Source organism: Algoriphagus limi (assembly GCF_024919275.1).
In the GTDB taxonomy this organism is placed as follows: domain Bacteria; phylum Bacteroidota; class Bacteroidia; order Cytophagales; family Cyclobacteriaceae; genus Algoriphagus; species Algoriphagus limi.
Window position 1 is genome coordinate 1 of record NZ_JANWGH010000001.1, and the last position, 230,686, is coordinate 230,686.

General features: G+C 38.0%; 199 protein-coding genes, 2 tRNA genes, 1 rRNA gene and 2 riboswitches (1 of these 204 cut by a window edge). Of the genes, 101 read left to right on the plus strand and 101 right to left on the minus strand.

Features of this window, described 5'->3' with window-relative positions; all coding sequences use genetic code 11:
- Positions 1–105, plus strand: a 5S ribosomal RNA gene (gene rrf, locus NY014_RS00005); the annotation flags it as partial.
- 76 nt (positions 106–181) lie between these two features.
- Here rrf and NY014_RS00010 read toward each other — a convergent pair.
- Positions 182–2,563 carry an endonuclease MutS2 gene (locus tag NY014_RS00010; protein ID WP_259412477.1) on the minus strand — a complete coding sequence of 794 codons (2,382 nt, stop codon included), beginning with the start codon at positions 2,561–2,563 and terminating at the stop codon, positions 182–184.
- Positions 2,563–2,925 (minus strand): DUF4296 domain-containing protein, encoded by a 363-nt coding sequence (locus NY014_RS00015; RefSeq protein ID WP_259412478.1) that lies wholly within the window; start codon positions 2,923–2,925, stop codon positions 2,563–2,565. Before NY014_RS00015 ends, NY014_RS00010 begins: the two co-directional genes overlap by 1 nt.
- 106 nt (positions 2,926–3,031) lie before the next feature.
- On the opposite strand from NY014_RS00015, the gene NY014_RS00020 reads away from it, so the two are divergent.
- From NY014_RS00020 to NY014_RS00030, 3 genes are read left to right on the plus strand one after another with little or no spacing between them, the layout of a single operon-like run.
- Complete coding sequence (locus tag NY014_RS00020) at positions 3,032–3,913, plus strand: DUF58 domain-containing protein (RefSeq protein WP_259412479.1); 882 nt, start codon at positions 3,032–3,034, stop codon at positions 3,911–3,913.
- Positions 3,906–4,802 (plus strand): hypothetical protein, encoded by an 897-nt coding sequence (locus NY014_RS00025; protein WP_259412480.1) that lies wholly within the window; start codon positions 3,906–3,908, stop codon positions 4,800–4,802. Before NY014_RS00020 ends, NY014_RS00025 begins: the two co-directional genes overlap by 8 nt.
- On the plus strand, positions 4,783–5,826 hold the full coding sequence (locus NY014_RS00030) for a vWA domain-containing protein (protein ID WP_259412481.1): 1,044 nt from the start codon (positions 4,783–4,785) through the stop codon (positions 5,824–5,826). Before NY014_RS00025 ends, NY014_RS00030 begins: the two co-directional genes overlap by 20 nt.
- Here the strand turns inward: NY014_RS00030 and NY014_RS00035 are convergent.
- The gene (locus tag NY014_RS00035; protein WP_259412482.1) at positions 5,815–6,870 is read right to left on the minus strand and encodes an alkane 1-monooxygenase; all 1,056 of its coding nucleotides are present in this window, start codon (positions 6,868–6,870) and stop codon (positions 5,815–5,817) included. The genes NY014_RS00030 and NY014_RS00035 overlap by 12 nt on opposite strands.
- Before the next feature lie 198 nt (positions 6,871–7,068).
- Between NY014_RS00035 and hemN the strand changes: the two genes are divergently transcribed.
- On the plus strand, positions 7,069–8,421 hold the full coding sequence (gene hemN, locus NY014_RS00040; protein WP_259412483.1) for an oxygen-independent coproporphyrinogen III oxidase: 1,353 nt from the start codon (positions 7,069–7,071) through the stop codon (positions 8,419–8,421).
- Positions 8,422–8,423: 2 nt separating this feature from the next.
- Here hemN and NY014_RS00045 read toward each other — a convergent pair whose 3' ends face one another.
- From NY014_RS00045 to NY014_RS00115, 15 genes are all read right to left on the minus strand, one after another.
- Positions 8,424–9,128 carry a sulfite exporter TauE/SafE family protein gene (locus tag NY014_RS00045; RefSeq protein WP_259412484.1) on the minus strand — a complete coding sequence of 235 codons (705 nt, stop codon included), beginning with the start codon at positions 9,126–9,128 and terminating at the stop codon, positions 8,424–8,426.
- Complete coding sequence (locus NY014_RS00050; RefSeq protein WP_259412485.1) at positions 9,129–9,554, minus strand: FixH family protein; 426 nt, start codon at positions 9,552–9,554, stop codon at positions 9,129–9,131.
- Between the two features lie 3 nt (positions 9,555–9,557).
- Positions 9,558–10,976: a cytochrome c oxidase accessory protein CcoG gene (gene ccoG, locus NY014_RS00055; protein WP_259412486.1), complete on the minus strand. Its 1,419-nt coding sequence runs from the start codon at positions 10,974–10,976 to the stop codon at positions 9,558–9,560.
- A gap of 49 nt (positions 10,977–11,025) precedes the next feature.
- Positions 11,026–11,949: a cbb3-type cytochrome c oxidase N-terminal domain-containing protein gene (locus NY014_RS00060; protein ID WP_259412487.1), complete on the minus strand. Its 924-nt coding sequence runs from the start codon at positions 11,947–11,949 to the stop codon at positions 11,026–11,028.
- Entirely contained in the window at positions 11,946–12,131 is a 186-nt protein-coding gene (locus NY014_RS00065; protein ID WP_259412488.1) for a cbb3-type cytochrome c oxidase subunit 3, read from the minus strand. The genes NY014_RS00060 and NY014_RS00065 overlap by 4 nt, the downstream gene beginning before the upstream one ends.
- Positions 12,132–12,143: 12 nt before the next feature.
- A complete protein-coding gene (ccoN, locus tag NY014_RS00070; RefSeq protein WP_259412489.1) occupies positions 12,144–14,270 on the minus strand; it encodes a cytochrome-c oxidase, cbb3-type subunit I in 2,127 nt (708 codons plus the stop codon).
- Positions 14,263–14,448, minus strand: a complete 186-nt coding sequence (gene ccoS, locus NY014_RS00075; RefSeq protein ID WP_259412490.1) for a cbb3-type cytochrome oxidase assembly protein CcoS — start codon at positions 14,446–14,448, stop codon at positions 14,263–14,265. Before ccoS ends, ccoN begins: the two co-directional genes overlap by 8 nt.
- Position 14,449: 1 nt before the next feature.
- The gene (locus NY014_RS00080; RefSeq protein ID WP_259412491.1) at positions 14,450–16,882 is read right to left on the minus strand and encodes a heavy metal translocating P-type ATPase; all 2,433 of its coding nucleotides are present in this window, start codon (positions 16,880–16,882) and stop codon (positions 14,450–14,452) included.
- A gap of 70 nt (positions 16,883–16,952) precedes the next feature.
- Positions 16,953–17,582: a hypothetical protein gene (locus NY014_RS00085; protein ID WP_259412492.1), complete on the minus strand. Its 630-nt coding sequence runs from the start codon at positions 17,580–17,582 to the stop codon at positions 16,953–16,955.
- A gap of 197 nt (positions 17,583–17,779) precedes the next feature.
- A complete protein-coding gene (locus NY014_RS00090) occupies positions 17,780–18,268 on the minus strand; it encodes a hypothetical protein (RefSeq protein WP_259412493.1) in 489 nt (162 codons plus the stop codon).
- A 60-nt stretch (positions 18,269–18,328) separates the two neighbouring features.
- On the minus strand, positions 18,329–18,946 hold the full coding sequence (locus tag NY014_RS00095) for an ABC transporter ATP-binding protein (RefSeq protein ID WP_259412494.1): 618 nt from the start codon (positions 18,944–18,946) through the stop codon (positions 18,329–18,331).
- A 5-nt stretch (positions 18,947–18,951) separates the two neighbouring features.
- The gene (gene lpxA, locus NY014_RS00100; protein WP_259412495.1) at positions 18,952–19,731 is read right to left on the minus strand and encodes an acyl-ACP--UDP-N-acetylglucosamine O-acyltransferase; all 780 of its coding nucleotides are present in this window, start codon (positions 19,729–19,731) and stop codon (positions 18,952–18,954) included.
- A complete protein-coding gene (locus NY014_RS00105) occupies positions 19,728–21,122 on the minus strand; it encodes a bifunctional UDP-3-O-[3-hydroxymyristoyl] N-acetylglucosamine deacetylase/3-hydroxyacyl-ACP dehydratase (RefSeq protein WP_259412496.1) in 1,395 nt (464 codons plus the stop codon). Before NY014_RS00105 ends, lpxA begins: the two co-directional genes overlap by 4 nt.
- Before the next feature lie 38 nt (positions 21,123–21,160).
- Positions 21,161–22,183 carry a UDP-3-O-(3-hydroxymyristoyl)glucosamine N-acyltransferase gene (gene lpxD, locus NY014_RS00110; RefSeq protein WP_259412497.1) on the minus strand — a complete coding sequence of 341 codons (1,023 nt, stop codon included), beginning with the start codon at positions 22,181–22,183 and terminating at the stop codon, positions 21,161–21,163.
- A 15-nt stretch (positions 22,184–22,198) separates the two neighbouring features.
- Positions 22,199–23,431 (minus strand): HD domain-containing protein, encoded by a 1,233-nt coding sequence (locus tag NY014_RS00115; RefSeq protein WP_259412498.1) that lies wholly within the window; start codon positions 23,429–23,431, stop codon positions 22,199–22,201.
- 58 nt (positions 23,432–23,489) lie between these two features.
- Between NY014_RS00115 and porX the strand changes: the two genes are divergently transcribed.
- From porX to NY014_RS00130, 3 genes are read left to right on the plus strand one after another with little or no spacing between them, the layout of a single operon-like run.
- Positions 23,490–25,046 (plus strand): T9SS response regulator signal transducer PorX, encoded by a 1,557-nt coding sequence (gene porX, locus NY014_RS00120; RefSeq protein ID WP_259412499.1) that lies wholly within the window; start codon positions 23,490–23,492, stop codon positions 25,044–25,046.
- Positions 25,047–25,053: 7 nt separating this feature from the next.
- Positions 25,054–25,482: a tRNA (adenosine(37)-N6)-threonylcarbamoyltransferase complex ATPase subunit type 1 TsaE gene (gene tsaE / locus NY014_RS00125; RefSeq protein WP_259412500.1), complete on the plus strand. Its 429-nt coding sequence runs from the start codon at positions 25,054–25,056 to the stop codon at positions 25,480–25,482.
- Positions 25,475–26,686, plus strand: a complete 1,212-nt coding sequence (locus tag NY014_RS00130; protein WP_259412501.1) for an alanine dehydrogenase — start codon at positions 25,475–25,477, stop codon at positions 26,684–26,686. The genes tsaE and NY014_RS00130 overlap by 8 nt, the downstream gene beginning before the upstream one ends.
- Before the next feature lies 1 nt (position 26,687).
- Here the strand turns inward: NY014_RS00130 and NY014_RS00135 are convergent, their stop codons facing one another.
- Positions 26,688–27,161, minus strand: a complete 474-nt coding sequence (locus NY014_RS00135) for a response regulator (protein ID WP_259412502.1) — start codon at positions 27,159–27,161, stop codon at positions 26,688–26,690.
- Between the two features lie 221 nt (positions 27,162–27,382).
- Between NY014_RS00135 and NY014_RS00140 the strand changes: the two genes are divergently transcribed.
- The 5 genes from NY014_RS00140 (at position 27,383) to NY014_RS00160 (ending at position 34,137) form a co-directional block, all read left to right on the plus strand.
- Positions 27,383–29,629, plus strand: a complete 2,247-nt coding sequence (locus NY014_RS00140; RefSeq protein ID WP_259412503.1) for an Rv1355c family protein — start codon at positions 27,383–27,385, stop codon at positions 29,627–29,629.
- Positions 29,629–30,330 carry a hypothetical protein gene (locus NY014_RS00145; protein ID WP_259412504.1) on the plus strand — a complete coding sequence of 234 codons (702 nt, stop codon included), beginning with the start codon at positions 29,629–29,631 and terminating at the stop codon, positions 30,328–30,330. Before NY014_RS00140 ends, NY014_RS00145 begins: the two co-directional genes overlap by 1 nt.
- 3 nt (positions 30,331–30,333) lie before the next feature.
- Positions 30,334–32,445, plus strand: a complete 2,112-nt coding sequence (locus NY014_RS00150) for a sensor histidine kinase (protein ID WP_259412505.1) — start codon at positions 30,334–30,336, stop codon at positions 32,443–32,445.
- Positions 32,438–33,529: a hybrid sensor histidine kinase/response regulator gene (locus tag NY014_RS00155; protein ID WP_259412506.1), complete on the plus strand. Its 1,092-nt coding sequence runs from the start codon at positions 32,438–32,440 to the stop codon at positions 33,527–33,529. Before NY014_RS00150 ends, NY014_RS00155 begins: the two co-directional genes overlap by 8 nt.
- 68 nt (positions 33,530–33,597) lie before the next feature.
- Complete coding sequence (locus NY014_RS00160) at positions 33,598–34,137, plus strand: inorganic diphosphatase (protein WP_135069071.1); 540 nt, start codon at positions 33,598–33,600, stop codon at positions 34,135–34,137.
- 16 nt (positions 34,138–34,153) lie between these two features.
- Here NY014_RS00160 and NY014_RS00165 read toward each other — a convergent pair whose 3' ends face one another.
- Complete coding sequence (locus NY014_RS00165; RefSeq protein ID WP_259412507.1) at positions 34,154–34,612, minus strand: hypothetical protein; 459 nt, start codon at positions 34,610–34,612, stop codon at positions 34,154–34,156.
- Positions 34,609–35,205: an acyl carrier protein phosphodiesterase gene (locus NY014_RS00170; RefSeq protein ID WP_259412508.1), complete on the minus strand. Its 597-nt coding sequence runs from the start codon at positions 35,203–35,205 to the stop codon at positions 34,609–34,611. The genes NY014_RS00165 and NY014_RS00170 overlap by 4 nt, the downstream gene beginning before the upstream one ends.
- A gap of 62 nt (positions 35,206–35,267) precedes the next feature.
- On the opposite strand from NY014_RS00170, the gene NY014_RS00175 reads away from it, so the two are divergent.
- Positions 35,268–37,196 carry an AAA domain-containing protein gene (locus NY014_RS00175; RefSeq protein ID WP_259412509.1) on the plus strand — a complete coding sequence of 643 codons (1,929 nt, stop codon included), beginning with the start codon at positions 35,268–35,270 and terminating at the stop codon, positions 37,194–37,196.
- 4 nt (positions 37,197–37,200) lie between these two features.
- On the opposite strand, the gene NY014_RS00180 is transcribed toward NY014_RS00175, so the two are convergent.
- Entirely contained in the window at positions 37,201–37,737 is a 537-nt protein-coding gene (locus NY014_RS00180; RefSeq protein ID WP_259412510.1) for a DUF4924 family protein, read from the minus strand.
- 332 nt (positions 37,738–38,069) lie between these two features.
- Between NY014_RS00180 and lepA the strand changes: the two genes are divergently transcribed.
- The 7 genes from lepA to NY014_RS00215 all read left to right on the plus strand — a co-directional run bounded on the left by lepA (position 38,070) and on the right by NY014_RS00215 (position 45,214).
- Positions 38,070–39,857 (plus strand): translation elongation factor 4, encoded by a 1,788-nt coding sequence (gene lepA / locus NY014_RS00185; protein ID WP_259412511.1) that lies wholly within the window; start codon positions 38,070–38,072, stop codon positions 39,855–39,857.
- 119 nt (positions 39,858–39,976) lie between these two features.
- A complete protein-coding gene (locus NY014_RS00190; protein WP_259412512.1) occupies positions 39,977–40,339 on the plus strand; it encodes a four helix bundle protein in 363 nt (120 codons plus the stop codon).
- Positions 40,340–40,396: 57 nt separating this feature from the next.
- Positions 40,397–41,281, plus strand: a complete 885-nt coding sequence (gene folD / locus NY014_RS00195; RefSeq protein WP_259412513.1) for a bifunctional methylenetetrahydrofolate dehydrogenase/methenyltetrahydrofolate cyclohydrolase FolD — start codon at positions 40,397–40,399, stop codon at positions 41,279–41,281.
- 71 nt (positions 41,282–41,352) lie between these two features.
- Positions 41,353–41,435, plus strand: a tRNA-Leu gene (locus NY014_RS00200).
- 89 nt (positions 41,436–41,524) lie between these two features.
- Positions 41,525–42,064: a DsrE family protein gene (locus tag NY014_RS00205; protein ID WP_259412514.1), complete on the plus strand. Its 540-nt coding sequence runs from the start codon at positions 41,525–41,527 to the stop codon at positions 42,062–42,064.
- Between the two features lie 109 nt (positions 42,065–42,173).
- Positions 42,174–44,057, plus strand: a complete 1,884-nt coding sequence (locus NY014_RS00210; RefSeq protein WP_259412515.1) for an amidophosphoribosyltransferase — start codon at positions 42,174–42,176, stop codon at positions 44,055–44,057.
- Between the two features lie 104 nt (positions 44,058–44,161).
- On the plus strand, positions 44,162–45,214 hold the full coding sequence (locus NY014_RS00215; RefSeq protein ID WP_259412516.1) for a M42 family metallopeptidase: 1,053 nt from the start codon (positions 44,162–44,164) through the stop codon (positions 45,212–45,214).
- 189 nt (positions 45,215–45,403) lie between these two features.
- Here the strand turns inward: NY014_RS00215 and NY014_RS00220 are convergent, their stop codons facing one another.
- Positions 45,404–48,037 carry a valine--tRNA ligase gene (locus NY014_RS00220; RefSeq protein ID WP_259412517.1) on the minus strand — a complete coding sequence of 878 codons (2,634 nt, stop codon included), beginning with the start codon at positions 48,035–48,037 and terminating at the stop codon, positions 45,404–45,406.
- A gap of 136 nt (positions 48,038–48,173) precedes the next feature.
- Entirely contained in the window at positions 48,174–50,060 is a 1,887-nt protein-coding gene (locus NY014_RS00225; protein ID WP_259412518.1) for a CocE/NonD family hydrolase, read from the minus strand.
- A gap of 157 nt (positions 50,061–50,217) precedes the next feature.
- Here NY014_RS00225 and fahA point away from each other — a divergent pair, with 157 nt between their 5' ends.
- Complete coding sequence (gene fahA, locus NY014_RS00230) at positions 50,218–51,480, plus strand: fumarylacetoacetase (RefSeq protein ID WP_435520604.1); 1,263 nt, start codon at positions 50,218–50,220, stop codon at positions 51,478–51,480.
- A 381-nt stretch (positions 51,481–51,861) separates the two neighbouring features.
- On the opposite strand, the gene NY014_RS00235 is transcribed toward fahA, so the two are convergent.
- From NY014_RS00235 to NY014_RS00260, 6 genes are all read right to left on the minus strand, one after another.
- On the minus strand, positions 51,862–52,644 hold the full coding sequence (locus NY014_RS00235; RefSeq protein WP_259412520.1) for a glycerophosphodiester phosphodiesterase: 783 nt from the start codon (positions 52,642–52,644) through the stop codon (positions 51,862–51,864).
- 237 nt (positions 52,645–52,881) lie between these two features.
- Positions 52,882–53,787, minus strand: a complete 906-nt coding sequence (locus tag NY014_RS00240; RefSeq protein ID WP_259412521.1) for a sugar phosphate isomerase/epimerase family protein — start codon at positions 53,785–53,787, stop codon at positions 52,882–52,884.
- Between the two features lie 86 nt (positions 53,788–53,873).
- The gene (locus NY014_RS00245; protein WP_259412522.1) at positions 53,874–55,118 is read right to left on the minus strand and encodes a DUF4153 domain-containing protein; all 1,245 of its coding nucleotides are present in this window, start codon (positions 55,116–55,118) and stop codon (positions 53,874–53,876) included.
- Between the two features lie 48 nt (positions 55,119–55,166).
- Positions 55,167–55,490 (minus strand): hypothetical protein, encoded by a 324-nt coding sequence (locus tag NY014_RS00250; protein WP_259412523.1) that lies wholly within the window; start codon positions 55,488–55,490, stop codon positions 55,167–55,169.
- A 53-nt stretch (positions 55,491–55,543) separates the two neighbouring features.
- Positions 55,544–55,837, minus strand: a complete 294-nt coding sequence (locus tag NY014_RS00255) for a winged helix-turn-helix domain-containing protein (protein WP_237563094.1) — start codon at positions 55,835–55,837, stop codon at positions 55,544–55,546.
- A 1-nt stretch (position 55,838) separates the two neighbouring features.
- Positions 55,839–56,453 (minus strand): hypothetical protein, encoded by a 615-nt coding sequence (locus NY014_RS00260; RefSeq protein WP_259412524.1) that lies wholly within the window; start codon positions 56,451–56,453, stop codon positions 55,839–55,841.
- A 119-nt stretch (positions 56,454–56,572) separates the two neighbouring features.
- On the opposite strand from NY014_RS00260, the gene NY014_RS00265 reads away from it, so the two are divergent.
- Positions 56,573–58,264: a GMC oxidoreductase gene (locus NY014_RS00265; protein WP_259412525.1), complete on the plus strand. Its 1,692-nt coding sequence runs from the start codon at positions 56,573–56,575 to the stop codon at positions 58,262–58,264.
- Positions 58,265–58,339: 75 nt separating this feature from the next.
- Here NY014_RS00265 and NY014_RS00270 read toward each other — a convergent pair whose 3' ends face one another.
- A complete protein-coding gene (locus NY014_RS00270; protein WP_259412526.1) occupies positions 58,340–59,530 on the minus strand; it encodes an esterase in 1,191 nt (396 codons plus the stop codon).
- 474 nt (positions 59,531–60,004) lie between these two features.
- Here NY014_RS00270 and NY014_RS00275 point away from each other — a divergent pair, with 474 nt between their 5' ends.
- Entirely contained in the window at positions 60,005–60,688 is a 684-nt protein-coding gene (locus NY014_RS00275; protein ID WP_259412527.1) for a Tat (twin-arginine translocation) pathway signal sequence containing protein, read from the plus strand.
- 159 nt (positions 60,689–60,847) lie between these two features.
- Positions 60,848–62,227 (plus strand): amidohydrolase family protein, encoded by a 1,380-nt coding sequence (locus tag NY014_RS00280; RefSeq protein WP_259412528.1) that lies wholly within the window; start codon positions 60,848–60,850, stop codon positions 62,225–62,227.
- Here the strand turns inward: NY014_RS00280 and NY014_RS00285 are convergent.
- A complete protein-coding gene (locus NY014_RS00285) occupies positions 62,221–63,147 on the minus strand; it encodes a nucleoside hydrolase (RefSeq protein WP_259412529.1) in 927 nt (308 codons plus the stop codon). The genes NY014_RS00280 and NY014_RS00285 overlap by 7 nt on opposite strands.
- A 191-nt stretch (positions 63,148–63,338) precedes the next feature.
- Between NY014_RS00285 and NY014_RS00290 the strand changes: the two genes are divergently transcribed.
- Both NY014_RS00290 and NY014_RS00295 read left to right on the plus strand, forming a co-directional pair.
- Positions 63,339–64,187 carry a carbon-nitrogen hydrolase gene (locus NY014_RS00290; RefSeq protein ID WP_259414110.1) on the plus strand — a complete coding sequence of 283 codons (849 nt, stop codon included), beginning with the start codon at positions 63,339–63,341 and terminating at the stop codon, positions 64,185–64,187.
- A 3-nt stretch (positions 64,188–64,190) separates the two neighbouring features.
- Entirely contained in the window at positions 64,191–65,267 is a 1,077-nt protein-coding gene (locus NY014_RS00295) for an agmatine deiminase family protein (protein ID WP_259412530.1), read from the plus strand.
- Between the two features lie 91 nt (positions 65,268–65,358).
- On the opposite strand, the gene NY014_RS00300 is transcribed toward NY014_RS00295, so the two are convergent.
- From NY014_RS00300 to NY014_RS00310, 3 genes are all read right to left on the minus strand, one after another.
- Complete coding sequence (locus tag NY014_RS00300) at positions 65,359–66,048, minus strand: ABC transporter ATP-binding protein (RefSeq protein WP_259412531.1); 690 nt, start codon at positions 66,046–66,048, stop codon at positions 65,359–65,361.
- A complete protein-coding gene (locus NY014_RS00305; RefSeq protein WP_259412532.1) occupies positions 66,045–67,301 on the minus strand; it encodes an ABC transporter permease in 1,257 nt (418 codons plus the stop codon). Before NY014_RS00305 ends, NY014_RS00300 begins: the two co-directional genes overlap by 4 nt.
- 79 nt (positions 67,302–67,380) lie before the next feature.
- Entirely contained in the window at positions 67,381–68,469 is a 1,089-nt protein-coding gene (locus NY014_RS00310; RefSeq protein ID WP_259412533.1) for an efflux RND transporter periplasmic adaptor subunit, read from the minus strand.
- A 130-nt stretch (positions 68,470–68,599) separates the two neighbouring features.
- Between NY014_RS00310 and NY014_RS00315 the strand changes: the two genes are divergently transcribed.
- On the plus strand, positions 68,600–69,487 hold the full coding sequence (locus NY014_RS00315) for an alpha/beta hydrolase (protein ID WP_259412534.1): 888 nt from the start codon (positions 68,600–68,602) through the stop codon (positions 69,485–69,487).
- Here the strand turns inward: NY014_RS00315 and NY014_RS00320 are convergent.
- The 10 genes from NY014_RS00320 to NY014_RS00365 form a co-directional block, all read right to left on the minus strand.
- Complete coding sequence (locus tag NY014_RS00320; RefSeq protein WP_259412535.1) at positions 69,433–69,855, minus strand: type II toxin-antitoxin system VapC family toxin; 423 nt, start codon at positions 69,853–69,855, stop codon at positions 69,433–69,435. The genes NY014_RS00315 and NY014_RS00320 overlap by 55 nt on opposite strands.
- On the minus strand, positions 69,839–70,111 hold the full coding sequence (locus NY014_RS00325) for a DUF6364 family protein (protein WP_135069173.1): 273 nt from the start codon (positions 70,109–70,111) through the stop codon (positions 69,839–69,841). Before NY014_RS00325 ends, NY014_RS00320 begins: the two co-directional genes overlap by 17 nt.
- Positions 70,112–70,186: 75 nt before the next feature.
- A complete protein-coding gene (priA, locus tag NY014_RS00330) occupies positions 70,187–72,706 on the minus strand; it encodes a replication restart helicase PriA (RefSeq protein WP_259412536.1) in 2,520 nt (839 codons plus the stop codon).
- A gap of 4 nt (positions 72,707–72,710) precedes the next feature.
- A complete protein-coding gene (locus tag NY014_RS00335) occupies positions 72,711–74,738 on the minus strand; it encodes a thioredoxin domain-containing protein (RefSeq protein WP_259412537.1) in 2,028 nt (675 codons plus the stop codon).
- A gap of 48 nt (positions 74,739–74,786) precedes the next feature.
- Entirely contained in the window at positions 74,787–75,764 is a 978-nt protein-coding gene (locus NY014_RS00340) for a GSCFA domain-containing protein (RefSeq protein ID WP_259412538.1), read from the minus strand.
- 346 nt (positions 75,765–76,110) lie between these two features.
- The gene (locus NY014_RS00345) at positions 76,111–76,848 is read right to left on the minus strand and encodes a DUF1835 domain-containing protein (RefSeq protein ID WP_259412539.1); all 738 of its coding nucleotides are present in this window, start codon (positions 76,846–76,848) and stop codon (positions 76,111–76,113) included.
- The gene (locus tag NY014_RS00350; RefSeq protein ID WP_259412540.1) at positions 76,845–77,270 is read right to left on the minus strand and encodes a DUF1801 domain-containing protein; all 426 of its coding nucleotides are present in this window, start codon (positions 77,268–77,270) and stop codon (positions 76,845–76,847) included. The genes NY014_RS00345 and NY014_RS00350 overlap by 4 nt, the downstream gene beginning before the upstream one ends.
- 3 nt (positions 77,271–77,273) lie before the next feature.
- Complete coding sequence (locus NY014_RS00355; RefSeq protein WP_259412541.1) at positions 77,274–79,343, minus strand: S9 family peptidase; 2,070 nt, start codon at positions 79,341–79,343, stop codon at positions 77,274–77,276.
- Positions 79,344–79,346: 3 nt separating this feature from the next.
- Complete coding sequence (locus tag NY014_RS00360; protein ID WP_259412542.1) at positions 79,347–80,657, minus strand: D-alanyl-D-alanine carboxypeptidase; 1,311 nt, start codon at positions 80,655–80,657, stop codon at positions 79,347–79,349.
- 164 nt (positions 80,658–80,821) lie between these two features.
- Positions 80,822–83,101 carry a sodium-translocating pyrophosphatase gene (locus NY014_RS00365; RefSeq protein WP_259412543.1) on the minus strand — a complete coding sequence of 760 codons (2,280 nt, stop codon included), beginning with the start codon at positions 83,099–83,101 and terminating at the stop codon, positions 80,822–80,824.
- 199 nt (positions 83,102–83,300) lie between these two features.
- Between NY014_RS00365 and NY014_RS00370 the strand changes: the two genes are divergently transcribed.
- The 8 genes from NY014_RS00370 to NY014_RS00405 all read left to right on the plus strand — a co-directional run bounded on the left by NY014_RS00370 (position 83,301) and on the right by NY014_RS00405 (position 90,005).
- Positions 83,301–83,576 (plus strand): hypothetical protein, encoded by a 276-nt coding sequence (locus tag NY014_RS00370; protein ID WP_259412544.1) that lies wholly within the window; start codon positions 83,301–83,303, stop codon positions 83,574–83,576.
- Positions 83,577–83,609: 33 nt separating this feature from the next.
- Positions 83,610–84,020, plus strand: coding sequence for a DUF4174 domain-containing protein (locus tag NY014_RS00375; RefSeq protein ID WP_135069199.1), 411 nt, complete (start codon positions 83,610–83,612; stop codon positions 84,018–84,020).
- Between the two features lie 97 nt (positions 84,021–84,117).
- Positions 84,118–84,351: a hypothetical protein gene (locus tag NY014_RS00380; protein WP_135069202.1), complete on the plus strand. Its 234-nt coding sequence runs from the start codon at positions 84,118–84,120 to the stop codon at positions 84,349–84,351.
- A gap of 293 nt (positions 84,352–84,644) precedes the next feature.
- A tRNA-Pro gene (locus NY014_RS00385) sits at positions 84,645–84,719 on the plus strand.
- A 458-nt stretch (positions 84,720–85,177) separates the two neighbouring features.
- A complete protein-coding gene (locus NY014_RS00390; protein ID WP_259412545.1) occupies positions 85,178–87,262 on the plus strand; it encodes a phospholipase D-like domain-containing protein in 2,085 nt (694 codons plus the stop codon).
- On the plus strand, positions 87,262–88,266 hold the full coding sequence (locus tag NY014_RS00395; RefSeq protein WP_259412546.1) for a hypothetical protein: 1,005 nt from the start codon (positions 87,262–87,264) through the stop codon (positions 88,264–88,266). The genes NY014_RS00390 and NY014_RS00395 overlap by 1 nt, the downstream gene beginning before the upstream one ends.
- A 66-nt stretch (positions 88,267–88,332) precedes the next feature.
- Entirely contained in the window at positions 88,333–88,815 is a 483-nt protein-coding gene (locus NY014_RS00400; protein ID WP_259412547.1) for a thermonuclease family protein, read from the plus strand.
- Positions 88,816–89,126: 311 nt separating this feature from the next.
- On the plus strand, positions 89,127–90,005 hold the full coding sequence (locus tag NY014_RS00405; protein ID WP_259412548.1) for a DnaB-like helicase C-terminal domain-containing protein: 879 nt from the start codon (positions 89,127–89,129) through the stop codon (positions 90,003–90,005).
- Between the two features lie 604 nt (positions 90,006–90,609).
- Here the strand turns inward: NY014_RS00405 and NY014_RS00410 are convergent.
- Positions 90,610–91,044 (minus strand): hypothetical protein, encoded by a 435-nt coding sequence (locus tag NY014_RS00410; RefSeq protein ID WP_259412549.1) that lies wholly within the window; start codon positions 91,042–91,044, stop codon positions 90,610–90,612.
- 212 nt (positions 91,045–91,256) lie between these two features.
- On the opposite strand from NY014_RS00410, the gene NY014_RS00415 reads away from it, so the two are divergent.
- Together NY014_RS00415 and NY014_RS00420 are read left to right on the plus strand one after the other, a co-directional pair.
- Positions 91,257–92,525, plus strand: a complete 1,269-nt coding sequence (locus NY014_RS00415; RefSeq protein WP_259412550.1) for a ClpB D2-like domain containing protein — start codon at positions 91,257–91,259, stop codon at positions 92,523–92,525.
- Positions 92,526–92,601: 76 nt separating this feature from the next.
- On the plus strand, positions 92,602–92,919 hold the full coding sequence (locus tag NY014_RS00420; protein WP_259412551.1) for a hypothetical protein: 318 nt from the start codon (positions 92,602–92,604) through the stop codon (positions 92,917–92,919).
- Here the strand turns inward: NY014_RS00420 and NY014_RS00425 are convergent.
- The 4 genes from NY014_RS00425 to NY014_RS00440 form a co-directional block, all read right to left on the minus strand.
- Complete coding sequence (locus NY014_RS00425; protein WP_259412552.1) at positions 92,916–93,557, minus strand: hypothetical protein; 642 nt, start codon at positions 93,555–93,557, stop codon at positions 92,916–92,918. The two genes, NY014_RS00420 and NY014_RS00425, sit on opposite strands and share 4 nt — an antisense overlap.
- A 727-nt stretch (positions 93,558–94,284) precedes the next feature.
- On the minus strand, positions 94,285–95,307 hold the full coding sequence (locus tag NY014_RS00430) for a macro domain-containing protein (RefSeq protein ID WP_259412553.1): 1,023 nt from the start codon (positions 95,305–95,307) through the stop codon (positions 94,285–94,287).
- Positions 95,304–96,791 carry a hypothetical protein gene (locus NY014_RS00435; protein WP_259412554.1) on the minus strand — a complete coding sequence of 496 codons (1,488 nt, stop codon included), beginning with the start codon at positions 96,789–96,791 and terminating at the stop codon, positions 95,304–95,306. Before NY014_RS00435 ends, NY014_RS00430 begins: the two co-directional genes overlap by 4 nt.
- Positions 96,792–96,839: 48 nt before the next feature.
- Positions 96,840–98,309 carry a sigma 54-interacting transcriptional regulator gene (locus NY014_RS00440; protein ID WP_259412555.1) on the minus strand — a complete coding sequence of 490 codons (1,470 nt, stop codon included), beginning with the start codon at positions 98,307–98,309 and terminating at the stop codon, positions 96,840–96,842.
- A 156-nt stretch (positions 98,310–98,465) separates the two neighbouring features.
- On the opposite strand from NY014_RS00440, the gene NY014_RS00445 reads away from it, so the two are divergent.
- From NY014_RS00445 to NY014_RS00480, 8 genes are all read left to right on the plus strand, one after another.
- Positions 98,466–98,774: a DUF4258 domain-containing protein gene (locus NY014_RS00445; protein WP_259412556.1), complete on the plus strand. Its 309-nt coding sequence runs from the start codon at positions 98,466–98,468 to the stop codon at positions 98,772–98,774.
- 317 nt (positions 98,775–99,091) lie between these two features.
- Positions 99,092–99,376 carry an HNH endonuclease gene (locus tag NY014_RS00450; RefSeq protein WP_259412557.1) on the plus strand — a complete coding sequence of 95 codons (285 nt, stop codon included), beginning with the start codon at positions 99,092–99,094 and terminating at the stop codon, positions 99,374–99,376.
- Positions 99,377–99,389: 13 nt separating this feature from the next.
- The gene (locus tag NY014_RS00455; protein WP_259412558.1) at positions 99,390–99,980 is read left to right on the plus strand and encodes a hypothetical protein; all 591 of its coding nucleotides are present in this window, start codon (positions 99,390–99,392) and stop codon (positions 99,978–99,980) included.
- 2 nt (positions 99,981–99,982) lie between these two features.
- Positions 99,983–100,984 (plus strand): DUF4407 domain-containing protein, encoded by a 1,002-nt coding sequence (locus NY014_RS00460; RefSeq protein WP_259412559.1) that lies wholly within the window; start codon positions 99,983–99,985, stop codon positions 100,982–100,984.
- 233 nt (positions 100,985–101,217) lie between these two features.
- Positions 101,218–101,880, plus strand: a complete 663-nt coding sequence (locus NY014_RS00465) for a vWA domain-containing protein (RefSeq protein WP_259412560.1) — start codon at positions 101,218–101,220, stop codon at positions 101,878–101,880.
- 154 nt (positions 101,881–102,034) lie between these two features.
- Positions 102,035–102,607: a DUF6717 family protein gene (locus NY014_RS00470; RefSeq protein ID WP_259412561.1), complete on the plus strand. Its 573-nt coding sequence runs from the start codon at positions 102,035–102,037 to the stop codon at positions 102,605–102,607.
- A 122-nt stretch (positions 102,608–102,729) separates the two neighbouring features.
- A complete protein-coding gene (locus tag NY014_RS00475; protein WP_259412562.1) occupies positions 102,730–102,867 on the plus strand; it encodes a hypothetical protein in 138 nt (45 codons plus the stop codon).
- Positions 102,868–102,884: 17 nt separating this feature from the next.
- Entirely contained in the window at positions 102,885–103,196 is a 312-nt protein-coding gene (locus NY014_RS00480; RefSeq protein ID WP_259412563.1) for a hypothetical protein, read from the plus strand.
- A gap of 36 nt (positions 103,197–103,232) precedes the next feature.
- Here the strand turns inward: NY014_RS00480 and NY014_RS00485 are convergent, their stop codons facing one another.
- The 10 genes from NY014_RS00485 to NY014_RS00530 all read right to left on the minus strand — a co-directional run bounded on the left by NY014_RS00485 (position 103,233) and on the right by NY014_RS00530 (position 113,660).
- Complete coding sequence (locus NY014_RS00485) at positions 103,233–104,276, minus strand: RP/EB family microtubule-associated protein (RefSeq protein WP_259412564.1); 1,044 nt, start codon at positions 104,274–104,276, stop codon at positions 103,233–103,235.
- 2 nt (positions 104,277–104,278) lie between these two features.
- Positions 104,279–105,892 carry a DUF3696 domain-containing protein gene (locus tag NY014_RS00490; RefSeq protein ID WP_259412565.1) on the minus strand — a complete coding sequence of 538 codons (1,614 nt, stop codon included), beginning with the start codon at positions 105,890–105,892 and terminating at the stop codon, positions 104,279–104,281.
- A 163-nt stretch (positions 105,893–106,055) separates the two neighbouring features.
- Positions 106,056–106,442: a hypothetical protein gene (locus tag NY014_RS00495; RefSeq protein WP_259412566.1), complete on the minus strand. Its 387-nt coding sequence runs from the start codon at positions 106,440–106,442 to the stop codon at positions 106,056–106,058.
- 112 nt (positions 106,443–106,554) lie between these two features.
- A complete protein-coding gene (locus NY014_RS00500) occupies positions 106,555–107,037 on the minus strand; it encodes a hypothetical protein (RefSeq protein ID WP_259412567.1) in 483 nt (160 codons plus the stop codon).
- A gap of 55 nt (positions 107,038–107,092) precedes the next feature.
- Positions 107,093–107,476: a hypothetical protein gene (locus NY014_RS00505; RefSeq protein ID WP_259412568.1), complete on the minus strand. Its 384-nt coding sequence runs from the start codon at positions 107,474–107,476 to the stop codon at positions 107,093–107,095.
- A 22-nt stretch (positions 107,477–107,498) separates the two neighbouring features.
- Complete coding sequence (locus NY014_RS00510) at positions 107,499–108,998, minus strand: DUF7017 domain-containing protein (RefSeq protein ID WP_259412569.1); 1,500 nt, start codon at positions 108,996–108,998, stop codon at positions 107,499–107,501.
- Entirely contained in the window at positions 108,988–111,114 is a 2,127-nt protein-coding gene (locus NY014_RS00515) for an ATP-dependent DNA helicase (RefSeq protein ID WP_259412570.1), read from the minus strand. Before NY014_RS00515 ends, NY014_RS00510 begins: the two co-directional genes overlap by 11 nt.
- A 74-nt stretch (positions 111,115–111,188) precedes the next feature.
- Positions 111,189–112,070 carry a hypothetical protein gene (locus NY014_RS00520; RefSeq protein ID WP_259412571.1) on the minus strand — a complete coding sequence of 294 codons (882 nt, stop codon included), beginning with the start codon at positions 112,068–112,070 and terminating at the stop codon, positions 111,189–111,191.
- 3 nt (positions 112,071–112,073) lie between these two features.
- Complete coding sequence (locus NY014_RS00525) at positions 112,074–113,417, minus strand: reverse transcriptase domain-containing protein (protein ID WP_259412572.1); 1,344 nt, start codon at positions 113,415–113,417, stop codon at positions 112,074–112,076.
- Positions 113,418–113,483: 66 nt separating this feature from the next.
- Positions 113,484–113,660, minus strand: a complete 177-nt coding sequence (locus NY014_RS00530; protein ID WP_259412573.1) for a hypothetical protein — start codon at positions 113,658–113,660, stop codon at positions 113,484–113,486.
- A gap of 117 nt (positions 113,661–113,777) precedes the next feature.
- On the opposite strand from NY014_RS00530, the gene NY014_RS00535 reads away from it, so the two are divergent.
- The 3 genes from NY014_RS00535 (at position 113,778) to NY014_RS00545 (ending at position 116,521) form a co-directional block, all read left to right on the plus strand.
- Entirely contained in the window at positions 113,778–114,794 is a 1,017-nt protein-coding gene (locus NY014_RS00535) for a helix-turn-helix transcriptional regulator (protein ID WP_259412574.1), read from the plus strand.
- 35 nt (positions 114,795–114,829) lie between these two features.
- Positions 114,830–115,642, plus strand: a complete 813-nt coding sequence (locus tag NY014_RS00540; protein ID WP_259412575.1) for a hypothetical protein — start codon at positions 114,830–114,832, stop codon at positions 115,640–115,642.
- Between the two features lie 234 nt (positions 115,643–115,876).
- A complete protein-coding gene (locus NY014_RS00545; RefSeq protein WP_259412576.1) occupies positions 115,877–116,521 on the plus strand; it encodes a hypothetical protein in 645 nt (214 codons plus the stop codon).
- 242 nt (positions 116,522–116,763) lie between these two features.
- Here NY014_RS00545 and brxL read toward each other — a convergent pair whose 3' ends face one another.
- From brxL to NY014_RS00590, 9 genes are all read right to left on the minus strand, one after another.
- The gene (gene brxL, locus NY014_RS00550) at positions 116,764–118,851 is read right to left on the minus strand and encodes a BREX system Lon protease-like protein BrxL (protein WP_259412577.1); all 2,088 of its coding nucleotides are present in this window, start codon (positions 118,849–118,851) and stop codon (positions 116,764–116,766) included.
- Positions 118,852–118,854: 3 nt separating this feature from the next.
- The gene (locus NY014_RS16375) at positions 118,855–121,242 is read right to left on the minus strand and encodes a PglZ domain-containing protein (RefSeq protein WP_259412578.1); all 2,388 of its coding nucleotides are present in this window, start codon (positions 121,240–121,242) and stop codon (positions 118,855–118,857) included.
- 95 nt (positions 121,243–121,337) lie between these two features.
- Positions 121,338–123,143: a DUF262 domain-containing protein gene (locus NY014_RS00560; RefSeq protein WP_259412579.1), complete on the minus strand. Its 1,806-nt coding sequence runs from the start codon at positions 123,141–123,143 to the stop codon at positions 121,338–121,340.
- Entirely contained in the window at positions 123,140–127,177 is a 4,038-nt protein-coding gene (gene pglX / locus NY014_RS00565; RefSeq protein WP_259412580.1) for a BREX-1 system adenine-specific DNA-methyltransferase PglX, read from the minus strand. The genes NY014_RS00560 and pglX overlap by 4 nt, the downstream gene beginning before the upstream one ends.
- A gap of 1 nt (position 127,178) precedes the next feature.
- A complete protein-coding gene (brxC, locus tag NY014_RS00570) occupies positions 127,179–130,793 on the minus strand; it encodes a BREX system P-loop protein BrxC (protein WP_259412581.1) in 3,615 nt (1,204 codons plus the stop codon).
- Between the two features lie 11 nt (positions 130,794–130,804).
- The gene (locus NY014_RS00575) at positions 130,805–131,371 is read right to left on the minus strand and encodes a DUF1788 domain-containing protein (protein WP_259412582.1); all 567 of its coding nucleotides are present in this window, start codon (positions 131,369–131,371) and stop codon (positions 130,805–130,807) included.
- Positions 131,358–132,125, minus strand: coding sequence for a DUF1819 family protein (locus NY014_RS00580; protein WP_259412583.1), 768 nt, complete (start codon positions 132,123–132,125; stop codon positions 131,358–131,360). Before NY014_RS00580 ends, NY014_RS00575 begins: the two co-directional genes overlap by 14 nt.
- On the minus strand, positions 132,125–132,598 hold the full coding sequence (locus NY014_RS00585) for a BrxE family protein (RefSeq protein ID WP_259412584.1): 474 nt from the start codon (positions 132,596–132,598) through the stop codon (positions 132,125–132,127). Before NY014_RS00585 ends, NY014_RS00580 begins: the two co-directional genes overlap by 1 nt.
- Positions 132,599–132,894: 296 nt before the next feature.
- Positions 132,895–133,101, minus strand: coding sequence for a hypothetical protein (locus tag NY014_RS00590; RefSeq protein WP_259412585.1), 207 nt, complete (start codon positions 133,099–133,101; stop codon positions 132,895–132,897).
- Between the two features lie 495 nt (positions 133,102–133,596).
- On the opposite strand from NY014_RS00590, the gene NY014_RS00595 reads away from it, so the two are divergent.
- From NY014_RS00595 to NY014_RS00605, 3 genes are all read left to right on the plus strand, one after another.
- Positions 133,597–133,965: a hypothetical protein gene (locus tag NY014_RS00595; protein WP_259412586.1), complete on the plus strand. Its 369-nt coding sequence runs from the start codon at positions 133,597–133,599 to the stop codon at positions 133,963–133,965.
- A gap of 284 nt (positions 133,966–134,249) precedes the next feature.
- Entirely contained in the window at positions 134,250–135,308 is a 1,059-nt protein-coding gene (locus NY014_RS00600; RefSeq protein WP_259412587.1) for a class I SAM-dependent methyltransferase, read from the plus strand.
- Positions 135,309–135,343: 35 nt separating this feature from the next.
- Positions 135,344–138,706 carry a TM0106 family RecB-like putative nuclease gene (locus NY014_RS00605; RefSeq protein ID WP_259412588.1) on the plus strand — a complete coding sequence of 1,121 codons (3,363 nt, stop codon included), beginning with the start codon at positions 135,344–135,346 and terminating at the stop codon, positions 138,704–138,706.
- Between the two features lie 276 nt (positions 138,707–138,982).
- Here the strand turns inward: NY014_RS00605 and NY014_RS00610 are convergent, their stop codons facing one another.
- The 3 genes from NY014_RS00610 to NY014_RS00620 all read right to left on the minus strand — a co-directional run bounded on the left by NY014_RS00610 (position 138,983) and on the right by NY014_RS00620 (position 140,572).
- A complete protein-coding gene (locus NY014_RS00610; protein WP_259412589.1) occupies positions 138,983–139,465 on the minus strand; it encodes a hypothetical protein in 483 nt (160 codons plus the stop codon).
- 302 nt (positions 139,466–139,767) lie between these two features.
- Positions 139,768–140,079, minus strand: a complete 312-nt coding sequence (locus tag NY014_RS00615) for a hypothetical protein (RefSeq protein ID WP_259412590.1) — start codon at positions 140,077–140,079, stop codon at positions 139,768–139,770.
- Complete coding sequence (locus NY014_RS00620) at positions 140,072–140,572, minus strand: hypothetical protein (protein WP_259412591.1); 501 nt, start codon at positions 140,570–140,572, stop codon at positions 140,072–140,074. Before NY014_RS00620 ends, NY014_RS00615 begins: the two co-directional genes overlap by 8 nt.
- Positions 140,573–140,623: 51 nt before the next feature.
- Positions 140,624–140,719, minus strand: a riboswitch (SAM-I-IV-variant riboswitch).
- A 181-nt stretch (positions 140,720–140,900) separates the two neighbouring features.
- Between NY014_RS00620 and NY014_RS00625 the strand changes: the two genes are divergently transcribed.
- A complete protein-coding gene (locus NY014_RS00625) occupies positions 140,901–141,308 on the plus strand; it encodes a hypothetical protein (RefSeq protein ID WP_259412592.1) in 408 nt (135 codons plus the stop codon).
- Positions 141,309–141,676: 368 nt separating this feature from the next.
- On the opposite strand, the gene NY014_RS00630 is transcribed toward NY014_RS00625, so the two are convergent.
- Positions 141,677–142,114 carry a hypothetical protein gene (locus NY014_RS00630; RefSeq protein WP_259412593.1) on the minus strand — a complete coding sequence of 146 codons (438 nt, stop codon included), beginning with the start codon at positions 142,112–142,114 and terminating at the stop codon, positions 141,677–141,679.
- Positions 142,115–142,182: 68 nt separating this feature from the next.
- Positions 142,183–142,647 carry a hypothetical protein gene (locus tag NY014_RS00635; protein ID WP_259412594.1) on the minus strand — a complete coding sequence of 155 codons (465 nt, stop codon included), beginning with the start codon at positions 142,645–142,647 and terminating at the stop codon, positions 142,183–142,185.
- Between the two features lie 51 nt (positions 142,648–142,698).
- Positions 142,699–142,794, minus strand: a riboswitch (SAM-I-IV-variant riboswitch).
- A gap of 148 nt (positions 142,795–142,942) precedes the next feature.
- On the opposite strand from NY014_RS00635, the gene NY014_RS00640 reads away from it, so the two are divergent.
- A complete protein-coding gene (locus NY014_RS00640; protein WP_259412595.1) occupies positions 142,943–143,242 on the plus strand; it encodes a DUF6804 family protein in 300 nt (99 codons plus the stop codon).
- A 15-nt stretch (positions 143,243–143,257) separates the two neighbouring features.
- Here the strand turns inward: NY014_RS00640 and NY014_RS00645 are convergent, their stop codons facing one another.
- From NY014_RS00645 to NY014_RS00670, 6 genes are all read right to left on the minus strand, one after another.
- Positions 143,258–143,590, minus strand: a complete 333-nt coding sequence (locus tag NY014_RS00645) for a hypothetical protein (RefSeq protein WP_259412596.1) — start codon at positions 143,588–143,590, stop codon at positions 143,258–143,260.
- A gap of 55 nt (positions 143,591–143,645) precedes the next feature.
- Positions 143,646–145,034, minus strand: a complete 1,389-nt coding sequence (locus NY014_RS00650; RefSeq protein ID WP_259412597.1) for a DUF6371 domain-containing protein — start codon at positions 145,032–145,034, stop codon at positions 143,646–143,648.
- A gap of 84 nt (positions 145,035–145,118) precedes the next feature.
- Positions 145,119–146,660, minus strand: coding sequence for a DNA primase family protein (locus tag NY014_RS00655; RefSeq protein WP_259412598.1), 1,542 nt, complete (start codon positions 146,658–146,660; stop codon positions 145,119–145,121).
- 74 nt (positions 146,661–146,734) lie between these two features.
- Positions 146,735–147,067: a helix-turn-helix domain-containing protein gene (locus tag NY014_RS00660; RefSeq protein ID WP_259412599.1), complete on the minus strand. Its 333-nt coding sequence runs from the start codon at positions 147,065–147,067 to the stop codon at positions 146,735–146,737.
- A 75-nt stretch (positions 147,068–147,142) separates the two neighbouring features.
- Positions 147,143–147,883, minus strand: coding sequence for a hypothetical protein (locus NY014_RS00665; protein ID WP_259412600.1), 741 nt, complete (start codon positions 147,881–147,883; stop codon positions 147,143–147,145).
- A 4-nt stretch (positions 147,884–147,887) separates the two neighbouring features.
- Positions 147,888–149,141, minus strand: coding sequence for a tyrosine-type recombinase/integrase (locus tag NY014_RS00670; protein WP_259412601.1), 1,254 nt, complete (start codon positions 149,139–149,141; stop codon positions 147,888–147,890).
- Positions 149,142–149,637: 496 nt separating this feature from the next.
- Here NY014_RS00670 and NY014_RS00675 point away from each other — a divergent pair, with 496 nt between their 5' ends.
- Positions 149,638–151,659, plus strand: coding sequence for a hypothetical protein (locus tag NY014_RS00675; RefSeq protein ID WP_259412602.1), 2,022 nt, complete (start codon positions 149,638–149,640; stop codon positions 151,657–151,659).
- 72 nt (positions 151,660–151,731) lie between these two features.
- On the opposite strand, the gene NY014_RS00680 is transcribed toward NY014_RS00675, so the two are convergent.
- The 3 genes from NY014_RS00680 to NY014_RS00690 all read right to left on the minus strand — a co-directional run bounded on the left by NY014_RS00680 (position 151,732) and on the right by NY014_RS00690 (position 157,097).
- Positions 151,732–153,399: a formate--tetrahydrofolate ligase gene (locus NY014_RS00680; protein ID WP_259412603.1), complete on the minus strand. Its 1,668-nt coding sequence runs from the start codon at positions 153,397–153,399 to the stop codon at positions 151,732–151,734.
- 151 nt (positions 153,400–153,550) lie between these two features.
- Positions 153,551–156,226 carry a carboxypeptidase-like regulatory domain-containing protein gene (locus NY014_RS00685; RefSeq protein WP_259412604.1) on the minus strand — a complete coding sequence of 892 codons (2,676 nt, stop codon included), beginning with the start codon at positions 156,224–156,226 and terminating at the stop codon, positions 153,551–153,553.
- 37 nt (positions 156,227–156,263) lie between these two features.
- Positions 156,264–157,097 carry a GLPGLI family protein gene (locus NY014_RS00690; protein ID WP_259412605.1) on the minus strand — a complete coding sequence of 278 codons (834 nt, stop codon included), beginning with the start codon at positions 157,095–157,097 and terminating at the stop codon, positions 156,264–156,266.
- A 114-nt stretch (positions 157,098–157,211) separates the two neighbouring features.
- On the opposite strand from NY014_RS00690, the gene NY014_RS00695 reads away from it, so the two are divergent.
- The 6 genes from NY014_RS00695 (at position 157,212) to NY014_RS00720 (ending at position 163,975) form a co-directional block, all read left to right on the plus strand.
- A complete protein-coding gene (locus tag NY014_RS00695; protein ID WP_259412606.1) occupies positions 157,212–158,753 on the plus strand; it encodes a sensor histidine kinase in 1,542 nt (513 codons plus the stop codon).
- The gene (locus tag NY014_RS00700) at positions 158,750–159,430 is read left to right on the plus strand and encodes a response regulator transcription factor (protein ID WP_259412607.1); all 681 of its coding nucleotides are present in this window, start codon (positions 158,750–158,752) and stop codon (positions 159,428–159,430) included. The genes NY014_RS00695 and NY014_RS00700 overlap by 4 nt, the downstream gene beginning before the upstream one ends.
- A gap of 113 nt (positions 159,431–159,543) precedes the next feature.
- Positions 159,544–160,455, plus strand: coding sequence for a bifunctional molybdenum cofactor biosynthesis protein MoaC/MoaB (gene moaCB, locus NY014_RS00705; protein WP_259412608.1), 912 nt, complete (start codon positions 159,544–159,546; stop codon positions 160,453–160,455).
- Between the two features lie 200 nt (positions 160,456–160,655).
- Positions 160,656–161,051 carry a DUF302 domain-containing protein gene (locus tag NY014_RS00710; RefSeq protein WP_259412609.1) on the plus strand — a complete coding sequence of 132 codons (396 nt, stop codon included), beginning with the start codon at positions 160,656–160,658 and terminating at the stop codon, positions 161,049–161,051.
- 11 nt (positions 161,052–161,062) lie between these two features.
- Positions 161,063–162,532 carry a pyruvate kinase gene (locus tag NY014_RS00715; RefSeq protein WP_259412610.1) on the plus strand — a complete coding sequence of 490 codons (1,470 nt, stop codon included), beginning with the start codon at positions 161,063–161,065 and terminating at the stop codon, positions 162,530–162,532.
- Positions 162,533–162,592: 60 nt separating this feature from the next.
- A complete protein-coding gene (locus NY014_RS00720; protein WP_259412611.1) occupies positions 162,593–163,975 on the plus strand; it encodes a transglutaminase-like domain-containing protein in 1,383 nt (460 codons plus the stop codon).
- A 35-nt stretch (positions 163,976–164,010) separates the two neighbouring features.
- On the opposite strand, the gene NY014_RS00725 is transcribed toward NY014_RS00720, so the two are convergent.
- From NY014_RS00725 to tamL, 4 genes are all read right to left on the minus strand, one after another.
- A complete protein-coding gene (locus tag NY014_RS00725) occupies positions 164,011–164,226 on the minus strand; it encodes a hypothetical protein (RefSeq protein ID WP_259412612.1) in 216 nt (71 codons plus the stop codon).
- Between the two features lie 75 nt (positions 164,227–164,301).
- Positions 164,302–164,877, minus strand: coding sequence for a phosphatase PAP2 family protein (locus NY014_RS00730; RefSeq protein ID WP_259412613.1), 576 nt, complete (start codon positions 164,875–164,877; stop codon positions 164,302–164,304).
- Positions 164,874–165,785: an oxygen-dependent coproporphyrinogen oxidase gene (gene hemF, locus NY014_RS00735; protein WP_259412614.1), complete on the minus strand. Its 912-nt coding sequence runs from the start codon at positions 165,783–165,785 to the stop codon at positions 164,874–164,876. Before hemF ends, NY014_RS00730 begins: the two co-directional genes overlap by 4 nt.
- Positions 165,786–165,791: 6 nt before the next feature.
- A complete protein-coding gene (gene tamL, locus NY014_RS00740) occupies positions 165,792–168,245 on the minus strand; it encodes a translocation and assembly module lipoprotein TamL (protein ID WP_494337108.1) in 2,454 nt (817 codons plus the stop codon).
- Between tamL and NY014_RS00745 the strand changes: the two genes are divergently transcribed.
- From NY014_RS00745 to NY014_RS00755, 3 genes are read left to right on the plus strand one after another with little or no spacing between them, the layout of a single operon-like run.
- On the plus strand, positions 168,235–168,987 hold the full coding sequence (locus NY014_RS00745) for a TrmH family RNA methyltransferase (RefSeq protein ID WP_259412616.1): 753 nt from the start codon (positions 168,235–168,237) through the stop codon (positions 168,985–168,987). The genes tamL and NY014_RS00745 overlap by 11 nt on opposite strands.
- Positions 168,984–169,976 (plus strand): bile acid:sodium symporter family protein, encoded by a 993-nt coding sequence (locus tag NY014_RS00750; protein WP_259412617.1) that lies wholly within the window; start codon positions 168,984–168,986, stop codon positions 169,974–169,976. The genes NY014_RS00745 and NY014_RS00750 overlap by 4 nt, the downstream gene beginning before the upstream one ends.
- Positions 169,977–170,034: 58 nt before the next feature.
- Positions 170,035–170,880 (plus strand): hypothetical protein, encoded by an 846-nt coding sequence (locus tag NY014_RS00755; RefSeq protein ID WP_259412618.1) that lies wholly within the window; start codon positions 170,035–170,037, stop codon positions 170,878–170,880.
- A 52-nt stretch (positions 170,881–170,932) separates the two neighbouring features.
- On the opposite strand, the gene NY014_RS00760 is transcribed toward NY014_RS00755, so the two are convergent.
- The 10 genes from NY014_RS00760 to NY014_RS00805 all read right to left on the minus strand — a co-directional run bounded on the left by NY014_RS00760 (position 170,933) and on the right by NY014_RS00805 (position 179,486).
- Positions 170,933–171,193 carry an acyl-CoA-binding protein gene (locus NY014_RS00760; RefSeq protein ID WP_259412619.1) on the minus strand — a complete coding sequence of 87 codons (261 nt, stop codon included), beginning with the start codon at positions 171,191–171,193 and terminating at the stop codon, positions 170,933–170,935.
- Positions 171,194–171,291: 98 nt separating this feature from the next.
- Complete coding sequence (locus NY014_RS00765) at positions 171,292–172,578, minus strand: citrate synthase (RefSeq protein ID WP_259412620.1); 1,287 nt, start codon at positions 172,576–172,578, stop codon at positions 171,292–171,294.
- A 243-nt stretch (positions 172,579–172,821) separates the two neighbouring features.
- Positions 172,822–173,244 (minus strand): BrxA/BrxB family bacilliredoxin, encoded by a 423-nt coding sequence (locus NY014_RS00770; protein WP_259412621.1) that lies wholly within the window; start codon positions 173,242–173,244, stop codon positions 172,822–172,824.
- Positions 173,245–173,265: 21 nt separating this feature from the next.
- Positions 173,266–173,595, minus strand: coding sequence for a DUF59 domain-containing protein (locus NY014_RS00775; RefSeq protein ID WP_435520605.1), 330 nt, complete (start codon positions 173,593–173,595; stop codon positions 173,266–173,268).
- Positions 173,588–174,019, minus strand: a complete 432-nt coding sequence (locus tag NY014_RS00780) for a SufE family protein (protein WP_259412622.1) — start codon at positions 174,017–174,019, stop codon at positions 173,588–173,590. The genes NY014_RS00775 and NY014_RS00780 overlap by 8 nt, the downstream gene beginning before the upstream one ends.
- Positions 174,016–175,239 carry a cysteine desulfurase gene (locus NY014_RS00785; protein WP_259412623.1) on the minus strand — a complete coding sequence of 408 codons (1,224 nt, stop codon included), beginning with the start codon at positions 175,237–175,239 and terminating at the stop codon, positions 174,016–174,018. Before NY014_RS00785 ends, NY014_RS00780 begins: the two co-directional genes overlap by 4 nt.
- A gap of 8 nt (positions 175,240–175,247) precedes the next feature.
- Positions 175,248–176,513 (minus strand): Fe-S cluster assembly protein SufD, encoded by a 1,266-nt coding sequence (gene sufD / locus NY014_RS00790; protein ID WP_259412624.1) that lies wholly within the window; start codon positions 176,511–176,513, stop codon positions 175,248–175,250.
- Positions 176,514–176,529: 16 nt separating this feature from the next.
- Entirely contained in the window at positions 176,530–177,291 is a 762-nt protein-coding gene (sufC, locus tag NY014_RS00795) for a Fe-S cluster assembly ATPase SufC (RefSeq protein ID WP_135069279.1), read from the minus strand.
- A 42-nt stretch (positions 177,292–177,333) separates the two neighbouring features.
- On the minus strand, positions 177,334–178,779 hold the full coding sequence (gene sufB, locus NY014_RS00800; protein ID WP_259412625.1) for a Fe-S cluster assembly protein SufB: 1,446 nt from the start codon (positions 178,777–178,779) through the stop codon (positions 177,334–177,336).
- A gap of 230 nt (positions 178,780–179,009) precedes the next feature.
- On the minus strand, positions 179,010–179,486 hold the full coding sequence (locus tag NY014_RS00805; protein WP_135069285.1) for an Lrp/AsnC ligand binding domain-containing protein: 477 nt from the start codon (positions 179,484–179,486) through the stop codon (positions 179,010–179,012).
- A gap of 368 nt (positions 179,487–179,854) precedes the next feature.
- Between NY014_RS00805 and NY014_RS00810 the strand changes: the two genes are divergently transcribed.
- The 3 genes from NY014_RS00810 to NY014_RS00820 all read left to right on the plus strand — a co-directional run bounded on the left by NY014_RS00810 (position 179,855) and on the right by NY014_RS00820 (position 185,217).
- Complete coding sequence (locus NY014_RS00810) at positions 179,855–180,385, plus strand: hypothetical protein (RefSeq protein ID WP_259412626.1); 531 nt, start codon at positions 179,855–179,857, stop codon at positions 180,383–180,385.
- Positions 180,386–180,471: 86 nt separating this feature from the next.
- Positions 180,472–182,388: a M14 family metallopeptidase gene (locus NY014_RS00815; protein WP_259412627.1), complete on the plus strand. Its 1,917-nt coding sequence runs from the start codon at positions 180,472–180,474 to the stop codon at positions 182,386–182,388.
- Between the two features lie 12 nt (positions 182,389–182,400).
- Complete coding sequence (locus NY014_RS00820) at positions 182,401–185,217, plus strand: S9 family peptidase (RefSeq protein ID WP_259412628.1); 2,817 nt, start codon at positions 182,401–182,403, stop codon at positions 185,215–185,217.
- Here NY014_RS00820 and NY014_RS00825 read toward each other — a convergent pair.
- Together NY014_RS00825 and NY014_RS00830 are read right to left on the minus strand one after the other, a co-directional pair.
- Positions 185,206–185,652, minus strand: a complete 447-nt coding sequence (locus NY014_RS00825) for a nuclear transport factor 2 family protein (RefSeq protein ID WP_259412629.1) — start codon at positions 185,650–185,652, stop codon at positions 185,206–185,208. The genes NY014_RS00820 and NY014_RS00825 overlap by 12 nt on opposite strands.
- 19 nt (positions 185,653–185,671) lie before the next feature.
- The gene (locus NY014_RS00830) at positions 185,672–186,466 is read right to left on the minus strand and encodes a thymidylate synthase (RefSeq protein WP_259412630.1); all 795 of its coding nucleotides are present in this window, start codon (positions 186,464–186,466) and stop codon (positions 185,672–185,674) included.
- A 119-nt stretch (positions 186,467–186,585) separates the two neighbouring features.
- On the opposite strand from NY014_RS00830, the gene NY014_RS00835 reads away from it, so the two are divergent.
- Positions 186,586–188,841, plus strand: a complete 2,256-nt coding sequence (locus NY014_RS00835; protein ID WP_259412631.1) for an efflux RND transporter permease subunit — start codon at positions 186,586–186,588, stop codon at positions 188,839–188,841.
- Here the strand turns inward: NY014_RS00835 and NY014_RS00840 are convergent.
- Positions 188,831–189,865 carry an endonuclease/exonuclease/phosphatase family protein gene (locus NY014_RS00840; RefSeq protein ID WP_259412632.1) on the minus strand — a complete coding sequence of 345 codons (1,035 nt, stop codon included), beginning with the start codon at positions 189,863–189,865 and terminating at the stop codon, positions 188,831–188,833. The genes NY014_RS00835 and NY014_RS00840 overlap by 11 nt on opposite strands.
- 194 nt (positions 189,866–190,059) lie before the next feature.
- On the opposite strand from NY014_RS00840, the gene NY014_RS00845 reads away from it, so the two are divergent.
- The 19 genes from NY014_RS00845 to NY014_RS00935 all read left to right on the plus strand — a co-directional run bounded on the left by NY014_RS00845 (position 190,060) and on the right by NY014_RS00935 (position 211,284).
- A complete protein-coding gene (locus NY014_RS00845) occupies positions 190,060–190,629 on the plus strand; it encodes a DUF2911 domain-containing protein (RefSeq protein WP_259412633.1) in 570 nt (189 codons plus the stop codon).
- A gap of 129 nt (positions 190,630–190,758) precedes the next feature.
- Positions 190,759–193,176: a penicillin acylase family protein gene (locus NY014_RS00850; RefSeq protein ID WP_259412634.1), complete on the plus strand. Its 2,418-nt coding sequence runs from the start codon at positions 190,759–190,761 to the stop codon at positions 193,174–193,176.
- A 2-nt stretch (positions 193,177–193,178) separates the two neighbouring features.
- A complete protein-coding gene (locus NY014_RS00855; RefSeq protein ID WP_259412635.1) occupies positions 193,179–193,550 on the plus strand; it encodes a hypothetical protein in 372 nt (123 codons plus the stop codon).
- Positions 193,551–193,660: 110 nt separating this feature from the next.
- Positions 193,661–194,179 carry an ArsR family transcriptional regulator gene (locus NY014_RS00860; RefSeq protein WP_259412636.1) on the plus strand — a complete coding sequence of 173 codons (519 nt, stop codon included), beginning with the start codon at positions 193,661–193,663 and terminating at the stop codon, positions 194,177–194,179.
- 264 nt (positions 194,180–194,443) lie between these two features.
- Entirely contained in the window at positions 194,444–197,047 is a 2,604-nt protein-coding gene (locus NY014_RS00865; RefSeq protein WP_259412637.1) for an SLBB domain-containing protein, read from the plus strand.
- A gap of 15 nt (positions 197,048–197,062) precedes the next feature.
- The gene (locus NY014_RS00870) at positions 197,063–198,382 is read left to right on the plus strand and encodes a UDP-glucose dehydrogenase family protein (RefSeq protein ID WP_259412638.1); all 1,320 of its coding nucleotides are present in this window, start codon (positions 197,063–197,065) and stop codon (positions 198,380–198,382) included.
- Positions 198,383–198,429: 47 nt separating this feature from the next.
- Complete coding sequence (locus NY014_RS00875) at positions 198,430–199,035, plus strand: PglD-related sugar-binding protein (protein ID WP_259412639.1); 606 nt, start codon at positions 198,430–198,432, stop codon at positions 199,033–199,035.
- On the plus strand, positions 199,032–200,471 hold the full coding sequence (locus NY014_RS00880; RefSeq protein WP_259412640.1) for a lipopolysaccharide biosynthesis protein: 1,440 nt from the start codon (positions 199,032–199,034) through the stop codon (positions 200,469–200,471). Before NY014_RS00875 ends, NY014_RS00880 begins: the two co-directional genes overlap by 4 nt.
- Before the next feature lie 29 nt (positions 200,472–200,500).
- Positions 200,501–201,544, plus strand: coding sequence for a DegT/DnrJ/EryC1/StrS family aminotransferase (locus NY014_RS00885; protein WP_354003148.1), 1,044 nt, complete (start codon positions 200,501–200,503; stop codon positions 201,542–201,544).
- A 6-nt stretch (positions 201,545–201,550) separates the two neighbouring features.
- The gene (locus NY014_RS00890) at positions 201,551–202,663 is read left to right on the plus strand and encodes an ATP-grasp domain-containing protein (protein WP_259412642.1); all 1,113 of its coding nucleotides are present in this window, start codon (positions 201,551–201,553) and stop codon (positions 202,661–202,663) included.
- Positions 202,650–203,414 carry a class I SAM-dependent methyltransferase gene (locus NY014_RS00895; RefSeq protein ID WP_259412643.1) on the plus strand — a complete coding sequence of 255 codons (765 nt, stop codon included), beginning with the start codon at positions 202,650–202,652 and terminating at the stop codon, positions 203,412–203,414. The genes NY014_RS00890 and NY014_RS00895 overlap by 14 nt, the downstream gene beginning before the upstream one ends.
- Complete coding sequence (locus NY014_RS00900; RefSeq protein ID WP_259412644.1) at positions 203,414–204,337, plus strand: glycosyltransferase; 924 nt, start codon at positions 203,414–203,416, stop codon at positions 204,335–204,337. Before NY014_RS00895 ends, NY014_RS00900 begins: the two co-directional genes overlap by 1 nt.
- A 9-nt stretch (positions 204,338–204,346) precedes the next feature.
- On the plus strand, positions 204,347–205,429 hold the full coding sequence (locus NY014_RS00905; RefSeq protein ID WP_259412645.1) for a hypothetical protein: 1,083 nt from the start codon (positions 204,347–204,349) through the stop codon (positions 205,427–205,429).
- Positions 205,422–206,297 (plus strand): glycosyltransferase family 2 protein, encoded by an 876-nt coding sequence (locus NY014_RS00910; protein WP_259412646.1) that lies wholly within the window; start codon positions 205,422–205,424, stop codon positions 206,295–206,297. The genes NY014_RS00905 and NY014_RS00910 overlap by 8 nt, the downstream gene beginning before the upstream one ends.
- Positions 206,297–207,241, plus strand: a complete 945-nt coding sequence (locus tag NY014_RS00915) for a glycosyltransferase family A protein (RefSeq protein WP_259412647.1) — start codon at positions 206,297–206,299, stop codon at positions 207,239–207,241. Before NY014_RS00910 ends, NY014_RS00915 begins: the two co-directional genes overlap by 1 nt.
- Positions 207,234–208,298 (plus strand): GNVR domain-containing protein, encoded by a 1,065-nt coding sequence (locus NY014_RS00920; RefSeq protein ID WP_259412648.1) that lies wholly within the window; start codon positions 207,234–207,236, stop codon positions 208,296–208,298. The genes NY014_RS00915 and NY014_RS00920 overlap by 8 nt, the downstream gene beginning before the upstream one ends.
- A gap of 52 nt (positions 208,299–208,350) precedes the next feature.
- Positions 208,351–209,535: a hypothetical protein gene (locus NY014_RS00925; RefSeq protein WP_259412649.1), complete on the plus strand. Its 1,185-nt coding sequence runs from the start codon at positions 208,351–208,353 to the stop codon at positions 209,533–209,535.
- Between the two features lie 20 nt (positions 209,536–209,555).
- Positions 209,556–210,587, plus strand: coding sequence for a glycosyltransferase family 4 protein (locus NY014_RS00930; RefSeq protein WP_259414113.1), 1,032 nt, complete (start codon positions 209,556–209,558; stop codon positions 210,585–210,587).
- Positions 210,588–210,603: 16 nt separating this feature from the next.
- Positions 210,604–211,284, plus strand: a complete 681-nt coding sequence (locus tag NY014_RS00935) for a WecB/TagA/CpsF family glycosyltransferase (protein ID WP_259412650.1) — start codon at positions 210,604–210,606, stop codon at positions 211,282–211,284.
- On the opposite strand, the gene NY014_RS00940 is transcribed toward NY014_RS00935, so the two are convergent.
- Positions 211,278–212,603: a right-handed parallel beta-helix repeat-containing protein gene (locus NY014_RS00940; RefSeq protein WP_259412651.1), complete on the minus strand. Its 1,326-nt coding sequence runs from the start codon at positions 212,601–212,603 to the stop codon at positions 211,278–211,280. The genes NY014_RS00935 and NY014_RS00940 overlap by 7 nt on opposite strands.
- A 123-nt stretch (positions 212,604–212,726) precedes the next feature.
- On the opposite strand from NY014_RS00940, the gene NY014_RS00945 reads away from it, so the two are divergent.
- The 14 genes from NY014_RS00945 to NY014_RS01010 all read left to right on the plus strand — a co-directional run.
- Positions 212,727–214,346 carry a capsule assembly Wzi family protein gene (locus NY014_RS00945; RefSeq protein WP_259412652.1) on the plus strand — a complete coding sequence of 540 codons (1,620 nt, stop codon included), beginning with the start codon at positions 212,727–212,729 and terminating at the stop codon, positions 214,344–214,346.
- A gap of 222 nt (positions 214,347–214,568) precedes the next feature.
- Positions 214,569–215,867 (plus strand): nucleotide sugar dehydrogenase, encoded by a 1,299-nt coding sequence (locus NY014_RS00950; RefSeq protein WP_290426992.1) that lies wholly within the window; start codon positions 214,569–214,571, stop codon positions 215,865–215,867.
- Positions 215,868–215,903: 36 nt separating this feature from the next.
- Positions 215,904–216,773 carry a polysaccharide biosynthesis/export family protein gene (locus NY014_RS00955; protein WP_354003149.1) on the plus strand — a complete coding sequence of 290 codons (870 nt, stop codon included), beginning with the start codon at positions 215,904–215,906 and terminating at the stop codon, positions 216,771–216,773.
- A 6-nt stretch (positions 216,774–216,779) separates the two neighbouring features.
- Positions 216,780–219,161: a GumC family protein gene (locus tag NY014_RS00960; RefSeq protein WP_259412653.1), complete on the plus strand. Its 2,382-nt coding sequence runs from the start codon at positions 216,780–216,782 to the stop codon at positions 219,159–219,161.
- Positions 219,162–219,170: 9 nt separating this feature from the next.
- Positions 219,171–220,964, plus strand: coding sequence for an ABC transporter ATP-binding protein (locus NY014_RS00965; RefSeq protein ID WP_259412654.1), 1,794 nt, complete (start codon positions 219,171–219,173; stop codon positions 220,962–220,964).
- A gap of 8 nt (positions 220,965–220,972) precedes the next feature.
- On the plus strand, positions 220,973–222,076 hold the full coding sequence (locus NY014_RS00970; RefSeq protein WP_259412655.1) for a glycosyltransferase: 1,104 nt from the start codon (positions 220,973–220,975) through the stop codon (positions 222,074–222,076).
- An 82-nt stretch (positions 222,077–222,158) separates the two neighbouring features.
- On the plus strand, positions 222,159–222,848 hold the full coding sequence (locus tag NY014_RS00975; protein ID WP_259412656.1) for an FkbM family methyltransferase: 690 nt from the start codon (positions 222,159–222,161) through the stop codon (positions 222,846–222,848).
- The gene (locus NY014_RS00980) at positions 222,849–223,862 is read left to right on the plus strand and encodes a glycosyltransferase family A protein (RefSeq protein WP_259412657.1); all 1,014 of its coding nucleotides are present in this window, start codon (positions 222,849–222,851) and stop codon (positions 223,860–223,862) included. It begins immediately after the preceding gene.
- 58 nt (positions 223,863–223,920) lie between these two features.
- Positions 223,921–225,315: a CDP-glycerol glycerophosphotransferase family protein gene (locus NY014_RS00985; protein ID WP_259412658.1), complete on the plus strand. Its 1,395-nt coding sequence runs from the start codon at positions 223,921–223,923 to the stop codon at positions 225,313–225,315.
- A 13-nt stretch (positions 225,316–225,328) separates the two neighbouring features.
- Entirely contained in the window at positions 225,329–226,471 is a 1,143-nt protein-coding gene (locus NY014_RS00990; protein ID WP_259412659.1) for a glycosyltransferase family 4 protein, read from the plus strand.
- Positions 226,468–227,604, plus strand: a complete 1,137-nt coding sequence (locus NY014_RS00995; protein WP_259412660.1) for a glycosyltransferase family 4 protein — start codon at positions 226,468–226,470, stop codon at positions 227,602–227,604. The genes NY014_RS00990 and NY014_RS00995 overlap by 4 nt, the downstream gene beginning before the upstream one ends.
- A complete protein-coding gene (locus tag NY014_RS01000) occupies positions 227,601–228,692 on the plus strand; it encodes a glycosyltransferase family 4 protein (RefSeq protein ID WP_259412661.1) in 1,092 nt (363 codons plus the stop codon). Before NY014_RS00995 ends, NY014_RS01000 begins: the two co-directional genes overlap by 4 nt.
- A complete protein-coding gene (locus tag NY014_RS01005; protein ID WP_259412662.1) occupies positions 228,689–230,101 on the plus strand; it encodes an O-antigen ligase family protein in 1,413 nt (470 codons plus the stop codon). Before NY014_RS01000 ends, NY014_RS01005 begins: the two co-directional genes overlap by 4 nt.
- Positions 230,091–230,686, plus strand: the 5' portion of a protein-coding gene (locus NY014_RS01010) for a phenylacetate--CoA ligase family protein (RefSeq protein ID WP_259412663.1). 742 nt of this gene lie beyond the right edge of the window; 596 of the gene's 1,338 nt are visible here — the first part of the coding sequence; the start codon lies at positions 230,091–230,093; the stop codon falls past the right edge of the window. Before NY014_RS01005 ends, NY014_RS01010 begins: the two co-directional genes overlap by 11 nt.

Genomic DNA, 230,686 nt, shown 5'->3' on the forward strand with positions numbered 1-230,686 from the left:
GCCTGGCGCAGGGGTCCCACCTCTTCCCATCCCGAACAGAGAAGTTAAGCCCTGCAGCGCCGATGGTACTGGGGTTACACCCGGGAGAGTAGGTCGCCGCCTCATTCATTCTAAGCCCCTTCATAGGGGCTTTTTTTATGAGCTTTTCTATAGCTAGTTGACCTGTAAAATTTATTTTAGCTTATTTTAAAGTTACAAGGGAGACACCTGCACCTCCTCGGTCAGCGTGTTCGTCCTGTACTTTTTGTACGTTTGGCATCGTACGTAATAAATTGCGGGTGATTTCTCTTAGGATTCCATCTCCTTTTCCATGCACTATCCGTAATTCTTTGATTCCGAGCATATAACCCTCATCAATAAAATTTTGAATCAAAGGAAGAACTTCTTCACCTCTTTTTCCCCTCAAATCCAAATTGGTTGAGAAGTCCATTAACTTTTGCTGAGTTTGGTAAGCTGCAGAACTTTTAGAGTGAGTTTTTTTACGGAATTCTGATCTAGAAACTTTTTCAAGCCGAGATAATTTTACCATGGATTTAAGATCTCCAATGGATATTTCCGCTTCTTTATTTTTCAGATTTAAGACTTCAGCAATAGCACCATTGTCTTTAACTTGAACCCAGTCACCTACTTTAATTTCACCTCCGATTTTCTTGTATGCTTGTTCTACTACGGGTTTTTCCGGCTTAACTTCTTGTTTAAATTGTTCAAGGACTTTTCTGGCTTCTTTGGTTTTTTCTTTATCTGCTTTTTCCTCTTTAATTACTCGGATCGTCCTTTCAATTTTTTTATTGGTTTCATCCAAAAGTCTTTTGGCTTCTACCTTAGCTTCTTGAATAACTCGCTTTTTTGCTTGCTCTAAAGTTTCTTTAAGTTGATTGTATTCCTGAAGCCGAGTTTTAAGTAAATCTTCCTTCTCCTTCGCTTCTTTGATTAATTGGTTATACTGATTTTTTTCATTTTCCAATTGGGTAAGGAGTCGATCATAGCGGACTCTTTCATCTCCAATTTGAGATTTGGCATAATTCAATATTTCTTTCCGTATTCCAATTTTTGAAGCTATTTCCAAGGCGAAAGAGGATCCTGGCTTTCCGATTTGAAGTTGGTAAAGGGGAGCAAGGTGATCCACATCATATCGCATAGCTCCATTAACTAATCCAGGATTTTTCTCAGCAGTTTGTTTAAGGTTACCATAGTGGGTTGTAATTACTCCAAAAACTCCTTTTCTATTCAGTTCTAATAAGACTGCCTCTGCGATTGCTCCTCCAAACTGAGGTTCTGTACCAGTTCCGAATTCATCTATGAAAAGGATGGTCTTTTTATCTGCAAAATCGGTAAAGTATCGCATGCTCATGAGATGTGAGCTGTAAGTGGAAAGGTCATTTTCCAAATTCTGTTCATCTCCAATGTCAATGAAAAAGTTTTTGAATAATGTGCATTTCGAGTCTGGGTGAACCGGTATCAATAAACCACATTGCAGCATATATTGTAGCAAAGCCACAGTTTTGAGAGTAACGGATTTACCCCCAGCATTGGGTCCAGAAATAACCAGTAACCTTGCGTTTTTGGTTAATTCGATATCTAGCGGGACTATTTTTCTATCCTGAGCTTTTAGGGCAAGTTCCAAAAGTGGATGCCTGGCTTTGGCCCAGGAAAGCTGCTGTTCCTTAAAAAGTTGAGGTTTATTACTATCTGTTTTTAATGCAAATTTTGCTTTTCCACGGATGAAATCAATCAATCCCAAAAAGCTAGTAGCCTTTCGCAAAGCCGGGATGCTAGGACGGACTCTATCCGTTAATTCGGTCAAAATCTTAATGATTTCTCTTCGCTCCATGTATTCCAAGTCTCGGATTTCATTGTTGATATCCAAGGCTTCTTCTGGTTCCATAAAGACAGTCTGTCCTGTGGCTGATTCATCATGGATAAAACCCCTAAGCTTGCGCTTATTTTCAGCAGCAACAGGGATTACCATTCTTCCAGAGCGAATCGTAATTCCCGCATCTTCCACGGTCAAACCTTTAGCTTTGGCTTCCTTAAAAATCCGCTCCATGACTTTTCGAAGTCTGGATTCCTCATAGATTATTTGACCTCGTATTAATTGAAGCTCTTTGCTGGCATTACTTTTTATTTTTCCCTTTTCATCAATGATTCGATTGATTTCTTTCAATAACGAAAGATCCACCTCCATCACCATACCCAAAAGTTGGGATAGTGCAGGGTATTGTTCACCATTTTTTGCAAAAAAATTCAAGCATCCCTGAAGGGTTTGTAAGGCTAATTTGATTTCGTGAAACTCCTCCTCATCTAAAAAAGTACCTTCCAGTTTTGCCTTTTCAAGGTAAAGATTCAAATCTGTGAAGTTAGAACCAGGGAAAGACTCTCCGGAAACAAGGATTTCTTTAAACTCTGCTGTTTGATCGAGGAGCTTTTGGATGAGTTTTATGTCTGAAGAAAATGAGACTTTATCTACAAAACTTTTTCCCAAAGAAGAAGTACACTCTTCTTTGATAAGATCCTTTATCTTTTGAAAATTTATTTTTTGTTCAAGATTTTTGGGGTATAGCATCAGAATGTTTCTTGACTATCCGGTTCAGATTCTTTTTCAGACTCTTTTACAACCAATGAATCAATGACTCGGGCATAAAGTTCATCCATTTGATCCGGAAACTGTAAGTAATAGCGCATACTTTCTTTAAAAATCGAATCGCTTACCTGATGTTTGGTAAAAACTTCCTTTTCCATCAAAGTATAAACAGTTTGCGAAGAGTCATAGGAAATTGGAAGTGCACTGGCGATTCCCTCGGTTAGATGAATATCTATGAGGACGCTGATCATTTTTTCTTTAGAAAGTACATAAGAAGGCTTTTTTTTGCTTTCACAACTGAGGATGACAAAAAGTAGTAGAATAGCCCAAATAGGTGATTTCATGGCTTAAAATTAGCTTTTTTTAACTGAAAATCGCACGACCCTTCCTGTAAGCTTGATTTTATTATTGGACAGGGAGGTTTATCTTAGGCCGTCAAATTGTGAAGAGATGAATCAACAGCTTTTTAGTAAGCTTCGAAAATATGAAATCATGATCCGGAAGGTGGCAAACAATCATCTTCAAGGGGATTATCAGTCTCTTTTCAAAGGTTCGGGTCTTGAATTTGACGATTTGCGTCCTTATCAATATGGGGATGATGTCCGAACGATAGAGTGGAAGGTGTCAGCAAAAGGTCACGGCACTTTTGTCAAGACTTTCAGGGAAGACAAGGAGCAATCCGTTTACTTCCTTTTGGATATTTCCGGTAGTCAGGATATAGGTCAAGCAGGACAGAAAAAAATTGATCAGGGAAAAATCATTGCAGGAGTTTTAACCCTGGCAGCAATTTTTGAAGGAAGTCAAGTTGGTCTGATTAGCTTTTCCGACCAAAAGGAAAAAGTTGTGCTTCCTGGAAAAGGCAGTAAACAAGCGGTTAAGGTTGTCAGAGGGATTTTTGATCATCAGAATATTTCTTTAAAAACAGACCTAAATGAGATGTTTTCCTATGCTTTAAACCTGATAAAAAAGCGAAGTATCATCGTCGTGATTTCAGATTTTATTGACGAAGGTTACGAGCGGTCTTTCCGGGCAATGGCCGAAAAACACGATTTGGTAGCCATTCAATTGACTGATCCACGAGAATCTGCTTTGCCTTCTTTGGGGATTATTCCGGTTTTTGATAAGGAAAAAGGACGGACTACTTGGGTAAATACGGCATTTGGAGGATTCTCAAAAAAAATATCCGAAACCTTTACGACCGAACGAGATCATTTAAAATTGATTTGCAAAAAGAATCAGATCAATTACCTGGCGATTGATACGACGGAGGATATCGTACTGCCTTTAATGGAATTGTTTAAATACCGAAACAAATCAATGAAACGTGGCTAAAGTTAGAATTCTGCTAGTTTTCCTTTGGTTTCCTTTCTCATTGATCGCTCAAGAGGTTAAAGTTGATGGGTATTTCTTGGCTGATTCGGCCAAATTAGGGGAGCGAGTTGGCTATGTGTTGAAAGCGACTTACCCTGCTGAGAGACAATTGATTTTCCCGGATTCTACTTTTGATTTCTCTCCATTTGTTCTTCTTGAAAAACAGACCTTTCTGAGTAGTACACAGGATTCTGTGACTTCAGATAGTACCATTTATTATTTGTCCAATTTTGAATTGGATTCTGTGGCTTATTTAACGTTGCCGGTTTTTGAGCTTTCCCGATATGATAGTATTACCCATTTTCCGCTTGAGGCAAGTATTGCGGTAAAATGGACCATAGATAGCATTCCTGAGGAATTAATGTTTCAGGAGAATAATGTCTATCAACCGATTCCAAAAAAATGGGATTGGGTCCTTATTGGTATCGTTTCTTCAGTAATTCTCATCCTAATTAGGGGAGGTTATTGGTTGTTTGGAGCGAGAATTCGAAGATTCTTATTTGAACGAAATGAGAAAAGAAGATGGAAGAAATTTGAGAAACGCTGGAAAGATTCAACAGCAAGTTTAGAATCCAATCCAAGTATGGAAGCAGCTGATGAGCTTCTTGGAATTTGGAAAGGATACATGGAATCCATTACAAGTCTTCCGATTCGGGAATGGACTTCCAGCGAGCTTGGAGAAAAATTGGATGACATTAAAATATTCAGTTCATTGAGAACCATTGAATTGATTATTTATGCGGGAGCAAAATCAGAGATTAAAAACTCTTCAGAATACCTACTGCAAATCGCTAAGGAAAAGTATGAGCAAAAACTAAAAAACATCAAACATGATCGAGCAACTGTCTGATTTTTTTAGGCTTTCATGGTTTTCACTAGATACATTCAGAAGTTTTGAATGGGAAAAACCCTTACTCCTTCATCTGATTTGGGTGATTTTGCTATTGATGCTTTTAAGGAAAGCAGTCAAATTTTTGAAGAATCCCGTTTTGGAGCTTTCTCTTCCTAAAAAAGTAGCTCAGAACAATCCTTGGACCTATTTAAGGCTTATTCCATCCTTCCTCTTTTTCTTTAGTTTAATCTTAATCATTATCGCTTTGGCAAGGCCTCAGCGGACAAATGAGCGAGTTGAGCAGTACACGGAAGGGATTGATATCATGCTGGTGATGGATATATCAGAATCCATGGATTTGCAGGATTTTTCTCCAAACAGATTGGAAGCTGCCAAGCAAACGGCTATAGATTTTATCCAAGGAAGACTCGGAGATCGAATAGGGATTGTGGTGTTCGCAGGTGAAGCTTTCTCTTTGGCACCTTTGACGAATGATTACAAGTTGTTAACCGAGTTGATATCGGAGATTTCTTTCAATATCATGGAGGCGAAGGGGACGGCTATTGGTTCTGCCATTGCAGCTGGTACCAATCGCTTGAAGGATGCAGAATCAGTCTCCAAGGTGATGATTTTATTGAGTGACGGGGAAAGTAATGCAGGAAACGTCGATCCGCTTTTTGCTGCACAATTGGCTTCAGCCTTGGGTATTAAGATTTATACTATTGCTGTTGGGAAAGATGGGATGGTACCTTATGGGACAGACTTTTTTGGTAGACCTCAAATGGTTGAAAGTTACCTGGATGAGACTAACCTTCGAGAAATCGCAAACTTGACTCAGGCGGAGTTTTTTAGGGCTTCTGATGGTAATGCCCTCCAAGCAATTTTTGATCGAATAGATCAGCTTGAAAAAAGTGAAATCATGGAGAACAGATATCGGGAGACTACGGATTATTACCGGATTTATTTATTTTGGGGAATGGTCTTTTTCCTCCTTTGGCTGATTCTCAAAAGCAGCTTTCTCAATAATTTCTTATTGGACTGATCCTTGGAAGGTTTTCTCTTTCCACTGTTTCAATCTTGGATTCATGATGGAAAACCAAATTGGTGGAAAAAAAGCCAAGATTATCATGGCTGAGTATCCGGCAGGAAGTTGGGGACTTTCATCGTAATGATTCAAGACTTGATAAGGCTTGTGTGCAAAAGCATGATGGTCTGAGTGACGTTGGAGTTGAAATAAAAGGAAATTACTTACTCGGTGGCTGGCATTCCATGAATGAATGGGGGTAACTCTTTCATAGCGACCATCGGCTAGAAGCTTTCGCTCCATTCCATAATGTTCCAAATAATTTACTGCTTCCAATAAGCTGAAAGCCAAGAAGCTTTGTGCAAAAAAGAAAACGGGTACTTCCCAAACCCATCGATCCAAAGCCAATGAGAATCCAATAAATATTAATCCTATAAAAATAATTGGAGCTAGGGAGAATTGAATCATCTCATTTTTAAAGGAAAAGAAAGGGATGGATTTTCTTTCTAATCTTTCCTTTTCAAGCCTCCATGCGCTTAGATATCCATCTTTAACTGACCGAAGCCAAAAGGAGTAGAAATTTTCTCCCAAGCGGCTCGTAGCAGGATCTTCAGGAGTTGTAACTATTACATGATGCCCACGATTATGCTCAATGACAAAGTGCATGTAGCAAACGGTCATCAGTAAAATCTTGGCATAAAACTGTTCTAATTTCCCCTTTTTATGCCCTAATTCATGTGCAACGGTGATTCCGATTCCTCCTGTAACCAAAGCCATTCCAGTGGTTAATGACACCCAATCCCCAATCGATAATTTATCAGTGGCTACCACATAAAATCCCCAAATGAGCACCGCCATTTGAATGTAAACCCAAACAAATGTGACCAATTTGTAAAACTGTTCCTTCGCTACCTGAGATACAGCTTCCTTTGGGATGTTGGAGGTATCAGTACTGATCATATAATCCATCAAAGGAACCGCCATAAAAACAAAAATATGGATCAGCCAACGATTAGCTCCACCCAAATAATATCCCGAAACCAGCAATAAGGGCAGGACCAAGCACTGAAAAATCCGATTTTTTTGATAAAACGCATGGTGAACTTCAGAATACCCGAATCTAATTTAATCACTTAGAAAAGTCAATGTTATTTAGGTTGTTAGTCCTGTTGATTCGATTCCTGATTTTTGTCAGTCTTGAACCTAGTTGCTGTCACATCTTTAATGTTTGATCGTAGCCATTTTTGCAAAAAACAGCTTATGATCACTTCTGCTCTAATTCAAAAATACAACACTCCTGCTCCCCGATATACCAGTTATCCAACTGTCCCTCTTTGGGAAAATAATGTGAATTCAGAGGATTGGAATGAATTGGTTACTAAGTCATTTTCATTGTATGGCAAAGAGGAGGGAATTACGCTTTACATCCATCTTCCTTTTTGTGAGAGTCTATGTACATATTGTGGCTGTAATAAACGGATCACAAAAAATCATGCAGTAGAAGATCCCTATATTGATGCGGTTCTACATGAATGGAATAATTATTTGAAACTATTTGGAGAAAAACCAAAACTAGCTGGTATTCACTTAGGAGGAGGAACTCCTACATTTTTTGCTCCAGAGTCATTGAATATGCTACTTTCCAACATATTGGATTCATCGATTGTATTGGAAAATGCTGAGTTTAGTTTTGAAGGACATCCAAATAATACTACACGAGATCATCTTCAAGTTTTAGCTGAGTTAGGGTTTGATCGAGTGAGTTATGGAATTCAGGACTTTGATGAGACAGTTCAGAAAGCAATTCATCGCATTCAACCTTTTGAAAAGGTGAAGCAGGCTACAGAAGAGGCGAGACAATTAGGTTACAGTTCAGTCAACTTTGATTTGATTTATGGCTTGCCCTATCAGACCAAAATGACCTTGGCCGATACTTTTGAGAAAGTGGTAGAGCTCGCTCCGGATCGGATTGCATTTTATAGTTATGCTCATGTTCCGAGCTCTTTTCCTGCTCAAAAAAGCTATGAGGCTCATTTGCCTAGTGAACTGGAAAAACGGGAACTATATGAATTTGGGAAGCAAAAATTGAAAGCGGCTGAATATGTTGAAATTGGCATGGACCACTTTTCAAAAAAGGATGATCCTCTGTATTTAGCATATGAAAAAGGAACCTTACACCGGAATTTCATGGGCTTTACCACTACTCCATCTAAGATTTTACTTGGGCTTGGTGCAAGTAGTATCAGTGACATTTATTTAGCATATGCCCAAAATGAAAAAAGCATTGATTCCTATCAATCTGTCATAGCTAAAGGAGATTGGGCTATTACTAAAGGTCATCTCATGACTGCTGAGGATTTAATAATTCGTGATTTTATCTTGGACTTGATTTGTAATCACCGGGCTGTTATTTCAAGGGATATTTGGGATGCTCTGGGAGAAAGTCAATTGGATCAATTGGGAGAGATGCAAGCTGAAAAACTAGTGGACTTGGATGGGAATCAAATTCAAGTTACCCAAGATGGGGTTTTGTTTATTCGTCAAATCTGTAAGGTGTTTGATAACCGGCTTCAAAACCAAAAGAAGGAACTTGTCTTCAGTAAAGCGATTTGACTCTATTTGCAAATGGTAATTCCAACTTGCTCCGCTCCGTAATTGAAGACTTGAATGTCTGGACTAAGTCCATGAATGCCTAGACCTAGTCCTCTAAAAATGAAAAGTACCCCCAATAGTACTCCCAAATAAGGAATTGCTTTTTGGAAATTAAGTCGAGTTTTTAGGCTAATTAATTTTCCCGAAAACATCAAAAAGAGTAGGAGGGGAATCGTGCCTATTCCAAAGAAAAACATGTAGGTTGCTCCTAAATAAGGGTTTTGAAATCCCAAAGCTGCTATTAAAGCCATGTAGACCATCCCGCAAGGAAGTAAGCCATTTGCCAAGCCTGTTGCGAAAAAAGCTGGTTTGCCACCTTTTTTTAGAAAATATGAAAGCTTGCTTTTCACCCAATAAACTACTCCTGAAAGCCATGGAATAGTTAAAATCTGCTCTGACTTCTTATAGTTTAAGGAAAGCAAAACCAAAAGAACTCCCATCCCTATAGAAAAGCCTTGTTGTATACCTGTAAGGGAGAGGGAAAAGCCCAAAAAACCGATCACTAATCCCAAAGCGGCATAGGTGACGCTTCGGCCAAGGTTATAAAGAACTTTGTTCCACAGAAAGCCAGAATTCCCTGCATTTCCAACTGCCAATGCAATAGGGCCGCACATTCCTACACAGTGGAATGAGCCTAAAAAACCCAAAAGAAAGGCAGTCCAAAGCATTTAGATTGTGATTTTCTTTTCCTGATAATATTCGACTCCATTTTCGGTCCAATTCAATTGAACACGCCAGTAACCTGGTTTTAGGTCAGCCATTGAAACTTGCTTTTTCCCTTCCTCTTTGATTTCGATGGAAAGGGCTTTATCCAAGCTTGCATCTGAAGGTCTAAAGAGTTGAAGATTTCCTTTGGCACCAACCGGCAAGTCCAGGATCATGGATTTGGTTTGAACGTCATATTGAAGGACTTCACGATTCAATGCTAGCGTAGAAGCCTCTTTATCAATTTGATCTTGATATTTGATCTCTGCTTCGTAATAATTGTCTCTGACCAGTTCTATTCCTTCCATACGGACAGAAATCACAACCATCGTCATGATGATGCCAATAAAAGCAATGATGGATAGTAATATTCCTTTTCCCCAATTCATAATTTAATCTTTTGATACAGGTGCCATAAAGCTAGTTTCGATTTTATCGATGGATTTTTCTCTGTGAATTAGCGAAAGCTCAACGTCTTGTTGTGGTGTATGTACGTCCCCTTGATCAGTTACCAAGAAAAAACGTCCTTCCACTTTGGATTGAGGTTCCAAAACCCATTCTTTTCCACCAACGACTTCCACATCAATTCCATCAACCAAAGATGATAGGTTCACTGTTTGTGGTTCGAAGGTCTTATTTATCAAGGTGATTTGATACAAATTCGATACGGTTCCATTATCCCGCAATTGATACGTCATACCAGGGAATCTTGTAATGGTAGCCTGAAGTTCATCTCGTGTTGCAATCAAAGTAATGAACCCTGCTAGCAACAACACCAAAACAAATGAATATGCTTTAACCCTTCCTGTAAATAATTTTTGAAAGCCTTGCTGAATGCTGTTTTCGGAGGCGTATCGGATTAATCCTGTTGGGCGGTCAACTTTGACCATGACCTCATCACAAGCATCGATACAAGCTGTACAGTTTACACATTCCATCTGTACCCCATTTCGAATATCGATTCCAGTAGGGCATACATGAACACAAATTCCACAATCAATACAGTCTCCTTTTGGTGATTCTTCCACTTTGTTTTTTCTGATTGGAGCTCGAGGTTCTCCTCGGACATAATCATACATCACATTGATGGAATTGTTGTCCAAAAGTACCCCCTGAAGTCTTCCGTAAGGACAAACTACGGTACAGGCTTGTTCTCGGAACCAGGTAAAAACAAACATGAAAATTCCCGAGAATGCAACCAAGCCAATAAAGCCGGCTAAATTTTCAGAAGGAGACATTGTTACAATTTCTTTCACTTGATCAATGCCAATTAAGTATGCCATTACCAAGTGTCCAATTAATAAAGAGATAGCTAAGAAAATGAGCAATTTCGACCCTTTCTTGACTATCTTATTGGTATTCCATGGACTTGCATCTAGGGCTCGCTGTTGGTTGGCATCTCCCTCGATGAGGTATTCAATTTTTCGAAATACCATTTCCATGAAGAGGGTTTGGGGGCAAGCCCAACCACACCAAATCCTTCCAAAAACAGCCGTAAACAGGATGACAAAGACAAAGAAGATTAATAAAAGAAAAATCAGCAAATACGTGTCTTGAGGCCAAAAAACGGCTCCAAAGATGATGAATTTGCGCTCAAAAATATTGAATAGCAGCCAAGGTCTTCCATCCACCCTGATAAAGGGTCCGACAAATAAGATTGCTAATAAAATCCAGGATAGGTATGTTCTATAACGGTAAAAAAAGCCTCTAACTTTTTTGGGGTATACCCAATTTCGTTTTCCATCATCCTTTACGGTAGAAAGTGCATCTCGAAAGGTTTCTGGATTGAGGTGTGGATTCTTTTGTGCCATTGGAATTAAAATTTAGGACTACCGGAAAATGCCCGGTAGTCCAAATGTATCAAAGGGTGGCAATTTCCGATGTGCTTTCGGTCACTGTTTCAACCTCAGATTCAGGAGCAAAGAGTTCTCCTTGTGGTTCTTTTGGATTAGCAGGAGTGGTGCCTACCAGCGTTAGGATATAGCTGGAAACCTGTTGGATCTCCTGTGGTGAAAGTTGATCTTCCCAAGGAACCATCCCTTTGCTAACAACCCCGTATTTGACTACGCTGAAGACATCTTCTATAGATCCTCCATGTATCCAGTATTGGTCAGTTAGGTTTGGACCAACACCCCCGCCACCATCATTTGCATGACAAGCTGCACAATTGGCTTCAAAGATGGACTTACCAGTTGCTAGACTTGCTTGGGAATCATCGAAGGTTACATTGGTTTCATCAATTGAAGCTGCCATTGTGGCCATTCTTGCCTCTGCAGCAATTGCTTCCAATCTAAGTTCTTCCTCGTATTCTTCAATCCCTGTTTTTCCAAATCCAAGAACTGAATAATTCACAAAGTAAACTACACCAAACACAATGGTGAGAATGAATACCCACTGCAACCACGGAGGCATAAAATTATCCAATTCGGTAATCCCGTCGTAGGAGTGATCGGCCATCATTTTGGCCTTCTCTTCCTTGCCACCGACAGTATCCATTTTTCCTGTAACAAAACGCTCTTTGAATTTTTCCCACCAAGTCGGTTCATTGGCCAATTCAGGATTTTCCTTTTTGAATACTGCAACCATGAAAGACATGAGGTAAACCATTAAAAGGAGTAACAATACAATCACAATCAGAACGATACCCAGAATTATCAAAAGGGTCATTTGGGCAGGGTCCATAGCTTGAAGATTTGCATACCATTCAGAGCTTTCGGTCTGAGCAAAAGCACTTAGGGTGGGGAGCCACCCGATGGTCATTAAGAGTGTTAGAAACTTTTTCATGGCTGGGGTTTGGTTATTTCATCATCATTTTCCATTGGTAGGGACTTCATATGGTCCACAAGTTCTTTGGGTAAGCTCCTTACCCAAACGAATACTCCCAGAAAAAACAGCACAAAGATGAGCAGGGAAATCACTGGGTAGATTTCGATATTTTCGATAGATCTTAAGACTTCTTTATACATGATTTCCTGAGATTAATTTGATGCTGTTGCTTTTATATCTGTACCTAGTCGCTGTAGATAAGCGATCAATGCCACGATTTCTGTATTCGGCATTACCTCTACTCCGGCATCTTTCAAATTGGTGACAATTTGATTGGCTTGATTTTCCAAATCTGCCATCGCTTGCTCATCATATCCTTCTGGATACGGAACGCCCAATTTTTGGAGTGTTCTGATTTTTGCTGGGAGATCAGAGTAATCCATTACATTTTCTTTCATCCAAGGGTATGGTGGCATCAAAGACCCTGGAGACATGGAAGTAGGATCTTCCATATGGAAATAGTGCCATGAATCAGGGTATTTTCCACCGATTCTATGCAAATCAGGTCCAGTTCGTTTGGATCCCCAAAGGAATGGACGATCATAAACAAATTCACCTGCTTTTGAATATTCGCCATATCGCTCTGTTTCAAAACGGAATGGTCGGATCATTTGAGAGTGACAACCCACACAGCCATTTGCAATGTATAGGTCCCTACCTTCCAGTTCAAGAGGGGTGTAAGGCTTCACAGAAGAAATGGTAGGCACATTGGATTTTACCAAAATGGTTGGGATGATCTCTATAGCGCCACCAATAGCGATCGCAACTGTTGCCAAAACAGTGAAGAAAATAGGCTTTCTTTCCCATGCTCTGTGCCAGAATTCTCCAGCAGGGTTGTAGTTTTTAGCAAGTGCAGGAGCTTGATCTTCTTCATAAGCTTCAAATGTTCCTTTTTGAGCTGTTTTGTACATGTTGTACACCATTAAGATGGCTCCAGTCAAGTAAAGCAAACCTCCAAATGCTCGAAGAACATACATTGGAACGATTTCCACTACAGTCTGTAGGAAGTTGCCATAAGCCAAGCGACCCATTTCATCAAACTCTCGAAGCATCAAGAATTGAGTCAATGCTGACACATACATAGGAAGGGCGTAGAAAATAATTCCTAAGGTTCCAATCCAGAAGTGAGCATTGGCCATTTTCTGAGAATATATCGTAGTCTTGAATAATCTTGGCCACATCCAGTATAGCATACCGAAGGTCAAGAAACCATTCCATCCTAGTCCTCCAATGTGTACGTGTGCTACGATCCAGTCAGTATAGTGCGCAATAGCATTCACATTTTTAAGAGAAAGCATTGGACCTTCAAAGGTGGACATACCGTAGGCAGTTACAGCTACCACCATGAATTTTAACACTGGCTCGTTTCTAACCTTGTCCCAAGCTCCGCGAAGAGTCAAAAGACCATTTACCATACCTCCCCAAGAAGGAGCGATCAGCATGACTGAGAAAACTGTTCCTAGCACCTGAGCCCACTCAGGAAGAGCTGTGTACAACAAATGGTGAGGACCTGCCCACATGTAAATGAAGATCAAGGACCAAAAGTGTACGATTGAAAGTTTGTAAGAGTAAACAGGACGATTAGCTGCTTTTGGCAAGAAATAATACATCAGTCCTAAGAATGGAGTGGTCAGGAAGAATGCCACTGCATTGTGTCCATACCACCACTGAACCAAAGCATCCTGAACGCCCGCATAGGCAGAATAACTCTTGGTAAATGATACAGGAAGTTCTAGGGAGTTAAAAATGTGCAGAACAGCTACCGTAACAAATGAGGCCAAATAAAACCAGATAGCCACATACATGTGACGCTCCCTTCTTTTGATCAGGGTACCGATCATATTTGCTCCAAATGCCACCCATACCAAAGCAATAGCAATGTCAATTGGCCATTCCAATTCAGCGTATTCTTTGGAGGTCGTCAGACCAAGGGGTAGGGTGATGGCAGCAGCCAAAATAATTAATTGCCAACCCCAGAAGTGGAACCAACTTAGGGATTTATTCCACATCGGGGTTTTGAGCAATCTCGGCATGGAGTAGTATACCCCAGCAAAAATCGCATTTCCCACAAAGGCAAAAATTACTGCATTAGTATGCAGGGGGCGAATCCTACCAAAAGTAGTGTAGGGATTGCCCAAATTTGCCTCAGGCCAAAATAGCTGGGTGGCGGCAATAACCCCCACGAGCATACCTACTAGGCCCCAGATAATTGTAGCGGCTCCAAAATACTTGACGATCTTATTGTCGTATTGGAACCTTTCCAGTGTAGCGTCATTCATTGGACTTAGGTTTTATTGGTTGATTTTTATTTGGTTTTTTATGATTATCAAAGAGAATCCGAACGGAAGGGGTATAGTCATCTTCAAACTGACCGCTTTTTACTGCTTTGAAAAACAGAAATAAAAAGCTTCCTGCTAGAACCAGACTTACACCGATTAAAAGAAAGATGACCTCCATATTAGTTTTCGGTTTTAGAATGAATTAATCCCATCTTCCAGGCTAGCGCATTGGTTGATAGGGTGGTGAATACGACTACCGAAATACTTGATAGTGGCATCAGAATCGCACAAATCACAGGGCTTAAAATCCCCTGTACCGCCAAGCTTATTCCGATCACGTTATACAAAAAGCTCAATGCAAAGCTGGCTTTGATGATGTTTCGGCTTTTCTTGGCAAAGCTCAAATAGCTTGGAATCTTGTCGAAAGAGCTTGCATCCAGAATTGCATCACTGGCTGGAGAAAAATGACTCACCCGATCAGATACTGCAATTCCTACCTCACTTTCCTGTAAAGCCCCAGCATCATTTAGACCATCTCCGATCATTAGGGTTCTTTTTCCTTCCTGATTGAGTTCTTTTAGATAGTTTAGCTTTTCTAAAGGACTTTGTTGAAAATGGTAATGGATTCCTTTTCCAAGATTTTGCTTTAAAGAATTCAATTCATGGGAATGATCTCCGGATAAAAGATGGAGATCATAGACAGGTTCCAGCGCACCCACAACCTCTGGTGCTTTTTCTCGAAGGCCAGATAAAATATGAAAGTATCCTAGCTCTACTCCCGATATGCTGAGATAAACCACATTTCCTTCATGTAGATGGACTGGGTTTTCGATTTCGCAAAATGCAGCTGAGCCTAAGCGGATTTCTTGTTCCAAATAAGTTGCTCTGATTCCCAGACCTTTTTCTTCGTGAATTGAGTCTAGCTTTTTAGAAGGAATATTTCCGAGCCACCCATTGATTCGGTTGCTGAGAGGATGGGTAGATCTTGAAACCATGGCCTTTAGTATTGCTTTGGTTTCTTCAGATAATTCTTCACCAAAGAATGAAATCTGTGCTCTTGCTGGATCAGTGAGCGTGCCTGTTTTATCAAAAACCACAGTATCTACCAAAGCCAAGCGTTCAACGACACTCGCATTTTTTAGGTAAAATTTCCCACGTCCAAAGATTCGCAGCGTATTTCCAAGGGTAAATGGAGTGGACATGGCAAGAGCACAAGGACATGCCACGATCAACACCGAAGCAAGAGCTTTGATAGCAAAAGAAAAGTCTGTTGGAGCCCAGAATAGGAAAGCAGCAAAGGCTATACTTAAAACTGTCCAAGTAAAGATTCCTGAAATTTTATTCGAAAGTGGTTCGAGTAACTTATCCTTAGGTTTTTCAAAACTCTCATTGTTCCAAAGATCTGTCAGATATCCTTGTGAAGGCGACTTTTGGATGGTCAATAGGATAGGGTCTCCTTTTTGACGACCACCGGCATAGATCAATTCCCCTTTTCTTTTTGGTACAGGAACCTCTTCGCCTGTTACAAAACTGTAATCAATCTGAGCTGAATCACTTAAAAGAAGTGAGTCTGCAGGAATCAATTCCTCATCCCGAACCAAAATCACATCTCCAACCTCCAGTTTAGTTAATGGGATAACTTCTTCTTGGTTTTGAACCAGCTTGGTAACAGCAATTGGAAAATAAGATTTGTAATCCCGATCAAATTCCAGTGCAGAAAAGGTCTTTTGCTGATAGATTTTTCCTAATAGCAAAAAGAACAATAAACCACCCAAGCTATCCATATAGCCTGCATTTCCATGGGCGAAGATTTCCCAAAGGCTATAAACAAACAAGGATATAATTCCCAACACGATAGGAACATCCATATTAATTCGTCTTTGCTTGACCGAATTCCAAGCAGAGATGTAATAATCGCTAGCAGCATAAGTGACAACTGGAATGGCTAAAAGGACATTTAAGTAATTAAATAGTCCCCGAAAGTTTTCAGCGATCAATTCAACTTCCGAAAAGTATTCAGGAACGCTGAACAACATCATGTTCCCAAAACAAAAACCAGCAACTGCCAATCGCTTTACCGTCCGCTTATCTACTGTATTATTCTTTGCTTTTTTATCAAGATTGGAGAGCGAAATCTTCGGCTCGTAACCAATAGTAGAAAGTAGGCTTACTACTTCCTGAAGGCTGATTTTTTGATGTTGGAATTTGATTTGGACCTTTTTCTTGATAAAATCTACTCGGCTAAAGGTTATTCCCGGATGGATTTGATACAAATTTTCCAGAAGCCAAATGCAGGATGCGCAATGAATTAAAGGAATATAAAAAGTGACGTGACTCTCTGTGTCATTTTGGAAATCAAGAAGCTTTCTCGCGGTATCCGGATCTTTTAAATAATCAAAACGGTTACTTCTTCCGCTTTTCTCTTTCTGGCTTTCACCTGGATGCGCTCCCAAATCATAATAGGTGCACATGTCATTTTCGGAAAGTACTTCATAGACAAGTTTGCATCCTTGACAGCAAAAAACCTTATCGCCCACCTTCAATGCATCATTTTCGCAGTTTTCACCGCAATGGTAGCATTTCGTTTTTTCTGTTTGTATAGTTGTGGGCATACGTACTTTTTTACAAAAATTACCTAATAATCACCCGATAAACATGACATTCATCAGGTTTCAAAATGACTTATACGGATAAGTAAAAGGATAATTGATCGCTCCAGAGTTTACTCTTGTAAAAATGATAGAGTACTTTAATGAGATCTGATTGGTAATTTTTGGTGGTGACTAAAAGCGTACAATGATGTTTGACAGCATAAGACCAAAAGTCTCCAATTCGCATAAAATTAAATTTAATAAAACTGGTTTCACGGGTGGATTTTGCAACTAATTGAATGAGATCCTGTTCTTCTTTGATTTTAGATTTTGGGATAAAGGAAGGAGAAATGATCGTTGCCTTGCTGTTCTTGATTTTGTTTTGGAACAAGTTGATGAAATGCCGAATCAACTGTGCCGATTGGGGAGTCCCATCGTAATGAAAGAGTAAATGATTGGTAGAGAAGTCTGGAACGAATAGTAAAACAGGAATGTCACATACTTCTTTTTCCAAAGGTTTAGGGAGTTCTTCTTGACGAAGCCAATCTAAAATTTTGACTAGGTCAATGGTAACCAAGGAAGGGTCGCCATCGATCGAATCGCACATTAGGCTTTCGTCTTGTCCAGGCCAAAAATCCCGAGCGAGAACTGGACAATTATATTCTCGCATAATCTCATCAGGGAGATGAAACTTGATGCTTAAGGGTGTTTTGATTTCCATAGACTTGGGCATTTGTACAAATCTACAGGTAGTCATCTAGGAGGCGAGTGACCAATTCCATAAGCTCGTATGATTAAAGTCAGCTTTTATGAGCTTGATTTGGAAGGAGGGAATTGGTATAAAGTCTTAAATCATGAAATTTTAGGGCAAAAAAAAGAGGGCCTAAGCCCTCTTTTCATCAAAATTTATATTTGTGGTTATTTTTTCGAAAGGTTGAAGACATAGCTTCCAGCTACTGCCTGAACTCCATTGATTCGTGCTCCTGGTGCAGGGATATTGAATTCTAATCTTAAATTATCCCCAGTCCGTGTAAATGAAATTTCTCTTCCTGCTGCTGGTTTTCCTCCAGTTAGCATGAATTTATCGAAATTGGTGCCTGAAAAACTCCAATTTCCAGACGCATCAAAAAGATCATTGTTATTTAATGTAGTGTAGGTTTTCGAAGAACCTGAATTCATGATCAATTCGAAATTCTGATACAAGTCGGTAACATTGGTGCCACTTCGAGTCACCGAACCGCCTCCGGCAATCGACCACGCTTGCGTACCTGTACCGGTAAGCGCTTCAATTGCTAACTCTTCAGGAGTTTTTTGTGGGGGTTGGGGAGTAGGAGAGTCACCACCGCAAGCCCAAAAAAATGTGATTAAAAAGGTGAATAAAAACCACCTTCCAGCTGTCTTCATCATACTCTGTTTCTATTAGAACTTTAAAATTAGCTATATCCCGTTAAGATCAAAGCAGGGACTTTATTTATAATCTTCTAAAACCAATTTTTGTTGGCAAAAATCATATTCACGTTGCTCATTTGAACATACGATTAATATTCGATCCATTTGATAGGCGCCTATAAGCTCTTGATACCAGGCTATTCCTTTTTTGTCGAGATTGGAAGTAGGTTCATCAAGAAATATCACATCTGACTCAGACATCAGAGCCAGCGCCAGTTTCAGCCTTTGCTTCATGCCTGACGAAAACTGAGACACGAATTTCCCATGATGTTCTTTCAAATAGACCAATTCAAGAATTTCTTCTAAAGAAATCCCTTTAATAGGGTTTTTAAACTTGAAATGAAAATCCAGTAATTCGGAGAGAGTGAATTCTTCTGGTAATTCCAAATATGGTGCTGCAATGCTTAGATGCCTAAACCAATCCGAGTCTTCGATATCTTTTCCTTCAATTGAGTATTTGATCTTTCCAGAAGTCAAAGGTATGGATCCGGTCAAGCATTTCAGCAAAGTGGATTTTCCAGAACCATTACTCCCAGTAATTGCTAAAGAATCACCTGATTCGAGATTGATCGAAAGGTTTTTGAAAATCCATTCGTACTGAAAGCGTTTGGAGGCTTCTACAACCTGGATTTTCATGGGTTTTAGTTGATATAACCTTTCATTACACCTCTTTCAGAAGAGCGAATGAAATTTAGGATTTCGTCTCTTTCCTTCGTTGCTGGAAGGTTTACTTCGATTTCTTCCAAAGCTCTGGAATTGTTCATGCTGTTCAGGAATAGATAGCGGTAAACTTCCTGAATGTGGGAGATGGTTTCCGAGGTAAATCCTCTTCTTCGCAAACCTAAAGAATTAACACCTGCATAAGAAAGTGGTTCGCGAGCGGCTTTGGTGAAAGGAGGGACGTCTTTTCGAACCAAGGACCCACCGGAGATCATTGCATGCATTCCGATTTTTACGAACTGGTGAATAGCACTTGAACCTCCCACAATAGCCCAATCATCAATGGATACGTGACCGGCAATCTGCACCGAATTGGCAATGATCACATTGCTTCCTATGACACAATCATGAGCTACATGAACATAAGCCATCAGCAAGCAATTGCTGCCAACTACCGTTGTTTGCTTGTCTACTGTTCCTCGGCTGATAGTTACACATTCACGAATGGTAGTATTATCACCAATTACAACAGTCGAGTCCTCACCTTGAAATTTCAAGTCTTGAGGAATCCCTGCAATGACAGCACCGGGGAAAATTTTGCATTTTTTCCCAATACGCGCACCTGGGAAGATAGTGACATTAGGACCAATCCAAGTATCATCTCCAATGACCACATCCTCATGGATCATAGTGAAGGGATCAATTTTTACATTTTTGCCAATAGTGGCATCTGGGCTTACATGTGCGAGCGGACTGATCATGATTCCTTACGGGTTATGCTGGCTGTCATGACCGCTTCACACACAAGAGTGTTGCCTACATAGGCTTCACCTCTCATTTTTGCGATTCCACGACGGATTGGGGCCAAAAGTTCACACTTAAAAATCAATGTATCTCCTGGAAGTACCATTTTCCTGAATTTGCAGCTTTCAATTCCGAGGAAGTAGGTCCAGTAATTTTCAGGATCGTCAACCGTACTCAAAACCAAAATCCCCCCTGTTTGAGCCATAGCTTCTACTTGAAGTACACCAGGCATAACTGGGTTTCCCGGAAAATGTCCCAAAAAGAAAGGTTCGTTCATGGTCACATTTTTCACCCCAGCTACTACTGTATCATCCAAATAGATGATTTTATCTAAAAGCTGAAAAGGATAGCGGTGAGGAAGGATATTACTGATTTGGTTGATATCCATCACCGGTGGAAGCTTCGGATCATAGTAAGGGATATGCGAGGTGGAGGATTTTTCCATGGCTCGCTTAATTTTCTTTGCAAAAGCAACATTCGCTGCATGTCCTGGTCTAGCAGCCAAGATTTGTGCTTTCAACGGTCTTCCAACCAATGCCAAATCACCAACCACATCTAAAAGTTTGTGTCGAGCTGGCTCATTTCTGTATCGAAGGTCAACATTGTTGAGAATCCCTTCTTTTTTTACTTCTACATGTGGCTTGTTGAACATTTTGGCGAGGTGCTGTAACTCTTCTTTTTCAACCACCCGATCAACAACCACAATTGCATTATTCAAATCCCCACCTTTAATCAGGTTGGAATTATATAGCATTTCAAGTTCATGCAAAAAACAGAAAGTTCTGCAGGACGCAATCTCAGATTTGAATTGGCTGATATCAGTAATAGAAGCATGTTGACTTCCTAAAACCGGTGAGTTGTAATCCACCATCACAGTCACTCGGTAGTTATCCGTAGGAAGTGCTACCATCTCTACTTCGCGAGATGAATCTTTGTATTGAATGCTTTCCTGAACTTCAAAAAATCTTCGAAGTGCATTTTGCTCTTCCAATCCAGCCTCCTCTAGAACTTCGATGAATTGGATAGAAGAACCATCCATGATAGGTGGTTCTGGACCATCCAATTGGATCAAAACATTATCGATTTCCAAACCCACTAAAGCTGCTAACACGTGCTCCACGGTGTAGACACGGGCTCCATTTTGTTCCAAAGTGGTTCCTCTAGATACATCTACAACCAAATCACAGTCTGCATCAACAGTTGGTCTTCCTTCCAAATCCACTCTTTGGAATTTTATTCCATGGTTTGGAGGTGCAGGCAAAAAGGTCATGTTTGAAATTACCCCAGTGTGAAGCCCCACACCGGAAAGTTCCACCTGCTTTTTTATGGTATGCTGTTTTACTTTCATTTGTTAATCAACCAATTGGATTGTGTTGGGGCGCAAAATTAAGGCTTTTTTTCGAGTTCTTTGATTCGGCTCTCCAAGTCCTCCAGATTTTTGAAGATGGAGTAGGATTTCAAAAATTGTTTCATTTCCATCCCGATGTATCCAAAAAAGGTTTGGCCAGGCTTTTTAATGGATTTTATTACTCCTGTATTTGCGCCTATTGTGGTTTTATCTGCGATTTTTATATGTCCTACAATTCCGGCTTTTCCAGCAATAACACAATTCTTTCCTAACTCAGAAGAACCGGAAACTCCTGCTTGCGCAGCGATAACCGTATTTTCTCCAATGATTACATTATGGGCGATTTGAACCAAATTATCAATTTTGGCTCCTTTTCGAATGATGGTTGATCCCATAGTAGCGCAGTCTACAGTGACATTCGCTCCAATACTTACCCAATCTTCCAAAATCACATTTCCAATCTGAGGTATAGCCTTGTAGCTTCCGTCTTCCTGAGGAGCGAAGCCAAAGCCATCCGACCCGATAACTGCACCAGGGTGGATTTCACAATGATTCCCAATCACGGATCCATCACAAATTTTGGCTCCCGGGTGTATGATACAGTTATCACCAATCTTTACTTGATTTCCGATGTAGGAATGGGGGTGGATTTTTACCTGATTTCCGATCTGGGTATTTTTCCCGATGTAAGAAAATGCACCTCTATAATGCCCTTTACCAATTTGGCTGCTCGGATCCATATAACTCGGTTCTTCTATACCTTGAAAGGAAGCTTTTGTGAATTGCGAGTAGGTTTCCAAGATTTGGGTAAAACTGGAATAAGCATCTTTTACTCGAATTAGGTTAGTTTGATAAGCCTTAGAGGGCTTGAAACCTTCTGAAACGATTACCGCCGAAGCAGCTGTTTGATAGAGGTAAGGTTCGTATTTTTCGTTGGCTAAAAAACTGATTCCTCCAGGCTTACCTTCCTGGATTTTATCCAGACGATTTACCTTTACGCTTTCATCTCCTTCTACTTTTCCTCCGAGCAGATCAGCTAGTTGCCTTAAGGTGAATTCCATGCAGTAAATTTGGGTTTAACGATCTAAAATTAGGTTTTTAGCCTTACATATATAGTGTTTCTTCACGACTTTACTCATGATTTTGATATTAGGTAAGTCGGCTGCTTGAGCCACATCCACGACATCTCCTTTTTTGGTTAAAATGGAAATTCGGTCCTTTGCTAAATATCCGTAATTACTCAGAGATCCTGATGAAAAGAAATAAGTCAAATCTTCTTCTGGTATCCCCAACTTATTTATGGTTTTTGTCCTTGAAGTTTCCAAGGTCTCCTCTTTAAAAGGATCATTGCTGAGTTGAATTTTGAAAAGATTTCTTGTCAAAAACATGGTCGAAATATTTCGAAGCACGTAATCTTCTGACTTTTTCCAAAGTTTGATGGCTCCCCAAATATCAAAATCATCAAGCTCTAGGAAAATACGCAACAATTCTGGATTTTTCTCAAAATCAGTTAGTTGTAAATTGTTTTCCAATAAGAAATTAAATTCATCAGAGACTGGATAATTTGCTCCTGCTGACTTTTGATCTTTTGCCCGTTGAATCAAATTGATGAGCATTTTTTCAGCACTCACGGTTGTTTTGTGCAAATAAACCTGCCAATACATCAACCGTCGTGCACTTAGGAAGTTTTCGATAGAATAGATTCCCTTTTCCTCAATGACGATTTGGTCATTTTTGACATCCATCATTTTGATGATTCTATCAGCTCCGATAGTTCCTTCTGAAACTCCGGTGAAAAAGCAATCCCGCTGCAAATAATCTAGTCGGTCAATATCCAACTGACTTGAAACCAATTGATGGAAAAATTTCCGTTTGTATTGATTTTTAAAAATTTTAAGGGCTAAATCCAGACCCCCATTCAGTTCCTGGTTGAGCAGGTCAATGATCATTAAAGACAGCTTTTCATGCGGTACACCTTGCAGCAAGCTGTATTCTAAAGCATGGGAAAATGGTCCATGGCCGATATCATGAAGCAAAATCGCAATAAGTGCCGCTTCAAATTCCTGATCACTGATTTCAGTACCTTTATTTCGGAGATTTTCTAAAGTGATCTGCATCAGATGCATAGCGCCCAAGGCGTGGTGAAATCGGGTATGCAACGCCCCCGGATAGACAAAATCAGTCAAACCCAATTGCTTGATCCGGCGTAATCTCTGAAAGAAAGGATGGTCAATGATCTCAAAAATCAGCTCACTTGGAATCGTGATAAAACCATAAACAGGATCATTGAGTATTTTCTGGCTTTTCAAGGAGGCCTATTTTGTTTACCCAAAAGTAGTTATAATTTTAAAAGAATCAGAAATCAGTATGACGCAAAAAGCAAGGATTCTCTGGGCAGATGATGAAATAGACCTGCTCAAACCTCACATTTTATTTTTGGAACAAAAAGGCTATGAAATCATTACGGTGAATTCAGGGGTGGATGCCGTGGAGGAAATTGAAAAAGAATCCTTCGACTTGGTTTTTTTGGATGAAATGATGCCAGGGATGACAGGACTGGAGACACTTCAGCAGATCAAACAGATCAAACCTCAAATTCCAGTTGTCATGATCACCAAAAGTGAAGAGGAGCAGATCATGAATGATGCGATTGGAGGAAAAATTGCTGATTATCTAATCAAACCGCTCAATCCCAGTCAGATTTGGCTTTCTGTTAAGAAAATCCTTCAAAACCGTCAGCTCATTGAAGAAAAAACCACCCTCAGCTATCAGCAGGATTTTATGAATATCAGTACTGCTTTGGGAGAGGCGGTAGATCATGAGGACTGGTCTAATATTTATAAAAAGCTGACTTATTGGGAACTGCAGATTGATCAGACAGAGAACAAAAGCATGCAGGAAGTCTTGGAAACCCAAAAGACAGAAGCCAATGCAAATTTTGCCCGCTTTATAAAAAAGGAATATTTGAGTTGGATGGATGAGCGAAATGCAGAGAAGCCTTTGCTTTCTCATCAAGTCATGCGAAAAAAAGTTTTTCCTAGGATCAAGGCTGGAACTCCTTTGTTTTTTATTGTCATAGACAATTTAAGACTAGATCAATGGGAAGATATGGAGCCTTTGATTGCACCTTATTTTACTATGCAGGAAAAGGATACCTACTACAGTATTTTGCCTACAACCACTGCATTTGCCAGAAATGCATTATTCAGTGGAATGATGCCTATGGATATGGCGCGTTTCTATCCTCAATTTTGGGAAAATGAGGATTCGGATGAAGGAAAAAACAACTACGAGGAGGAATGGCTGCGAATAAATCTTGAGAAAAACCGGCTGAACATTAAATTTTCTTACACCAAAATTCTTCAAGCTAACCAAGGTAAAAATGCCTTGGATCAGTTCCATAATATGCTCCAAAACGACTTAAATGTTTTGGTTTACAATTTTGTGGATATGGTTTCCCATGCAAGGACGGATATGAAAATGATCCGGGAATTGGCTCCGGATGAATCTGCCTATCGATCTTTGACCAAAAGTTGGTTTGAACATTCGACACTTTTCGAAATGCTGAAAAAAATTCAGCAAGCGGGAGCAGAAGTGATTATTACTACCGATCATGGTACAAAAAGAGTTAATAAGCCTTACCGAATTGTTGGGGATAAAAATGTCACAACAAACCTGAGATATAAGCAAGGTAAAAACCTCAGTTTCGAGCATGGAAAAGTATTTGAGATTTCAAGGCCTGAGGAAGCCAAACTTCCTAAGCTGAATGTCTCAAGTGCCTACGTTTTCGCTGTGGAGGACTATTTTTTCGCCTATCCAAATAATTATAATTACTACGTCAATTATTACAAGGATACATTTCAGCACGGTGGTGTATCTTTGGAGGAAATGATCGTTCCAATCCTGTATCTCAGGTCAAAATAAGAAGACGTTGAATTCGAAGGTTTATGAATTGAAGGACTTGGAAGAGGTGGCCGAATGGCTCATCGAACAAGCTTCAGGTGAGAAAATTTGGATTTTCCAAGGGCAAATGGGGGCAGGGAAAACCACCCTGATCAAGATTATTGGAAAGAAATTAGGATTGGTTGATGAAGTGAGCAGTCCTACATTTTCCTTAGTCAATCACTACGAGACCGATCAGGGTGAAACCATCTATCATTTTGATTTTTATCGGCTTGAAGACCCGGAAGAGGCCTTGGATATCGGAATAGAAGAGTATTTTTATAGTGGGAATTATTGCTGGATAGAATGGCCGGAAAAACTAGGGGACTACCTCCCGGATCACTTTCTTTTGGTAAAAATTGACTATAATAGTCCCACAAGCCGAAAAATTACCCTAGAACATTTCCAAGATGCCTAACGAAATCAAAGAAATTGCAGCCGCAAGCTTAATCCCGAAGGAAGCCCCTGCGGTAGTTCAAAAAGGACAGCGATCCATAACTATCGGCTTGCCCAAAGAAAAATCATCGGAAGAAAGAAGGGTAGTACTAACTCCGGAAGCAGTAGGGCTTCTGACGAATAATGGTTTAGAAGTAGTGGTGGAGACAGGAGCAGGGAAGGCTTCCAAATTTTCTGATCAGGATTATTCAGATGCCGGAGCCAAAGTTGTGTATTCTCCTGAAGAAGCTCTTCAAGCTCAAGTGGTTTTGAAGGTAGATGCACCTGATTTAGGAGAAATCGAAAAAATGACTCCGGGGAGCTGCTTGATTTCGGCACTTCAAATAGGTCGGCAAAACCGGGAGTTTATCGAGGCCTTGAATGCAAAAAAAATCACCGCAATTGCTTTCGAATATTTGGAAGACAAGGTGGGGGGAATGCCTGTTGTGCGTGCAATGTCAGAGATTGCAGGAAGTACTGTTATGCTTATTGCTGCCGAATATCTTTCCAGTGTTAATGATGGAAAAGGCTTAATCATGGGAGGGGTGACTGGAGTGCCGCCTACACAAGTAGTGATTATTGGTGCAGGCACTGTAGCAGAATATGCTGCAAGAACGGCTTTGGGACTTGGAGCTAATATCAAGGTTTTCGATAACCATATTTACAAGCTGAGAAGGCTGAAGCAGCTTTTAGGACAGCAGATTTATACTTCCACCATTGATAATCTAACCTTAACTCAGGCTTTGGCAGAAGCTGATGTGGTCATTGGGGCTCTTCGCGCTGAGAAGGGAAGAAATAAAATCGTGGTTAATGAAGAGATGGTGGCGAACATGATGCATGGAAGCATCATTATAGATGTGGGGATTGATCAGGGTGGATGTATAGAAACAGCAAGAATGACTACACATCAGGATCCAACTTTTATGGTGCACGATGTAATTCATTATTGCGTGCCAAATATTGCGTCCCGAGTATCACGCACTGCCTCCTATTCTCTCTCTAATATTTTTACCCCTATAATTCTACAAATGGCTGATTTAGGCGGGGCAGAAGAAATGATTTTCAACTATCGCTGGTTTTTGAGAGGGGTATATACCTATAGAGGCAGCTTAACCAATGCTTATTTAGCAAGGAAATTTGACCTTACACATAAGGAACTTCAGCTATTGCTCGCTGCCAGATATTAAATCAGGAAAGTAGGTTTTGTCGGAGTAAAAACTCCAATTGCTCATTAGCTTTGATCAATGCCTGAGTAAGACGTTCATTTTCTCGACGTAATGAGAAAACTTCATAGGCATTTTTAATTACAGTTCGGAGGTAATCCTCCTCCCAAGGCTTGGTGAGGTAGTGATAGACTTGACCTTTGTTAATTGCATCAATTACCGCCTGAATATCAGTGTATCCAGTCAAAAGGATTCGGATCGGACTTGGATAAATAGGGATAATAGACTCCAAAAATTCCACCCCAGTTTGTTCTGGCATTCGTTGGTCGGTAATGATTATTTCGATATCCTCGTTTTTGAGGATTTCGCGACCTTCGTCTGCCGAAATAGCTAAAAAAATCTTATAATCTCTTCGGAAAGTAGCCTTAAACGCTTGAAGATTATTTTCTTCATCGTCCACATATAGAATTCTGATTTTCTCTTCTTTCTTCTCTTCCATTTGTTGACCCAGCCGGGAACCGATTAAAATTTCTCCAAATAATTATTTTTTCTTGGCAAAAACAAACAACAATTGTTTTTCATGTTTGCTCCATAAAGATGTTGAATTTAACTTATAAAATTAATTTTGAATTTAATTTGAGAATAAAAATCAAAAACTAACTTTACCAAGCATATCACCCTTATTGTGCTTCATAAATGTTAGCTTCACCAAAAATCACTTTGGAGAATAGTGTTCAACCCATACTTCTCGACCCAAAATTGCCTCGGCAAAAGGAGGAGATTTTGAGGTTGAGGGAGTTGCCTTATGTAGTCGTTGTAGATCAAATCGAAAGCCAGGTAAAAGACCTTATCAAGGCTGGTAGCCCTTCTATATCTTTTTCACCTGAAGAATTAGCTAAAAAGGCGAAAGAGTTTTTTCAAAAAGTAGACCGGGAAACCTACGGACTTTGGGTTTATTACCCTTGGAAAAATCATTTAGTACATATTCTTCCTGAAGAAGATTTTATTCGAATTCGTACAATTCGCAATAATTACAAAATTACTCCTCAAGAACATGAGTTTCTAGCAGGCAAAAAGATTGGGATTGTTGGACTTTCTGTCGGCCAGAGTATTGCCTTAGCGATGGCTTTGGAGCGAAGCTGCGGAGAAATGAGGCTTGCTGATTTTGATACTCTCGAACTGAGTAATTTAAATAGACTGAAGGCTGGAGTGACTAGTCTAGGACTTGAGAAAGTAGTAATCGCTGCAAGAGAAATTTCTGAAATTGATCCCTATTTGAATCTCACACTGTTTAGGGAGGGAGTTACTGAACAAAATATAGACGACTTTTTCACAGAAAATGGAAAGTTGGACTTGGTAATAGATGAATGTGATAGCTTGGATATGAAGATTTTACTTCGTGAAAAAGCCAAGTTCTATGGTATTCCTGTATTAATGGATACTTCTGATCGAGGCATGCTAGATGTGGAGCGCTTCGATTTAGAACCTAATCGTCCCATTTTCCATGGGTTGATGGGGAATATTGATTTGAATTCCTTAAAAAACCTTACTACCCAACAGAAGGTAGGGATTGGCTTAAAAATTACCGGAACCGATACGCTTTCTCCAAGAATGAAAGCATCCTTATTGGAAGTTGGCCAAACCATCAGCAGCTGGCCTCAACTTGCCTCAGCTGTTTTTTTAGGTGGAGCTTCAGTGGCACATGTTGGGCGTAAATTATTGCTCGGTGATCCTGTGAAATCTGGTCGCTACTATGTGGATTTAGATGAGATCGTTCATTTGGAGACTTTGGAGGAAATCAAAATTCCTGAGTTGAAAAATGTGCAAAATGGAGATTTCAAGGCTGCAGTTCCAGATGATATTCTCCCTTCAGGTTATCTCCCCACCGAGAAAGAGTTGGAGGAGATGATCTCTTTCGCCAATCTAGCTCCTTCGGGTGGAAATGTTCAACCTTGGATATGGGTTTTGGATCAAAGAGGCGTTTTACATCTTTTCCATGATAAAGTTCGAAGTTATTCTTTGCTAGATTATAAAGGGACAGGGTCTTTAATTGCTTTTGGAGCTGCTCTTGAAAATTTGAGAATTTTTTGCGGAAAGCATGGGATCGAAATTGAAGTGATATCTCAAATCAAGGAATTTGATGATGATTTAATTGCAAGTGTTCGGTTTGCAAGCAAACAAAATCAATCCTTGGATATTCCTCATTTGGATTTATATGAAGGGGCTGGGCTTCGCTGTACTAATAGAAAAAATCCAAAGAGGAAATTATTAGATGATGATCAATTAGAAGCCATCCTTTCTTTTGTGGATTCTGAAGAAATGAGTTTAGATTTTTTGACAGAAGAAAAAGATCTTGAAAAACTTTCTGAGGTGTTGGGTGGAATGGATCGAATGCGATTATTTCATGAGCAAGGTCTCCAGGATTTTATTCATGAAGTGAGATGGAACGATAAAGAAGCTCGGGAAACAAAAGATGGGATTGACTTAGCTACATTGGAATTAAGTGGGGCCGAAAGAGCAGCAATGGGGCTCTTGAAAGATCCAAGAACGGTTAAGTTTTTCAGGAAATTTTTAATGGGATATGGCTTGACCAAGATATCTCATTCAACTTTGATGGCAAGCTCGGCCATATTTTTGCTGCAGAGTAAAAAGTACACACCCGAATCAATTTTGGAAGCAGGAAAAATTCTACAACGTATTTGGATAAAAGCCAATATGATGGGGATTGCTTTCCAACCTGTAACTGCTTCCTTATTTATCTTCCAAAGAGTAAAACGTGAAAATGACCATGGTTTTGAGGAGCGGGAAACTCAACTGATTGCAGAACATTATAAAGCTTTAAAAAAATTGTATGGTGTGAAGGATGGTATGGAAGAAATTTTTATGTTCAGGTTGAATTTTGCTGGAGAGCCAAGTATGCGCTCTTATCGCAGGGATGTAAGTGAGACGTTAATTAAGTTGGGGTAATGTTTACTTTCAAGGCTTTCCGGGCTGTAGATGAACCTGAAATCTGTGAACAATTCATAGAAGGACATGCAAATGTTCTAAAGGAATACGGAGTCACCAAAGTAACTTCCTCCAATAACGATTGGAAGGACAATCCCTATGTTTTTGTAGTGACTGTTCATGAAAACTCCACTGGAAAAGTAGTAAGTGGTCTAAGAATCCATGTTGCCTCAAAAGAATATCCACTTCCACTAGAAGGTGCAATTGCGCCTGTTGATTCTGGAATTTATGATCTAGTTGCCAAATATCGCGAGGCTGGAACGGGCGAAATTGGTGGCCTGTGGAATAGTCGAGCAATTTCTGGATATGGAATCGGAGCCATTTTTTTATCGAGAACTTCCTTGGTTATAGCTGAACAAATTCAAGTACCAACTCTATTTGCGCTTTGTGCAGAATATACATTAAAGCCGACCTTACAAAAAGGTTTCGAAATTGAAGAAGGTATTGGTAATAATGGAACCTTTTTTTACCCTAAACTGGACCTTGTGGCCACACTTGCCATTTTAAGAGATGTCGAAAACTTGCCTCTCGCTCTTCCTGTTGAAAGAGATTTTATTTTAGAGTTAAGACAAAATCTTGTCTGCACTCGAGTTGAACAGACACTTAAAGGTCCGGTTGAAATCACTTATGATTTAAGAATAAAAAATCCTAATTGGAGATAATATATGATATTTAGTTTCATTTCTTTTATCCTGCTATTTTTTAATCAATCACCCATATTAATTCAAGGTTCTAATATTAACCTGGATAAGTATGAGTATTTGATTTTGAATGAAGATGATCCTCTTTCGATTAAAGAGGTTATGGGTCGTGAAGATTTTTCTCTTTTAGAGAACAAGAACATTAATTTTGGGATCAATAATGACGTAGTTTGGTTAAAATATTATGTTGAAAACCAAGGCCTTGATTCTCAAAAATACCTCTACATAAACAATCCGTCCCTCGATAGTTTGGAATTGTTTGTGGTTCACCAAGGTGAGGTTATTGAACAAGTTATGGGAGGACGATTGGTTGATTTTGATTCAAAGCCAATACCATCTAAATCGATTATTTTCAAGGTTAATCTTCCAGTCAATTCACCTTCTGATATTTACCTAAGAGTCCACAGCGTTAATAAAAAAATCATTACTTCAACAGTTGCTGATCGGGACTTCTTAGAAAAATTGATCAATAGGGAGAATATCCTGTTTGGGATTTTTACAGGTGTCATTGTTGGCTTGTTCTTTTACAACCTCTTCCTTTATTTTTCTGTAAGAGATAAACTATACCTTATTTATGTAATCCATACCATCTTGGTTTGGTTTGCTCAATCTTCCATTCTTGGATATACGCAGGAATTATTATGGCCTGATTCAGTTTGGCTAAACCTAAGGTCAGGAGTGATTTTTTCCTCCATGGTAAGTATTGTGGGAATCTGGTTTTTGAGAGTGTTTCTCTCCACTGATAAATTTGTTCCAAAACTGGATAAAGGATTTTACTTTATCTATGTGGTATATGCCTTCATTTTGGTGAATGCATTCTTTTTCTCCATCACCATAAGCTATCAAACCTTACTGGTTACCCAGTCTATTGTTGTTTTATTCGTTTTGCTTGTAGCATTTTCTGTATTGAAAATGGGGTATCGACCAGCAAGATATTACCTCTTGGCTTGGTCCATTTTTATGTTTGGAATTTTCCTTTTCGTATTAAGCGAAATGGGTGTAATCCCTACAAATGACCTTACGGCATACATTATGCCTCTTGGGTCTGCCTTAGAAGTAGTATTACTCTCTTTCGCCTTGGCGGATAAGATCAATATCTTGAAAAAAGAGAAAGAAGAAGAGCAGGCAGAGCGCTTGAAGGTGTTAAAGGAAAATGAAGAATTGGTGAGGGAGCAAAATACTTTGCTAGAAGAAAAAGTAAGGGTGCGGACAGACGAATTGGAACAAGCACTTCGTAACCTTCAAAATACCCAAAGTCAGTTAGTGAGTCAGGAAAAAATGGCTTCGCTTGGTCAATTAACAGCTGGTATTGCCCATGAGATCAATAACCCAATCAACTTTGTGAGTTCAAATATCACGCCTCTGAAACGCGATATCAATGATATTATGGAGGTTATTGATTTCTATCGGGAAACAGCACAAAAAGAATTCCAAGAGGGCTCTAAAAAGAAGGCAGCAGACTTGGAAGAGGAGCTGGAATTAGATTATGTGTTGGAAGAAGTTAACCAACTTCTCAAAGGGATGGAAGAGGGTGCAAAGCGTACTGTTGAGATAGTGAAAGGATTGCGACTTTTCTCCCGTGTGGATGAACAGGATGTCAAGAAAGTGGATCTACACGATGGTATTAATAGTACCTTGATTCTCTTGAATAGCTCTATTCCTGGAAAAATCAGAATCGTACGGGATTTCGGAGAACTGCCAATGGTAGAATGCTTGGCTGGTAAAATCAACCAGGTATTCATGAATATCATCAATAATGCTGTTCATGCTTTAAGTGATCATATGGAGGAAATTAAGGATCCAAAAATCGAGATTCGGACCCGTTCTCATGGAGATACTGTTTCAGTGGAAATTGGGGATAATGGCCCTGGAATGCCAGAGCATGTTAAGCAACGAATTTTCGAACCATTCTTTACCACAAAGGCTGTTGGTAAGGGTACCGGTTTGGGGCTTTCAATTGTTTATTCTATAATTGAAAATCATAAGGGAACGATGGAAGTAGAAACTGAAGTCGGCCAAGGAACCACTTTTATAATTACACTACCTGTACACCAAAGCAACGTAAAGCATGAATAGTAGTGACATTCGGGTGCTCTACATCGATGATGAAGACAACAACCTAAAATCTTTTAGGGCTACTTTAAGAAGAGACTTCAAAATTTTTACCGCAATCGATGCGTTTGAAGGACTTAAAATCGTCCAAGAGGAAGAAATCCATGTAGTCATTGCTGACCAGCGAATGCCTGGAATGACAGGTACTGAATTTTTTGAAAAAATGATTCAGATTAATCCGGATCCTGTTCGAATCCTTCTGACAGGTTATTCGGATATCGCTTCTGTAATTGACGCGATCAATAAAGGGGAGGTGTATCGATTTATCGATAAGCCTTGGAATATTGAGCAAATCAAAAACTCCATCAAAAACGCTGCTGATATTTACTTCATGCGGCAGGAGCTAAAGGAGAAAAACATCAAACTTCAAAAGCTTCATACTGAGATGAACCAGTTTGTTTACAGTTTGTCTCATGAATTGAGAGGTCCATTAATGAGTATTTCAGGTGTCTCTAAACTCGCTAAAATGGAGATTCAAGATCCTCATGTGTTGGAGTTTTTTGAAATGATTGATTCAGCTACCACTAAGCTGGATGATTTTATTTACAAAATGCTCGACTTTTATCGCTCCACGAAAATTGATCATAAGATTACTTCGATCAATTTCAAAGAAGTGGTCAATCAACAGATGGAAGCCTATCGGGCAAAATTTGACTTGAGCCATTTTCATGTAGAAATCCAGGTCAATCAGAATGAGGAATTCTTATCTGATGATTCCAAGATTCGGGTGATTTTGAATAACCTATTTTCCAACTCTGTACAATTTCAGAAAAACGAACCTGGAGAAAAGCGTATCGCCTTGACTGTCGATGTGCGAGATGGGCAAGCCTATATTATGTTGGAGGATAATGGAATCGGAATCGAAGATCGACATCATCCGGAAGTATTTAATCTTTTCACCCGAGCAACCCAGAAAAATGTAGGCACTGGCTTGGGCTTGTATATGGTCAAGGAAGCCGTCGAGCAATTGGGTGGAAATGTGGAACTTGAGTCAATTTTGAATGAGGGAACTACCGTTCGTGTGGTTCTGCCTTCATTGAATTTGTAAGGAAAGCTGGGCTTTTGCCCTTGAAAGCCTATCTTTGCAAAAACTTTTTCTCAACAAAACAAATCCGTATGATTAATCCTTGGCACGATGTAAACATCGGGAAAAATGCGCCTGAGATTGTGATGGGCGTAGTGGAAATTCCTAAAGGAAGTAAAGGTAAATATGAGCTTCACAAAAAATCCGGTATGCTTATGCTGGATAGGGTGTTGTTTTCAGCAGTTCATTACCCTGCGAATTATGGGTTTATTCCACAAACTTATTGTGAAGACCATGACCCTTTGGATATTCTGATTATCTCCCAGATCGATATTCCTTCAATGACTTTGGTGGAGGCTAAGGTAATTGGTGTGATGCGTATGGTCGATGGAGGTGAGGCTGATGATAAAATCATCGCTGTGGCTGCAGGAGATCAATCAGTGAATTACATCAATGACATAGATGAGCTTCCCCCTCATTTGATGAAAGAGGTGCATCGATTCTTTGAAGACTACAAAAAATTGGAGAATAAAGAAGTGAAAGTGGAGGATTTCTTGGGTAAGGAAGAAGCCTTACGAATCATCACGGAGAGCATTCAACTCTACGATAAGCACTTTAGAAATCAACGATAAAAGGAAGCCTGAGAAATCAGGCTTTTTTGTTTTTCACCTCTTTTTTAGGTGCTTTTTTTCGGAGATATTTCACCAGTTCTGTGTAGGAATTGTGCTCATGGTTTGATACGGAGAATGATTGTTGATCCGAAAAAGCAACTGTAAGCTGTCGGAATTCCTTTTTATTAGCTATCACAATTTCCTCTTCCCAAGCGAGGATTTCTGAAATAGGATAGGCCTTTTGAAAGCTCCTTAAAGGTAATTTAAGTACGATGTGATCTTTTCCTGCTGTGATAAACCGAAACCCTGCCATCATTTTGACCAAAAGCATCAAAAGCACTAACGTGATAATCGTAGCGGAAACTAGATAAAACCAAAGCCCAAAGCTCCCTTTGTAGGCGAAATCCCGAAGTATCATGATAAGGCCTGCTAATAACACAAGGACGATAAGTCCCAAAGAGAAATACGTGGAACCTTTTGGTTTGATGACAATCATGTTTGATTTTCCAGTTCGGTTAATTTTTCTGAGGCAAAACTCTCCAATTCCTTGAAAAAAGCGAAGAAAATAAGCTCAAATTCATCCTCATTTTCAACTAAAGCCAAGTGAGCTTGTTCCATTTTTGATTCAAACTGGGCTCTTCTTGCCATACCAGTCAAAGCTCGCCGAATCCCATCTATTTCACCATAGTGTAAGAGCCAGTTGTCTTTTTTCATCCAATGGTACATTCCAGCAAATCGGGCTGGGAAAACCAGCGCATAGCGATCAAGAGTGTTGTAGACGTTTTGGATAAATTTCTCTACAGGTTCTCCTGAATATTGATTCCAATTTTTTACCAGAAAATAGTCAAAAAAGACATCCGTGATAACAGAGGAATAATGTCCAAATTTGGGCCTTAAGTAAGCTTGGGCTGCTTTTACCAAAGGATGAGAATCTGTAAAAAAATCAATTGCTCGGTGGAGTTGAATTCCGATTTGAATCTGTTTTTCAAACTTTTCCAGCTGCTTTCCTTTGACAAAATCAGCTATGAAATTCCCGACGAGGATTTTTTCATGACCAAACGATAGAAATGCATGAGCGAGGAAATTCATGTTTGATGATTATCGGAAAACTCTCTCGGTTTTGATTAGTTTCGTCCACAAAATACGGATTGATGGACAAAGTCACGGAGGAATTAAAAAAAGGACTGAAACTTTTGCGTTTGGAATGGGAGGAGGACTTAGCCCAATACAAAAAGAAATTTTTGAATACTTCCCTTGCTGACAAGAAAAAGGAAGGTATCACTTGGCATCCCATTCAGGTAAAAAAGGCAAAAATCGGTATGGGTGAGCGGCTTTTAGTGGAAATTGAAAGACTAGACTCCAATCAAAACTCTGCTTTCCAGTCTGGGAAATCCGTGGCATTTTTCTCCACTCAGGAAGGTTATTCCAAATCTGAAAACCGTATCAATGGCGTGATCAATCAGGTCAAAAAAGACTCCATGATCGTGACACTCCAAGTGGATGAACTTCCAGAATGGATGGATAGCACCCGTTTAGGAGTTGATTTATTGTTTGATGAAGGAAGCTATCGGGAAATGGAGTTTGCCTTGAAAAAAGTCATTAATCCTGAAAATATCCGTCTCCGTGAGTTGAAAGAAATCCTTTTGGGGGATAAAGAACCTTCATTTTCGAGTCAATCAACTAGGCAGCGGCTAGCCTTGAATTTTTCTCAAAACCAAGCTTGCCAAAAGGTGCTTGAAGCTAAAGATGTTGCTGTTATTCACGGGCCTCCGGGGACAGGGAAAACCACAACCTTGATTCAGGCAATTTATGAGGCTGTGAAGGCAGGTCAGTCTGTTTTGGTTTGTGCACCGAGTAATGCGGCGGTGGATTTGCTGGTTGAAAAATTGACAGATCAAGGAATCAATACCCTCCGCATAGGTCATCCTGCAAGGGTGGAGGAAAAGATTTTGAATCAAACTCTTGATGCCAAAACAGCTTTTCATGAAAGCTATCGGGATCTAAAAAAGCTTCGAAAAGACATAGCTCAGTACCTCAAATTGGCGAAGCAGTACAAGCGAAACTTTGGACCAGAGGAGCGTAGACAACGGAAATTACTTTTTGATGAAGTGGGTAGGATACGTGAAGCAGCCAAGCATCTAGAAGAGTATATTTCCTATGATATTTTTCAAAAAAACCAGGTTTTTGCCAGTACGCTAGTTGGTGCCTCTTCGGTTCATTTGAGGGGGATGATCTTTGATGTGGTTTTTATCGATGAAGCGGCTCAAGGATTGGAAGCAGCTACTTGGATCCCCATTTTGAAAGCCAAAAAAGTGGTTTTTGCTGGAGATCATCTCCAACTTCCACCGACTATCAAATCATTTGAGGCAGCCAAATCTGGATTAGAAGTAACGCTTTTTGAAAAAGTAATCCAGCGAAAACCTCAATCTGCTCATATGCTTCAGGTTCAATACCGAATGAAGGAAGAGATCATGGGCTTCTCGAATGAATATTTTTATGGAGGAAAACTAGAGGCTGCAGAAAACACCCAGTCTCATTTCTTTGAAAATGAACCTATTCTTGAATGGATCGATACCGCAGGAGCTGGATATACTGACCGGCAGGAGGAGGAGAGTCTGAGCACCTTTAACCCTGAGGAGGCAAAATTTGCCTGCCGCTATTTGGAGGATTTAATCAAGCGAATTGGAGTTTCCAGATTCAAGGAGAATCAATGGACGATTGGTTTGATTGCTCCCTATTCCGCTCAAGTTCGATATTTAAGACATTTGATATTTGAAACCTTTGATTTCCCCAATTTAAAGGCCTTTTCAGACTTAATTACCATCGATACAGTAGATGGTTTTCAAGGGCAAGAGCGGGATTTGATGTTGATTTCCCTGACCCGATCCAATGACCGGGGAGAGATTGGTTTTTTGGCAGACGAAAGAAGAATGAATGTAGCTTTGACTCGAGCCAAGCGAAAACTAGTCTTGTTTGGTGACAGCGGAACCTTGGCAATCAATCCTTTCTTTGATTCGCTTTTGGGCTATTTTGAAGAAAAGGGAGGCTATCGAAGCGTTTGGGAGTTTTTGGTGGATTGAAAAATCAATTCCTAGAAATAATCTCCTGCTGATAAACCAAATTCAACAAGCTTAATACTTCTCCAAAAGCCTCTGCCGATTTCAATTGCTCATCAGATACCTTCTTTCCCAATAACCTACAAAGCAATAAGCCATAAACACCATTGAGGCAAATCTGAACCTCATTTCCCAAGCCTTGGCCTTCAGCATCCATCACGGCTTGAAGAATATGTGGTTTGGCCTTTTGAAAAGTCTCAAAATAAGTTTTATCCGATTTCACAAGTTGCCAATGTAAAGAGGAGAGTTCATCGACGAGTTTTTTGGTCTCGGAAAGATGTCCTTTTTCTAAAATCCCCTCGCTCTCCATTTGATTGCGAAGATTTTGATACCACTCTAAAATGGATTCTTTTTCTACTTCCTCAACAGGGAAATGTGAAACTACATATTGACGGATTTCTTCCAGATTTCCCTGAAAAGACCGAATCAAATCTTCTTGCTGATATAGATAGATGATGTATTCGGCGATGTTTTGGGATTTTTTTCTGTCAGCTATGGATTGCATGAAGTTAAATTTATTCCTTGACAAAGGTAAGAATTAAGAAAAGATAGCTGCGCAGATAATTTTTAAGATAGGCTGCGCCAAGATAAAGAAAGATAGCTGCTCAGATAGTTTAAGATAGGGTTTAGCTCAGATAGGGGAGGATAACTTCGGGGATGATTTTGAAGCTACCCCTTATTAAATATCTTGCCGAAGGCATATCTCGCTAAACGAAGTGAAGCATATCTTGTAAAACACTTTCTTTCAACATTTGGAACCATTTATTGTTAAGCTATTTAACCTAGTTTCGGGGAATATTCTCCTTCTTTTTCCCTACTTTTGCGGCACAATTGGCTATGAAAAACATTCGAAATTTCTGTATCATCGCCCATATTGACCATGGGAAGAGTACACTGGCGGATAGGTTGTTGCAGTTTACCAATACGGTAACTGACCGGGAGATGCAAAATCAATTATTGGACGATATGGATTTGGAGCGTGAGCGAGGTATCACGATCAAATCCCATGCGATCCAGATGAAATATAATTACAAGGGAGAAGAGTATATCTTCAATCTGATCGATACGCCGGGACACGTCGATTTTTCCTATGAAGTTTCCCGTTCCATTGCTGCCTGCGAAGGAGCACTATTGATCGTGGATGCTTCTCAAGGTATCGAAGCCCAAACTATTTCCAATTTGTATTTGGCAATGGGTCATGACTTGGAGATCATCCCTGTTCTCAATAAGATTGACCTACCTGGTGCTGATCCAGAATTGCGAGCGGATGAAGTGATTGATTTGATCGGTTGTGATCGAGAAGACATCATTTTGGCTTCCGGAAAAGAAGGGATTGGTATCGAGGATATTCTGAATGCTGTGGTTGAGAAAATCCCAGCACCGAAAGGAGACCCGGATGCACCATTACAGGCGATGATTTTTGATTCGGAATTCAATTCGTTCCGTGGGGTAGAGGTAATCTTCCGGATTTTTAACGGAACCCTCAGAAAGGGAGATAAAATTAAATTCGTCAATACTGGACGAGAATACGACGCCGATGAAATTGGGATTCTTGGTTTGAATCAAATTCCTCAACAGGCGATGAGTGCCGGAAACGTAGGTTACTTGATTTCCGGTATTAAGGTAGCAAAGGAAGTTAAAGTAGGCGATACTATTACCCACACTAAGCGGCCTTGCGAAAAAGCGATTCAAGGCTTTGAAAACGTAAAGCCAATGGTATTTGCAGGTATATATCCGGTGGATACTTCTGAATTTGAGGAATTGAGGGCTTCCATGGAGAAGCTTCAGTTAAATGATGCATCTTTGGTTTGGGAACCTGAAACCTCTGCGGCATTGGGATTTGGTTTCCGATGTGGTTTCTTGGGAATGCTACATATGGAGATCGTTCAGGAGCGCCTAGAACGTGAATTTGACATGACTGTCATCACGACAGTTCCTTCCGTTCAATTCCGAGCCTTGATGAATGACAACACCTACAATGTCATCAATGCTCCCTCAGATATGCCTGACCCGAACAAATACAAGCATATCGAGGAGCCATTTGTAAAAGCTTCCATCATCACAGCGGCAGAGTACGTGGGTCCGGTAATTCAGTTGTGTATGGAAAAACGGGGACAGATTAAAAATCAGGTTTACCTGACTTCCGATCGAGTTGAGCTGCAATTTGATATGCCTTTGGCAGAGATTGTATTTGACTTCTTTGATAAGTTGAAGACGATTTCCCGAGGATATGCTTCTTTAGATTATGAATTGAAAGGTTTCCAGCCGTCTCACATGGTTCGTTTGGATATCATGTTAAACGGAGAACCTGTAGATGCCTTGTCAGCAATTGTTCACCGAGACAAGGCCTATGAATGGGGTAAGCGACTTTGTGAAAAGTTGAAAGAATTAGTACCTCGTCAAATGTTTGAAATCGCGATTCAGGCGGCAATTGGAACCAAGATTATTGCCCGAGAAACAATCAAGGCATTGCGTAAAAACGTATTGGCCAAATGTTACGGAGGTGATATTTCCCGAAAGCGAAAATTGCTTGAGAAGCAGAAAAAAGGAAAGAAACGCATGCGCCAAGTAGGAAATGTCGAGGTTCCTCAGGAGGCGTTTATGGCGGTTTTGAAATTAGATTAAGAGTACGAAGTATTTCAACTTCAATATTCGACATTCGATGTTCCTCATTCATTATTTATAAATATTGGTAGTTGGATATAGAAAATTAAGATCTGAGATTGTCCAACTAGATACTTGTCATGGAAAGAAAATATGATTTGGAAGTGCGTCTGATAGATTTTGCTGCCTCCATCATTGCTTTCACGGACTCAATGGTTAATTCAAAAGCTGGAAACCATTTAGCAAATCAGCTTTTACGAAGTGGAACCTCTCCAGCTTTGAATTATGGTGAAGCACAATCTGGAGAATCTAGAAAGGATTTTATCCATAAACTGAAAATAGTTCTCAAAGAATTGAGAGAAACTAGAGTCGCAATCAAAATAATTGAAAAATCGATTTTACATCTTGATAAAGGAGAAATCAACAATCTCTTGGACGAGTGTAACCAATTGATTTCAATCTTTGTGAAAAGTATAGAAATTGCTGAACGAAATAAAAACTAAATATCGAATAATGAACGTCGAATGATGAATTTCGAAGTTCTCCAAACCCATAAGCAAATGCCTACAATCATCGACGGAAAAAAAACCTCACAAGACATAAAAAATGAAATTGCTGCGCGGGTGGCCGAAATCAAAGCCGAGGGCGGAAAAACTCCTCATTTGGCGGCGGTACTTGTAGGGAATGATGGCGCAAGTCAAACCTATGTAGGAGCAAAAGTAAAAGCCTGTGAGCAAGTGGGATTTGAATCTACCTTGGTTCGTTTGGAGGAAAGTGTTTCGGAAAGTGAATTGCTTCGTGTGGTAGAAGACATTAACAATAATCCTGAAATCGACGGCTTGATCGTTCAATTGCCTCTTCCAAAACATATCTCTGTTGAGCGTGTGACTGATAAAATCAAACCTGAAAAGGATGTGGATGGCTTTACACCAGCCAATGTTGGAAGGATGACTCTCCACTGGCCTGCTTATGTCGCTGCAACTCCTTATGGAATTGTAGAGCTGTTGAAGCGCTATGAAATTGAAACTTCTGGAAAGCACTGCGTGGTGATCGGTCGAAGTCATATTGTCGGTAGCCCGATGAGTATTCTGATGGCTAGAAATAGCTATCCTGGAAATGCAACCGTTACCTTGACTCATAGCCGAACCAAGAACTTGGCTGAAATCACCAAAACTGCAGATATTCTGATAGTGGCGATTGGTAAACCTGAATTTGTGACTGCTGATATGGTGAAGGAAGGTGCTGTGGTAATTGATGTGGGGATTCACAGAATTGAAGATTCCAGCAAGAAATCTGGTTTTAGATTAATTGGGGACGTGAAATTTGATGAAGTTTCCCAAAAAGCTTCAGCGATTACGCCTGTTCCAGGGGGAGTTGGACCGATGACAATTGCCTCTCTTTTGTACAATACTTTGCTTGCTGCAGAGGGTAAAATTTACCATTAAAATATTTTTGCAAAAGCTAGGAAAGGGTTTGCATGAGATGCTGTCCCTTTCTACTTTTGCAATCCTAATCCGCGCATGTGGTGAAACTGGTAGACACGCCATCTTGAGGGGGTGGTGCTCTATGGGCGTGGAGGTTCGAATCCTCTCATGCGCACAAAACCTTCCCAAATCGGGAAGGTTTTTTTATTAATGGCGAGTTTTTAAACTGGATTTTTGGCTATTTTTCGATCAAATCAACTTGCCATGAAAAAGACCTTACTCTCCCTTTTATTTCTTGCTTTCTTGGGTATTTCTAGCATTCAAGCTCAAACCCCTCAATATCCTATTGTAAAGGGTTTTGGAGGGATTTATGAAGTTCCGGATGCAACCGAAAGACCCGATCCCACGCTGGAATATAAAATCTTGGTTGATCTGATAAGTGGAGCAGACGACCCCAAAGTTATCAATCGCTATGTGGACAATGTGGCTCGCTTGATGAATTTGCATGGATTGGCAGGTGTGCCTAAAGACCGACTTCATGTGAAAGTGGTGGTTCATGGTGGAGCGATTTTTTCTCTGCTAAATGATGAAAAATACAAGGATCGCTTCGAAGTAGAAAACCCGAATTTGAAAGTGCTCGATGCTTTGAAAGAAGCAGGAGCAGATATTCTCGTTTGTGGCCAATCCATGGTGGTGCGCAAATTGAAAAAAGAAGACCTTTGGCCAGGAGTGGAAATCGCTCATTCTATGCTTACTACGGCGACGACCTACGTGCCACAAGGCTATGTGATGCTTCGGTTTTAAGGCTTTTGGGGTATTGTTTGAATCCGAAATCTAGATTTGAACTTTTCGCCCTGAAATTCCTTTAAATTGCTGTACCTTTGTATCATCACGCTAACATATCACCCGGTCAATGAGTGACGCAATTAAACACGAATGCGGTATAGCCATGGTTAGGCTCCGCAAATCACCCCAATACTACATTGATAAATATGGTACGCCTGCCTATGCTTCAAACAGGATGTATGTCCTGATGCAAAAGCAAATCAACCGAGGTCAGGATGGTGCAGGCGTCGCCAATGTGAAAATCAACACCAAGCCCGGTACTCGCTACATCAGCCGATATCGATCTGTTGAGCCTTCAGCTGTCAATTACATCTTTGAAAAGATCAGCAAAAAGTATAAAAAGGCGAAAAAGCTTGGAGGTCATGATGGATTAAGCGACGCGGAATGGTTGAAGGAAAATATTGCTTTCACCGGGGAAGTTTGGTTGGGACACTTGAGATACGGGACGCATGGTGAAAACAGCATCGAGACTTGCCATCCTTTTTTAAAGCAAAATAACTGGCGAAGCCGAAATTTGGTCATGGCAGGCAACTTCAACATGACCAATGTGGAGGAGCTTTTTGGAAAGTTGGTTCAGCTGGGTCAGCATCCGAAGGAAAAAACCGATACAGTGACCGTAATGGAGAAAATCGGCCACTTCTTGGATGAAGAAAATCAGCGAATTTTTGATAAGTACAAGCATCAGTACACCAACGAACAAATTACCCAATTCATTGAAGACGAGTTGGATGTGGCTCGGATTTTAAGAAGATCTTGTCGGGACTTTGACGGTGGCTATGCGATGTGTGGACTAATTGGAAACGGTTCCAGTTTCGTGGTACGAGATCCATCTGGAATCCGTCCGGCCTATTACTATGCTGATGATGAGATTATCGTCGTAGCATCTGAAAAGCCAGCGATTAAATCTGCATTTAATATTGATTTCAAAGCCATCAAAGAGATTCAGCCAGGGCATGCTTTGGTAATCAATAAAGATGGCTCTTACTCCGAAGAGGAAATTTTACCGGCTCGGGAGAAAAAATCCTGTTCTTTTGAGCGAATCTATTTTTCAAGAGGAACAGACCCTGATATCTACCAAGAGCGAAAGAACTTAGGAAAGGCCTTGATTCCTCAGATTTTGAAGGCTATCGACTTTGATTTGAAGAATACAGTATTCTCCTACATTCCAAATACCGCAGAAACTGCTTTTTTGGGTATGATTGAAGGGTTGGAAGAATACCTTGTTGCTAAGAGAAAAGAAGTCTTCTTGGAAGGAAAGCCTCATGTAGGAGATTTGGAGGAATTGTTGAATTTCCGTCCTCGGGTTGAAAAGTTGGTGAGCAAAGACGTCAAACTTCGAACTTTCATCACCAATGATGACGACCGCGATACCATGGTGAGTTCGGTGTATGACACGACTTATGAAGTGGTAAGGCCTGGCGTGGATACCTTGGTAGTGATCGACGACAGTATCGTTCGTGGCACTACTTTGGAAAAAAGTATTTTGACCACCTTGGATAAATTGAATCCAAAACGAATCATCATCGTGTCTTCCGCTCCACAAATTCGCTATCCGGATTGCTATGGAATTGATATGTCCAGAATGAAGGACTTTATTGCTTTCCGAGCAGCGACAGCTTTGCTGAAAGAGCGCAAGATTGATAATATCATGGAGGAAGTTTATGAAGCTTGCCAAGCGAACCAAAGAGCTTCCGAAAACTTTGTAAAGCGAGTGTATGAGCCATTTACTGATGAGGAAATCTCTGATAAAATCGCTGAAATTGTTACTTCTCCTGAAATTCGTGCAGAAGTGAAAGTTATTTATCAAACAGTTGATTCTCTTCATCGCTGCATTCCTGATCATCTTGGAGACTGGTACTTTACAGGCGATTACCCAACCGATGGAGGAACTTGGGTGGTAAATAAAGCTTTCAAAAACTACATGGAAGGAAAGACTATTCGAGCATATTAATCGAATTGATTATAAAAATTTAAAAGGCGTCGGGAAAAATCTCTACGCCTTTTTTCATTTTAGTATTTTAGCAATTGATTCAAAAAAGATAAATCTCAAGACAAATGACTATCGATATTTCCCTGTTAAAGCAAGTGTGTGAAATTGCCGGAGCGCCGGGTTTTGAAAAACGTATCCGTGATTTAGTGATTGACCTAGTTCGGCCCCATGTGGATGAAATCCGAACTGACAATCTTGGAAACGTGATCGCGATAAAAAAAGGAAAGCGAAATCCAGATGGAAAGCGGGTAATGGTGGCCGCCCACATGGATGAGATTGGTTTTATCGTGACTCATATCGATGATCAAGGATTTGTTCGTTTCCACACGCTAGGCGGTTTTGATCCAAAGACATTGACTGCTCAGCGAGTAATTGTACATGGAAAGAAAGACTTGATAGGAGTGATGGGGACAAAGCCCATCCACGTTATGAGTCCTGAGGAGCGAAATAAACTTCCCAAAACAACAGACTTTTTTATTGACTTGGGGATGTCCAAAGAAGAGGTTGAAAAGTATGTTTCTGTAGGTGACCCAATAACGAGAGAGCGTCATTTGGTGGAAATGGGAAGCTGTGTCAACTGTAAATCCATTGACAATCGTGTAGCAGTGTACATTTTGATTGAAGCTTTGAAAAAAATCCAGAATCCTGCCTATGATGTCTATGCAACCTTTACGGTTCAGGAGGAAGTAGGAATTCGGGGAGCAAATGTTGCAGCTCATGGGATAAACCCGGATTTTGGCATTGCCTTAGATACCACGATCGCCTTTGATGTGCCGGGAGCTCAGCCTCATGAGAAAGTAACCGAACTTGGAAAAGGAACTGCAATCAAAATCATGGATGCGATGACTATATGCGATTACCGCATGGTGGAGTTTATGAAGCAGACAGCCAAGAAAGAAAATATCACTTGGCAGCCTGAAATCTTAACTGCTGGAGGAACAGATACAGCGGGGGTTCAGCGAATGGGTAAACAAGGTGCAATTGCCGGTGCGATTTCAATCCCAACTAGACATTTGCACCAGGTAATTGAAATGGCGCATAAAAAAGATATCGCAGATTCAATTCAATTGCTTGTTGCTTGCCTTGAGCAGATTGATGGCTACAATTGGAGCCATTAAAAAAGAGGCTGTCTGAAATTACCAAATGTCACATTGGGCGTAGTCGAAATGTAATCACCTTGAATGGAAATAGCTTTCGACTCCCTGCCAGCCGGCAAGGCAGGTGCTCAGGCTTATAATAGAAGGCTTTTGAAATAGCCTCTCGAAATATCTAAGAAACTCTCCCTAGAAAAACCAGGGAGAGTTTTTTTATCCCAATTTTGCCAAGCTATCTTCCAAGGCCTTGATTTTGGCCTCAGCGTCAGCTTGTTTTTTCTTTTCCATTTCTACCACCTGAGCAGGGGCATTGTTGACAAAGCGCTCATTGGAAAGCTTTTTCATCACAGATGCCAGGAAGCCTTTCGTGTACTCTAGTTCCTTCTGCAAATTGGCCTTCTCTTCCTCTACATCGATGGAATCACCCATAGGAATAAAGCACTCATCAGCCTTCACAACAAAGCTCATGGCGTTTTCCACCTTCTCTCCAAAATTAAGTGAAGATAGGTTTGCCAATTTGGTGAGTACTGATTCAAATCGAGTGTATAACTCAGGGTTTTTGGAATTGATCGTCAAATCCAAAGCCTCTTTTGGAGACATGCCTTTGGAGGCTCGAAGATTTCTGATTTGAGATACCACTTCAAATACTTGAGCAGCTTCTTCAATGATTTTCTCGTCAAAAGAAGTCTGACTTGGCCAAGTTGCCAAAATCAGAGATTCTTCCACACTTCTTTCTTGAATTTGATGCCAAATCTCCTCCGACAAGAAAGGCATGAAAGGATGCAAAAGCTTCAAAATGCCTTCAAAGAACACAATTGTCTGATCGTAAGTCTTTTGATCGATTGGCTGCTGATAGGCAGGTTTGATCATTTCCAGATACCAAGAACAGAAATCATCCCAAACCAACTTGTAAGTAGCCATCAAAGCATCCGAAATACGGAATTTCTCGAAATGATCATTGATCTCTGCCAAGGCTTGCTGGAATCGGTTTTCGAACCATTCTATACTTGCATCATTTGCTGAACCATCCAAGTTTGGATCAATTTCCCAGCCTTTTACCAAGCGGAATGCGTTCCAGATTTTATTGGCGAAATTCCTTCCTTGCTCGACAAGCTTTTCATCAAAAGGCAGGTCGTTTCCAGCAGGAGAGGAGAAGAGCATGCCTGTTCTGACACCATCTGCTCCGTATTGAGCAATCAATTCTAAAGGATCAGGTGAATTGCCCAAAGACTTGGACATTTTTCTACCCAATTTATCCCGTACGATCCCTGTCAGATAGACATTTCGGAATGGCTTATCGCCCATGTACTCGTAGCCTGCAATGATCATTCGAGCAACCCAGAAAAAGAGAATTTCAGGAGCTGTCACCAAATCATTGGTAGGGTAGTAATATTTTAAATCTTCATTTGGTTTTCCAGTAGTGAAGACATCCGTATCAAAAACCGAAATCGGCCACAACCAGGAGCTAAACCAAGTGTCCAATACATCTTCATCCTGCTTTAGGTCTTCTAGGGTGAAGTTAGCATTGAATTGTTCATTGGCAAGTTGAAGCGCTTCTTCAGCAGTTTTCGCTACCATAAATTCTCCATTTGGGAGGTGATAGGCAGGAATTCGATGTCCCCACCAAAGTTGTCGGGAGATACACCAATCCCGAACATTCTCCATCCAAACTCGGTACATGTTTTTGAACTTCGGAGGATGAAGTTGAATGATATCATCCATTACAGCCTTAAAAGCAGGCTTGGTGATTTCATCCATTTTCAAAAACCACTGCAAGGAAAGCTTTGGTTCGATAACCGCATCTGTCCGTTCGGAGTGACCAATATTTGATTTGTAGTCCTCGATCTTTTCCAGTTGACCAGCTTCTTCAAGAAGCTTTCCTATTTTCTTTCTTGCTACAAAACGGTCCTCACCAACGAGAATTTGCGCCTTTTCATTTAAGGTGCCGTCATCATTGAGAATGTCGATTACCTCGAGTTTGTGCCTCACTCCAAGTTCGTAGTCATTCAGATCGTGAGCTGGTGTTACTTTTAGGCAGCCCGTACCAAATTCCATATCCACATACTCATCCTCAATGATTGGAACGGACCGATTGATCAAAGGAATGATCGCTCTTTTTCCCTTCAAATGAGTAAAACGTGGATCGTTTGGATTGATGCAAATGGCTGAGTCGGCCATGATAGTTTCCGGTCTGGTAGTGGCGATGGTCAAATATTCATTTTCAGAACCCTCGATTTTATACTTGATGTAGTATAATTTCGAAGCCACTTCCTTCATGAATACCTCATCATCCGAAAGGGCTGTTTGTCCCTTTGGGTCCCAGTTGACCATACGGATTCCTCGGTAAATTTTTCCCTTTCGGTAGAGGTCAACGAAAACAGAAATCACGGCATCACTCAAACCCGGATCCATGGTGAAGGCAGTTCTATCCCAGTCACAGGAAGCACCGAGTTTTTTCAATTGCTCTAGGATAATTCCTCCGTACTTTTCCTTCCATTCCCAAGCATGCTTAAGGAAATCTTCCCTTGAAATATCTTTTTTGTCGATGCCTTTTTCCTTTAAAAGCTGAACGACTTTGGTTTCAGTAGCAATGGAAGCATGATCTGTCCCGGGAACCCAGCAGGCATTTTTGCCCTGCATACGAGCGCGTCGAATCAAGACATCCTGGATGGTATTGTTTAGCATATGACCCATGTGAAGGACGCCGGTTACGTTTGGTGGCGGGATCACAATGGTGTAGGGTTCTTTGTTGTAATCAACTTTCGATGAAAAAAGCTTGTGCTCCATCCAATAGGCATACCATTTGGCCTCGGCCTGTGACGGATCGTATTTACTGGAAATAGACATGCTATGATTTTATTTTTCGAAGTCGCAAAAATAGCAGAAAAAGGGGAAAAGGCCTTGATTGAATGGGTTTGTAAAAAATAAAAAGAGGCTGTCTCTACTAATTAGACAGCCTCAAATATGGAATCAAAATATATTTTTACTTTTTAATCATCGGCAATACCACTCGGCTAAGAAACTTTCCACCATGGTGAATAGAATTCGTAGCAACTACTCCTTCGCTTTCATTATAATTATTACCTCCGGTATTCATATTGCGATCGAATCTCGGGAAGTTTGAGCTCGTGATTTCAATTCGAATTCGATGTCCCTTATCGAAATAATTGGATGTACTCATAGGGGTCATTTTGATTTCGTAGACCTTCCCTTCTTCCATCCAAACCTCTTTATCATAGCCTTCGCGATAGCGAACACGTTGGATCGTTTCATCCAAGTTGTAAGCCGTTCCGTCTGGATAGACATCAATTAATTTGATTGTAACGTCAGTGTCTTTTACGTCTGAACTGAGGTATAGATAGGATTCAATAAATCCTGATACTTCGACCCCTTCTTCCAATGGCTCGGAGGTATAAACTAATATATCATCCCGCAATTCCATTTCTGATTGATCAAAAGCGCCTCCTTGGACGGCATTTCCGGTACAGCACACATTCCCTCCATAGGAAGGAACAGGATTCATCGGGTCATAGGTAAAGATGTCCTGATTTTCTTTTTTTGGAGCTTTTGAAACAAGTCTTCCATCTCCATTTCGGGTATTTGCATTTCCCTCTGAGTCCAAATAAAAGGAAGTCATAACTGCATCCTTTGGAGGCCAGACATCGGAAGACTGCCATTCGTTTGTACCCATGGTGAAGTAGGTGACCTTTGGTAATGCATCAATTGTCTGATTGGATTCTCCCTTGAGCCACTTGTCAAACCAAGCTGTGATTACTTCATCGTAATTCCAGCGCGCATCGCCCATACTTCGCTCACCAACTACTGTGTTTTCTGTTGCTCGAGTGTAGGAGCAATGCAAAACAGGCGCAATGACCAAGTATTGGTTATCTCTGGCCATTTGGCTGATGGCGTTTTGGCGCACATGATTGTACAAAGCAATATTTGGAGAAGAGGAGACATCATACCAAGACACAAACCACATGCTTGGCTTATCAAAAGGCATATCATCATGGTATAATCCGCCTTGATACCAGCGCGCATCATTTGGTTTCCGGGTGATCATTTCTTCATAGATTCCCTGAGGTCCATTTACATTTTTGATAATGTCCTGAACAGGTAAATGTGCCAATCCTTCCTTCCAATCCACTCGTGGATATTCTGGAGCCATATCATAAAATCGCTGAAGGCGTAGTAAGTCTTCTTGACTGATTCCTCTTCGCAGTTTAGGTGCCAAGGGATCATGTTGTGTGCCATAGAGCCATGCTGTAAAAAGCATTTGACCTGCTCCACCTCTATACCAGTTTCCTTGCTCAAAATATTCTCCAATTTGGCCTACGCCGGCACCATATCCCTGAGGAACCAAAGCTGCCAAAGCTGGGTGATTTAAGGAAGCGGCAGCCATTTGCCATTCAGCTGTGGAAGAACAGCCCAACAGGCCGATTTTGCCATTACTCCAGGCTTGTTTTGACATCCAATCAAAAGCATCATAACTATCCGTCAGAGGTGTGCCGAGAATATCCCATTCTCCTTCTGAGAAGAATCTTCCTCGTTCATTTTGAACGACATAGGCATAACCCTTTTTTACCCAATCCAGGGCAGTTTGGAGAGTACGGGTTCGCATTTCTCCATCTCCATAGGTATTGAAATTATATGGGGTCCGGGAGAATACAATAGGAACAGGTTGATCTGTTTTAGGCCGATAAATATCAGTTGCCAAACGAATACCATCTCGCATTGGCATCATGACCTTTTGATCGACGATGGCTACTTCCTCTAATTGATCCAGGATCGAAATTTCCTGGGCTTGAATTTGTAGCGTAAAGAGGAAAAACAAAAAGAGCACGAGCGCTCGAGGATTGAATCTATACATAAGATTAAATTTTGGACTGACTGAATTTACTTGAAAGCTTTAAAAGATTAGATAATGCTTTGAGATTTTCTTTTCCAAGTAAATTTTCCTTTCACTTTTCATTTCATGGATAAGCCTTAAATTTGCCCTCTCAAATTTTTAATTTGTAGCGAAACGAATGATGATGTCTGAGCTGAAAACGTGGGTTGAAATACCGAAAAACTCCGATTTTACAATTTACAACCTACCCTTTGGTGTTTTTAAAAATAAGCGCCTTAGTCCCAGAATTGGAATTGCAATTGGAGATAAAATTGTAGACTTGAGTGTATTGGATCAAGAGGGCTTCTTCTCGGATCTTTTCCTTCCTGAAGGAATATTTCTTCAGGATTCACTCAATGAACTCATTGCTTTAGGCAAAAACCAAACTCGAAAAATTCGAGAGCGGGTACAGGATTTATTGCTTACTGATAATGAGAAACTTCGTGATCATTCAATCCGAGGGAAAGTAATGGTCAACCGCAAGGAGGCCGAAATGCTTCTACCCGTCAAAATTGGTGATTATACAGATTTTTACAGCTCCATGGAACATGCCACTAATGTGGGTAAAATGTTCCGCGATCCCGAAAATGCCCTTTTGCCAAACTGGAAGCATTTGCCTGTTGGCTATCATGGTCGGGCATCTTCCATCATTCCTTCAGGGGTAAATATTCACAGACCAAAAGGTCAGTTTAAGGATCCTGATATGGAAAGCCCTTCTTTCGGACCTAGTAGAAGAATGGATTTCGAGCTGGAATTGGCATTTATCACCGGCAAACCAACCAAATTAGGCGACTCGGTTTCTACTGCCGAAGCAGAAGATTACATTTTTGGCTTTGTGCTATTTAATGACTGGTCTGCGCGTGATATTCAAGCATGGGAATATGTTCCCCTAGGACCTTTCTTGGGTAAAAACTTCGCTTCTTCCATTTCTCCTTGGGTAGTGACTTTGGAGGCTTTGGATTATTTCCGAGTGGAAGGACCAAAGCAAGACCCGGAAGTTTTGCCTTATCTACAGTGTGAAGGTGCTCATAGTTTTGATATTAATCTGGAGGCTTACATACAGCCTGAGGGAGCGAAGCAAGCGAGCCGAGTATGTCGCTCCAATTTCAAATACATGTATTGGAATATTGCCCAGCAATTGGCTCACCATACTGTCAATGGCTGTAATATCAATGTGGGCGATATGATGGCTTCGGGTACTATTTCCGGTCCAACGGAGGATTCATTTGGATCCATGTTGGAATTAAGTTGGAAAGGAAGTAAACCTGTCAAATTGGAAACAGGGGAGGAGCGGAAGTTTATTGAAGATGGGGATACTGTCATCATGAAAGGCTATGCCGAAAAAGATGGTGTCCGAGTTGGATTTGGTGAGGTAAGATCCAAACTACTTCCAGCGAAGTAAACAAGATATATTTTATTAAAAGAAAATTCCCTGAGCGTTAGCAATCAGGGATTTTTTTTGACTATGGTTAAATTTTTTTTATCTGGAATTCAGAAAGTTTAATAAGGGTAAATCAGTTTCCAATTATGTTATACAACGTGTACCTATGTAATAAATAAGGTCTCGTAATCTTTGGTTCAAAGTCAAAATAACCACATAGTTACATAGAAAACATAGCAAAAATCACCAATAATTAGGATGCTTAGGGTTTAGGTATTTGCTGTATTTCCTTCTCCAAAACGCTATGTGAGCTATGATTCTATGTGGTGAAAAAATTCTGATTTTGTTAAATCATCTCAGTTGCTAAAATTCCATACTTCTAAGAAATCAAATTAGTGTTTTCTACTTCCTAGATTCTAGAATTTCCAGCAATAACTCAGGTTCATCTGTGGTTATCTGATCAATCCCTTGATCCAATAGCCAATTCATAGTTTCGGGGTCATTGACAGTCCAGGAATTCGTGATAAGTCCATGCTCTCTTGCTTCCTGAATCCATTCAGGTTTCATTTTTAAAACCCGATAATTGTAGTCAAACCCATAAAATCCCGACTCCTTCAATTCAGCTGGAGATTTGTTTCCTGTGAGGTAGGAGATCTTAGCTTCGGGATCAGTCGCTATTGCTTTCAACCCGCCTTCATAGCTAAAGGTGATGTATTCTACCCAATCTTGCGCTTGAAGTTCATGAACCATCTTTACAACTAATTCACCGATTTTTTCACTTCGCTCTACGCTGATTTCAGAAGGCTTAAACTCCAAGATCAACTTAGTTTTTTGCTGCTTCATCCCTTCCTGAAGATACTCTTTAAGGGTAGGGATTTTTTCTCCATTCGGAAGTTTCTTGGTCAGAAGTTCTTCATAAGTTGCGTGCTCAATATCCATTCCTTCAAATTCCGCATCGTGATTGACTACCAAAACTTCATCAGCTGTCATCCAGACATCAAACTCAGAACCTTCGCAACCTAAACGAATGGCTTCGCGAAGGGAAGCGAGGGAGTTTTGAGGAAATGAATTCTTCTTCCAAGCTCCACGATGAGCAATCACTTTATTTTGAATAAAAGTCGACTGGGCAAGTGTGGAAAGAGAAAGTGAGAAAAGGAAAAACATGGTCAAGAGTAATCTTTGCATGAGAAATCGCTTGAGGTAAATAAGGTTGTTGATTTTTTAGTTATCGTCATGATTGGAGTCTTCGTTTTTATCCGAACCTGACATTTTATAGATCAGCCAGCCGATTCCAACCAGAAAGTGAAGTGCCAAGATAGATACGACTATAATTATTGTTGTATTGTCTTGCATGGGATTATTAGAAGGGGAAGAATTTAAAAATAAAAAAGCCAACCCGAAGGTTGGCTTGTTAAGTTTGGTTTATTGAAAACCGAATTTTTTCAATCCTTCATGGCTAATTTTTATTGCCTCCAATGGATCTAATCCAAAGGTGTTATCCTGCTCTACCAAATAGTAAACCATTCCTGATTTATCTTTTTCAGCCAGAATTCTGGCAAAATCAATATTTCCAGTTCCTACAGGAGCGAAGTTGCCTTCATCGTTCATATCTTTCACATGCCATGCTTTGAATCGGCCCGGATATTTTTCGAAATATGCTAAAGGATCAGCACCTGCTTTGGTAACCCAGAAAAGGTCCATCTGGTAATTCACATGAGCCGGATCTGTATTTTCTAAGATATAGTCAGTCAAGATAGTACCATCCTCCATAGGCTTAAATTCAAAGTCATGGTTGTGGTACAAAAGTTTCAGTCCTGCAGCACTGCACTTTTCACCAATGGTGGAAAGAATATTCACCAAATCTTCTTTGGTGCCTTTCATTCCCATACCATCTGGCCCGAAGGTAAACATACCCATAGGAGGGACGGGAATGACAAAGTATTCAAATCCGGCAGCCTTGGTTGCTGCGATTTGTTCATCTGCATTTTCCAAGGTCACACCGCCCATGTGGGTACTTTTTGGTTCAAGGCCAATAGATTCCAAGTAGCTCTTGAATTCAGCTGGCTCCATACCATAGAATTTTCCGTCAGCATAACCTGCAGCCTCAACATAAGCGTAGCCTGCATCTGCAACTTTTTGAAGGGTTCCTTTAGGGTCAGTACCCATCGCATCTCGTAAGGTGTATAGGGCCAAGCCTCCAAAATTAGAAGAAGTCATCTCGGTAGTTCCTGTCGTTTCTGTCGATTCAGTTGTCTCTGCGGGTTGTTGGCTGCAAGAAGCCAGCCCGACTGCCAATAAGGCGCTCAATAAGAAGGGGTATTTTTTCATAGTGATAAGCATTTGGTCACTAATTTACCCAAAAAAGGGATTTGAAGTGATTTTAACCTCATAAAGGATTCAATTATTATTTCTTCTTATGAAAATCCAAATAGGATTGGGAATAAGAAAATGACGATAGCAGACCAAATGAAATAAACTGGCAGGTAGGAGGAGATAACATTTCCTACTTGTTGTGTTTCAGTTCTTCCTTTGACTGCTAGAAGTAATTTTTTACCTACCAGAACTAGATGAATCATCATCAAAACATTGATTCCTAAAACAGCCATTCGGTTAGGAGTTAATCCCCATTCATTGATTCGGAATACAATGGCTGAAAGCGCAATGGCATTAACGATCAAAGTGACCAAAGACAAAAGCATTAGAATCCAGGTCCCGGATTTTTTACTTTTTTCATCAGAGCTTTCAGCAATGGAGAAAAAGATCAAAGCCATTACTCCGATTAATAGCAGATTGAAGAGAAGGAGAAATTCCCTGTCGTTGTAAGGATCTTTTCCAGAAAAGACAATTGCTCCAAGGTAAATGACCAGCATAACCAATACGATTGGGCTGAAAATCTTTGCGATGATAGGGGAAACTTTGTTGACCAATTGAGGATTGGTTTGAGTAAGGTGGGTAGCAAGAAGGGGGATAGCCGCTGCTCCGAAGATCCCTATATACTCCATGTAAAATTTCTCAATATTAATCCCGATCAAGCCAAATAAGCCAATAGTGATACCGGATAGAAGCATTCCGGATAGTACCAAGATTGCACCCATTACGACAGCATCTCCATTGAATCGAAGGAAAGCAAGTCGGCTTGTTAAGTCTTTTAGATTACCAGCACCATAGGTATAGCCCAAAATTGCCCAAAGAAGTAATGGTAAATGGATACAGGCTAGAATGAGCGTGTCACTTGATTCATCATTTGGTAAAATATTGATATAAAGTAGGGAAGCGACAAAGAGGGAGCCTACTGTAAGGATGGTTTTTGAGGTCAGTTTGTTGATCCAAATGAAGTATATGGAGACAAATGGAAAAACCATCAAGCCTAGGTTTTTTGCATAAAACAGGTCGTTTTCAATGGAGAAAATTTCCGGGAGTTTTGCATAAAGCCCAGCTAAAAGAGAAGCAATAATCACGACTCTCCAGTCTTTCAAACTTCCCCAATTGATGGCATCCGATTCATAATGCAGTCGGGTATGCCAAAATTCCGCCAGGCCACGATCTTGGATTTGGGGATACAATTCATCGAATTCTTTCTTGAATTCCGATTTGTTTTTGCGGTAGAGTTTTTCGAGTTCTGCCGGATTATCAAGGTTGCTTTGGAGTAGCTCTTTCATATCTGTGTGGGCTATGTGTTGAATAATTTACGAAGATTTGAAGGTTAATTAATGCCAGTGTCCGGTATAGTTGAAGACAAAGACAGAAGTCAACCAAAGGATAATAAAGTATAGTATACTGCTGAAAATGATTGCGATAAGTTTTTTGGCTCCATGGGGAAACCAGTGAAATCCCATGAAGTAAAAGAATATGGCTCCTGCTGAACCGCTCAGGGGAATGAGGGTGAGTGGGAGGTACATCCAGGGTTGGAAGATGTTTTCATTGGCCAAGGCAAGAAAAACCAACCAAACTGTAGGGAGAACAAGACCAAGAATTGCTGGAAGCAGTAGGTCTTTTATTCGAATTGGAGGATTGGAAGAAATTGGATTCATGATTTACGGGTTTGAAAGTACTTTGAAATTCAAAGTATATGAATAAATTTTTTTTAGCTTTTATTGGATTTGATCAAATTTTCAAGGAATTCTAGATGGGCCTCAAAAGCCTTTTTGCCATCCTTGGTGGCTTGGTAATTGGTTTGGGGTTTGCGACCCACAAAGGTTTTTTCAATCTGGATATACCCTTGGTTTTCCAGATTGCGTAGATGAGAGGCTAAATTTCCATCAGTGACCTCCAAGATTTCCTTGAAGGAATTAAAGTCATATTGCTCATTAGCCATCAGAATAGACATAATGCGCAATCGGACTATATTCTCAAAGGCCTTATCGTATTCTCCCTTCACCTTATCGATCGTATCGGTAATACATCATGGAGCCGTAGATTACATGTAGCAATCCAAAGCCTAAAGCCCAACATATCAATCCAAAATCAGGGAAAAAGGCTGCCAAAATCCCTAATAGTAATTGACCAATACCCAAGTTTCTTATTTCTCCTAGGGTAAAATGCGAAGCACTGATTAAGCCTAGTCCATAGAAAGTCAAGGTTGCAGGGGCGAGAAATTCATATGCGTTTTTATGAATTAAAGCGAAAGAGAAAAGCCCTCCGGCAATAACTGGGATGAATAGTGCAAGAAGAAACCGTTTGCTTGCTGGAGTCCAAAATTTCTGTGATTTCTTTTGGCTTTTGCTTTGGCTAAGCAGGTAGGCTGTTCCAATCGCCAAAACCAAAACCAATATAGCCACCACCAATAATTTGCTTTGCAAATCCGCGGTGGAGTTTATTTCTGAATCAAACCCTAATCCAGAACTTGGATAATAAACCCAATACCAGGCAATTCCGGCACCAAGAAATGCATAGATTCCTGCCAAAACTCCAGAAAGCCCACTGAGAGAAATGAAGCGTGTACTTCGCTCCATCATGGACTTGATTTCGGCTAATTCTTTTTCGGGATTTTTCATTTTAAAAGTACTTTGTAATGCAAAGTAAATTAATATTTTTGATTTTATATGGTTTGGGAAAAATTTTTAGAAAAATTTAGACAGAGAAAGATCTATAGAGAAACCCAAATATACTTTCAATGGAAAATTCATTTGATGCAATTGTAGTAGGTTCAGGAATTTCCGGTGGCTGGGCTGCAAAAGAATTGTGTGAAAAAGGACTCAAGACTTTGGTTTTGGAGAGGGGAAGGTCTGTAGTCCACAATAAAAATTATCCAACTGCTAACTTAAAACCATGGGAAATTCCACACCGGGGACGGGTTACTCAGGATTATTTAAAAGATAACCCATTGATAAGCAAGGCCGCAGGCTTTGGAGAAGAGACAAAACATTTTTTCATTCAAGACAAGGACCATCCGTATGTTCAAGAAAAACCATTTGATTGGATTCGTGGCTATCAAGTAGGTGGAAAGTCCCTTACATGGGGAAGAGCTACTCAGCGTTGGAGTGAGTTTGAATTCAAAGCTCCAGAATTACAGGGTTATGGGATGAATTGGCCAATTGGCTATGAAGATGTCGCGCCATGGTATTCCCATGTTGAGAAGTTTATCGGAGTTTGTGGGACTCGAGATGGAATTGTCGCTATGCCAGATGGGGAGTTTATGAGGCCTTTCGATTTCAATTGTGCTGAAAGCTATTTGAGTCAAAAAATTAAAGAGTATTATCCAGACCGACATATGGTTCACGCAAGATGGGCCCATTTGACCGATCCACAGGAGATTCATATACAGCAAGGAAGGGGGCAATGCCAAGCTAGGAATATGTGCATGCGTGGTTGTCCGTTTGGGGGGTATTTCAGTTCTGTTTCCTCGACTTTGCCTTGGGCTGATCGTACGGGAAATTTAACTATTCGTCCATATTCAGTAGTCCATTCGGTGATTTATGATGAAAAAACCGGAAAGGCTGGTGGGGTAAGGGTGATTGATGCGAATACCAAGGAAACCATTGAATTTAAAGCCAAAATTATTTTCCTGAATGCTTCAGCGTTGAATAGTGTGCTAATTATGCTCAATTCCAAATCCAATCGCTTTCCCAATGGCTTGGGGAATGATTATGATCTTTTGGGGAAATATGTAGCTTTTCATAACTACAGAGGTTGGGTTTCTGGAGAATTGGAAAAGTTTCAGGATAAGTATTATTTCGGTAGAAACCCCACTGAACCCATCATTGCTAATTTTCGGAATTTGGGTCAAAAAGATCCAAATCTAGATTTTGTAGGTGGTTATACCATTTTTTCGGGAGCATGGAGAGGAAGAGGGAAAGAAATGTCCAATCCGACTTTTGGGAAAGAGTTTAAAGAGGCTCAAAGTCAACCTGGAAATTGGCATGTGTATATGTATATGCAAGGGGAGACTATTCCCAAATCGGAAAATCATGTGAGGTTAAGTGAAAAAGAAGTGGATCCTTTTGGAATTCCGCAATTGGTGACCTCAGTGGGATATGATGAAAATGATGAAAAAATGTTGCAGGATTTTCTCTCTCAGGCTCAGGAGATGATGGAAAGGGCAGGAGTGAAAAATATAGAAATCAGCGATAGCGAGCAGGCGCCTGGCTTGGATATACATGAAATGGGAGGGGCTCGAATGGGAACTTCACCAGAAAATTCTTTGCTTAATTCCTGGAATCAAGTTCATGCCTGTAAAAATGTTTTTGTGACGGACGGAGCTTGTATGACGAGTACAGGTAACCAGAGTCCTTCACTTTTGTATATGGCTTTGACTGCAAGAGCTGCTAATTATGCAGCTGAAGAATTCAAAAAAGGAAATCTTTGAGTCATTTTCCGCAAAATAATGATGGATACTAAAAAAGCTCCCGAAGGAGCTTTATAGGTTTGAGAGAAAAATGCTTTAAAATAATCTTGGAGCGAATTGGCTTAGATAAACTCTCCAGTTTCTCCAAGTATGTCCGCCTTCACTTTCTACATATTCATAAGGCATTCCCATGGTGTCGAGTTTAGCTCTGTATTCTTTATTGGCATCGTACAAGAAATCTGTTTTTCCAATTGCTATCCAATAAAGCTTATAACCATTGTCCATTTGCTTTTGTAAGGTTTCGTCAAAATTACTGTAAACCTTACCCGTTGCATCTTCACGAGGCATTATTGCTGCAGAAAACAAGCCGATGTAATCAAAAGTATTCGGGTAGTACCTTGAGATGTGCAAAGTATGGAAGCCACCCATAGAAAGACCTGCGATAGCCCGGGACGCTTTATCTGCTTTTACGCGATAGTTGCCTTCCACAAATTTGATAATATCTTCGAAAGCTCCTTCGTAAGTTCCATCCATGGTTCTTGGTACCATAAACTGAGGCTTATAGTAGCCCATGCTTCCTTCTCCAGGAGCCCCATCTTGGATCACATTTCCATTCGGCATTACGACGATCATCGGCTTTGCTTTTCCTTCAGCGATCAGATTATCCATAATCTGTGCGGTTCGACCTAGCGAAATCCAAGCCTCCTCATCTCCGCCAGCTCCGTGCAATAGGTATAGAACAGGATATTTCTCATTGGATGTTTCGTAGCCGGGTGGGGTGTAAATAGTAATTCTACGATCCATTCCCAAGCCAGGAGAATCGTACCAGCGTCTTGCGACAGTGCCGTGAGGAATGTCATTGGTTTTGTAAAGTTCACCCTGACCTCCTCCAATGATAAAGATATTCGTGCTTGAGGCCACATCTCGGATCAAAAATGGATTGTTTGGATCAGTTGTCTTGAAACCATCGATAATAAAGGAGTAATTGTATAACTCAGGATTAAGAACCTCTGAGATAAAAGTCCAGACTCCCTGATCATTTTTTGTCATTTCCACCTTACCTGGGCCATCCATTTCACCCATTGGAGTTTTCATTTTTTCGGTTGGCAAAAAGTCTCCTGTGATCTCGACTTTCTCGGCATCAGGAGCCAGAAGTCTAAATGTGACGGTGTTGTTTGCATGGACTTCAGGTGAGATGATTTGCTGTCCTCCAAATAATGCTTCCTGTGAAAAGCCTAAAAGGCTGAATGATAGGAAGAAAAATGCGGATAGAAGTTGTTTCTTCATGTTAAAAGGGTTCTATTGTGTCAATATGTGAAAATAGAAAAAGGGCTTTTGAAAACCTAGAGAAATATTACAAAGCATTCTATGGATGATCAAAAGGTTAAGACAAATGCTATTTCTTCTATTCAAAATGAATTTTGTATTGTATTAAATAATTGTAATATTTCAATTTTTAGTTACAGCTTTAAAAGCCATATATTATTTAAAATCAGATAAGTATGATGATTTAATCAGGAAAAAATTATAACTTTTAGAACATTTACTCCCACAAATTTCAAAGAGATTAGTTTAGGCTATGCTTAATCTCTTTTCTGATTACACGAATCTTCTGCCATAGCCTTTTTGGATTCTTAAAAATCTAAATCACCTAGTAACAATTAATTTCTGACCACTTTAAGGAATTAAGGTGGTTTGAGATAAGGCCATAGCCAGAGCTTTATCCTTTCGATTTATTACTCATCTTAACCCCTTTACACTATGAAAACCCCAAAATCAAATACCAGAAGAGACTTTCTGAATTCAATTTTACTGAGTGGAGCTGCAGGCGGATTAGGAACTTTGATTTCACCTACTTTAGGATTCGCTGATTCATCTAAATCCTCGAAAATGCTCAATGAAGCCGAAGAATGGTTTAAAAAAATCAAAGGAGAACATCGAGTAGTATTTGATGGCTCAACCCCTCATGACGGTTTCCCGATAATTTGGAATTGGGCTTTCTATCTATCAAATAATCAAACTGGTTCGTTAGATGAAGATATTACAGCCATGTCTGTATTGAGGCATTCGGCAGTTCCATTTGCTCTTAAGTCAGAGCTATGGGAAAAGTATGAATTGGGTGCGTTTGTGGGTGTGAATGATCAGCTTACTAAAAAGCCTGCATTAAGAAATCCATATTATGAACCAAAAGAAGGAGATTTTCCTGTTCCAATAGTACAAGGGATCAAAGATCTTCAGTCAAGAGGTGCTTTGTTCTGTGTTTGTGATTTGGCTCTAAACGTTTATAGTGGAAATAAAGCAAACCAAATGGGAATGGATCCTGCGGTGGTATATGAAGAATGGAAGAATGGGGTTTTACCTGGGATTCAAATTGTACCATCTGGAGTTTGGGCTTTGCAACGGGCCCAAAAGCATGGTTGTGCTTACATATTCGCAGGTAATTGATTTGGTATTGTTAAAGTCAAATAATTAAATGCTTTTCAGGTTTGTCATCTTTTGGAGAGGCAAACCTGTTTCGTTTATTTTTTTCAATCTCTTCTTTAATACCTCAAACTTAGAAAGCGTATATTGAAGAGAAATCAAATCGTTTTTTACCTTTCTCTTATGTCAAAAAATATCCTGCTCTCACTTTTCCTTTTTCTACTAGGGATTCCAGCTTTTTCCCAATATCAAATCATAACTGGAGGTTGGGTTTATGATACCGATACGAAAAACTTCAAAAAGAATTCGGCCATCTATTTGGTCAATGGGAAGTTTGGAACAGGAAGTGAGAATGTGATGAATTGGGATGTGAAAAAGCTATCGGATGATGATTATATCCTTCCGGGTTTGATTGATCTACATGCTCATTATCGTGTCAGTTTTGAAGGTAAGGCTTACGATGATACGCTTGCCATGCCGAAGATTTTTCTGGCAAATGGGGTGACGAGTACTTTTCCGGCTGGAGAAATTGAGCCGGAAAAAATGTGGGATTTGCAGAAAAAAATTGATGCTGGCCAAATTCCAGGACCTAGGATTCTTCACTCAGGGCCCTATTTTGGAACGGCTGCTCCGGATTGGAATCCTGAAATTTCCGATGCTGAAATCCGTCAGCGTGTGGATTATTGGGCGAATCGGGGAGCTTATGGTTTCAAGGCAAAGGGAATTACAAGTGAACAATTGAAAGTTCTAATTGATCAGGCGCATAAGCATGATTTAACTGTCACCGGCCATTTGAATTCAGGCTATAGAAATTCGGTCAATCCTCAGGAAGCTATCCAAATGGGAATCGACCGGGTAGAGCATTTTCTGGGAGGGAGATTGCTTGCTGATTCCATTGATGCGTATCAAAGCTTGAAAAAGCTCGATCCAGCCGATCCCATGTTAAATGAAATTATTCAGCTCTATATCGATAATGGGGTTTATTTCGATGCAACGTTGGCAACTTATGGCGCGATCGGAATGATTGATTCTCCTATCTTTTTTGATTTTGCCATTGAAAATGAATATTTCACGGATTTCACCAAGGACATCATCAAATCAAAAAACACTCCATCTGCATTCAATGAACTTTGCGCCTTGATTTATCCAGTCAAGCAGGGAACTCTGAAGCGGTATTATGAGGCTGGCGGTTTGATTACAGTTGGGACTGACAGACCCTTATTATTGGATAATTATCTAGGCGGAGGGATTGGTGGTTTTTTTATGCATCGAGAATTGGCTGCCATGGTTGAGATCGGGATTCCTCCGGGCGAAGTCATCTATTTTGCTACCCAGCAAAATGCAGAAGCCTTAGGAATTGCAGATAAAGCAGGAAGTATTAGTCCAGGAAAATGGGCGGATATGATGATTATCCGTGGCAATCCTATCGAAGATATCAATCGAACCCGAAGTGTTCACACAGTTGTAAAAGACGGGAAATTTTATTCTTCCCATGATTTGAAAAATGCCGCTAAAGGGAAGTTGGGGCCTTCAGTTGAGGAAGTTCCGGATGAAATTCAGTGAAAAGCCCGCTCAAAGGATTCCCAAAAATCCTTCTCCATTTTCTCAGTATTAATTCTGCTATGAATTTTTACTTTTCTTCTGGTATTCTCCTCGGGAGTCCAAAATTCTTCCACTTTGCTCCATTCCGGGTGGATTAAGGCTTCAATAATGGCTACATCCCACATGATCCAACGCTCTTTCCCGGGGTCTTCATTTGTCCACCATCGGGTGTAGCTTTCCCATCGGTTAATCAAGTAATCCCCTAGTTCGGATTTCCCTCTAAGCTGCTGATCAACTTTTTCCTTATCAAAAACCAAATGCTGACTAGTTGTGGCAGACATAATGGTCAAGTCCAATTCAGGCGTATCAAAAATTACATTGACTGCTAGCGTATCGTTCCCGGAATTGAATTCCTTCTTGTTGAAGTTGTTGGTTTCTGGATCATGCCATATACCCAGATAATGAACCTTGATTTTCGGTATGATGCTAGGTTCTTGAAGGATGGCCGAGGCCACGTTTGTACAGCTGCCAAGAATAACTAGATTCAACTTTTCATCTCCTTCCATTTTGAGAGCCTGCTCAATAATAAAATCAGAGGCAGGGGATCGCTGAGGTTCAGAGTTTGATTTTAAAGGGAAGTTTGAACCTATGGGTAATGGAATTTCTTGTCGGTTTGCCAGCTCTATCAAGCGCTCATTAATCGTTTGACTTTCCTTGACTGTAGAATCACTCGCAAATGGAGATATATGGAATTGTGCAGATGTAATCCCTTTGATATCCAATTTCTCATCTGCTAAAGCCCTAGCTAAGGCAAAAAGATCATCCACCTCATTGGCTGTGTCTGCATCGATGATTACCGGGATTTTTTCTTCCTGAGAAATGGGGGTAAAGAAAGAGGGTTCTAGAAATGTCAAAAAGGAGAAAAGATAAAACAAAGTCATAAATGAGGTGATAGACGGTTTTGGACCCAAAACTACAAAAGAGGATTCGGTCCAGTCAACTGCTGAAATTCCTATTCCGGTTTAATTGTTTTCATTCTTCAATCCCTATTTGTCAATCCCCACCATCCACGGTATCTTTGTCCATTCATTTTAACGTCGAAGCCGTGGCAAATAAAACCGTCAAAGTAGGTATGGTCCAGCTCAGTTGCTCTGGGAATGTGGCCGAAAATATGGAGAAAACTATTGCAGGTATCCGTACAGCTGCTCAAAAAGGGGCACAGGTGGTAGTTTTACAGGAACTTTTTAGATCCCTCTACTTCTGCGATGTGGAGGATTATGAAAACTTCAAATTAGCGGAAGCCATTCCTGGTCCTTCTACCGATGCACTGGGTGTTTTAGCTAAGGAGCTAGGTGTAGTAATTGTAGCTTCCCTATTTGAAAAACGAGCTGAGGGTCTATATCACAATACCACAGCTGTTTTAGATGCAGATGGAAGCTATTTGGGCAAATACCGAAAAATGCATATTCCGGATGATCCTGGATATTATGAGAAGTTTTATTTCACCCCTGGCGATTTAGGATATAAAGTGTTCCCAACAAAGTTTGGAAAAATAGGTGTGTTGATTTGCTGGGATCAGTGGTATCCCGAGGCGGCTCGGATTACTGCTTTGAAAGGTGCTGACTTTTTGGTTTACCCCACTGCCATCGGCTGGCACAAGGATCAGGACGAATTGACCAATGAGGAACAATATGGAGCTTGGCAGACTATTCAAAGATCCCATGCAGTAGCCAATGGGATTCCTGTAGTTTCTGTTAATCGTACCGGTGTGGAAGGGGAGATGCAGTTTTGGGGAGGATCTTTTGTGGCCAATCCATTCGGGAGAGTGGTTTACAAAGCTCCTCATTTGGAAGAAGAAATTCACGTGGAGGAATTGGATTTGACAGGTTCGGATCGTTATCGAACTCACTGGCCTTTTTTACGGGATCGAAGAATTGATTCCTACGATCCTATTACCAAGCGTTTCCTTGACGAAGACTAATTGATGAAAGATTTATTTGAATTGGCAAAAAGTGGGGAAGTTACCCCTGCTGAACTGGGTTATTATTTTCCTGCTGAATTTGCTCCACAGGAATCCATGTGGTTGAGTTGGCCGCATAAGGAAGAGTCATGGCCTGGAAAAATCGAAAAGATTTTTTCACCCTATTCTCAATTTGTAAAAGCAGTGGCCAATGCTCAGAAAGTCAATATTAATGTAGGAAGCGAGGAGATGAAAGCCTTAGCTACCAAGCATTTGGAAGCAGCTGGAGCCAATTTGAAAAATGTAAATTTTCATCTATTTCCCACCAATGATGCTTGGTGTAGAGATCATGGCCCGGCCTTTTTGATCAATCCGAAAGCCGAGCAGAAAAGGGTTGTTGTCAAGTGGAATTACAATGCCTGGGGTGATAAATATCCTCCTTATGATCTGGATAATCAGATTCCAATTCGAATTGCTGAGGAGTTGGGACTTCCCTGCTTTAAGCCGGGTATAGTCATGGAAGGCGGTTCAGTGGAATTTAATGGAAAAGGAACGCTACTGACCTCGACCGCTTGCTTGCTCAACAAAAACCGAAATCCACATCTCAATCAATCTCAGATTGAGAAATACCTCTGTGATTACTATGGAGTTCAAAATATTTTATGGGTAGGGGATGGGATTATTGGAGACGATACGGACGGGCATATTGATGACATCACCCGCTTTGTGAATGAAGACACCGTGGTGACTGTGATCGAGGAAAACAAGGCTGATGAAAACCACGAAATCTTGGCCGAAAATCTGGAATTGCTCAAAAAAATGCGCCTTGAAAACGGCAAGCAACTGAACATTGTGGAGCTACCTATGCCAGGTCCGGTGATTTGGGAAGATCAGCGACTTCCGGCTTCCTATGCCAATTTCTACATTGGAAATGAAGTGGTGGTGGTACCGACTTTTCGGGATAAAAATGATCAGAAAGCCTTGGATATCCTCACGGATTGTTTTCCTGGACGTAGCGTGATCGGAATCGATAGTACAGATATCATCTGGGGATTGGGGAGTTTTCACTGCTTGAGTCAGCAGGAACCGGCGGTTCAGTAGGCAGTATTCAGTAAACAGTAAGCAGTAAGCAGTGTGCAATGGTCAACGTTTTTTAGGCATTGACCCAAACAAACTGCCTACTGAAAACTGCCTACTGCCTAATCACTCTTCCGTCCTCCATTTCAATAATTCGGTCTGTTCCCTCAGCGAATTCTTGATCGTGGGTTACTACAAGCATGGTTTGCTTGAATTCTTGTGCAAGTTCCTTAAACTTGTTGAAGACAATATCAGAGTTTTTCTTGTCCAGATTTCCTGTAGGTTCATCTCCCATGATCAGCAAAGGGTCATTGATCAAGGCTCGGGCGATGGCTACCCGCTGTTTTTGACCTCCGGAAAGCTGATTAGCTTTTTTTAGGGCATGCTCTTCCATTTCAAAAATCCGAAGTTTTTCCATCGCTCGATATTCCAATTCCTCTCTAGAATATTTTCCCAACTTTAGACCTGGAATCATGATGTTTTCCAGTACCGAAAATTCATTCAATAGGTAATGAAACTGGAAGACAAAGCCGATTTTTTCGTTTCTGAGATGGGCAAGGTAATTTCTAGGTTTGCCAGTAATCAATTCCCCGTCCATATGGAGCTTGCCTTGGTAATCGGTGTCCATAGTAGAAAGAATATAGAGAAGGGTAGATTTACCACACCCGGATTTTCCTACTACTGAGACAAATTCCCCCTGTTTCACCTCAAAACTTACCTTTTTGAGAACTTGAGTTTTGGTGGGGTTGAAGAAAAATTTATCAACCCCTTCTGCTTGTAATGCCGTTGGATGATGATTTTTCATTTTCCTCGAATAATGTCCACTGGATCTACACCGCTAGCTTTTCTGGCAGGGAAAAATCCTGCTAAATAGGTTGTAATTAAACTGAAGCTTGCTCCTATAAAATAGTACTTGGGATTATAATCCACCGGGAATGTTTTGATGGTGGGCAAAGCTTCCGTCTCAAAAGGAATCTGATCTATTCCCAGGCAGGCAAAATATCCAAATACCAATCCTATACCACCACCAATCACACCTATCGAAAGAGCAATGGTAATGAAAATCCGGTTTACGTCCGAACCGTTAAATCCGATTGCCTTTAGAATGGCAATGGTATCCAGTTTTTCATAAATCATCATATTGAGGATGTTGTAGATACCGAAGCCGGAAACAACTAAGAGGGTAATCCCAACCGCATAGCTAATCAAAGTTCGGATATTGGTACCGGTTTCAAATTGGGCATTTACAGTTTGGATGTCGTCTGCATCAATATTGTAAATCTTTTCAAGTTCACGAGCCATGGAAGGAGCCAAATCCAAATTGTGAAGCTTAACCTGAATATCCGTAACATAGGAGGGAGGTTCGCCAAGCATTTTTTGTACCGTACCAATGGAAGCAAAGCTATTGCTGTTATCATAATCGCCTAGCCCTGACTGATAATAGCCGACGACCCTAACTTGCATCTTATTTCCCTGAGCTGTGGTAATTTGAATCACATCACCTATCCCTGTCAGCATTCGGTCGGCAAGGCCTTTCCCCAAAATAATGGTATTGGTTTGATTCAATTCTTCATAATTACCTGCCGTGATATAATCAGTAAAGGCAAAAAGCTGTGCTTCTTTTTGCACATCTATCCCGCTTACAATTCCTGTCAAATCGATCGTGCCAACGTTGAAAAACACCTGTGCAGAAACCTTTGGACTTACACCCAAAACCCGTTGGTCATTCTCCAAATTTTGGATGATTTGTTCTGAATTGTAAATCGCTAGACGGCTTGTACTTGGTTTGATGGATCGGATGATATTCCAGGTATTTTGAAATTCGTCGGTTATGTCAACCGGTTGATTGGGATTAGGCTTGATTTCGTTGTAAAATCGGATATGGGGCGTTCTATTAAGGACTAAGCCATCCAACATCGAATTAAGTCCATTCATAAATCCCAGTAACGTCACAAACATGGTGATACTGAACATCACCCCAGTAGCTGCAACCGCCGTCTGTTTGAATCGGGCCAGCATGAGGGCTTTGGACAACTCAAGAATCAAAGACCATTTCATCTTTACGGGATTTGCTTATTAATGGTCCATTGGCTCAAACCATGATTAGATATATTCCAGCTTTTCCTCATCCTTGGCTTCACGGTTTGATCAATTGTTGGTCTTGGTTTAATCCTTCCAGGATTTGAGCGAATTCAAAATTTTTCAAACCAACCTTTACTACAATGGTGTCGCCCTCTTCCAAAATTACTTTTTCATCATTCAAGAGGTAGTTTCTCGGAATTACCAGAGCATTTTCAACTTGAGCTGTGATGATGTTGGCCTCCAAACTCAAGTTGGGGTAAAGGACAGGGGGAGATTTGGTGAATACAGCTTCCACCGTGAAGCTTTTGGACTGCGTATCCATCAACGGATAGATTTTCGTGACCTTTCCTTCGAAAGTCTGATCGACATAACTATCCATTCGGATAATCACAAGCTGATCTAAGGCAATTTTTGAAATGTCATATTCATCAACCAACAACTCCATGATGAAGTCTTTTTCATCACCCAAAACAGCCACGACCGTTTGTGGTCCCACCATTTCTCCTTGCTCTTTGGGAAGTGCATAAACCTTTCCGTGAATCTTACTTTTTACCACAAATTCACTTTCCAAAACCCGACTGATTGCCAAGTTTTTGGAAGCGCTTTTGGAATTGTATTCGATTTCACGTTTGAGGTCTCCGTAACGGATTAAAGCTGATTCGTAATTGTTTTTTGAATTTTCATAGGTCAACTTACGCTGCTCGAATTCCACTTCTGTTCCAATATTTTGCTCCCAAAGTTTTTTTTGTCTTGCGTAAAGGAGGGAGTCGTTTTGAAATTTGCTTTTCGCCAAGTCAATGGCAAGTTGAAGTTCACGAAGCTTGGATTGATTTTCTTGATAATCAGCAAAAGCCTGAGCCAATTCAGCATTTTCCCGAGACAATCTTTCACGTTCATTATACACTGCCAAAATGGGGTCTCCTTCATTGACGACATCGCCTTCTTTCACGAAAATTTCCTGAATAGGACCTGTACCGATTGCATAGGCTTCATATTGATTGACTGCTTTGATATTGCCTGATGCATACACCGATTCAGTGATAGACTGAATTTGGGGACTGATGGCAGTTTCTTCGGAATTGCTGCAGGAAAAAAAAGCAAAGCCTAGAAAAAATCCCAAGATGAAATGGATTCTGTAGTTCATGTGCTAGAAAGAATCAATGATCAAATAAAAACCTATGCGGTTGGTTTTTTTATGATAATTGTCAACTTAGCAACAATAATTTCCCCAAACAAAGATTCCGACTCCAAGTTATTTTTTCAATTCTGTGATTATGAAAAACTATTTATTGATCCTGTTCATCTTTCTGGAATCCTGCGCATTTCGATCTGTAGTACGGGATAAAGAGATTCCTTACATCGAAACCGAGAATTCTTGGGAATTACCTCAAAAGGAATTGAATGTTTTTGCTCCAAAAAGAGCGGATAACCTACCTGTTTTGATTTTTATCCATGGAGGTAGTTGGAATAAAGGCAGAAAAGAGATCTATGACTTTTTGGGAAATCGAATGGCTAGAAGGGAAGTGGTGACTGTCATTATTGATTATCCACTTGCACCTGAATATCAAGTCGACAAAATGGAGCAGGCCGTGCTTTTGGCTGTGAAATGGGTTGAAGAAAATATATCAGAATATGGAGGAGATCCCAATCAGATTTTCATTTCCGGACATTCGGCAGGAGGTCATTTAGCGGCATTGGCAGCAGTAAAAAATGAATCATGGCAGGCGATGAATTTATCTAATCCTTTGAAAGGTGCCATTTTGAACGATCCGGCTGGATTGGATTGGTATTGGTTTTTAGAAGAAATGCGTGATCGACCAAATGGAACGGACAATTACGATGCTTTTACTGATAATTCTGAGGTTTGGAAAGCTTATTCCCCTATTTATTATTTAAAGGGAAATGAAATCCCCATGCTTTTGATGGAAGGAGAGAAAACCTATCCTGGGATTCGTTTGACAGTTGAGCGATTCCGAAAGGTGGCTGATGAAAAAGGTACTGATTTAACTTATTCCTTTTATCCTAAAACCAAACATATTCCGATGATTACCCAGTATTTCTGGACTTGGAAAAAGGGTTACGATGATGTTTTGGGTTTTATCCAAACTCAGTCAGATGGCAGTCTACGTACAAGTTCCTCGGGAGTCAATACAGGCAAGTAATTATTGGATAATTTGAGAAAATCCTTCTCTGAGGTAACTATGGCTTCGATTTGATGATATTTGCAAATGGAATAATGGATGCTGTCTTCGATATCCAAATGATCTAATTCTAATGCGTTGATTACATCCAATTTATCTCCATCAAGAAAATCAAAGATTTGGCAACAAATACGAGCGATTCCTTTTGTCGTTTCGTAATCTTTCGCCTGTGCTAAATAATAGATACAGGTTTGAATTACACTTATACTTATAAACCCTTGGATTTGACCGTTCTCTAACTTTTCAAAAAGTTGATTGATTAAGGGCTGTATTGGACTTCTTTCCAAGAAAAAATCTAAAACCACATTTACATCAAAGAAGATCTTCATAGCCTAATTTCTTTGCTTTAGCTTTGTAGTATTCTTCCTTCCAATCAAAATCTTCAGGAAACTCAATTTTGGATTTTGGCAGCGACCGCATATACTCCACGAGGGACATTCCTTCAGGAAGTCCGGTTTTTCGGCTGACTAGCTTTTCGAAATGCTCTTCTACCAAACTTGAAATGCTGGTTTCCTCTTTGGCTGCATACTGCTTGATTTTCTCAAGTAGCTTTTCATCGATGGTAATGTTTAAGCGCTTCTTCATGGTATGCGTATTTTTTTCTAATTATACGCATAATTAACTTTTTATGCAAAAAGTTCAAAATCAATCAGTTGTGGCTTAACTTGGATCCACATCAATTATCCACCGGACGGATCGAAACTCTGACCTAGCCTGCAGTTCTTCTAAGATTTCTGCTAACCTTTTTTTAAACTCCTGTTGGGTTGCACCGGAACGGTCTAGTTTGATCAAACTCTCAAATTGGTATTGGTTTTTGATCCTCCCTATCAAAGCTCTTTCAGGTCCGAGAACAATCTTTTTCACAGCAATTTGAGCCATTTCCCGGTGCAGGGCTATTGCAGCTTTTTCTGCAGTTTTGAAATCAGCGTGGCGCGTGGTGATTTTGATTAGTTTGACAAAGGGAGGATAATAGAACTGCTTTCTTTCAGCCATTTCTACCCGGAAAAAATTCTTGTAATCTCCTGCTATGACCTTGGCGTAAATGTCTTGTTCTGGATTTCGGGTTTGGATTACGACTTGGCCTTTTACAGATCGTCTTCCTGCTCTTCCTGCCACTTGGGTAATTTGCTGAAAAGCACGCTCTCCAGCTCTGAAATCAGGGAAATTCAGAATCCGATCTCCATCCCAAATACCAACCACTGTCACTCTTCCAAAATCCAATCCTTTGGTAATCATTTGGGTTCCCACCAAAATATCAATTTGACCTGCTCCAAATTCATCCAATATCCGTTGGTAGCCATATTTATTTCGGGTGGTGTCCAAATCCATTCGGCCTAATCTTGCTTCAGGGAAAAGCAAACTCAAGGATTCCTCGATACGTTCCGTTCCCATTCCTTTGGTTGAAAGTTGGGTGCTACCGCAAGCAGGGCAGGAGGTTGGCACTTTTTCCTTGTAGCCGCAATAATGACATCGCAATTCCTCAGAAAACTGGTGGTATGTCAAGCTAACGTCACATTGTACACATTCTGCCGTCCAACCGCAATCTTCACATTGTACATAGGGAGAATAACCTCTCCGGTTTTGATAGATTAGAATTTGCTCGTTTTTATCAAGCGCTTCCTGAATCTTCTCCCGCAAAAGCCTAGTCGAATCTACCTTGAGTAAGTTCTTCCTTCGATCAGCCCCTAAATCAGCCAAATAAAATTCCGGTAACTGAGCATCTCCAAAGCGCTGATGTAGTTCAACGTGTCCATATTTTCCTTGTTGGGCATTAAAATAGGATTCAAAAGAAGGAGTAGCGGAACCCAAAAGAGTTTTTGCCTGATGAAAATATCCCAGCATAATAGCAGCATCCCGGGCATGGAACCGTGGCGCTGGATCAAATTGCTTATAGCTGGATTCATGCTCTTCATCCACGATGATCAACCCCAGGGAATCAAAAGGCAGAAATAGGGATGAGCGCACACCCACCACAAAAGAGAATCGCCCACTCAAAACCCCATTCCAAACTTCTACACGTTCATTATCTGAGTATTTGGAGTGATAGACGCCCATTTGCGAACCAAATACTTCCTGAAGCCGACTTACAATTTGAGTAGTCAAAGCGATTTCAGGAAGTAAAAGCAAGACCTGAGAACCGCTTTCCAAAACTTCCTGAATGAGCCGAATGTAGATTTCAGTTTTTCCACTTCCCGTAATTCCATGAATTAAGACCGTCTGCTTTTCCTCAAATTGAGACTTGATGGAATCTACAGCTTCTTGTTGTATAGGGGAAAGTTCAGAGGCAGTCCGCTCGGGTTGTATTTCTTCCAATCGATTGACCACAACCTTGAAGGACTCGAATACACCATTTTTGATCAATGTTTTCAAGGAACTTTCAGAATCCCCTTCCTCCAATAAGGTGCTTTTATCCAGTCCTTTTTCGTTCAATTCCGGTTTTTGGAAAACAGGGACATTCCGTAGGTATTTTAGTAGAATGGACTCCTGTTTTACTTTTCCGCTAAGTTGGGCGAAGAGCTCCTCAAGTGCTTCTTTGTTTTGAGCCAAATTAGAGCGAAGCCGGATTCTGGTTTCAATTTTAGGAGTATATTTTTCCTGAACCTTTTCAAAAATTAAAATCGCCTCTTTGGTAACCAAACTTTTGAGAATGGGGTGAATGGTTTTGATCCCCAACACTTTCTCGCAGTCATCATAGCTCAGCTCGGATTGATTTTCCAAGGCATCCAAAATCTTTTCTTCCCGCTCATCCAGTGGATAAGGGCTATTTTCTTTATCAAAATTTGGATTGACTTGAATTCGTGATTCGCTTGATAATCGGAGTCCTGAGGGAAGTGCGGCATGCATGACTTCACCAATGTGGCAGCAGTAGTACTCCGCCATCCAAGCCCAAAATCGAATTTGAAGTGGGTTGACTGAAGGCTGATGGTCCAATACCTCCAAAATTGCTTTTGCTTCATAAGCTTGTGGAGGCTTGTTGTGGACCTTCCCGATGATTCCGGTAAGAATTTTTTTTCGGCCAAACTGGACAATTACCCGTGCCCCAATTTGAATTTCCGAATACAGGTTTCTTGGGATTTTATAGGTGAACATTCGGGGAATGGGCACCGGTAAAATCACATCTGCAAAAGAAAATTCAGGTTGGCTTTCAGGTAATTCTTTTTCTTCAAAAAGGCTCAGCACAGAATCAATTCAATTTGGGTAATTGCGAAATGGCATCTTCAACCTGCGAGACCGGTCTTCGGCATGCATGATCGAAGCAGACATAAATTAAGGCATTTCCCGTCGAATCGGGAGTTTTCCCTTGTAAAATTGGGGCATTTTCTGTCACTTCCTCATTCCAGGCAACTACCAGATTGGATGGAGCTTTTCGAAGCAACTCCAAAGCCTTTTCTTTAGCCCCGATTCCAATAATTCCGATTTCCGCAGTCGGGACAACTTGCTCCAATAAAAGACTTGCCCAATTACTCAAGAATCCCGGATCCTTGAGGATCAAATCCTTCATTTTGCTAAGCATGGCCTTCGATATCTCAGCATACTTTTCATTGTAAGTAAGCAAAGAAAGTTTGTGAAGATTTCGAGCCATGATTGAATTTGAAGCCGGAATGACATTGTCAAAAAGCTCCTTTTTATTCGCGATCAATTTTTCAGCCTTGGGATCATTGAAGAAGAAAAACCCTTCATTTTCATCATAAAAGTGACCCATGCAAAATGCCGTTAAATCCTCTCCAAATTTTAGATAGGTAATATTTCCACTGACTTCAAAAGCCGTCAAGGATGCTTTGATAACAGCCGCATAATCTTCCAAAAAAGCAGGGGTATAGGTCGAACCGTTTTTGTAAGTGCGATGCAAAACCCCATCGATAATCATATGTTCCCGGATGAAGTCCAAATTGTTTAAGGCTAAATCAATAGCTTTTTCATTTCCAGTAGCCAAATAGGCTTGAATTAATCCTGAGGACATTAATCCATTCCAGCCAGCTATAATTTTATCGTCTTTACCAGGGAAAATCCGCTGATTTCTAACTTCTAAAAGAGTGGCTTTTACTTCAGCTAGTTTTCCCAAGAGTTCATCCTTGGACATTTTGAATTCCCTTGCCACGGATTCATAATCTGAGGTCTGAAACAAAATATTCACTCCATCTTCCCAATTTCCGTGAATTTTGAGGTTGTAAAGTTTGCGCAACCAAGGCAACTCATCGCCAACTAATTGTTCCAATTCGGAATATCGCCAAGTGTAAAATTTTCCTTCAACGCCTTCACTATCTGCATCTTGAGCTGCGTGAAATCCTCCTTTTTCATCAAGCATTTCTGCTTGTAGCCATTGAATGGTTTCTTCAATTTTTTCCAGAAAAAAGCCGTCTTTACTCAGTTGATAGGCTTTGGAATACAATTCCAAAAGTTGCCCGTTATCATAGAGCATTTTTTCAAAGTGAGGAGCAAACCATTCCCCATCCACAGAATAGCGGGCAAATCCTCCTCGGACATGGTCATAAATTCCTCCCATTCCGATCTTTTTCAATGTGAAATAGACCGCTTCTTTTAAATCTTTGCGTTTGCTGATCTGGGCATAGTCCAGCACAAAATTCCAGATAACCGGCATGGGGAATTTTGGAATACGGTTCATTCCTCCCCATTCTTTGTCAAATTGAGAATTGAGCTTGGTGATGATTTCTACCAAATCATCGGCACTCGCTTCTTCATCACTCGCAACTATTCCATATTTCTCGATTTCGGACCGATTCAATGATCGCCCAAATCCTTCTGCACTTTCGGCTAATTGATCAGCATGGTTTTTAAAGGCATTGCCAATATTAGCGAGCAGGCGTGTCCATTGTTCATTTTTGAAATAGGTGCCTCCATAAAAAGGCTTTTGATTGGGCATTAAAAAGACATTCAGTGGCCAGCCACCCTGCAAGCCCATAGCCTGCACCGCGTCCATGTAAATATTATCCAAATCGGGTCGTTCTTCCCGATCGATTTTGATGCAGACAAAATACTCATTCATCAACTCCGCAGTAACCTCATCCTCAAAGCTTTCACGTTCCATTACATGACACCAATGGCAGGCGGAATAGCCGATAGAGACCAAGATGGGCTTGTTTTCGACTTCTGCTTTTTTCAGAGCTTCTGGTCCCCAAGGATACCAATCAACTGGATTGTGGGCATGTTGTAAAAGGTAGGGGCTTTGGCTATGGATGAGACGATTAGGCATAGTTATGAGGTTGTAAAGTTGAAAAGAATGAAAAAGAACTTCCGGTTCTTAGCTAGTTTTCAATTGGCTTTTAACACTTTCTATTTCAATTGAAAAATCGAATTCTGAATTTAATCGTTCCAGTTTGCCGAGTAAGTTTTGGAGAAATTTCCGATGAGATACCGAATGGGGATTCAATGGGCGATGAGCCAATTCTCGCATTACTTTAGCTATTTCATTTACTTTTTGTTGGGTTTCGGATGAGAAATAAGTTTTCATCCATTTTTCCCAGATATAGTTTTCTGCTTCTTCTGTGGGATGAATTCGATCTTCCTTGTAGAATCGATAATCCCGCAATTCATCCATCATGATTTCATAAGATGGAAAGTAGGTGACAGAATCGAATTCCTTCTCTAATTGATGACAAAGTACCCGGAGCAAACTTTTGCTAAGCTGATTTTCAGGAATTCCATCTTTGATATGCCTCACCGGGCTGACTGTTAAGATGATATTTAGATCGGGGTTAATGTTTGTCAGTTCTTTGAATACTTCCTTCAAGGAAACTTTCATTTCCTCCAATTCAGTAAGTCGTTTTTGAAAAATTTTTTGCGGTTTTTTATGGCAATTGGCAACTCTACTGGAGTTCTTCAATTCATAAATCCAAGCAGTCCCAAAAGTCAAAATCAGATGGCTACCCTCTAATAAAGATTCTCTGGCAATTTCTAATTTCTTATTGAATTTCTGTAGAAGGTCTTCCTTACTGATTCCAAATAGATCCGAATGAGCCGAATAATGAAAATAAATCCCTTCCCTTTCCACGATCAGGTTTTCATCGATTGGGCCGCTTTCGAGAGCCATTTTCAGCAGGTCGGCTAGAGTCATAGGGTGAAAAATGGTGCCAAATGGATAGATCGAAATGTCGAATTTGTGCGCTTCCATTTTTGTACCCATGCTTTGCGCAAAGCAGGAACCCATGCTCAGGATTTTGGACTGATGGGAGATAGGAAGAGGAGATGGTGAAATTTCAAATTCGGTAAACCAATGCATGGCATGAAGTTAATAAAACTGATGTTAGGTTTTACTGAACCTGTAATTATCCAAGGAGGTTAGGTTAGGGATGATGATTTGCGCATCTGTTGAAGAAAGATCAAAAACCTCGAGTAAAATTTGATTAATGTTTGCCTAGGTTTTATTTCCCTATTTTCAGAATTCCGGAAAATCAGATTGTTTTTTGCCACATAGCATCATAGGGAACATAGTTTTTGATATTCTTTATCAGCTGCTAAATGAATTCTAAGCGCTTTTTTCCTGGAATATTCTCTCGATGTAATCTATGTGACTATGTGGTTTCCTATAACTCCCCACGTTAAAAATGAAGACCGCATTTTACCTTTCAATTCCAAAGATTGATTTCATCCCAAAGTCTTTTAACCTGCAAATCTCCCATCCCATAGATGGGCAGTCGTTTCTGGAATTCACGGAAAATAACTCCAAAATCATCCGTTTGGAATTCTTTCTGAATGTCTTTCAAGGTTTGGACCGGTTTTCCTGGGAAATCACCAAGGGGAACCATATCTCGCCAAGCTTCAACAGCAGGTAATAAGAAAGGGAATTTTAACTTGAATTTTTCTGCTAGTTGAATTGCTTCGAAAACTTCGGCCTTTTGAAAATGAGTCCATAATTCAGCGAACAGATAAAAATCTTCCCTCTGTAATTGAATAGGTGAATAAAATCTTTCAATTAAACCTTCAGTATCCAATGTTGCAAAACTATAAGGGTGTTCTGAACCCGGAGTCACAAGGAAGGCTTCGTCTTTGACAGCCGAAAGCAAATCGATAGCTTTCCACAAGTTGACTTGGCAAAAAAGATCTTCTTCAAACCATAGAAAGACCTCAGTATGAGATGTTATTTCCTTGATCTTTAAAATTTCAGCCTTGCTGTAGGAATCATAATCTGTATTCTGTCCAAAATCAGATTGTATAAATTCTTTTCGGAGTTGCCAGAATTCTTCCTCTGATTTTCCATTTACAGGTCCGTCTAGTAGACATTCCCTAAAGATGATTTTTTCACCGGTAATCCCTTTTGGAAAATGCTCAAAAAGGGCGTCTCCATTTAGGATATGAACCCTCATTTTGTAGGGTATTTGGCCTTCATGTAGTTATAGGATTTTTTGATCAACTCTCTCAAAACAGTTTCGTTTACATCAGCCAATTTATTGATATAAAGGCAGGAGGCCCCTGTTTTATGTTTTCCAAGTTTGGCAAAAAGCTCATCAAAACTGGTTTCCATGCAACCCAAAAGATAAACTGATAGCGAAGTTTTTCTAGGAGAAAAGCCAACGATCAAAAAGTCTCCTTCCCGTCCAGAATCATATTTGTAATGATATTGACCGAATCCCACGATGGAAGGTCCCCACATCACGGCTTTTTCCCCAGTTACTTCTTCCATAATTTGCTTGATGCGAAATGCGTCTTCCCGTTTTTTTGGTGATTCCACTTGATTGAGGAAATCATCCACGGAGGCATCAGTTGGTTGTGTTTTATTTTCGGCCATAGATCAGTCAATTAGGTGTTTTTTTAGAAAATCAGCTGTTGCGCTGGAAACCTGAATCATGTTTTGCCATTTCATCCAATGGTGGGTGTCTCCTGGGATTAAAATTGCCTCGTAAGGTTTTCCTAATTCGTCAAATCGTCGAATCAAATCTGTGGTTTGGGATACGTTTACATTCCGATCATCATCCGAATGGATAAATAAAACCGGACTTGTCCAAGTCTCAATATCAGCAATAGGAGAGGACTTCCAGGCTACCTCCAAAGCCTTTTCATAGTCGGGTGCAACTTCATAGCCTTCAGGCAAATCATAGCGTCCATCGAGGTCATGAACTCCATGTATATCTACCCCAACTTTGAATAATTCGGAATCTCGAGCTAGTGCCAAGGCCGTCAAAAACCCACCATAACTTCCCCCATAAATACCGATTTTATTTTCATCAACCTGAGCAAGACTTGCCAAAAATTCTCCTCCAGCCTTGATGTCTTGATATTCAACTGCCCCTTGGTAATAGCCATAAGCGGGTCTATGAAACTCATATCCATATCCTATTCCCAATCGGTAATTCACAGAAAGGACAACAAATCCCAACTCTGCCAAATATTGATTTAGAGCGTAAGTATTAGTGTAATAATCCATATAGCTCCAACCGAGCAACATTTGGCGCTGTGGTCCACCATGGACAAAAATTACTCCTGGTTTTTGGGAAGGACCTCCTTCCTTTTCGAAAAGCTGACCATAGACTGTCGTTCCGTCGGGAGCTTGGAATTTGACCTGCTTGGGAGTAACGAGAGATTTCTTAGGAAAATCACTCGGAATTAGATCTTCCTGAAGTAAAGTGATTTGGTCTTTGGATTTCAGGGTGACCAAATGTGGTCTTTGAGCTGTAGCAGAGAAAAACGCTAAGTTTCCATCCGCCAAGGCTACAGGGTAGGCCTCAATTCCTTCTCCTGAAGTTTCCCAATTCAGTTTTTTACTAGCTAAATCTACCCGACCAATATGTCTACGATCTTTATCCAATTCACTATTGCCATAATTTCCAGAAAAGAGAACCCTTTTCCCATCAGGACTCAGTTTGATTTGCTCAACCATGTAATCACCGGGTGTGAGAAGCGTTTCTTTTTTGTTTTGCAAATCCAGGCTATAGAGATGCTGCCAACCATCATGATAGGATTCGAAAATCAGTTCCTTTTCATTTGGATAGGAGAAAAAGAAATAGCGATACGAACCTCTCAATGTTTCTGGTGCTTTCCAAAGCATTTCAGCTTCACCAGTTGTAACATCGGCATGCCAAATTTCCCATGGTATATGTCTAGTTTCTAACAGTGGAAAAGCGGCTCCACTTCCTCCCAAAGTTTTGATAAAAGCGATTTTGCTTCCGTCGGGAGACCACTTTGGCTGGGAATAGCGATGAAAAGATGGAGCAATGAATTGGATAGGCGTATTTTCATCCCGGTAAATTCCAATTAATTGATGGCCCCCGCGATTGACGGTGAAAGCAAGGCTTTTTCCATCCGGAGAATATTCCATGGAAGTGACATTCCCCTTGATTTCAAAAAGCTGCTTGGGAGCTTCCATATTATGTGTAGTAGTTTCCCAGACTTGCCCATTTTTTAGGAATAAAATGGTATTTGACGGTCCAAGATGTATGTTATCTCCTACAGTAATTTCCTCAATCATCCTTGAAGCCAGATCAATAGAATGGATTTCCACTTTTGGGAGTTTGGGAAGATTTTCGGCATTGACCGTAGAGGAAGCATTACCTCCACCATGATCACCACCTCGCACAAAAACTAAGTATTCTCCGTCGGGTGTGAAGCTCAAACTGGTGATTTCTTGTCCATCATCTTTATCAAAGAAGGTGAGTTTTTCGGGCTTGAAATCTGGCGCTTTGGCGTAATATACATTTCGCTTTCCCTGCTCATATAATGCCCAGGCAAGCTGAGTTCCTGATTGGTCAGAGGTCAACTCTGAAGGAAAAGTGAATTTTCCTACTTGCTCCATGGTAAACGATTGGGAGAGTAGGTTTTGAGTGATGAAGAAAAAACAGAGAATTGAAAGGAGATATTTATTCATGGTCTAGTAGGTATCGTGGATGAGGTAAAGCACTTTTTGAAGCTCCTTTTTGAGATCATTGGAAGGGATTTGGTAATTATTCATCAAGCAGGAGAAATGAAGGATTTTCCCACTTTTGGTGATAAGGTAGCCACTCAAGGCATTGGACATGCTGAGCGTACCTGTTTTTGCATAAATGTAAGGAGGCTGGCCCGGGTCTGATGGATACCAATTTCGGATGGTTCCCGATTCTCCTCCAGCCGGAAAGTAGGCTTCAATTTTCTCTAAAGGAACTTGTTCTCGTATTTTTCCCAAAAGAGCAATAATGGATCGGGGAGTAAACATATTTCGGGAAGAGAGACCAGAACCATCATACCACATCGGTTCATCTGGTAGATCTTCCAATAGGTTTTCCTTTGCATAATCGATAGCCTCTCTTGTGCTCAGGTGGTTGTTTATTTGATCAGAGACGAGCAGCAATAATTGTTCGGCCAGGAAATTATCACTGATTTTCATCATCTGGGCATAAAGGCTGTCTGCGGGTGCAGTTTCAAGCTTTTTAGGGTCAAAATTGAAATAATGCTGATTCTTTATAACAGTGATTTTTTTATCCAAAACCTCACTGAGCATTTGAGCTGTCAATTCTGCTGAAGTGATAAAAGGAATATCCCGCTCGAATTCCTCCATTTCAATTTCATCTGCAATTTCATAGGTGAATTTGTTTTCAAACCTTTCTCTGCTAAACCTAAATCCACTCCAATCATTCGTTTGCTTGGCTGTTAAAAGAGGCTTAAATCGCTCTGGGTAAATTGAAAAAAGACTTGCATCCATCTTAGAATTAAAGCGCACTACATTTCCATAAATGGGAAAAGCCGATCGTTCGGTAGCATAGTAGTACGGATACCAATCCCAAGCCCATCCTGGGCCAAAGGCATTAACCTGATCAAAATTATCAAGAAGATAGAGCCCCTTGTTGCTGGATTTCAGAAACTCGATGACCTTATCATTCTTAAAATCCGGATGCAATAGGCTCGGATCACCTGTTCCCCAAAAAATCAAAGAATCTCCTCTTTCCAGATAGTTGAGCCCATTCACCAAGCCATCTCCCAAAACAGTATAGGCAGTATAAAAGGTGAAGAGTTTTGTATTTGATGCTGGAATAAAGTACTTGTCTTCATTGATGGCTACCAGCGGTTTTTCTTTTGCAGGATCCACCAACATAAATCCCAGATGTCCTTTTTCAAAAACATCAGATTTTGAAATAGATTTCTGAATTTTTTGTACCGTACAGGAAGCCGATACTAGGAGTATCAGCAAGGGGAGGAGTTTCTTCATAAGCTTAAATTAAAAAAAGTCTCCTGCTTTTGGGCTAGGGCATCCCGGATAGTGTTGAAATTTTCGATACTTAAAACACCTTATTACAAATAGATGAGATTTATTGAAAACAAAAAAGGCTACCATTTTTAAAATGGTAGCCTTTCCAAAAAGGTTGAAATAAATTATTTCACCACCGTTTTGGTTTCAGTGACGATCTTCTTTCCCTCTTCGTACTTGATTTCTTTTTTGACTTCGACTACTTTGGCATCTGCGATTTCCCCATGAGAATCATGAGAAGATAGTAATGGCGCAATTACTAATCCTACCAAACAGGTCAACTTGATCAAGATGTTCATGGATGGACCAGATGTATCTTTAAATGGATCTCCGACAGTATCTCCGGTTACAGCTGCTTTGTGAGCTTCCGAACCTTTGAAGGTCATTTGTCCATCGATCATTACACCAGCTTCAAATGATTTTTTTGCATTATCCCATGCACCACCAGCATTGTTTTGGAAGATAGCCCACATTACCCCAGAAACTGTAACACCTGCCATATATCCACCAAGAACCTCAGCAGCAAGCATGGTATCTCCTGTCGTAAGTTGTGTTAAAAACGCGATTAAGATTGGAGAAACAATAGTCAATAAACCAGGAAGCATCATCTCCTTCAAAGAAGCAGTCGTCGAGATCTCTACGCACTTGTCGTATTCAGGTTCTGCTTTACCTTCCATGATACCAGGAATCTCTCTAAACTGACGTCGTACTTCCTTGACCATTGCCATTGCCGCTTTACCTACAGAGCTCATTGCCAGGGCGGAAAATACTACTGGAATCATCGCTCCGACAAAAAGAGCAGCAAGAACAGGGGCTTTGAAAATGTTAATTCCATCAATTCCTGTAAAGGTTACGTAAGCTGCGAAAAGAGCAAGCGCTGTCAATGCCGCAGAAGCAATCGCAAAACCTTTACCAATTGCTGCAGTAGTATTTCCAACAGAGTCAAGAATATCTGTTCGCTCTCGTACTTCTTTTGGTAATTCACTCATTTCGGCGATACCACCTGCATTATCAGCAATTGGACCGAAGGCATCGATAGCCAACTGCATTGCTGTGGTAGCCATCATGGCAGATGCAGCAATCGCTACCCCGTAGAAACCTGCGAAAGCATATGCTCCCCAGATTGCACCGGCAAAAAGAAGTACTGGTGCGAAAGTGGACATCATACCCTGAGAAAGGCCTGCGATGATATTGGTTGCAGCTCCTGTAGATGAGTTTTGAATAATGGTCATCACAGGCTTTTTGCCCATTCCGGTATAGTATTCTGTAAAGTAGCTAATCAAACCTCCAACGGCCAAGCCTATCAAAACGGCAGCAAATACGTTGAATGAACTTACGGTTTGCAAACCTTTACCGAAGAATGTCATTTGCATTTCTGCAGGTAGCATCCAATCAATGATGAAATAAGAAGCAATACCTGTTAAGATAATCGATCCCCAGTTTCCTTTATTCAATGCCGCCTGTACTTGTGCTTCTTTTGCATTGTTGTCACTAATCTTGATAAACCAAGAACCTATGATAGAGAAAATGATACCGATACCGGCAATCAAAACTGGTAATAGGATTGGCCCCATTCCGCCAAAGGCGTCATTCATTGGTGCGCCATTGTTGATATCGTTGATCAGGTAATTACCTAATACCATTGCTGCCAACATGGTGGCTACGTAAGAACCGAAAAGGTCAGCACCCATTCCGGCAACATCACCGACGTTATCACCTACGTTATCTGCAATTGTAGCAGGGTTACGTGGGTCATCTTCTGGAATTCCAGCCTCTACTTTACCAACCAAGTCAGCGCCTACATCCGCAGCTTTAGTATAAATACCTCCTCCCACACGAGCAAAAAGGGCAATGGATTCAGCACCTAGAGAGAAACCCGCAAGTGTTTCAAGAACGATAGTCATTTCCATGTAGAATGATTGCTCTCCGGTAATGAAAAATTGAACGAGAAGTGCAAGCAGTAAAGAAAGACCGAATACGGCCAATCCCGCAACACCAAGACCCATAACGGTACCTCCTCTAAATGAAACCTGAAGGGCTTTTGGTAAGCTGGTTCTTGCAGCTTGTGTTGTTCTTACATTGGCGTCTGTTGCTATTCGCATCCCGATGTTACCGGCAATAGCTGAGAATACTGCTCCGATTACAAAGGCCACAACGATGAACCAATGGGTAGTTTCAACCAACATTGAAACAATACCTAGCAGAATTCCCGCTACGACAACGAAAATGGATAGCATTCTGTATTCAGCTGCTAAGAATGCCATAGCTCCTTCTTTGACGTAACCAGCAAGCTTTTTCATGTTTTCTTCACCCTGATCTTGCTTGTTTACCCATGTTCTTAAATAGAACATATAGGCTAATCCGATTACCCCAAAAGCTGGTAAAATGTAGATTAAGTTTTCCATTTATTTTTTTCTTTTGACTCCTTGGATAAATAATTTGGCAAATATAGGACTTCTAACTTTCCAGCCAACTGGTAAAATATTTTCTGTTTTGTGATTTTTGCACAAGTTTTTTTTAAAAACTGATAATATTACTAGGCTTTTCAGGCTTAATTTTTAGAATTTGTCTAAAAAAATGACAATTCATTAAAATCATATCTAAATGAATGTTCAGCAATTCAAAAGGTTGGAACAACCAGATCCTTCTTTTACACCTGAATTATTAGCCTTATGGTGGGATTTTCATGGGAATTGGGACATGGCACATTCTCAGGTTGATCATCTTTCAGGAAAGCTTTCGGCCAGGGTTCATGCCTACCTTCATCGAAAGGAAGGAGACCTCTGGAATGCGGATTATTGGTATCGAATAGCAGGTGAGGAGCGGCCTACTTATTCCTTGGATAGGGAATGGGAGGAACTGCTTGAGCGGTTGTTGTAACAAACATTCGGATGATTCGGATGTTGTCAAAACATGAACTTTCTTATCCCTTTGTTGATGGTTTTGAGTTTGGATATTTCTCAGCCGAAAGGCTTGAAGGATTTTCGCTGGGAAAAGCGGATTCTATTATTTTTTGATTGTTCTGAAGATTCTTGTGTGGACTTTAAAGAATATGAAAGCAAGATTTCAGAAAGGAAGCTCCTGATTGTGCGATTTGAGGGTCAAAATCTCGTTCAGAATTCAGAGGAAATCGATCTCGAAAAAGATTCATTTTTAAAAGTAAAAAACAAGGAAAAAGGTGGAAGTCAATGGTATCTCATTGGGTTGGATGGAGGTGTAAAAGCTTCCGGGAAACAATCAGAATTTGATTGGGATTGGATTTTTAGAAAGATTGATTCCATGCCCATGAGACAAAGTGAAATCAGAATAGGAGTGAAAAATTGAAATTAAACCCCCGAAAAATACCCATTTTAGGGGATGTTTTCGTGTTTTTTAGATCCGTAATTTAGGGGTCTGTTTTTGCTTGAAATTTAATCAGACTATGAAATTCTTTTATATCTCCTCTGAACCTAATCAGGATAATTTATTTGAAATACACGATCGCGATTGTCCTCAAATTCCAAATGCGATCAATAGGGATTATTTAGGTCCTTTTAATAACGGTTCTGAAGCTCTTCGTACAGCTAGCAGAAATAAGACTAATGTCACCCTTTGTGGATCCTGCTGTCAGGGAGAGACTGCCTCAATTATTTTCAAAGATAAAATCTCTCACTAGTACTTTTTCTTGCTTTTTGGGATAGCTATAATTTCATAGCTAAAATGGATTTTTTCTTTGAATCTTTTAGATTTGCCTCCCGCAAAGGAGAGATTTAAAATAGGGAGGCACCTTATCTTTCAAAATTTCTATATTTTCTTTTAGCGGGGTGTGACGCATCCCGATATTTATCGGGAAGGTTAGTGTATCCTGACTGGAAGTATGGTTACAGGTTCAAATCTTAAAGAAGAGTTGAATTTGCTAAAAGTTTAATAGAATTGATTTTCAGTACTTGAAAATTAGAAGTATTAATTCGGGGTGTGGCGCAGTCCGGTTAGCGTACACGTCTGGGGGGCGTGTGGTCGCAGGTTCAAATCCTGTCACCCCGACTTGATTATCAGGGAGCTACGATTTTAATTATCGTAGCTCCTTTTTTATTTGCACAAAATTTGCACAAAAATTTTCCGATAGCTTATGTTTTTTGTTATGAAGTTTAACAAGTCCAATTTTTCGCAACTGGTAAAATCAAAAATCAAATTTCAATTTTGACCCTACCCCGGTCAAAAAAATCAGTTTTTTTTTTTGGATTATTAATTATCTATGTGAGTGTATAGGCCCAGCTGATCTTCCATGTAATGCAACCAGTCTTGATTTTTAATTTATTGAAATATTAGATTATAAATTAAGGCTATGTTGAATACGTTTTTAGGTAGAAGAGGGCTCATTTGGTTAAATTCATTTCTTTTAAAACAATCGCCTAATACAAAAAAATATTGAAAAAAAAATACCTAAAAATGGGTATTTTTTTTATGATAGAAAATATGAATTTTTAAAGAAAAATTGACCGATGGATAATTACGATAGCTTTAATAGTAACCAAGATTTTATTTTTGATAATCAAGAAATATTCGATAGGCTTTCCATGGAGTTAAATAAAGCTGAAAAAACTATCAAAGTAGCAGCAGCTTGGTTCACGGACCCTGATTTGTTAGAAATTCTTGTTAAGAAAGCAAAAGAAGGAGTTTCTGTCGATGTAATCATTTCAGATAATGTTAATAATGAAAAACTTGACTTTTCTGAGCTTACAAGATCAGGAGGGGAAGTACTAAAAGTTAAAAACACAGGTTATGGAATGATGCATCAAAAGTATTGCATTATTGATAATAGAATTGCTATTCACGGATCTTACAATTGGTCAGTTAACGCTAGGACGAATAATGATGAGAGTATTACTATAACAGATATTCCTTCTATGGTAAATAAAATGAATGATCATTTTGAAAAAATTAAATCAAGAGGAGAAATAGTAAGCACATCGAAACCTAAAGGACTTAAGGCTTGGATCAATAATTTAATTAGTAAGCCGAATGGATTTGATTCCTCTTCTAATGAAGAGCAAAAAGAAAATGAAGATTCATTCGCAGAGCAAAGTGGGGCAAGTGATTTAGAACTAAATCAAGAAGAAAAAGATAAGCTGGAATATCAGCGAGTTTTGGATTCAATGATTGCCGCTGAAGTCAGTGATTTTGACAGGCAGCTTCTTAAACAAGAGGGGTATGAGCGATCTCGCTTAAATAACGGTGATCACCAGATTTTAAGTTCGGCTTTGGATTCCGTTTATTCAGTATTTATTAATGAAATAAATGTTGTAGAGGATAAAAAGAACCGCTTGAAATCTAAAATCAATGAGCATGAGGTTAGAACTATTGATGCGGCAAATGAGAAATTTGAATTGAATAAAAAAACTTTAGAGGTTCAATTTTCAGCCAAAGAAGAAAATATTATTAAAAAGTCCAATACTATAGCGTCAATTATTGAAAGTCTGAGGAACAATATCAAAAAAATACATGATATAGAAATAAAAGAAATCGAAAGAAAAAAGGAGGTTATTAATCAAAAAATTAAAGAGATTGAGATTCAATTTGTTAAACCTGCTCTACGGTGGTTTGAACTAATTCCATTTTCAATACTATTTTTTGGGATATTAGGTTACTTGATTGTTTTTTACTCATCTGCAGCATATATTCTTATTTTTAGTGAAGCAGATGCAAAAACTGCGGAGCTAAATGGAGCACAAATTTTACCTCCAGATATATTTAATCCTGATGCAATCAATCTTTCATTAGATAAAGGTTTTGGAGGGATAGCAATCGTTTTCCTTTTTGTTTTTATTCCGTTATCCTTGTCCTTAATTGACGTTTTTTTAACAGATTTGAAAAAGAGCTGGGCTTTTTTTTGGTCTCTCTTTTTAATAATCCTTGTTGATGTTTTTATAGCCTTTAGAGTAGCCAAGTCAATCCATGAAATCAAATATTTGTCAGGGCAAATTAATGAACCTTGGGAAGGGATTAACGCATTTTCAGATGTAAATTTTTACCTCGTATTTATTCTTGGCGCACTTGGACTACTAATGTTTAAATTGATATACAAAAAGCTGATTTCCTTTTTCGAAGAAAGGAATCCAGATATTGACAAGCAACAGAAGAAGAAAATCGTTACTCAATTAAAGGATGAAATTGAAGATCTAAATTTGAGAATCAAAGAGTTTAATAATCAGATAGCAGAAAAAGAGGATCAAATTATTTTTCATGAAAATGAAGTAAATCTATTGGATACAGTTAAAGGTTTTCTTCCTTCCCAAAAAGCCATGGCTTTTGAAAAGTTAGAGACCGAGTTGAATTTGAAAATTCAAAACATAAAGAGTATAACAGCTATTTATTTATCTCATATTGATAATGATAAACTTCCGATTTCTATGGATTCGATTAATGATAGAATTAATATTTACTTAGAAGGTTGGAGTAATTATTTACATGAGATATATGCAATCAGGAAGGCGACTGAAATGGCCCAGTTTGCTCTTGATGAAGCTAGGAAATGGAAAGAAGATAAGATTCAAAAAAAGCTTATAGATTTTAGAATAATTAAATAATGACTTTAAATAGAATATATTTTGCGGTATTAATTATTTGGATTTCAGCTTGTGGTAGTTCAAAATCAGAGATCCCTATAACTAGTGAACCGATAGTTAAGAAAAAAATTGAACATTTTAATATAATTTTTGCTCCAGATTTATCTAATAGGGTTATTAGTGAAATAAGGCCTAAGCCTGTAGAAGATACTCAAATTATTTTGGACTTTATTAGAAATGTGGAGAGAGTATTGACTTATAAAAGAAACCAAAATCAATATGATATTTATAGTTTCGACTTTATTAATAAAAATCTTATATCTAGGTTCAATGTGGACTTAGATGCAATGAGATTAGATTTTTCAATATTTGATAATAGACAAATTGAAAGAATTGACTATTTAAGAAACAGATCTTCTATTAAGACATTTGACTCTGATCTTCAAAGATTTGAAAGTGAATTAAAAAAAGTTTATACATCTGCTGAAAAGGATAATTATGGGGCTGATATTTATTCTTATTTAAATTCGTTAAGTCAATCCAATCTTGGTAAAGATTTAAATGAATTTGAATATCAAAACGTTGTTTATCAAGGGGTTTATAGGAATATTTTAATAATCTTTACTGATGGTTACATTGAGGCTGGATTATATGGAGATGAAGGGTGTAAGGATGGAAACCAATGTTATTATTTAAGTTCAAATAAGATTTCAGAATTTAGGAAAGCATACAAGGATTCTGGAGAAATATCTATTGAAAACTTTTTCCTTAAAAATAATTATGGGATTGTACCTGTCAATAATCCTGTTTTAACAGAATTTGAAGTGCTCGTGTTAGAAATTAATGATAGATCATTGGATGTAGCTGGAAATGCTACTGTTCACCCAAAAGACTATGAGATAATCAAACTCTTTTGGTCAGATTGGTTGCAAAAATCTGGAGTAAAAAAATTCGATATTTTACCAATTTCTTCATCTAAAGACTTGGCTCAAAAGAATATTTTAGAATTTCTTGGTATCAAATAATCTTGTCATATTCCGAATTGATTTTTAAAAATTTAATAAAGACGAAAAGCTTAGTAGTCAATTGATATGTTAAGATTTATTCAACAATATGTATTTATTATTTTTTTAATTTTAAGCTATTCATTTCACTCTACAGAAGATAATGTGATTGAGTTTTTTGAAGTGACAAAGGTTGTAGATGGGGATACATTTTGGATTGATGATGGAACCAAGAAGGGTCAAAAAATTAGATTAATTGGTGTCAATACCCCTGAGACGAGACATCCTCAAAAGCCAGTTGAATACTACGGGAGGGAGGCATCTAATTATGTTAATTCCCGATTGAAAGGAAAGAAGGTTAGGTTAGAATATGATGTGGATAGAATTGATAGGTACGGTCGTACTCTAGCCTATGTGTTTTTAGAAGACGGATTGTTTCTAAATGCTGATCTTCTCAAAAATGGGTATGCTCAGGTTATGACTGTTCCTCCGAATGTTAAATATTCTGAGATGTTTTTAAAACTAGAGAGGAAAGCAAGGGGAAATAAGATGGGTTTGTGGGGAGAATAATCACCATCCAACCTTTATCGTCAATTAAATTCAATTAAAAAAACCTGGACTTAAATAAATATTTAGTGTATTAAATATTTTGTTCTAAATAGATTTCACAAGGTTAGGACCCTAATTATAAAATAATTCCAATTGAGCCATATATTTATATTTCTAGTATTTGTTTGAGTTAAGATCTGGTCATATCACGTATACAATTAACCATAAGATAAAAAGTGTCATGTATTTTTTATGACAATTGATGTCGAAAGAAATAAAGGAATTATTATTTCCCTTATTTTTCAATAAATTATTTAAAAAGATATGCAAACATGAATCCAGAAGAATTTTTCAAAAAACTTGGTATTGAATCAACATTTTCACCACCTATTTCTAGTGGATTTCAATACCTAGACGAACTTATTCAAGGTGGATTCTCAAATGAAATAGTTACCCTTGCAAGTAGACCAGGACATGGAAAGACCGCATTTCTTTTTAATCTAATGATGAATTTTTCTCAAATGCAGAATTTTAAAGGAATTGTTGCTTTTCCTCGAATGTCACAAAGACAATTCGTAATGCATTTCACGTCCTGGATGACCAATACGGATGTTTTCAAAAATGGGTTTTCAGAAGAGGCTTTCAAGAAAATTTATGAGCATTACATAAATATGACTTCAAAAAAAGTTCAAGTTATACATCGTGTTATAAGCCTTGAAGAGATTTTTACAATAGCGCAGATAAATAAGGTAGATTACATTATTTTGGATGATTATTTTAGGAGTTATGCGTGGCAATATGATTTAAAGAGATATTTTGAAGACTTTTCAAAAATTCAATCATTTATTGAATACACAAATATTTCTGTTTTTGTCAGCATTCTAACTTCCAGAATGCCTGAAAAACGAGGAGGGGATAGGCGCCCAATTTTATCTGACATATTTCGGAGTGATTTGGTTAGTACCTATTCTAATAAGATAATTCAGCTTTATCGTCCAGAACAATATGGTATTACTATTGGGGAGGACGGTTTTACTACTATTGGGTTGGTAGAATTATTAATACAACAAAACTCAAGTGGACGAACTGGAGCATTAAGTTTTTTCCATTTTGCTCCATTTCGTATGAGAGAAGATCCTGTTGGAAGGTTAAGAATTGAAATGGAGAAAAACCCTTCAAGACCTGGATTTTTTGATGATTTATATGATTGAATAAATTCCTAATTGGGTATTGGAAAGTTTTGAACCAGTTATTTAGGAGTAGTAATTTCTTCAATTTTTATAGATAGTTCTGTCACTTTGAATTACAGTAAACTCAAATAGGACTTCTTCCTGCTTCATTTTTCCAATCTAGCCTCTGGCTGCCTCTTGGATGATATTTGGAAGATTATTCAAGTCAATATCCCCTTCGAACCATTGAAAAACCAATTTTGAATTTGTAAGATAAATTTTTGCTATTTTGTCGCAAAACAACCAGCGGTAAAGGTAATATCGAGGTAAGATCTTTGTTTTTTCTCTTCACTTGATGTCGTTTTTAGAAATTACTTCTGCTTCACAAAAGAGTCAACCAACTCTGAGTTTGGATGCCAAATATCTGGTAATTGAATATTTGCAATGATTTTCTAATTCTGTGAAATATCAGATTCCTGGTCATTAAAAAATTCTCCCTAAATAAAAGTGGTAATAATACCCATTACAGAAATCATCCTCCCGTTTTCTAATTTGAATTTGATAAATGGTTGATTGAAACTTAGGAGTTGACGAAAACCAAGCTTCATAAGCTATTATTTTGCTCAGGTGGATTCCCAATAATAGCTTAAAACCAAAAGTCCTCTGCTTCTTTAGACCAGTCTATCCCTTTTACTGCATTCTCAATGAGTTGAGGAATAGGTTTCTCATCAATTGATTTTTCAAACCATTGAATAACTAATTCAGATCCATCAGCTGTTTGGTCTTGGGCAGTAGAATAGCTATGTAACCAAGCGAAGCAACAGAAAAAGGGTAAAACTTTTTGGTAGTCCTCAGGACTTGGTGAAATACAGTACATCTTACGCTCGCCCCATTTTTTAAATTCTTTAATGTCTTCCATGATAATTTGATTCAGAAATTCTCCAGGAGCTCCTTCCATCACACCTCCATAGGTAAATGACAAATCAAATCCATTAAGAATGGTAACTATTCCAGAATTGAGTTTGATTTTGATAGGGTGAAAATCTAAAGGTTCCTGAAAGTTAAAATCATCTAAATCCATAAATCACGAAAGTTTAAAGAGGTTTAAAATGGTGCTCCTCCGGAAAGACACCGATTATATAATGATACAAAATTCCTTTTATTGGGGCTATATTTTTTGCCTCCAGAAAAATCAAAATCATTTCAAGTTTCAGGTGATATTTTTTGGACCGAATAGCAATTAGCAAAATAAAACCCCTTTCTTTAATCAAAGTGAATTTAAGGTAATTGAAAATGGAAAAAGTTGGGTTTTTGAAGAAATACGATCAAATCAAGTTGGCAAAAGAAAATCTGATTTTTCGCTTTTCAGGAATGGAGGAGCCATGTAATGATTTGACAGATTTATTGAAAGCTTGGTACTGCTTTCCTGAGAAGCAAATTCGTCCTTTGGTAATTAATCTCTGGGGTTCCACCGGAGTTGGAAAGACTTCTATGATCAAAGAATTGATTGGTTTCTTAAATCTGAAAGATTACTATTTTGAGTATGACTGTAGCCAATTGAGATTACCAAAGATTGTGGATACGATGTATACCTTATCCAAAATCCAAGACAAAATAAGAGCAGTTTTTTTCTTAGATAACGCACATTTGCTTATCGGTCAAAATCTGGAAAACCCCTTTGATCTTTCAATCACGAAAAATCTAATTTGGAAAATGATTGGGGATGGATTTTTGGAAATTAAGAATTCTGGGGTTCAGGCAAAGAAAATACGTGAAATCCATCAGGAATATATGTATTGGTTTCAAAATGGTTTGAAAGTGAACCAAGGAATGATTACTTCCAAGAACCCTAGGTATTTTGAAAATAGGGGCATTCCGATAATGAATTCGAAACCTACTTATGTTAACGATAATTTGATAGAAGAAGAACTTCAGCAATTTGTGTTTTCGAGATATGAAGCCAAGATTTTATTTAATTCTAGGCTACATGATTTTCCATCTTACCGGGAATTTCTTGATGGAATCAAAACAATGGATGAGGTTCAAATTATGGGATTTTTAGATGATATTTTGATGAAAGCTTTGTCCCCAGAGAGGGTAGATGTTTCTCAATCAGTTTTTATCATTTCAGGGACTTTGAACGAAATGTTCTCTAAAGAGAAGGAACCATGCGGTGAAGCATTGACAGCTCAACATATTAAAAATGTACTTCAACAGAAGCTAGGGGTTGAATTGGTAGGAAGGTTAGGAGTCAATTACATTTTATTTCCAGAATTGAGCAAGAAATCCTTTCAGCAGATGATTCGTCGAGAACTGGAAGAGATTTCAAACCAGTTTTATTCAGATAATGGGGTAACACTCCAATTTGATGATGAATTATTAGATTTTATTCTTGAGGAAAAAATAGATTATAGCATGGGGGGGTGGTCGTTAATTTCTATAATTGATGGTTTGATAAAGAATAAGATTCCTGATTGGGTTAAAAAGAGTCAAGAAACCCCTTTAGTGAATAGGATTGGGGTCTATGTAGAAAATCATAATATTAAACTTAGGATTGAGTGAGAAATTTTATTTGTTTTTCTGAGTATTGTATACGATACTAAATAAGTATTTATTTAATAGAAATGTTGAATTAACTATGACGAGAGAACAGTTTGATCAAGGAATTTTAGACTTCAATCAAGGTGAGGCGAGTTTTAATCATGGAATTAATATTTATGCCTTCCTATTTAAAAATAATTGGTACCCTGTTGATGCATTTGTAAAACATGTCACTGGACGCAATTATAACACTTATCAAGGAGTTAAATTATTAGTTGATGTTTTACCGTATTTGAGATTCAAAAATGTAAGCTTTGATGATTGTGGGGGATTGCCTGTTCGTATAACCCAAGAGGATATTTTATTGGAATTGAAGTATTTGAGTGTTCATTTTAATAATCTTATCGAAAATTAGGCTTTTTTAGTTTCATCAACATCATCCTTCCAAAAGGGTATTGGTTGATCTTCACTCCACAAACCCATTGGGATATATTCTCCATTTGATCTGGCTTTTTTTCTAACATCCAAATGAAAAGAAAGAGTATGAATAGTATCTGTACTAGATTCGTGCTTTAATTCTGTACAAAATTCCTCTGTTTCAAGGGGTGTTAATGCAAAATATTTTTTAAGCAAATCAAGATGCCTTGGTTTAAACCAAGCCCAAAGCTTGGCAAATTGATCGAAAATACCCCCTCTAATAAAAGCTGTATTAGTATAAAAATTGTACTGTTCTTCATTTTTCCATACCCAAATTAAGTATGTGTGATTATGTTTAAGCAAGGTTTTTTCGATAGAGAGGATTTTTTTGATTAAAGTTTCCTCAGAATTATCCTTTTCCTCAAATATTTCTTCTAAAAAGGATGGTTTCGTGATGTGTTCAACAAACCTAATTAGATCCAAGAATAAACTGTATCGCATCGTAAAGAAAGACCAAGAATAATAGCCTCCTTCATGATAACTTTCAAAAAAGTCAAAAGTAGATTGATGCCTCATTAGCCAAGACCGCAATTCATATTCAGTCATATCAATTGAATATGAATTTAAATCTCTCATTGCTTCTTTTTGTTTTTCTATGTAGATAATTAAATCGGGATTTTTGGGGAAATCAACCTTCTCATCATCGAAAAAACTAAAAGGGATGTGGTTTTCATACCAATCAAAAGGATGAAGACAGTTTAAGGAATAGCAACTGTAAATATCCTTGATTCGGTAATCTTTTTGGTCATCACTTTTTTCAGTAATAAATCGAAGATCTAAATACAGTCGAGTTTTATTGCCCACAAAGCGGTAAGCAGTACGGGCCGACTCAGGATTACATTCAAGATTACAGCAATTCCCAGGTTGTGCTATCAGTAAAGTGTCTCCTTCTTCTCGGAAGGTGGAAAACACCTTGCCTAATCGCTTTAAGAATATTTCTTTGGGTACATCTGAATAGGGTATTGAGGAATCTAAGAGGAGATTCAAACTTTCAATATCCATGGTTGAGATTGCAAAAATTACCTTGTTGAAGAAGCTGTTCATGAGGAAAAATGAGAGAAATGTAAAAATCGGACTTTTTAGGACATTAAAGACAAATATCTTCAGTTGGAAAAGTTAATTGGCAGATATTGTCAAACTTTAAAATCTGAGCATTTTAAATGTAAATATTGACTTAATGGTAAATTATTTCATTGAATTGAGAGACCTAACTATGCCTAAGTTACTTTTGATAGATGGGGTATGAGGGATGAAAAAAGTTTAAATTAAAAATTAAATGCTTAAATTAAGATCTTAAATTTACTTAATCGAGATTCATTTCATTTTTAAGATACTTCTTGAAAAAAGCCAAAATTCTAAATAGAGCAGACAATCCTAACTCCACGTCTTCCAATTCCATTTCTGAGGGTATTTGATTATCGCTTCGATGGTGAACGTTTAGATTCCCAAACTCTCTCACAAGGTGAAAATATTGAATGTACCACTTAGCAATTTTGGACTGGTTCAGAATAGCGATTTTTTTGAAAAGAGAAATATTGAGTTCTGGCTTAATCAAATAGTCAATTATAAACTCCAGGACCTTTCTTGAGGTTGATCCAAATTCATATGCCGTTGAATCTTCCCTTCTAAAGGCATCTAAGATATTTCTGAAGGACTCATCATCCACATCTAATCTCCTGATTTTTTCTATTTCATTTTTGATACCTTTTTTTAGTTTTTCAATTCGGTCACCTCTTGGAATTACAACCATATTTCTTCCTAATATCCGGTTCATTTCAGAATGGAGAAAAGTTGCTTTTTCATCATCAAAAGCCACGTAGATAATTTTTTCTATGTGACGACTGTATTTTAAAAAGTCAAGACTCAACTGGATCAAATCCTCAACAATTTTAGCAGGGTCAATTTTTTGGTTACCAGTACCTAGGAGAGGAATAGCAAGGGTTTTAATTTCGAGCCCTTTCAATTCAGCAATTGTCAAGACGGTAAACAAATTTCGAATAGCTTCTTGAATGGTAAATTCTGTCCCTTTTATTTCCAGGCAAAATAAATAGTCAAAATCTATCGCCTCCGAGCTGTTCTCAGCAACCCAAACGCTAAAAGGGTTACGATAATCGAATTTTTGGTTTTCGAATAAATGCTTTACGGAAACTCCTTTTTCATGAAATGCTCCTAAGATTGTTCCTGGCACAGGAATATATCCCCCTGAAAATGCAGACACAACAATGCCACCAACAGGAAAACCCAACTGTGTAATATCTCCTTGATGAAGTTCAAATGATCTGTACCCTGATTTTGTGTCAATGTCAATTGAGTTTATAAAGCTCATAATGTTTGGCCCATATATTCCTTTTTTAATTTGTAAAGCGTTTCAAAATACTTTCTTTCAAAGAGACCTTTCCAGCAACTTAAAATCTTATCAAGATCAGATTTTGTGGTTCTCTCAGAGTGGCAAGCCCTATTTCTTATATTTTTTATCTGATAGGCTAGATTTAAAAACACCTGATAATCTTCATCTGATTTAAATGGGTGGCTTCCAAAATTTGTTACAGCCTTCTTGAAACCTGATATCTGACCACCTAATGTAGGACTAACCCAAGAGTCATTTAGAGATTGATTAAAATCAATTGAGTAGTTTCTCCCAAATACCACTTGGGCATTTTTGCCAGGTTCATATTCGTAAAAATAAAGCGGAAGAGTAATATCATAGTTTCTCCTTACCCAATGCACAATTGAGTAAGACAGTTCTTTTTCAAATGATTTGGCAAAAGGAAGAATTAATGGTGAATAATCAAATAGGGTTGTACTATGAAGAGAATTTGCCATTTCTATTCCTTGCTGAAAAAATAATTTGGATTCCCTTTGAAGGAATTTAAGATTTTCAGAAACCAAAACCTCAAAACTCTTTGGTTTAACTTGATATTTTTTGGGGGTAATATTGAACAGTTTCTGAAAAAATGATCTATTTATTTCAGGCTCTTTTTTGTCATATAAAGGGGACTTGAGATCCTTGACTATCATAAATCTGGGTTTTTCCATCATCCCCGATTCAAAATCGATAAACTCGTCTTTTTTCCGATTTAAAAACTCGATACCTGAGTAAAATAAATTAAGTTCAATTGTTCTATCACTTCGCCTTTTGTTTATAGGCTTTAGTCTGAATTGTTCGTGACTAAAAGAGAATTGATTGTAATTTCGATGCCCTAAATCTGAAATTTTACGGCTTAAATCAACAAGAACAGAACTGAATTTTGGCCAGACTCTTACTTTTCTAACCCTATTTGAATTATGAATTGCTAATTGTGAAGGCAATTCATAAGTTTTTGGAATCGTTTTTAACCAATCTAATTGACTGCTTACTGTTGTTGCATTTGTTGGCATCCAATAAAAATAGGGCAGGTTTAAATCAGGGGTAAATATTATGACAGGAAGATTCCCGAAAGGAATTTTTAAATATTCCGAAATGAATAATGCTGTGAGAGATGGGTTAAAAGTTTGATAAATGTTTTTTGGATTAAACAATTCATTTAATGCTTGATTATCTCCGAAAACTTGCCCTTTATTTTCTCGTGCCCAAGCCATCCATGATTCTGGAGGGTCTGCAAGTGCAGTAAATAGTAATTCTTTTCCTGATTTGAGGTGCCAATTGTAAAAACTTCTACCGACTATACGGTCGAATTCGGGATCAGAGTTAGGGTCATGCAAAAGGATGGCAAAAAGCTTAAAATTTACCGGGATCATTTCCTTAAGTAATTCTCCATCATTTTGAGCAATTGCTTCAAAAAGTGTGTAGCTGTTCAATGGCAATCCCATAGCTCGATTATTTTCGTCAATTATTAATTTAATTTAAAAAAAATTGTGTCAATCCCCTCCATAAACCCCATACTCTTTTAGTTTTTTTCTTAATGTATCCCTCGTACATCCCAAGATCCCAGCCATCTCAACTAAAGACCTTCTTCCTTCCCTATATATTTTTAGAATTTGATTTTTTTCAACTTCCATCAATGATCGAGGGTCACCTTTATTTTCAATTATTCTGTTTGGAAGGTCTGAGGCCTTAACCTCATTCTCACAGAAGGTATAGAATTGAATAAATAAGTTTTGCAATTCTCTGATATTCCCCTTGAAAGCATATAAACGAAGCTTTTTAATCACTTCAGAACTGATTTTCAGTTTTTCCTTTTTTGGAAATTTATCAACCATTTGTTCATTGAAATGATGTATCATTTCTTCAATTTCATCTCCTCCACGGTCTCGAAGAGCTGGCAACTGAAGTGTTGTCACTGCAAGTCGAAAAAATAAATCCCAACGGAATTTTTCTGCTTCGCAGAGTTCTTCCAGATTTCGATTTGTGGCAGTAATAAATCTTACATTTATTTCAACTTCTTTGGTGGAACCAACCGGTTGAATTTTTCGCTCTTGAAGTACCCTTAAAAGTGAAACCTGCATTTTGGACGAAATGTCTCCTATTTCATCTAAGAATACAGTGCCTCCTTGAGCTGCTTCTATAATTCCCTTTTTCTTTTCATTTGCTCCTGTAAATGCTCCTTTTTCATAACCGAATAATTCACTTCTAAGTAATTCATCAGAATAGGCTGCGCAGTTTACTGCAAGAAATGGTTTGTGCTTTCGATTAGAATTATCGTGGATATATTTTGCTAGGTTTTCCTTACCCGTTCCGTTTTCTCCCAAGATCAGAACTCCTACTTGGTCAGTCTGAGCTATTTTTTCAGCCTTTAGGTAAATAGGTTTTAGGCTTTTAGTAATTTTTATCCCATTTCCCGATTTAATATTTGGGCTATCGATTACTTTTTCAGCAGCTGTGATATTTGCTGGAAATAGATCTGAATCTAAATTGATATAAATGCGTTCTGGTTTGCCATCTTCAGTGAATTTTTTAGGGCGAGTTTGAAAAAGTTTCAAGTTCCGCTTATAAGTAGTCCCCAAAAGGTACCAAGCTGTTTGCATAGCCGGAGTTCCAGGACTGATGTAGCACTCTAATTCATCTTGGGCAAATTCCGCAAGAAGAGGGTTTAATTTTGAAATTATCTCGGAAACGCTAATTACGTCTTCGATTGGAATTTTTCTTCCCTCAATTTTTCGATTTGGAAAATCTTCTTTAAGTGTTGAGAGGAAATTTTTGAAATTCTTTATGTCATTTTCCTTATCACTACTATTTAATAGAATATGCTTTTCATAGCTGGAGTCTTCCCAGAAAAACTGATGAATTGAATAAGAAGGACCCGATTTATTTGGATAGCGTGTCATGGACTCCCGTGAGGAATCCGAATAATCATGGTTATAGGCCTGCCAAGAAATTAAAATTCTCATGATTAATGAATAAAAAACAATTTAACGCATAATTATTATGCGTCAAAATTATTCTTTGAATTTATTAAACACCTGAAAAACAGCGTCTTATATTCAATTCATAGAATTGGATCATTGCTTGTAATTATTTTGGCATACCACAAATACTAAAGAGCCATGAATACAGCATTTCAACAATTCGACATCAAGTTTAGCCTCCATGGAAAAACAAGAATTTCTCAGAGAGGAATAAAGGAGGAGGCAGTCTTTAAGGTGATTCAATTTGGAGAGATTATCCATAAGCAGGGGTTGAAATTCCATTATATCCCAAGATCAAAAGCATCCAGTTTAGGGAAAAAAGAAATGGAAGAAACACGAGACCTTTTGGTGATAACCAATAAAAACAGAACAGAAGTGATCACTTGCTACAAGAATCCTAAAGCTGTTCATGCAGTAAAAAAGAAGCCTAAAAGACTATCGAAATAATCTATGCAGCATCACTGCACAAATGATATTGAAATTTGAATTGTCAACAGATAAAGACAGATCAATCAAAACTGAAATACCTATGAACGAGCTATTTAACCTTTGCGTGGAATTCCTTCACATTCTTAAAGTCCCTTTCGGAATGACATATGAAGAAATCAACATCTGGATTTTCGTCATAATCCACCCTCTATTGACAACTGTCTTCTTCGTCTTGTGGATTCAAGCCAAAGCTAAGAATAAAGCATATATGAAGATTGAGAAAATAATAGTGTCAAAAATGAATACTGCTAACCAAAATCTTTAAACATACTCCCATGACTGAGCAAATCGAGAGGAATAAAATGATCTATCAAGAAAACCTTGAAGATCCTAGGTGGAAAAAACTTCGACTTCGAATCCTAAGAAGAGATTCAAATAAATGTAGGGTCTGTGGTATTGAATCCAATCTTCAAGTTCATCATCGACAATACCATAGATATAAAGTATCCGGTGAATGGCTTAAACCTTGGGAGTATCATCCATACTTTCTGATTACGGTTTGTAATTCATGTCATTTCCACGGGCATCAACAATTTCCAATTCCAATTAAAGAAATCTAATTCTTAAATCATTATGAGCATTTTCACTAGACTATTTGGAAGAAAGACTCCCATCATGGTTGAGCAGCAATCTCAAGCTTCAATTGAGACAATGGAATCAAATATTCCTCAAATAGATAAATCACTATTTATTGAGGACATGCACCCTGATGAACTTTTTACAGGGGAGGAAGCTGATAAGAGAAGATCAAAAAAAAGCATTTTGGAGGATCTAAAGTCAAGGGATTACTATGCCATGGGCATGAGAGACGGATTAGATGATCCCAACTTTGAAACCATGGATCAGAACGTCAATTTGATTGCTTGTGACTTCAAGGAGGTATATTCTCAAGCTATTCAAGAGATTGACGAGCAACTACTGAAAATCGATAGGACATTGGTTCCACAGTTTGAGGAGCAGATGCCTTTTGAATACAGGGAGGTGAAGCTTCAGAAAGAAAGGCTTGAGGAGCAAAAGTGGGACTTGAAGCAGCAATTCGATCTTGCCACAGTTGGTGAAGGGTACATTGAGAAATCAGTGGAACGGTACAAGGCCGGTTTCAAGAAAGGCTTCAGACAATGGAGCAACGAGAATTTGATGTTCAAGCCTTTTAACACGCTGTAATTATGTTACTAAGACTATTCTCCGCCCTTTTCGGCTACAACTATGAGGTAGTAAAAGCCCAAACAACTGTTAGCAAGCAGAAAATTGTTACGCTTGGCTCCTTGATGCTAATCCCTGTTTCACTTTGGACCATATCTGGATTCTATATTGGGTATGATTTGTTGGGAGCGGGGATGATAAAATCGATCATTGGAGGCCTATTCGTTGGAGCTCTAATTCTTATTATTGACAAAAGCTTTCTTGCCACTCCCAAAGAAAGCGTTAATAATTGGCTGAAGGGATTTCGTATCGTATTCGCTGTGATTGCGACGATTTTGGGTTCAATAGCATTGGATTTAATGTTTTTCGGTGGCGACCTGGAAGAATATCGAGAGAAGCTATCAGCTAAAACTCAGAAAGAAGAGGCCGCAAAGTATTTGCTTGAAAATAAGCACCTGATTACTGAGCTGAGTAATTCTGTTGAAATCCAGAAAGGGATTGTAGAAACCTCAAAGACTGATTGGAAGAATGAGGCTGATGGATCAGGAGGTTCAGGTAAGGCTGGAATTGATAAAATAGCACTTCTGAAAGAAGGAATCTATAAATCTGATACCGCCAAACTAGCACAGATGGAAGCTAGCCTTCTTTCTATGAAGGATAGTCTTGGTCAGGAAGCCATTATTTATGGTCAAAAAATGGCAACCAAGAAAAGTAACGCCTTATTGAGTAAGGTCACTGACTTGCATGATTTTATACTGAGTAGCGGATTCAGCATGTTCTTTTATGGGCTGTTTTTTGTAGCCGTATTTTCCCTGGAAATCTTCTTCCTCATTACCAAATCTTCTACGGCAGATTCCCTCTTTGAAAAAATGCTCTATGCCGAGGAAATGGTAGGTGAAAAAAGGCTTCAAGCCATTACTGAGCAAAGGGAGGAAATCCAACGTCAGAATGGGGTAATGGGAACAAGAGCCGAAAGGGTTCGGCAGTTGTCAAGAGACCAAAACTACCTCCGAAAAATCGGATGATGTATAAATAACAAGTTTCCAGGAATCCTTAAGAAACATCAAAAGGATTCCTGGATTACAAGATGCATTTATTAGCAAAGTCCCTATTTAAAATGACTTGTTAATACAAAAACACCTCTAGAAACGGCAAAAAAGAACTATGAAGGATCACTGCACAGATGATATCTAAGTTTATATTGTCCAAAAGATAAAGTAACACCTCAACTACTTAAAATATTAAATCTAAAGAAACTATGAAAAACCAATCATTCAAAACTCAAACAAAAGACAAAGCCATGAAGAAAAGAACTTTCTACCACCTAGTATTAGATAAAAGCGGAAGTATGCTTGACAGTTGGGTAGAGGCTAGACAGGTAATCAATAACCAACTTAAAGAACTAAGCCGTATGCAAGTTGAAAATCCAGATAGCGAAATTTCCTTTTCGATATGTGCCTTTAATCAAGCTCTAAGATTTTCTAAGGAGATTGTAAATATTGATAAGGCCGAAATAGATTGGGGTACAATTTATCCCGATGGGATGACTGCTCTATATGATGCGATTGGTGAAAGTATTGAATTCGTAAAAAGTAAAGCAGGTGCCATTCTAGATGCAGATCAATCCGATGTAGTTATGCTGATTCTTACAGATGGGCTTGAAAATTCATCTAGGAATTATAGTGGAAGAGCAATCAAGCAGATTATTGAGGCCTATGAGAAAACCGGGAAGTGGAATTTTTTATTTCTAGGAGCTGGGCTTGATATCAATGAAGTTACAAGAGAGTTTGGGCGTGAGAATAAAAACTCAATGAGCTTCGATAAAGCTAATTACCGAAAAACATTTGCCTTGATCAATGATGAGTTGGAGGATTTTGTGAAATCAAAGTCTTCAGGGCAAAAGAAAAAGGACTTCTTCTGAGAATTCTGAAGAAAAGAATCAGGAATAATTAGCTTGGCTCAAAAGGATGAGTCGAGCCTTATTCAGATACAAAATCAATCCATTGATTTCAGAAGCATTCAAAAAATATACTAGTCGATCCACAAAACTAACTTCTAAAAAACAGTTACCACTTATGAGCACTATTGATAAAGTATTCGATCTAAGTGTAGAAAGCCTAGTAATCACAGCGCAGCTGTTTGACATGACTAACAATGAGATTAATGTTTGGCTATTTTGGGTAATCTGGCCAATCCTGACAATTTGGCTTATAGGTTGGGTAGTCAAATTAAAATATAGACTCGCTAAAAGTAAATCAAATATGAAGCTGAAAAAACACAGGTTTTACAAAGAAGGGAGGACATGGTACATTGACCTTCCAAAGTTTTTGACACTTGGATTTGGTACAAAAGCCAACTTAATGATGGTTGGTGGGGCAGATACTTATTTGGATAAAATATCCAATAATGGAATAGAGAAGAATATTATCTTTTCGGATAATCCATTCGATGATTTTGATGATGTACTCACGAGAACAGGTTTGGGTTACGATGAAGAATATTTGGATAGCGTAGGGCATGCTGAAGTGGATGGAGGAGCTTATTATGAGTCCCTAACAAAGCATAAACTTTGGCTCTGTCCAGTAACTAAGTATGTATTCGGAAAAGACTATCCAAAAAGGATTTTCGTGAAGTACTTAGGAATTTGACTATTGAAAGAATCTTTTCGGAATAAAGCTTTCTTCGCCCCACAAACTAGCTGTGGCATAATCTTTTTTGGTTCCTAAAATTCTTAATTCCAAAACTTCTTGAAAAGACGAAGGAGGACGAATTGATTGATGAATTGTTGGATGCTGTAGATCTATCTACTTATGGGCTAGAGCGTACTCGATTAAATCAAAAGATCGGATTGGATGACGCTGAGACAGAATTAGACCCTCAACCCCCAAATCTAAGTGGTGCGCATTGAGAAGATGAAAAGACCCATTGGATGAGATTATCAGGTCTTTTCATGAACGATGTATTCACGGATGGGAAGCTACTCCAGAATATCAGCGGTTTAAGTTTCTAATCTTGAGCAAGCATATTCAGGCATATCAGGATTATCAAACCAAAGTTGTCGAAAACAAGGACAGCCAAAACCTGGATTTGGCATTTAAAAAGATCTTGGATGAAGTCATGAGCCAGCAACGCAAAAAGGAACTAGACCTCTATCGCCTTTATGCCAAAGACGAATCCTTTTATCGAGCATTTTTTGACACGATGAAGAGGATGGTGGATGGGAGAGGGATTGGGTAGTTAAATGCTTTTCATTGACAAAAAGTAACTTTGAAATCAAAAATTAAAGATTCTATGGCGCCTACCTAATTTGGGGGATGATGGTTCAATGTCTATAGTGCAATTGCAACTATACTTCTGGACGAATTTTCCTATATAGTCTTTTCCTTCAAGGACCTCAATCATTTTTTTCACCTTGTTTATCTTATTAAACCAGAGTTCCATCCCTTTATGAATTCCATGTATGGTAGGATTTGAAGGAATAAAATTGTTAGAAATATAAGACTCTCGATCTAGTGGATGTCCAATAACAGTTATTGAGTAATCCGTAATAAAATAGCGATCTGATTCTTTGAAAATATCGCCAGGGGGAAAGTAAATGTGCAGTGAAACAGTAACCTTTATTTCTTGGCAAATTCTTTGAGTAAGTGCCCTAATATATTTTTCTTCCGGATTGAAAGTAACTATATCTATTTCGAATGTTCCTTTCAATCTTTTTGGAATAAAGACCTTTAGAAATTCAATTAATTTCTTGATTTTCGGACCTGTTGAATCCTTATTTTGTAGCAAATAAGGGTCTAATATAATTAGACTTGAACAAGGGTGTTGAATACGATCGGCTTGCGGAATATCCTTTGTCGTAGATTCCACTGAAAACGACTTTTCAAGATAAAAGGGTTTTTCAAGAAAAGATTTTCCCAATACAATTTTCCCATATTTATCAGAGAATTCATTGCAATGTTTACTTGATTGATTAAGAAAATAAGAGCAATTGACTTTATCAAAATTATGGCCCATTTCATTAGGAAATAAATTTGGTTTATCTGCCAGAGTACTGTTCCTTATAAGCTTTCGTAATAGAATCTCTTTAAAAGTTTGAGCCAATTCGCCATCTAAATGTCGAAACTGATTCAGTTCATCCAAAGTAATATCTGTATAGCAATCACTAGCCAAAAGCAAATTTCTAATCCTTTTCAAGCTTTCATGATTTGTTTCGGCATTATCTTCCAAATTGTGAAGATCAGAATGCCTTGACCGTAAAACCTGCTTATTAAACTCCTCAAGAAATTGTGATGTAAAATACACTTGTGGAAACTTCATATTCAATTTTGACGCTCATGGTTTAACATGAATAAATCAAAAGCAATGTTATCAGATTCATCAAAGAATCCTGAGCCAAATCCTCCCGTCAAACGACCATTTGGTTCAATCTGAATAGTCCGAAATAGAGAATCTTCCGCTTCTTCTGAGCCAGGCTTATTGAAATAATAAATCGTCACTGCATCAGAATTTATCAAATCTCTTTTTGCGATTAGATACTGTAGCTTTCTGATCAAATATTCACTGTGAGTTTCTACAATGAAGCGAATTCTAAATTTGGCAGCAGCATAAGCAATCAGCTCAGCAATTTTTGATTGAAACGCAGGGTGAAGGTTACTTTCAGGTTCTTCAAGTAAAAAGAAACTATCCCAGTAAGTTGGCTCAAGAACATCATCAAAAAGGGGAGGGAGAAAAAATCTCTTGTCTTTTTCACCAAGATGCGCAACTAGTGCAATCTTCATAATAATTGGTAATAATTGTGTATAGCCAAATCCCAGATCTGATAACAAGACCTTGCCTTCACTCCTTACAAGATATACTTCGGTAAGGATATTTTTGTGATTCGCAACTTCAATGGTATCTCCAAAAGCAAAAGCTTGCAATTGAGATTTTACAAACTCTTTGATCTCAGAATTAAAAACAGCGTTTACTTTTTCATATTGAGTAAACAATGAAAAAAGACCTTTATCTTCTTTGGTATAGTATTTTTTTGAATCCGATCTCAAGGAAGAAAAATGGCTAATGGCTTCAAAATTATAAAATATCTGATTTACAGAACTCTTAAGTACATGCTCTGAAAAATCCTCATAAAAAAAATTACCATAATCTGTTCTATTTAGTTGAAATCCATGATGTTTAAAATTTAATTCTAACCAAGAAATTACCTCTCTTCCGACGGTTCTCAATCCATCCACAATAGACTGATTAAAAAATCGCATCTCATTCTTATTCCATCCTGTCTCCATTTTAAGACCGCTGGTCTTTAATTCCTCCAATGCTTCTAAATAGATCTTATTCTCATCACTTTCAGGATTAAGATTAAAAAGTTCATCCCTATTTGTTAACCAATATTTTTGAACCCAATCTTCATACGGATCGTCATAAATCCTTTTTTTAATATTTACATTGAGTACCTCATCATCTAAATTTTTTATGAAGTACTTTATATCAATTCTATATGTAATATTCCCTCCTATTTCATCATCAAAATCCCTGAATGCAGAAAAAATCAATTCACCGTCACTAGTAGAAATAGAAAATGAATTAAGCAAACCTTTATTATCATCTTTCCCAGTCAACTTATACCCAAGTTCGATCAATCGGACCCCCATATATTCTACATAACTGGAAAATGAAAAATACATGGTATCGCTTTCACTGTCATAATTCAATGAATTTTTGAAATCGTTCAGTTTGTGGTTACCTACAGAAAAATCAATCTCTTCGATAGACTTATTTTTTTCAAAGTTAGCCTTTAGAAGAAGGATGGCTTTAATTAGGCTACTTTTTCCAGAGCTATTGGTTCCGGTCAAGACAGTTATGGGAGCTAGATCGAAGGATGTTTTTTCTTTGAAAAGCCTGAAATTTTCAAGACTAAAGTGATTTAATACTCTCATATATTATTCTAAGACTGGTATAGATTTAATAGAACCCCACTAAGAAGATTCCGAAATGATGTCAAATACAAAGTTGAGACACTATTTAAATATTATTTAAAGAAGAAAGCTTATTAAATTAGTTTGGAATACTAGAATAAAAATCAAAAGGAAAAATCTATCATTACTTCTCCTTCAAATACTCTCCAAACTTCTCAAGTTCATTCAAAACATTTTTCAAAATCCCATACCTCCACATAGCTTCCTCAAATTCTTTTGATTGGGAGTAGAATTTTTTTTGAAAGTAGAGGTTAAATAGGGTTTCATTTGTGTAATCATACACGGCAACCTTATCATATTTTAATCTATCCAAAAAAAAGAGTTTAATCAACTTGAAGTCAACGGATTTAAAATTTGAAAAATCAAGGGTTATTGCCCGATCATTAATTCGGATTGAGATTCCTTTTAATGGATAATCGCTAATAGTTAAAGATTCAAGTTTGCCTTCTTTTTGCTGGTTTTCAACTTTTGGAAAAACAGTCTTAATTTGATCGACTAAAATTTTATTCATTTTTTCAATTCAATTGATTTTGATCCAAACGTCTTCCTTATATAAAATTGTTCTAAACAGGAATCCAAGATTAGATATTTATTGTAAAGTCTTTTTGCACTTGCCATTCTCTTCATTTCCTGATGATTGACTTTATTTTATCAAGCTGAGATTTGCCGTTGCGCTCTTCTGATTCTGAGCTTTCAAATTCCTTTGAAATTGCATCATATTTTATTGATTTCAGCCAAATTTCTGGTAACTCATCAGTTAAGAACCCTTGGTAACCATTATACATGACCTGTTCAATATTTTCGACACACTCCCACTCACCTCCAATTTTTTTAAAATGAACCCTATTCAATAATAGTTTAATTAATTCATCCTTAGATTTTCCTAGACCAGACAAGATTTCTAAAAATCTTCTGATTAGGACAATTTTTAAATCAAGTTTGTAATTAGGATTATTGTTTGAATCGAAATATTGAATTGTTTTTTCTTCGGCCATTTTTAAATCCCAAATAGCCAATTTGAAATTTACGTCGCCGCCTTCAAGGATTTTTTTTAAAGCACTTTCAATAAGTTGCTCTTTTTCTGATAGTTCCTTAGTTTCTTCCATTTAATATTATTAAGAATTTCTATCTATTGATTGAAATAAAATGTGGTTTTGTACACTATATACTACGATAATTTTCTCTAAACTTCGCATTAGGCCAATCTTCTACCTTGTGAGTAATCAAAAACCCATTATGGGTGTACTCCTTTTCTAATTTTAAAAGAATGAGTTTATCCAATTCCCCACTTAGTAACCTTGTATAGACTGAAAAATGATAACGGTAGGAGTTACTAGATCCTGGAGTATCAGGGAGTTCAAAAAACACTCCATTTAAATATTCAAAGACATGCCTGAATGAATTCATTTTCCCTAAATGATTTAGGTATTTAAAATCCTTTTTCTCGATAATTATTTCTTCTCCATGAATAGCGTTTTCTAATCGCTCAACCTCTAGAATAAGTTGGTTAAGTTTTTCTTTTATCTCCTTCAATTCGTTTAGCATAGACTTTCAGATTTTATTGAGATTACAAAAGTTTCCATCCCCACTTTTCCTTTTTGGAGTCATAGGTTTTGATAATTTGTCCTTTAAAGTATTGTCCATCGCTAAGCTTATACTTGGTAATAATTGAGGGATGGATAAAAGCATCCCCAATAAACCCGAAGCTTACTCCGGGTTTGATTTTGACTATACCCTCCACCTCCTTTTGAAATTGGGATTTGAAGGAATCATCTGATGCTTTTTTGCAAGTCAAAACATTGTAGCGCCCTCCTTTGGTCCCTCCATTGAATCTTACCGATAACACTTCTCCCGGCTGGACTTTCTTTATAAACCGATCGAATTTGAAGAAACCAAACTTTTCTTCTGAAGCGATAAAATTGAGTATGCTTTTTTCGGAATTAACAAATTCTACGATAACCGACTCTTCTGGAATATCGGAAAAGAGTATTTCCTCTGCTAAATAAGCATGTTTTCGGTAAAAGGATTTATTTGATTCCTGCCCCTTTGCCTCAATATACCATTGTTGGTTGACCCATTGGTTTATGATTGAAGGGATTTTATGGCCATAGGATTCTTTTACTTTAAGGATGGATTCGATTTCTGTCTTTGCCTCCGAATATAGTCCTTTTTGAATCATGACATCCGCAGTCTTTTGTCGAACACCAACAAGCATCTCCTCAGCACTTGGACAAAGTAGAGCCCTGCAATGACATGAGAACACCTTGTCAGAGTTTTCCTCTACTGCCTCAGCTAAAATTTCCCATACCCAGAAGTCATTTTGTTTTTTTCTAGCGAAGGGGATCAATGCCGATAAGACATTTTCTCTATCCCCTAAAGCTAACAGTAATTTGGCTTGGAAGTAAGGAGGGTATTGATAGCTAGGATAACTTTCACTAAGAGCCTCAAGTCTGGGAATGAAGTCTTCTGCCTTATCACGATTAAAGTAGACATTACCTAAAGCATCTCTTTCAGGTAAAAGATGTTTAGCATATGAAATATATACTTGCTCCGCTAAAGCCATAATTTCTTTCCCATTAGGAAGCTTCTCCTTTTGGAAATCATGTTCGTTCAAATTTTCAAGCCCCCACCAATCGATAAAGTCGAGGTAATATTCGGTCCCTTTTAAGCCTTTGTGAAAGCCTTTTAAAAGAAAACTATATCCATCTGAAGGTTTCGAAAAATGGAAATTTTGGATTAAATCAGCTATCAGCTTGATTTTTTGTATTGGAATGGATTCCTCCTTGGTCAACGCAAACAGAAGTTTCCCTATTTGGAAAGACAGGGAATCGAAAAGCATTTTTTCACCTTCTGGCAGCTCTAATTTTACTAATTGGTTTAACCATATGACAAATTCCTCAAAGTTTTCAGAGCTGGCATTAGTTTTCAGGTATTCATAATATACCCAACTTAGATTTCGCTTGGTCCAGATATTTTCCGGGTTTTCATCGAATTCAGCTTTAGCCATTTCCAACGCTTCTTCAAGTCTTCCGGATTGACGTAGTTCTTTGATTTCTTTAGCTGGCATACTCCTGAAGCTTATGAATTAATTTATTCAATTTTTGATCATTTTCTCCCAATAAGGATTTTGGATTTGCACTTGTCAACTGACCTTTACCATTAAAATAGAATTGGATGTAAGCTGCTTTGGCATCCGTTTTCAGGAAATAATTTACGAAAAACTTATCTGGCTTTTCCTCAACATTGGTGATGGTGATATCTATTTCTTCCGTTGCCAAACGCATGATTCCCCATAGTTTTTTGAGAACTTCAAGGGAAGGGATATAATCAATAGAATAAAGAATTTGATAAGGCCGATTAACCAAATCGAGTAATGCCTGTTTCCAAATGACATTGGAATTTGGCAAAGCATGAAATTCGTTGAAAATACCAGCGCCATTGTGATCAGATTCAATCTGGATGATTTGATCCTCACATTGGATAGTATATCGCTCACGGTATTCTCCCAAACTTTGGACAAGCGTGATTTGATAAGGTGAATTATCCAGTTTTTCTTGGAGTTCCCAATACTTCAGACTTTTTGCGAGATGCTGATTTTCTTTATGAAATGGAGAAATGGGAATCAAATCAAGGCTCAACGCATTGCTTGGAACCTGAGATACAGCCCCAATAGGATTAATCTTAAATTTTGAAAAAGGAGTAATAAATGGTGCGTTGGTCGCAAAAAACTTGGATCGAGCTCGGGTTGTCGCAGTATAACTCCATCTTAAAGGATCATCAGCCAAACCGGTCCGCCCATAATAATCGACAAAAACTGTATCCCATTCTCCACCTTGGGCCTTGTGACAAGTAATTGCGTAACCGTATTTAACCCTAATTGCATTGAAATATGGATCTGTTTTCAATCGCTCCTTAAATTCCGGTGAACCAACTCTAAGAACCAATTTCCCTAGGTTTTTATTTTTTTCCTGTTCTTCCTTGAAGCGCATCACAAAATCCACATACAAGGCTTTCATTTCAAGGATGTGAAGGTCTCTATTGGGGGAGTTGAGAAGTGAGTCAATAATCAGGCAATTCAAGTCCTCAAGTTGATTTGCCATCCGGATCGAAATTTCCCGAAAAGTTAAAGTAATATGTTTTTTTATTCGTCGTCCTCCAATGATATCATAAACGGGGATATTTCTGCGCTCCAATGTAACTGGGTTTACGCTCATTACTTTAGCCATTTCCCCATTCATTAACTCTATTCCATAGGTATGGTAATTATTATGAATAATCATTAATACATCACCAGTTTGAACAGTAGTTTGATTTGGGAAAAGTTTTTCTCTAACTCCGATATTGTATTGGTGGCATTGGCTATTGCTAAAAGAGATAATTATACCATTACCAATTTCAGGAATTGGGAATTGGTCTACATATTCTTTAGGTACTTGGTCTGTTGGTATTTCAAAAGAATTGATCTGGTCGAAGTCAAGTTGATAAAAAGATTTTTCTTTTTTTCCAATAAGGGATCTGATTCGAAACGCATTTTCCAAAATGCTATTTTGCTCCTGCCTTTTGACTGAAGTTAGTGTTGCAGAGGCAGTTTTTAATCCTAAGGATTGGAAAAAATCTTCATTTAAGGCAAATGAATTTTTATCACCCACAGGAGGCAACTGTGCTGGATCACCTACAAAAATCAATTTGCATTTGGAAACAGGGATTTTGGAATATGTGATCAAATCCTCCAAAAGAATTCCTGTGCCAAAAGTGAATAGTTCATGCTTTGATTCCTTACTAGAGATCATAGAAGCTTCATCAATGATTAAGACGGTTTCATTTTCCTCCATCTCTCTAATTGGGAAAAAATAATGAAATGATGAACCTGCTTCATCCTTTTCATCATCAGTTGTTTTAAGTTCTTGGAAATTGTAGATGGATTTATGGATAGTTTGACCAAACTCGGTTTTATCTCTTAGAATCTTAGCAGCCCTACCTGTTGGAGCCATAACTTGCACTGGCTTATTGAGGTCTTTTAAATGATCGACAACTCCTTTTAGAATTGTTGTTTTACCGGTTCCTGCATATCCTTTAAGAATGAAGACCTGATCATTATTATCTAAAAATAGATCCATATCCCGCAATGCCTTTTCTTGGTCTTCGCTTAGGGATAGATGTTTAAAATGTTTTAAAATGCTCATAAGTTCAAGTTAAAATCAAAGTTATTGAGCAGTTATGCGACCAATTCGCACAAGTGAAATAGGCTATTGAAATGCTATTGAAATTTTTCTCTTAACTTATCAAGGCTAGGGTTTATGTTGCCTAATGAATTAGAATTCAACTGTAACTTTAAACCCTTATTGATTCCTTCAAGGATATTTTCTTTCAAACCTTCAAGAGTTTCGTAAACTTTATGAAATTCTTCCTTTCTTTTCGAAATAATAAAATTGCCTTTATTTAATATTCCTTTTTCATAACCATTTAGATTTCTTATATCTGGAAATGAGTCATTAAAGCCCAGTTTTTGATATTCAATCAAGGTTTTATCGTCATCTTGTTTGGAAAGTGAATTTCTATGGCTCAATTCGTTTCTAAAATCATTTAGAAAAAATAGATGATCTATGTATCTCTTGCTAATTTGAAGTAATCCTTTGAGAGCTTGTAGTTTATATGAATAATTAATATGAAAAATAGATTTTGGGGTTTTGCTTGGATTATAATTACTAAGGTTTTCCTTTAAGTACTTATCTAATAATGAGATTTTAGATCCAGATGCTTTTATGAAAAAGAAATTGATCATTTCTTCAGCTTGAAGATGAGCATACCTACAGAATTCCCCAAAATCCTTTTTATGGTTTGGAGTTCCTTTTTCAAATCGGCACATTTCTAAACAGTCTCTAAACAGCTGCTCTTTGGAAGGCTCTTCAAAGCCAGAATAGTCAATTAAATTTTGTAAATCAATAGCTAGGTATTTCCGAATTAAATTTACCTTCTGATCTAAATTTATAGGATTAGAATAGGATGAATGATTTTCCGAAACGTTTTCTGAGTGCGTACTGAATTGTTTAATAAGTTGATTTTTAAACCATTCATTTTCCGGTAGCTCGGACAATTCACTAATTAAATTAAGAAGGGCTGTTAGTTTCTTCTTTTCCATGGATTAGCTTTTCTCATTGTATAGATCCATTGCTTTTTCGATTCCATCGTTGATCAATAAATCAACCACGTCCTCTAAAAATTCTGCTCTAGTTTTCTTAATTTCTGTTCCTCCAATGTTTGCTAAAACATCAAATCTATTTTTCAACTTCAAATAAGATGAGGTTTCTCCCACTACCATTTTCAAATAATCCAATTTCCCTTTTATGACTCTTGCCATATCAGCTTTATCATTTTTAACATGGCTTTTATCAGCTTTATATCTATCTAAAAAGAATTTTGAAGCTTTTTCATATCCATACCTTTCCCAAAAGTATAGCCACATCCTAAGTTGCTTAAGATAACGCTTAGGTACGTTTACTTTTTCATTAACAATAAGTCCTGTAACCTCTTGGCGATATCCTTTTCCTTGAACCCTAGTTTTACTTTCATTGATATAAAATCCTTGATCTAAAATAATCCGATTTAATTCAATTTGGAAATCACTGCCCTCCTTAAAAATATTGTAATTTGAGCTGAAAGTTATATCGTCTGCATATCTACTGTATTTCAAACCAAACCTTTTGGCGAGGCCAGATAAAAGATAATCAAGTCGTTGGCAAACAATATTGGTGATTACTGGTGAGGTTGGAGCACCTTGTGGTAAAACTGAGTTTTTGACTTTTATCCATTCTCCTGAATCATTTTTTCGCTGAACTTCCATTTCGGTACAGGATATAGCCGCAATTAGATTGGCAATACCTAAACGATTATCTTCAAAAGGTTTATTTATTGAAACCCTATTTTTGATATAGTTACCTTCAATCGAAAAGTATTTATGGCCTGTTAACTTTAATAAATTCCCATACTTCACTTCTTGAGGAACCTCCTTAGAGGTTTCTCTATTCAAATTGAAAGGTTTAAGCTGAAGGCACTTCCAAACTCGAGCTTGATTGATACTTGGGAAAAAATCCTTCAAATCCAGATTGTAAACAAATCTTTGACCCACATGGATTCGGGCATTGTCAACTATTGATCTTTCCCATACAAAGCCCAAAGCTGCTTGATGTGGTTCAAAGAGGCAATGCAATAATATGGAGATTGTTTTTTGTAAGGCTTTTAGACCATTAACTGGGGCATGAATATTCCTTTCCCCACCAGATTTCTTTTTAATCTGGAATTCAAAATATCTTTTTCCACCAAGTTTTGGATTCCCATACCAGGTTAGTTGTTTCAGTTCAAAAGGAACTGTTTTCTCCCCATATATCATGGGTTTAATCTCATTCAATAATGTAATAAAATCCTGTTTCGTTTGAATTTTCGCAAACGTCTCTCTAAGGTGTTGAACTTGGCTTGGATCTAATCTCATAAAATATTCGAAAAAATTCCTGAGGGTCTATCGCATTATTCTTCATTTATACCCTGCTTAAGTTTGTTAAAGCTTAAGTACTGTAGTAGAATATTGTTTCATTGTTGTTCCCATATGCTCAGTTCCCACGACCATCCTGAGAGGAGTAGGAGCTGTTCGGAAATTAACCAAGAAACCTTCATCTCGGATTGAACCGAGAAACCAACCGATTTGAAGACCTAAAAAGGCACTTCCAGTTAGCACGAGTCAATAATTTGCGATAGACCTTCAAAGAACTGAGACAAAACAAAACAAAATCTATGCAGTCTTCATGCACTGATTGTTTTTTGGTAATTTGTCGTGTTTCGAAAATAGAATAAAATGTCAACTAACAAAAACGCATTAATACGATATAAAGTACTTGATAACTGCTTCAGAAATCCAGGCAAGCGTTATTTCATTGATAATCTGATAGAAGAGTGTGAAAAAGTATTGGCTGAAATTGATCCCGAATCTAAAGGGATTTCAAGAAGGCAAATTTTTGATGATATAAAATTTATGGAAAGTTCAGAAGGTTGGTCGGTTGATTTGGAACGCCATAAGGATGGGAAGAAAGTTTTTTATCGATACAAAGAACTTTCCTTTTCTATCAATAATATGCCTCTCAATGAAGTTGAAATCGATCAGCTAAAAGAAGCTATAGACATATTAACACAATTCAAGGGGATGCCCCAGTTTGAATGGATTAGTGAAATGGTTCCAAAACTTAGTCAAGGACTTTCCATTCATGATTCTGGAAATAAGCTGATGGAATTTGAATCAAATGAATACTTAAAAGGGAAAGATCATTTGGGAGTGCTATATAACGCCTTGCGGTACAAGAAGCCATTAAAGGTCACCTACCATCCTTATCAGGATGAAAATCCTCATATTCTCACTCTACATCCCTACTTTTTAAAACAGTATAATGGGAGATGGTTTTTGTTTGGCTTTAATCCTGGCTCAGGAAAGTCAGACTGGAACCTGGCTATTGATCGAATTTTAGAAATTGAAGAATTATCAATTGAATTTGTTGAAAATACTGAGATTAAGTGGGATGAATATTTTGAGGATATGATAGGTGTGACAAAACCGGAAGGGGAGGAAATACAAACTATCGTCTTACATTTTTTTGGAAAGACTGGGAAATACATTTTTACCAAACCTCTTCATGGATCCCAAAAAGCAAAATGGATGGAGGAAAATATCTTAGAGGTTAAGCTAGATGTTATTCCTAATTATGAGCTAGAAAGGTTGGTTCTTTCTTATGCAGAAAGTGTGAAAGTAATTGAGCCAAAAAAATTCAGAGAAAAAATACTATCCCGATTAGAAAAAGCCATTCTATTATACAACAAGTAGCGGATTTTTTTAAATTTTAGAAAAATAGGAATGTTTTGATAGGATCTGAAGAATTTGAAATTGCAAACACGAAGCTAATCGTGTTAAAAAATAGTTTTGAGTCTTACGATGACCAATTCGAAAGGATTCAAAGTTACCTTAGTAATGATCCGGATAGTGCCATTTTAAGAATCACAGCAATTTTAGAAGATATTTTTAAAAAGATTTGGAATCAGGTTTTACAAAACTCTGAACCACCAAGTACTTTATTCGAAATTCTACAAAACGATTCAATCAAGCAGGTCATTCCAAATAATATCCTTTCTAGGATCCATAATTTGAGGATATTGGGGAATTTATCCCGGCATTCTAGCATAGATGCTCCTGCATCCACTGAGGATGCTTTAATATCAATTCACCTTCTATTTACAGTGATGAATTGGTATAGGTCTCAATTTTTTGATTTGCCTGAACTACCTGAACCAGTTCAAGCCCAATTGACTTTTAGAGAATATTTAAAACAAATGTTTACTGATTATAGAACTTTATCATTGATCCTTTTTCAGGCAATCTTTTGTTATGGTTTATTTAGATACCATGAGTACTTGCCAAGTGATTTAGAGGCTCCATTTAAATACACCTATGAAGGTGTTTTTACTAATTTCGGGGTCTCTAGTTCAGTTTTTTCAATGATATACTGTATGGTTCTCATTTTGGTATCATCGATATTTGCTTGGTCTATTTTCAAAGAATTCAGAAAGCAGGGGTATATTTCAAGAATATGGTCGTTTGAGCTGATGTTTTTTGTAGTATTTAACGGACAATTTATTTTCTTGGCTATTCTTGATCCTTTTACAGTGCTTTGGTGAATTAACGAATTGCAAATGCTTTAATCATAAGAATTTCTAATTTTTAGTTTGTAACCTTGAAAGTTCTCCGGCAGCCTCAAGAGGTAGTGGATTATTCCTTTTAGGTTTAGTTTAAAATTTTGAGAAAAAGTATTTAATTTCTTTTTAAATATTGATGAAATATTTTCTGTTGAGACCTTCGATAAAAATTCACAGTTGCTTTTGGCCCTTAGCCAAATTTATAAATGCCAAAAAATGAAAAAGGAGAAGAAAAAAAATATTCACATTAGTGATGGATGCCTTCCGTTATTCATATTGGTATTTATTTTATTTGTAATTCGTGTAACTATAGCTCGTGGCAAAATATGGGAAAGCAATATCGTGGATTTGTTATTGTTTTTTTATTGGTCAGGAATTGTATACATGGTTCTTGTATTTCTAGTGAATAAAGCTAATGAACCTAAAAAAAGAACGAGAATAGAAATATTGACCACCTCGATAGAAGAACATAAAAAACAGATAGAAAAATTTATCGATATAGGTGGAAAGTTTAAGGATACTTACCAAGTAGATAATTCCCAATTTTTATCATATCATTTGGTTGAATATTTTAATGAAAAAAGAGAATTGGATTTTTTAAAATCAAAAGGATGGTTTTCAAAATCAGAAGTTTATAAAAAAAAATCTGATCATGATCTCCGGATGAAATTAATCGCTGAAATAATTAAGAAAAAGGGATTAAGTGGTTATGTGTTTTGGGGAGGTCTTTATGAAGGGCAGGCTTACGAATTATATTTCGGGATAAATGAATGTGAAACACCTGGATGTTATAATCAGGTAGGCGAAAATTGGCATAAGCTGTGTCCAAATTGTTTCTTTGAAAGTAAACAACACCAATAATTGTAAGTTAAACCTAAATTCATCTTAAATATTTTTTGTAATCGTTGCATCCTAATCTTCAAAAAAATGATTCTTTAAGCTAAGTGTAGAAGTATTGGAATTAGAAACTTCACTTTATACGATCAATTCAAAGGTAATGCCCCAAGAAAGTATTTTATAAACAAATACTCATTCGATTGAATTTGTATTTCTCTTTTTATGAATACATCAAAAATTATCTATAGTCCGAAACTGAACTATCATTATAGAGTCTTAATAAAATCAAAATTAGTTTCCAAACAAGGTCTTAAACTTTGATCATTTGTACCAATTTGAAAGTAGTTGCCTGCTAATGATTGGAAATAATCCAAGCCTCTTCCCATCACAATTCTCCAACCATTGGATGTAGTTATTTCCCTGTCATGAACGGTTGAAGAAAACTCGAAACTAAAATCTAATTCATGCTCGAAAAGGCTATTACCAATCTGTTCAAAAGCATATTTGTTTTCTTTTTCTTGTTCTAAATCATCTGCAGATGTCACTAAGTGAAGTTTCTTACAATCTCCGATTTTTACCAAGAGTTCGGCAAACTTTAAAAAATTGGAAATCTGATGTTTTTGCCTAATATAAGGATCTTGTATAGTTACGGATTCAGCACCAATTAAGTAATCCTTGAAAACATCTTCATAGCTGTAACCCACATCACCATAGCGGATTTTAAGATTCTTTTCAATTGCCTTTTTTGTAATGAAATCATGATTTTCCAAATTCGGCAAATCATTTTTTGGAGTGGGAGAGGGAAGGTCAATTGATTGAACTTCTATGTCTTCTTGATTTTCGGAAGAAATGGTTGTTAAAACTAGTTTGCTTTCAGGACAATAGATTACCTTCTCAATACCTTTACTATTGAAGTAAGACAAATCTATACGACTGTATTCGTCATCCTCCTTCATTTTATTCATCTGCTCCTTTACCCGTCTTCTTCCTTCAATAGCGTACTCTAAAATTTCTTCAAATTCTTGATCGGTAGGGTTTGCGTCCGGGTGAATTAGTTTAAGGAGCCCCATTGTTGTTTTTTGGATGGCTAAATCATCCCTGCCCTCTACATTGGGACCTAGTTTCATTTTCTCAGAAAGAATATTGCTGTAAGAGCTATTGTTTTTAAACATGTAATGAAAGGCTTCAGCAAAATAATCCGTAATCAATCCGTAGTTTGATGCAAACCATCTTGGGTCCATTTTTGGTATTTCCCATCCCGGAAGGTAAAAGAAAAACCTGTCCTGAATCGCAAAGTCAAAGGCTTTAGGCAGTGTTAAGAATAATGAATGTTTGTCTGATTTTACTACTTGCTCGATTGATTGATCAATATTACCAACAAATGCAAAACTAGCATTAGCGATTACTTCTCTTCCTCGGCTAAAACGACCCTTTGCCATGTAATCCTTCATTATTTGAACTGTATCGGTATCTTTTATGTCAAGATTTCCTACTTCGTCAAAACCTATGGTATCCCAAAAACCGACCAGTCCAACTTTCTTTCTTGCATTATTATAAAGAAGAGTAGCGGTACTGGCTTTACCACCACTAATTAAGGTACAGTATGGAGAGAATTCCGTGTAGAAGTGAGATTTTCCTGTGCCTCTGGGGCCTAATTCAATGAAGTTATAATTGGCCTGAACCAAAGGAATCAATCGAGCTAAAAAATGTAATTTAAGTCTTTTGCCTTCTGGAACCCTTCCTTTGTATTCATTTGGAAGGTTATCGATAATTTCAGGGTTTATCCCTACGCTCCTCAAGACAACATCTATCCATTCTTCAGTAGAAAAATTCCGTCTGCCTTCTAAAAATTTATTGAAATCAAATCGGGCTAGCTGAATCGGCTTTAATTCTTCAATGTAGAATGCATAATTGTCTTCCTCTATGGGATTGTATCCCACAACAACTTCTGCCCAAACGCCTCCTTCCAAAAGCTTTTCATTCTCTTTATAGAATTTTTCGCTAATAGCTAGTCTGTTTGAACCAAAATTCTCCATTTCAGCCCAATGACGTTTTTCCTTTTCGGTATATTTTACATGAATTCGATCGATAAACTTATGTCTTCCTTTTTGCTGTACAAGTGATTGGGCTTTATTAGCCTCATTTGGTCTGACATAATTTTTTTCAACTACTTCTAAGACAGCTTTTTTGCCTTCAGCTATTTCTTCTGGATCATCCGTAGCACAATATTTTGCCAAAAGAAACTCCAATACAAACGATGGAACATTAGCGGCTTTTTTGATATCATGAACCAAATCTTTTCTGACAACCTTGCCAGGAAAGCATTCATTTAATTTGATGTCTAATGCGTCCATAGGTTACAAATAATTTGTGGTTAGGGTTAATTCGGATAGGATTAATCCTGAAGAAGGGGATTTGGCAAAAACTGTGAACTCTCCTTCGAACTCCTCATCCATAGCCAAGGAAAACTTCAAGGTTTTTCCTTGTTCGATTTCCAAGTATCCGGTAGTTGAATTTACATTCTCAGAAGGGGTTAATACCCCTACTGGCTTATTTCCACTCATCGCTTCGATCTGGATATCTAGATTTCCACCAAATAGTGATTGGCTAAAGGATGCAATTTCCAAAATCGGCCTCATCGTTGTGATTTCTCCAGAAGTCTTTCCTTTATAGGTTAGATTTACCTGAATTTCATCTTTTCGAATGACTTTTTCCGGTCTAAAAGTCATACAAGGGGTAATAATCTCCTGCAATGATATTCCCTCATGGAAGAATTGTTTCCCCTTTTCATAAGTGGCAAAATTCTTTAAAAAAAGAAATTGATCTACTTCAGACTGTACCCCAAGATCTGAGGCTTTTAATTCTAAATGGTAGGGATTTGTAGACCCTTTTCCTGCTAAGCATCTTGGTTTTTGCAAATACCATTCTCCTACTGGCTTTTCGGCTTTGTTGCCTGCCTTGTACTCATGCAGCAAAACAAATCCATGATCTGAACCAAGGACAAATTCCTCGTATCCCTCTTCTTTCAATTTAGTGGAGACTTTAAGAATTTTGGTTAGAGCCTGCTCTATTAGTAGCTGTGCATTGTCCGGTGAACTTTCACCCGCTTGGTCAATTTCGGTAGTTGTAACAAAAAGTAATTCTGAATGAATATATTTCCCTGCCAAAACATCTTTTTCCCAAGCCCATGAAGCCTTGTCTCCATAAATTCCGGCTACATATTTGATTCTTGAATCTCTTGTTGAAGACTCTACATCCGATAGATAGGGTTCTAATTTGTCTCCTTTAATCCTGAGACTAAGATTTGAAAAAGCTTTAGGCATAAGAGCTGCCATTGCGAACTTTGTTACTGTAGGAATGAAAGCTAGAGAAGGTTGTAAATCTGTATCAAAAGATGCCCTTTCCAATCTGGATTTTAGTTGTCTGGCAAGCTCATAGCGCATTCCATCGACCAAAAAGTAAACTGTTTTTTTACCTGATTTGATCAAGGGCTCAACTTTCCTATCAAAAAGGTCGATATTTCTTGAAATAGAAAGGGAAGTAAGACCTTCCTTTTCAATGAGGGAAAGGAATAATTCTTGAAGATTTTCAGTAAAATCTAGGTAGGCATTAACTGCATACTTATGAACTGATCTCAGTAATTCGGAAACCGTGATTATTTCTGCAACATTTTTATCCAATTCACGATGAAGAGTATCTAATTCACATATTTCACTGGAATACCATTCCACAAGTGATTGGAGATCTTTATTTTGCTTTAGTTTGCTTTCTAATTTTATGGTTAATTTCTTGATCGAGAGTGCTTTTCTTCCAATCATCCAGGATAAACGTCTTTCCTCATCATAAGCACTCCAAATTGAGTTTAGCGACTGTTCCAGAATCAGGTTAGCATCATCCAGATTTCCTTTTAGAAGGAAATCCCTAAAAACCTTGAAATAAGCAGAATCCTCAAAGGAAAACGTATTGATATATCCCAAATTGGATTCATTGGCAAAAAGCTTGGGCAAAGAGAGTTCTTCACTTACCCGTATGGCTTGCTCTACATAGATTTCCTCTAAGTCTTTTCGTTTCCTTAGTAGGTTGCAGACATCATGAATTAATTGCTTTGCCTTAATATCCGCCAAGGGAACATCTTTCAGCTTGGAAGGAAGTGAGATGGGTAGATCATGAGCAAATTCACTGAAAAGAACTAGGTTCCAAAGTTCTTTACTAATCCCTTCCAGCTTTTGCTTTTGTAATCCTACTCCTAAAATACTCTTGGAAAAGGTTTTCAATTCCTTTACCCAAGTTTTATCAGATTGTAAAAAGTCTTCTTGCTGAGAAGATGGAGCTAGAATGGCCATTAATATTTCTACATAAGAACTGGCCTTTAAACCACTCTTTAGCTTAGGGTAATTATTTCCATCCACCAAGGCATCAATGGCATCAAAAGAGGGATGACTATCCTCCCTGAAAAATTCCTCGATCTTGGATTCCTTTTCCGGCAAGGCGGCCAAACACAATTGCTTATATTCATCGGCTGCCTCATTCGGAAATACTTTTCCTCCAGCAGAGAATATAATAAATGGGTCAAAAGTCAAATCATCTTGGTCTTTCTTAGCTTCAAATGGGACATATACCACAAGCTTTGCATTTTCATTTTTGGGCATCTCTTGTACCCAATAGTCCAAGGCTTCCTCACGTGCTAAGACTACATTTTCAGAGGCATCTACAACCTTGATATCTAAACTCTGAAGCTCTTGCACAATTTCTTTATAGAATCGGATTGGATCATAGATAACCAGCCCATTGCCTGATTCAAGTTTTTTCTGAAAATGTTTTTTTATAAACTCTCGTATCATTAAATCTTCCAAATATCTATTGCCCTTTCAGCTAACACTTTCGATCTTTTCTCAACTTCATTAAATCTAAACTCAGGATAATTATCTATAATCTCTTTTGTGACTTTGAAAGATGATTTTTGATATTCTACCAATTTGTCCTCAAAAGGATTATTTGATGCGTCAATATTCAATTTTTGACCAAGTAGGGTGAAATTTCCAATCTTGTTCACATAGTCTCCATGTACCAATTTTGAATTATTTCCTAGATATTTTTCCCAATCACCAAATTCCTTTTTCGATTTTTTTGTTGTAATTACCTGAGGAATAATGTGTTCCAAATGGACATCCATTCCTGAATTTATAGTGAATTCTCCTGTAGATGCATGAAGAGTGTATTCAATTTGCTCTAAAACATACTTAGCTCTATTGATGCTTCTTTTGTAGTCAGCCTTTGTAAAGTTTAATTTGAACTCTTGATCATCTGGCATGTCTTTCAATAGCCTTTCTTTAATTGCATTTTTTACATCCTCACCGTCTAGTTTATGGACCAAGTCTGAAAAAATATTATCCAAGACACCTGTTTGTCTGGAACAAATGTGTCTCCTTAACATAAAGACTGCAATCATCCTCAATATTTCTAGCTTGTCTGAATAGGAAAATTGTTCGCGTGAGAATAATTCCAAAAGGAATGTATAAGCTGGCACCGATTGAATTCTCTGTAAATCAAAAATGGCATTATTGATCTTTTGGTTAGCAAATTTCCTTTTCCGTATCAAAGAATAAGTTTTTGCATAACCTGCCAAATTTTTGGCAAATTCAGTTGCAGTAATTTTTTCAGAAGATTCAGTTAAATCCTTTTCTTGAATTTCCTCGATGATCTCATCTTCGGTATCTATTTCTTCCACGATCTCACTTTCAAAATCCTCAGTCTTGAGTCTTGAATAAACTCTATATTCGGCCAAACCCTCGCAATTTTTGACACTCTTAATGTAAAGTTTCTTGAACTCGTCATTTAAAAAGGTGTACGTAATTTTTCTTTTCAATTGAGAGCACATGTAGTGTCTGAAAAATTCGTCGGTAGATATACCATCCAATGAAACAATGATGTTTTTCCAATTTTCTTTAACAGATTCTAGCGTTTCATTGTCAAGGCTTGAAGCATGCCCAAGGAGAAAATTTTTGATAATATCCGTGGCACTCAGGCTTAACCCCCTGTTATTAATTGTTTCAAATAATTTATAGGCGTCTTTTGCTTGAAAAACATCCAATCTTATGATTAATACCTTATCCATTAATTTGAAATGGAAGGAATAAAATTCTTCATCAGTCAATTCTTCAAGCCAATCAGAAAAATATTGGAGGTTGTTCTTGAGGTTTAAATTTTGAATTGTATCTGAATCGGTTCCTTTCAAAACTTTGATATAATCCGGATTATCCAATTCCCCTAATTCAACCTTATTTTTCTTCACTCTATCTAAACCACTGGATGTTAATAGGCTGTCTATTTTTTGAGCCTCCTCAAAATCCTCTTTTTTCTTTAGTGATTTACTAATAGCAGTAAGCAATAAGGATAATGTTGTAATTCTCTGTTGGCCATCTATAACCTCTAATTGGTTAATATCTGCTGAATGTGCGCCTATGAGGCAAACGAGATTTCCTAGGAGATGTGAATCTTCATTTGTAAGGTATTTGATATCATTAAACAACTCCTTACACTGTTTCCATTGCCACGCATACCTTCTTTGATAGGCAGGAATATAAAATTGTTCATTTCTTGTACTAAAAAGTTGATTAATAGAGAGTGGGGTAGGGGTTATTTTCATAAAAATCTCGTTTGTTTTTCTTCTTTAATCTCCTTCGATTTCTTCTCCTTCTTTTCCTTCGATTTGACTTCACAGATATCCTCTAGGCCATGGGCTATAGCCATACTCAAATCCTTCTTACATTTCTCGCGAACTCGGTCAGGCCAGATACTATAGGCTAGGTGAGCCCAGTCATATTCTCCTTTTTGTAGCTTTTTCCAACAAGCTTCGGTGTCCTTTTTCCATTTCGAATGCCGGAAGAGATTATGCAAAGGTGCAGCATTAATCAAAACACCATCATCTTGATTAGGTTTGTATGGAAGCTGCGCTACTCGTAACAACTCCTCTTTGAAATTTACCAATTCCGCCAAAAATTCCTTTTGATCATTCAACTCCTTGGCCGAACCGTTGAATTGGAGTACATCCACCTCTTTGGCTATTTCCTTGATTTTAGGGTCAACCAATTCATTGACGATCTTAAACAGGGAGCCTTCATTTAATTTTGGATAGTACACCCAAATAGTGAATCTCCCGGAAGGCACACCCATATGCCAGTAAATAGGGGAGACCCGCTTGTTCCTCGTATAATCCCTTAAATGAGCATCAAAGAATTTATTGTGCTTGTCAAAAATCTCTGCAAGGTCATTTACTTTAAAATGTTCAATTAATTCATCCTCAATTGTCTCAAAGGTTTCCGGCCAAAAATATCGAATGACTTCTTTTAACTTATAGGTTAAAGGATTTATGTCAGATACGCTTGCTACTTCATCCAATACCTCAATTGGGTAAGGAGTATTCCAGATTTCTTTAATCCTCTCTTGATATTGAGGAAGGACTAAATCTAAGGTAGATTCTCTTGGTCCAAATAAAAATGGGCTGTGTTTTCGGGCTTTGAATAAATCTTCATCGCTCCATTCCTGTTTCCAGTTTTTCAAAAGTCTCACATCCCATCTACCATAAACGCATCCAACCAATATTGAAAAAATTGAGTGAATTATTTCTTCCTTTGTTTGATCAAATACTTTGCCCTCATTATCATTTCCAGCCTTTGAAATAATAGACTTAATATCTTCACGCTCTTCTTGGGTTATCCCAAAATAGTCATACACCCAATTATTAAGATTTGATAAGTCATTTAAATACGCCTCCTTGTTATTTTTTAAATTTTCTATTCGTATATCTGAAAACTTTGTAATGCTAGTCATTTTAAACATTTCATTGTTTACAAATGCAAGGCTTTTATCGTCGATATCAAAACAAGATTTAACCCGGGCATACTGACTTTCAGTCATTTCAGAAAGTCTTTGCTGAAGAACTAATGGTAACTCAGGGTAAGGAAGTTGATTAACAGTTCCATTGATAAATTTTGGCCTTTCAATCCACTCCATACTCAACTTTAAGCAATAGTCAATGTATTCGGAGTTCCAAAGAGAAACAGTAACTTTTGATTCTTTTAGATCCGGAAATACAGCTATACATCTGCCGCTTGTTGCAATATTTCCAAAAGGAATTATATGTGGTTGGAATTTTGCCGTCCTAAAGCTCCAACTCAATCCAGACCTATAAAAAACACCATAAGTATCCATTGGCCTAGATTTCAATTGTCCAGCACTGTTAAAATTATGTTTTAATTCAAAGCCGTCATTTTTAAAGAAAACGACTGTATCATTACTTGAAAAATATCTTGAACTTGAATCACTCATCAAAAAATAACTCCAATTATTTCCTAGGAATGTTGAGTTTCTTTCTAAAGCAATGTTTTTTTCATCAATTTCCCAAGAATTTCTAACATATCTGTAATTATCCGCGGTTTTTAGTGCAAGTCTTGCACCTCTAACTTCATTTTCAAATCTTTGAGATTTTTTAAAAAACTCTAAAGTTTTATTATCAATCCAATAGCAAATAGGTTCATTTGATATTGATTTAAATGATTCAGTATTAACTAAATAATAATCTTTTAATTGGTCTTTAATGATTTTATTTAAGTAGTGATCTTTCTTAGATTCTTTTGTTGCTCTAAAAAAACTTGATAAATTTTTTGAATATCCTTTACCGATTATATAGGCAGATACCTCAACCATTGCATCTAGAACACCTCCTCCTAGGTCAGCAAAATACCTTATATGGTTATTGGTTAATAATTCTTTTGAACGCCATGCAGTGAATGATCCAAGGAAAAAAATTGTCCGAGTTGTAATACTTCCCAGGTCTCCTTTTTTATCTAGCATTTGCAACATCCTATCGATAAATACAGAAGCCAGATCATATTTACTAAGTGGGTAATTTATTTCAATATAAACCTTCGAATTTTCAGATGCTGCTCCAAACGGAGGATTCATTACAATTACATCATATCGCTTCCGACATAATTCGATAAAGGCAAATCCTCTAGCGGTATCTTCTGCGAAAAGTAATTTTTGGAATGCATCTTCCCCCTCAGCGTTTTCTGCAAAGCTTTTCAAAGCCTTAAGTACTTCTTCTTCTGCGGTATCAAAAAAGTCCTTGGAGATTTTTTGGCCTTTTCCATAGATGGCTGCCATCTCAGCCGCTCTATTCTCTTCTTTGCTGCCAAAGAGGGACGCTTGTGTGGTGGAGTTTTTATACTGCTCGTATTCCTGTCGGGCGATTTCGATTTCTTTCTTGAGTTCCTCCTCAATCTTAAGCAGAAGACCCGTTTCCCCTGCCAGTTGCATTTTATCCCAGATAATCCTTACCAATTTCCCAATAGGTCCGGGAAGGGATTTAGAAAAGTCACTGAGCAGTTGCTTATCCCCAGGAAGTGGTTCTGCGATGACCAGATTACTTTTACTGATTGAAGGGCGGTCTGCCGGTTGGATATTCAATGCATCAAAACTCTTTTGAGCGCGCAACCATAAACTCAGTCCTGCGATCTGGATTGCTCTTGGGTCAATATCCACTCCGTGAATATTGTATCGTAAAATGAAGCCGGGAATTTCTCTGATGAAATCTTCCCGAAGGTATTGATCCCGTAAATCTCGAAGCAGAGCTGGATGATGATCCCATGCCTCGATATAGATCTGCTCAAAAAGATCAAAGCCATACAGCCCAAAGTGCATAGAACCACAGGCAGGATCGAGAAAGAGAATCTCACGGGGATCTTTGAGGGCTCTGAATTCCACATAATGTGCCCCATCTATTTTGGTCTCAGGAATAGCTTCCCCTTTCTCCAAAAAGATTTCTAAAGATTGCTTGACCATGTACTGGCAAAGGTCTTTTAGGGCAGTTTGCCCTTTGGTCATTTCATACCACTGTCTACCCAAGCTATTGTCCACTAAGAACTGGACGACATAGCGAGGAGTGAAAAACTGGTTTCTGACTGCCAGCTCTCTACTATTTCGTGGAGCATCAGATGCCACCCGCATTTCAGATATTTCTTCTCTGCTATTGTAGTATTGGTAGATCCACCCGATCGTTTCATCTTCTCTCCAAAGGTTGATAGGCTGGTGTCCAGCTTCCCGATAAATATTCAGTTCTTCATCATTGATGATCAGTAACAAATCCAATAAAACCCGCTCCGAAGGAAACAATAAAGCGTATGGGGAGAAGCGGTCAAATACTGCAGGTAGGTCGATAGCCAATTCGTCAAAAACATGACCTATATACCATTTGTATCGGGTGAATTGGTCTGCTGTTTTAGCACCACCGGTTAACTGATCGTATACTAAAAAGCCTTCCGAATTATAACTGTTGCGGATGGATTCTCGGATGATGTTTCGCTCCTCAGACATTCGGAGGGCAGCGAAACGGTTAAGAATGGTAAAAGCCTGTTCCCGTATCAATTGCCGTACAGCTTCAGGTGCTTTATTGTCTCCCGCAATGGTAGATTCCAAATAATGCAGACGCTGTCTCAACAGTCTGGCGGTTTCGATTACAGAGGCTTCCCTTGCGGTAAGTTCTTCTACCAGAAGGCAGGTTCCGTTGGGTCGAATACCATAAAATTGTTGAAGTTGAGTTTCAAATTCACTCATCAACAGCTTCTTCGCAGCCTGTACGAAGGATTTGATTTTATTTCTAGCTCCTTGAGATAAAGACATCTTACCAGTTTATTTCAATTTCATTACCTGCATTTAATTCATCTCGAACCGCCTCCAAGGCAGATATCAAGTCATCAAGTTGACGTTCGGATGAAATGGTCTTAGAGAAGGCGGTAAAGTCTTTTTTTACTTTTCTACCGCCTTCAAGAGATTTTGCTGGTAGAGGTTTGGATTTAAGATATTCTGCTTGTTGTTCCCTGACATATAGAATCTTGTTGGTTACAACATAATTGGAATTCAAAATATCCTTGATTCCGTCTAGTCCCTGTTTATTCTCAATAACCAACCCATCAATCTCTGAGGAAAGAATTTCTTGTTGTTCTAAACTTAAACTATACCAGTCTTTGCCTGACTTGATTTGTTTTACCTCAGCTTCAATTTTTTCGTTTTCCGTAGCAAGTAATTTTTGACAGTAATCAGAACAAAGTGTTTTGATATTTGAAATAGCGTCTTTTAGGTCAGATACACGATCAAAAAAAGTGTCATCAGAAATGATGTCCTGAATAGTATCGAAGTCTTTTTGGGTATTTTCCTTAAGTTCTTTGAGTATCCCTGAATCTGGCAAGGCATCAATACTTTCTTTCAGGGAATTTGCTTCTTTGAAAGCACTCTCCATTCCTTGTTCAAAACCTTTGTAGACACTTCCGATCCATTTCAGATTTTCAAACAAATCAGAATCCGGTTTTCCTAAGCGGAAGGCTGCATCAGAGCCTTCCCCTTTGAGGACTTCGGATATTCCATCTTGAACTTCCTGCGCCTTATCCTGTCCGGGTAGGTTTAGGTATTCTAGCCTTGTTTTGATTGAAGAATACTTGGTTTGAAATTCAGGAAAATGCCTTCTTACCACTTCAGCTATTTTGTCTTGAAGAGGTGCCACTTGATCTCCTGTTAACTGCGCCAATCGTTGCACAGATAAAGCTAACATTGGCATAGACGGCTTTTCAGTGGCTTGATAAGCGGAAATCCCTATTTTGTTGAAGCCGTTTACATTTTTCAAAGCTTCAATCGCCTTTGGCCCCTTTACCTTAATGTCTTGACCACTAACCCGAAGTTTAATATCGGATGCAATAAACATGGCAGATACCAAAAACCGGGTGGTGTCTTTACTCCAGCCATATGGTGCTGTATCAAAGTGATCAAGAAGTCGTTTTCCTTCCACAAGATCTTCTTTGAGAATATACTCCCTGATAGATTTAATTGCCTCTTTATCCAGATCTACGCTACCGTCTCCCTTGATTAAATCAAAATGGTTGAGTGCTTGGGGAAGCATCTTCAAATCTGCATAGGTAAGTAGTTTTTCAGCATCGCCGCCTCCGATTTGAATCGGAGCTTGTTTATACTTTTCAAATACAAGTTCAGCTACTTCCTTCAATTTTCCATTAGCAGATTCCTTGAATTTAGCTCCATAGGATACCACAGGTTTATTTGCTCCTCTAAAAACAAATTCACCTTTTTCAAAACTTTGAATTATGATTCTTCTGACATTGTCCTTAAGCCGTTTTGCTTCTTGGTCTTGGCTATTCAGATAATCATTAATTTCCTTATCCTCGTATCTGTTTCGGGTATTGTAGATTCCTTCACATTTTACTATTTCGATAATGTCATTGGTAATGTCTTTTTCGATCTTACCTATGAGAAAGAATCTTGATAACTGAGATCTATCTGTACTAGACTTCAAAAGATTCTCCAATTCTTTTGAATATTCAGTTGGCCTCAATAAAAGAACCTCCATTTGGATTTCTTCATTGGTCTCCAATAATTTAAAAACCTTCCCATCTTGGTTGAAATTGACCCCTGATCTTACTGTTTTGGTATTTAACAATCTGGCACTTGGAACAGGGGAAAAGATATCAGTAAGAACAGCCTCATAGATTTTCCTAATGTCACTACTTGAAGGAGTTATTTTATTCTTTTCATTTTCAATACTGATGATTGCATCGGTCATAAACCGCAATTGCCCATCGATTTCATTTAGTGTGCATCCAGGAGTATTTTTCAACTCATCAATAATCAAACTCACCTCAGCAAAGACAGAATCACTTTTGACATGAGGATGCATCAGTGAGGCCACATTTTTTGTGGAGAGGTAAAAATCATCAAGTAACTGTAATACCGCAATGGATTTGGAGACTTTGGCCTGGTCTGAGGATTCTCCATAAAGAGTGGTAATCTTATCCACTGCTCCAACGATATGGCTATAGGATTTTCTGATATCAGCCTTCAGTACATCATAGATATGGTAGGTAGTAGCCAATTTACCCACTTCAAATTCTGCCAAAGGATTGCTTTCAGACGCTAATTTTTCGGTGAGAATGTCTTGAATGACTTTGATTGCGGACCGCAGACCAACCCCGCCCGTAATCTTTGCCAATCGGCCAAGAAGAGAAATGATGATCTCAAAGTGTTGCGGCAAAAATGGATACAGGTTGATGAAAAGTTTTTCATCCAGCTCGTCTTTAACGTACATCGTACGTTCACACTTTTCTAGCTTGGTATAATGGCGAAGCTTTTCTCCATCCGCCTTGTAAAGATTCCGTAGTTGATCGGAGAAATTGCTGGATTTCCCAAGAATCCTCTGGGTACAGATCTCTTTAATATCAGACGAATCTATCTCAACTTTAATTGGAAATCGTGCATTTAAACCATAAAGCTTATCTGAATTTAGTCTTGCATTTGGATTATCCTCAGTTAGCGTCTGTTGGGCTGTTGCCAATAGCCAAGCTTTTCCACTTCCAATATCTTTAAGGTTTTCCATTGTCCCTGCTAATGAGGTGATCAATCCACTCTTTGCAGAAATATATTGGCCCACTTCATCCACCACAAAAATTATATTTTCCTTACCGGTAATCCTTCTCACTGTATCAAGAAGATTTTCAACCTTTTGCCTATCACTACTCATATCCTCAATACGCAGGATTTTAAAAGCTCTTTGGTCTTTCCAGATATAAGGATAGATTTCATGGGCCATGTGGCTCGCGATTTCTTTCGCTTTCAACATTCCACTTCCACCTTTTCCTGTTTTTATCAGATCCCAATCCTCAGTATATTCCTCTAAAACTCTTTTCTTAAAGTAGTCAAGCTTGTGATCATTACTCAACATCCTTTCAAATTCGGCTAACTTTTCATCTGAAGAAAAGCCTGCTAATTGATTTACCTTGGCAATCATTAATTCAAGGATGGGAGGTAGTGTACCGCCTTTGATTTGTTCGGTTGCACAATCCAACAAGATTACTGCAGGGTCGAATTTATTAACTATATTCTTAAAAAGTTGTGTTGTAGGGGTAGAATTAATCCTATTGGAAAGTCTGTCTAAAAAAAGCTGGTTATCTACTTTATAATCCTTTTTGAGGCCAAACCCCAAATACTTAGCAAAGGAACTTTTACCTGAACCATAAAACCCCGCTACCCAAATACCAACCTCATGAGTTCCTTCTTCCATTCCTCGGTATAAGGAATCAAGTATTTTGTCAAAACTATCTCTTAACTTATCAGTAACTACATATTCAGAAACTTCATTTTTTAGATTTAGTTCTGATGCACTTCCGAAGGTGACCACCTTCTCAATTGGTCTGTAAATGTTTTTATCTGAACCAAATATTTCTTTAATCTTCGTCATTGCTTTAATCTTTAAAAGTGCTTTGATCTGTAATTTCCGTCCTCAGGATAAAAGCCCAAAAACTTTAATGCGGAACCGGATATTTCACCCGGGTACATGATAATCATCGGGACTTCAATTTGATTGTAAATTTTCTGTTCAATAGGACCGAATCTGGTAAAGGGATGAATCGCCTCTACATCGGTAATCAACAAAATTCCATTTTTCAGTTGTTTGACTTCTTCTTGTTTAGATAGGATTGCATTCTCAAGTACTTGTTGATTCTTTAGGTTTTCTCCCAAGCTTTCAAATACATCTTTCATTTCGTATTCATCCTCTACAGCATCTTGCCCAGCTTCGATTCTATAATCATCTTCACTGAAAAAAGACTTTAAAACCTCGTGTAGAGATAAAATTTCCGGTTCAAAATCCCGATGTCTAGCTAGGTCCAACCAACCCTCATTTAATCTTCTTTTGACATACTGAATATCGTCAAGATTAAAGGTCAAATAACAAATGGTTTTATCTCCACTGTGGTCATGAGCTTTTGGTTGAACCAAATAATCCAATAAGTCGCTGTACCGTTTATCTACATTCATGATCTATGTATTCCTGCATTGTTTTAAAAGTCCAACCTATTTTTAGAATTTCTCCTGAATATTGGAAAATGATTAACCCCTTAAAGGAGATCCGTTCTATCTCTTTGATCAACTGATAAAAGTCTAATCCCAACAAGATCCAAAGCTCATCGTGGGCCATTTTTTCATCACTATAACCTTTGAAATGAAGTTCATGCAAGAAAAAATTACAAACTCTTGAATCAGGTAAATTCCATTTGAGGAAACCTTCATTATCCAGTAAGTCAAAATCATTTAAACATGAAACTAAGTAGGAAGATACTCTTGTAATCATAGAATCGCTCCATCCAGGTGCCAATCCATCTGAAATTGCTCTTAAAAGGAAGGCCTTTGATGTCTCCCTTGTAACTTTTTTTGAATGTTTTTCTTTTCTCAGTTCTAAAACAAAATCAAAAAGTACCTGATTTGCCCGTGCTGTATAAATGAACATTAAAGATTTAAGTGCATCTAAACTTAGTCCAGCTTCTCGCAATAATTTTAAATACTGAACGACATTTTCGTTGTCTCTCCAATACCGATCAAAGAATACCAAGTTGATAATGTCTTTTGTTCTATGCTCTGTGGATTTATTGAGAACATTATGAGAAATGCATCGAGTTATAAATTCGGATTTGGATTCGCCATTTTCATAAAACTCAATCAAGGTCAGAGTTTCATTGACCAATCCAGATCCTTTGGCAAGGTTACTATTGTATTTAAATCTGGCAGATGTCATTAATTCAGATAAGGGTGTACTTTATAATCATTCTCAAAAGCTGAAAGGTAATGAGCGGCTAGAACCTGAATGATGTCTGAACTTATCGCTTCTGATGACCCGATATTAATAGGTCCTTGGTGTGGCTCAATTGATAAGTCCTCAGAAAGGCTTTTCAAACATAAAATGGCTTTATCATAGGTTATTGGCTGGACTTTCTCTTGAGAATCAGACATTTTATACAATTTCTCTTCAACCTGAACGGGCAACCTGAAGAGATGGTAATAGTTAGCTCCCACCTCAATATCAACTAAATATCTAATAAGGTCTAGGTAAAAATCCTTTTTTTGATTAATAGATTTCGGGAAGATATAACCTAAAAAATCGTTAGAGGTAGATTCAAAAAATTGGGTGTTCCACCAATTTGTTTCTTCCATTAAGAACCCTACTGTAGTTCTTAATTCTAAAATTTTATTTAAAAGCGCCTCTTTCATGTATAACTAATTCGTTTAATTTCTCAAGGATTTGATCTTTTACACTTGGTATGAAGAAAGCAAAGTGTGTTTCATAATTCAATTGCAGAGCATCAATTTTCCACAAAGTATTTGTGGTGATTTGATATAATTTTAAACTAGCATTTGTACTTGATGTGAATATCCATTGAATCTTCAGAAAAAATCTTTGAGCGACCAAATTTAAAGATGGCTTAAAATAAAAATTTAATTAGTACTTAGAAACAATTTTTTGATAAGGGTAATGTATGCTTCTTATTTTTCAGGAACCCTTAACCTTACTTATTATTTTGATTATCTGTATCTTTTTTTCTCTTACCCATCATTTTCTCGAAGTTTTCTTTCCCATAAATTTTTTCGAAGAAACTGTCATCTTCTAATGAAATATGATCGTCATACTTGGGGGATAGAAAGACATTGACAAAAGCACGGTCAAGTTCTTTCTCGAACTCATTCTTGAGGTCTTCCAATTTTTGATTTTCCATAATTATTAGAGTTAGTCATCTGTGTAATTCATGTTTTTTCGGAATGGAGACAAATGAGGTCGGATATTAACCACTTGATTGCTCAATTCAAGTTAAGGAGAAATAGAGTATTTCATTTTTCCCGACAATTAAAGTTCGTCAAATGAAGAATATCAGAAACTCTTTTAGTTAGAAGAACTGACATTTTGTGACAAGTCTAATAGGAGGGCTTGGGATTTTGACAACTAATCAATTATCTTAGAAAGTGTTACTGCTACCATAGCTGTGTTTTCAGAGTCAATTGATATTGTTTGATCAGGACTCATTGTAGGTTTGCCTTGGGTATTTTGTCTTTCCCGGTTGTAGAGGTGGTAATAAGTTGGTCAAAGAGTCATAGCATCCCAATATAATTCACACCTATTGTATACAGTATCATCAAAAAACATTCAAAGCGATTTTGAGCATATTGTTCGGAACCTTTCAAATCCAATAATTAACATTTAAAGTAATTCTATTATGAAGAAATTGGAGTATTTGAAACTAGATTTTTCAACTGCTAGTGATAGCCAGCAACCCTTCTATTGTCCATTTACTGGAGGGCTATTATTGCCATCCGATCCATTTGAGGAAGTAAAAGATTTTCCTCCGAGCGTGATTGCAATACTTGATGCAGATTCAGAGTCTTTTATTTCCATGAGACCAGGAATTAGTGAGGCGGATTTTGAGGATTTTGCTGACTTTGATGAACTGGCTACTATTTTGGAAGCCAAAATATCCAAAGACTCGGGTATTTTGATAGTGGAAGTTGGCTACTATGGCAATAATCCACATGATTTTGGGGGGTGGGTTATTTTGCTAGAAATTCCAAATGCCTTCATAGGATAAACTGGTTTCTAGATAAATATTAACGCTCCACGCATCTCTTGCCACTTTTGGAAGGGTGATATCAAAATGCGCCCTTATTAAGGGGTTTTCACTTATTATTAAAGTACATACTATGTGCTTAATTAAACAGCTTGTGAAAAAGCTAATTTCAAATGGGCCTATAATAGTTTCCCTTGAAATCCATTTGGCTGGATAGTTTCTATCAAATCATGAAGTTATGCAGGTTCGTTTTCAAGTCACCATTGTTTAATCATTTTATTGCAAAACTATATTATTAATATTTAATGAAGAGTTTAAGAAAACATTTACAAGATTTTGGCTTCAAAACAGAGTTGTCATGGTCGGTTGATCCTACCGGAAAAAAAGAAGAAAAATTCCATAAGGCACTCAAGCAACTATTAGGTCCCCTTCGATATGATGAATACTTGATTCTACAAGAATCGTTTGCAGGACCAGAGGATGAAGAGAAGATGATGAAATTTATTGAGGGAGACGAGTCACTTTTCAAGCTTCTTTTGAGTGCACAAATTGACATTAGTGAAGGGATCTTCCAGGAAATCTTATCTATTGTAAAGGAACTGAGAATACAACCAAATCGAATCCTTGAGCTCGGTGGGGCAAATGGATGGGCTTGTAATTACTTAATGAATCATGTTTTTGATCAGTCGCAAGAGGTAGTTGTTGTAGACAATTTTCCGAATTGGAAGTCTGTGAACCCTGAGATTGAGATTGTTTCTAGTGACTACTTCTCCTTCCATAGTGAAAAGAAATTCGATTTCATTTTTTCTATCCTAGGCTATTCAACTAATAACTATACAGCCTTCTTGGAAAAGGCGATTTCATTACTTTCAGAGGATGGGTATCTAATCTTAGGATTGAGAATATCAGGTGAGAAAAAATATCAGGAGGCTCTGGAAGCCATTTATGGATCTGGGTGTTACGTAGAATTGCTTGGCTGCAAAAGGCTAAAGGTAGGAAATGAGATGTTCCCAATTTTAACCATTAGGAAGGGTGATACCTCACTCTCCAATAATGAAATGCTATTCGCTATTAGAAAAGGCTATTATAACCTTGAGGCGCCGAAAAGGATCATTGGATTTGAGGCCCATTTTCTTCTAGAATCGATGGGGTCTGGGAAACTGTTAAATGAGGAGAGAAGAGATTGGGAAGATGGTACTTGGTTAGCCATGCGTTATCGAGACTATAATGGAGTAATTTTTCGATTAGTGGAGAATTTTGCAAATGACCTTGTAATTGAATTTCCTATCCAGGAACAAATGGATCTAGAACAATTTCTATTCGAAATCCAATTACAACCAGACTATTTTTCAAGAAGCCTTTAGGCTTTGGTGTTAGTATCAATCTTCATTCAAAACATATGAGAGTTTTTAAGAATAACCTAATTTTTTCTCCCTCTGATTTAGCTAACCATATAAGTTGCAGACACTTGACCCAGTTGAATAAGCTGGCTGCAACAGGCTCTTTGGAGAAGCCCTATACGTCTAATCGTGTTTTGGAAGTTTTGAGAGAAAAGGGGATTGCCTTCGAAGAACAATACTTGCAAGAGTTAGAATCTCAAGGTAAATCCATTGTTGTTATATCTCGTGATTCCAACACTCCTCATAAGGAAGTATTAGAGGCGATGATTTCAGGTGTAGATATTATATACCAAGCAAAGCTATGGGAGGATGGAGAATGGGAAGGCTGGGCAGATTTTTTAATCAAAGTCCCAGGAAGTAGCGCTTTTGGGGATTGGTCTTATGAGGTAGTTGATACAAAATTGACCTCTGAAACACGCGCAGGTACAATTTTACAAATTGGGCTTTACTCAGAGGCTGTGGCAAGAATGCAGGGAGTACAGCCTGAATATATGCATATAAAAACACCTGATTCCCAAATTCAATATCGAGTGGATGATTTTGCAGCCTATGTCCGTCTCGTGAAGCGGAATTTAAAGGATGCCATCCAGGACCCCAAAGTAACTTATCCTGATCCGGTTCCACATTGTGATATCTGTAACTGGTGGGAACATTGTAATTCCCAACGGCGAGCGGATGATCATTTGGGTTTTGTTGCAGGACTCGGGAACAACCATACCAAAGAGTTACGAATACATTATGTCAATTCCCTTGAAAGTTTAGCAAAGCTGCCCAATCCAATCCCATTTACACCAATTCGAGGTGCAAAAGAAACCTATAATAAACTCCGAGAGCAGGCTCGTATTCAGCTTCAGGGGAAAGTGGAAAAAAGGCCAGTTTTCGAATTGCTTGATCTTGAGCCAGGAACCGGGTTCTATAAACTTCCAGAGCCATCAAATAATGATATCTATCTTGATTTGGAGGGAGATCCTTTAATTGAAGCATCAGGATTGGAGTATTTGATTGGGTGGGTTCACCAAGGCAATTATTATTCGATTTGGTCTCAAAATCCCATTGAAGAAAAAAAGGCTTTTGAGGCTTTCATAGATTTGGTTATTGAAAATAAGTCTTGCGACCCCAGCCTGCATATTTACCATTATGCTCCTTATGAGCCAGTTGCTTTTAAAAGGTTGATGAGTAAATATGCCACTCGGGAGAATGAAATGGATGGACTACTTAGATCTGGGGCTTTTGTTGACCTTTATGGAGTCGTTCGACAAAGTATTCGGGCAAGTGTAGAAAAATATTCCATTAAGGACCTGGAGAAATTTTATAGGTATGAGAGAGAGATGGACCTGAGGGAGCTGTCAAGCTTTAAAGCAGATTTTGAATTTTTGATGGAGCTTGGATTAACCCAAGGCATCAATGAAGAAATGAAAAATGCAATTCAACTCTATAACCAAGATGATTGCATTTCGACCCAAAAACTCCATGAATGGCTTGAAAGTTTGAGGCAAGAATTGATAGATACAGGGCGTGAGATACCAAGGCCACAAATTTCAAATGGAGATCCTAGTGAAGCAATCACTGCACACCAGGAAAGAATTCAGCCACTAATGGATAGGTTGCTTCTTGATGTCCCCTTTGATGAAGAGGAACGTAATCTTGAGCAGCAAGCAAGATATATTCTTGCTCATATGCTGGATTGGTATCGTAGAGAAAAGAAGTCTTTCTGGTGGGAGTATTTTCGCTTGATAGAGCTTCCTGATGATGAGCTCTTAGAGGAGCGCGGAGCCATAGCTTTTCTGGAATTTACCGGTGAGAGAAAGTCTATCAAACAATCGGTTATTGATACATATCGTTTCCCCAGTCAGGAGTCTGATATTCGAAAAGGATTGGTTTTAAGAACACAGGACGGGAACTCTTTCGGGTCAGTAGAATATATTGATTTCCCAAGTGGTATTCTAAAAATTAAAAAAGGTCCTTCCAAAAGAGATATCCATCCATTTTCGGTATTCTCTATCGAAAACATCAACTTATCTAAAAAAGAAGAAGCGCTTATAAGCCTTGCTGAGTGGGTGGTTGAGAATGGGATTTCAAATGATAGTCCACAGTATTCAGCCGGTAGACATCTTTTATTGAGGTCAAAACCTCAAGTAATTGAAAATGTACCTGATTCAGAAGATAAAGTCGAATTTGCTCTAAACTGGGCTAAAAGACTAGATCATAGTATTCTTCCTATTCAAGGGCCTCCAGGAACCGGAAAAAGCCATACAGGAGCCCATGTGGTTCTTGGATTGGTTAACGAAGGAAAACGGGTAGGGATAACAGCCCTAAGTCATAAGGTTATCTCCAATTTGATGAATAAGATACATGAGCTAGCTATAAAGGATCATCTCAATATAGAAATGATTCAAAAGGTCTCTAATGAATCTGAGAGTGAATCACATTGGCGGACTACGACAGACAAAAATGAGATTCTACAAAAGCTCGATAAAGTTCAAGTTATAGGAGGGACATCTTTTTTTTGGTGTCTTCAAGATTTACAAGATTCAGTTGATTACCTATTTATTGACGAAGCTGGCCAACTGTCACTAATTGATACACTCTCAGTTTCAGGTGCCTGTAAAAATTTAGTCTTATTAGGAGATCCACAGCAGCTCCAACAGCCCCAAAAAGGGGTACATCCAAGTGGTACCGAAGTATCTGCTTTGGGGCATATTCTACAACAAAGCCAAACCATTTCAGAGGACCAAGGCATTTTTCTAGGAGTAACTTGGAGGATGCACCCTAAGGTTTGTGATTTTGTCTCTGAAATGTTTTATGAGGGCAGGTTGCTTCCTAAAGGTGGTCTTGAAAATCAAATGATTGAAGGGGATGCCCCATTAAGTGGTTTTGGACTTCGGTTGCTTGAAGTAAATCATCAGGGAAACACCAATTCATCCGGGGAAGAAGTAGAAGTAGTTTTAAGATTGGTTATTGAGTTGTTGAGTGGTGGAGCAACATGGAAAGATGGAGAAGGAAAACAGAGGGCACTTACTAAAGATGATATACGAATTATATCTCCGTATAACGCTCAAGTGAACTTATTAAAGGAAGCTCTTCCCGATATTGAGATAGGTACAGTGGATAAATTTCAGGGGCAGGAAGCCCCTGTGGTGATATATTCAATGGCTACTTCTAATCCTCAAGATGCACCAAGGGGAATGGACTTCTTGTATAGCCCGAATAGGTTCAATGTTGCGGTTTCAAGGGCTAAGGCTCTTTTTATTCTAGTAGCAAGTCCTGAAATATTTGAGCCTGAGTGCAAATCTCCTGGTCAGATTAGATTGGCAAATCCATTTTGTAGGTATACTGAAGTTTCGGAGAAAATTTCTAGTTAGGTTATGGACCTTTTGTCAAATCAGATAATCATCATACTTCATTTAGGGTTTTTTAAATTCTTTGAGATTAACAATATCCCTAGGATTATTAACAATAGGGAATAAAGAATCACAAGTATTCCCATAACTATTTTATAAATTATAAAATATCTTCTAATATTTTGTCAATTTAATTCTTCAATTAACTATTCTAAGCAATTAGGGATTTCAGCCTTTATATTCTGCTCATCTTCTATGATGAAATCGGTCTTACATCTTCTCCCTTTTTAAGAGTTATCAATCATCAAGCAAAGCCTTTAAGCTTTTTATCAAGCTAGCATAATCCTCTTCTGGATCCTCCGAATAATAAATTTTGTAAGAACAAGATGATCCTGGGCCGGCCTCAAATTCACCGTTTTCTGGATAGATAATGTCATCTAGTAGGTCAAATAGCAAGTATCTTGTATCAGGGAAGTCAGAAAATTCCCATTTATTGGAATCTTGATTGAAAATACAATACTCATTTGCAACTATTTCATCCCAAAAGTCTCGTAGGATTTGATTTTTAAATCGCAAAAGATTTTTTGGGTAATCAAATTTGTGAATTTTTGAAATGAAAAACCTCTCAAGTGTATGATCAAAGTCATGCCGATCATAAATATATCCACACTCGATAATACCGTAGGTCGAATCATACTGAGCAAATAAATGTTCACAATTTGTATCGGTTTCACAGAATGGACATTCGATTGGGATATTAGTATCTCGATAGGTTATCATAGTTTATTTAAGATAATTTTGGAAATGGCTTCACTTTAATCACTGTTTGAAATTCGATAAATTTTATTTGGTTGATTTGATATAAAGTAATTTGCACAAAGGGGAATCAAACCTCTAGAATTCATAATTAATATATTATTTCGATAATTCTTGACTTCTTCCTTAAGTATCTAAATGGTATCCAAAAAGAAGCATCTCTATCAACAGTAATATAAGGAGTTTCTAATACCGATCCATCAAATGTCCTTCTGTTAATCTGAAGATAGATTGGAGGAAGATATCATTAGTTCCTTTTAGAATACCTATTCCTCATCTAACTTCCCCATAACCGTGCAAATCATTTTTTGATCTTCACGAATTAGCTTGGATTCGATCGTAACGTGATAGGTTTCGGCTTTTGCCAATGCCTTACTGGTTGTTTTCCAAGATTTGGCAACCTGGTAAGCAGTCGTAGCTGGATCCTTTTTCCACCGTGAATCATATGAGATAAGTAAGCGGATTTCTTTCTTATTGTATGACAATAGACTCGATGACAACCCTGCATGCATGACATAATACTTGCCCACCGCAAGCCTGTAATGTGAATTGATTGATTGGATACGGGACTTATTCATTTTCACCTCCCTGATTATCTAATGGACGGTTTACTGTTCTGATAAAGCCAAATGAACCACTGGGTTTGGTAAAAGGCATTCTTCTAAGCTTTTCTACAAAAATTTGCCCTGTCGATTTTTCAGTCTGGTCTATTTCTATTCGTACCACGGATTCCAGAGGGAAATCCTTTTCAAAAGGTAAAATCAAGACTTGTCTGGCCTTAATAAGTACTCCAAAAGAGCCTGAAGAATTTCCTAAGCTTAGGCTTGCACCGGTGAATAATCCCTCATCGTCAAATTGCAGGATGGCAAAAGGTGAGACTTCTGTCAAATCAAGCTGGTTATTCACCTTTGAATTAAGGAATGAGAAGAGCAGGATTTTTTGTTCCTCATTAATCCATTCATTAACCGAAAGGGTAGTGGAGACTGTCATGATTTCCAGAGCGGAAAATGTCCTAGTTTTCCCATCCCTGAAATGTAGGATTAAGTTTTGAGAAATAGTGTAAGGTTTCATGATAACATGGGTTTAGGTAAAACATGTCATCACCAAGAAAAGAAAGGGAATGCAGGTAAACATTTTTGGTCTGCAGCGACCCTCATCGTTTTACCACCGTGGCGTTTGACTCGGTTGGTACCAGTTGACTGGTTCTTGATGATGGATTAAAAGTACGGTTGAAATTCGAACAATCAAATCCGTTTATAAAAGTTTTGAGTGGGTTTATGTAATGTGTCAAATCGTAAATGAAATGCTAGATGATTTCATTGAAAATGAGTTATTTTTAATTAAAAAAGATTAGCTATTGTTCTAAGAAAAGCATTTCAAGGAATATAATTTTGAACGTATGAACCTTTTTAATCAAACTGTACCTTTGGATTCCTTCTTTAGTGATCTTATCAAGGATTTGGCGATTCAAAATGAGCTTAAGGCTGGATTAGGAGACCAAATTGGTAATAGTATTATTAACCAACTACTTGAAGGGATTCCTTTCGAAGGGATTGAAGGAAATTGGTATGACCTCATATCTGATTTCATTCATAATGAAGCAAAGGAAGTAGAAACTATCCTTGGTGAAGGCAGTTATGGTGAATTCCCAATAAGTGTTTTGAATTATGGGCCTGTATTTTGGATAGAAGCTCAAGAGTTTGATTCTATAGGATATTTCAGATCAAAGGATGATGCAGTATCCTGTGCGGAATGGGAATATATGGAGTATTTAGAAGGTGATAATGAAGAAGACAATGAGGATTGATCAGGCAATATAGGGTTTTTAGGTTAAATAAGCATCCCTAAATTTTTGGGTGATGCTCACTACACAAACGATTCTAATCCCTTGGACCTCTCCTAGGCCTCTTTCATAAACTCCCCTCGTTCTGCTGCTTTCTTCAGAGTACTTCTCCAATAATCCGGATAGCTCATTATCTCTAGTATCTGCTCTATAGTCAATAGCTTCTTGTTCTTTTATTCTTCTTGTTAATTCATGTTTTTTGAATTTAGATTAACGTGATATTTGATTCGGTAGGTTATAGCTTTGCAGAATTCTTGATGATTTTTTAATTGAATTTGATATTTGGCTAGCTTATCCTGCCGATTACTTTGCGATAGGGATTAGAATTTTATTTATTCTTTTAAATAATGATCCGAATTCATGGCAATTATTTTGCTTGACTGATTTAATAAAGTTCCGCCGTTCGGAATAGAATGACTCGGATTGATTTCTCTTCCCTCAAAATAATTCGCTGTTTCAGGATCTTCTACCAGGCATAACCTAACTGGTGCTTTCCATTCTTCCTCAAATTCAATCTTGAATATCCTTGTTCTATCAATGATGATATCGTGGAGCTTGGAAGTTTTATCCTCCTTGTATTTTTCTATCAGCTTTAGAGAGATGTCATTTATTTCAACTCCCTTGAAATTCTCTTTGTATATATCCACATTGAAGCGAATCGGGATTTGCATGTAAACGGCACTGGATATCCTGACCAAGAGATAAGGGAATTTCCCATAATGCTCAGGGAATGATGCAAATGAGGTTTCGGTATTTATATTCTCTTTCATTTTGATGCTATTTAAAAGGTAATTTTGATAGTAATTTTCAATTCTGGTTTCAGGAACTATAGCTTTTTTTAATTCACTTTCACCTTATACACATCAGATGCATTTCTCGAGATGTCCGGAACGAAGAAACCTCCAGGCTCTGGAATTTCTTCCTCCAGGTCAAATTTAACCGTGTCTTTGGGTAGCCCTTCGAAGATCAGCGTGAATACATGGGTTCGGAAAGGATAAATTTCCAGCCATTCCGGGTAAAAGGAAATGTTAAATGCGTGAAGCAGCTTGGATCTATTGGATGAACCTTTGGGCTTTAGAAAGGTAGTAGGCCAAATTCTGATCAGGGGATAAATGAAAAACCCCGGATTAATCTGGCAGTGAACAATGACCTGCTGCTCTAGAAGAGCATCAGTCATTGCCTTTTCCAGGAAATCCGGGCTTACATCCAAATGATGCTTGGGAATGATTTCCTGCTCTAAGGTTTTGGTGGGAGTACTATTGGGAATCAATGATTCGGGAAAATGTGTGAATGAAGTGTACATGATAACATGGGTTTAAGTAAAACATGTTATCATCAAGAAGTTGTATAGGGTAGAGGTAAACATTTTTGGCCTGCATTGCCCTCATCGCTTGACCACCGTTGTGTTTGACTCGGTTGGTATCAGACATACTGATTCTTGATGATGACGTAAATTTAAGGTGAAAAATTCCTTAGCAAATACCGCTCATCATAAATTTTTAATTCTGCATTTTGAAGTAAACCTTAAATTAGCAAACAATAAAAAGACCCAATTAAGGGGTTGATATAATTATATTGCACTTAAAGTATTAAGGGTTATGGAGAAGAAAATAAAGATTGTTTTGGCAATTCTTCTATTCCTTTGTTTAGCCGACATGCCATATGGCTATTATGAGTTGGTAAGATTCATTGCATTTGTAGGGTTTGGGTTACTTGCCTTCCGCGCAAATCAAGACAAAGCTCAGACCGAGCTGGTAATTTATGGAGCATTGGCCTTACTCTTTCAGCCTTTCTTTAAAGTGTCCTTAGGAAGAGAATTATGGAATGTTATTGATGTGATCGTCGGGATTGGTTTAATCATTACAATATTTAAAAAACCAAAAAACAAAGTTTATTGAGTGTTTTGACCCAAATCAAAAGTAGGGTGAATTCAGTATATACCGTTTCATTCTTGACTTGAATAGGAGCCCCTTTTGAGTTATTGAGATAAATGCTCTAGAGAAGTATTGCTTTGACCGATTGGACTTTAGATATCCTTTGTGCTCCAAAGATCTTAAGAAAGCATAGGTGGTCGCAGGCTTAGCTTGATTGCTTTTACAGATCTCTTGTTTGGTAACGATATGTTGCTGATCAATCAATCTAATGGTTAGGATAAAGACAAACTTTTCTCCGGGAGTGAGCTCATCATTACCTTCTGTTAAAAAGTATCTGATTCCAGCTTCAATGTGCTGCAGATTGACATCCATAGTTGATATAATATATATATAGTAAATTCTTTATGGGGTTGTGTCGTTCTGATGACTACCAGCCCCGATGTTTTTTAAGTAATTCTCTATTTGTTCGAAACGCTTCTTCGTCCACTTCGAAATTTCTAATTTGTCTTCGTACCATTTTAATTTTTCGCCAAATCTCTCTTGTCTGGCCTTCAGTCGTTCTAATTTCCTTTCTAACCTGTTTAGTTCTTCTAAATATGGCTGCATATTCTTCTGATTTGTTTTTTCTAAATTCTCGCCAATCTTGACGAATTAAATAATCTGCAAGGTCTTGTCCATCACGCCTTTCTTGATCTGTTGCGTTAAACTCCAATAAATCAGAAACAATGAAATGTGTTCCTTTCATTTGTCTTTGCATTTCCTGAGTTTTTGTTTTCCAGAGTTTATAGGCTTTTCCATTTGCTGAGAGGTCAGGAAAAAGAATGACTGTTCTTCCCTTTAATACCCTGCATTTCTTAAGGTTTAGACTAGACAAGTTAAATACAGCAAGCCAAATCAAATCTCTATGGTCTCTTGGCAACCCGAAGTACAAAGCACCATATATAGCGGTTTTTGGAGCCTCCACAAGTGCAATAGGATTCTTTGGAAACGTTGATAATAAATGTTCCCCAAAAAGGCAGGAAACCTTTAAATCTTGCCTTAGGTAGGGTTCTAGCCAAGCTGGTTTGGTTTTACTGGTTCGGTTGAGTAGAGAATGAATCCAAGAGGGTTTATTAAGTGTGTGATTTTTTTCATCAAACTGTTTTACTTGAATCGCATTAACTTTTCCATTTTTGTCGATAAAGGGGAATGTTATGGCCCCTTTCTGCTCTCCCTTTGATATCGTACCAAGGAAATATGTGGAAATAACTTCTTCTAAATCCTGATACTCAAAAGGGTATGGCACTCGAAATAATAGGTTCTGAATAAATACATTCAATTTATAGCTCTCAGTTTTTAGAGTATGCTTTAGAATTTCTAATGGAATGAAAACCTGATCATGATTTTTTTCTTTTTTTGGTACCTTTTTAGGGGTATAGGATATTCCTTCCGAAGAATAGTACTTACAGTCATTTTGATTATAGTTAGGTGGGCTTGTTGAGTTCCTTAGGAAATACTCCGCTACGTATGCACCTGCAGTTTGGATTTCCATGACTGCTGCTTTTGGAAGGTAGTTTTTGTTTGCACCTTGAATAATCAGATAGGCTTTTTGGCTATTTTTCAAGATGGAGTCAAAAGGAACAAACAGGCATTTTGTTTCAAGAGGAGGTAATAGGAAATGCCCGCATTTGATTTCCCGGTCACATTTTCCATATTGCTCTGGTAAATAGTCTCCTGTCTCTGGATCCACGTAAAGGACAAAAGTTTTTTTCTGGCAGGAAGGGCAATGGAATTTTTTGCTACTTATGTCAAACTGGTATCTATAATTCTTTTCCATTCTAGGTAAACTTATTGTTTGAGTACTACATTTGGTACATCTTCTTCATTATTGGATGTAGTTGATGTAGAAAGTGAAGTTTGGTTATAAATATTTTTTTTCCCCAAAAACTACATATCCTAAGGATTTCCTATGTGTATCAAATCCAGACTGCTTTATCCGATTTGTAAAAGTTCTGGAGTTGCAAGGTCTAAAACCTCCCTCCAAGCAGTATACTTTATATTCTTGGTACATGATTTTCAGAAGGATTTCATTGGATAGTGAAGGAGTATACTGGTTTTCAGTTAAGAACATTTTTACACTGTCGCTAGAAAGTTTATAATCATTTACGGCTTTATCTATCGCTTCACATTTTGTAAACCTTTTTTGCTCCAATAGTCTTTTAAGTCCTTCTAGTACCCAATTAAACACTCCAGAAAGCTCATTTTCAATTATTTTAGTATGGAGGTTTTTATCCTGTTCCTCCTCTGGGATAGTTATTTCAAAGGGGATAATCAAAAACCTTCTGAAAAATGCAGCCGTTTGTTCTACATCTTTAGGGAGCTCATTGCTATTAAAGATTAGCTTCGCATAATTTCTTAAAATGAAAGGCTGTCCGTAGGGAAGACGGGCTTCTACTGGTTCACCTGATACTATTTGTTTGAACAGCGCAGTCTCTAGCTTTCCATTAATTTCACTTGCATAGTTTAGGAGCTTATTTCCTATTTTTGCCCGATAATACCCTGTTTCATTTGTTAGGCTCTGCAATGAGAAGTTACTCACATTCTGGCTTCCCAATAATGAATTAACAATTTCGAAGAATACGCTTTTTCCATTTGCACCAGTCCCATGTAATATTAATGCCTTTTCTTCCTTAAGAATTTTGCTCCCATTTCTAATGAAAACATACCCTAAGTACTCAGCTAAAACTTTTTGAATTTGCTTGTTGGGTAAAACTCTGTTTAAGAATTCCTCAAAAATTGGTGCTTCAGCTTCAGGATCATATGGAAATGGCAATTGATAGGTTAGAAAATCAGAATCATCAAATTCTCTCAATTGTATTTCTTTATGGCTTATCTCAAAGGTCCCATTTAGCAGGTTAATTAGAACCTTTTCTTGGTTTGCATGCGGGTAGGGTAGATAAGCTGTAGCGAGAAATTGTTTGAATAACTGTTCTCTGAACTGGAAGTGCCTAGCTGAAAATAAGGGTACTCCCATTTTTTCGGCAGCTTCACCAAGAAATTTTTGAAAGAGTTCAATATCTATCTCTGCCCAATATGTTCCATTATAAGCATAAATGAAGTTGTTATTCTTGCATAGGGCCCAGTTGTTTTCTTTTGCAAGTGATAGGATATGGTCTATTGATAACACTATGTAATGCTTCGAACATATCTTAAGGCTTTCTAGCTTTTTTTGAATTTGATCTTTCTCATTATGAGATGCTTCTTCTAGCTCTTTTTTTAAAGTTTCATATTCATCGGGATAAGCTAATGTTTGAAAGTTAATGGGGTCAACTTGATCAAGCAGATGGAGTAATACTTCGTTATGACTGACTGCTTGATTTTTGACTTTTAGTTCCTCAATATGATCCAAAAAGGTTTTTGGATTATTTAGGTTGTCTAATCGGTGTTTAGGATTCAAATTCATTTTACTATATTTTATATGGATTATATCAGAAGTATTTAGGCTAGTTTTTGACGTTTTTTTGTTGTAAGTAGGTTTTAGCCTTTCTTGGGGCTTTTTAAGTATTGCTCTACTTCGGCTTCTAATTCCCAATTAGATTTTCTCCGTCCTACCTCTAGATAATTATTGAGGTCTGCCAATAAAAAATACAAACGGTTACCACGTTTAATAACTGGTAGTTCGCCTCGGGATACTTTGCTGTAAAGGGTTGGAACAGCGAGGTTTAGGAATTCCGCTGCTTCTTTAATAGACAGCGGTTTTTCAGGTGTTAGGGAGGTCTGCTGAGGCTCTTTTGGTTGGTGTTTTAGATCAAGTAATAAGGATTCAATGTTACTTAATCGTGCTTCTAGTACTTCAAATGGATTCTTCATTTCGAGAAATATTGTTTGTCTCTCGAAAGTTTGGGGGATTTAAAAAAATGGAACCGGAAGTAACCGGTTACTTTTTTAAGGTAACAATGATTTTCCTTTTGATTTTATTGTTTCTAGCTCTTCTTGGGCTATTTTTTTGTAATCATTAGGCAAAATATCAATGACTGAATTAAAAAGTTGAATTTTATTTTCTAGTTTTTTTCTTGTTTCAGGTACTGCCAACCGGTTAGTTTTCTTTGCATAAAATGTGTGTCTTTGGTAAAGTTTATCTCCTGAACAGAGACCATATTCTTTGATTATTTGCATGGCCAATTCCCTTGTGAGCGACTTTTTATCCTTGAAAAATTCATAATAGAGCTTTAAGGCGATTTGATCAATTGTTAACCTTGAAGTATTCCTATCATTTTTGTTTGGAGAAATTTTATCAAAAAATTCAGACAGTAATTTATCGAATGTTATTTGGGCTATTCTTAATTCTTTGAGTGATATAGCATATTCATTTATGGTCTTAAATGGATCTTCATGTCCTTCTAAGAATGTAATGTAATCTTCAATTTTATTAATTTCACCTTGTAAGTAAAGAGAGGGGATGAACTGGTTTAGGATTATTTTCTTGTCAGATAAGGGGTAATTTTCATTAGTTAAATACTGTGACACCTTTTCAAAGGTTTGCTCTCCGAGGTGAATTCCATTGATTGTGTTCTTATAATCACCATCATGTATTATGATTAAAGGTCTTTTAAGAATTTGAATAATATGCATTACTGGTTTTGAAAACCTACTATTACCTAAAAGGATAGAGTTATCTATTGGCATATACTTATTTTTTGTCAAATTCTAAATTCTGACTCAGTTCTTTAAATGCCTCCTTTGGAAAGCTGTTGATATAATTTTGAGTTACCTTCAAATTTCCGTCATGAAGGATTTCAGAAATCATAGCAAGGGGTATTCCCTTTCGAATAGAAACCGTAGCAAAGCTGTGTCGTGCATGATAAGTGCCTATTTGATTTGCTAGATGTTCCTCTATTCCAGCTGATTTCGCAAAAGCCCTGAAATGGTGGTTTATTACCTTATTAAAGTTTCTGATTTTCTCGTGTCTTTGGACCGGAGAGTCTTTTTCACTAATTATTCCGAATAAGTAGGGTGAATTGGGATTCCTTCTCCTTTCAATAATTTGTTTCAAGGACTCATTCAAAGGTACCTGTTTGATAGACCTTTCTTTTTTGGTATTCTTAGTCTTTGCTCGGATGTATTGGAAAGAATCATTATCTAGCGAACTGTGTTTGAGCTCACAAATATCCCGAGTATTCATACCATAGGAGAAATACGAAAAAAACCAGAAATCTTTCGCCCTAGCCTGGTCTTCCGTAATAGGCTGAAAGTTCCAAAGTTGTTTTAATTGCTCTTCGTTAAGTGCTTTATTTATTTTTTTACTTGTTGGAATTTTAAATGAATCTGAAGCAAAGGGATACATCTCTTGGTTAGCAATACCTAGTTTTATTCCTAATCGGTAAACTGCACGAAGATTTCTTAGATAAATACCAATAGTAGCAGCGGAAAGACCTTTTATATTTTCGCTATAATTCTGATAAGATTTTAAAAAATGAACTGTGACCTTGTCAAAGCTTAATCTATCGAATTTTTGGTTTTTGAATTTTAAGAAGTTTTGGATTGATACTTTAGCTAGTCTATACTTTTCAGCAGTTGAAATTGCTCCAGACTCTAGTTTTTCTGCTTCTACTTGGTCAAAAATGGCAAAGACATTTCTGTGGTCGACTTTTGGTTTACTATATAATTTCTCTTCAAATGCATCAAAGGTAAAAGGGAATAAAGACTCTGAGATTTCAGTTGCCTTATCTTCGAGTGCAACGAGTTTTTTTCGGATAGCTCTAAATTCTTCTCTTGTTCTTTTGCTTTCCCAAGCTGATTGGAAATCCTTCTCCGAAAGATCGAAAACTGTAGGGTAAAGCTTTTTCTTTTGTGTGATAGGATTGTAGACTCGAAGCTTCACAGGAAATAATCCATTTTTCTTCTTTCTTCTAGTGTCCAAAAAGATATTGATTTGTGGTCGCATTCCATAGCTGTTTTGTGCAAATAAATAAATTTGCACAAAATTTGCACAAAACTTCGAAAAATATCACAAATCCCCGCAAAGTGTAAATATTTTTAATTCATTGAAAAACAGTGTATTAATGAATAAAACAAAAGAAAATAGTATAACTCAAAAGGCTAAAAAACACGTCTGGGGGGCGTGTGGTCGCAGGTTCAAATCCTGTCACCCCGACTAAATATTTAAGGAGTTATGAATAGCCGATTCGTAATTCCTTTTTTAATTTTTCGAATCCTCTCGCTAAGGGCGAACAAAAGCCAAACTCTTTCTTAAAAAAGAATCTTTGTGTTATTACTTTTTAAAAAAATATTAGTCAGTTAAATCTATTGATGTTTTCAAAGAAATCATGTGATTATTAAAAAGTCACTCAAATAATTAGATGGATAAAAGACAATAAATTAATTACGAATTGAAAATTGATTTTTCATATATTACGTCCTATGTGTTAAAACTTTACGACATGAATGCTCTAAGGATACTTTTTTTTATTTCGATGGTAGCATGTGTTTTTTCTTGTTCAGATTCTGACGATTCACAGCCGGTTATTAATGATCCAGATTCCTCAGTTGGAACAAAAGATCCAAATGGGGGGACAAGTGACCCTCCATTGACACCTGGCCAAAGTCTAGTTACTGGATTGGTAGAATTACCTGAATCCATAAATCCTGAAAGTTTAAAAATAGTTTCTCCTGCTGGATCTTACGAGGTTAATAATGATGGGACTTTTAAGGCCATTGTTACAGAAAACAGTAAACAAGTCCTAATGGTTGAAGATCAGGATGGGGATATTCTATTAGCCTCAATAAGCAATTCTTCTCAAGATACATTAAATGCTAAAACAACAACTCGGGCAATAGTTGGTTTGGCTCCTTGGTCTGGATTAGTAGAAAATGATGAACTAGAAATTATTCTTGATGAATTCGAAAAGACTCCTCAATATAAATCTCTCGAAAACGTAGTAGAAAATGTAATTCGGAAGGGAATATCCCCTCTTGATGATTCTGAAGTAATAGAAATGCTGGGGAATCTTTTTTCTCAAGCACCTATTGACTCTAGGCTAACATCAAGAATCTTCAGTATTCCAGAGGTGGATAATATTGTTGAACCAAATATTAGTTATTCAAATGGGAGTTTTACCATTTCAAATGATGGAACTACTACAGCGGTTTGGGGCGTAGAAGTTTTTGATAAAAACAAAGAGTCTCTTACGGGAAGACTTATGTTAGAAGGGAATAAGGTAATGTTTCCTTCTTTAACAAGTATTTGGAAATTTATTACTGGGGATCTTCTAGACGCGGTATTTGAAAGGTCAGAATCTTTGGTCGTGCCTGTAATAATAGAGGACAAATATGAAATCCAATTTGGAAGTCCTACCAGACTTTCCCTTAATCCAGCCTTATCATTTGAGGCCGCTAGATTTAATATTTATAATTCCTATCAGACCGTATTTTCAGCTCTTGGAATAAAATTAAAGGGTTTGAGTCCTTCAGAATATTTTGAACAGGGTTGTTTAAATGATTTTTTTGATGCAACAACTAAAAGCCTTGTAGATTTACTTACTAAAAGAGAATTGACCGCAGAAATATTCCTAAGCCAATTCTCAACACTCTTTTCAGGCTCTATTGGTTCTTTAGCAGAATGCTCCAGTATTTTTGATGATTTTGATGGGAGTACCCCAAGTAGTTTAGATAAATACCTTAAGAATCTTGCAAAATTTCTAAATGCCTATGAAAAGGTGGAAGCGGCATTTATAACCGGAAAATTGATTGGGGATATGCTTGTATTAAGTGATATTCAAATTTGTAGGCAGGTTATAAATGGCAAAATATACCCTTGCTTTACACTTTCAAAAGGAGGAAATGTTCCAACTGAAATAAATTCTCCAAACAAAGCAGAATTATATGTTGAGGCGGAGCTTGATATTCTTCCAGAAGAATCGGATGTGTTTCCAATTGGAGCCCCTATTGCTTGGGAAGTTATTGAAGGAGATGGAACCTTAAACAAAAATTCATCTCCCATAGATAATTTAGGAAAGTCAGTAATTATTTTTTCACCAGGTAAAGCTGAGAAAAATATAATTCTTGCTTCGGTAAAGGATAAGGATGGGAATATGAAAGATCAGATTGAATTTGAGGTAACTGCGAAATTTATTGACTCACTCGCTCTTTATAAGGAAGCAATTGTAGGAACTTGGGATGTAATAGCACATAGTACTAATTCTAAATATAGAATGATAATAGGCCAATACAATGATAATTCCTTGTATGGTAAATATTGGGCAGTAGATAATGATGGAAATCAATTAAGCTATGGGTATAATATTTCACCTTCAATTTATATAGAGAATGAAAGATATCACCTTCAAACAGGAATTTACCTTTGGGGGCGAAAACCAACTGATCCTTTGACCTATCCTCCAACTGAGTTTAATGAATATCATGAAGATGGGAAGCTATACTTTTCATATAAGAAGATTGAATAATTCTCATATGAAAAACATTCATTATTCAATCCCTCCTTATTTAGTTTATTTCCAGACCCAACTTCATAATTTTTAAAACAACCCTGAAATTACTCCATCCGGTGAGATATCTACTTGCTCCGCGGCTGGGGTTTCGGATAGGCCTGGCATCCTTAGAATTTCACCTGCAATTGGAATCAAAAAGCCCGCACCTGCAGCAATCTCGAATTCCCGAATGGTAATCTTAAAATCACGGGGCCTTCCGATCAACTTCTCCTGATCACTGATGCTTTTCTGGGTTTTGGCGATGCAGACAGGTAGGTGATTATATCCCAGCCTATCGATTTTCTTGAGTTGGCTTTGAGCCTTCGCTGAAAGAACTACTCCGGATGCACCATAGATGGTTCGGCTGACTTTCTTAATTTTTTCTTCTACCGAATCGTCCAATGCATAGGTCGGCTTGAATTTGTATTGGCAATTTTCAGCAGCTTTAATGACAAGTTTGCCAAGATTAAGACAGCCCTCTCCGCCTTTTTCCCATCCCTCACTCAAAGCCACTGGAATTCCCAAATTCTCACAATAATCTAGCAAAAGCTGCTTTTCGGCTGCTGTATCACTACTAAAGACATTGACGGCTACTACTACTGGAATCCCAAAACTTCTAAGACTTTCTAAGTGATGCAACAAATTCGGCAACCCTTTTTCCAATGCCTCTAGATCCTCTGAAGTCAGGTCCTTGAGTGGTTTTCCTCCGTGGTATTTTAATGCGCGAATGGTCGCAACTAGAACTGTTGCTTTTGGAGAAATACCTGCTTCGCGACATTTGATATTGAAAAACTTTTCAGCTCCAAGATCGGAACCGAAACCCGCCTCAGTCACAACATAATCCCCTAAGCTCAGGCCCATTTTTGTAGCGATGATGCTGTTGGTTCCCTGTGCGATATTGGCAAAAGGTCCGCCATGAATCAAAGCAGGGTGATGTCCCAAGGTCTGTACCAAATTAGGCTTGATAGCTTCTTTCATTAAAGTGGCCATAGCCCCTTCAGCTTTCAGGTCACCTGCATACACAGGGCTTCCATCAAAGCGATCACCAACGTAAATACTAGCAAAACGCTTCTTTAGATCTTCCAAGTCTTTGCTCATGCAAAGGATAGCCATTACCTCGCTGGCTGCGGTGATATTGAATCCGGTTTCTCGAGGAATTCCACCGGTTTTTCCTCCTAGACCAGTAACGATTCCACGAAGTGCCCGGTCATTCATATCCATGACTCGCTTCCACAAAACGGTTCGGGGATCAATGCCAAGGTTTCTGGTTTTACTTTGAATATTATTATCAATCAGGGCAGATAGAAGATTATTGGCTTTTTCAATTGCATGAAAATCCCCAGTAAAATGCAAGTTGATATCCTCCATGGGGATGACCTGCGACCAACCTCCTCCAGCTGCGCCTCCTTTGATTCCAAAAACAGGCCCCAAACTTGGCTCTCTGATAACTGCGATGGTGTTTTTTTCTAATTGATTTAGGGCATCGGTTAAGCCAATAGTGACGGTGGTTTTTCCTTCTCCTGCGGGAGTAGGAGTGATGGCAGTAACTAAAATCAGATTGGATTGGGTGATTTTTTCTTCGTCAATTATGTCTAGGGATAGCTTGGCTTTGCAGCGTCCATAGATTTCAAAGTCCTCATCCGGAATCCCAAGCCTCTCTGTGATTTTGCGAATGGGCATGGGTTTGACGGATTTGGCTATTTCGAGGTCATTCATGGTCGTTTTTGTTTCAAAAAAAGGGTATAAATAGCTATCGAAGCCTGATTATTTTTTGTAAAAAAAATGATAGAAGTCAGTTAAAAATCAGGAAAAAGAAATTCCATTCTACCACCCTTGAAAGAGAGGCAGAATGGAAAGGGATTTTTGTTTACAGATCGTACTTTAAGGTCAGCAATCCGTATCTCGGTTGAACCAGGTAAGAGAAAGTACTAATGAGGTTTTCATTAAAGCTATCTCTACGAATAGATCGTGTGTCAAGCAGATTCCATACGGAAACTTTTATTTCCCAAGGGCTACTTTTTCCTCGATAAGTCAAAAAGGCATTTAAGAAGTCAAAATCGCTTTGAGTTCCTGCGGCCCGATTTAGGTAGGTGTTGTAAGTATAATCCGCATTCAACCTCAGCCCCTTGAAAATGTCCAAATCTATTTCAATTCGTGGGCTGTGTGTTGTAAATGTGTTTTCAAGATTTCCTGAATTATAGCGATTGGTAGTGAAGGAATAGGCAAAATCCACTTCCAAAACCTTAAAAAAGGTCGTCGTTAGCTTGGTGTCATAGGTTTGTGAAAATTGCTTATTCTGCGCCGGGAGATCATCCAGAAGCAAGTTGGTTGAAAAGGCATTCCAGTTTCCGCCAACTTCAAATTTAAATTTATTCAAGGCCTTATCAAGGCGAATATCCCCATTCAAAGTTTCATTAACAGGCTCAATATTTTGCAAAGAGAGGAGGCGATTGATCCCTGCAAAATCCGTAGAAGTCACGATTTCATCCCGCTTTCGTTGGTAATTCATGTTTCCAAAAACAGTCAGTCCAGAAAACATGTCGAAATGATTGTAACTCAAGTTGTGATTGGAAAAGAGTCCATTGTCCAAAGTTCGATTTCCCTGAAAAACCGCATTGTAATCCTGTAATACTAGTCCCTGAGCTAATTTTTGGATATCCATAAAATTGGCTTCTACCTGATAGCGATAGGTTAGCGAACGGTTAGATTTGATATTCCATTTGGCATAGAGTCCCGGCAAAGCCAGAATTTTCCGGTAAGAAAGTTCATTCTCAAATTGCTGATCCTGCCAGGTGTAGCGATGAGCAAAAATTGATGGACTGATGATGAATTTCTTCCACTTGGTTTTCCAAGTCATCCCTACATACAGGTCCTGAAAGCCAAATTCATTCTCATTGTCAAAGGCTTGGAATTCTTCATCGGAACCATCCTGATTCAATTCCCCTTCCAGTTTTTGCTTGAATTGCTGGTATCCTAAAGACCAATTCAAATGATTGGTGGGGTTGAGGATGTAGTAATAATTGAATGCTCCCTCCAAGGTTCCGGTTCGAAGTTCCTGGGACTGAATCAATCGATATTGCTCTGCATCCGGAATGATTGCCAAACCTAGTATCGGCTTCAGATTCGTAGTTAGATCAAAAATTGGATCAGTGAATTTTCGTTCCCAATTCAACTCTGTGGAGAAAACGTGTCTTTCGGAAGGGGCATGATACCATTCGAATTTTTGCTGAATGGCATAAGGGTTCCGAGAGTTGATAGATGCCAGATTTTGCTGGGTTTGACCAAAATTAGACTGAAGTAAATTGGTATTGCTGATGTCTGAAATTTTTCCAAAAGCACTGTATCGAATATAAGTTTCTTCCTTGGGCGTATAGGTCAGGGAGTATTTTCCCAAAGCTGATGCATTCTCAACTTCACTTGCAGAGGCAAGGGTTTCCTGGACATTTTCCCCAGAATTCAAATAGGTGCGGAAAGAGTTGCTGCCTAATTTATTTTTGGAAGCAGAGCCAATGAGGAAGCCTGCATGTCTCCATGTTCTGCTTGGAGTGTAATTGAAATTGAGTGCTCCCAAATGAGTGTTGAGTTGGGCTGCATTCGTTCGATTGGCTAGTGGGATACCAATATCATCCCCGTTTAGTTGAACACGTGAACCTGATCGGGAACTTAGTCCTGCCAACCCTCCATTGAATCGAAAATAATCCTGAAGTGTGAAAGTTTGTTCTCCCACATTATTGCTTCCTCCGATTAGATTTAAGTTGAGCTTTGGAGCATAATAAAATGCATTGGCATGTCCTAAATATCGTTCTTTTGGTCCGCCACCAGCCTCCAAATCGCCAAAAACCATATTCTTTTTCCCATCTTTCAATTCGATATTCAAGGCAAGGGTTTCATTATTATCCAGTCCTCGAATAGGGGAAACCTCATTGAAGTTTTTCAATACCTGAACGCGGTCTACGGCATTGGCAGGAAGGTTTTTAGTCGCCAATTTGGTGTCCCCATCAAAGAAGGTTTTTCCATCTACCAATACCTTGTCTACTTTTTTCCCTTGTACTTTTACCTCCCCGTTTTCATCCACTTGGAAGCCCGGGAGTTTTTCGAGCACATCTTCTAATTTCCGTTCATTCCCGGTGGTAAAAGCATCGGTTTTGTAGGTCAAGGTATCCCCTTTCATGGTAACTGGCAGCTCCGAAACCACTTCAACCATTCCCAATTCCGTATCTGCTTGTTCCAGTACAATCAAAAAAGGTGTTTCTGAATCCCATTCTGTCACGGACATTTCAAACTGTCTATACCCGACAAAGGAAACTCGTAAAAGATATTCAGAGCCAGGGTTCAGGGTGATTTTGAACTTTCCTTCATCATTTGAAATTCCGAACCCACCAATTTTCTGAGTGGATTGATTAATAGCAACAATGTTGGCATAGGGGATTGGGCGGTCAAGGGAATCCAAAACTCTTCCAGTTAAGGCCTTCCCTTGTCCCCATGCTGGAATGACAATCCCTGCGAAAAAAGAGAGCAAAAGCAATCGTTTCAAAAAAAGCATAGTTGGTTTAGTCTTGTAGATCTTTTTTTGATTTTGCTTAGTTACCTATTCGGATCGTGAATTGATTTCCATCACCTGGTTTCCCTTGGTAGCGATTCATCATTTGCTTCATTCCTTCCTCTTGGATGGCTCGGAATTCTTCCCGAGTTACTACTTTTCCTCGATCAGGTCGGACAATTGCTACTGGCTCGGCAGATGGATTTAATTCAATTCGCTCGCAGATAAGTACCCGGCCTCCATTGTTTAGTTCCAAGATCAATCCTGGCAAACCGAAGTAATTTTCTGGTCCATGTGGAACTGGGATTTCTGGCGTAAACCAAGCGGTAACTTCTAAAGTATCCTTCACCACTTCCATTTCGGTCATTCCGGTAGAAAAGCGTTGGGAATCCACAATTCGGGTGTACGTTGCTTTTTGAGCTGTATATTCCCCGATTTTCTTGGTTTCACCAGTTAATTCCCATTCAGCTGGTTCCAGCACATCCTTAATTAAAAAGTCTTTTCCCATCACATCCTGCTCCTGTTCAAAAGTTTGCTCTGCGATGTTTTTATAAAGGATTCGGTCTTGACTTCCCGTATTGATTACGATTTGCATCCCCCCTGAGGAAGCAGTAGCTGGACCACCACCTAGGCTTTCTACTTGCTTCCAGTTGGATTCAATGGGAGTAAATGAGAGCACATATTCCCGCTCCATTTGTTTTTTAAGTTGAGCTTGGATTTCCGCCATTTGATCCGGATTCATTTGACTTGAATCCATTTCGAATTTGAAAGAGGAGGAGGATTTGTAATAAGCTCTTCCGGTTAGGCCTTGAGAAAGGACTTGGCCAACACTCCCCATCATAAAGGCAATTAGAATAAGTAGTTTCGTCTTCATCGTGTTTCTGTTTTTTTAGCAAATCAATAAAGTTAGCACAAAACTATCCGTTAAGTACTGTTAACGAGTGTTAACCTCCGTTTTTTGGCTATTATATACTCTTAACTTTGAATTGTGAAAAAGCTGGAATTCAAGCGGATCGGAATTTTAATAGGGGTTACACTGCTAATTGCAGTGGCTGTTCAGGCCTGGCGTATTACCTCAGAATTTGAATTGATCCAGACTCAGCTACAAGGAGATATTCAGGAGTGCCTGGATAATGCGGTTGAGAATTATTATGCCGAGTTGGCAAAAACGGACGTAATTACCCTGACCGATTTCAAATCTATCAATACAGAAACAAATGACTCTGCTAAAACCCGTACAAGTGTCACTAAAGTAAAGATAAACAGCCCCGATAGTGTAGGGAACTTTTTTGATAGGGTTGGGAATAGCATCCGTTTATTTAAGGCAATTGAAAATGCCGAAAGTGGAGGTTTGGATTCTTTGTTTTGGAATGGGGAAGTTCAGGATTCTACCTCAAGCTTTGTCCTTTTAGATACTGCTCGGAAAATCGCACTCGATCAGGAAAATGATTTGCAAATCTTCATGGGAAAAACCAACGCCGATAGCATCAATAGGCTGGAGTTTTTGACCAGTAAGATTATTATTTCTATTACGAGAGATAGTTTGGACTTTGATAAAATCAATGCTTTTCTATTCGAGGAATTGGATAGAAGAGGGATTGATATAAATTATCGCTTGGTTCATTTGACAGGAGAGGAAGAGTCAGATAGTCTTCTACTTGCCGATACTCCCAAAATGCCTTTCAAAACGGTGTCAAGGTCAACTTTTTTACCAGTTGGACAGCGTTTGGAAATGTATTTTGAAAATACAGCCCTTACAGTTTTAAAACGAGGAGCGATTGAGATTTTGACGGCTTTGGTCTTTTTGGGGATAATCGCCTATGCATTTTCTTATCTCTATCAAACCATCAAAAACCAAAAGGAAATTGCTGAAATCAAGCAAGATTTGATTTCGAATATTACCCACGAATTCAAAACACCAATAGCAACAACCTTATCTGCAATTGAAGGAGTGGAGCATTTCAATCCTGAAAATGACCCTTCCAAGACTAAGCGGTATTTGGGGATTTCGAAAACCCAGATGCATAAACTGAATCAAATGGTGGAAAAGCTTTTGGAGACAGCCACTCTTGATACAGATCAGTTAGTTTTGAAAAAAGAACCTATTGAGCCTGAGCCTATCCTGAGGCAGTTGGTCCAGAAGTTTCAAACGCTGGCTCCGGAAAAGCATTTAGATTTAATTCTGCCGGCTCATCCCAAACCGATAACAGTTGACCCCTTTCATTTTGAAAATGTCATTTCTAATCTTCTTGATAATGCGGTGAAGTATGGGGGAAATGAGATCAAAATTTGTCTTGATCAAAATGGACATAACAAAATCCGAATTCAGGATAATGGAGGAAATATAAGCCCAGAACAAAAGGAGCGTGTTTTTGAGCAATTTTACCGTATCCCGAAAGGCGATTTGCACGATGTGAAGGGCTTTGGGATAGGATTGTATTATGTCCGAAAGATCGTAGAAAAGCATAATGGTAAAATCCAGCTGGACACGAGTAAGAATTTGACCACTTTTATCACCTATTGGCCATGAGCAAAATCAACGTATTGCTGGCGGAAGATGAGCTGGCTTTGGGAATGATTATTCAGGAAAGTTTGGAAAGCAGAGACTTCAAAGTCAAGCTTTGCGAAAATGGAGAAATAGCTTGGGAAAGTTATCAGAAAAACAAACCTGATATTCTGGTTTTGGATGTGATGATGCCAAAAAAAGATGGTTTTTCCTTGGCAACCGAAATCCGAAAAATTGATCCCTACACCCCAATTATTTTCCTTACTTCCAAGAGCCAGACAGAAGATGTAGTCAAGGGTTTTGGAATTGGTGCAAATGATTATGTGCGAAAACCCTTTAGTATGGAGGAATTGATTGTCCGGATCAAAGCCCATTTGGATAAACTTCGGACCCGTCAGAATCAAAGCGATTGGATTGGACTTGGCAAGTTCGAGTTTCATCCGACGAAGCAGGTACTAAAATTGGGTGATTCAGAGACACCACTTACCGCACGGGAAAGTCAATTGTTGCAGATGCTGCTGGAGCATGCCAATGAGATCACCGATCGAACTTTGATCTTAAATCAAATTTGGGGATCGGATGATTTTTTCAATGCCCGAAGTATGGATGTTTTTATTACCAAACTTCGAAAAAAGCTTCAAGCCGATCCGGAAATACAGATTTTAAATGTTCGTGGATATGGTTTTAAGCTAATTTGCTGAAAAGCCATTCATTAAGAATTAGGAAAGGATTTTACCTTCTATTGAATATTTTTTGTTCCCTATCTGAAAAGTTAGAGCTTAGTCCTTGAATTGATTAAGCTAATATTTCAAGGATGATTCAGATTACCCATAAGAGTACCACACTTCGAAAAGCCATTGCTCAGGCAATTGTGAAAGTGAGTTTACCTGAAACCATTCAGGCTATAAAAGATAAAACAGTTCCCAAGGGAGATGTCCTTGAATGCGCACGAGTTGCCGGACTTTTTGCTGCCAAGCGAACTGCTGATATGATTCCCGATTGTCATCCACTTCCTGTTGAATTTACAGGGGTTACTTATGAGATCAGCGAGATGGAGATTCGGGTCTTGGTGGAGATTCATACGGTTTACAAGACGGGAGTGGAGGTTGAAGCCATGCATGCCGCCTCGGTTGTCGCCTTGACCATGTATGATATGCTTAAGCCAATTGATAAGGGAATTAGCATTGAACAAATAAAGCTTGTACAGAAAAAGGGAGGTAAATCCGATTTCAAAAAGTTGTCGGATAAGCATTTGACAGCTGCTGTAATTGTTTGTTCTGACTCCATTTCTGCGGGAGAAAATGAAGACGAGGCAGGGAGAATGATCGCTGAAAAACTTAGAAATTTTGGAGTAGAAGTGGATGATTTGGAAGTGATTCCCGATGAAAAAATTCAGATTGAAGAGAAAGCGCTCTTAGCAGTGGATGAGGGAATTGATTTGGTGATTTTTACAGGTGGAACTGGCTTGTCGCCAAGAGATGTGACTCCAGAGGCTTTATCAAATATTATTGAGCAGCGGGTGCCGGGAATTGAGGAAGCTATGCGCAATTACGGGCAGCAGCGAACTCCTTTGGCTATGCTTTCCCGATCTATCGCGGGAATGATCAAAAACACCTTGGTCTTAGGTGTCCCAGGTTCAACCAAAGGAGCAACCGAGTCTCTAGACGCCATATTTCCAGCAGTACTGCATATTTTCAAAGCGAGAGAGGGCTCGAGGCATGACTAACGCATAAGGTTCGTTTTTTTAAGGTCTGCTAAAATAGCAGACCTTTTTCATTCCCCTGATTTATATCACCTTTTGGGGTTGCAAAAATCGCCTTTGGAAAAGGGCAAAAGCTTGAATTTTGTAGCTCGGGTGAGGATAGTTACCAACTTTTTCCTTTAGGCCTTTTAATTTCATTACGATTCAACCAAAAACTAAAGACTATGAGTTATTTCCAGGCTATTACTGTCAAATCAGCATCCTTGCAGCAACTTCGGGAAAAGGTAGAAGGTGCTCTAAAAACAGAAGGTTTTGGGGTTTTGACAGAAATTGATGTTCAGGCAACTATGAAAAAGAAGTTGGATAAGGACTATAATCCTTATTTGATTTTGGGTGCTTGCAATCCAGTTTTTGCAGATAAAGTCTTGACTGCTGAACCGCATATCGGTGTGTTGCTTCCGTGCAATGTGACTATTCGTCAGTTGGAAGGTGATTCTTTTGAAGTAGCCATCATGAATCCCGCTGCTGCGATGGCAGCTGTTCAAAACCCAGCCATCGAACCACTTGCTGGAGAGGTAGGGGATAAATTACAACGAGTACTTGATTTGATTGGAGCTTAAAGTTAAATCAAATGGAAACTGATTTGGATTCACTTCGATTAGAGCTATCTACCTTGGAAAAGGAAATGGTTGCCGAGGTGGAGAGAAGGAGGAAGTGTTCGGATAATATTCATCCCAGACAATTCAATTCCTGGAAAAATCTGATCCATTATCTCACTCTTCGTCAAGGAGATCGTCGAGATCTTCAACTTCGGCTTCACAATGCGGGTCTTTCTGCACTTTCCAATTCCGAAAGCCATATTCGCCATCAGGTTCAGGCAGTGCAAAAACGGTTGGGAGTTTCTTTGGAGGAAAAGGATTTTGCTACTTGTAACTATCAGGTTTCCAGAGAGATTTTATCAGAAAATGTTTCTCATCTTTTTGCTTCCCGAGTTCCTCATCATCCAGCGATCATGGTTACATTGGATAGTACCGTGGTCAATTCAGTCGAGTTTGTTTCAGATTTATTAAATGCAGGAATGACTGTGGCTAGAATAAATTTGGCTCACGAAACCGAAAAGGAATGGACTCATATTTTGGATTTAATTAGAAAAGCCCAATCCAACACTAAAAAGGCTTGTAGAATTTACATGGACTTGGCTGGTCCAAAAATCAGGACCAAATTCATCGGAAAGCAGAAAAAACTGGATCAAGTTCCTATTGAAGAAGGTCAGTTAATTTACCTCGGGGCTAGTTATGAAGGCTTGGATGAGAAAAAAGACTTGGTAGTCAGTCCAACTGAAATTGAAATCTTGAGATTTTTGAAAATTGGTGAACGGGTATTTATCGATGATGGGAAAATCCAGGGGATTATTGAAAAGAAAATTGGAAATGAACTGATTGGAGTTCGAATTTTAAAAATCATCAAAAAGAAGCCGAATCTTAAGCCTGAAAAAGGGATCAATTTTCCTGATTCAAAAATCAAGATTAACCCGCTTACCGATTACGATTTAGAGGTTTTACCATTTGCGGTAAAGCATGCGGATTTGATTGGGTATTCTTTTGTTAATCGATCAAGAGACCTTGCCAATTTGATGGGTGAGATGAAAAAAATTAATGAAAAAATCCCATCTGTGATTTTGAAAATCGAAACATCATTGGCTGTTCGTAATCTTCCCGCCATGCTATTGGAAGGAATGAAAAGCCCATTTTTTGGAGTGATGATCGCAAGGGGGGATTTGGCGGTGGAAGTTGGATTTGAACGAATGAGTGAAGTTCAAGATGAGATTCTCTGGATTTGCGAAGCAGGACATGTGCCGGTTATTTGGGCAACTCAAGTGATGGAAACGCTTCATAAATCAGGGTTGGCAACCCGTGCTGAAATCACCGATGCTTCACAGGCTACCATGGCGGAATGCATTATGATCAATAAAGGGCCTCATACGCTTGAGGTTTTGGATTCTCTACAAAATATCATACAGCGAATGGGTACCCATCGGGACAAAAAGCGCTACACGTTCAGGGAGTTGAAAATCGCATCTCGTTTCCTTTCTAGGTATTAGGATCTATAAAGGGCCAAAGCTGGAAATAGATGTTTCCTAGAATTTCAGCTATTTTTAAGCATGAAATTGAAAAAATTAGACTCTACAATAAGGTCGGTATACTACCTGTTAAATTACGCTTTCATTCTAGTTTTTATCGGGTTTGCCTGCCAAGCACCTCAAAAGGAAGTTTCTGAAATTACCCCAACTCCAAAAAAGGTTTCAATTGCAGAAATAGAAGAAGGAATTAATGCTTACATAGCAGAAAAAACCAAGGAAAATGACGGGGTCTTTCCTGTGAAGGATGAGGAACATGACCTCAAAATGAAATTGGTTCGTGTCCATACGGAATACTTATCAAACTTAGGTCCCGAGCGTCATTTTGCATGTGTGGATTTGGTAGATGAAAGTGGAGATGTGTATGATGTGGATTTTTTCATGGAAGGCAAACCGGGTGACATGACCGTCACTCAAACGACGGTTCATAAATTAAATGGGAAACCTTTTTATTCATGGAAGCAAAATAAGGAGGATAAGACCTGGTACCGGATCCCTTTGGAGCAATCTTCCAATCAGCTTTTGGGGATTGTAGAAGGAGCAGATTCCTTTGAGTTTTATTACCGCTCCCAAGTTCCTGACCTTTCGGGTGATGCAAAAATGTGGATTCCCGTTGCTGTTTCCGATCATTACCAAACTGTGCAGGTATTGGATATGAAATTGGCCGGAATAACTCAAGAGATTGAGGATGCTAAGTTTGGTAATCGTTTCATATATATGGAATTGGGACCTGAGGATAGCGGTAAAGAAATTCTTGTCACTTATTCAGTGGAAAGAAGAGAAAAAGGTCCCTATGAAGCTCCCGAACCAGACGATGAATTATATCTAGTATCGAATCGGCTGATGCCAATAGGAGGAAGATTTGAAGAAATCGCAAAGGAAGTTTTAGGGCCGAAAATCAATGATTCCCATTTAATCCAAGCGAGAGCTTTGTACGATTACATCATCGATAACATGCGCTATATGAAGTTTGGGGATTATGGAAATGGAGACTCCAATTATGCCTGTGATTCCAAAACTGGAAATTGTTCTGAGTTTCATTCCTTTTTTATATCCTTAGCGCGTTCGGTGGGGATTCCTGCAAGATTTGCGATAGGAGCGTCTATCCCTTCTGATAGAGATGAAGGAGGAATAGATGGGTATCATTGCTGGGCGGAATTCTATGCAGAAGGAAAGTGGTGGCCTGTGGATATTTCTGAGGCAAATAAATATACAGCTTTGGCAACGTATTATTTTGGAAGGCACCCTGCCAACCGAATTGAGTTGAGTAGGGGAAGAGATTTGGAAGTCAATCCGGGTCCCGAGTCAGGGCCAATAAATTTCATAGCCTTTCCTTATTTGGAAATAGATGGGAAAGAAGTGAAAGCTAATTCCAGTTTTTCTTTTTTAAGGAAAGGAAAGAGTTAAAAAAAAGAGGCTATTTCAAATAGCCTCTTTTTTTATTAAGAGTTTGTAGTGTCAGCAGGATGTTCACTGTCTGAAGGATGCTCAGACGGATGTTCGGAGCTATCAGAAGGATGTTCTGATGGATGTTCACTGCTTTGTTCGGTTTCTGTTTCGTTAGCTTCTTCTTTCTTACCGCCACATGAAGTAAAAGTGACAGCACTTAAGAAACTGAAGGCCAGAATTAGGGATAGAAATGATTTTGCTTTTTTCATAATGAGGAGGTTTTAAGGTGATAGACCAAAGTTAAGCTGATTTGTTTTAAATATCCAACTCAAGGAATTTGGGTATCAGCGTAGCAGGTTTTTAATTATTTCCCGTTTGACGATGACAATCAGAAACCATGATATCCAAGCGGAAAAAACACCAACCAAAGCTCCAACCAATAAATCAAGGGGATAATGTACCCCAAGGTATATTCGGGTGTAACTCACAAAAAAAGCATACAGATAAAGCCAGCCAAAACCTTTGAGTTTTCCTTTCATTTTGAAATTCAAAAAAGTGGTCATTCCAAAAGTATTGGCTGCATGGGAAGAAGCAAAGCCATAAAGCCCGCCACAGCGCCCGTAATTATGAATCAAGCCATCCCATCGAGGATCATGGCAGGGCCGAAGTCGCTCAAAATAGGGTTTCATAAAAGTGGAAGTAGCCTGATCTGCAAGTAGGATTGTCAAGGCGACTCCGCCGAAAACCCACCAGCTGTTTTTGGGATCGTACTTGTATATTTTATAGATCAAAAACGCAAAAAGTGGTACCCATGTGATCGTTTTAGTGGATTGATCGACGATTGGATCAAACCATTCCCAATGATGGGAATTTAGAAAAATAAACAGCTGCTCATCCAGGTGAACAAGTAAATCGATCATGATGGAAAGTTTAGCCAGTCAATATTCTTTTTCAAATGCGCGAGAGTAAACTCCTCCTGACTTCCCTCTTTTGCTTCATACATATAGGTCCACTCTGCCTGTGGAGGCATACTCATGAGTATGCTTTCTGTACGGCCATTAGTATCCAAGCCGAATTTGGTGCCTGCGTCCCAAACCAAATTAAACTCTACATATCTTCCTCTTCGTAGATTTTGCCATGCCTTTTCATTGGGTCCGAATGGGATTTTGGAGTTTTTGGTCATGAAATGTCCATAGACTTCAGGGAAGAGTCTTCCTATCCCCAGGCTGAATTCTAGAATATTTTCGAAATGATCATCATTTTTCCCGGAAAGCCTGTCATAAAATATTCCTCCCACGCCCCTAGTTTCGTCCCGGTGTTTCAGGAAGAAATAGTTATCTGCCCATGTTTTGAATTTAGGATAGTATTCAGAATCAAATTGATCACAGGTTTCTTTTACACGCTGATGAAAATAGCGGGCATCTTCCGGGACTATGTAATGTGGGGTTAGGTCAATCCCTCCACCAAACCAATGAACTCCATTCTCCATTTCAAAATAACGGATATTCATGTGGATAATGGGAACCATAGGGCTATGCGGATGCAAAACGATTGACACGCCTGTTGCAAAGAAATTTGCCTTTTCCAAGCCAAGTTTATTCAGGATTTTTTCTGGGGTCGGACCATGAACAGCTGAAAATGCCACACCACCTTTTTCGATAATTCCTCCATTTTCAAAAATCCGGGTTCTTCCTCCGCCGCCTTCTGTTCTTTCCCATTTGTCTTCCCGAAATTTTCCCTTTCCGTCATATTTTTCCAGTTCGGAACAGATATAATCCTGCATTCCCTGGTAAATTTCTGCTATCTCCGATTTACTTTTTCGTGACATGTTGATTTAGAATGGATATCCAATACCAAAGTTCAGTACGGTTTGTCCTTTGATACCAAATGGTCTATTGAATGAAATATTATCCAGCACCCATCGCTCTCCTTCAGGCTCTGAAGGGTCTATCGCTTTGGTGGCAAGGTCTAGACGAATGACAAGGAAATCGAAGTCCATTCGGAGTCCAATGCCTGTTCCGACTGCCAATTCCTTATAAAAACGATCGAATCTAAAATCTGCACCAGGCCGGGTTTGATCGACCCCAACCACCCAGGAGTTACCAATGTCTATGAACAATGCCATATCAAAATATCCGTAGAGATTTCTTCGGTATTCCAACATGGACTCAATAATCATTTCAGAGGGTTGCTCAAATGGATAGTCGTATTTTCCTCCTTCACCTTGGGTGGGTTGATAACTTCCCGGCCCTAATCGTCTCGCCTGCCACGCTCGAATGCTAGTACCACCACCTGCGAAGAAGTATTTTTCATAAGGTAAAATCCCGCTACTGACTCCATAGGGTTGAGCAATTCCAAAATTTAATCGATAGGCGAAAGTTTGCTTTCTGTCTATTGGGTAATATCTACGAAAATCTGCCTGGAATTTCAGCCATTGGAAATTAGCAATCTCGGTATTCTCATTATTGCTCTGGGTGTTGGTGAAATTAAGTAAAGTACCACCACTTTCTGCGAAAAGTCGCAAAAGAGAAGAAGGTCTGCTCTGAAAATCACCATAGCGGTTGAAGTTGATAATGGCCTGCCCGGAAACACTACTCACATAGGAAGGAAGAAAGGACCAAATCAAATTATTCCCCTGATTGGCAAGATCCAGAAGTATTTCTCCAAACTCAGGAGTAATACGGGGCGTCCTAATGTAGTTTATATCGGCAAGATTAATGGTGAACTGCTGTCTATTGCTCAAGGTGGACCAGGTATAAGATAGTAATCCATTGACACCTTGACGGGTATATTCCGGTCGATTGGTGTAATTATATCCGATTTGGGTTCTCGTGTTTGGATTATATCTTCCAAACTTTTCCAAAGCCCTTCGGCCACCAAAAGGAATCAAGAATCTAGGATAAATTACTGACCCAGAAACCCCTAATTCACGGCTTTGATAAACCCCTTGGTTGGTAGCAGAAGCTACACCTTCCAAGCCAGCTCTGAAATTAAACTCCAGGATTTCACCTCCTCTAAAGAAATTTCTATTTCTCAAAGAGGTACTAAAGAATGGTCCCGGAAGTTGCTCTGTGATGCTTAGACCCACTTGATTGGTCAATTGATATTTTTGAGCAGGTTGAGTGAAAATATTGGCAGTCAGTGAGGTGCCGAGCGTATCAAAGGTGATGTTTACAAATCGAAATAAGTCCAAGTTGCTCAGTTGCTTTTGGCTCTCGATGACAATATTTCTATTGTAAGTTTCTCCCTTATGAAAGAGAACTCTGGATGCGAGGATTTTTTCTGAATATCGATCTCTATAAAAATTGAAATCAATCCCGTTTAATTCCCGGCTGACTTGTCGATCTGCAAATTCATCGGATGGAGGATTGACTCGGAAATTGATTTTATCAACGGTATAAACTCGATGCTTTTCAGCAAAAGTAGGTTTTTGGAAGCGTTGCTCGATTTGAACTTTTTTGTTTATTGAGTCGGTGTAAACATAGTATTCCAAGTAGGTCTTGGAGAACATGTAAAAACCATTGTTTTTGAGTAATTCCTCTACTCGATCTCGCTCTGAGATGATGTCATTTTGAGCGTAAGTTTTCCCATTAGTCAAGAAACTTTTTGCACTGACTCGGGTGAGCAGATTCCGAATAGCTTCATTGTCCGTACGAGAATAGACAGAGTCAACTTTATAGGGTGTTTTTTCAGTAACTCGGTAGGTTACAAATGCTTTTTTGCCCTTGGTTTTTACTTCATAATCTATGCTGGAATCGAAAAAACCGTTATTCTGAAGGTAACCGGACATATTTTTTAGACTTCGGTCAATCAATGAAGAATCCAGAAGGGCAACAGGATTTCCGGTTCGCATGAGTCCATTTCCAAATTCCGCTTTGTGATCCAATCCTTCGATTCGGGATTCTAGTTTGTCGGACTTTTTTAAAAGTTTTCGGTCATCCCCTATGGAGTCTAATTGAACTTTGATTGCCTCTAGTTCCTGCTCTTTTTCAGCTCTCTTTCTGGCCACCCGAGCACTGTCAAAAAAGCTTTTTCCAACTCGGTAAATACTTACTCCAGGAGAAACATTGAGTAACGGAATTCTAAAATTGGTCTCAGGTTGAATCAGACCTGCTAAGGCTTCCTCATCCGCTTGTTCTACTCCTTCTAGATTATTTTCAAAAAGCGCATATTCTCCCTCCTTCAAATTTTTGGTCAGCGAGCAAGCCTGAATAAATCCAAGCAGCGAAAGAAAAAGTATATATTTGGTGAACCTCAAGACGGATAAATCGAACGGAATGCTTAGCAAAAATACAGTTAAGTTTATAAAATCCTTACATCAAAAGAAATACCGAAATGCTTCTCAACGATTCTTTGTGGAAGGTGAAAAAAGTGTATTAGAAGTATTGAATTCAAATTTTTTGACAGAAACCCTTTTTGCAACTTCCCAATTCCTTGATAAACATGAGCAATTTCTCTCCAAACTGGATTTGGAGGTTCAGGAGGTTGCCCAAAAACAACTCGAAAGTATGGGGTCTTATCAAAGTAATGATATGGCTTTGGCTTTGGTCAAAATGAAGGAAAATCTCCCTATTAAGCCGAAAAAGAATGAGTGGATAATTGCCTTAGATGATGTCCGAGACCCTGGGAATTTGGGTACTATCATTCGAATTGCGGATTGGTATGGGATTCGAAAATTGCTCTTTTCATCCCAAACAGCTGATTTTTACAATCCTAAAGTGATTCAGGCTAGCATGGGATCTTTTTGTAGAGTGGATTTCAGTTATGGAGATTTGCTATCATGGCTAGAAGAGTATGAGGGCCCGGTTTATGGAGCCTTTATGGAAGGAGAAAATGTACATGGTTTTCAAAAAATCCAGCCTGGAGTTTTGGTGATGGGAAATGAATCCAATGGAGTCTCAAAAATCATTGAAAATCTAGTGAGTCAGAAATTGGCCATTCCTTCATTTGGTAAGGCGGAGTCTCTAAATGTTGCGATTGCGACAGCCATTTTGTGTGATAATTTAAAAAGGATGGAAGATCGCAAATGAGCAAAGTTCAATCCCTTTTGAAGAAAATCGGTTTCAACAATTTCCTATTAGGATTGATGTTGGCGATTTTTCTAGCCTGGCTTTTTCCTGAAATAGGCAGCTCTCTTGGGCCGATCAAATGGAAGCCATTTATCAATATAGGGATCGCTCTCGTATTCTTTTTTTATGGAGTCAAACTGGATTCACAACAGCTTAAATCTGGTCTATCAAACTGGAGACTTCATCTAGTTATACAGGTTTTTACTTTTTTGATTTTTCCGATTTTCGTATTCTTTTTACTTCAATTTCTACCTTGGATAGAAGGTGATTTTAAACTAGGAATCAGTTATTTATCTGCTCTCCCTTCAACTGTTAGTGCATCGGTGGTAATGGTTAGTATTGCTGGGGGGAATATTCCTGCTGCAATATTTAATGCTAGTATTTCCAGTCTCTTGGGTGTTGTTATTACGCCGGCCTGGATGGGAGTTTTGGCTGAGGGAATGTGGCAGGGAGAAGTAGATTTTTTACCTACCTTTTTGGATTTGACGATCAAGGTGATTATTCCAGTTATTTTGGGGATTTTGCTTCATGGACTGATATTTCCTTTGATAAAATCCCACATTGCCAAGTTGAAATACTTGGATCAATCGGTGATTATGCTAATTGTCTTCACAGCCTTTTCTGATTCATTTTTTCAGAAAGTATTTACCCCGTATTCGCTTTGGACATTGGTTCAAATAGCATTGACTATGTTAGGGCTTTTTATTTTGATTTGGATAGCGATTTCATTGGTAAGTCGATTTTTTTCATTCTCTCTTGCAGATCGGATTACAGCCCTGTTTTGTGGTTCCAAAAAATCCCTAGTGCACGGAGTCGTTATAGGAAAGGTGATTTTTCCTGACCCTGCTTTATTGGGTCTGATTTTGTTGCCGGTGATGTTATACCATTTTCAGCAATTGATATTGGGGTCGATTTTAGCAGAGCGATTCAGTAAGAAAAACCCGAATTAATTTGTTTTAATCTTGTGTGGTTTAGAACTTTAAGAAAACCACCTTCTTAAAGAATACAATGAAAACCTTAAAATTCACCCTATTTGCCTCTCTCTTTCTGTTCTTCCTTCATCAGAATCCCTTGCTAGCACAAGAAAAGGTAGATGTTTTGATTTTAAATTCTGGGGAGACAAAAGAAGGTAAGGTTACAGGGATCACTGATATCCTTATTAAGTTCAGGTACTTGGGGGAGGATTTTGATTACGAAATCCAAAAATCAGATGTCGCTCAAATAAAGTTTGCAAGTGGAAGGGTTGAGAACTTTGGGAATGATCCATCTAAGTTGCCTACCGATGGAAGCCATGCAGGAAGCCATCCGGATCGACATAATAAAATCGCGGTTCTTCCTTTTGCTATTATCACAAATGATGCAGGCCTGACGGTTGACGAATTGCGGAATTTTACCCAAAATCAAGCTGCTAATACTGTCAGGAATGAGTACAATACTTTGACTCTTCAGGATCCTTTAACCACCAATGCAATTTTGGCTAAACAAGGAATAAATCAAGAAAACATGGACTCTTTTACTCCTGCTGAACTTGCAGAGCTTTTGGGTGTGGAGTTTGTGATTTTTGGGGCAGTGAAGGTGACAACAAAAGGATCCGTTTCCAGTACTTATGGTTCTTCTACTTATAGCCAAAAGTCAGGCAGCTCTTCTAAAAAGGGTAATATTTTCAGCAGTAGTTCTTCCACCACCACAATCGAATATGATACTATGGTTGATTTGAGGATGTTTAATGATCGGGGAGATAATCTATATTCTAATTCCAGACATTCTTTTGGAACGGGAACCGATGCATATAAAGGGAGTGTAGATTACATGCTGAGAAGAACGCCTTTTGGTTCTAAATATGGCAAAAAGTAAAAATAGGTTTAAATCTAAAAGAGCCTGCAAAAAGAATTTGCAGGCTCTTTTTTTATAGGTGATTTTCAGCAAGTTTATTCACCAGTTCCAAATATTGATTAGCAGCTTCTTCTTTGGAAAGGCCCTTAAAATTCAACCAGGCATTGTACTTTGCAGCGGCTTTAAAATCAAAACCTCCCGGTCTCTCTGTTTCATTATCTCCTTCAGTAGCTTGTTTATAGAGTCCGTATAGTTTTAGCAATTCTTCGTTACTTGGTCTGCTTGTGAATTTTTTGGTGAGGGCTACTGCTTCCTCCAAAGTACTTGCTTTCATTAATTCTTTGTAGTTGGGTTAATTTTTGAGTTTGCCAAAGATAGTGCATAAAAAAGACCAACCTTTTGGGTTGGTCTTTGATCTGAATCAAATAATAATTAGCGCTTATTCATAGAGACATAGTCACGTTCATTGGCTCCAACATATACCTGACGTGGACGACCAATAGGTTCGCCATTTTCACGCATTTCTTTCCACTGAGCGATCCATCCCGGAAGACGACCTAAGGCAAACATTACCGTAAACATATCAGTCGGAATACCCAATGCTCTGTAAATGATTCCAGAGTAGAAGTCTACGTTTGGATAAAGCTTTCTATCGATGAAGTATTGGTCATTCAAAGCAGCGTGCTCCAATTCTTTTGCGATGTCCAAAATCGGATCATTTACACCCAATTTGCCCAAAACGTCGTCAGCGGCTTTCTTGATGATTCTAGCTCTAGGATCAAAGTTCTTATAAACTCTATGACCAAATCCCATCAATCGGAAAGGATCATTTTTGTCTTTAGCCTTGTCCAAATATTTTTTAGCATCACCACCGTCAGCCTTGATTGCCTCTAGCATTTCGATTACAGATTGGTTCGCGCCACCATGAAGTGGTCCCCAAAGTGCATTGATACCGGCAGAAATGGATGCATAGATAGAAGCCTGAGATGAGCCTACAATTCTTACAGTGGAAGTAGAGCAGTTTTGCTCATGGTCTGCGTGAAGGATGAGAAGTTGGTCCAAAGCTTTAGCAACTACAGGATCCACGTCATACTTCTCTGCAGGAAGCGCAAACATCATTTTTAGGAAGTTGGAGCAATAATCCAAGGTATTGTCTGGATAATTTACTGGATGCCCCATTTCGTTTTTGTATGCCCAAGCCGCAAAAGTTGGCATTTTTGCAATCAAACGAATGATGCTCAAGTTGACTTCCTCTTCTGATCTGTTTGGATTCAAAGAATTAGGATAGAAAGCTGAAAGAGAGCAAATCAAAGAAGACAAAACTCCCATTGGGTGTGCATTGGAAGGAAAACCGTCTAAGATTTTTTTGATGTCTTCATGAACCAAAGTGTGATGGGTGATCTCCTTTGTGAAGTTTTCGTATTCAGCTTGAGAAGGAAGCTCCCCATAAATCAGAAGGTAGGCAACTTCCAAAAAGGTGGACTTTTCTGCCAAATCCTCGATTCGATAACCTCTGTACCGAAGGATCCCTTTTTCTCCATCTAGAAAGGTGATTGCACTGGTAGTAGATCCTGTGTTTTTGTATCCAGGATCAAGGGTGATTAGTCCAGTCGAAGCCCGAAGTTTAGCAATATCAATTGCGGGTTCGTTTTCTGTTCCGACTGTAACCGGAAATTCAAAATCCTGTCCATCATAGGACAGCTTAACAGATTCAGACATATAAATTTATTTTGGATTGCTAATAAGAAAAACTCAAATACTGCCCTTAAGTTAATAAAATCCCCTATTTTATTTAGGGATATTTACATTTCGTTTATGAATATTTGGTGAAGGGTGAAATGTGATTTTTTATAAAAAATAAAGTTTTTAAAACCACCATTTGTTTTGACGTAGGGATTGGAATTTTATCCTGCTTTTTTCAGTTTTTGCCAAATAAATAAAAAAAGCCCCGAAGGGCTAAATTTATTCGCAGAAATGCTCGAAAACCTCAACTAAATGATCTCCAATCATTTTTGCATTTCTTCCTTCAATGTGATGACGCTCGATAAAGTGCACCAATTCTCCATCCTTGAACAAGGCCATAGCAGGAGAGGAGGGAGGATAAGGAAGTACAATTTCACGAACTTTGTTCACAGCTTCTCGGTCATTTCCGGCAAAAGAAGTTGCTAAAGTGGTAGGCTTTTTAGAAGCATTTTCAAGTGCATATCTAACTCCCGGACGAGCTGCTCCTGCTGCACATCCACATACAGAGTTGATCACCACGAAGGTTGTTCCTTTATGGTCTGGTCCCAAATGAGAAGCCACTTGCTCAGCTGTTCGAAATTCTTCGAAGCCAAGATCAGTGAGTTCTGCTCTCATTGATGCAATTAGTTCTTCTGGATACATATCAGTTGATTATTTTAAGTTTTATAGAAATCCTAATTCAAGTTTCGCTGCCTCAGACATCATGTCCTGAGAGTAGGGCGGGTCAAAAGTTATTTCCACTTCCACATTATTGACACCCTGGATTTGTTGAATTTTATCCTTCACCTCAGAAGGGATGAATTCAGCAGAAGGGCAATTTGGTGAGGTGAGCGTCATCAAGACGTACACATTATTTACCGGATAGACGGTTATTTCATAGATCAACCCAAGCTCATAGACATCCACAGGAATCTCAGGGTCATAGACCTGCTTGATTGCTTGGACGACCTTTTCTTTTAATTCGTTTTTATTCTCGTTCTCCATCTCAAGCATTGAGTTTGGTTTGAAAAGCTAATGCGTAAAATTTCATTTGCTTGATCATGGCTGCAAGTCCATTCGACCGTTGGCTCCCGATAAGATTCCCCATTCCAATTCTGTCAATGAAATTAAGATCGGCAGAAATGATTTCTTCTGGAGTTTTATTATCCAAAACTCGAATCAACAAGGAAATCAAGCCTTTGGTAATGTCCGTATTGGAATCAGCTAGATAGCGAACTTTTCCATTTTCCTCTTTAGCAATGAGCCATACCTTGGATTGACAACCTTTTATCAGATTTTCATCCTTTTGTTCCTCTTCTGGAAAATCAGCCAAGTTTCCACCTAATTCCATGATGTAAAAAATGGTCGATTCCCGGTCATCTCCCAGGATTTCGAATTCTGAAACAATCTCGTCTTGTATAGCTGCAATACTGCTCATTTGTTTTTAATTCTAGCAATTCTGGCAATTCCTTCTGCCAGATTTTCAATTTCTGATTTGGTGTTGTAAACAGCAAAACTTGCTCTGACAGTTCCTTCAATTCCAAATCTATTCATCAAAGGCTGCGTACAGTGATGTCCAGTCCGAACGGCAATTCCTCTGGCATCTAGCATTTGCCCCACATCAAAAGGATGCATTCCGTTGATATTGAAAGAAAGAACAGATACTTTTTCAGAAGCTGTTCCCACAGGAATGAATCCTTTAATGTGTTTTGTCAATTCATTGGCATGAGCAAGAAGTTCATCTTCATGCTTTTTGATATGAGCCTTTCCTAAGGAATTGATGAATACTAAGGCTTCTTTGAAAGCAATTACATCAGCGATGTTTGGGGTGCCTGCTTCGAATTTGAAAGGGATTTCATTGTAGGTGGTTTTTTCAAAGGTCACCTCCTTAATCATCTCTCCACCTCCCAAAAATGGAGGGATAGCCTCTAATAATTCACGTTTTCCGTATAATACACCCAAGCCAGTTGGGCCATAAAGCTTGTGAGCTGAGAAAGCAAAGAAGTCACAATCCAAATTTTGAACGTCAATATCTAAATGTGAAGTGGATTGTGCTCCGTCCAAAAGCACCTTTGCACCCACAGCATGGGCTGCTTCAATGATTTTTTCAACTGGGTTAATAGTGCCGAGCGCGTTTGATGCGTGGACGATACTAACCAGTTTAGTTTTTGGGGAAAGCAATTTTTCAAACTCATCCCAGATAATTTCTCCTTCTTCAGTGATAGGGATGACTTTTAGATGAGCACCTTTTTCTTCACATAGCATTTGCCAAGGAACAATGTTGGAATGGTGCTCCATAGTAGAAATCAGAATTTCATCGTCTTTTCCTATGAATCTGTTTCCAAAAGTTTTTGCTACCAAATTGATGCTCTCCGTGGTGCCTTTTGTAAAAATGACTTCAGCGGATTCTTTAGCATTGATAAAATCGCGTATGGCTTCTCGAGTTTCCTCATAGTAGCGAGTAGCACGATCAGCTAGCGCATGAGCTCCCCGGTGAATATTGGAGTTATCATGCTCATAGTAATTTAAAAGGGAATCAATGACCGCCTTGGGTTTTTGAGTTGTAGCGGCATTGTCAAAATAGATCAAAGGCCTGCCATGCACTTCTTGATGAAGCACAGGGAACAGGCCTCTGATTTCATCGATATCAAATCTCATGAAAAAGCTTAGAATTTGCTGCCGAGACGATTCTGAATCAATCCGACAACATGATTTTTGAAGCTTTCATCTTCAATTTTTTCCAAGACTTCACCAACAAAAGCATAAAGCAAAAGTCCTTTTGCTAAAGTTTTGTCGATTCCTCTCGCCTGAAGATAGAATAGGGCTTCTTCGTCTAATTGACCTACTGTACAACCGTGTGAACATTTCACATCGTCTGCCCAGATTTCCAATTGAGGCTTGGTGTTAACAATGGCATCTTCAGAAAGCAACACGTTGTTGTTCTGTTGAAATGCATTGGTCTTTTGAGCATCCTGTCTTACGAAAATTTTTCCGTTGAAAACTCCTCTGGATTGCTCATCGAATATGCCTTTATACAACTCATTGGATTCTGCATGAGGAATAGTATGGTCCACATTAGTATGATTGTCTACATGGGTCTTTCCATTAAGCAAGTAGATGCCATACATGTTTCCTTCACAATTACTTCCCAAAAGATTAAGGCTCAAGTTGTTTCGAACCATATCCCCAGAAAGTGAAATGTTGACGGAAGTAAATCGTGCGTCAGCCAAAACATCGGTTTCGATATTGCTCACTTCAATTACCTGATCTCCTTCATGTTGAAGTCGGTAGTAATTGATCTGAGAATTGATTCCACCTTTTACTTCCACCACTTTGTTGATGAAATAAGGAGAATCAACCAAACCTACGCTTTGATCAATAAAGGTAACTTCTGCGAAGTCCCCCACTTCAATCCAGAATCGAGGTGTAATCACCTGACCATCATTGGATTGATTGAAAGAAAGCAAAAGGATTGGCTTATCTACTTGAACCTTCTTGGGAACTTTAATTGATATTCCTCCATTGAAAGTGGCTTGATTCAAAGCTGCAAAAGCATCTTTTTCTGCTTTGGCGATTGTTCCAACTCCTCCAGTACTTTCATTCAAGCCACTCACTTCAATGCCTTCAATTTGGCTTGAAAGTTCAGGAAGGAATTTTCCATTTGAAAAAACCAAAGTATAACCATCAAATCCTTTGAAAGTGGATTCGATAATTTGGTTTTTAGAAATAGAAATTGGAGAAGCAGCTCTAAAGTCAGAAATGCTTTTTTCCAGTTTTTTTGTGATTGCTGTGAATTTGTATTCCTCAGCTTTTGCAACTGGAAGTCCAGCTGATTGATAAAGCTCTTTTCCAGCAGTTCTTAATGCTGAAAAGTTTTGAGGAGCAGATTCTAGCAATACATCGAATGTATCTTGTGTTGTCAAGGTACTCATGCCTGTTTTTTAAGATTTAAACTGCCGCTGAATCTACCTCTTCTTTGATCCAATCGTATCCTTTTTCTTCAAGTTCCAAAGCCAATTCTTTGGTTCCTGACTTTACAATTCGGCCTTTATAAAGCACGTGCACATAATCAGGTACGATGTAATCCAACAATCGCTGATAGTGAGTTACGACGATAGTCGCGTTTTTGTCTGATTTCAACTGGTTGACCCCGTTAGAAACGATTCTTAAAGCGTCAATGTCCAATCCAGAGTCAGTTTCATCCAAAATGGATAAAGTTGGTTCCAACATAGCCATTTGGAAGATTTCATTTCTTTTTTTCTCACCGCCAGAGAAACCTTCGTTTAGGGAACGGCTCAAAAGTTTTTGGTCGATTTCAACCAATTTCATTTTCTCCTTCATTAAGGAAAGGAATTTTACCGCATCCAAGGGCTCTTGACCACGGTATTCTCTAACCTGGTTCAAGGCAGTACGAAGGAAGTTAGTAGAGGAAACCCCAGGGATTTCTACGGGATATTGGAAAGCCAAGAAAACGCCTTCTCTAGCTCTATCTTCAGGAGCCATTTCCAACAAGTCTTTTCCTTGGAAGATTACTTCTCCTTCGGTGACTTCATATTCTTCTCTACCGGCAAGTACAGAAGCCAAAGTGGATTTTCCTGAACCATTAGGTCCCATGATAGCATGTACCTCTCCGGCCTTCACTTCCAAGTTAATACCTCTTAGGATTGGTGTTCCTTCAATAGAGGCATGTAGGTTTTTTATCGTCAGCATAGTTGAGTTTTTTCTTTTCTGATTCAATAGTTCATTGTGGAATTATCCTACAGATCCTTCCAAGGTGAGAGCCAAGAGTTTTTGTGCTTCTACCGCAAACTCCATAGGCAATTGATTCAATACTTCTTTTGCATACCCGTTCACGATCAAGGCTACTGCATCTTCGGTGTCGATTCCACGCTGATTGCAATAGAAGATTTGATCTTCGCCAATTTTGGAAGTGGTTGCTTCGTGCTCCACTTTAGCGGTTGGGTTTTGAATATCGATGTATGGGAAAGTATGTGCTCCACATCGGTCTCCCATTAATAAGGAGTCGCACTGGGAGAAATTTCGAGCATTGGTTGCTCGCTTCATTACTTGAACCTGACCTCGGTAAGAATTTTGGGATTTTCCTGCGGAAATACCTTTAGAAACGATTCGTGATTTGGTGTTTTTACCAATGTGAATCATCTTGGTTCCGGTATCAGCTTGCTGCATATTATTAGTAACAGCTACAGAATAGAATTCTCCCACAGAGTTATCACCTTTCAAAATACAGGAAGGGTACTTCCAGGTAACTGCAGATCCTGTTTCAACCTGAGTCCAAGAAATCTTAGAATGATCTCCGGCGCAAATTCCGCGCTTGGTCACAAAGTTGTAAATACCGCCTTTTCCTTCTTTATCTCCCGGAAACCAGTTTTGAACGGTAGAGTATTTTACTTCAGCATGAGCGGCAGCATAAATTTCAACAACAGCTGCATGAAGCTGATTTTCATCTCGTTGAGGAGCTGTACACCCTTCTAGGTAAGAAACGTATGACTCATCCTCCGCAACAATCAATGTTCGTTCGAATTGACCAGTATTTGCTGCATTGATTCTAAAATAGGTGGATAGCTCCATTGGGCATCTTACACCTTTTGGGATGTAGCAGAAAGATCCATCTGAAAATACAGCGGAGTTCAGAGCTGCATAGTAGTTGTCTGTCATGGGTACTACAGAACCCAAGTATTTTTTCACCAACTCAGGATGTTCTTTTACAGCTTCGCTGAAAGAACAGAAAATAATTCCAAGCTTGGCAAGTGTATCTTTAAAGGTGGTTGCTACAGAAACAGAATCTAACACTGCGTCTACTGCAATACCTTGTAATCTCTTTTGTTCGTTAAGTGAAATACCCAAACGCTCATAGATAGCCAACAATTCAGGGTCTACTTCGTCAAGGGATTTTGGCTTTTTAGTCTGCTTTGGGGCAGAGTAGTATCTGAGTTTTTGGAAATCCACTTTAGGATAATGGATGTTAGCCCATTCCGGCTCTTCCATTGTCTGCCAAGTACGGAAAGCTTTCAGTCTCCACTCCAAAAGCCATTCTGGCTCTTCTTTCTTAGCGGAAATCCAACGGATAATTTCTTCATTTAATCCGACGGGAGCTTCATCAGCCTCATAGTTGACAGACCAACCGTGTTCGTATTCTTTGGAAGTGAACTCCTCTAAAATCTGATTGTCTTTGCTCATGCGTGAGTTATTTAGACTAATTACATTTAGAATGCGAAGGTACAACTTAAATTGAAAAATAAATGTTCAATTTCATTTGAAAATTCTATCAGAGATGCTGTTTGTCAATCAAAATGAGCTAGAAATACCAGTTTCTAGTTTTGCAAAGGCTTGAGCAAAAAATAAAGGAAGCCCTTTTGAGACTTCCTTTTAATTGTAATATTTATTTAGATTTAGTCCAAATAGTTTGTCTATTTGCTTTCTTTATCGAAAAACTGAATTGGTCTATTGATGCTTTCTTCCAAAACTATCAATGTTTCAGTTCGGTCAATTCCTTCTACTTTTTGGATTTTATCCAACACAAGTCGTAAATGATTGGTGTCCCGGCAAATGATCTTTGCGAAGATGGAGTAATTGCCAGTAGTATAATAGGCGTTAACAACTTCAGGAATTTCCTTCAAACGTTCTATGACCGTATCATAGAGTGAACTTTTTTCAAGGTAAATTCCCAGGAAAGCCGCAATATCATATCCCAATTTGGTGAAGTTGATATTGAGTGTTGCACTTTTGACTACACCCATATCTTCCAATTTCTTCATTCTGACATGGACGGTCCCAGATGACACAAATACTTTTTTGGCTATTTCTGTATATGGTGTTTTAGCGTCCTCGTTGAGGAGAGAGATGATTTTGAGGTCTATGTTGTCGATATCTAAAATTTTATCCATCTTTTTGCTTAGGATTTAGATGATTTTTAAAGAAACTGCCAGTAAATTAGAGATTGTTCAAAATATTGCAAAATTATTTTTTCAATTTGTAATTGAATTGAAAATGTTTTTACTTTGAGGCTGATTCATTAAGTTTGAGAAAATTTGGAAATACCTGTGAATAGAAACTTAATATTTTGAGTACTAGTCACTTTTCCGAATTATCAGTTGATATCGAACTTTTAATCTCTAAAGTTATATTTGGGTTTATATTCTGAAAAAAGTCTTGCCGTTGGTAAGGCTTTTTTGTTTTCCTAATTAAAAAATAAAATGCAAAAAATTGTATTTGAAAATTTTTTTGTTGTATTTTTGAATATTCATTGAAAGTCATGGAATTCAAAGCATCATTGGTTCGGTACATTTTGGCGATTTTGGTTGTTTCCTTAACAGCTTTTCAGCCTGCGAAAACTTCTCTCGCGCAAGGAGATCGAAGTATTATCTCGATGGGACCAGAAGTTGCCTATAATAATATAAGGTTACGCACAGTTGAAACTCCTTTAGAAGTCAACTCTTCCAAACAATTCAAGTCTGGTAATTTGGAGCCTTTGACGGTCATTGAAAAAAACCTTGCTAATAACCTAGAGTCCCATTGGACATGGCCTGAGTATACTTTGGAAATGATTGACTCTTACTCTCCGTTTTTGTTCAGAACCAAAAAGTCTCAAGAAATTGAAGAGGTAAAAGTGATCCTTTTAGTTAATTCAAGAGGAAGACTTTCTGGCTATGAGATGATGACTGAGGTAGACCGAGGTACGCAGGAGAGATTAGATTATTTGATCCGAAAGCTACCTGAATTGAAGCCTGTTCCGGGATTTGATTCGTATTCCGCTGAAGCTTTTGAATTGACAATCAAGAAGTAAGCTTAATTTTCTTCATTTTTATTTAAATGGTGGTGCAGGGATTCTCCTGCATTTTTACTTTTATTAGTCAAGAAACCACCATTCCTATGCGAAATTATTTCTATTTGGCCTTTTCGGTTCTATTGACTGGACAGGCCTATTCCCAAGTGAAGGATTTTCGGCAGGAGAAACCTTTTCCTGAAAAAAATCAAAAAGCTAAATTTTACACAGTTCAAGGGGAAAGACATGGTCCCTCATTTTTCAAAAAGGAAACTTTTCCAGAAGTGGAGTACACCCCGGGGGAAAGTTTGAATTTTGATCACTACCATACAGTTGAGGTCATGTATCATTGGTATGAGAAATGGGCGGCTGATTATCCGGACATCACCGATTTATATGTGATCGGATATTCTTATGAAGGTCGGCCAATTTATCAAATGACCATTGCTAATAAAAAGACTGGCAAGGATACAGACAAACCAGCTGCTTACTTTGAAGGCGGACGACATTCTGGAGAGATTACTTCGAGTGAGTCGATTCTCTGGTTGACAAAGCATTTGTTGGAGAATTACGGCAAGGATGAGGAAATCACTCACCTTATAGATACTAAGGCTATTTACCTGCGTCCACAGAATAATCCGGATGGTTCTAATCTATACCTATACACCGCTCAGCGCAATAGGAGTACAGTAAAACCTCACGACAACGATCGTGACGGATTGATTGACGAGGATCCTGAAGAGGATTTGGACGGAGATGGTATCATTTACCAAATCCGAAAAAAGGCGGTTACGGAGGAAGAAAAGAAAAAAGCCAATTTCATTATTGATCCAGAACACCCATCAGGAAAGCTGATGAAGCGGGTTTTTCCTGGAAAAGGAGATTATTTGGTTTATACAGAAGGGATTGATAATGATGGAGATGGAAGCTACAATGAAGATGGAGTAGGAGGATTGGACTTACACCGGAATTATCCGGAAAATTGGCGTCCTGATATTGGTGGTGACCTAACAGGACGAGGATACACGCAATATGGTGCAGGTGAATTTCCATTAAGTGAAGCGGAGACACGATCTACTGTTCTCTGGATTTTGAGCCATCCGAATATTTCGGTTGTTAATTCCATGGATACTCGAGTTCCTATGCATCTCCGTCCACCATCAACTTCCAAAAGTGAGGAGCGAATGTATCCGGAAGATTTAGCGATTTACAAGGAAATGGATGAGCTTGGATTGTCTTACACGGCTTATCCTTGGGCTGGAGATGTTTATGAAACCTATGCAACCCGATATAAGGTCAATCGGATGACTGGAGATCCTTTGAAGCCGTCTCCATTGTTTGGCCACGGGCCGGATTTTGGGTATTTCTATTTTGGCAGTATATGGTATGGAGATGAGCTCTGGAATAATGGAGCAATGAAAGATTACAACCAAGACGGAATATATGACGATTACGACGGCTTGGTTTGGGATGAACAAGAAAATGGTGGGAGAGGATTTAAATCATGGACTCCATTTGTGCATCCAGAATTAGGTGAAGTTGAAATTGGAGGGTTCCATCCGAAGTTCTTTGGGCAAAATGGACCAACCTGGCAGCTGGAAGACTGGGCCAAGAAGCAGGCACTTTTCAATTTGGCTATGGCTAAGCGCCTACCTGAATTAAAGGTGGAAAATCCGGTAGTTGAAAAATTAAAAGATGGACTTTATGAAATCACTCTCCAATGGACAAATGTAGGAGGATTGCCGGTAGCTTTGGAGCAGGCAAAACTTGTCAAAATTGTTCAGGAAGACCGTGTCTCTTTGGAGTTTGAAAAGGAATTGACAGAGGGGTATGAAAATGCCAAAGTGAAAATCATTTCTCCAGAATTGTATGACAAAACCATCTACTCCGGACATACTGGAAAAGGAGAGACTAAAACCGTTACTTTCCAAGTAGAAGTATCTGGTAACGAGCCAGTGGAGGGAAAAATAAAACTTTCCTCTACGAGAGGAGGGTTATTTGTGCAGGAATTTAAGCTAAACTAATACGAGTTATTTATGTCAATTTTACGCAGATCACTAGGAATGGGGCTTGTGGTAGCCCTGCTCTTTAGTTTTCATGTTCAGGCTCAGCAAAAACGATCTTTGACACATGGAGACTATGACGGATGGGAGAGTTTGTCCTCCGATCGAATTACTAAAAATGGGGAATGGGTTGGTTACATGATTTCTCCACAGGAAGGAGATGCAAGATTGGAAATCATGCCTTATCGTCAGCCCACCCAGAAGATGATTATTCCTCGTGCATCGGGATGGAATTTTACTCCAGATGATGCCTTCGCGGTGGGAAAAATTGTACCTCAATATGATTCTGTTCGGGTTTTGAAGCTCAAAAAGACCAAAAAGGATGATATGCCCAAGGACAGTCTTTTTATCTATGATTTGAAAAAAGGGTCTTTGGAAAAATTTGCTCAGGTGAAGGCTTTTTCAATTCCTGAAAAAGAAGGCAGTTGGATTGCTATTCAGTTTGAAAAAGAAAAACCAGCTAAAAAAGATCCAGCCGATTCTACAGCAAAGGCTGAAAAACCTAAAAAAACGGATGGTACCAAACTCTTGGTTCGAAGTTTAGATGGAGGAAAAAGCTTTGAGTTTGAGCGTGTGAAAAGCTTTGGATTTTCTCCTAATGGGGATTTCCTGCAATTTGTTTTAGCAGAGGAAGATACCTTAGACAATGCAGCTATTCATATTTTGAATCTTGAGTCTGGAGTTGAATCCACAATTCATGAAGGATATACAGAATATAGCCGCATGCGTTTTTCTCCGAATTCATCCTATTTGGCATTTGTCACCACAGATGATTCCACGAAATCAGAAAAACCTTACTACTCATTGATGCTATATCAAACTGCATCGGGGAGTTTAGAGGCTGTAGCTGATAAAGATGCTACTGGAATTTTGGAGTCAGGAAGAATCAGTCAAGATGAGTCCTTACAGTTTTCTGAAAATGAAAAGATGCTCTTTTTCGGGGTAGCAGAGGATTATATAACCTATGCTTATGAGGAAGACACTACTATTTTGGATGAGGATCGGGTGAGCTTGGATATATGGGGTTGGCAGGATGATGAAATTCAACCTATGCAGCTTCGAAATAAATCCAGAGAAGAAAAACGTGCCTATAAAGCTGTTTTGGATCTTTCAAGCAAACAAATCAAGCAACTCGAAGATCGGGAAGTAAAAAATGTAATGCTTCCTAGTAAAATCGAAAATGAGGTTGCAATTGCTTGGTCCGATCAACCTTATCGACGGGAATACAGCTGGAATATTCAAATTGGCCGCGATATTTATCTAGTTGATTTAAATACTGGAGATCGAACACTTATTGAAAAGGATGTTCCTGGTATGCCTAGCCTCTCTCCAGCAGGAAAGTATGTGACTTGGTACGCTTCCCGAGATTCTGCTTGGGTCGCATATGATCTTCAGTCTAAAAAGAAAATCAATTTAACCGAGAATATTGATGTTCCTTTTTATCAAGAACTTCATGATTCGCCATCATTGCCGGGTTCTTATGGTTCTGGAGGTTGGTTAGCCGATGACGCAGCTATTTTGATTAATGATCGCTATGATATTTGGAAAATTGATCCTCAAAATCCCGGATCCGCTCAGATGATTACTCGAGGTGAGGGTCGTAAAAACAAGATTGAATTCAGAAGACAATCCATTGAATCCGAAGAGCGCTTCATTGATCCAAAATCCACCCTCTATCTCTCAGCCTTCAATGAGATGACCAAAGAGTCAGGAATGTATATGGGAGATTATGAGGGCAAAAAGCTAGAGAAAATCTTAATGACCCCTCACCGATATTATGGTTTAAAGAAAGCCAAAGATTCGGATGAGATTTTAATTAGAAGAAGTACTTATCAAGAAAATCCTGATTTGTTTGTAGGTGACTTGAAGTTCAAAGACCTCAAAAAGGTATCCAACCTCAATCCACAGCAAGCTCAAATCAAATGGGGTAGTGTGGAATTGGTAAGTTATCTAGCTAACGATGGGACTCCTTTACAGGGATTGCTCTTTAAACCGGAATATTTCGATCCTGCGAAGAAATATCCAATGATGGTGTATTTCTACGAGCGAAACAGCGATGGATTGCATAATTACCGCACGCCAGCTCCTTCCGCTTCCACCATCAATATTCCATATTTTGTAAGTAATGATTATTTGGTTTTTGTTCCTGATATCAAGTATGACCTCGGGTTACCTGGGCCAAGTGCTTACAACTGCATTATTCCAGGAGTACAATCCATAGTAGCTAAAGGTTTTGTCGATGCTGAGAATATGGCAATCCAAGGTCAAAGCTGGGGAGGTTATCAGGTGGCTTATTTGATTACCCAGACGAATATGTTTAAAGCAGCTGGTGCCGGAGCTCCTGTCGTCAATATGACTTCTGCCTATGGTGGAATTCGATGGGGAACAGGAATGAGCCGTATGTTCCAATATGAGCAAACACAGTCTCGAATCGGCGGTACACTTTGGGAAAAGCCGCTTTATTACATCGAAAACTCACCTTTATTCTTCATGGATAGAGTTCAAACCCCGGTATTGATTATGCACAATGATGAAGATGGAGCAGTTCCATGGTATCAGGGTATTGAGATGTTTATGGCTCTCAAGCGCTTGAATCGTCCTGCTTGGTTGCTTCAGTATAATGGAGAAGATCACAACTTAAGACAGCGAAAAAACAGAAAGGACCTTTCTGTCCGTCTGAGCCAGTTCTTTGATCATTACTTGAAAGGGGCACCGGCTCCGCTTTGGATGACGGAAGGTCTTCCTGCAGTAGAGAAAGGAAGAACGCTTAAATATGAATTAGAAGATTAAATCATCAAAAAAGGCTGTCAGTTTAAAATTGACAGCCTTTTTTACTTTGTAGGAATAATCCTGGATTTTCGAAATCAATCCATCTTTAAACTCAAAAACCGTTCTTCCCCATAAATTGATTTCATCCCCTTTCTTCTTATTTCCATCCGGAAAATCTTCTGCAAGGACTGCGTGATAATTAAGGTGAACGTCTGTATATCTCGCTTGATGTATCCATTTTTTCGGAGAGATTTCTCGATTTTCAAAAAGCTTTACGGCTTTTTCAGCTTGCTTTTGAAATTCTTGAATTCCTTTAGTTTCAAGAGTCTTGTCTCCGTTTGAATAATTTTCAAAAACTACATCTTGATGTAAAACCTTTAGCATTCCCGGTACATCAAGATGATTGTATCCCGAAATGTATTGTTCGATTAGTGTTTCTCTTTTAAGGTTTAGCATATCAAAAAGAGGTAAAGTTTTAAACTGCTACCGGTGCTTTGATATGAGGGTGTGGGTCATAATTAACCAATTCAAAATCCTCATACTTGAATCCAAAGATGTCCTTGACATTTGGATTGATCTTCATGGTAGGAAGAGGGCGGCATTCGCGACTGAGTTGGAGATGAGCTTGCTCTAAGTGGTTTAAATAAAGGTGTGCATCTCCAAAGGTATGAACGAACTCACCAGGTTCCAGGTCACAGACTTGGGCAACCATCATCGTGAATAGTGCATAAGAAGCAATATTAAATGGAACTCCCAGAAAGACATCTGCACTTCGCTGGTACAATTGGCAAGAAAGTTTGCCATCTGCTACATAAAACTGGAAAAGTGTATGACAAGGAGGAAGCGCCATTTGATCTACATCAGCTACATTCCAGGCGCTGACGATATGTCTTCTACTGTCTGGTTTATTTTTGATTTGATCAATCAGTTTTTTGATTTGGTCAATTTCTCCACCTTTTCCGTCCGGCCAGTGTCTCCACTGATAGCCATAAACAGGACCTAAATCTCCATCTTCATCAGCCCATTCATCCCAGATCGATACTCCATTGTCTTTTAACCAGCCGATGTTTGTGCTTCCTCTTAAAAACCAAAGCAATTCAATGATAATCGAACGAAGATGAAGTTTTTTTGTGGTAACAACCGGAAATCCCTCCGATAGGTCGAAACGCATTTGGTGGCCGAAAATGCTCAGCGTCCCGGTTCCTGTACGGTCAGTTTTTTTCACTCCCTCATCCAGGATTCGTTGCATTAATTCGTGGTATTGCTTCATGGTTTTTTAATTGAAATTAATCGATGATCTAAGATACAAGCTTCCTTTGAAAATCGGAATGAAAACAATGGACTTCAATTCTGATTAATATTGTCATAAGTCAAAGAATCTCCAGTTCCATGTGGTCAAAGCGTCAAGCTTTTTATTTGCTTTTTATTGCACTCATTTTCTCAATGAGTTTTGTGGTTTTTCAGCCTACAATCCGGTTTGATTATGATTTTGAGCAGTTTTTTCCTCAGGATGATGAAGATTTAGGATTTTATCAAAACTATGCTCAGCTATTTGGAGAGGATAATGACTACCTTTTAATGGCTTTCGAAAATCAGGGAAAAAAACTATGGGAACCGGATTTTTTAAACGAGTTTAAGCTCCTTCAAGGTAAAATTCAATTGTTGGAAAATGTCGATACGACGCTATCGATTTTAGATTTAAAGCAACCTCGGATTTCTCCTTTTGGTATTCGATTTCAGCCAGTGCTTTTATTAGACGAGGATTCAGTTCTGGTTAATCGGTTTAATGCTCAATTGGAAGGAAAATTTATTTCAAAGGATGGAAAATCGCTTTTGCTTTTAGTTCAGAATAGAGATAATCTCACAAAAGATGAAGGTGATGCTCTTTATGGACAAATTTTGGATGAAATATCAAATTCCAATCTTTCTCTTCGAGCCGTAGCAGGAAAAATTCAAACACAACGGGATTTCGTGGACTTGATGCAGGCGGAATTCAGCTTCTTTTTGGGCTTATCCCTGTTGGTTATGTTACTCATGTTAATAGTCCTATTTAGGTCTTGGTGGGGAGTGGCGATTCCAATCATTGTGCTTGGAGTTGGAGTTGCTTGGGCTTTTGGGGTGATTCTTTGGTTAGGAAATCCACTTGCTTTGATGTCTGTCATGCAACCCACTTTGTTTTTGATTGTTGGCTTAGGAGCTTTGGTTCATTTGCTTTCTCATCTGAGACAAAAATTAGAAAAAGGATATTCAAAAGATTATTGTATAGATCAAACGTTCAGGCAATTATTGATTCCAATTGGCTTAACCATGATGACAACTGCCTTTGGTTTTTTGTCTTTGTGGTTTACTTCTGTTCCAGCTTTAAAGGATTTTGGTCTGACTACTGGAATTGGAATTTTAGTGATGTTTTTCGCCGTGGTTCTACTTACTCCTGGTTTATTGTTTTTGATAAAAATCCCGGAACTAGAGAGATCAAGAAATACTTCAAAAAATTGGGTGTTAAACAGGCTTTTCGTTGCTCTGCTTAAACGTCGAACACTGGTGATTTGGGTTTTTGTAGGTATATCAGTTTTGTCCTTGGTTTTAGGTTCACAGGTTCGAATCAATGGATTTTTATTAGATAATCTTCCTTCCAATCACCCGATACGAGAGGATTTTGAATATTTTGACCAACAGTTTGGAGGCTCAAATCCTTTGGAAATTGCCATTTTGACACCTTCGGAGGAACTTAATATTTTTGATTATGAGGTTTTAGAACAGATTCAAAAAATTGAAAATAAGCTTCAAGACTACTTTAGTGGAGTTTCTTTGATATCGCCTTTGACTGTTGCTGAAGTTTTAAATCAAGCGCAAAATCAGGGGAATTCTGAAGCATTTCAATTTCCTTCCAAAGGACAATACCTTCGAATGAAGCGAATTTTGGACACCAATCCTCAGCAATTCTTACCAGCAGTCTATAATTCTGAAAACCGGATTGCTCGGATTAGTGGAAGACTTCCAGATTTGGGAAGTTTCAAAATGGGGGAGATCAGGCGGGATTTTTTTGAATTTGTGAAAGAAGAAATAGATCCAGAACTATTAAAAGTGAAATGGACAGGAACTTCCTATCTGATTGACCGGGGACATGAGTCCGTGACTCTTGAAATGGCAAGAGGACTTGGAGTTGCCTTTTTGTTGGTTGGGGTGATTGCGGGTATACTTTTCCGATCTTGGCGGATTTCTTTCATCTTATTGATTCCGAATATTATCCCATTGCTCATGATGTTGGCTGTGATGAATCTTATGGGTATTGAATTGAAATTGACTACTGCAATTTTGTTTTCTGTTGCTTTTGGAATAGCCGTGGACGACAGCATTCATTTTATGGCTCGCTTGCGGACCGAACTGTCATCAGGAAAAACATTTTTCTATGCCTTAAAAAGAACCTATCTGGAAACCGGAAAAGCCTTGGTTTTAACCACCCTAATTCTCGTTTTGGGCTTTAGCTTATTTTTATTCAGTGATTTTGGAGTGACCTTTTATACAGGTTTGTTAATAGCATTGGCACTCATTTTTGCATTGTCAGCCGATATGCTTTTTCTCCCATTATTTCTCATTCCTTTAAAAAAGGTATGGGAAAGCAAAGTCAAAAAACTTAATCTTTAATCAGGAAAGTGGCCGAAATGGGATAATGGTCTGAGTAATCAACCTCTTGGTGCGTTTCAAATTGAATCGGTTCCAATTTTTCGGAAGCAAAAATGTGGTCGATCCGTAAGAAAAATAATATTCGATTATAGGTGAAGCCAAAGCCTCTTCCAGCTCCCTCAAAAGCATTTTTAAGTATATCGCTTAAGCGGAAATAATTGTTGGAATAAGGGATTTCATTCAAATCTCCCATCAAAATGACTGGATATGGGCAGCTTTCTATATGTTTTTCGATGACTGAAACTTGCCTGCTTCTATTTAAGCTTCCTTCATGAAGTTTTTTTAGTGTTTGCCGATAGTTGGCTTTTACTTCCTCCAATTCATCCAATTTATCCGATTCGATTTTCATGGATTCCAAGTGGCAATTGTAAATCCGAATAGTATCTCCCTCGTATAAAATATCTGCAAAAATGGCCCCATTAGTCCGGCTATTATCGAAGACCTTTCCTTGGTTTATTATGGGGAATGAAGAAGAAATAGCAAGACCAAAGGATCTTCTTTTGGGATTTCCCTCTATTATTTCATAGTAAATCTCTCGGTTATTTTTTTCTCCAAGCAAGTCTACTGCGTTTCGGGAGGCGGATGTATTGTCTTGGTAAAACTCCTGAAAAGCCTTGATTTGAGCTGGATGATCCTGAATCCAAGAGAAGATATTGGGGTCAAATTTCCCTCCGGTTCTTCTTTTATAATCGAATAAGTGGACATTGTAGCTCAAGACTTTTAGCCCTTCAGCATCATCGTTTTTTGGATGCCATTGGAAACTGATTTCTAAAAAACGATATCCAATACAAAGGGCTATAAATGGTATCCAGGCTGATTTTTTCCAAGCGATAAATAAGACTAAAAAAAGAAAGAAATTAATCAACCAAATCAATGGGATGAAAAAGGGAAGGAGTCCGACATATGGGAAATCTTCCGGGCGAATGAATACACTGCCAAAAATCAGGAGGGAGACAATAAAAAGTAACCAAGCGATAAATTTCATCAATCGTGAAATAAGTAAAATGAGTGATTAAAGTAAAGAAAGCTTAACAAGTCCTCCATTGAATCCGTAATCAAACAAAAGTGGTGCTAAATTGGAAATTATTTATTTTGGCATGACGGAATACTAGTCCTTAATAAGGTAAAACAATATTGACCGTTTCATAAATGAAGAATTTTTAAGATAAATTAGTGACTATGAAAAAGAGATACCTATTTGTTCCAGCCTTAGTGGCCCTATCGGTTTTTGTTTCTTGCGGTAGCAAAAACTCCGAAACAACGGAAGAAAATTCCGCTACAGAAATGACTACTGAATCTGAGCAAGAGAGCCGCCCTAGTCCTTTGGAAGTAAAAGAAGGAGATATTTCTGGCAAGCCTTTTAAAGTTCAATACGGCTCTCCATCTGTAAAAGGAAGACAAATTTGGGGTGATTTGGTGCCGTATAATGTTGTTTGGAGAACAGGAGCTAATGAGGCAACCTTCATTGAATTATCTGAAGGAATGACCGTGGAGGGTCAGCCTTTAGCTGCGGGCAAGTATTCTCTTTTCACCATCCCAAAGGAAAATGGTGATTGGACTGTGATTCTTAATTCTGAGTGGGATTTGGAGCATGGTCACTTTCAATATGATGAAAAGCAGGATGTACTTCGAGTAGAGGTTAGTCCAGAGTGGGAAGAAAGTTCTCAGGAAAGGCTTTCCATTGATATCGAGGAACCAGGAATAGTAATTAGATGGGAAAAGCTTAAGCTTCCAATTCAGATACAATAAGAGTCCATAAAGTTTTGAAAACCCGGTTTTTTCAAAAGACCGGGTTTTTTATTTTATCCAAAGTGAAAAACAAATCGAGATTTTCCTGTTTTTCTTATATTGCTAGCTTCTGAATCATCCTATTCATTCATGAAAGTTTTCTCCTTTGTTTTAGTATTCCTCATCACGGTTGTCTTAGGTTATGTAGTGTCTATTCCGATGGGGCCTGCACCTCCTGTTGCGCCATTATTAGATCCAAACCATGGATTTTGGCAAAATATGTACAGTGAGGATCAATTGGCCGAGGAAACGATTCAGTTGGAAGGTCTTTCAGCTCCTGTAAAAGTCTCCTATGATGAAAATTTGATCCCTCACATTTTTGCACAAAATGAGGAGGATCTTTATAGAGTACAGGGGTATGTAACTGCGCAGCATCGCTTATGGCAGATGGAATTTCAAACCATGGCTGCTGCAGGTAGGATTTCAGAAATTGTTGGTCCGGTAGCTCTGGAATTAGATCGAATGACCCGTAGAAAAGGACTTGCTTATGGAGCCGAACTTGGGTATGAGTTTGTCAAAGAGAATTATCCTGAAATGTTAGACCTATTAGAGGCCTATGCTGATGGAGTGAATCAATACATTGCATCTTTGGATGATGCTAGGCTTCCCGTAGAATACAAAATCTTGAATTATCGTCCGGAAAACTGGTCTTCTTACAAGTCTTTACTCCTTCTGAAATACATGTCTGACATGTTAGTTGGAGATCGGGATTTGCAATATTCTAACCTTCGAAAGATTCTCGGTGAGGAAAAATTGAATGTGTTATTTCCTGAATTTCCTGCAGAAAATGATCCTGTGATTGAAGCAGAAAGAGTTTGGGATTTTGAACCGATCCAGGTTGAGAATCCAGATGCTGGATCTTATCCAAATGATGAGTTGGTAATTGACCCTTTGCCGCAACCCGAGGAAGGAGTTGGTTCAAATAACTGGGCCGTGGCAGGATGGAAAACAAAAAATGGGAATCCGATTTTGGCCAATGACCCTCATTTAAGTTTAAACCTTCCTTCACTTTGGTACAGCATGCAACTCAGTACACTGGAGCATACCGTGAAGGGCGCTACCTTGCCAGGAGCTTTGGGCGTCATTTCAGGATTTAATGAAAATATCGCTTGGGGAGTTACAAATGCCACCAAAGATGCAAGAGATTGGTATAAAATCACCTTTCAGGATGATTCCAGAAAAACATACAGATACGGGAGTGAGTGGAGAGAGGCAAACCATAGAATAGAAGAGATAAAAATCAAAGGTCAAGAGCCTTACTATGATACTGTTGTATACACCCATTATGGTCCTGTTGTTTATGATAGGACTTTTGGAAGTGAACGACAGGATGTGAATTTTGCTTTGAAATGGACAGCCCATATGGGTTCCAATGAGCAACTGACATTTATCAAAATGAATAAGGCAAAGAATCATGATGATTACAATGATGCCTTAAATCATTTTACAGCTCCAGCCCAAAACTTCGTCTTTGCTTCTGTTTCAGGAGATATTGCAATGCGAATTCAGGGGAAGTTTCCAGTAAAGTGGGAAAAGCAAGGTAAATTCTTCATGGATGGTGCTGATCCTCAAATGGAATGGCAAGCCTTTATTCCCAATGAGCAGAATCCTAGTACTCTAAATCCTGAGAGAGGATTTGTGTCTTCGGCAAATCAGCATCCAGTTGATCCTTCTTATCCATATTATGTTTTCGATAATAGCTACGAGCATTATCGAAATAGGCGGTTGAATAATCGTCTTCGGGAGATGAATTCGATCACAATTGATCAAATGAAGGAGCTCCAATTCGATGACTATTATCTTCATGCTGCAGAGGCACTTCCGGTCATGTTGGAATTGTTAGGGAATGAAATTGGAGAAGGTGAAAAAGCTGAAAAGTACCTAAACGAGCTTAAATCCTGGGATTTTTATGCAGACCCCAATCAAAAAGGTCCAACCTTATTTTACAATTGGTGGAATAAAACATACAATCAAATCTGGAATGATTGGATGGAATGGGATATATCGGTTGTTTATCCAAATAATTATGAGACGGTAAGGCTTTTAAAACTTAGCCCTGAAAGTGAATTTTTCGATCATAAGGGGACAGAAGCAATAGAAACAGCTAGGGATCACGTGAGAAATGGATTTGCTGAAATGGTGGAATCTATGAGTGAATGGGGGCAAGAAGAAGGGGATTATACTTGGGCTAATTATAAGCGGACCAGTATTCAGCACTTGGTTCCTCAGTTCAGGCCTTTTTCAGTTGAAAATGTATACACAGGTGGAGGTAGAGGGATTTTGAATGCAACCAGCGAGAGACATGGAGCTTCCTGGAGAATGGTCGTGGAGTTGGGGACACCAATTAAAGCCTTTGGGATATATCCTGGTGGCCAATCCGGAAACCCAGGGAGTAAGTTTTATAGTAACTTTATTTCCAAATGGGCGAATGGGGATTACCTAAATTTTGATCTTCGAACTGAGGATCAGGAAGAAAATTTATTGTTTCAAACTACCTTTACTAATTAATCATGAAGTTCATTTTGTTTCTCCTATTGTCTATTGTCTTGGTGATATTCTTAAATCCGTTCCTTCCTTTTTGGGGAGTTATGATTGGTCTGGGACTATTATCCCTTCTTGTTCAACCTGAAGGTGGAGCTGCTTTTTTTGGAGGTGGCTTTGGGATGGGGCTTGCTTGGATGGGATTAGCCTTTTACCTAAGTGCTGAAACGGGCAGTAATTTACCTGACAAGATGGCTCAACTTTTTGGTCTAGGAAATGGAACCTATATGATCTTGGCCACTGGTTTCCTAGGCTTTTTGTTGGGCGCTTTTTCTTCCTGGAGTGGGCAATTACTTCGAAATATGTTGAAGAAGAAGCCACAAAATATCTATATGGGATAATTCATGGTTTTAAAGGTTTTTACTTTTAGTTTGAAAAATTAGAATTAAAATAATTTTTATCGATTCCTTCTAATGAGTACCTTTGGTACTCGGTTTTCAATTTATTTTTAATGCTTGATTCTCTTATCACCTCAAAGACCAGGTTGAGGCTATTAGTAAAGTTTTTTGTGAATCACCATACGCAGAGTCACCTTAGAGGATTGGCAGATGAGTTTGGTGAATCAACTAATGCTATCCGAAAGGAATTGAATAATCTGACCCAAGCTGGGGTTTTAGTAAAAGAATCCGATAAGAATAAGATTTCCTACAAGGCTAACACAAATCATCCTTTCTATACCAATATCAGAGATATAATCCGAAAATATTTGGGTTTAGATAAGCTGTTGGAGCAGATTTTGGAGCGAATGGGAGAGGTTGAGCAAGTTTTACTTGTGGGTGACCTTTCTCGGGGGGTGGACTCCGGTAAAATTGATGTAGTGGTAGTTGGTGAAGATTTAAACCAAGACTATATCAAGGGCTTAACCAGAAGATTGGAAGAGCTGATCAATAGAAAAGTGATATTCACTTTAAAGACCAATCGTTTGGAATCTTCCGGATTGGTTCTTTTTGATAAAAATATAGGAATCTAGGATTTGTCCTGATTTCAGAATTACTGACTGCTAAGTCTAAATTGGGACTGAAAGGGCGAAGCTGTATCCGGGGTTTATGTTCAAATACCAATTTTCAATTTGAGTTTCAACCTTGAAATCACCTTAGCAAATTCAACCAAAATATTCTTAACTTCAAACACTTAATTAAAAACCAATTCGTATTCGATACGATTTTTACAAATTGGAACATTTCAATTTAATTCATTGACTTACTTGGAAAATATTCATTCTAAAGACCAACTCATGTTCACGAAAGTCTTTCGGAAGATTTGGTTAATGGCTTTTATTTTGGTTCTAGCCATACATGCTAGTTTGGCCCAGAGTCTTGCAGATATACAAAACCTAAGAGTTGATGATCTTTCCAATGCCCAAATAGAACAATTGGTAAAGCGGGCAGAAGCCAATGGAATTAATTCAACTCAATTGGTAGCAATTGCTCAGGAAAGGGGGATGCCTCCTTCGGAAGCCGCTAAGCTTTCTAGAAGAATCAATGAATTGATGAACGGGTCTAATTCCTCAAATCAAAATCAGAATGGTAATTTTTCCAGAAATCAGGATTTCGGGGGCTCTGTTGGTGTGTTCGATTCTCTTCGCAAATCAGACCCTTATTATGATTTGACTCCTGAGCAGAAGAAGATTTTTGGATTTAAACTTTTTCATAATCGGGAATTGGATTTTAGCCCAAGTTTGAACATTCCAACACCATCTTCTTATGTGATTGGCTCAGGGGATCAATTATTGATTGATATTTATGGAGCTTCTCAGCAGTCCTACGACTTAACGGTCACTCCAGAGGGAAAGATTTTTGTTCCTAACATTGGTCCAATTCAAGTTGGAGGATCTACGATTGAGGCGGCTGGAGCTCGAATAAAAACTAGTCTCGGAAGAATTTACTCAGGGCTTTTAGGAAGTTCTCCGAATACATTCCTTGAGATGAGATTGGGGAATATTCGTTCCATAAAAGTTTCCTTAGTAGGAGAAGTGACTAAGCCAGGGACTTATACCTTGCCTTCTTTCGCTACAGTTTTTAACGCGTTGTATTCTGCAGGAGGTCCTAATGAAACTGGAGCTTTCAGAAACATTCAAGTCTACAGAGATTCTAAATTGGTAGCTACTATTGACATCTATGATTTTTTGATCAATGGAGACCAAAGCTCAAATATTACTCTTAATGATAATGATGTGATTATTGTTCCTGCTTATCAGGCCAGAGTTGAACTGATAGGTCCAGTGCGAAGAGAGGGGTATTTTGAAGTTAAACAAGGTAATTCCTTATCGGACCTATTTAAGTATGCAGGAGGGTTTTCTTCTTTAGCCTTTCAAGACCGGGTTACAATTAGAAGATTTGAGGATAATCAACGTAAAGTAATTGATGTGGCTTCTGCTAGTTTTGATTCCTTTATGCCTAAGGATGGTGATGAGATTTTAGTGGGAGAAGTTTTGGAACGATTTCAAAATAGAGTTCAAATCACCGGTGCAGTTAACCGCCCTGGAGAATATTCCTTGGATGAAGGGATGGGTGTTTTGGAGTTGATTGAAAAAGCACAAGGATTAAAGCCTGAGGCCTTCACGAATCGAGCAACTTTATACAGAACCAATCCTGACTTGACTCTCGGAGCTATTTCATTGGATTTGAAAGAAATTTTAGAAGGGAATGGAACTAATGCAGCCTTGAAAAATGAAGACCTTCTTTTCATACCTAATCGATATGATATTCAAGAAGAATATTATGTGAAGATTTCAGGGGAGGTGAATTTTCCGGGAACTTATCCATTCGCCTCTAATATGACGGTAGGTGATTTAATTCTTAGAGCTGGGGGATTTTTAGAGTCGGCAGCAAATAGTTCCATTGAAATTGCGAGCAGAGCGAGGGATGCAAGTAGTGGGAAAATCGCTGAGATTTCTACCCTGACAATTAACTCAAGCTTGCAATTGAGCGAAGAAGAAGCTTCCAAGCCTTTAACGCCATTTGATCATGTATTTATTAGAAGAAGTCCTGGTTTTGAGAGAGAGCAAATTGTGGCAGTTAGAGGCGAAGTAAGATATCCAGGCGAATTCGTTTTAGGAAATGCAAATGAGCGAATTTCTGATTTGATTACCCGGTCAGGAGGATTATCTCAATTTGCTTACCCTAAAGGTGCTAGCTTAATCAGAAGGACCGTTTATTATAAAGGTAAGACCGAAGAAGAACTACGTGAGGAAAGTTTGAGGCAGATGTGGGAACGATTAAATCCCGAGACAAACCGTGAACTGAATGAGGCGGAGAAATTACTTTTTGAACGTGTGGATAAAAAGCTTGCGGAAATCGAGCAGAAAAGGTTGGAACAAGAAAACGAACAATCTGGGATGGATGAATTTTTTACTTTTTCCGATACGCTTTCCATTGATCCAGCTTTGAATCAAGAAAGATTCAAACAAGAGGATTTAGTAGGGATCGACTTAGAATATATTCTTAAAAATCCTGGTTCTGAAGCCGATTTGATCTTAATGGAAGGTGACATTCTTCAAGTACCAAAGCAATTGCAGACTGTGAGGATGGTAGGAGAAGTATTGATGCCTACGACCACCCGTTTTGACAAGGGGAAATCATTAAAACATTATATCTCTAAAGCAGGAGGATTTACCGAAAATGCAAGAAAAAGTAAAGCCTACGTGGTCTATGCAAATGGTGATGCAGCACAAACACGAAGCTTTTTAGGAATAAAAAATTACCCAACTGTAGAGCCAGGGGCAGAAATTGTAGTTCCCCAAAAACCACCAAGAGAACGAATTTCAACTGCTGGTTGGATTGGGATTGCTTCTAGTTTGGCAACGTTGGGAATCTTAGTGCAACAATTATTAAATTAATATAACCGATTATTTATGAAAATTGCTGTTGTAGGAACTGGGTATGTAGGCCTTGTTTCAGGAGCATGTTTTGCTGATGTGGGGATCGAAGTGACCTGCGTAGATATTGATCAGAAGAAAATCGATAAGCTCAAGCAGGGGATTATGCCAATTTACGAACCGGGATTAGAAGAAATCGTGGTTCGAAATTATCAAAGTGGTCGTCTTCATTTCAGTACCGATCTAGGCGAAGCGATTCAAGGAGCTGAAGTGGCATTCATTGCGGTAGGAACTCCTCCGGGAGAGGATGGTTCAGCTGATTTAAAGTATGTATTGGCTGTTGCAGATGAAATCGGACGAAAGATGACCGATTACATTGTGGTAGCTACTAAGAGTACTGTGCCGGTTATGACCGGCGAAAAAGTTCGAGCCACGATTAAGGCAGCCTTGGACAAAAGAGGTTCAGACCTTCCTTTTGCTGTTGCCTCCAATCCAGAATTCCTGAAAGAAGGTGCTGCAGTTGAAGACTTTTTGAAACCTGATCGAATCGTGATCGGAGTGGATGATGAGCGAGCAGAAAAAATCATGCAGCGCTTATACAAGCCTTTCCAGTTGAGCGGTGAGCGAATTATATACATGGATATTCCTTCTGCAGAAATGACCAAGTATGCTGCAAATGCCATGTTGGCAACGAAGATTTCCTTTATGAATGACATTGCTAACCTATGTGAAAAAGTAGGAGCTGATGCCAATATGGTAAGAAAAGGAATTGGTTCAGATCCGCGAATCGGAAATAAATTCATTTACCCTGGAGTTGGCTATGGTGGCTCTTGTTTTCCTAAAGATGTGAAAGCGATCATAAAAACAGCCAAAGAATACGGCTATGACCTTCGAGTTCTTCAGGCTGTAGAGGATGTAAATGATGATCAAAAATATATTTTGGCGAGCAAGGTTAAATCTCACTTCGGAGAGGACCTGAGCGGAATGACCTTTGCGATGTGGGGATTGAGCTTTAAGCCTAATACGGATGATATGCGGGAGTCTCCTGCTGCGGTTATTATCGATGAACTTCGAGCTGCCGGTGCCACAGTCAGAGCTTACGATCCTAAGGCTATGGAAGAGGCAAAAGAGCATTACTTGTTTGATAAGGTTACCTACTGTAAGGACGCTTATGATGCCTGCGTAGATGCAGATGCCTTATTGTTAGTGACAGAATGGTCTGAGTTTAGAATTCCAAGCTGGGATGCTGTCGGAAAGCTGTTGAAAAACAAGGTTATCTTTGATGGCCGAAATATCTACGATAAAAAATACCTTGATTCCCTAGGCTTTGTTCATTACGGGATTGGAGCTAAATAATCCATCAAATCCCCTGAGTCACTCAGGGGATTTTTCTGTATGAGTTTATGGTAATAGCAGGAGCAGGCGGTCATGGTCTTGAAGTTCTTCAACTTTTAAAACGAAATGGGTTTGATGAAAAGGACCTTCTTTTTTTTGATGAGGACGAAGGTAAGGAGGGCCAAGGACTTGGTGGAATCCCAGTGATTACAAATATGAGTTCTTTGAATAGCATTTTCCAGAAAGATCCAAGGTTTTGTTTAGGAGTGGGCAATCCCTCCTTTAGAAAAAATCTTATTACTCTTCTGGAAAAAGAGGGGGGGCAATTTGTGGGATTGAAGGGAGATTATTCTATCTCTTCAATTGAAAAAGAGGAAGAATTTGATCGATTTTCATTTTCATTTTTGGGTCCAGAGGTTCAAATTGAAAAAGGAGTTTTGGTCAATACCCGAGCTCATGTCCATCACAATTGCGCTATTGGTGAATTTTCAGAAATAGCCCCAGGTGCCATCCTTTTGGGTGGGGCTAAAGTGGGGAAATTATGCAGAATTGGGGCAGGAGCTATTATACTTCCAGGTGTTGAAATAGGTGACGAGGTGATTGTTGGCGCCGGAGCCGTGGTGACAAAAAATCAAGCTTCTGGAAAAAAAATAATGGGTATCCCTGCACAATGAGCTTAAAAACCAGAACTCTGCATGGTTTTTTTTGGAGTCTTACCCAACAGTTTGGCGTTCAGATAACCATGATTTTGGTTACTGTTTTTTTAGCAAGGATTTTGGAACCTGCAGATTTCGGGCTTATTGGTATGCTCGCTGTATTTATGGCTTTGGGAAATAGCTTGATTGATGCTGGGATGACTTCCAGCTTGATTCGGACGAAAGATGCAGATCAGCGGGATTATTCCACTGTTTTTTTTATCAATTTGGCAGTAGGTTTATTAGTATACCTTGCGATGTTTTTAAGTGCTGGCCTAATTAGCCAATTCTTTAATCAACCTGCTTTAGAGTCTATTATCAAAGTTTATTGTTTGACTTTCCTTATCTATCCATTTTCAGCCGTTCAGCGGACAAGGTTAGTAAAGAAAATGGATTTTAAAACTGAAATGAAGGTAACGATTCCATCTACCATCGTTGGTGGGATTTTTGGATTGGTCTTGGCAATACAAGGATTTGGAGTTTGGGCTTTGGTAGGAATGAACCTAGCCCAAAATTTACTTCTCAGTATTCAGTTTTGGATTTATTCTAAGTGGAGGCCTTCATGGGTTGTTGATTGGGAAAGGTTTAAATACCATTTCGGATTTGGTGCTAAACTGACGATTGCTGGGGTAATAAATTCAGTTTTCTCAAATATTTACCATTTAGTAATTGGAAAATTCTTCCCAGTCACTCAATTAGGGTATTATGCAAAGGCTGATTCTTTGAAGCAAATACCGGTAAAGAATATTTCCAATACACTTTCCAAAGTGACTTTTCCAATGTTCTCAGAGATTCAGGATGATAATGAGAAATTAAAAATTGCTTACAAACGCATTATGCAGCAAGTCCTTTTTTGGCTTACTCCAGTGATGGTATTTTCTATAGTATTGGCTGAACCTTTATTTAGAATAGTACTCACCGAGAAATGGCTTCCTGCTGTACCCTATTTCCAGATTTTATGCTTTATAGGACTGATGTTCCCTATTCATTCCTATAATTTAAATATACTCAAGGTAAAAGGAAGAAGTGATTTATATTTGAAGCTTGAAATCATCAAAAAATCCTTAACGGTACTAGGAATAGTTGTAGCCCTTCCTTTTGGGATATTTGCCTTACTTTGGACACAAGTTATCCTTAATTTGGTTGCATTTGGGATTAATTCTTTCTACAGTGGTAGATTTATTGGGTATAATGTTTGGAGGCAAATCAGAGATATATTCCCGATTTTTCTTGTAGGTGCAATAGCTGGATTTGCTTGTTGGCTTGTAAAAGATTTGATTCAAAATGTCCCATTTTTGGATTGGATAAAATTGATCGCTGGAGGTTTAATGGGAGTCTGCATTTATTTTCTTATCTCCTGGGGTGCCAAAACGGAGCCATTTGTTGATTTTCGAACGATTATTTTAAAAAGATGATTCCGGTAACGAAACCATATCTACCTCCAATGTCTGAATATCAGGAATACCTTGAAGGTATCTGGAAAAGGCAGTGGCTTACCAATAATGGTCCATTGGTAAATGAGTTGGAATTGAAAATTTCCGAATACCTAGATGTAGAAAATTTTCTTTATCTGGGAAATGGAACAATTGCTTTGCAGATCGCGATAAAGGCTTTGGATTTACATGGTGAAATAATCACTACTCCTTTTTCTTACGTAGCAACTACCTCTAGTATAGTTTGGGAAGGTTGTAAGCCTGTTTTTGTTGATATAGATTCTCATTCGCTGAATATTGACCCAAAAAAAATTGAAGCAGCGATTACGGATAAGACATCTGCTATTTTGGCAACCCATGTATATGGGAATCCTTGCGATGTTGAGGCAATTGATCATATTGCCAAGAAACATAAACTAAAAGTAATATACGATGGTGCTCATTGTTTTGGAGTCAACTATAAGGGTCGATCTATCTTTGAATATGGCGATGTGTCCACTGTAAGTTTCCATGCCACCAAATTGTTTCATACCATTGAGGGTGGGGGAGTATTTACAAAAAATAGAGAAATCCATAACAGAATGAATTTCATGAGGAATTTTGGACATGATGGCCCCTATAAATTCAGTGAATTGGGGATAAATGGTAAAAACTCTGAATTTCATGCTGCTATGGGATTGGTAAATCTTAAAAAGGTTAATGATATCATCGCGAAGAGAAAGTTGCTTTCCAATCTCTATGATCAAAAATTAGCAGACTTAAATATTTCAAAACCTGTTTTTTTAAAAAATGCTGATTTTAATTATGCCTATTACCCAGTAATTTTTGAGAATAGCGATTCAGCCTTAAAATGTTTGGATAGACTGAATAAATCTCAAATCTTTCCAAGAAGATATTTCTATCCTAGTTTATCAGAGCTCCCATACACTGAAAAACAAGAGTTGCCGATTACCGAAGAAATTGCTTCCAAGGTTTTATGCCTTCCCCTTTATTATGAATTGTCTCTTGAGGAGGTTGATTTGATTTGTAGAATTATAAATTCTATTTACAAATAAGTCGCTTTGGATTCCAAGTCAGTCCTTATCTTTTCAGGTAATAATCAGAGAGCAGTTATTGCTTTCTGTAGATATGCTAAAACTGAGCAGATTCCCTTTGATATTATTGCCAACGGAGATGATGATATTATATTCCAAACTTCATATTCTCAGAATGTTTTAGGGAAAAGAGCAAAGAATGAATTAGAAATTGGCTCTCTTCTAGATTATTGTAAAAAAGTAAGGCAAAAGCGGAATGTAGATATTGTTTTTATTTTGCCTTCGACAGAATTCCTTAATCGATTCCTTTTAAGTAATAGAAGAATATTATTAGAGAATCATATTGAGTTTGGTTTATGTGATGAAAAGACCTACTCTCTGATTTCGGATAAATATAAGTTTTCTGAATTTTGTCGTTCAACAGGTATTCCTGTACCAAAAGATTCATTCGAAATACCAAAGAAATTTCCATTCGTAATCAAGCCAAAATTATATGGACAAGGACTATCAAAAATTAATGAAAAGCCAATTTTGGTTTTTTCTGAAAACGACTTAAAAAAAATAGATCGATTAGAGAACCTATCAGAATATTATTTTCAAGAGTACATTGATGGTTCTAGTTTTTACTTATTATTCTACTTTTCAAAAAATGGAGGGATTTCAATTTTTTCTCAGGAAAACTTGATTCAGCAGGATGCCGGTGCTTCCATGATATTAGCCCAATCATCTTCCATTCATAATCAGGAAATAACACAAAAGTTTATTCAAGCTTTCCAAAAAATCAGATTTTCTGGATTAGTGATGGTTGAGGTTAAATATGATGGCCAAAATTTTGTGATGATTGAAGCAAATCCTCGATTATGGGGGCCATCACAATTAATTTTAGATTCTAACATGTCCTTATTTGATGACTTTTCTCTGGATAATGGATTGAAAGATACTAGAGTGGAAAGAGCCTATATGCCTGGTGTATTTTACTTTTGGTCAGGTGGATTGATTTCGAATTTGAATGAAGAGAAGACTCCGAAGTTTTATCAATATTCAAAAGATCAATTTTATATGGATTATCACAAATTGATAGCTAGTGATATTTACTTAAAGAACGATACTTTAAAAATTTATTTAAATGAACATAACTGAAAAAGATATATTGGTTGATTTGTATCAAAAGAATAGTAAGCATTCAGGATATCAAATTTTGCCAAAAGCTCTAAAAACTTTGATCCATGAGGATGTAAAACAATTTATTTCAAGGTTTGAACAGGAAAGGCTTGATTGGTTATTAAGCCAAATTGATTTTTCAGGAAAAAGGGTTTTGGACATAGGTGGGAATACTGGTTTTTTCACTTTTGAGGCAATTGAAGCGGGAGCAAAAGAAGTAATCTATGTGGAGGGAAATCCTAATCATTCGGATTTTGTTTCAAAGGCTAAAGATATCCTAGGATTCAATATAGATGTTAGAAATAAGTATTTCGATTTTTATTCGGATTTAAAGAATGATCGTATAGATATAGTACTACTTTTTAATGTTATCCATCATTTGGGAGATGATTTTGGGGATCAGGGATCTTCAAAAGAGGAAGCATTAGAAAAAATGAAAGAAGCTATCAATTACTTTTCGGATAAAACCAACATAATGGTTTTGCAGATGGGTTTTTGTTGGAAAGGTGATCGGAATGAGCTTCTATTTAAGAATGGTACGAAATCTGAAATGATTGATTTTGTGAAGTCTGCTACCATAGAAAAATGGGAAATTCAATCAATTGGTATTCCTGAGGAGAAAGATGGAAAAACAGAATATAGAGAGTTATCTCTCCAAAATATTGAAAGATTTGATTCTTTGGGAGAGTTTAGGAATAGACCCATTTTTATTTTGAAAAGTAAAGGATAATGATTGAAAAACCTTTGGTTTCAGTTTCTTGTATCACCTACAATCATTATCCTTATATAAGGCAATGCATTGAAGGTATTTTAAAGCAAAAAATCAATTTTAATATGGAGGTTGTCGTCTATGATGACGCTTCTACAGATGGGACTTCTGATGTATTAAAGGAATATGCTTCAAAATTCCCTGAAATATTTAAAGTTCTAATACAAAAAGAAAATCAATACTCTAAAGGAATTCGAGGGAATGCTGTTCGATATAATTTCCCTAGGTGTGAAGGGAAATATATAGCCTTTTGTGAAGGAGATGATTATTGGACTGATCCATATAAACTTCAAAAACAGGTCGATTTCTTAGAGAAAAACCCTAATTTTTCAACTTCATGCACTAATTATTCTGAAGTTGATGAGAAGGGTGAAATTTTAAAGAAAGAGGCTTGGGATGGGATCAGATTATCACCAACAATTTCTCATGAAGTAATTTTACAGAAATACAAACCCAAGATTCTAACAACATTGTTTAAGAAGGAAGCCTTCAAAAATGGATTTCCTGATATTTTTTTCGAGGTATTTAATGCCGATAATTTTTTGAGTGCTATAGCTACAGAATACGGGCCTGTGGGATTCTTAAATTTTACTTCAGGGTGCTATCGTGTTCACAATAATGGTGTCTGGTCTGGTAAAAATACGATTCAGCAGTTTGAAAACCAGTTAGATACATTTCAAAAAATGAAGCTTTATTTTTTGAAAGATTCTCAGCAAAGAGCTATATCAAATCGAATTTATCAGATTAGAAGAAGACTCTCTAGATTATATGCAAAAGAAAAGGATTTCGTGAAAAGTCTTTCACAAATGAAACATATGGTAAAAGTAAACCCAATTGATTCTTCAAAGGTGTTTTTGGGAAATTTGATAGCCCCTTTTCGTTAGGATTTATTGATGAATACGGAAGAATTACTTGTCACATCCAGCTGGTCCGCCCTTTCCAAACAGAATCCTGATGGTTCTTTTCAGCCTGGGCATAATGGTCCTTATAAAGATCCTGAAACACCCGTAAGAAATACGTCTCATTGGTTGATTTCTTTTTTGAAATCCCATGAGTTGAGCGGAGAAAAGAAATTCAAAGAAGCAGCAGAAAAATGCTTGGGTTATTTGATGTCTGAAGAGGCTAGACCGATGAATGCAACTTTTTGGCATCGGAAAAATCCCAAAAAAGACTTTTCAAATGGCCTAATGGGGCAAGCTTGGACCATAGAGGCTTTAGAATATGCTTTCCGGTTCTTTGGGGATGAGCGAATTTTTTCCTTAGCTAAGGATGTTTTCCGACTTCATCCTTATAAATCCAGAGAAAGAGCATGGGAAATTGTCAATGTAGATGGAAGCATAAAAGGCTTTGATAAGACCTTCAATCACCAGCTTTGGTTTGCCGCCTCTGGAACTTTATTGGCAAAGCACGGTGATGCAGAAATTAGTGATCAAACCAATGATTTTTTGGGTGCTTTAGACGACTTAATGAAAGTTTATCCCGATGGTGTTATTATGCATCACCCTAGAGGTTATCAAAAAGTAGGGAAGAAAGCTAGGTTATTGGCAAGCTATAAGGAGTTTCGAATTCCTAAAATCCAAAAACAATACAATTATCTGAAGTCTGTTGGCTACCATGGATTCAATTTATACGCCTTAGGCTTGATTCATAATGTTCACCCTGAATTGCCATTTTTTAATTCTTCTTTATTTAAGTCCATGGTTAAAGTGATTGGAACCGACTCTTTTAAAAGCAATCTTTCCAAATCTCCTTACAGTTATAATTACAATCCGCCAGGTTTTGAGTTAGGATTTGCTTTGCAAAAGTTTGGAGAATACTCCAATGCTGAATATTTTTTAGTTGAGGACTATAAAAGATCATATTCAATTGAAAAAAAGCAGTGGGGATTAAAAAACCAGGTTGATCCTGAGACTGCTTCCGCACGAGTATATGAGTTGTATCAGCTAAAAAGAATAGAATTAGGTTTAGATGAATGATTATTCTATCATAAGTGTAATTATTCCAACTTTTAAGGAGTGGGATAGATTAGCCGATTGTTTAGGACAACTCAGACAACAAACATTACCCCAAGAAAGATTAGAAATTATTGTTGTCAACAATGACCCCAATTCACTTCCACCAAATAATTTTTTTTTGTCAAAAAATGTAAAATTATTAGAACAGTCATTACCAGGCTCCTATGCCTCAAGGAACTTAGGGGTAATAAATGCTAGTGGAGAAATAATTGCTTTTACTGATTCAGATTGTCTTCCTGCAAAGGATTGGATTGAAGAGGGAGTAAATCTTTTGAATAAAGGTGCTGATTTGGTCGGAGGTAAGGTAGAGTTTTTTAAAGAGAAAGACGGAGGAGAATTGGCCTATATCTTTGAAAAACAATTTTCTTTTAACCAAAAAAGAAATGTAGAGAGCAATGGTCAGAGTATAACAGCAAATCTATTTGTAAAGAAAAGTGTATTTCATGAGGTTGGAAATTTCCCTGAGGGGCTTTTATCGGGAGGTGATTTTCATTGGACAAAAAAAGCCAGCACTAATGGTTTTAGATTGGTTTATGGAGAAAATGTGGTTGTAAAACACCCCGCTAGAAAATCAATAGCCTCTCTTAAAAGCAAAAAAAGAAGAACATCTGGAGGAATGTACTTTAAGTTTTTTAGGGACTTTTCTTTGGTAAAGAAAATAAGCTATTCCTTATTTTTACTTAGGCCTCCTGTAACTGTTTTTTTATTTAATGAATACACCTTTTATCAGCGGCTTAAATTATTTTCACTTCGCTGGTACTTAGAATTTATAGGAGTACAGGAACTGTTTAAGCTTGATTTTACCGGTAAGCAAGCAGAGAGAACTTGATGTTTACTATAATCATTCCGAATCATAATAAAGCTCCCCATATTTCAAGATCAATTGGTTCTGTATTGAATCAAACTTTTCAAGATTGGGAGTTGATTTTTGTAGATGATGCATCAACTGATAATTCTCTTCAGGTAATTAATCAATTTGAAGATCCAAGAATTCAAATTTACCATAGGAATTCTCCGGGACCTGGAGGGTACGCAGCTAGGAATTTTGGAATATCCAAAGCATCTAAACCTTGGCTATGTTTTTTAGATGCAGATGATGAATGGAAAACGGACTATCTTGAAAATCTAAAAATTCAAATCGACCTTCATCCAGAAATAGAATTTTTTGGTTCAGCGTGGGAGGTATCAAACGGAACAAGGATTTGTACCTGCCATTCTTCTAAGCAATATCCAAAAAACAAGTTGAGTGTATTTTCTTTTTCAGATTTTCTTAAAACTTCAATTTCAAATTCTCCTGTTATCTGGACTAGTACTGCAGCAATTAAAAAAGATACTTTTAAAAAATCTCGTGGATTTCCTGAAAGCCTATGTAAAACAGGAGGAGATGTTGATACATGGTTAAGATTGGCGTTTCAATTGGGAAAAGTGGGGTTTTGGAATCAGATTTCTGGGACCTATCATATTGATAGTGTTAATATGGTTACTCGAAAGAATAAAACATTCGAGGTTCCATGTTTAGTAAATACTGTAAAATCCCTTTTGCCAAATTCTACAAAAGAAGATGAAATTCTGTTGAAGAATTATTCTAATAAATATTTACTAGCCCAAATTGCTAAATCAATTAAGTCTAAAAATTTCAATCCTGATTTGATCCGCTATTTTTATGATGAAGTAGATTGGAAAAAAAATAGCATTCTGAAATTGTTTAAATTTCGTCCTATCAGGATTCTTTATCGCCTATACTTAGAAAAAAAAGACCCATTTTATGGCTAATGAAACCATTGATATCGGAGATTTGATCCGCTTTTTTTCTAAACAGAAGAAAAGATTTTTAACGGCTATTCTAGCCTTATTGGGACTTGGTTTTGTGGTGATTCTACTTACTAGAAATCATTACAGTTCCAACCTAAAATTTATTGCTCAAAGCAGCTCCTCCTCAAATAATTTGATGAGGCAGCTAGGTGGATTATCTGGTTTAAATCTAGGAGGAATGAATGGAAGCCAGGAAATAGGTTCACTTTCTCCCCAGCTATACCAAGAAATAATTTACAGTTATCCTTTTCTTTGGAGACTTAGTCAGAAGAACATTGAAGTAGATGGTGAAATTCAAAAGCTTGGTCTTTTTGTAGAAGAGAATAGAAGGCCTTCTATTCCATCTTTGATTAAGAAATATACCATTGGGCTTCCGAATGTATTGTTTGGCGAGGATCCTCCTCCTTTGGATTTAGAAACTGAATTACAGGATTCCTTAATCTTTTTAAGAAGGGAATTAGTACCGATGTTTAATGAGTATCGTAAGATCATAACCCTCACGAATGATGCAAAGACTGGGACTATAGCCTTAGAAGTTGAGACGCTTTCGCCAGAAGTGTCTGCTCAGGTGGCTGTTTTTGTTTTTGAATTGCTTTCCGAATATGTGATTGAATACAAGACTGAGAAGGCTATTCAAAATTTGAATTTTATCCAAGAGCGCTATGAGGAGGCTCAGGAGAAATTTTATCAAACACAAAATAATTTATCTGTATTCAGGGATAGGAATCAGAATTTAAGCTTTTCTTCTGCTAGAGCTCAAGAAGAACGTTTACAGGCTGAATATAACCTAGCAAGTAATCTTTATAATAACCTGGCAGTGCAGCTGGATCAAGCTAAAATCAAGGTTCAGGAGGATATCCCACAACTTACGATTATTAATCCCCCTGTGGTTTCTTACCAAGTATCCAAACCCAATATTCCATTAATCTTGGCTTTGTCTGTCTTTTTGGGATTGTTGCTTGGTTTTGTGAGGGTATTGGTAGCGTATTTCAAAATTCAATTTGACAAGTCTAGCTAAAAATCAGACTATCGAAATCCTTTTTTCCCTTCTTCAGGGAATTCTTCTTTTTATGGCAATTACTTATTTATTGGTGGATTGCTTAAATGGGGTTTTGATGCGAATTGGAGTAGGTATCAGTATTTCCCAACTGTACAAAATGGGGATGCTGGCTGGAATGCTTAGCTATCTCTTATTCAAAAAGCCAATGATATTTTTGGCTTCATTCTCGTTAATACTTTTTTTTCTACTACCTCTACTTTTTAAAGCGATGCTGACGGGGGAAACTCGTACGGTAGTGGGGAATTTTGGTTATAACCTTAAGCTTATCTTATTCCCAATATCCTTTTTTTTCTTCTATAGTTTAGATCTTAACTCGCTAAGACTTAAGAAATTTTGGAATGTCTTTATTTGGTTTAATTTCTGGCTTATTGCCGTAAATATTTTATTGGGTGTATTGGGAATAGGCTACAGTCAATATGATAGTCCGGAAGGACAGGGTATTGGAGGAAGAGGGTTCTTTTTTGCGGGTAATGAAGTCGCCGGGATCTTTTTGCTTTTTGCTAGTGTGGCTTGGTTTCAGACAAAAAATTGGACAGGAATTTTCCGATTTATCTTTTTTCTCTTTCTTCTGGTTTTAGGGGTTTTGAATACTTCAAAAACAGCCATTTTGGGTATAATTCTGATCGTTGGATTATTGGAATTGCCCAAGTTCCTCAAGAAAAGGATTACAATAGGAAGGTTTGTTGGACTATTGTCTTTACCCTTCTTGGCGATAGGAATGGGAGCTTTAATTGTTTGGGGTATTCAAGCAACAGGCTTGATAGACCGGATTTTATTTTTTTACGAACGCTTAGATTTATTGACATTCATTTTATCAGGGAGAAATGAAATGGTGATAGGTGCCATGTCTTTTTTTCCAAGCGTTTATAGTTTCTGGGACTACTTGTTTGGAGTAGGAAACCAAGAGTTTTTACAATTGATGGGAATTTATCATGGGGATCCCCATACTATAGAAATTGATTTTTTTGATTTGTTGTTTATGAATGGTTTCCTGGGCTTAGGCCTTGTTTTAGGTATTTTTCTTTGGGCTACCATCCGCAGTTTTAGTGGTTCTTTATCTGAATCGCCAATTTGGGCTGTAAACCTTATTCTGCTCCTGATCTCTTTTTTAGCTGGTCATATTTTTAACTCCGCTATGTTGGGGATTAGCCTTGGTGTCGTTAATGGGCTCGGTCCAAAAATTTGGAAAAGCTAAAAATCTACATGATTTCTAATATGTACCCTTCGGAAAGCAGTCCGAATTTTGGGGTATTTGTCAGAAATTTCGAAAATGAATTTCCCGATGACTCTATTCAAATAGTTGATAAAACAGTAATCTACGGGAAGAAAAAAGGATTTCGGTTACTATTAGAATATGTTCGATTTATTTTTGAATCCATCCAAAAATTGAATCGAGGGGAATTTGATTTGGTATACGTGCATTTCCTGCAGCACTCATTGATTCCTTTTCATTTTTGGAAAAATAGGTATAAAAAAAAGATCGTCTTGAATGCCCATGGGACGGATATTTTGGGACAAGGGAGGTTATATAAATGGATGAGAAAATGGAACCTTCCCATTTTCAGAAATGCTGATTTGGTGATTGTTCCTTCTTATTTTTTTGTTTCTAAACTAACAGCTTTGGTTGTTGAGAAAGAAAAAATCGAGATCTATCCATCAGGGGGGATTAATCCTAAAATATTTTACTCTGAAAGACCAAAGGAAGAACTATTCTATCGAATAGGTTATTTGGGAAGGCTTGATAGGGGGAAAGGGCTAGAGACTTTAATTAGGGCATTTGCCAAATTATCTTTTAAAGAATTGCAACTCGAAATTTGTGGGCCGGGGGTTTTGGAAGCCGATCTTAAAAAACTTTGTGAAACGCTCAATATATCTTCGAAAGTAAAGTTTCTAGGTAATATTCCTCAGGATAAAATCAGAAAAATCTTCTTGACCTGGGATGCATTCGTTTTTCCTTCGGAATTGGAAGAAAGCTTAGGATTAGTCGGACTCGAGGCCATGGCTTGCGGTTTACCCGTAATAGGTAGTGGAAAAGGTGGAATGGCTACTTATTTGGATTCAGGAAAGAACGGTATCGATTTTGAACCTGGGAACGTTATAGACTTAAAAGAAAAAATATTAGAATTTTACGTTCAAAATCAGGAATTTAGACTCAATTTATCAAGAGGTGCAATTGCTACAGCAAACAGATATAGGGCAGGAGACGTCAATTCAAAACTCCGAAAAAAAGTCCACTCACTCTTTTAATCCAGAATATAGATGGGTGAATGGAATCCGAATTTTTGGATTCCCTGATAGAGAATCCCTGATGAATTTCTCTCAGGGAAAAAACGAGTTATTAGTTGCTGTAAACGCTGAAAAGATACGAAATGCTGATACCGAGTTAAAAGAGGTGATTAATCGGAATATTGGTTATCCGGATGGAGTTGGAGCAGTATGGGCCTTAAGGCAGAAAGGCTTGTCCAATGTTGCTAAAATTCCAGGAGTTGAACTTTGGCTTGAATTTGTTAAAAAATATCACCGAGAGAAAAAATTCTATTTTATCGGTGCAAAAGAAGAAATCATACAGGCTACGGTAGGAAAACTGAAGTCTGAATTCCCAGGAATCAATCTAGTGGGATACAGAAATGGATACATTCAGCCAGAAGAAATGCTTGGCTTGGAAAAATTAATTACTGAAATAAAACCAGATTTCGTATTTGTGGCTATGGGTTCGCCTGCACAAGAGCGCTTAATGACCAAGCTCTCAGCAATACATCCTGCTATTTATATTGGATTGGGGGGTAGTTTTGATATTTATGCTGGAAAAACTAAGCGAGCACCGGAATGGATGATTAATCTGAAACTGGAGTGGTTTTATCGCCTTGTTACGGAACCAAAAAGAATTGGAAGACAGCTTAAACTATTTGGCTTTGTCAAGAATATGCTTTTAAAAAATTACTGAAAAACATCGGTCCCGGAGGTGGATTTATGTTTGATTTTGTTGTTTTTGCCCTTTTTCGCTTCTGAAGTAATTTGGTTCACAGAAAAATCATATAGTCCATAAAGTTGTGTTTTTTTGGATTGATTATCGAAGCATTGATTCTCTTCAAATTCACAATTCGAGACATACTCCTTAATTGCAATTGCACCTCGAGTGGAAAGTGTTACACCACGTTGGTTTCCATTGATGGCTTTGTTTCCAATGATTTTGGAATCACTCATTTGTCTGAATAAAAATCCGTGGAGGCCACTTCTTTCGGAGGTATTGTTATTAAAGAGAAGATTTGATGAAACTTCTGGAAATGGATGTGAGGCGATTTCAATTCCAAACCCATTTCCACAGCCAATTGCCTCATTATTTATAAGCTGTGTGTCTGACTGCGGTACATGAATTCGAAACCCATAGTTGCTGCAATTTTCAGCCCTTGAGTTTTCAATCAAGGCTCCCTTTTTATAGGCAATTGCAAAACCGGATCCGAATCCTTTTTCGGGAGAATCGCCGCCTTTGGCTGAGCAATTTGAAATCCGGAGATTGTCGACTATCAGGTAGTAGCCATTGTCCTCAAACCAATATTCTGCATGGTTATTTTCAAAAACAATATCTTTTCCACTTGCATAAAATCCAGTACCGGCATGGGAGCTTTTGCTGTTTTTCACAATCGTACCTGCATCTGTGACCAATATTCCGCGAGGACGACCCGAATTATCCTTGGAGGTAAAGGTGTGAGCATTAAGGGAAATTACCTTATCTATTAGATTACCGGATTTTACTCCTTTATAGTCATAAAAGGCTGATCCATGCCAAGTGTTTTCAGTAGTTACAAATCGAATGGTTGAATTAGTGCAATTTCGTAGGCAAACCCCACCTTTTCCGCCACTGGCTTTTTTTTCAAAATTCCCATTTACCCGAAGATGCTCAACAATAACTCCATTATTCAAAATGGAAGGATTGGTTGTGAAAAGGCCTTGTGCTTTGGTGTTTTGCCAATTGCCGGAATCAGGGTTTCGAAAGAAAATCGTCTCTTCTTGGGATTTGCCACGGAAAATAATGTTGGATTTCAGAATAATAGCATCATCTAATAGAAATTTTCCTTCTGGGATTAAAATGATGCCACCCCCTTTTTGGGATAAAGAATCGATTAATTCATTGATGATTTTGCTGTTATCATTTTGTCCACTTGGATCAATTCCAAAGTCTATTGCATGTATTTCCTGACAAAAAATTGTTGCCGAATACGTGCTTAGATATATAAAAATTAAAGTCCAAAAAGCCTTTTTCATTTCTTTAAAACGTTGATTACTAGACTCCAATTTAGTTATTCAGAAATAAAGTCTTTGATTTACAGGTTGATTTTTCTCTTGTTGGTACTGATTGGTTATTCTCCTCTTACTCTGAGCCAATCTTTGCAGCCCAACTTTCCAGTTTTGGAAGAGTTTTATAGAAGAGGACAAGTTTTGGGTGTGAATACAAATAATTTTTCTTTCACCTTGCGTCCTTTTGATCTTCCTAAATCTGACTTTGAAAAGATCTCCAAAGGAAACTTTGAAAATGACTTTTCATTATTTCTCGATAAAAAAAATAATTATTTCTCCATACTTCCCTTAAGGCAAACTGTAACTCTAAATACTAAAAGGACATATGGTTGGGGAAATGGTCCCATGCTTCCGAATGTAGGTGTTCAGACATACACAAGCATGGGATTCTCTTTGAAATATTCAATCCTTCGGGTTCAGTTTGCACCTGAATTTGTATATGCTCAAAATCGACCCTTTCAAGGATATTCTGGAGAGTTTCCCGAATCAGTAAATCGAGCGAGGTTTTTCTATTGGAGTTTTGGAGACTACCCTGAACGCTTTGGAGATAAGCCGGTTTCATTTTTCTGGTGGGGACAATCCAAAATCACAATTCAGGCAAGCTTTTTAGAGGCTGGGATTTCTACCGAAAATATTTTTTGGGGGCCCGGACAATTTTCTTCCCTTACGTTTAGTAATAATGCAAGGAGTTTTCCTCACTTAACCCTTAGGACTATAAGACCTGCCAAAACATTCTTAGGAAGTTTTGAGGTAGAAATCATAGTCGGGAGATTAGAAGATTCAGGGTATTTCCCTTCCCAACTTCCAAATTTGAATCAGAGATTGTTTAATCGGTTTACGGGGGATTATAAGTATCTCAACGCAATTACTCTTACTTATCAGCCGAAATGGATTCCGGGCTTTTATTTTGGAGTATCTAGGACAAATCAACAATATTCAGAGCAACAGGGGGATAAATTTGTTGATTATTTCCCCATTTTTGAGCCCTTTCAAAAAACTGTTTATGGCTTTGACAAGGATGGAGAGGGAAGGGATCAACAAGTGACTTTTTTTGGTCGATGGGTGATCCCCAAAGGGAAGTTTGAAATTTATTTTGAATATGGAAGGAGGGACCACGCCTACAATTGGCGTGAAGCAATCTTAAACCCTGAACATGCTCGAGCTTATTTGGCGGGTTTTAAAAAATTATGGTCAACCTCGAAAGAGGGAAGGTTCTATCAATTGAGGGGAGAAATGCTGCATCAGCAACAATCAGTCAATCGAACTATTCGCTATGCTGGATTTGGGGGAGGATATACTTGGCACACTCATGGACAGGCAAGAGGGTTTTCAAATTACGGTGAAGCTTTGGGGGCAGGTCCGGGGGTGGGTTCTAATGTGCAAAGTCTCGAGATCAGTCAAATCTCAGGATTAAACAAAAGGGGTGTGCTTTTAGAGAGGTTGGTTAATCATCAAGATTTCTTTTATAGGGCATTTGTAAGAAATTCCTCCAAGCAGCCTTGGGTTGACTACAGTATTGGTTTGCTTTGGGATCAACAATGGAATCATTTGATTCTCTCTGCCAAAGCCCAATATATTCATGCATTTAATTATCAGTGGCAATCTGAGCAAAATAGCAGGCCAGATTTTTACCAAGGAAAACACATAGGTGCCTTCTTCGGTCAAATTAGTCTGCTATATTTTTTGAACAGAAATGGACTCGATAAATAGAAGGATTTGAAGATTTTTTTTAAAGGCTTTTCTATTAGTTTTGCCCTGTATGTAAAGTGAGTAACTTTGGTACTCATTTAATCATTTAATATCATTTTCAGCAACTAAATATTTTTAGTAAACCTTTGAAAATGGCTTCATTAATCTCTGCTAGGTCTTTTTGATTTTGGGACTGAAAGAGCGAAGCTATAAGTGTCTAATAATAAGCATTTTAAATTCCCTATGTTGAAACCTCTAACTGAATCAAAAATTGCCATAATAGGCTTAGGGTATGTTGGATTACCACTGGCAGTAGAATTTGCCAAAAAATTTCCTGTTATTGGGTTTGACATTGATCAAAAAAGAATCAATGATCTCAATGCTGGTCATGACTTCACTTTGGAAGTGGAGGATGAGTTACTCCAATCAGTTTTGTCAAAATCTAATCCAATCTCTAGGTCAGTTGGATTGTACAATACCACGGATTCTGAGGATCTAAAGGATTGCAATATTTATATTGTTACCGTTCCGACTCCTACAGATAGGCATAACCGCCCTGTTCTTACTCCAATGTTAAAGGCCTCAGAAAATATAGCCCGCTATTTAAAGGATGGAGATGTAGTAATTTATGAATCAACAGTTTATCCAGGAGTTACAGAAGAGGAATGTGTGCCGGTATTGGAAAAGGTTTCTGGTAAACAGTTCAACTATAACTTTTTTGTAGGCTATTCTCCAGAAAGAATTAATCCGGGTGATAAAGAACATACTGTATCCAAAATTCTAAAAGTAACCTCAGGAAGTACTCCTGAAGTAGCAGAATATGTTGATCAGCTTTATAAAACGATTATTGTTGCAGGAACCCATAAGGCCTCATCCATTAAAGTGGCTGAAGCGGCAAAAGTAATTGAAAACTCACAGCGAGACATTAACATTGCTTTTGTTAATGAGCTTTCGAAAATTTTCAATTTACTTGGAATAGATACACATGAAGTTTTAGAGGCTGCAGGTACAAAATGGAATTTCTTGAAATTTAAGCCTGGATTAGTAGGAGGGCATTGTATAGGAGTAGATCCTTTTTATCTTGCGCAAAAAGCCCAAGAAGTTGGATATCACCCTGAAATTATTCTTGCCGGCCGTCGCTTGAATGACAGTATGGGGAAGCATGTTGCTACTGAGACAATCAAGCATATGATGCGCAAGGATTTGAAGGTGATAGACTCAAAAGTTTTGATTTTAGGATTCACCTTTAAGGAAGATTGTCCGGATGTTAGAAATACCAGGGTGATAGATATTTACCATGAGCTCAGATCCTTTGATATGGATGTGGATGTTTATGATCCTTGGGCCAATGGAGATGAAGTTAGACATGAGTATGGAATTGAATTGCTTCCAAATTCACCGACATTAGATTCTTATTCTGCTATTATTTTGGCAGTTGCCCACAAGGAATTCAAACAATTGGAAATAGCAAAATCTTCTCAACAAGTAGTTTTTGATGTGAAGGGGATTTTGGATAAATGTTTGGTAGATGCAAGACTATGACTTTTCAAGGCTCAAAAGTCTATTTAATTTATATTTTTGAAAAAATTTCAAATAAATCCAAGAAATAAAAATCATTTTATGAAGAAAATTATTAAAGGAATAATTTTTGTCTTTGTTTTGGTAATAGGTCTGTATTCTTGTGTTCCAAATAAAAAACTCATCTATATGCAAGAATTGGAAGAATCTACTGGGCCGCTAGTAGAATCAAGTGATCGATATGGATATCAAACTGAAGACTATTTATTACAAGTGAACGATATCGTAGAAGTCAGTATAAAAACCACTGATCCTGAGCTTAATAGAATATTCAATGTCGTATCCGCGGAAAATAATAATATGGCCCAGATGGGAGGTAATCAAGGAGCCGGTGATGCTTTTTTTATGAATGGTTATACAATTGATGATCAGGGGATGGTTGAAATACCTTTAGTAGGTGAAGTCAAATTTTTGGGCTTAACCACAAAAGATGCTCAGACTCTGATTGAGTCTAAAGTAATCAAATACGTAAAAGAGGATGAATATTTTGTAAGAGTTAGGTTAGGTGGAGTAAGATTTAGTGCTTTAGGAGAGTTTAATCGTTCAGGAAAATACACTATACTTCAGAATAGAGTTACGATTTTTGAAGCAATTGCATTTGCAGGAGATTTAAGTAGGGTGGCTAAACGTGATGAGGTGCTTCTGGTTAGGCAATATCCAGATGGATCACAAATTCACAAAATTAATCTTTTAGATAGAGACTTGCTTGGTTCAGAGTTTTACTTTTTAAAACCTAATGATATGATTTATGCAGAGCCAATGAAGGTAAGAGAAATAGGAGCTGGAAATACATTATTGGAAACCGTAACACTTCTTACAAGCACAATAACAGCTCTCGCATTAATATTGACATTAATTCCAAATAATTAATTCTATATGTCTATAGATCAAGAAGAGAACGATTTTCTACAAGAAGAGGAAAGTACCTTTGATCTCAAATCCATCCTTCCAAAAATCCTTCGGATTTGGCCATGGATTTTGGGAAGTTTGGTAGTCTGTTTAACTATTGCTTATTACATTACTCAAACTACACCACCAAGTTATAGAGTTTCATCCAAGTTTTTCATTAAAGAAAATGATAAAGGGTTTTCATTTTTTGAAAATCCTGCGTTGCAAGAACAGGGGATGGGGTTAACTAATGAGATGATTATTTTGAAGTCCCGTCCCATTGCGGAGGCTACATTAGATAAACTAGAATTCCATGTAGAGTATTTTAAAAAAGGTACTTTTATTCTTGAGGAGATTTACAAACAAACACCAATTGTTGTTGAATTGGATTGGAAGGCTCCCCAATTACTTCATGGGGAGATAAATGTTGATTGGTCTTCAGCCGAGGAATTTACCCTAAAATTTCCTAATGAAAGCTATACTCAATTACTTCCTGATGGAAGTTATCAAAGGGTGGAAAAGATTGAACCCAAAAAATTCAAATTTGGAGAATGGATAGAAACTCCCCAGTTTAAGATAAGGGTCAATAATACCTCAGGAACAGAATCTGGTAATTCTATTTTTATAGTTAGAGATAAAAAGTATTTGATTGATGTATATTCCTTGGGTTTAATTGTAGAACTTTCTCAAAAAAATTCTTCCATCCTAGATTTAAGCCTTTTAGTGAGAAGTAGAGCTAAAGGAGAAGCTTACTTGAATGCACTCATGGAAACCTATTTGGAGTTGGAACTTCAGGAAAAAAATGAAATTGCAAATAGGACAATAGATTTTATCGATAGTCAGGTTGCTGGAGTTGCTGATTCTTTAAGTTCATTCGAGGATCAGTTACAAAACTATAGATCTTCTAACCAGATATTTAATTTAAGTTCTGAATCGTCGGCAGTTTTCGGACAGCTAACGGAAATTGAATCTAAACTTGCAGAGGCTAATTTAAAGCGTCAATATTATCAGAGTTTAAAGGATTATTTGGTTAGGGAGAACTATAATGAGATTGTTGTTCCTTCTGGATTGGGGATTGATGATCCTTATTTGAATGGTTTAATTGAAAACCTGCTGTCTGTTCAAGTTGATAGGTCTAGATTATTGGCTACTCAAACCGAGGATTCGCCCATTGTCAAAGCTACAAATCAAAGGTTGTCAGATTTGAGCGCTTCTATCCGTGAGATTCTGGACAATGTTGAGAGGAATAACCAAATGACGATTAATGACTTAGAAAGCAGAAAGAAAGAGATTGAATCTTCATTTAGGAGTTTGCCTGTCGCCGAACAAAATCTAATTAAAATCCAAAGGCAAACGACACTTACCGAAAATATTTATAATTTTTTGTCTGAAAAACGTGCTGAATCAGCTATTTCAAAAGCATCTAATACTCCTGCAAATAAAATTATTGAATATGCAAGAGCAGGGCTTTTACAGATTACTCCAAAGCCGTTTAGAAATTATTTGATGGCGGGGTTTTTGGGATTGTTTTTACCCATTTTGATTGTATTGGGAAAGGAGTTTTTTAGAACGAAGATTGAGGAACCAAAATATTTGGAAAGAAAACTCAAAATACCTGTATTAGCTACCATACTTTTTAATAAATCTAAAGAAAATCTAGTTGTTTTTGGAAGGGGTAAATCTGGAATTGCTGAGGGGTTCCGTTCTCTCAGGTCAAATATTAAATTTCTAGTCCCGAAAGAAAAGCAACTGACTTTTATGATTACTTCGACTATTTCTGGTGAAGGAAAAACATTTTGTGCAATGAATCTTGCTTCTGTTTATTCATTAACAGGCAAAAAAACTGTTTTGATTGGTTGTGATATGAGAAAACCTAAAATTTATGATGATTTTGGGTTAAAGAATGATATTGGACTTTCTACCTTTTTAAGTGGTCAAGAGGAAGAATGGACTAAAATTATCAAACAAACACAATACGAAAACTTAGATTTGATAGTTTCTGGACCAATTCCGCCAAATCCATCAGAGCTTTTGTTTTCAATAAATTTTGAAAAACTTATTAATGAATTGAAGTCTACTTATGATGTGATTATCCTAGACACTCCTCCTGTAGGCTTAGTTTCTGAAACTTTGGATCTTCTTACTTTAGTGGATTTTACTCTCTTTGTTTTTAGACAAAACTATTCAGAAAAGTCGTTTATTGATGCCGTGAATGGTCTAAAAGAGCAAAAAGGAGTTAAGAACATTTATGCAGTTTTTAATGGTTTAGATGCATCAAAGGTTTCCTATGGAGGTTATGGGTATTCGTATGGCTATGGCTATGGTTATTACGATACTGATAAAAAGAATAAAAGACGTTTTAGTATTTAACTAATTTCATTGAAAAAATTTATTTCAAAGTACTTCAAGTACTTTTCATTTTTCTATGAATACCTTGGTAGAAAGGTTATTCTTCTAGTTGGATTAAGCCTTTTGGTTGGTCTTTTAGATGGGTTTGGATTAGCTTTATTTATTCCAATTTTCACTATAGCAGCAGATGGGATTACAGATGAAAATCGTGATAATCTGGGGAACTTGGATTTTATTCTTGATTGGATTGAGAAACTTGGGTTTGGATTAAACATTAATGTCATTTTGACCGTAATGGTAGTCCTTTTCATCCTAAAGTCTGTTTTGAAATTTTTTGATGGTATTTTTAAGACAAAGCTTCAAATGGAATTTGTCAAAAAACTCAGATACGAGATGGTCGACGGTTTGGGTGGGATGAGCTATAAAAACTTTGTTAATTTAGATGCTGGAAAAATTCAAAATACCCTCTCAGGGGAAGTTTTTAAGGTTACTTATAGTTTCCTAACATATTTTAGTACCATTCAGTATGTGGTTATGTTGATGGTATACGTGACTTTGGCTATGCTATCTAATTTTCAATTTGCGATATTAGTTAGTATTGGTGGCTTTTTATCTAATTTTATTTTTAAAATAATCTTCAAGTTTACTGAAAAAGCATCTGTGGGCGTTACGGCATTCAATCATGAATTTCAATCTTATCTTATCCAAGCCGTACATAACTTCAAGTATTTAAAAGCAACTGATTATTTTTCTAAATACAAACTTAAACTCAAGGCAATTATTGATTCAATTGAAATTCAACAACGTAAAATAGGAGTATATAATGCCTTTTTGTCCTCTACTAGGGAACCGATTGTATTAATTGTTGTAGCTCTAGTTATACTCGTCCAAGTAAATCTATTGGGTGGTCAAATGGCATCCATTTTGGCTTCTTTATTGTTTTTCTACCGAGCTCTCAATTATGTTATTTCTTTACAGACTAGCTGGCAAGGTTTTTTGGCTCATTATGGGGGAATTGTTGCAGCAATGGAGTTGATGGAGGAATTTAGATCACTTCAAGAATCTCCTACTAAAAAACCAAAAATTGACATAATTAATAAAATAGAACTTCATGGTTTATCTTTTGAATACAACCCAAATATTCCTGTTTTAAGAAAAATAAACCTTAATATCGAGAGATTAAAAACCTTGGCTTTAGTTGGAGGATCTGGAAGTGGAAAGACAACTATGGTAAATCTTATTATTGGATTGTTGGAACCAACAGATGGTGATGTATTTGTTAATAATATGTCCCGAAAATATTTTGATAAGAGTTCTTACAGAAGGCGATTTGGATATATTACCCAAGAACCTGTAATCTTTAATGATAACATATTTAACAATGTCACTTTTTGGGCAGAAAAATCTCCGGAGAATATTTTAAAATTTGAGGAGGCTATTCGGCTAGCTAATATTGATTCATTTGTGAAATCATTACCAGATAAGGAAGATACCAAGTTAGGGGATAATGGAATGCTTGTTAGTGGTGGGCAAAAACAAAGGATATCAATAGCTAGAGAATTATTTAAAAATGTGGATGTGCTGATATTAGATGAGGCTACTTCAGCACTTGATAGTGAAACAGAAAGATCCATTCAAGAAAATATTGATAATCTAAGAGGAAAGTATACCATTATTATTGTAGCCCATAGGTTGAGTACTGTTAAAAAGGCAGATAAAATTCTTGTTCTTGATACTGGAAATATCGTAGGAGAAGGAAGTTTTGATGATCTTCTTGAAGAAAGTAAAGTATTTAAGAGAATGGTGGAATTGCAAGAGTTCTAATTTTTAAGATGCAGGGTAAAAAATTATGTTATGTTTTATGTTCTGACTTGCCTTTACCCTTCGAAGGAATAGGTAGTTGGACAGATGAAATGAATTATTTTTTAAAAAATACTCAGATTTTTGATTTCATACTTTCTCCAAATCCAAATTCTAGTGGTAAATATATTACATGCAATAAAAACCAAGTATCGCTAGTTCATCGATTTCTTTCTTTTGAAAGGAGGAAAAGCTATATCTATCGAGCTTATACCAAATCCCTTCTTGAGATTGGGAAATATGATAAACCTTTAAAAATCCTTGTAATAGATGATCAGGGTATTTTAAAAGCAATAGCATCGATAAAAGATAAATTACCGGCAGGGTCTCAAATAATTTATTATTTCCATGGCCATCTATTGAATATTCCACCTTCCTTAATGTATAAAATTGATGAAGTGTTTTTTTTAACTAAAAGGGGATATTTAGAGAGTTTGTCAAATAGCTTACAATTTACTCCTGAAGTGAAGGTTCTGGGGAATGGGGTTTCTTCGGAAATATTTAATATGCTCTCTCAAAAAGAAAAATCTTCACAACGAAAGAAGATGGGATTTGAGGAAGATGATATTATCATCACTTGGATGGCTAATTCAAGGCCAGTCAAGGGTATTCATCTTTTTTTAAAAATGCTTCCACTTTTGTTAAGTCAGGACAAAAGAATTAAAATTTTAATTATAGGCACCTCTAACTTACCAATCAAAACTCCTGAAAGAGTAATAGTTCTTGGAGTTTTACAACCAGAAGAATTAGCCAAATACCTGCAAATTAGTGATTTTTATTTTTTCACTTCACTTTGGAAAGAAGGTTTTGGACTTTCTTTAGTAGAGGCAATAAAGTGTGGGAATTTTATTTTGTGTCCAAAAAATGGAGGGATTGAAGAGGTTACATCCGATTATTCTAGGAAATCATTTGTAGAATATCCTAATATTCTTGAAAGTTGGACATCCTTATTTCAGGATTTATTAAGAACGAACAGATGGAAAGAAATCGAGCCTGAATTGGCTTTAAATATGAATAAATTTTATTCTCTTGATTCTTGGGTAGATCGCATGGAAAAAGCCTTGTTGGAAGCTTAATTGCTATTCAAACTACTTAATGTTTTATCTAAGTTAAATCGAATTTTTATTTGAAATTGATTTTTATTTCATGATTAATTTAATGAAAGATAAAGTAAGAACTTGGATCAATAGTCGCTATAGGGTTTCTTTTTCAAAATCTGGAGAAGATATTCAACTATTTAAGCTACTAAATAAATTCCAGGGAAAATACTTAGATATTGGGTGTTTTGAGCCTATTACCTTTTCAAATACCTATTACTTTTACTTGAAAGGTTGGAATGGATTTGTTGTTGATCCTAACCCAAGAGTAAAAAGTATGTTTTCGACTATTCGACCCAAAGATCAATTTATTCAAAGAGGTATTTCTTCATATAACGGAAAGTTGACTTATTATATGTTGAAGGAAAATTTATCATCTATGAATACCTTTAATTATGATTTCTTAGTAGCGAACAACCTGACAAATTACATTGAATCACAAATTGAAGTACCACTATGTACTTTAGAAGAACTAGTAGATGATTTTGACTTATATAACAAAATAGATTTTTTGGATGTGGATGTTGAGGGTTTAGATTTTGAGGTTCTTAGTTCAAATAATTGGGAAAAATTTAGACCCTCTTTGATCATGGTAGAAACAGACTTATCTCTAGAAGAAGATTTGAATTCTCCCATTTATCAATTATTAAAAGAAAAAGATTACAAAATTCTTGCAAAACTAGTTCAGGAAACCAATGGGTCTGGGAATTTAATTTTTTGCAGATCCGATTATTCAGTTAATCCCAAATAAATGAGAGAAGGAGTAAATCCAGCTAAGCTGAATCCATTTATTGAAAAGAAATATTTCCATAGGATTATTATCCCTGTCTTTATTCCTGACTTTAATGGATATTTTAAAAATATTTTTGAAGTCTATAAGATATGTTTGGAGTCAGCTTGGTTGACTCAACATGGACGATCTGCGATTACAGTTGTAGATAATGGTTCTTGTATTGAGGCTAAAACTTGGTTGAATTCTCTTTATGAATCAGGAAAGATTGAAACATTGATTTCTCATTCAAAAAATATTGGTAAAGTAGATGCAATCCTTGGAGCTGCTCGTAGTTGTAGAGAAGATTTAATTACAATTTCTGATAGCGATATTTTATTTAGAAATGGTTGGCAAGAAGCAGTGGAAAAAGTTTTTTTAGATTTCCCCAAAGCAGGATCTGTTGCTCCTTTCCCTATATCAAGGCATCTATATTACTATTCTAGTTCAACCCAAATGGCAGTCGCTTTGGGTAGATTATCTTTTTCCTTTGAAAAATCTCCTAATTGGAAGGATATCCAAGAAAATTATTATTGCTACAATTGGTCTTTCGATATTAATTATGATAGTCTCCTACCTGTTGTAAGATCAAAGACAGGAAAAGCTGTTTTAGGCAGTGGTCATCAAGTCATGACAATACGAAGAGAAGCAATATTCTCTATGCCTTCAGAACCTTGTTTTATCAAAATTTCTTCAAGTAGCGAAAGTAATTGGATAGATCGGCCAATCGATGAAGCAGGGTTTTGGAGATTAAGTACTTTTGACACTTGGGTTTATCATATGGGGAATCATGTTACGGAGACTAATTTGAAAAATTTCAAATTAATATTTAAAAGTGATGCGTTTCCTGAATTAATAAAGCTTCCAAAACTTCAAATCAAAAAAAAATCTCAGTTTGTAAAACGAGTTTTATCAAAATATTTTAAAATCAAGTTTGATAAAAGACCACCTGCTCCAAAATTAAAAATTCAACTAGAGCAGGATCGAGTTTTATGATTTTTTCATTCAGGTGATTTACTTCAGCTTTTGATTTATTTAAAATCTACATCTCCAATTGACTAAAGAGGCTAAAATTTGCTTTTTAATACCTGATGGAGTAGGTATCAGGAATTATCTTTATTCGGATATTATGAAGGACCTTCATAATTCAGGGTTTCAATTACAGGTTTGGCATGCACTAAGTCCTGAAGTTATCCGTCAATCTGAGAGAATAAACTCCTTTGAAATTGATTCTTTTGATCTCATAACTTATAAAGAGGATGTTATAACACAAATACTCCGGGAATCCATTGCTTTTTCTAGGTTAAGGAGGGGGGCAAAATTGACCCAAAATGAAACCATAATGACAAATTGGAAAAAGGAAAATCTATCTTTTAAAAAGAAGATGCTTCTCAATTTGTCTGAGTTCTTAGGGAAATTTTTGGATAACTATACTAGTATCCTACAAACAGAAAAGTTACTTGATTCGAGGATTAGAGGTAGCAAAGCTTATTTAACGTATAAAAAGGAACTATTTGAGATGAATCCTCAGGTTCTTTTTTGTACGCATCAACGACTTCCTGCGGCTAGCCCAGCTCTTTTGGCAGCAAAAGATTTGGGAATAAAAACCATTACTGCAATTTTTTCTTGGGACAATTTACCTAAAGCTAGACTGGCTATACGTCCGGATTTTTATCTTGTTTGGTCCGAATATATGGCAAAGGAATTAAGATTTTATTATCCTGAAGTAAAAGTGGAGCAGATAAAAATTACCGGAACTCCTCAATTTGATTTTTATGTAAAAAATGACCTAATCGAAGATAGGGTTGAATTTGCAAGAAAGTTTGGGTTAGATCCAGGTAAAAAATGGATTTGTTTTTCAGGTGATGATATAAAAACCTCACCTTACGATGATAAATATTTATTTGATATAGCTGAAGCTTTGAAAAATGAGGAAGATATCCAAATCATTTTTAGACAAGTGCCTGTAGAAAACACAGCTAGATATAAGGCTGTTTTGGAAAGGTTTCCTCAAATTTTCCACATTAATCCTTTTTGGGAGAAGGGCAAATATTGGCAGCAGTTTTTCCCTTATCCTGAGGATATTTCACATTTGATAAATCTCGCTTTCCATTGTCAAACTGTGATAAATATTGGGTCAACGATGGCCTTGGATTTTGCATTTTTTGATCATCCCGGTTTATACTTAAGATATGATCATACTCAGAGTCAAGTTTGGAAAACAGAAACCATATATAACTTTCAGCACTTTCGATCAATGGAAGATTTAGATGCAGTGGGCTGGATTCATTCTCCAGAAGAAATTTTATCAAAAGTAAAGCAGGCCATTTATCAACCTCTTACTATAGCTAAAGATCGGAAAAAATGGTTAGAAAGGATTGTTTTAAACCCTAAACTCAAAACTTCTTCGTCTAGAATTGTATCATTTATTCGGGAAGAACTGAATTAAAGCCTTAAACGGTATGCATATTTGTTTTTTATCTCAAGAATTCCCTAGAAAAGGAGCAATTCATGGAGGAATTGGAAGTTTTCTTTTGACCTTTTCCAAAAGTTTGGTGGATAAAGGGCATCAAGTTACTGTAGTAGGGGTTTCAGGAAATAAATTTGAAGACTTTATTCAGGAGGGTGTCCGAGTAGTTAATTTTCCGGGAAGTAAGGCTAGATTAATAGGATGGTGGAGAAATTTTAAAAAAATTGATCAATTTCTAGATAAGTTAAATTTAGATTCTCCCATAGATATTATTGAGGGTTCTGAATTGACTTTAGCCTTTTTGAAAAGAAAAAAAGGAATAAAATATATTATTCGATTGCATGGGGGGCATCATTTTTTTGCAGAAGGGGAGAATCGTAAAATAGATAATTGGAAAGCTTATCAAGAGCACAAATCATTTTCTAAGTCAGACGGATTCATCGCCGTGTCAGAGTACGTGAAAAATCATACAGCTAAATACCTTTCTTATCATGGAAAACCAGTTGAAATTATTAATTATCCGGTTGGACTAACAAAATTTTATCCAGCTGATAATGAGTTGGCTATCCCATTCCGATTAGTTTTTGCTGGGACAGTCTGTGAAAAAAAAGGTATTAGACAATTAATCCAAGCTCTTCCGATTATAGCGGAGGAGTTTCCTGAAATCCATTTAGAGGTTTATGGAAGAGACTGGCTTTTTCCAAATGGGACTTCATATATTCAATTTTTAAAAGATACTATGCCTAAAGAAGCTCTTGATAGGGTGAGGTTTCATGGACCCGTTTCACATGATGATTTACCTGGTTATTATGAGCAAGCTGAAATCTGTATTTTTCCTTCCCATATGGAAACTCAGGGGTTAGTCGCACCCGAAGCCATGTCGATGATGAAACCTGTTATTTTTTCAAAAACAGGTCCAGGTCCTGAAACGATTGTGCATGGTGTTGATGGCTGGCTTTGTGACCCGAAATCCCCAGAAGATATTGCTAATACTGTCTTAGAGGCTTTCCATTGTAGAGATAAATTTTTGAAAATTGGGAAAGCTGCCAGAACTAAAGTTTTTTCCAAGTTCGATCCTGAAATAATTACGGAAAAGAATCTGAAATTTTACCAGAAAATTCTACAGATTTCATGAAGCTTTTGGTGATTGGACATGTCGTCCATAAATATCACAACCAAAAGTATTTTGGCTATGGCCCTTATGTAAAAGAAATGAATCTATGGTTTAAAGGGGCTAATCAGGTTACAGTAGTAGCTCCTTTAACTTTTGGAAAAGGCCCAGACCCGATAGATTTACCTTATCAACACTCAAATTTAACCTTAATAACGGTTCCAGAATTCTCTATTAATTCTCCTAAGTCAATTTTTCTTTCCTTATTGAAGCTTCCTAATATATTTTTCAAAGTTTGGATGCAAATGAAGGATGCAGACCATATACATTTGCGATGTCCTGGAAATATGGGTTTAGTAGGGACAATTGTTCAAATTTTTTTTCCATCTAAAATAAAAACAGCCAAGTATGCCGGTAATTGGGACCCTCAAAGTAATCAACCTTTTTCGTATCGTTTGCAGCAAAAAATTCTTAGCAATCCATCATTGACTAAAAATATGCAGGTGTTGGTTTATGGTGAATGGCCAAATCAATCCAATAATATTTATCCATTTTTTACAGCTTCATATTCTGAAAGTGAAAAACTTGACCTTTCTCCAAGAGAGCTTTCTATAAAAAAGAAAATCAAGTTATTGTTTGTTGGAGGCTTAAATGGAGGAAAGCAGCCTGTTCTTTCAGTAAAAGTCTTGAAAAGTCTGATTGACAAAGATATTGATGCCCAATTAGATTATTTCGGGGAAGGACCGGAAAGAACTACTATTGAAGAATTTATTATAAAAAATAAATTATCTCATCGAGTTAAAATACATGGAAATCAGCCTGCTGATAAAGTTAAAGAAGCCTATAAAAATGCTCACTTTTTGATTTTTATATCTAAAAGTGAGGGATGGCCTAAGGTAGTTGCAGAAGCTATGTTTTGGGGTTGTCTACCTATTACCTCACCTGTTTCCTGTGTTCCCCAGATGCTTGGTTATGGCCAAAGGGGGGAATTAGTAGGGGATGATTTGGAGGGGATCTCAAATAAACTGGAATTCTTGATTAATTCTCCAGATTTATATTCAGAAAAAGTAATGAAGGCATGCGAATGGAGTAGGCAGTTTACTTTGGAAAGGTTTGAAGAAGAGATCTCAGCCCTTTTAGCCAGACAAGAAAATTGAAAATTCTCCAATTAGTAGATACGCTTTACCCGGGAGGAGCTGAAAGAATGGCCGTAAATTTAGCCAACTACCTTAAAGAAAAGGAAGTAAATAATCTTTTGGTAGTAAGCAGAAGCTCAGGAAAACTAGCTGACTTTGTTAAAAATCCTGACCAAGTAAAGCTTTTGCATAAAAGATCAACTCTTGACCTTAAAGCCTTTTTAAAGCTATTTAGGTTAGTAAATCAATTTCAACCCAATGTAATCCATGCTCATGGAACCTCAATCTATTGGGCAGTTGCGATTAGGTTTTTTAAGCCCAGCCTAAGGTTGATATGGCATGATCATTTGGGAATTAGTCAAGAGGTTATTACTAATAATCCACGTCATGAATTAAAAGTTTTATCTCCTTGGATAGATTTTATCATTACTGCAAATGCAAATACTGAGTCTTATTGGATTCAATCAAAAATCAAAAAGTCATCCCAGATTCGATATATTGGAAATTTCCCTTTATTGGACGCAGTTTCATCTACTTTTGTAGAACCTTTTACTTTTCTTCATCTAGCGAATTTTAGATCTGAAAAGGGTCAAAAATATTTAATTGAGGCAGCAAAAGTTTTAGAAAGTAGAGGGTTAGATTTTAAGGTTAGACTTGTAGGCCAAGCTGTCGATCCAAGTTGGAAAAATGAATGCATGGAATTGGTTTCAAATCAAGGGCTGTCAAACTTAGTTTCGGTGGAAGATGCTAATCCTGATGTAAGTAAATTAATGGGACAAGTACATGCTGGCCTAGTGGTTTCCGATCGAGAGGGTCTCCCTGTTGCATTATTGGAGTATGGTTTAGCTGGTCTACCGGTAATTAGTTCAAAAGTAGGGCAATGCGAAGATGTTCTAGGAAATGGGAAGTATGGAGAACTAATTGACCCCGGTAATATTCTTCAATTAACAAATGCGATGGAGTATCTCATAAATCATCCTATGGAAGGAAAGCGGAAAGGGGAGTCCTTCCAACAACATGTTTATGAAACTTATGGGCCAAAGCACTTTTTTAAAGCCTATTCTGAAATTTTAAAAATTAATTTTCATTTAAATCTTTTTGAAAATTGATCAAATTTCTTCTTCAGAATAAACAACCTATTATTTTAATCCTAATTCATATTCTATTAGGGTTTTCAGCTACAATTACCCCATTTGGAATTATTGCCTGGTTTTACCTTGTTTTAATCAGTTCAGCTGTTTATGTAATGAAAGAGAAGAGATCAATTTTTATTTTGGTCTCTTTACTGTTTTATCTTATTTCATTTGAACTTCTTGCTAGGATGGCAAGGACTTCCCCATTTATTCCCTATGAGCTAGGTAAATATCTGCTTTGCGCAGGTCTGATCTTTGGGATTATTAGAAGTAAGGTAATCGGCTCTCTTGGGGCAATAATGCTGGTTTGTTTACTCCCCGCATTTTTTGTGGATGTTTCTGGACAAGTTCAACAGTCTGATATCATTTTTAACGTTCTTGGGCCGATCAATGTAGCATTAGCCATTACTTTTTTTAATAAAAAGGTTATTAGCTCACTGAATTTGGGGAGTATTATAAGATTGATGGTGTATCCAATTTTAGGTGTTTTAGCATACACCTTTTTAAAAGCTCCTGATTTCGATGAGGTTGAATTTTCATTAGGAGGAAATGTCGATCTAAGTGGAGGATTTGGTTCAAATCAGGTTTCAACTCTATTTGGTCTTGGTACCCTCTTCATTTTTATCATGTTGATCAATAAATGGAAGTTTTCAGGTTATTTTATCGTTGACGCTTTAATATTATTTGCCTTATCCTTTCAAGGTTTACTTACTTTCTCTAGAGGAGGAATGTTAGGAGCATTACTAGGAGTTATTGTTATTATATTCTTCGTTAGAACCTCCCCTCGTCGATTGACTTACAAGTATAAATTACCAAAGATTGGCAAATATGTTCTTCCCGGGATAATAATTGCCGCGCTCTCTTTCATTGTAGTAAATGAGATTACAAATGGGCTTTTGACATTACGGTATCAAGGAGAAACCATGGGGACTCTTCAAGGAACTAAAGAAAGGACTCTATATACCATCACAACAGGTCGTTTAGATATTTTTATAGGTGATGTTAATCTTTGGTTTGATCATTTCATCTTTGGAGTTGGCGCTGGAGCATCTCGGTTTTTAAGGGAAACTCTAAATGGAACAGTAGCACACGTTGAGGTAAGCAGGTTGTTAGCTGAGCATGGATTTTTTGGATTTATTTATTTTTTAATTCTTTGTTGGATTGGCTTGGCAATTTTAAAATACAATGAGAATCCAATCATCAAAGGAGTTCTTTTTGCCTTTTACTTAGTTGGAATTTATACTTCATTTCATGCTGCAATGAGAACTTATGTGACACCGGCATTGATTGGATTAAGTGTCTTGATCATTAGAAAGCCAAAAGTAGGAGCTACCAAAAAACCAAAAATAAAAAGGAGTAGGCCACAATTAATTCTTGAAAAATAGATTCAATTTGAAATTAAATAGGAAATTTTTTCTGGAAAATCTGGTCTTAAAGGCTGGGGATCTAGCAACTGGAGGAATGTTTGTCTCGAAGTTAAAAGAATGGCGTGAGATCTGCAGATTACCAAAAGAAAAGATTGATGAATTACAAAGCCAAAAACTAAGAGAAATATTAAGTTTTTCTGTGAAGAATTCTCCATTCTATAATTTGCAAAATATAACAAGTAATACAGATCCCTTTGTATGGCTAAAAAATTTCCCTGTTCTTAAAAAGCAATCGTTTCGGGATAATTTGGAATTTTTTATAACAGAAAAAAACGTTAAAAAGCTTATTGCAATCACCTCTTCTGGATCAACCGGTCCCCCCTCAAAAGTTTTTTTTGATAAAAAAGTACTTAGTAATAACCGTGCTTTACAAATTCTATGGTGGGAATGGGCTAGTTATGAATTTGGAAATTCAATTTTACAAACAGGTGTAAATATGAATCGTTCCAAAGAAAAAGCAATTAAAGATAAGCTCTTAAATACACGGTATATCTCAGCTATGAGTCATAGTGAAGAAGAAATTCTTAAAGAGTTAGATCATCT

Coding starts and splice junctions, on each gene's coding strand:
- NY014_RS00875 (WP_259412639.1), top strand. CDS start 198,430: ATGGTAATAGCAGGAGCAGGCGGTCATGGTCTTGAAGTTCTTCAACTT.
- NY014_RS00525 (WP_259412572.1), bottom strand. CDS start 113,417: ATGAGATTAGATCCAAGCCAAGTTCAACACCTTAGAGAGACGTTTGCG.
- NY014_RS00240 (WP_259412521.1), bottom strand. CDS start 53,787: ATGAAAAAATACCCCTTCTTATTGAGCGCCTTATTGGCAGTCGGGCTG.
- NY014_RS00610 (WP_259412589.1), bottom strand. CDS start 139,465: ATGATAACCTATCGAGATACTAATATCCCAATCGAATGTCCATTCTGT.
- NY014_RS00605 (WP_259412588.1), top strand. CDS start 135,344: ATGAGAGTTTTTAAGAATAACCTAATTTTTTCTCCCTCTGATTTAGCT.
- NY014_RS00575 (WP_259412582.1), bottom strand. CDS start 131,371: ATGAATGTAGATAAACGGTACAGCGACTTATTGGATTATTTGGTTCAA.
- NY014_RS00585 (WP_259412584.1), bottom strand. CDS start 132,598: ATGAAAGAGGCGCTTTTAAATAAAATTTTAGAATTAAGAACTACAGTA.
- sufD (WP_259412624.1), bottom strand. CDS start 176,513: ATGAGTACCTTGACAACACAAGATACATTCGATGTATTGCTAGAATCT.
- NY014_RS00350 (WP_259412540.1), bottom strand. CDS start 77,270: ATGGCCGAAAATAAAACACAACCAACTGATGCCTCCGTGGATGATTTC.
- sufC (WP_135069279.1), bottom strand. CDS start 177,291: ATGCTGACGATAAAAAACCTACATGCCTCTATTGAAGGAACACCAATC.
- NY014_RS00380 (WP_135069202.1), top strand. CDS start 84,118: ATGAAATTCTTTTATATCTCCTCTGAACCTAATCAGGATAATTTATTT.
- NY014_RS00320 (WP_259412535.1), bottom strand. CDS start 69,855: ATGAAGATCTTCTTTGATGTAAATGTGGTTTTAGATTTTTTCTTGGAA.
- NY014_RS00030 (WP_259412481.1), top strand. CDS start 4,783: ATGATCGAGCAACTGTCTGATTTTTTTAGGCTTTCATGGTTTTCACTA.
- folD (WP_259412513.1), top strand. CDS start 40,397: ATGCCTACAATCATCGACGGAAAAAAAACCTCACAAGACATAAAAAAT.
- NY014_RS00160 (WP_135069071.1), top strand. CDS start 33,598: ATGATTAATCCTTGGCACGATGTAAACATCGGGAAAAATGCGCCTGAG.
- NY014_RS00390 (WP_259412545.1), top strand. CDS start 85,178: ATGGATAATTACGATAGCTTTAATAGTAACCAAGATTTTATTTTTGAT.
- NY014_RS00990 (WP_259412659.1), top strand. CDS start 225,329: ATGCATATTTGTTTTTTATCTCAAGAATTCCCTAGAAAAGGAGCAATT.
- NY014_RS00650 (WP_259412597.1), bottom strand. CDS start 145,034: ATGGAAAAGAATTATAGATACCAGTTTGACATAAGTAGCAAAAAATTC.
- NY014_RS00560 (WP_259412579.1), bottom strand. CDS start 123,143: ATGAAAATAACCCCTACCCCACTCTCTATTAATCAACTTTTTAGTACA.
- NY014_RS00920 (WP_259412648.1), top strand. CDS start 207,234: ATGGCTAATGAAACCATTGATATCGGAGATTTGATCCGCTTTTTTTCT.
- NY014_RS00595 (WP_259412586.1), top strand. CDS start 133,597: ATGAAGAAATTGGAGTATTTGAAACTAGATTTTTCAACTGCTAGTGAT.
- NY014_RS00050 (WP_259412485.1), bottom strand. CDS start 9,554: ATGAATTGGGGAAAAGGAATATTACTATCCATCATTGCTTTTATTGGC.
- NY014_RS00080 (WP_259412491.1), bottom strand. CDS start 16,882: ATGCCCACAACTATACAAACAGAAAAAACGAAATGCTACCATTGCGGT.
- NY014_RS00065 (WP_259412488.1), bottom strand. CDS start 12,131: ATGTATAAAGAAGTCTTAAGATCTATCGAAAATATCGAAATCTACCCA.
- NY014_RS00425 (WP_259412552.1), bottom strand. CDS start 93,557: ATGAGAGATTTAAATTCATATTCAATTGATATGACTGAATATGAATTG.
- NY014_RS00205 (WP_259412514.1), top strand. CDS start 41,525: ATGAAAAAGACCTTACTCTCCCTTTTATTTCTTGCTTTCTTGGGTATT.
- NY014_RS00745 (WP_259412616.1), top strand. CDS start 168,235: ATGCTTAGCAAAAATACAGTTAAGTTTATAAAATCCTTACATCAAAAG.
- NY014_RS00415 (WP_259412550.1), top strand. CDS start 91,257: ATGGAAAAAGTTGGGTTTTTGAAGAAATACGATCAAATCAAGTTGGCA.
- NY014_RS00620 (WP_259412591.1), bottom strand. CDS start 140,572: ATGAAACCTTACACTATTTCTCAAAACTTAATCCTACATTTCAGGGAT.
- NY014_RS00305 (WP_259412532.1), bottom strand. CDS start 67,301: ATGAAATGGTCTTTGATTCTTGAGTTGTCCAAAGCCCTCATGCTGGCC.
- NY014_RS00880 (WP_259412640.1), top strand. CDS start 199,032: ATGAGCTTAAAAACCAGAACTCTGCATGGTTTTTTTTGGAGTCTTACC.
- NY014_RS00865 (WP_259412637.1), top strand. CDS start 194,444: ATGTTCACGAAAGTCTTTCGGAAGATTTGGTTAATGGCTTTTATTTTG.
- NY014_RS00700 (WP_259412607.1), top strand. CDS start 158,750: ATGAGCAAAATCAACGTATTGCTGGCGGAAGATGAGCTGGCTTTGGGA.
- porX (WP_259412499.1), top strand. CDS start 23,490: ATGACGCAAAAAGCAAGGATTCTCTGGGCAGATGATGAAATAGACCTG.
- NY014_RS00245 (WP_259412522.1), bottom strand. CDS start 55,118: ATGAAAGAGCTACTCCAAAGCAACCTTGATAATCCGGCAGAACTCGAA.
- NY014_RS00520 (WP_259412571.1), bottom strand. CDS start 112,070: ATGGAAAAGAAGAAACTAACAGCCCTTCTTAATTTAATTAGTGAATTG.
- lepA (WP_259412511.1), top strand. CDS start 38,070: ATGAAAAACATTCGAAATTTCTGTATCATCGCCCATATTGACCATGGG.
- lpxA (WP_259412495.1), bottom strand. CDS start 19,731: ATGATCAGTCCGCTCGCACATGTAAGCCCAGATGCCACTATTGGCAAA.
- NY014_RS00725 (WP_259412612.1), bottom strand. CDS start 164,226: ATGAAAAAAGCAAAATCATTTCTATCCCTAATTCTGGCCTTCAGTTTC.
- NY014_RS00485 (WP_259412564.1), bottom strand. CDS start 104,276: ATGAAGTTTCCACAAGTGTATTTTACATCACAATTTCTTGAGGAGTTT.
- NY014_RS00395 (WP_259412546.1), top strand. CDS start 87,262: ATGACTTTAAATAGAATATATTTTGCGGTATTAATTATTTGGATTTCA.
- NY014_RS00315 (WP_259412534.1), top strand. CDS start 68,600: ATGAAAAACTATTTATTGATCCTGTTCATCTTTCTGGAATCCTGCGCA.
- NY014_RS00855 (WP_259412635.1), top strand. CDS start 193,179: ATGAAGTTCATTTTGTTTCTCCTATTGTCTATTGTCTTGGTGATATTC.
- NY014_RS00900 (WP_259412644.1), top strand. CDS start 203,414: ATGATTGAAAAACCTTTGGTTTCAGTTTCTTGTATCACCTACAATCAT.
- NY014_RS00360 (WP_259412542.1), bottom strand. CDS start 80,657: ATGAAGAAACTCCTCCCCTTGCTGATACTCCTAGTATCGGCTTCCTGT.
- NY014_RS00500 (WP_259412567.1), bottom strand. CDS start 107,037: ATGGAAGAAACTAAGGAACTATCAGAAAAAGAGCAACTTATTGAAAGT.
- NY014_RS00970 (WP_259412655.1), top strand. CDS start 220,973: ATGCAGGGTAAAAAATTATGTTATGTTTTATGTTCTGACTTGCCTTTA.
- NY014_RS00285 (WP_259412529.1), bottom strand. CDS start 63,147: ATGACTTTGTTTTATCTTTTCTCCTTTTTGACATTTCTAGAACCCTCT.
- ccoN (WP_259412489.1), bottom strand. CDS start 14,270: ATGAATGACGCTACACTGGAAAGGTTCCAATACGACAATAAGATCGTC.
- NY014_RS00495 (WP_259412566.1), bottom strand. CDS start 106,442: ATGAATAAAATTTTAGTCGATCAAATTAAGACTGTTTTTCCAAAAGTT.
- lpxD (WP_259412497.1), bottom strand. CDS start 22,183: ATGGAATTCACCTTAAGGCAACTAGCTGATCTGCTCGGAGGAAAAGTA.
- NY014_RS00275 (WP_259412527.1), top strand. CDS start 60,005: ATGAAAACCCCAAAATCAAATACCAGAAGAGACTTTCTGAATTCAATT.
- NY014_RS00975 (WP_259412656.1), top strand. CDS start 222,159: ATGAAAGATAAAGTAAGAACTTGGATCAATAGTCGCTATAGGGTTTCT.
- NY014_RS00715 (WP_259412610.1), top strand. CDS start 161,063: ATGGAAACTGATTTGGATTCACTTCGATTAGAGCTATCTACCTTGGAA.
- NY014_RS00760 (WP_259412619.1), bottom strand. CDS start 171,193: ATGAAAGCAAGTACTTTGGAGGAAGCAGTAGCCCTCACCAAAAAATTC.
- NY014_RS00445 (WP_259412556.1), top strand. CDS start 98,466: ATGAATACAGCATTTCAACAATTCGACATCAAGTTTAGCCTCCATGGA.
- ccoG (WP_259412486.1), bottom strand. CDS start 10,976: ATGGCACAAAAGAATCCACACCTCAATCCAGAAACCTTTCGAGATGCA.
- NY014_RS00685 (WP_259412604.1), bottom strand. CDS start 156,226: ATGCTTTTTTTGAAACGATTGCTTTTGCTCTCTTTTTTCGCAGGGATT.
- NY014_RS00730 (WP_259412613.1), bottom strand. CDS start 164,877: ATGATCGATTTACTTGTTCACCTGGATGAGCAGCTGTTTATTTTTCTA.
- NY014_RS00925 (WP_259412649.1), top strand. CDS start 208,351: ATGGCAATTACTTATTTATTGGTGGATTGCTTAAATGGGGTTTTGATG.
- NY014_RS00775 (WP_435520605.1), bottom strand. CDS start 173,595: ATGCTTGAGATGGAGAACGAGAATAAAAACGAATTAAAAGAAAAGGTC.
- NY014_RS00675 (WP_259412602.1), top strand. CDS start 149,638: ATGAATGCTCTAAGGATACTTTTTTTTATTTCGATGGTAGCATGTGTT.
- NY014_RS00845 (WP_259412633.1), top strand. CDS start 190,060: ATGAAAAAGAGATACCTATTTGTTCCAGCCTTAGTGGCCCTATCGGTT.
- NY014_RS00840 (WP_259412632.1), bottom strand. CDS start 189,865: ATGAAATTTATCGCTTGGTTACTTTTTATTGTCTCCCTCCTGATTTTT.
- NY014_RS00580 (WP_259412583.1), bottom strand. CDS start 132,125: ATGACATCTGCCAGATTTAAATACAATAGTAACCTTGCCAAAGGATCT.
- NY014_RS00625 (WP_259412592.1), top strand. CDS start 140,901: ATGAACCTTTTTAATCAAACTGTACCTTTGGATTCCTTCTTTAGTGAT.
- NY014_RS00640 (WP_259412595.1), top strand. CDS start 142,943: ATGGAGAAGAAAATAAAGATTGTTTTGGCAATTCTTCTATTCCTTTGT.
- NY014_RS00835 (WP_259412631.1), top strand. CDS start 186,586: ATGTGGTCAAAGCGTCAAGCTTTTTATTTGCTTTTTATTGCACTCATT.
- NY014_RS00190 (WP_259412512.1), top strand. CDS start 39,977: ATGGAAAGAAAATATGATTTGGAAGTGCGTCTGATAGATTTTGCTGCC.
- NY014_RS00165 (WP_259412507.1), bottom strand. CDS start 34,612: ATGATTGTCATCAAACCAAAAGGTTCCACGTATTTCTCTTTGGGACTT.
- NY014_RS00265 (WP_259412525.1), top strand. CDS start 56,573: ATGGAAAATTCATTTGATGCAATTGTAGTAGGTTCAGGAATTTCCGGT.
- NY014_RS00590 (WP_259412585.1), bottom strand. CDS start 133,101: ATGGAAAATCAAAAATTGGAAGACCTCAAGAATGAGTTCGAGAAAGAA.
- NY014_RS00155 (WP_259412506.1), top strand. CDS start 32,438: ATGAATAGTAGTGACATTCGGGTGCTCTACATCGATGATGAAGACAAC.
- NY014_RS00780 (WP_259412622.1), bottom strand. CDS start 174,019: ATGAGCAGTATTGCAGCTATACAAGACGAGATTGTTTCAGAATTCGAA.
- NY014_RS00300 (WP_259412531.1), bottom strand. CDS start 66,048: ATGAAAAATCATCATCCAACGGCATTACAAGCAGAAGGGGTTGATAAA.
- NY014_RS00710 (WP_259412609.1), top strand. CDS start 160,656: ATGAGTTATTTCCAGGCTATTACTGTCAAATCAGCATCCTTGCAGCAA.
- NY014_RS00645 (WP_259412596.1), bottom strand. CDS start 143,590: ATGGATGTCAATCTGCAGCACATTGAAGCTGGAATCAGATACTTTTTA.
- NY014_RS00940 (WP_259412651.1), bottom strand. CDS start 212,603: ATGAAAAAGGCTTTTTGGACTTTAATTTTTATATATCTAAGCACGTAT.
- NY014_RS00960 (WP_259412653.1), top strand. CDS start 216,780: ATGTCTATAGATCAAGAAGAGAACGATTTTCTACAAGAAGAGGAAAGT.
- NY014_RS00770 (WP_259412621.1), bottom strand. CDS start 173,244: ATGTATCCAGAAGAACTAATTGCATCAATGAGAGCAGAACTCACTGAT.
- NY014_RS00400 (WP_259412547.1), top strand. CDS start 88,333: ATGTTAAGATTTATTCAACAATATGTATTTATTATTTTTTTAATTTTA.
- NY014_RS00995 (WP_259412660.1), top strand. CDS start 226,468: ATGAAGCTTTTGGTGATTGGACATGTCGTCCATAAATATCACAACCAA.
- brxC (WP_259412581.1), bottom strand. CDS start 130,793: ATGACGAAGATTAAAGAAATATTTGGTTCAGATAAAAACATTTACAGA.
- NY014_RS00950 (WP_290426992.1), top strand. CDS start 214,569: ATGTTGAAACCTCTAACTGAATCAAAAATTGCCATAATAGGCTTAGGG.
- NY014_RS00755 (WP_259412618.1), top strand. CDS start 170,035: ATGAAAACCTTAAAATTCACCCTATTTGCCTCTCTCTTTCTGTTCTTC.
- NY014_RS00150 (WP_259412505.1), top strand. CDS start 30,334: ATGATATTTAGTTTCATTTCTTTTATCCTGCTATTTTTTAATCAATCA.
- NY014_RS00535 (WP_259412574.1), top strand. CDS start 113,778: ATGTCAACTAACAAAAACGCATTAATACGATATAAAGTACTTGATAAC.
- NY014_RS00045 (WP_259412484.1), bottom strand. CDS start 9,128: ATGCTTTGGACTGCCTTTCTTTTGGGTTTTTTAGGCTCATTCCACTGT.
- NY014_RS00815 (WP_259412627.1), top strand. CDS start 180,472: ATGCGAAATTATTTCTATTTGGCCTTTTCGGTTCTATTGACTGGACAG.
- NY014_RS00450 (WP_259412557.1), top strand. CDS start 99,092: ATGACTGAGCAAATCGAGAGGAATAAAATGATCTATCAAGAAAACCTT.
- NY014_RS00885 (WP_354003148.1), top strand. CDS start 200,501: ATGTCTGAATATCAGGAATACCTTGAAGGTATCTGGAAAAGGCAGTGG.
- NY014_RS00860 (WP_259412636.1), top strand. CDS start 193,661: ATGCTTGATTCTCTTATCACCTCAAAGACCAGGTTGAGGCTATTAGTA.
- NY014_RS00105 (WP_259412496.1), bottom strand. CDS start 21,122: ATGAAAGTAAAACAGCATACCATAAAAAAGCAGGTGGAACTTTCCGGT.
- NY014_RS00310 (WP_259412533.1), bottom strand. CDS start 68,469: ATGAACTACAGAATCCATTTCATCTTGGGATTTTTTCTAGGCTTTGCT.
- NY014_RS00895 (WP_259412643.1), top strand. CDS start 202,650: ATGAACATAACTGAAAAAGATATATTGGTTGATTTGTATCAAAAGAAT.
- NY014_RS00440 (WP_259412555.1), bottom strand. CDS start 98,309: ATGAGAATTTTAATTTCTTGGCAGGCCTATAACCATGATTATTCGGAT.
- NY014_RS00515 (WP_259412570.1), bottom strand. CDS start 111,114: ATGAGCATTTTAAAACATTTTAAACATCTATCCCTAAGCGAAGACCAA.
- NY014_RS00505 (WP_259412568.1), bottom strand. CDS start 107,476: ATGCTAAACGAATTGAAGGAGATAAAAGAAAAACTTAACCAACTTATT.
- NY014_RS00095 (WP_259412494.1), bottom strand. CDS start 18,946: ATGAAAATCCAGGTTGTAGAAGCCTCCAAACGCTTTCAGTACGAATGG.
- NY014_RS00280 (WP_259412528.1), top strand. CDS start 60,848: ATGTCAAAAAATATCCTGCTCTCACTTTTCCTTTTTCTACTAGGGATT.
- NY014_RS00905 (WP_259412645.1), top strand. CDS start 204,347: ATGAATACGGAAGAATTACTTGTCACATCCAGCTGGTCCGCCCTTTCC.
- NY014_RS00370 (WP_259412544.1), top strand. CDS start 83,301: ATGAATGTTCAGCAATTCAAAAGGTTGGAACAACCAGATCCTTCTTTT.
- NY014_RS00225 (WP_259412518.1), bottom strand. CDS start 50,060: ATGTATAGATTCAATCCTCGAGCGCTCGTGCTCTTTTTGTTTTTCCTC.
- NY014_RS00365 (WP_259412543.1), bottom strand. CDS start 83,101: ATGGAAAACTTAATCTACATTTTACCAGCTTTTGGGGTAATCGGATTA.
- NY014_RS00870 (WP_259412638.1), top strand. CDS start 197,063: ATGAAAATTGCTGTTGTAGGAACTGGGTATGTAGGCCTTGTTTCAGGA.
- NY014_RS00915 (WP_259412647.1), top strand. CDS start 206,297: ATGTTTACTATAATCATTCCGAATCATAATAAAGCTCCCCATATTTCA.
- brxL (WP_259412577.1), bottom strand. CDS start 118,851: ATGGACGCATTAGACATCAAATTAAATGAATGCTTTCCTGGCAAGGTT.
- NY014_RS00340 (WP_259412538.1), bottom strand. CDS start 75,764: ATGCATTGGTTTACCGAATTTGAAATTTCACCATCTCCTCTTCCTATC.
- NY014_RS00220 (WP_259412517.1), bottom strand. CDS start 48,037: ATGTCTATTTCCAGTAAATACGATCCGTCACAGGCCGAGGCCAAATGG.
- NY014_RS00850 (WP_259412634.1), top strand. CDS start 190,759: ATGAAAGTTTTCTCCTTTGTTTTAGTATTCCTCATCACGGTTGTCTTA.
- NY014_RS00130 (WP_259412501.1), top strand. CDS start 25,475: ATGCCTAACGAAATCAAAGAAATTGCAGCCGCAAGCTTAATCCCGAAG.
- NY014_RS00810 (WP_259412626.1), top strand. CDS start 179,855: ATGGAATTCAAAGCATCATTGGTTCGGTACATTTTGGCGATTTTGGTT.
- NY014_RS00765 (WP_259412620.1), bottom strand. CDS start 172,578: ATGTCTGAATCTGTTAAGCTGTCCTATGATGGACAGGATTTTGAATTT.
- NY014_RS00465 (WP_259412560.1), top strand. CDS start 101,218: ATGAAAAACCAATCATTCAAAACTCAAACAAAAGACAAAGCCATGAAG.
- NY014_RS00545 (WP_259412576.1), top strand. CDS start 115,877: ATGAAAAAGGAGAAGAAAAAAAATATTCACATTAGTGATGGATGCCTT.
- fahA (WP_435520604.1), top strand. CDS start 50,218: ATGATGATGTCTGAGCTGAAAACGTGGGTTGAAATACCGAAAAACTCC.
- NY014_RS00490 (WP_259412565.1), bottom strand. CDS start 105,892: ATGAGAGTATTAAATCACTTTAGTCTTGAAAATTTCAGGCTTTTCAAA.
- NY014_RS00345 (WP_259412539.1), bottom strand. CDS start 76,848: ATGAGGGTTCATATCCTAAATGGAGACGCCCTTTTTGAGCATTTTCCA.
- sufB (WP_259412625.1), bottom strand. CDS start 178,779: ATGAGCAAAGACAATCAGATTTTAGAGGAGTTCACTTCCAAAGAATAC.
- NY014_RS00980 (WP_259412657.1), top strand. CDS start 222,849: ATGAGAGAAGGAGTAAATCCAGCTAAGCTGAATCCATTTATTGAAAAG.
- NY014_RS00930 (WP_259414113.1), top strand. CDS start 209,556: ATGTACCCTTCGGAAAGCAGTCCGAATTTTGGGGTATTTGTCAGAAAT.
- NY014_RS00175 (WP_259412509.1), top strand. CDS start 35,268: ATGGACAAAGTCACGGAGGAATTAAAAAAAGGACTGAAACTTTTGCGT.
- NY014_RS00785 (WP_259412623.1), bottom strand. CDS start 175,239: ATGAGATTTGATATCGATGAAATCAGAGGCCTGTTCCCTGTGCTTCAT.
- NY014_RS00830 (WP_259412630.1), bottom strand. CDS start 186,466: ATGAAGCAATACCACGAATTAATGCAACGAATCCTGGATGAGGGAGTG.
- NY014_RS00215 (WP_259412516.1), top strand. CDS start 44,162: ATGACTATCGATATTTCCCTGTTAAAGCAAGTGTGTGAAATTGCCGGA.
- NY014_RS00635 (WP_259412594.1), bottom strand. CDS start 142,647: ATGTACACTTCATTCACACATTTTCCCGAATCATTGATTCCCAATAGT.
- NY014_RS00135 (WP_259412502.1), bottom strand. CDS start 27,161: ATGGAAGAGAAGAAAGAAGAGAAAATCAGAATTCTATATGTGGACGAT.
- NY014_RS00235 (WP_259412520.1), bottom strand. CDS start 52,644: ATGCAAAGATTACTCTTGACCATGTTTTTCCTTTTCTCACTTTCTCTT.
- NY014_RS00750 (WP_259412617.1), top strand. CDS start 168,984: ATGAGCAAAGTTCAATCCCTTTTGAAGAAAATCGGTTTCAACAATTTC.
- NY014_RS00405 (WP_259412548.1), top strand. CDS start 89,127: ATGAATCCAGAAGAATTTTTCAAAAAACTTGGTATTGAATCAACATTT.
- NY014_RS00655 (WP_259412598.1), bottom strand. CDS start 146,660: ATGAATTTGAATCCTAAACACCGATTAGACAACCTAAATAATCCAAAA.
- NY014_RS00180 (WP_259412510.1), bottom strand. CDS start 37,737: ATGCAATCCATAGCTGACAGAAAAAAATCCCAAAACATCGCCGAATAC.
- NY014_RS00250 (WP_259412523.1), bottom strand. CDS start 55,490: ATGAATCCAATTTCTTCCAATCCTCCAATTCGAATAAAAGACCTACTG.
- hemF (WP_259412614.1), bottom strand. CDS start 165,785: ATGTCACGAAAAAGTAAATCGGAGATAGCAGAAATTTACCAGGGAATG.
- NY014_RS00680 (WP_259412603.1), bottom strand. CDS start 153,399: ATGAATGACCTCGAAATAGCCAAATCCGTCAAACCCATGCCCATTCGC.
- NY014_RS00145 (WP_259412504.1), top strand. CDS start 29,629: ATGTTTACTTTCAAGGCTTTCCGGGCTGTAGATGAACCTGAAATCTGT.
- NY014_RS00665 (WP_259412600.1), bottom strand. CDS start 147,883: ATGCCAATAGATAACTCTATCCTTTTAGGTAATAGTAGGTTTTCAAAA.
- NY014_RS00470 (WP_259412561.1), top strand. CDS start 102,035: ATGAGCACTATTGATAAAGTATTCGATCTAAGTGTAGAAAGCCTAGTA.
- NY014_RS00720 (WP_259412611.1), top strand. CDS start 162,593: ATGAAATTGAAAAAATTAGACTCTACAATAAGGTCGGTATACTACCTG.
- NY014_RS00020 (WP_259412479.1), top strand. CDS start 3,032: ATGAATCAACAGCTTTTTAGTAAGCTTCGAAAATATGAAATCATGATC.
- NY014_RS00910 (WP_259412646.1), top strand. CDS start 205,422: ATGAATGATTATTCTATCATAAGTGTAATTATTCCAACTTTTAAGGAG.
- NY014_RS00015 (WP_259412478.1), bottom strand. CDS start 2,925: ATGAAATCACCTATTTGGGCTATTCTACTACTTTTTGTCATCCTCAGT.
- NY014_RS00270 (WP_259412526.1), bottom strand. CDS start 59,530: ATGAAGAAACAACTTCTATCCGCATTTTTCTTCCTATCATTCAGCCTT.
- NY014_RS00460 (WP_259412559.1), top strand. CDS start 99,983: ATGTTACTAAGACTATTCTCCGCCCTTTTCGGCTACAACTATGAGGTA.
- NY014_RS00660 (WP_259412599.1), bottom strand. CDS start 147,067: ATGAAGAATCCATTTGAAGTACTAGAAGCACGATTAAGTAACATTGAA.
- NY014_RS00260 (WP_259412524.1), bottom strand. CDS start 56,453: ATGAAAAATCCCGAAAAAGAATTAGCCGAAATCAAGTCCATGATGGAG.
- NY014_RS00430 (WP_259412553.1), bottom strand. CDS start 95,307: ATGAGCTTTATAAACTCAATTGACATTGACACAAAATCAGGGTACAGA.
- NY014_RS00600 (WP_259412587.1), top strand. CDS start 134,250: ATGAAGAGTTTAAGAAAACATTTACAAGATTTTGGCTTCAAAACAGAG.
- NY014_RS00210 (WP_259412515.1), top strand. CDS start 42,174: ATGAGTGACGCAATTAAACACGAATGCGGTATAGCCATGGTTAGGCTC.
- NY014_RS00510 (WP_259412569.1), bottom strand. CDS start 108,998: ATGCCAGCTAAAGAAATCAAAGAACTACGTCAATCCGGAAGACTTGAA.
- NY014_RS00805 (WP_135069285.1), bottom strand. CDS start 179,486: ATGGATAAAATTTTAGATATCGACAACATAGACCTCAAAATCATCTCT.
- ccoS (WP_259412490.1), bottom strand. CDS start 14,448: ATGGAGGTCATCTTTCTTTTAATCGGTGTAAGTCTGGTTCTAGCAGGA.
- hemN (WP_259412483.1), top strand. CDS start 7,069: ATGATCACTTCTGCTCTAATTCAAAAATACAACACTCCTGCTCCCCGA.
- NY014_RS00410 (WP_259412549.1), bottom strand. CDS start 91,044: ATGGATTTAGATGATTTTAACTTTCAGGAACCTTTAGATTTTCACCCT.
- pglX (WP_259412580.1), bottom strand. CDS start 127,177: ATGTCTTTATCTCAAGGAGCTAGAAATAAAATCAAATCCTTCGTACAG.
- NY014_RS00010 (WP_259412477.1), bottom strand. CDS start 2,563: ATGCTATACCCCAAAAATCTTGAACAAAAAATAAATTTTCAAAAGATA.
- NY014_RS00355 (WP_259412541.1), bottom strand. CDS start 79,343: ATGAATAAATATCTCCTTTCAATTCTCTGTTTTTTCTTCATCACTCAA.
- NY014_RS00085 (WP_259412492.1), bottom strand. CDS start 17,582: ATGGAAATCAAAACACCCTTAAGCATCAAGTTTCATCTCCCTGATGAG.
- NY014_RS00335 (WP_259412537.1), bottom strand. CDS start 74,738: ATGCCTAATCGTCTCATCCATAGCCAAAGCCCCTACCTTTTACAACAT.
- NY014_RS00090 (WP_259412493.1), bottom strand. CDS start 18,268: ATGATGAAGACAGCTGGAAGGTGGTTTTTATTCACCTTTTTAATCACA.
- NY014_RS00435 (WP_259412554.1), bottom strand. CDS start 96,791: ATGGGATTGCCATTGAACAGCTACACACTTTTTGAAGCAATTGCTCAA.
- NY014_RS00690 (WP_259412605.1), bottom strand. CDS start 157,097: ATGAAGACGAAACTACTTATTCTAATTGCCTTTATGATGGGGAGTGTT.
- NY014_RS00455 (WP_259412558.1), top strand. CDS start 99,390: ATGAGCATTTTCACTAGACTATTTGGAAGAAAGACTCCCATCATGGTT.
- NY014_RS00820 (WP_259412628.1), top strand. CDS start 182,401: ATGTCAATTTTACGCAGATCACTAGGAATGGGGCTTGTGGTAGCCCTG.
- NY014_RS00670 (WP_259412601.1), bottom strand. CDS start 149,141: ATGCGACCACAAATCAATATCTTTTTGGACACTAGAAGAAAGAAGAAA.
- NY014_RS00825 (WP_259412629.1), bottom strand. CDS start 185,652: ATGCTAAACCTTAAAAGAGAAACACTAATCGAACAATACATTTCGGGA.
- NY014_RS00325 (WP_135069173.1), bottom strand. CDS start 70,111: ATGAAGAAGCGCTTAAACATTACCATCGATGAAAAGCTACTTGAGAAA.
- NY014_RS00295 (WP_259412530.1), top strand. CDS start 64,191: ATGAAAGATTTATTTGAATTGGCAAAAAGTGGGGAAGTTACCCCTGCT.
- moaCB (WP_259412608.1), top strand. CDS start 159,544: ATGATTCAGATTACCCATAAGAGTACCACACTTCGAAAAGCCATTGCT.
- NY014_RS00290 (WP_259414110.1), top strand. CDS start 63,339: ATGGTCCAGCTCAGTTGCTCTGGGAATGTGGCCGAAAATATGGAGAAA.
- NY014_RS00375 (WP_135069199.1), top strand. CDS start 83,610: ATGAACTTTCTTATCCCTTTGTTGATGGTTTTGAGTTTGGATATTTCT.
- NY014_RS00170 (WP_259412508.1), bottom strand. CDS start 35,205: ATGAATTTCCTCGCTCATGCATTTCTATCGTTTGGTCATGAAAAAATC.
- NY014_RS00420 (WP_259412551.1), top strand. CDS start 92,602: ATGACGAGAGAACAGTTTGATCAAGGAATTTTAGACTTCAATCAAGGT.
- NY014_RS00630 (WP_259412593.1), bottom strand. CDS start 142,114: ATGAAAGAGAATATAAATACCGAAACCTCATTTGCATCATTCCCTGAG.
- NY014_RS00615 (WP_259412590.1), bottom strand. CDS start 140,079: ATGAATAAGTCCCGTATCCAATCAATCAATTCACATTACAGGCTTGCG.
- NY014_RS00060 (WP_259412487.1), bottom strand. CDS start 11,949: ATGAAAAAGTTTCTAACACTCTTAATGACCATCGGGTGGCTCCCCACC.